This window comes from Pseudomonas sp. MIACH, from assembly GCF_001269925.1.
Lineage (GTDB): Bacteria > Pseudomonadota > Gammaproteobacteria > Pseudomonadales > Pseudomonadaceae > Aquipseudomonas.
This window is the reverse complement of the sequence record NZ_LHVO01000028.1, coordinates 56,551-281,596: the sequence shown is the minus strand read 5'-3', so window position 1 is coordinate 281,596 and position 225,046 is coordinate 56,551. Positions and strand designations below refer to the sequence as shown.

The 225,046-nt window shown below is 60.5% G+C and carries 213 protein-coding genes, 5 tRNA genes, 1 other RNA gene and 1 riboswitch (1 of these 220 cut by a window edge); of the genes, 128 read left to right on the top strand and 91 right to left on the bottom strand.

The annotated features are described in order from the left end of the window. The 5 genes from phrB to AD670_RS11440 form a co-directional block, all read right to left on the bottom strand. Positions 1 to 799 carry the 5' portion of a deoxyribodipyrimidine photo-lyase gene (gene phrB / locus AD670_RS11460; protein WP_053131815.1) on the bottom strand. The gene continues 644 nt to the left of window position 1, outside the view, so only the first 799 of its 1,443 coding nucleotides appear in the window; it begins with the start codon at positions 797 to 799; the stop codon falls past the left edge of the window. Beyond that, a complete protein-coding gene (locus AD670_RS11455) occupies positions 800 to 1,729 on the bottom strand; it encodes a MerR family transcriptional regulator (protein ID WP_053131809.1) in 930 nt (309 codons plus the stop codon). A gap of 15 nt (positions 1,730 to 1,744) precedes the next feature. Then, the gene (locus tag AD670_RS11450; RefSeq protein WP_053131806.1) at positions 1,745 to 2,710 is read right to left on the bottom strand and encodes a DUF523 and DUF1722 domain-containing protein; all 966 of its coding nucleotides are present in this window, start codon (positions 2,708 to 2,710) and stop codon (positions 1,745 to 1,747) included. Positions 2,711 to 2,822: 112 nt separating this feature from the next. Beyond that, positions 2,823 to 3,038, bottom strand: a complete 216-nt coding sequence (locus tag AD670_RS11445) for a TIGR02450 family Trp-rich protein (RefSeq protein ID WP_053131803.1) — start codon at positions 3,036 to 3,038, stop codon at positions 2,823 to 2,825. Further along, entirely contained in the window at positions 3,035 to 4,021 is a 987-nt protein-coding gene (locus AD670_RS11440) for an NAD(P)/FAD-dependent oxidoreductase (RefSeq protein ID WP_053131801.1), read from the bottom strand. Before AD670_RS11440 ends, AD670_RS11445 begins: the two co-directional genes overlap by 4 nt. Before the next feature lie 212 nt (positions 4,022 to 4,233). On the opposite strand from AD670_RS11440, the gene AD670_RS11435 reads away from it, so the two are divergent. Both AD670_RS11435 and hemH read left to right on the top strand, forming a co-directional pair. Next, the gene (locus AD670_RS11435; protein WP_053131798.1) at positions 4,234 to 5,133 is read left to right on the top strand and encodes a TIGR01777 family oxidoreductase; all 900 of its coding nucleotides are present in this window, start codon (positions 4,234 to 4,236) and stop codon (positions 5,131 to 5,133) included. Between the two features lie 15 nt (positions 5,134 to 5,148). After that, on the top strand, positions 5,149 to 6,174 hold the full coding sequence (hemH, locus tag AD670_RS11430) for a ferrochelatase (protein ID WP_053131795.1): 1,026 nt from the start codon (positions 5,149 to 5,151) through the stop codon (positions 6,172 to 6,174). Between the two features lie 104 nt (positions 6,175 to 6,278). On the opposite strand, the gene AD670_RS11425 is transcribed toward hemH, so the two are convergent. Beyond that, the gene (locus AD670_RS11425) at positions 6,279 to 8,375 is read right to left on the bottom strand and encodes a TonB-dependent siderophore receptor (protein ID WP_053131792.1); all 2,097 of its coding nucleotides are present in this window, start codon (positions 8,373 to 8,375) and stop codon (positions 6,279 to 6,281) included. Between the two features lie 112 nt (positions 8,376 to 8,487). Next, positions 8,488 to 9,642 (bottom strand): Do family serine endopeptidase AlgW, encoded by a 1,155-nt coding sequence (gene algW, locus AD670_RS11420; RefSeq protein WP_053131789.1) that lies wholly within the window; start codon positions 9,640 to 9,642, stop codon positions 8,488 to 8,490. Positions 9,643 to 9,744: 102 nt separating this feature from the next. On the opposite strand from algW, the gene AD670_RS11415 reads away from it, so the two are divergent. The 3 genes from AD670_RS11415 (at position 9,745) to cysN (ending at position 13,465) form a co-directional block, all read left to right on the top strand. After that, on the top strand, positions 9,745 to 10,503 hold the full coding sequence (locus AD670_RS11415; RefSeq protein WP_053131787.1) for a Nif3-like dinuclear metal center hexameric protein: 759 nt from the start codon (positions 9,745 to 9,747) through the stop codon (positions 10,501 to 10,503). A 136-nt stretch (positions 10,504 to 10,639) separates the two neighbouring features. Further along, positions 10,640 to 11,557, top strand: a complete 918-nt coding sequence (gene cysD, locus AD670_RS11410) for a sulfate adenylyltransferase subunit CysD (protein ID WP_017137614.1) — start codon at positions 10,640 to 10,642, stop codon at positions 11,555 to 11,557. 9 nt (positions 11,558 to 11,566) lie between these two features. Beyond that, on the top strand, positions 11,567 to 13,465 hold the full coding sequence (gene cysN, locus AD670_RS11405) for a sulfate adenylyltransferase subunit CysN (protein WP_053131784.1): 1,899 nt from the start codon (positions 11,567 to 11,569) through the stop codon (positions 13,463 to 13,465). Between the two features lie 174 nt (positions 13,466 to 13,639). Here the strand turns inward: cysN and AD670_RS11400 are convergent, their stop codons facing one another. From AD670_RS11400 to AD670_RS11390, 3 genes are all read right to left on the bottom strand, one after another. After that, a complete protein-coding gene (locus AD670_RS11400; protein ID WP_053131781.1) occupies positions 13,640 to 14,533 on the bottom strand; it encodes an acyltransferase in 894 nt (297 codons plus the stop codon). Then, complete coding sequence (pta, locus tag AD670_RS11395) at positions 14,534 to 16,633, bottom strand: phosphate acetyltransferase (protein WP_053131777.1); 2,100 nt, start codon at positions 16,631 to 16,633, stop codon at positions 14,534 to 14,536. Positions 16,634 to 16,712: 79 nt separating this feature from the next. Next, a complete protein-coding gene (locus tag AD670_RS11390; protein ID WP_256243893.1) occupies positions 16,713 to 16,949 on the bottom strand; it encodes a DUF3565 domain-containing protein in 237 nt (78 codons plus the stop codon). A gap of 52 nt (positions 16,950 to 17,001) precedes the next feature. Here AD670_RS11390 and AD670_RS11385 point away from each other — a divergent pair, with 52 nt between their 5' ends. Further along, positions 17,002 to 17,487, top strand: coding sequence for a peptidylprolyl isomerase (locus AD670_RS11385; RefSeq protein WP_027606858.1), 486 nt, complete (start codon positions 17,002 to 17,004; stop codon positions 17,485 to 17,487). 186 nt (positions 17,488 to 17,673) lie between these two features. On the opposite strand, the gene rpsT is transcribed toward AD670_RS11385, so the two are convergent. Then, the gene (gene rpsT, locus AD670_RS11380; protein WP_003188401.1) at positions 17,674 to 17,952 is read right to left on the bottom strand and encodes a 30S ribosomal protein S20; all 279 of its coding nucleotides are present in this window, start codon (positions 17,950 to 17,952) and stop codon (positions 17,674 to 17,676) included. A gap of 253 nt (positions 17,953 to 18,205) precedes the next feature. Between rpsT and murJ the strand changes: the two genes are divergently transcribed. The 6 genes from murJ (at position 18,206) to ispH (ending at position 25,729) form a co-directional block, all read left to right on the top strand. Further along, on the top strand, positions 18,206 to 19,744 hold the full coding sequence (gene murJ, locus AD670_RS11375; protein ID WP_053131771.1) for a murein biosynthesis integral membrane protein MurJ: 1,539 nt from the start codon (positions 18,206 to 18,208) through the stop codon (positions 19,742 to 19,744). 119 nt (positions 19,745 to 19,863) lie between these two features. After that, on the top strand, positions 19,864 to 20,802 hold the full coding sequence (ribF, locus tag AD670_RS11370; RefSeq protein ID WP_053131769.1) for a bifunctional riboflavin kinase/FAD synthetase: 939 nt from the start codon (positions 19,864 to 19,866) through the stop codon (positions 20,800 to 20,802). 14 nt (positions 20,803 to 20,816) lie between these two features. Next, positions 20,817 to 23,648 carry an isoleucine--tRNA ligase gene (gene ileS, locus AD670_RS11365; protein WP_053131767.1) on the top strand — a complete coding sequence of 944 codons (2,832 nt, stop codon included), beginning with the start codon at positions 20,817 to 20,819 and terminating at the stop codon, positions 23,646 to 23,648. Continuing rightward, positions 23,641 to 24,150, top strand: coding sequence for a signal peptidase II (gene lspA / locus AD670_RS11360; protein WP_053131764.1), 510 nt, complete (start codon positions 23,641 to 23,643; stop codon positions 24,148 to 24,150). Before ileS ends, lspA begins: the two co-directional genes overlap by 8 nt. Before the next feature lie 7 nt (positions 24,151 to 24,157). After that, complete coding sequence (gene fkpB / locus AD670_RS11355) at positions 24,158 to 24,595, top strand: FKBP-type peptidyl-prolyl cis-trans isomerase (protein WP_172681466.1); 438 nt, start codon at positions 24,158 to 24,160, stop codon at positions 24,593 to 24,595. A 186-nt stretch (positions 24,596 to 24,781) separates the two neighbouring features. Beyond that, positions 24,782 to 25,729 (top strand): 4-hydroxy-3-methylbut-2-enyl diphosphate reductase, encoded by a 948-nt coding sequence (gene ispH, locus AD670_RS11350; RefSeq protein ID WP_053131759.1) that lies wholly within the window; start codon positions 24,782 to 24,784, stop codon positions 25,727 to 25,729. On the opposite strand, the gene AD670_RS11345 is transcribed toward ispH, so the two are convergent. Next, positions 25,683 to 26,264, bottom strand: a complete 582-nt coding sequence (locus tag AD670_RS11345) for a GspH/FimT family protein (protein ID WP_053131756.1) — start codon at positions 26,262 to 26,264, stop codon at positions 25,683 to 25,685. The genes ispH and AD670_RS11345 overlap by 47 nt on opposite strands. A 200-nt stretch (positions 26,265 to 26,464) precedes the next feature. Here AD670_RS11345 and pilV point away from each other — a divergent pair, with 200 nt between their 5' ends. The 5 genes from pilV (at position 26,465) to thiO (ending at position 29,774) form a co-directional block, all read left to right on the top strand. After that, positions 26,465 to 26,950 carry a type IV pilus modification protein PilV gene (pilV, locus tag AD670_RS11340; RefSeq protein ID WP_053131752.1) on the top strand — a complete coding sequence of 162 codons (486 nt, stop codon included), beginning with the start codon at positions 26,465 to 26,467 and terminating at the stop codon, positions 26,948 to 26,950. Continuing rightward, positions 26,947 to 27,654 carry a prepilin-type N-terminal cleavage/methylation domain-containing protein gene (locus tag AD670_RS11335; protein ID WP_053131749.1) on the top strand — a complete coding sequence of 236 codons (708 nt, stop codon included), beginning with the start codon at positions 26,947 to 26,949 and terminating at the stop codon, positions 27,652 to 27,654. The genes pilV and AD670_RS11335 overlap by 4 nt, the downstream gene beginning before the upstream one ends. A gap of 7 nt (positions 27,655 to 27,661) precedes the next feature. Further along, positions 27,662 to 28,192, top strand: coding sequence for a PilX N-terminal domain-containing pilus assembly protein (locus tag AD670_RS11330; protein ID WP_053131746.1), 531 nt, complete (start codon positions 27,662 to 27,664; stop codon positions 28,190 to 28,192). Between the two features lie 11 nt (positions 28,193 to 28,203). After that, positions 28,204 to 28,605: a type IV pilin protein gene (locus tag AD670_RS11325; protein WP_053131744.1), complete on the top strand. Its 402-nt coding sequence runs from the start codon at positions 28,204 to 28,206 to the stop codon at positions 28,603 to 28,605. 62 nt (positions 28,606 to 28,667) lie between these two features. Then, on the top strand, positions 28,668 to 29,774 hold the full coding sequence (thiO, locus tag AD670_RS11320) for a glycine oxidase ThiO (protein WP_053131742.1): 1,107 nt from the start codon (positions 28,668 to 28,670) through the stop codon (positions 29,772 to 29,774). Here thiO and AD670_RS11315 read toward each other — a convergent pair. Then, positions 29,761 to 29,994 (bottom strand): PP0621 family protein, encoded by a 234-nt coding sequence (locus AD670_RS11315; RefSeq protein ID WP_053131739.1) that lies wholly within the window; start codon positions 29,992 to 29,994, stop codon positions 29,761 to 29,763. The genes thiO and AD670_RS11315 overlap by 14 nt on opposite strands. Before the next feature lie 125 nt (positions 29,995 to 30,119). Then, a complete protein-coding gene (locus tag AD670_RS11310; RefSeq protein ID WP_053131735.1) occupies positions 30,120 to 31,145 on the bottom strand; it encodes an outer membrane protein assembly factor BamD in 1,026 nt (341 codons plus the stop codon). 149 nt (positions 31,146 to 31,294) lie between these two features. Here AD670_RS11310 and rluD point away from each other — a divergent pair, with 149 nt between their 5' ends. The 7 genes from rluD (at position 31,295) to AD670_RS11275 (ending at position 36,393) form a co-directional block, all read left to right on the top strand. Then, the gene (gene rluD / locus AD670_RS11305) at positions 31,295 to 32,257 is read left to right on the top strand and encodes a 23S rRNA pseudouridine(1911/1915/1917) synthase RluD (protein ID WP_027606843.1); all 963 of its coding nucleotides are present in this window, start codon (positions 31,295 to 31,297) and stop codon (positions 32,255 to 32,257) included. Next, complete coding sequence (gene pgeF / locus AD670_RS11300) at positions 32,254 to 32,979, top strand: peptidoglycan editing factor PgeF (protein WP_053131734.1); 726 nt, start codon at positions 32,254 to 32,256, stop codon at positions 32,977 to 32,979. Before rluD ends, pgeF begins: the two co-directional genes overlap by 4 nt. 131 nt (positions 32,980 to 33,110) lie before the next feature. Further along, positions 33,111 to 35,675, top strand: a complete 2,565-nt coding sequence (gene clpB / locus AD670_RS11295) for an ATP-dependent chaperone ClpB (RefSeq protein ID WP_053131731.1) — start codon at positions 33,111 to 33,113, stop codon at positions 35,673 to 35,675. A gap of 304 nt (positions 35,676 to 35,979) precedes the next feature. After that, a tRNA-Asn gene (locus tag AD670_RS11290) sits at positions 35,980 to 36,055 on the top strand. A 9-nt stretch (positions 36,056 to 36,064) separates the two neighbouring features. Next, positions 36,065 to 36,141, top strand: a tRNA-Pro gene (locus AD670_RS11285). A gap of 5 nt (positions 36,142 to 36,146) precedes the next feature. Continuing rightward, positions 36,147 to 36,222, top strand: a tRNA-Lys gene (locus AD670_RS11280). A gap of 94 nt (positions 36,223 to 36,316) precedes the next feature. Further along, a tRNA-Pro gene (locus tag AD670_RS11275) sits at positions 36,317 to 36,393 on the top strand. 133 nt (positions 36,394 to 36,526) lie between these two features. Here the strand turns inward: AD670_RS11275 and AD670_RS11270 are convergent. Genes AD670_RS11270 through AD670_RS11260 form a run of 3 tightly spaced genes read right to left on the bottom strand, consistent with a single transcriptional unit; the run spans position 36,527 to position 38,741 of the window. Then, on the bottom strand, positions 36,527 to 37,825 hold the full coding sequence (locus AD670_RS11270) for an NAD(P)/FAD-dependent oxidoreductase (RefSeq protein ID WP_053131728.1): 1,299 nt from the start codon (positions 37,823 to 37,825) through the stop codon (positions 36,527 to 36,529). 60 nt (positions 37,826 to 37,885) lie between these two features. Further along, positions 37,886 to 38,059 carry a DUF3094 family protein gene (locus AD670_RS11265; protein ID WP_016976295.1) on the bottom strand — a complete coding sequence of 58 codons (174 nt, stop codon included), beginning with the start codon at positions 38,057 to 38,059 and terminating at the stop codon, positions 37,886 to 37,888. A gap of 52 nt (positions 38,060 to 38,111) precedes the next feature. Then, a complete protein-coding gene (locus AD670_RS11260; RefSeq protein ID WP_027604891.1) occupies positions 38,112 to 38,741 on the bottom strand; it encodes a DUF1780 domain-containing protein in 630 nt (209 codons plus the stop codon). A 105-nt stretch (positions 38,742 to 38,846) separates the two neighbouring features. On the opposite strand from AD670_RS11260, the gene AD670_RS11255 reads away from it, so the two are divergent. The 3 genes from AD670_RS11255 (at position 38,847) to AD670_RS11245 (ending at position 40,291) form a co-directional block, all read left to right on the top strand. After that, the gene (locus tag AD670_RS11255; RefSeq protein ID WP_053131725.1) at positions 38,847 to 39,314 is read left to right on the top strand and encodes a hypothetical protein; all 468 of its coding nucleotides are present in this window, start codon (positions 38,847 to 38,849) and stop codon (positions 39,312 to 39,314) included. Continuing rightward, positions 39,311 to 40,000: an energy-coupling factor ABC transporter permease gene (locus tag AD670_RS11250; RefSeq protein ID WP_053131722.1), complete on the top strand. Its 690-nt coding sequence runs from the start codon at positions 39,311 to 39,313 to the stop codon at positions 39,998 to 40,000. Before AD670_RS11255 ends, AD670_RS11250 begins: the two co-directional genes overlap by 4 nt. Positions 40,001 to 40,075: 75 nt before the next feature. Then, positions 40,076 to 40,291, top strand: a complete 216-nt coding sequence (locus tag AD670_RS11245) for a hypothetical protein (protein ID WP_003171680.1) — start codon at positions 40,076 to 40,078, stop codon at positions 40,289 to 40,291. On the opposite strand, the gene yacG is transcribed toward AD670_RS11245, so the two are convergent. From yacG to AD670_RS11225, 4 genes are read right to left on the bottom strand one after another with little or no spacing between them, the layout of a single operon-like run. After that, complete coding sequence (yacG, locus tag AD670_RS11240; RefSeq protein WP_053131719.1) at positions 40,288 to 40,488, bottom strand: DNA gyrase inhibitor YacG; 201 nt, start codon at positions 40,486 to 40,488, stop codon at positions 40,288 to 40,290. The genes AD670_RS11245 and yacG overlap by 4 nt on opposite strands. Beyond that, positions 40,485 to 41,108, bottom strand: coding sequence for a dephospho-CoA kinase (gene coaE, locus AD670_RS11235; protein ID WP_053131716.1), 624 nt, complete (start codon positions 41,106 to 41,108; stop codon positions 40,485 to 40,487). The genes yacG and coaE overlap by 4 nt, the downstream gene beginning before the upstream one ends. Beyond that, the gene (locus tag AD670_RS11230) at positions 41,105 to 41,971 is read right to left on the bottom strand and encodes an A24 family peptidase (protein WP_053131713.1); all 867 of its coding nucleotides are present in this window, start codon (positions 41,969 to 41,971) and stop codon (positions 41,105 to 41,107) included. The genes coaE and AD670_RS11230 overlap by 4 nt, the downstream gene beginning before the upstream one ends. Continuing rightward, positions 41,968 to 43,176: a type II secretion system F family protein gene (locus AD670_RS11225; RefSeq protein ID WP_053131710.1), complete on the bottom strand. Its 1,209-nt coding sequence runs from the start codon at positions 43,174 to 43,176 to the stop codon at positions 41,968 to 41,970. Before AD670_RS11225 ends, AD670_RS11230 begins: the two co-directional genes overlap by 4 nt. A gap of 202 nt (positions 43,177 to 43,378) precedes the next feature. Here AD670_RS11225 and AD670_RS11220 point away from each other — a divergent pair, with 202 nt between their 5' ends. From AD670_RS11220 to AD670_RS11205, 4 genes are all read left to right on the top strand, one after another. Continuing rightward, the gene (locus AD670_RS11220) at positions 43,379 to 43,789 is read left to right on the top strand and encodes a pilin (protein WP_053131938.1); all 411 of its coding nucleotides are present in this window, start codon (positions 43,379 to 43,381) and stop codon (positions 43,787 to 43,789) included. 35 nt (positions 43,790 to 43,824) lie between these two features. After that, entirely contained in the window at positions 43,825 to 45,225 is a 1,401-nt protein-coding gene (locus tag AD670_RS11215; RefSeq protein ID WP_053131707.1) for an O-antigen ligase, read from the top strand. A gap of 48 nt (positions 45,226 to 45,273) precedes the next feature. Then, positions 45,274 to 45,346, top strand: a tRNA-Thr gene (locus AD670_RS11210). Positions 45,347 to 45,524: 178 nt separating this feature from the next. Further along, on the top strand, positions 45,525 to 45,830 hold the full coding sequence (locus AD670_RS11205; protein ID WP_033903347.1) for a DUF6388 family protein: 306 nt from the start codon (positions 45,525 to 45,527) through the stop codon (positions 45,828 to 45,830). A gap of 118 nt (positions 45,831 to 45,948) precedes the next feature. Here the strand turns inward: AD670_RS11205 and nadC are convergent, their stop codons facing one another. After that, positions 45,949 to 46,797 (bottom strand): carboxylating nicotinate-nucleotide diphosphorylase, encoded by an 849-nt coding sequence (nadC, locus tag AD670_RS11200; protein WP_053131704.1) that lies wholly within the window; start codon positions 46,795 to 46,797, stop codon positions 45,949 to 45,951. Positions 46,798 to 47,042: 245 nt separating this feature from the next. On the opposite strand from nadC, the gene AD670_RS11195 reads away from it, so the two are divergent. The 5 genes from AD670_RS11195 to AD670_RS11175 all read left to right on the top strand — a co-directional run bounded on the left by AD670_RS11195 (position 47,043) and on the right by AD670_RS11175 (position 53,421). Beyond that, on the top strand, positions 47,043 to 49,193 hold the full coding sequence (locus AD670_RS11195) for a DUF1631 domain-containing protein (protein WP_053131701.1): 2,151 nt from the start codon (positions 47,043 to 47,045) through the stop codon (positions 49,191 to 49,193). Between the two features lie 61 nt (positions 49,194 to 49,254). Continuing rightward, the gene (gene ampD / locus AD670_RS11190) at positions 49,255 to 49,818 is read left to right on the top strand and encodes a 1,6-anhydro-N-acetylmuramyl-L-alanine amidase AmpD (protein ID WP_053131699.1); all 564 of its coding nucleotides are present in this window, start codon (positions 49,255 to 49,257) and stop codon (positions 49,816 to 49,818) included. Continuing rightward, a complete protein-coding gene (gene ampE / locus AD670_RS11185) occupies positions 49,815 to 50,651 on the top strand; it encodes a regulatory signaling modulator protein AmpE (protein ID WP_053131696.1) in 837 nt (278 codons plus the stop codon). Before ampD ends, ampE begins: the two co-directional genes overlap by 4 nt. A gap of 181 nt (positions 50,652 to 50,832) precedes the next feature. Beyond that, positions 50,833 to 52,863 (top strand): methyl-accepting chemotaxis protein, encoded by a 2,031-nt coding sequence (locus tag AD670_RS11180; RefSeq protein ID WP_053131693.1) that lies wholly within the window; start codon positions 50,833 to 50,835, stop codon positions 52,861 to 52,863. Positions 52,864 to 52,989: 126 nt separating this feature from the next. After that, positions 52,990 to 53,421 carry a hypothetical protein gene (locus AD670_RS11175; RefSeq protein WP_053131690.1) on the top strand — a complete coding sequence of 144 codons (432 nt, stop codon included), beginning with the start codon at positions 52,990 to 52,992 and terminating at the stop codon, positions 53,419 to 53,421. Here AD670_RS11175 and AD670_RS11170 read toward each other — a convergent pair. Both AD670_RS11170 and cra read right to left on the bottom strand, forming a co-directional pair. After that, on the bottom strand, positions 53,368 to 54,144 hold the full coding sequence (locus tag AD670_RS11170; protein WP_053131687.1) for a TatD family hydrolase: 777 nt from the start codon (positions 54,142 to 54,144) through the stop codon (positions 53,368 to 53,370). The genes AD670_RS11175 and AD670_RS11170 overlap by 54 nt on opposite strands. A 2-nt stretch (positions 54,145 to 54,146) precedes the next feature. Continuing rightward, on the bottom strand, positions 54,147 to 55,142 hold the full coding sequence (gene cra, locus AD670_RS11165; protein WP_053131685.1) for a catabolite repressor/activator: 996 nt from the start codon (positions 55,140 to 55,142) through the stop codon (positions 54,147 to 54,149). A gap of 294 nt (positions 55,143 to 55,436) precedes the next feature. Here cra and ptsP point away from each other — a divergent pair, with 294 nt between their 5' ends. From ptsP to AD670_RS11145, 4 genes are read left to right on the top strand one after another with little or no spacing between them, the layout of a single operon-like run. After that, positions 55,437 to 58,295, top strand: a complete 2,859-nt coding sequence (ptsP, locus tag AD670_RS11160; protein ID WP_053131680.1) for a phosphoenolpyruvate--protein phosphotransferase — start codon at positions 55,437 to 55,439, stop codon at positions 58,293 to 58,295. Continuing rightward, a complete protein-coding gene (gene pfkB / locus AD670_RS11155) occupies positions 58,296 to 59,216 on the top strand; it encodes a 1-phosphofructokinase (RefSeq protein WP_053131677.1) in 921 nt (306 codons plus the stop codon). An 11-nt stretch (positions 59,217 to 59,227) separates the two neighbouring features. Continuing rightward, the gene (locus AD670_RS11150) at positions 59,228 to 60,943 is read left to right on the top strand and encodes a PTS fructose-like transporter subunit IIB (protein WP_053131675.1); all 1,716 of its coding nucleotides are present in this window, start codon (positions 59,228 to 59,230) and stop codon (positions 60,941 to 60,943) included. 44 nt (positions 60,944 to 60,987) lie between these two features. Continuing rightward, complete coding sequence (locus tag AD670_RS11145; RefSeq protein ID WP_053131672.1) at positions 60,988 to 62,529, top strand: alkaline phosphatase; 1,542 nt, start codon at positions 60,988 to 60,990, stop codon at positions 62,527 to 62,529. 56 nt (positions 62,530 to 62,585) lie between these two features. On the opposite strand, the gene AD670_RS11140 is transcribed toward AD670_RS11145, so the two are convergent. From AD670_RS11140 to AD670_RS11115, 6 genes are all read right to left on the bottom strand, one after another. Continuing rightward, entirely contained in the window at positions 62,586 to 65,111 is a 2,526-nt protein-coding gene (locus AD670_RS11140; protein WP_053131669.1) for a sulfite reductase flavoprotein subunit alpha, read from the bottom strand. A gap of 149 nt (positions 65,112 to 65,260) precedes the next feature. After that, on the bottom strand, positions 65,261 to 66,424 hold the full coding sequence (locus tag AD670_RS11135; RefSeq protein WP_014716890.1) for a type III PLP-dependent enzyme: 1,164 nt from the start codon (positions 66,422 to 66,424) through the stop codon (positions 65,261 to 65,263). A gap of 399 nt (positions 66,425 to 66,823) precedes the next feature. After that, positions 66,824 to 67,981, bottom strand: coding sequence for a betaine/proline/choline family ABC transporter ATP-binding protein (locus AD670_RS11130; RefSeq protein ID WP_053131666.1), 1,158 nt, complete (start codon positions 67,979 to 67,981; stop codon positions 66,824 to 66,826). Then, positions 67,978 to 68,631: an ABC transporter permease gene (locus AD670_RS11125; RefSeq protein WP_027604864.1), complete on the bottom strand. Its 654-nt coding sequence runs from the start codon at positions 68,629 to 68,631 to the stop codon at positions 67,978 to 67,980. Before AD670_RS11125 ends, AD670_RS11130 begins: the two co-directional genes overlap by 4 nt. 12 nt (positions 68,632 to 68,643) lie before the next feature. Next, entirely contained in the window at positions 68,644 to 69,537 is an 894-nt protein-coding gene (locus AD670_RS11120) for a glycine betaine ABC transporter substrate-binding protein (RefSeq protein WP_053131663.1), read from the bottom strand. A 20-nt stretch (positions 69,538 to 69,557) separates the two neighbouring features. Next, entirely contained in the window at positions 69,558 to 70,310 is a 753-nt protein-coding gene (locus AD670_RS11115; protein ID WP_244653856.1) for an ABC transporter permease, read from the bottom strand. A gap of 295 nt (positions 70,311 to 70,605) precedes the next feature. Here AD670_RS11115 and AD670_RS11110 point away from each other — a divergent pair, with 295 nt between their 5' ends. From AD670_RS11110 to AD670_RS11100, 3 genes are all read left to right on the top strand, one after another. Further along, positions 70,606 to 72,189, top strand: a complete 1,584-nt coding sequence (locus AD670_RS11110) for a peptide chain release factor 3 (RefSeq protein WP_053131660.1) — start codon at positions 70,606 to 70,608, stop codon at positions 72,187 to 72,189. A 134-nt stretch (positions 72,190 to 72,323) separates the two neighbouring features. Next, complete coding sequence (locus tag AD670_RS11105; protein ID WP_053131658.1) at positions 72,324 to 72,569, top strand: hypothetical protein; 246 nt, start codon at positions 72,324 to 72,326, stop codon at positions 72,567 to 72,569. A 98-nt stretch (positions 72,570 to 72,667) separates the two neighbouring features. After that, on the top strand, positions 72,668 to 72,937 hold the full coding sequence (locus AD670_RS11100) for a hypothetical protein (protein ID WP_053131656.1): 270 nt from the start codon (positions 72,668 to 72,670) through the stop codon (positions 72,935 to 72,937). Between the two features lie 104 nt (positions 72,938 to 73,041). On the opposite strand, the gene AD670_RS11095 is transcribed toward AD670_RS11100, so the two are convergent. From AD670_RS11095 to AD670_RS11050, 10 genes are all read right to left on the bottom strand, one after another. Then, positions 73,042 to 74,013: a peptide ABC transporter ATP-binding protein gene (locus AD670_RS11095; protein WP_017138288.1), complete on the bottom strand. Its 972-nt coding sequence runs from the start codon at positions 74,011 to 74,013 to the stop codon at positions 73,042 to 73,044. Beyond that, positions 74,013 to 74,981, bottom strand: a complete 969-nt coding sequence (locus tag AD670_RS11090; protein ID WP_053131654.1) for an ABC transporter ATP-binding protein — start codon at positions 74,979 to 74,981, stop codon at positions 74,013 to 74,015. The genes AD670_RS11095 and AD670_RS11090 overlap by 1 nt, the downstream gene beginning before the upstream one ends. Before the next feature lie 10 nt (positions 74,982 to 74,991). Further along, positions 74,992 to 75,903: an ABC transporter permease subunit gene (locus tag AD670_RS11085; RefSeq protein ID WP_027604858.1), complete on the bottom strand. Its 912-nt coding sequence runs from the start codon at positions 75,901 to 75,903 to the stop codon at positions 74,992 to 74,994. A 10-nt stretch (positions 75,904 to 75,913) separates the two neighbouring features. Next, positions 75,914 to 76,924: an ABC transporter permease subunit gene (locus tag AD670_RS11080; protein WP_003171721.1), complete on the bottom strand. Its 1,011-nt coding sequence runs from the start codon at positions 76,922 to 76,924 to the stop codon at positions 75,914 to 75,916. Positions 76,925 to 77,000: 76 nt separating this feature from the next. Further along, positions 77,001 to 78,596: an ABC transporter substrate-binding protein gene (locus AD670_RS11075; RefSeq protein ID WP_053131652.1), complete on the bottom strand. Its 1,596-nt coding sequence runs from the start codon at positions 78,594 to 78,596 to the stop codon at positions 77,001 to 77,003. Positions 78,597 to 78,676: 80 nt separating this feature from the next. Continuing rightward, complete coding sequence (locus AD670_RS11070) at positions 78,677 to 80,092, bottom strand: OprD family outer membrane porin (protein WP_053131649.1); 1,416 nt, start codon at positions 80,090 to 80,092, stop codon at positions 78,677 to 78,679. A gap of 170 nt (positions 80,093 to 80,262) precedes the next feature. Next, a complete protein-coding gene (locus AD670_RS11065; protein WP_371263180.1) occupies positions 80,263 to 81,816 on the bottom strand; it encodes an ABC transporter substrate-binding protein in 1,554 nt (517 codons plus the stop codon). A gap of 355 nt (positions 81,817 to 82,171) precedes the next feature. After that, entirely contained in the window at positions 82,172 to 83,800 is a 1,629-nt protein-coding gene (locus AD670_RS11060; RefSeq protein WP_053131645.1) for an ABC transporter substrate-binding protein, read from the bottom strand. Between the two features lie 258 nt (positions 83,801 to 84,058). Continuing rightward, positions 84,059 to 85,660: an ABC transporter substrate-binding protein gene (locus AD670_RS11055; RefSeq protein WP_053131643.1), complete on the bottom strand. Its 1,602-nt coding sequence runs from the start codon at positions 85,658 to 85,660 to the stop codon at positions 84,059 to 84,061. 88 nt (positions 85,661 to 85,748) lie between these two features. Next, the gene (locus tag AD670_RS11050) at positions 85,749 to 86,462 is read right to left on the bottom strand and encodes an SIMPL domain-containing protein (RefSeq protein WP_053131641.1); all 714 of its coding nucleotides are present in this window, start codon (positions 86,460 to 86,462) and stop codon (positions 85,749 to 85,751) included. 204 nt (positions 86,463 to 86,666) lie between these two features. Between AD670_RS11050 and AD670_RS11045 the strand changes: the two genes are divergently transcribed. The 3 genes from AD670_RS11045 to AD670_RS11035 all read left to right on the top strand — a co-directional run bounded on the left by AD670_RS11045 (position 86,667) and on the right by AD670_RS11035 (position 90,307). Continuing rightward, complete coding sequence (locus AD670_RS11045; protein ID WP_053131639.1) at positions 86,667 to 87,929, top strand: ATP-binding protein; 1,263 nt, start codon at positions 86,667 to 86,669, stop codon at positions 87,927 to 87,929. Beyond that, positions 87,922 to 88,482: a response regulator transcription factor gene (locus tag AD670_RS11040; protein WP_003171731.1), complete on the top strand. Its 561-nt coding sequence runs from the start codon at positions 87,922 to 87,924 to the stop codon at positions 88,480 to 88,482. The genes AD670_RS11045 and AD670_RS11040 overlap by 8 nt, the downstream gene beginning before the upstream one ends. Positions 88,483 to 88,582: 100 nt before the next feature. Beyond that, complete coding sequence (locus tag AD670_RS11035) at positions 88,583 to 90,307, top strand: ABC transporter ATP-binding protein/permease (protein ID WP_053131636.1); 1,725 nt, start codon at positions 88,583 to 88,585, stop codon at positions 90,305 to 90,307. 103 nt (positions 90,308 to 90,410) lie between these two features. Here the strand turns inward: AD670_RS11035 and AD670_RS11030 are convergent, their stop codons facing one another. Next, positions 90,411 to 90,848: a YhcB family protein gene (locus AD670_RS11030; RefSeq protein ID WP_003171734.1), complete on the bottom strand. Its 438-nt coding sequence runs from the start codon at positions 90,846 to 90,848 to the stop codon at positions 90,411 to 90,413. A gap of 147 nt (positions 90,849 to 90,995) precedes the next feature. Between AD670_RS11030 and AD670_RS11025 the strand changes: the two genes are divergently transcribed. The 3 genes from AD670_RS11025 to zapE all read left to right on the top strand — a co-directional run bounded on the left by AD670_RS11025 (position 90,996) and on the right by zapE (position 94,179). Then, a complete protein-coding gene (locus tag AD670_RS11025; RefSeq protein ID WP_053131633.1) occupies positions 90,996 to 91,625 on the top strand; it encodes an alpha/beta hydrolase in 630 nt (209 codons plus the stop codon). Positions 91,626 to 91,649: 24 nt separating this feature from the next. Continuing rightward, the gene (locus tag AD670_RS11020) at positions 91,650 to 93,005 is read left to right on the top strand and encodes a tryptophan--tRNA ligase (protein ID WP_053131630.1); all 1,356 of its coding nucleotides are present in this window, start codon (positions 91,650 to 91,652) and stop codon (positions 93,003 to 93,005) included. Between the two features lie 79 nt (positions 93,006 to 93,084). After that, the gene (gene zapE / locus AD670_RS11015) at positions 93,085 to 94,179 is read left to right on the top strand and encodes a cell division protein ZapE (RefSeq protein WP_053131627.1); all 1,095 of its coding nucleotides are present in this window, start codon (positions 93,085 to 93,087) and stop codon (positions 94,177 to 94,179) included. A 111-nt stretch (positions 94,180 to 94,290) separates the two neighbouring features. Here zapE and AD670_RS11010 read toward each other — a convergent pair whose 3' ends face one another. Further along, positions 94,291 to 95,211 (bottom strand): GlxA family transcriptional regulator, encoded by a 921-nt coding sequence (locus AD670_RS11010; RefSeq protein ID WP_172681465.1) that lies wholly within the window; start codon positions 95,209 to 95,211, stop codon positions 94,291 to 94,293. A gap of 220 nt (positions 95,212 to 95,431) precedes the next feature. Here AD670_RS11010 and AD670_RS11005 point away from each other — a divergent pair, with 220 nt between their 5' ends. Then, positions 95,432 to 96,568: an acyl-CoA dehydrogenase family protein gene (locus AD670_RS11005; RefSeq protein ID WP_053131622.1), complete on the top strand. Its 1,137-nt coding sequence runs from the start codon at positions 95,432 to 95,434 to the stop codon at positions 96,566 to 96,568. Between the two features lie 63 nt (positions 96,569 to 96,631). Here AD670_RS11005 and AD670_RS11000 read toward each other — a convergent pair whose 3' ends face one another. After that, a complete protein-coding gene (locus tag AD670_RS11000) occupies positions 96,632 to 97,672 on the bottom strand; it encodes an NADP(H)-dependent aldo-keto reductase (RefSeq protein ID WP_053131618.1) in 1,041 nt (346 codons plus the stop codon). Between the two features lie 248 nt (positions 97,673 to 97,920). Here AD670_RS11000 and rplM point away from each other — a divergent pair, with 248 nt between their 5' ends. The 7 genes from rplM (at position 97,921) to AD670_RS10965 (ending at position 102,810) form a co-directional block, all read left to right on the top strand. Continuing rightward, positions 97,921 to 98,349, top strand: coding sequence for a 50S ribosomal protein L13 (gene rplM, locus AD670_RS10995; protein ID WP_003171742.1), 429 nt, complete (start codon positions 97,921 to 97,923; stop codon positions 98,347 to 98,349). Positions 98,350 to 98,363: 14 nt separating this feature from the next. After that, positions 98,364 to 98,756 (top strand): 30S ribosomal protein S9, encoded by a 393-nt coding sequence (gene rpsI, locus AD670_RS10990; protein ID WP_003171743.1) that lies wholly within the window; start codon positions 98,364 to 98,366, stop codon positions 98,754 to 98,756. Between the two features lie 266 nt (positions 98,757 to 99,022). Next, positions 99,023 to 99,616: a ubiquinol-cytochrome c reductase iron-sulfur subunit gene (gene petA, locus AD670_RS10985; protein WP_034095877.1), complete on the top strand. Its 594-nt coding sequence runs from the start codon at positions 99,023 to 99,025 to the stop codon at positions 99,614 to 99,616. Next, complete coding sequence (locus AD670_RS10980; protein WP_003171746.1) at positions 99,616 to 100,827, top strand: cytochrome bc complex cytochrome b subunit; 1,212 nt, start codon at positions 99,616 to 99,618, stop codon at positions 100,825 to 100,827. Before petA ends, AD670_RS10980 begins: the two co-directional genes overlap by 1 nt. Further along, positions 100,827 to 101,606 (top strand): cytochrome c1, encoded by a 780-nt coding sequence (locus AD670_RS10975; RefSeq protein ID WP_053131614.1) that lies wholly within the window; start codon positions 100,827 to 100,829, stop codon positions 101,604 to 101,606. Before AD670_RS10980 ends, AD670_RS10975 begins: the two co-directional genes overlap by 1 nt. A gap of 149 nt (positions 101,607 to 101,755) precedes the next feature. Further along, positions 101,756 to 102,373 (top strand): glutathione S-transferase N-terminal domain-containing protein, encoded by a 618-nt coding sequence (locus tag AD670_RS10970; protein ID WP_017530114.1) that lies wholly within the window; start codon positions 101,756 to 101,758, stop codon positions 102,371 to 102,373. 17 nt (positions 102,374 to 102,390) lie between these two features. Next, positions 102,391 to 102,810: a ClpXP protease specificity-enhancing factor gene (locus AD670_RS10965; RefSeq protein WP_053131612.1), complete on the top strand. Its 420-nt coding sequence runs from the start codon at positions 102,391 to 102,393 to the stop codon at positions 102,808 to 102,810. 62 nt (positions 102,811 to 102,872) lie between these two features. On the opposite strand, the gene AD670_RS10960 is transcribed toward AD670_RS10965, so the two are convergent. Next, on the bottom strand, positions 102,873 to 104,462 hold the full coding sequence (locus AD670_RS10960; protein ID WP_053131609.1) for a glucan 1,4-alpha-maltotetraohydrolase domain-containing protein: 1,590 nt from the start codon (positions 104,460 to 104,462) through the stop codon (positions 102,873 to 102,875). Positions 104,463 to 104,739: 277 nt separating this feature from the next. Here AD670_RS10960 and AD670_RS10955 point away from each other — a divergent pair, with 277 nt between their 5' ends. Then, positions 104,740 to 105,489: a FadR/GntR family transcriptional regulator gene (locus AD670_RS10955; protein ID WP_053131606.1), complete on the top strand. Its 750-nt coding sequence runs from the start codon at positions 104,740 to 104,742 to the stop codon at positions 105,487 to 105,489. Positions 105,490 to 105,605: 116 nt separating this feature from the next. Here AD670_RS10955 and AD670_RS10950 read toward each other — a convergent pair whose 3' ends face one another. Next, a complete protein-coding gene (locus AD670_RS10950) occupies positions 105,606 to 106,763 on the bottom strand; it encodes a hypothetical protein (protein ID WP_053131603.1) in 1,158 nt (385 codons plus the stop codon). 234 nt (positions 106,764 to 106,997) lie between these two features. Between AD670_RS10950 and kdgD the strand changes: the two genes are divergently transcribed. The 5 genes from kdgD to AD670_RS10925 all read left to right on the top strand — a co-directional run bounded on the left by kdgD (position 106,998) and on the right by AD670_RS10925 (position 113,492). Continuing rightward, a complete protein-coding gene (kdgD, locus tag AD670_RS10945) occupies positions 106,998 to 107,909 on the top strand; it encodes a 5-dehydro-4-deoxyglucarate dehydratase (protein WP_053131601.1) in 912 nt (303 codons plus the stop codon). Between the two features lie 54 nt (positions 107,910 to 107,963). Beyond that, the gene (locus tag AD670_RS10940; protein WP_053131598.1) at positions 107,964 to 109,409 is read left to right on the top strand and encodes an aldehyde dehydrogenase family protein; all 1,446 of its coding nucleotides are present in this window, start codon (positions 107,964 to 107,966) and stop codon (positions 109,407 to 109,409) included. A 98-nt stretch (positions 109,410 to 109,507) separates the two neighbouring features. Beyond that, positions 109,508 to 110,872 carry an MFS transporter gene (locus AD670_RS10935; protein ID WP_053131594.1) on the top strand — a complete coding sequence of 455 codons (1,365 nt, stop codon included), beginning with the start codon at positions 109,508 to 109,510 and terminating at the stop codon, positions 110,870 to 110,872. Positions 110,873 to 110,883: 11 nt separating this feature from the next. Then, entirely contained in the window at positions 110,884 to 112,437 is a 1,554-nt protein-coding gene (gene garD, locus AD670_RS10930) for a galactarate dehydratase (protein WP_053131591.1), read from the top strand. Positions 112,438 to 112,550: 113 nt separating this feature from the next. Then, the gene (locus AD670_RS10925) at positions 112,551 to 113,492 is read left to right on the top strand and encodes an AEC family transporter (protein ID WP_027604833.1); all 942 of its coding nucleotides are present in this window, start codon (positions 112,551 to 112,553) and stop codon (positions 113,490 to 113,492) included. On the opposite strand, the gene AD670_RS10920 is transcribed toward AD670_RS10925, so the two are convergent. The 6 genes from AD670_RS10920 to gatC form a co-directional block, all read right to left on the bottom strand. Further along, complete coding sequence (locus tag AD670_RS10920; protein ID WP_027604832.1) at positions 113,489 to 113,869, bottom strand: carboxymuconolactone decarboxylase family protein; 381 nt, start codon at positions 113,867 to 113,869, stop codon at positions 113,489 to 113,491. The genes AD670_RS10925 and AD670_RS10920 overlap by 4 nt on opposite strands. After that, on the bottom strand, positions 113,866 to 114,912 hold the full coding sequence (locus AD670_RS10915) for a calcium/sodium antiporter (RefSeq protein WP_053131936.1): 1,047 nt from the start codon (positions 114,910 to 114,912) through the stop codon (positions 113,866 to 113,868). The genes AD670_RS10920 and AD670_RS10915 overlap by 4 nt, the downstream gene beginning before the upstream one ends. Before the next feature lie 58 nt (positions 114,913 to 114,970). After that, entirely contained in the window at positions 114,971 to 115,342 is a 372-nt protein-coding gene (locus tag AD670_RS10910; protein WP_053131588.1) for a septal ring lytic transglycosylase RlpA family protein, read from the bottom strand. A 174-nt stretch (positions 115,343 to 115,516) separates the two neighbouring features. Next, a complete protein-coding gene (gatB, locus tag AD670_RS10905; protein ID WP_053131586.1) occupies positions 115,517 to 116,962 on the bottom strand; it encodes an Asp-tRNA(Asn)/Glu-tRNA(Gln) amidotransferase subunit GatB in 1,446 nt (481 codons plus the stop codon). 10 nt (positions 116,963 to 116,972) lie between these two features. After that, complete coding sequence (gatA, locus tag AD670_RS10900; protein ID WP_053131583.1) at positions 116,973 to 118,424, bottom strand: Asp-tRNA(Asn)/Glu-tRNA(Gln) amidotransferase subunit GatA; 1,452 nt, start codon at positions 118,422 to 118,424, stop codon at positions 116,973 to 116,975. A 16-nt stretch (positions 118,425 to 118,440) separates the two neighbouring features. Continuing rightward, complete coding sequence (gatC, locus tag AD670_RS10895) at positions 118,441 to 118,728, bottom strand: Asp-tRNA(Asn)/Glu-tRNA(Gln) amidotransferase subunit GatC (protein ID WP_003171764.1); 288 nt, start codon at positions 118,726 to 118,728, stop codon at positions 118,441 to 118,443. 210 nt (positions 118,729 to 118,938) lie between these two features. Between gatC and mreB the strand changes: the two genes are divergently transcribed. From mreB to tldD, 8 genes are all read left to right on the top strand, one after another. Continuing rightward, positions 118,939 to 119,976 (top strand): rod shape-determining protein MreB, encoded by a 1,038-nt coding sequence (mreB, locus tag AD670_RS10890; protein ID WP_002555108.1) that lies wholly within the window; start codon positions 118,939 to 118,941, stop codon positions 119,974 to 119,976. 138 nt (positions 119,977 to 120,114) lie between these two features. Further along, positions 120,115 to 121,236, top strand: coding sequence for a rod shape-determining protein MreC (gene mreC, locus AD670_RS10885; protein ID WP_082340951.1), 1,122 nt, complete (start codon positions 120,115 to 120,117; stop codon positions 121,234 to 121,236). After that, on the top strand, positions 121,236 to 121,724 hold the full coding sequence (gene mreD / locus AD670_RS10880) for a rod shape-determining protein MreD (RefSeq protein WP_027604826.1): 489 nt from the start codon (positions 121,236 to 121,238) through the stop codon (positions 121,722 to 121,724). The genes mreC and mreD overlap by 1 nt, the downstream gene beginning before the upstream one ends. A gap of 51 nt (positions 121,725 to 121,775) precedes the next feature. Beyond that, the gene (locus tag AD670_RS10875) at positions 121,776 to 122,372 is read left to right on the top strand and encodes a nucleoside triphosphate pyrophosphatase (protein ID WP_053131577.1); all 597 of its coding nucleotides are present in this window, start codon (positions 121,776 to 121,778) and stop codon (positions 122,370 to 122,372) included. Positions 122,373 to 122,442: 70 nt separating this feature from the next. Further along, a complete protein-coding gene (gene rng, locus AD670_RS10870; protein WP_010213134.1) occupies positions 122,443 to 123,900 on the top strand; it encodes a ribonuclease G in 1,458 nt (485 codons plus the stop codon). Between the two features lie 76 nt (positions 123,901 to 123,976). After that, complete coding sequence (locus AD670_RS10865) at positions 123,977 to 127,792, top strand: YhdP family protein (RefSeq protein WP_053131574.1); 3,816 nt, start codon at positions 123,977 to 123,979, stop codon at positions 127,790 to 127,792. Positions 127,793 to 127,840: 48 nt separating this feature from the next. Then, positions 127,841 to 128,689 (top strand): carbon-nitrogen hydrolase family protein, encoded by an 849-nt coding sequence (locus AD670_RS10860; protein ID WP_053131572.1) that lies wholly within the window; start codon positions 127,841 to 127,843, stop codon positions 128,687 to 128,689. 16 nt (positions 128,690 to 128,705) lie between these two features. Continuing rightward, positions 128,706 to 130,148 carry a metalloprotease TldD gene (tldD, locus tag AD670_RS10855; RefSeq protein ID WP_053131569.1) on the top strand — a complete coding sequence of 481 codons (1,443 nt, stop codon included), beginning with the start codon at positions 128,706 to 128,708 and terminating at the stop codon, positions 130,146 to 130,148. 45 nt (positions 130,149 to 130,193) lie between these two features. On the opposite strand, the gene yjgA is transcribed toward tldD, so the two are convergent. After that, positions 130,194 to 130,715, bottom strand: coding sequence for a ribosome biogenesis factor YjgA (yjgA, locus tag AD670_RS10850; protein WP_017138246.1), 522 nt, complete (start codon positions 130,713 to 130,715; stop codon positions 130,194 to 130,196). Between the two features lie 108 nt (positions 130,716 to 130,823). On the opposite strand from yjgA, the gene pmbA reads away from it, so the two are divergent. From pmbA to AD670_RS10820, 6 genes are all read left to right on the top strand, one after another. Then, positions 130,824 to 132,170 (top strand): metalloprotease PmbA, encoded by a 1,347-nt coding sequence (pmbA, locus tag AD670_RS10845; protein ID WP_053131566.1) that lies wholly within the window; start codon positions 130,824 to 130,826, stop codon positions 132,168 to 132,170. A 148-nt stretch (positions 132,171 to 132,318) separates the two neighbouring features. Continuing rightward, positions 132,319 to 132,714: a hypothetical protein gene (locus tag AD670_RS10840; RefSeq protein ID WP_053131564.1), complete on the top strand. Its 396-nt coding sequence runs from the start codon at positions 132,319 to 132,321 to the stop codon at positions 132,712 to 132,714. Next, on the top strand, positions 132,707 to 134,083 hold the full coding sequence (locus tag AD670_RS10835) for an aspartate ammonia-lyase (protein ID WP_053131562.1): 1,377 nt from the start codon (positions 132,707 to 132,709) through the stop codon (positions 134,081 to 134,083). The genes AD670_RS10840 and AD670_RS10835 overlap by 8 nt, the downstream gene beginning before the upstream one ends. A gap of 27 nt (positions 134,084 to 134,110) precedes the next feature. Beyond that, positions 134,111 to 134,539 (top strand): hypothetical protein, encoded by a 429-nt coding sequence (locus tag AD670_RS10830; RefSeq protein WP_053131559.1) that lies wholly within the window; start codon positions 134,111 to 134,113, stop codon positions 134,537 to 134,539. A gap of 1 nt (position 134,540) precedes the next feature. Next, complete coding sequence (locus AD670_RS10825) at positions 134,541 to 135,152, top strand: superoxide dismutase (RefSeq protein ID WP_027604817.1); 612 nt, start codon at positions 134,541 to 134,543, stop codon at positions 135,150 to 135,152. A gap of 33 nt (positions 135,153 to 135,185) precedes the next feature. Further along, positions 135,186 to 136,079, top strand: a complete 894-nt coding sequence (locus AD670_RS10820; protein ID WP_053131556.1) for a ZIP family metal transporter — start codon at positions 135,186 to 135,188, stop codon at positions 136,077 to 136,079. Between the two features lie 121 nt (positions 136,080 to 136,200). Here AD670_RS10820 and AD670_RS10815 read toward each other — a convergent pair whose 3' ends face one another. The 10 genes from AD670_RS10815 to AD670_RS10770 all read right to left on the bottom strand — a co-directional run bounded on the left by AD670_RS10815 (position 136,201) and on the right by AD670_RS10770 (position 143,222). Then, positions 136,201 to 136,473 carry an HPr family phosphocarrier protein gene (locus AD670_RS10815; RefSeq protein ID WP_053131554.1) on the bottom strand — a complete coding sequence of 91 codons (273 nt, stop codon included), beginning with the start codon at positions 136,471 to 136,473 and terminating at the stop codon, positions 136,201 to 136,203. A 16-nt stretch (positions 136,474 to 136,489) separates the two neighbouring features. Next, a complete protein-coding gene (gene rapZ / locus AD670_RS10810) occupies positions 136,490 to 137,347 on the bottom strand; it encodes an RNase adapter RapZ (protein WP_053131551.1) in 858 nt (285 codons plus the stop codon). A gap of 2 nt (positions 137,348 to 137,349) precedes the next feature. Then, positions 137,350 to 137,814 (bottom strand): PTS IIA-like nitrogen regulatory protein PtsN, encoded by a 465-nt coding sequence (gene ptsN, locus AD670_RS10805; protein WP_053131548.1) that lies wholly within the window; start codon positions 137,812 to 137,814, stop codon positions 137,350 to 137,352. Between the two features lie 10 nt (positions 137,815 to 137,824). After that, a complete protein-coding gene (gene hpf, locus AD670_RS10800) occupies positions 137,825 to 138,130 on the bottom strand; it encodes a ribosome hibernation-promoting factor, HPF/YfiA family (RefSeq protein WP_053131546.1) in 306 nt (101 codons plus the stop codon). A gap of 75 nt (positions 138,131 to 138,205) precedes the next feature. Further along, a complete protein-coding gene (locus tag AD670_RS10795; RefSeq protein ID WP_053131542.1) occupies positions 138,206 to 139,699 on the bottom strand; it encodes an RNA polymerase factor sigma-54 in 1,494 nt (497 codons plus the stop codon). 197 nt (positions 139,700 to 139,896) lie between these two features. Beyond that, the gene (lptB, locus tag AD670_RS10790; protein ID WP_016974288.1) at positions 139,897 to 140,622 is read right to left on the bottom strand and encodes an LPS export ABC transporter ATP-binding protein; all 726 of its coding nucleotides are present in this window, start codon (positions 140,620 to 140,622) and stop codon (positions 139,897 to 139,899) included. Then, positions 140,622 to 141,155 (bottom strand): lipopolysaccharide transport periplasmic protein LptA, encoded by a 534-nt coding sequence (lptA, locus tag AD670_RS10785; RefSeq protein ID WP_027604809.1) that lies wholly within the window; start codon positions 141,153 to 141,155, stop codon positions 140,622 to 140,624. Before lptA ends, lptB begins: the two co-directional genes overlap by 1 nt. Beyond that, on the bottom strand, positions 141,142 to 141,714 hold the full coding sequence (gene lptC, locus AD670_RS10780; protein WP_053131539.1) for an LPS export ABC transporter periplasmic protein LptC: 573 nt from the start codon (positions 141,712 to 141,714) through the stop codon (positions 141,142 to 141,144). The genes lptA and lptC overlap by 14 nt, the downstream gene beginning before the upstream one ends. A gap of 8 nt (positions 141,715 to 141,722) precedes the next feature. Next, positions 141,723 to 142,247, bottom strand: coding sequence for an HAD family hydrolase (locus AD670_RS10775; RefSeq protein ID WP_053131537.1), 525 nt, complete (start codon positions 142,245 to 142,247; stop codon positions 141,723 to 141,725). Then, positions 142,248 to 143,222: a KpsF/GutQ family sugar-phosphate isomerase gene (locus AD670_RS10770; RefSeq protein ID WP_053131534.1), complete on the bottom strand. Its 975-nt coding sequence runs from the start codon at positions 143,220 to 143,222 to the stop codon at positions 142,248 to 142,250. A gap of 311 nt (positions 143,223 to 143,533) precedes the next feature. Between AD670_RS10770 and AD670_RS10765 the strand changes: the two genes are divergently transcribed. The 10 genes from AD670_RS10765 (at position 143,534) to hisC (ending at position 151,563) form a co-directional block, all read left to right on the top strand. Continuing rightward, on the top strand, positions 143,534 to 144,343 hold the full coding sequence (locus tag AD670_RS10765; RefSeq protein ID WP_003171811.1) for an ATP-binding cassette domain-containing protein: 810 nt from the start codon (positions 143,534 to 143,536) through the stop codon (positions 144,341 to 144,343). Continuing rightward, positions 144,343 to 145,140, top strand: coding sequence for a lipid asymmetry maintenance ABC transporter permease subunit MlaE (mlaE, locus tag AD670_RS10760; protein WP_010213107.1), 798 nt, complete (start codon positions 144,343 to 144,345; stop codon positions 145,138 to 145,140). The genes AD670_RS10765 and mlaE overlap by 1 nt, the downstream gene beginning before the upstream one ends. Beyond that, positions 145,140 to 145,607 (top strand): outer membrane lipid asymmetry maintenance protein MlaD, encoded by a 468-nt coding sequence (gene mlaD / locus AD670_RS10755; RefSeq protein WP_003171814.1) that lies wholly within the window; start codon positions 145,140 to 145,142, stop codon positions 145,605 to 145,607. The genes mlaE and mlaD overlap by 1 nt, the downstream gene beginning before the upstream one ends. A gap of 11 nt (positions 145,608 to 145,618) precedes the next feature. Then, positions 145,619 to 146,266, top strand: coding sequence for a phospholipid-binding protein MlaC (locus AD670_RS10750; protein ID WP_053131531.1), 648 nt, complete (start codon positions 145,619 to 145,621; stop codon positions 146,264 to 146,266). Further along, positions 146,263 to 146,568: a lipid asymmetry maintenance protein MlaB gene (locus AD670_RS10745; RefSeq protein WP_053131528.1), complete on the top strand. Its 306-nt coding sequence runs from the start codon at positions 146,263 to 146,265 to the stop codon at positions 146,566 to 146,568. Before AD670_RS10750 ends, AD670_RS10745 begins: the two co-directional genes overlap by 4 nt. Before the next feature lie 114 nt (positions 146,569 to 146,682). Continuing rightward, on the top strand, positions 146,683 to 146,922 hold the full coding sequence (locus tag AD670_RS10740) for a BolA family protein (RefSeq protein WP_027604803.1): 240 nt from the start codon (positions 146,683 to 146,685) through the stop codon (positions 146,920 to 146,922). A 23-nt stretch (positions 146,923 to 146,945) separates the two neighbouring features. Next, positions 146,946 to 148,211, top strand: coding sequence for a UDP-N-acetylglucosamine 1-carboxyvinyltransferase (gene murA, locus AD670_RS10735; protein WP_024073479.1), 1,266 nt, complete (start codon positions 146,946 to 146,948; stop codon positions 148,209 to 148,211). A 212-nt stretch (positions 148,212 to 148,423) separates the two neighbouring features. Continuing rightward, a complete protein-coding gene (hisG, locus tag AD670_RS10730) occupies positions 148,424 to 149,059 on the top strand; it encodes an ATP phosphoribosyltransferase (protein WP_003188599.1) in 636 nt (211 codons plus the stop codon). A 128-nt stretch (positions 149,060 to 149,187) separates the two neighbouring features. After that, the gene (hisD, locus tag AD670_RS10725) at positions 149,188 to 150,507 is read left to right on the top strand and encodes a histidinol dehydrogenase (RefSeq protein ID WP_053131525.1); all 1,320 of its coding nucleotides are present in this window, start codon (positions 149,188 to 149,190) and stop codon (positions 150,505 to 150,507) included. A 3-nt stretch (positions 150,508 to 150,510) separates the two neighbouring features. Beyond that, positions 150,511 to 151,563 (top strand): histidinol-phosphate transaminase, encoded by a 1,053-nt coding sequence (hisC, locus tag AD670_RS10720; RefSeq protein WP_053131523.1) that lies wholly within the window; start codon positions 150,511 to 150,513, stop codon positions 151,561 to 151,563. A gap of 130 nt (positions 151,564 to 151,693) precedes the next feature. Here the strand turns inward: hisC and AD670_RS10715 are convergent, their stop codons facing one another. Both AD670_RS10715 and upp read right to left on the bottom strand, forming a co-directional pair. Beyond that, the gene (locus tag AD670_RS10715; RefSeq protein WP_053131520.1) at positions 151,694 to 152,968 is read right to left on the bottom strand and encodes a uracil-xanthine permease family protein; all 1,275 of its coding nucleotides are present in this window, start codon (positions 152,966 to 152,968) and stop codon (positions 151,694 to 151,696) included. A gap of 2 nt (positions 152,969 to 152,970) precedes the next feature. Then, complete coding sequence (gene upp, locus AD670_RS10710) at positions 152,971 to 153,609, bottom strand: uracil phosphoribosyltransferase (protein WP_027604798.1); 639 nt, start codon at positions 153,607 to 153,609, stop codon at positions 152,971 to 152,973. Positions 153,610 to 153,773: 164 nt separating this feature from the next. Between upp and AD670_RS10705 the strand changes: the two genes are divergently transcribed. The 3 genes from AD670_RS10705 to AD670_RS10695 all read left to right on the top strand — a co-directional run bounded on the left by AD670_RS10705 (position 153,774) and on the right by AD670_RS10695 (position 155,279). Then, on the top strand, positions 153,774 to 154,331 hold the full coding sequence (locus tag AD670_RS10705) for a hypoxanthine-guanine phosphoribosyltransferase (protein ID WP_027604797.1): 558 nt from the start codon (positions 153,774 to 153,776) through the stop codon (positions 154,329 to 154,331). 60 nt (positions 154,332 to 154,391) lie between these two features. Then, positions 154,392 to 154,877 (top strand): hypothetical protein, encoded by a 486-nt coding sequence (locus AD670_RS10700; protein ID WP_053131517.1) that lies wholly within the window; start codon positions 154,392 to 154,394, stop codon positions 154,875 to 154,877. 114 nt (positions 154,878 to 154,991) lie between these two features. Continuing rightward, the gene (locus AD670_RS10695; RefSeq protein WP_003188614.1) at positions 154,992 to 155,279 is read left to right on the top strand and encodes a PA4642 family protein; all 288 of its coding nucleotides are present in this window, start codon (positions 154,992 to 154,994) and stop codon (positions 155,277 to 155,279) included. A gap of 128 nt (positions 155,280 to 155,407) precedes the next feature. On the opposite strand, the gene mqo is transcribed toward AD670_RS10695, so the two are convergent. Further along, positions 155,408 to 156,934: a malate dehydrogenase (quinone) gene (gene mqo, locus AD670_RS10690; protein ID WP_053131515.1), complete on the bottom strand. Its 1,527-nt coding sequence runs from the start codon at positions 156,932 to 156,934 to the stop codon at positions 155,408 to 155,410. A 727-nt stretch (positions 156,935 to 157,661) separates the two neighbouring features. Continuing rightward, complete coding sequence (locus tag AD670_RS10685) at positions 157,662 to 157,895, bottom strand: hypothetical protein (protein WP_053131512.1); 234 nt, start codon at positions 157,893 to 157,895, stop codon at positions 157,662 to 157,664. 194 nt (positions 157,896 to 158,089) lie between these two features. Here AD670_RS10685 and AD670_RS10680 point away from each other — a divergent pair, with 194 nt between their 5' ends. Next, a complete protein-coding gene (locus AD670_RS10680; protein ID WP_053131509.1) occupies positions 158,090 to 158,677 on the top strand; it encodes a YajG family lipoprotein in 588 nt (195 codons plus the stop codon). Positions 158,678 to 158,735: 58 nt separating this feature from the next. Here AD670_RS10680 and AD670_RS10675 read toward each other — a convergent pair whose 3' ends face one another. Then, positions 158,736 to 158,945: a hypothetical protein gene (locus tag AD670_RS10675; RefSeq protein ID WP_053131506.1), complete on the bottom strand. Its 210-nt coding sequence runs from the start codon at positions 158,943 to 158,945 to the stop codon at positions 158,736 to 158,738. A 184-nt stretch (positions 158,946 to 159,129) separates the two neighbouring features. Here AD670_RS10675 and AD670_RS10670 point away from each other — a divergent pair, with 184 nt between their 5' ends. Then, the gene (locus tag AD670_RS10670; protein ID WP_053131501.1) at positions 159,130 to 159,387 is read left to right on the top strand and encodes a hypothetical protein; all 258 of its coding nucleotides are present in this window, start codon (positions 159,130 to 159,132) and stop codon (positions 159,385 to 159,387) included. 60 nt (positions 159,388 to 159,447) lie between these two features. Here AD670_RS10670 and AD670_RS10665 read toward each other — a convergent pair whose 3' ends face one another. Continuing rightward, a complete protein-coding gene (locus AD670_RS10665) occupies positions 159,448 to 160,611 on the bottom strand; it encodes a 1-acyl-sn-glycerol-3-phosphate acyltransferase (protein ID WP_172681463.1) in 1,164 nt (387 codons plus the stop codon). 133 nt (positions 160,612 to 160,744) lie between these two features. Between AD670_RS10665 and AD670_RS10660 the strand changes: the two genes are divergently transcribed. From AD670_RS10660 to AD670_RS10645, 4 genes are all read left to right on the top strand, one after another. Further along, positions 160,745 to 160,927 carry a CPXCG motif-containing cysteine-rich protein gene (locus AD670_RS10660; RefSeq protein WP_053131495.1) on the top strand — a complete coding sequence of 61 codons (183 nt, stop codon included), beginning with the start codon at positions 160,745 to 160,747 and terminating at the stop codon, positions 160,925 to 160,927. A gap of 11 nt (positions 160,928 to 160,938) precedes the next feature. Further along, positions 160,939 to 161,199 carry a putative signal transducing protein gene (locus AD670_RS10655; RefSeq protein ID WP_053131492.1) on the top strand — a complete coding sequence of 87 codons (261 nt, stop codon included), beginning with the start codon at positions 160,939 to 160,941 and terminating at the stop codon, positions 161,197 to 161,199. A gap of 36 nt (positions 161,200 to 161,235) precedes the next feature. Beyond that, complete coding sequence (locus tag AD670_RS10650; protein ID WP_053131489.1) at positions 161,236 to 161,856, top strand: SOS response-associated peptidase; 621 nt, start codon at positions 161,236 to 161,238, stop codon at positions 161,854 to 161,856. A gap of 153 nt (positions 161,857 to 162,009) precedes the next feature. Next, entirely contained in the window at positions 162,010 to 162,828 is an 819-nt protein-coding gene (locus AD670_RS10645; protein ID WP_053131485.1) for a M48 family metallopeptidase, read from the top strand. 81 nt (positions 162,829 to 162,909) lie between these two features. Here AD670_RS10645 and AD670_RS10640 read toward each other — a convergent pair whose 3' ends face one another. From AD670_RS10640 to AD670_RS10630, 3 genes are all read right to left on the bottom strand, one after another. Next, positions 162,910 to 163,494, bottom strand: a complete 585-nt coding sequence (locus AD670_RS10640) for a TMEM165/GDT1 family protein (RefSeq protein WP_005784895.1) — start codon at positions 163,492 to 163,494, stop codon at positions 162,910 to 162,912. A gap of 89 nt (positions 163,495 to 163,583) precedes the next feature. Next, positions 163,584 to 163,703, bottom strand: a riboswitch (yybP-ykoY riboswitch). A 51-nt stretch (positions 163,704 to 163,754) separates the two neighbouring features. Continuing rightward, positions 163,755 to 164,753 (bottom strand): class I SAM-dependent methyltransferase, encoded by a 999-nt coding sequence (locus AD670_RS10635; protein ID WP_053131482.1) that lies wholly within the window; start codon positions 164,751 to 164,753, stop codon positions 163,755 to 163,757. Positions 164,754 to 164,783: 30 nt separating this feature from the next. Next, a complete protein-coding gene (locus AD670_RS10630) occupies positions 164,784 to 165,749 on the bottom strand; it encodes a 2-hydroxyacid dehydrogenase (protein ID WP_053131479.1) in 966 nt (321 codons plus the stop codon). 84 nt (positions 165,750 to 165,833) lie between these two features. Between AD670_RS10630 and AD670_RS10625 the strand changes: the two genes are divergently transcribed. The 7 genes from AD670_RS10625 (at position 165,834) to AD670_RS10595 (ending at position 176,668) form a co-directional block, all read left to right on the top strand. Next, positions 165,834 to 166,466 carry a LysE family translocator gene (locus AD670_RS10625; protein ID WP_053131476.1) on the top strand — a complete coding sequence of 211 codons (633 nt, stop codon included), beginning with the start codon at positions 165,834 to 165,836 and terminating at the stop codon, positions 166,464 to 166,466. A 199-nt stretch (positions 166,467 to 166,665) separates the two neighbouring features. Further along, positions 166,666 to 168,348: a fatty acid--CoA ligase gene (locus AD670_RS10620; protein WP_053131473.1), complete on the top strand. Its 1,683-nt coding sequence runs from the start codon at positions 166,666 to 166,668 to the stop codon at positions 168,346 to 168,348. 331 nt (positions 168,349 to 168,679) lie between these two features. Next, positions 168,680 to 170,554 carry a DUF1302 domain-containing protein gene (locus AD670_RS10615; protein ID WP_053131469.1) on the top strand — a complete coding sequence of 625 codons (1,875 nt, stop codon included), beginning with the start codon at positions 168,680 to 168,682 and terminating at the stop codon, positions 170,552 to 170,554. Between the two features lie 29 nt (positions 170,555 to 170,583). Next, complete coding sequence (locus AD670_RS10610; protein ID WP_053131466.1) at positions 170,584 to 171,948, top strand: DUF1329 domain-containing protein; 1,365 nt, start codon at positions 170,584 to 170,586, stop codon at positions 171,946 to 171,948. A 242-nt stretch (positions 171,949 to 172,190) separates the two neighbouring features. Continuing rightward, positions 172,191 to 174,920, top strand: coding sequence for a LuxR C-terminal-related transcriptional regulator (locus AD670_RS10605; RefSeq protein ID WP_053131463.1), 2,730 nt, complete (start codon positions 172,191 to 172,193; stop codon positions 174,918 to 174,920). 113 nt (positions 174,921 to 175,033) lie between these two features. Further along, entirely contained in the window at positions 175,034 to 175,678 is a 645-nt protein-coding gene (locus tag AD670_RS10600) for an MBL fold metallo-hydrolase (protein WP_053131460.1), read from the top strand. A gap of 216 nt (positions 175,679 to 175,894) precedes the next feature. Further along, the gene (locus tag AD670_RS10595) at positions 175,895 to 176,668 is read left to right on the top strand and encodes an OmpA family protein (protein ID WP_053131457.1); all 774 of its coding nucleotides are present in this window, start codon (positions 175,895 to 175,897) and stop codon (positions 176,666 to 176,668) included. A gap of 68 nt (positions 176,669 to 176,736) precedes the next feature. Here AD670_RS10595 and AD670_RS10590 read toward each other — a convergent pair whose 3' ends face one another. The 4 genes from AD670_RS10590 to AD670_RS10575 form a co-directional block, all read right to left on the bottom strand. Then, complete coding sequence (locus AD670_RS10590) at positions 176,737 to 177,318, bottom strand: BON domain-containing protein (RefSeq protein WP_027604770.1); 582 nt, start codon at positions 177,316 to 177,318, stop codon at positions 176,737 to 176,739. After that, positions 177,315 to 177,908 carry a phosphoheptose isomerase gene (locus AD670_RS10585; RefSeq protein WP_007904374.1) on the bottom strand — a complete coding sequence of 198 codons (594 nt, stop codon included), beginning with the start codon at positions 177,906 to 177,908 and terminating at the stop codon, positions 177,315 to 177,317. Before AD670_RS10585 ends, AD670_RS10590 begins: the two co-directional genes overlap by 4 nt. Positions 177,909 to 178,000: 92 nt before the next feature. Continuing rightward, positions 178,001 to 178,372: a YraN family protein gene (locus tag AD670_RS10580; RefSeq protein WP_053131454.1), complete on the bottom strand. Its 372-nt coding sequence runs from the start codon at positions 178,370 to 178,372 to the stop codon at positions 178,001 to 178,003. Further along, positions 178,372 to 180,183 (bottom strand): penicillin-binding protein activator, encoded by a 1,812-nt coding sequence (locus tag AD670_RS10575; RefSeq protein ID WP_053131452.1) that lies wholly within the window; start codon positions 180,181 to 180,183, stop codon positions 178,372 to 178,374. Before AD670_RS10575 ends, AD670_RS10580 begins: the two co-directional genes overlap by 1 nt. Before the next feature lie 176 nt (positions 180,184 to 180,359). Here AD670_RS10575 and rsmI point away from each other — a divergent pair, with 176 nt between their 5' ends. From rsmI to lpxC, 18 genes are all read left to right on the top strand, one after another. After that, positions 180,360 to 181,265, top strand: coding sequence for a 16S rRNA (cytidine(1402)-2'-O)-methyltransferase (gene rsmI / locus AD670_RS10570; protein ID WP_156338198.1), 906 nt, complete (start codon positions 180,360 to 180,362; stop codon positions 181,263 to 181,265). Positions 181,266 to 181,361: 96 nt separating this feature from the next. Beyond that, positions 181,362 to 181,715: RNase P RNA component class A (gene rnpB / locus AD670_RS11680), an RNA gene on the top strand. A 354-nt stretch (positions 181,716 to 182,069) separates the two neighbouring features. Next, complete coding sequence (mraZ, locus tag AD670_RS10565) at positions 182,070 to 182,525, top strand: division/cell wall cluster transcriptional repressor MraZ (RefSeq protein ID WP_003171868.1); 456 nt, start codon at positions 182,070 to 182,072, stop codon at positions 182,523 to 182,525. Then, complete coding sequence (gene rsmH, locus AD670_RS10560; protein WP_010213048.1) at positions 182,522 to 183,469, top strand: 16S rRNA (cytosine(1402)-N(4))-methyltransferase RsmH; 948 nt, start codon at positions 182,522 to 182,524, stop codon at positions 183,467 to 183,469. Before mraZ ends, rsmH begins: the two co-directional genes overlap by 4 nt. Beyond that, positions 183,466 to 183,759 carry a cell division protein FtsL gene (gene ftsL, locus AD670_RS10555; RefSeq protein WP_003216203.1) on the top strand — a complete coding sequence of 98 codons (294 nt, stop codon included), beginning with the start codon at positions 183,466 to 183,468 and terminating at the stop codon, positions 183,757 to 183,759. Before rsmH ends, ftsL begins: the two co-directional genes overlap by 4 nt. Continuing rightward, a complete protein-coding gene (locus AD670_RS10550) occupies positions 183,759 to 185,501 on the top strand; it encodes a penicillin-binding protein 2 (protein ID WP_164673122.1) in 1,743 nt (580 codons plus the stop codon). Before ftsL ends, AD670_RS10550 begins: the two co-directional genes overlap by 1 nt. Further along, a complete protein-coding gene (locus AD670_RS10545) occupies positions 185,501 to 186,964 on the top strand; it encodes a UDP-N-acetylmuramoyl-L-alanyl-D-glutamate--2,6-diaminopimelate ligase (RefSeq protein ID WP_053131447.1) in 1,464 nt (487 codons plus the stop codon). The genes AD670_RS10550 and AD670_RS10545 overlap by 1 nt, the downstream gene beginning before the upstream one ends. Continuing rightward, the gene (murF, locus tag AD670_RS10540; RefSeq protein ID WP_053131445.1) at positions 186,957 to 188,327 is read left to right on the top strand and encodes a UDP-N-acetylmuramoyl-tripeptide--D-alanyl-D-alanine ligase; all 1,371 of its coding nucleotides are present in this window, start codon (positions 186,957 to 186,959) and stop codon (positions 188,325 to 188,327) included. Before AD670_RS10545 ends, murF begins: the two co-directional genes overlap by 8 nt. Continuing rightward, positions 188,327 to 189,409, top strand: a complete 1,083-nt coding sequence (gene mraY / locus AD670_RS10535) for a phospho-N-acetylmuramoyl-pentapeptide-transferase (protein ID WP_003171875.1) — start codon at positions 188,327 to 188,329, stop codon at positions 189,407 to 189,409. The genes murF and mraY overlap by 1 nt, the downstream gene beginning before the upstream one ends. Positions 189,410 to 189,415: 6 nt before the next feature. Beyond that, positions 189,416 to 190,762 (top strand): UDP-N-acetylmuramoyl-L-alanine--D-glutamate ligase, encoded by a 1,347-nt coding sequence (gene murD / locus AD670_RS10530; protein WP_053131442.1) that lies wholly within the window; start codon positions 189,416 to 189,418, stop codon positions 190,760 to 190,762. Then, positions 190,759 to 191,982: a putative lipid II flippase FtsW gene (gene ftsW, locus AD670_RS10525; RefSeq protein WP_053131437.1), complete on the top strand. Its 1,224-nt coding sequence runs from the start codon at positions 190,759 to 190,761 to the stop codon at positions 191,980 to 191,982. The genes murD and ftsW overlap by 4 nt, the downstream gene beginning before the upstream one ends. After that, the gene (murG, locus tag AD670_RS10520; RefSeq protein WP_053131434.1) at positions 191,972 to 193,042 is read left to right on the top strand and encodes an undecaprenyldiphospho-muramoylpentapeptide beta-N-acetylglucosaminyltransferase; all 1,071 of its coding nucleotides are present in this window, start codon (positions 191,972 to 191,974) and stop codon (positions 193,040 to 193,042) included. The genes ftsW and murG overlap by 11 nt, the downstream gene beginning before the upstream one ends. Continuing rightward, positions 193,035 to 194,480, top strand: a complete 1,446-nt coding sequence (gene murC, locus AD670_RS10515; protein ID WP_053131431.1) for a UDP-N-acetylmuramate--L-alanine ligase — start codon at positions 193,035 to 193,037, stop codon at positions 194,478 to 194,480. The genes murG and murC overlap by 8 nt, the downstream gene beginning before the upstream one ends. After that, positions 194,477 to 195,433 carry a D-alanine--D-alanine ligase gene (locus AD670_RS10510; RefSeq protein WP_053131428.1) on the top strand — a complete coding sequence of 319 codons (957 nt, stop codon included), beginning with the start codon at positions 194,477 to 194,479 and terminating at the stop codon, positions 195,431 to 195,433. Before murC ends, AD670_RS10510 begins: the two co-directional genes overlap by 4 nt. 4 nt (positions 195,434 to 195,437) lie before the next feature. Then, complete coding sequence (locus AD670_RS10505) at positions 195,438 to 196,307, top strand: cell division protein FtsQ/DivIB (RefSeq protein WP_016974963.1); 870 nt, start codon at positions 195,438 to 195,440, stop codon at positions 196,305 to 196,307. Positions 196,308 to 196,322: 15 nt separating this feature from the next. Further along, the gene (ftsA, locus tag AD670_RS10500; protein ID WP_027604757.1) at positions 196,323 to 197,585 is read left to right on the top strand and encodes a cell division protein FtsA; all 1,263 of its coding nucleotides are present in this window, start codon (positions 196,323 to 196,325) and stop codon (positions 197,583 to 197,585) included. A 66-nt stretch (positions 197,586 to 197,651) separates the two neighbouring features. Next, positions 197,652 to 198,848, top strand: coding sequence for a cell division protein FtsZ (gene ftsZ / locus AD670_RS10495; RefSeq protein ID WP_053131424.1), 1,197 nt, complete (start codon positions 197,652 to 197,654; stop codon positions 198,846 to 198,848). 112 nt (positions 198,849 to 198,960) lie between these two features. Next, the gene (gene lpxC, locus AD670_RS10490) at positions 198,961 to 199,872 is read left to right on the top strand and encodes a UDP-3-O-acyl-N-acetylglucosamine deacetylase (RefSeq protein WP_003171886.1); all 912 of its coding nucleotides are present in this window, start codon (positions 198,961 to 198,963) and stop codon (positions 199,870 to 199,872) included. Between the two features lie 113 nt (positions 199,873 to 199,985). On the opposite strand, the gene AD670_RS10485 is transcribed toward lpxC, so the two are convergent. From AD670_RS10485 to AD670_RS10460, 6 genes are all read right to left on the bottom strand, one after another. Beyond that, positions 199,986 to 201,482, bottom strand: a complete 1,497-nt coding sequence (locus AD670_RS10485) for a sensor domain-containing diguanylate cyclase (RefSeq protein ID WP_053131422.1) — start codon at positions 201,480 to 201,482, stop codon at positions 199,986 to 199,988. A gap of 85 nt (positions 201,483 to 201,567) precedes the next feature. Next, on the bottom strand, positions 201,568 to 202,896 hold the full coding sequence (locus tag AD670_RS10480) for an OprD family porin (RefSeq protein WP_053131420.1): 1,329 nt from the start codon (positions 202,894 to 202,896) through the stop codon (positions 201,568 to 201,570). A gap of 285 nt (positions 202,897 to 203,181) precedes the next feature. Then, positions 203,182 to 204,546 (bottom strand): heavy metal sensor histidine kinase, encoded by a 1,365-nt coding sequence (locus AD670_RS10475; RefSeq protein WP_053131418.1) that lies wholly within the window; start codon positions 204,544 to 204,546, stop codon positions 203,182 to 203,184. Continuing rightward, a complete protein-coding gene (locus tag AD670_RS10470; RefSeq protein WP_053131416.1) occupies positions 204,536 to 205,228 on the bottom strand; it encodes a heavy metal response regulator transcription factor in 693 nt (230 codons plus the stop codon). The genes AD670_RS10475 and AD670_RS10470 overlap by 11 nt, the downstream gene beginning before the upstream one ends. 31 nt (positions 205,229 to 205,259) lie before the next feature. Next, positions 205,260 to 208,355, bottom strand: a complete 3,096-nt coding sequence (locus AD670_RS10465; protein WP_053131414.1) for a multidrug efflux RND transporter permease subunit — start codon at positions 208,353 to 208,355, stop codon at positions 205,260 to 205,262. Further along, complete coding sequence (locus AD670_RS10460) at positions 208,352 to 209,518, bottom strand: efflux RND transporter periplasmic adaptor subunit (RefSeq protein ID WP_053131412.1); 1,167 nt, start codon at positions 209,516 to 209,518, stop codon at positions 208,352 to 208,354. The genes AD670_RS10465 and AD670_RS10460 overlap by 4 nt, the downstream gene beginning before the upstream one ends. 213 nt (positions 209,519 to 209,731) lie before the next feature. On the opposite strand from AD670_RS10460, the gene AD670_RS10455 reads away from it, so the two are divergent. Together AD670_RS10455 and AD670_RS10450 are read left to right on the top strand one after the other, a co-directional pair. Continuing rightward, positions 209,732 to 209,965, top strand: a complete 234-nt coding sequence (locus tag AD670_RS10455) for a hypothetical protein (protein WP_053131410.1) — start codon at positions 209,732 to 209,734, stop codon at positions 209,963 to 209,965. Positions 209,966 to 210,130: 165 nt separating this feature from the next. Continuing rightward, positions 210,131 to 210,913, top strand: a complete 783-nt coding sequence (locus AD670_RS10450) for a transporter substrate-binding domain-containing protein (protein WP_053131408.1) — start codon at positions 210,131 to 210,133, stop codon at positions 210,911 to 210,913. A gap of 43 nt (positions 210,914 to 210,956) precedes the next feature. Here the strand turns inward: AD670_RS10450 and AD670_RS10445 are convergent, their stop codons facing one another. From AD670_RS10445 to AD670_RS10430, 4 genes are all read right to left on the bottom strand, one after another. Beyond that, positions 210,957 to 211,700 carry a YkgJ family cysteine cluster protein gene (locus AD670_RS10445; RefSeq protein WP_053131406.1) on the bottom strand — a complete coding sequence of 248 codons (744 nt, stop codon included), beginning with the start codon at positions 211,698 to 211,700 and terminating at the stop codon, positions 210,957 to 210,959. A gap of 108 nt (positions 211,701 to 211,808) precedes the next feature. Beyond that, positions 211,809 to 212,291 carry an N-acetyltransferase gene (locus AD670_RS10440; RefSeq protein WP_053131403.1) on the bottom strand — a complete coding sequence of 161 codons (483 nt, stop codon included), beginning with the start codon at positions 212,289 to 212,291 and terminating at the stop codon, positions 211,809 to 211,811. A gap of 3 nt (positions 212,292 to 212,294) precedes the next feature. Continuing rightward, a complete protein-coding gene (locus AD670_RS10435; protein ID WP_053131401.1) occupies positions 212,295 to 213,197 on the bottom strand; it encodes a chemotaxis protein CheV in 903 nt (300 codons plus the stop codon). A 99-nt stretch (positions 213,198 to 213,296) separates the two neighbouring features. Continuing rightward, positions 213,297 to 214,271, bottom strand: a complete 975-nt coding sequence (locus AD670_RS10430) for a D-glycerate dehydrogenase (protein WP_053131398.1) — start codon at positions 214,269 to 214,271, stop codon at positions 213,297 to 213,299. A 253-nt stretch (positions 214,272 to 214,524) separates the two neighbouring features. On the opposite strand from AD670_RS10430, the gene AD670_RS10425 reads away from it, so the two are divergent. Beyond that, positions 214,525 to 214,923, top strand: a complete 399-nt coding sequence (locus AD670_RS10425) for a hypothetical protein (RefSeq protein ID WP_053131395.1) — start codon at positions 214,525 to 214,527, stop codon at positions 214,921 to 214,923. Between the two features lie 94 nt (positions 214,924 to 215,017). Here the strand turns inward: AD670_RS10425 and AD670_RS10420 are convergent, their stop codons facing one another. After that, entirely contained in the window at positions 215,018 to 215,986 is a 969-nt protein-coding gene (locus AD670_RS10420; RefSeq protein WP_027604744.1) for a LysR family transcriptional regulator, read from the bottom strand. 183 nt (positions 215,987 to 216,169) lie between these two features. Here AD670_RS10420 and AD670_RS10415 point away from each other — a divergent pair, with 183 nt between their 5' ends. From AD670_RS10415 to AD670_RS10400, 4 genes are read left to right on the top strand one after another with little or no spacing between them, the layout of a single operon-like run. After that, positions 216,170 to 217,705, top strand: a complete 1,536-nt coding sequence (locus AD670_RS10415; RefSeq protein WP_053131393.1) for an efflux transporter outer membrane subunit — start codon at positions 216,170 to 216,172, stop codon at positions 217,703 to 217,705. Between the two features lie 26 nt (positions 217,706 to 217,731). Next, the gene (locus AD670_RS10410; protein ID WP_053131392.1) at positions 217,732 to 219,909 is read left to right on the top strand and encodes an FUSC family protein; all 2,178 of its coding nucleotides are present in this window, start codon (positions 217,732 to 217,734) and stop codon (positions 219,907 to 219,909) included. Then, the gene (locus tag AD670_RS10405) at positions 219,899 to 220,099 is read left to right on the top strand and encodes a DUF1656 domain-containing protein (protein WP_053131390.1); all 201 of its coding nucleotides are present in this window, start codon (positions 219,899 to 219,901) and stop codon (positions 220,097 to 220,099) included. Before AD670_RS10410 ends, AD670_RS10405 begins: the two co-directional genes overlap by 11 nt. A 10-nt stretch (positions 220,100 to 220,109) precedes the next feature. Next, positions 220,110 to 220,970, top strand: a complete 861-nt coding sequence (locus tag AD670_RS10400; protein WP_053131388.1) for an HlyD family secretion protein — start codon at positions 220,110 to 220,112, stop codon at positions 220,968 to 220,970. A gap of 40 nt (positions 220,971 to 221,010) precedes the next feature. Here the strand turns inward: AD670_RS10400 and AD670_RS10395 are convergent, their stop codons facing one another. From AD670_RS10395 to AD670_RS10375, 5 genes are all read right to left on the bottom strand, one after another. Continuing rightward, a complete protein-coding gene (locus AD670_RS10395; RefSeq protein WP_053131384.1) occupies positions 221,011 to 221,412 on the bottom strand; it encodes a hypothetical protein in 402 nt (133 codons plus the stop codon). Between the two features lie 13 nt (positions 221,413 to 221,425). Further along, on the bottom strand, positions 221,426 to 222,055 hold the full coding sequence (locus AD670_RS10390) for a retron system putative HNH endonuclease (protein ID WP_053131382.1): 630 nt from the start codon (positions 222,053 to 222,055) through the stop codon (positions 221,426 to 221,428). Next, the gene (locus tag AD670_RS10385) at positions 222,048 to 223,406 is read right to left on the bottom strand and encodes an AAA family ATPase (RefSeq protein WP_053131380.1); all 1,359 of its coding nucleotides are present in this window, start codon (positions 223,404 to 223,406) and stop codon (positions 222,048 to 222,050) included. Before AD670_RS10385 ends, AD670_RS10390 begins: the two co-directional genes overlap by 8 nt. A gap of 91 nt (positions 223,407 to 223,497) precedes the next feature. Then, positions 223,498 to 224,310, bottom strand: coding sequence for an SDR family oxidoreductase (locus AD670_RS10380; RefSeq protein WP_053131377.1), 813 nt, complete (start codon positions 224,308 to 224,310; stop codon positions 223,498 to 223,500). 14 nt (positions 224,311 to 224,324) lie between these two features. Beyond that, on the bottom strand, positions 224,325 to 224,789 hold the full coding sequence (locus tag AD670_RS10375) for a hypothetical protein (RefSeq protein WP_053131374.1): 465 nt from the start codon (positions 224,787 to 224,789) through the stop codon (positions 224,325 to 224,327). Positions 224,790 to 225,046: the final 257 nt, after the last annotated feature.

Here is a 225,046-nt window from a genome sequence, read left to right as displayed (position 1 = left end):
TTTCGAACTCGCCCTGGTTGGTTTGCAGGGCGGCGTGCAGGCATTGGCGCGGTGAAACCACGCCGGCGGCCAGGTACGCCGAGAGCTGGCTGGTGCCGGGTTTGGCCGGAAAGTCGCGCTCGTCTTTGTAGTAGCTGATCTGCTGGTCGGCGAAGGTGTCGAGGCGGCGGCGGGCCTCTTCTTCGCCGGCGGGCCACAGCGCACGTAACGTGTCGCTGGGTGGTTCGAAGCCTTCGACCTGCTGGGGAATCGCATCGCTCTTGAGCGTGAGCGGGGCTTGGGCCTGGGGCGCTGCAACCAAACGTGGCAGGGCGCTGTGCAGGCGGGCGTAGCAAACCTTGCGGAACTGGCTGAACACTTGGAAGTAGGTGCCGGTCTTGGTCAGCACGCTGCCCGGTTGAAAGAGCAGTTGATCCAGGTAGCTGTGGAAGCTTACGTCGCCGGCTTCCAGCGCCTTTGCGACAGCGGCATCGCGACGGCTTTCATGGATGCCGTATTCCTCGTTGGCGTGCACCGACTCCACCGCCAGTTCCCGGCACAGTTGGCTCAATACGGCGGGGGCCTGGTCCCAGGTGGCAGCGTGGCGGATCAGCAAGGGAATGTTCAGTGCGCCCAGGGCCTGGCTCAAGTGCTGCAGGTTGCGCAGCCAGAAATCCACTTTGCACGGCGCATCGTCATGGGCCAGCCATTGCTCTGGAGTGATCAGGTACACGGCGGCCACCGGGCCTCGCTGGCAGGCGGCGGCCAGGGCGGTGTTGTCGTGAAGGCGCAAGTCGGTGCGCAGCCAGATCAAGTGCATTTAAATAAGTCCACGCTGGATCAGGAGCTGGTGGGCCGACAACGAGTCTTCGGCCACGAACAATTCAGGGATGTCATCGGTTAATACGGCGAGCTCGGCCTGGTGGATGCATACCGTTGGTCCGACGATCAGTTTGGCGCAGCTGACTCCGGCCAGAAGCTTGGTGAGTGCCGGCAATTGCAGGGCCTTGCTCGAGTACAGGAGCACGGCGCGCGGTTGCAGGTGTTCCGCCGCGAGGGCCAACTCGCCGGTGGGCAACGGCCAGTCGAAGACTTCCACCGGGCAATCGGCGCTGCTGGCCAGCCAGGCGCTGAGCCACAGGTGCGGCTCCAGGGGCAGGTCTGAGTGGTTGACCAGCAGCAGCGGCGCGCCGTGCAACTGGCGATTGTTGTGGTAGATGCGTGCACCAAACTTGCTGCGCAGCCAGGACAGGAAAAACACCCGCTCCATCTGCGCGCCAAACTGGCCTTGCCAGCGTTGCTCCAGTTCCTGCAGCAGCGGCAGCAGCAGTTGCTCGCACAGGGTGCGCGGCGGGTAGAGCGCCATGGCTTGGTTAAACACATCGTCCACCCGACGCTCGGCCAATTCGCTGACGGCCTGCACCAAATTCTGACGCAAGGCATGCCACTCGTTCTCCACCGCATCGGGGAGGACCTGGGCTGAGTCGATCAAGCCTTTGACCTGGCTGACCGGCACGCCGCGATTGAGCCAGGTGAGGATGGTCTGGATGCGTTGTACATGGTCGGTGTTGAACAGCCGATGGCCCTTGGGTGTGCGCTGGGGCACGATCAGGCCATAACGGCGTTCCCAGGCGCGCAGGGTCACGGCGTTGACGCCGGTCTGGCGCGCCACTTCGCGAATCGGCAGCCAGCCGTCTTCGAGGGCTTGGGCGATATCTGCGCCGGGTTCGTCTGGCAAGACAGCTGTCATGAGGCTTTTCATGGTCTAGATCGCATTACGCAGGCTGAGATTTTCCGGATGCGGCTGCAAGTAGGCCTGCTGCGCGATGTAGCGGTCCGGGTGTTGGCGAAAGTGATGCTTGAGCAGGGTCAAGGGCACCACCAGCGGCACAATGCCCTGGTGGTACTGGCCGATGACCGTTTGCATTTCCTGTTTGTCATCAGCGCTGATGGCTTGCTTGAGGTAGCCGCTGATGTGTTGCAGCACGTTGGTGTGGGTGCCGCGGGTGGCGCACTTTTTCAGGCCGGTCATCAGGTCGCTGAAATAGCAGGCGCCCAACTCGTCGAGGTTGACGTGCTTGGCCATGCTGCCGAGTTGGTGGCCCAGGTTTTTGTAATGCGCGGGGCTGTGGGCCATCAACAGGTATTTGTAGCGCGAATGGAAGGCCAGCAGGCGATGACGGGTCAGGCCCTCCGCCAGCAGTTGTTGCCAGCTGGCGTAAACGAAGACGCGGGTCAGGAAGTTTTCCCGTAGCACCGGATCATTCAGGCGGCCGTCTTCTTCCACCGGCAGGTTGGGGTGGCGCGCACAGAACGCCTGGGCGTAAATGCCGCGTCCGCCGCCCTCCACCGGTGCGCCGTTGTCCCGATAGACCTTGACGCGTTCCAGGCCGCAGGACGGCGACTTCTGCATGAAGATGTAGCCACACAGGTCAGTGTGTTCGGCGGCCATTTTGCGCCCGTATGCGTCCAGCGGCGCGGTGACATTCAGCTCACGGTGTACGGTGCCGACGGCCTGGGGCTGTTCGGCATCGCCCACCAGGCGAATGGTTTCACGGGGGATGCCCAGGCCGATCGCCACTTCCGGGCACAGCGGTACGAAGTCGAAATACTCGGCGAGTATTTCGCTGCATAGCTGGGATTGCTTGTGGCCACCATTGAAACGCACGTTCTCGCCCAGCAGGCAGGCGCTGATGCCAATCTTCGGCTTGATGGACGGTGTGGTGGGCATGGCCAAACCTCTGCGAGAATCCTGTACAAAATCTAAAGTCTGTACAACTAAGTCTCATCATAGGTTTGATGCTGTACAAGTCAAATATTTTGTACAGGTATTTGCGTAGAGACTATTTCCAGCCGATGTGCCAATCCTCGGCATTTTGCAGGGTTTGCCAGGCCAGGCGCTGAGCGCGCTTGGTCATCACGGCTTGCAGCTCGATTTCCAGCACCGTGCCTTCTTCATCACGAAACAGTTCGGTGACCAGGAAGTGTTTTTCCTTGTTGCGCGGCAGGGCTGCTGTCCATTTCGACAGCAGCAATTTGGCGGGGTTGATGCGGTTCATTGCAGGTGCTCGATCAGCCGTCGCGCGGCTTCCTGGCCACTGAGCCACGCGCCTTCCACTCGGCCCGAGAGGCACCAGTCGCCACACACGTACAGGCCCAGGTCGGCGTCGGCCAGCACCCCGAATTCATGGGCGCTGGACGGTCGGGCGTAAAGCCAGCGGTGCGCCAGGCTGAAGGACGGTGCGGGCATGGCGCTGTGCAGCAATTCGGCGAAGGCACCGTGCAGGTGTTCGATCACCGCTTCCTTGGACAGGTCCAGGTGGGCCTTGCTCCAGGTGCTGGTGGCGTGCAGTACCCAGGTGTCGAGGGTGTTGTCGCGTCCCGGTTTGCTGCGGTTGCGCGCCAGCCAATCCAGCGGGCTGTCTTGCACGAAACAGCCTTCCATCGGCGTATCCAGGGGCTTGTCGAAGGCCAGGGCGATGGCCCAGGTCGGGTCCATCTTCACCCCGGCGGCGGCACTCGCCAGCTTGGGAGCGGCGGCCAGCAGCGCAGTGGCTTGGGGGGCGGGTGTGGCAATGATCACGTGGCTGAACGGGCCGTGATTTTCGCCATCGGCATCCAGCAGGTTCCAGTGTTGCTTGCCTTGGAAGACTTCGGTGATACGGCAAACGAACTCCACCGGCAGGTCGTCGAGCAGAGCGCGGGTGATTGCGCTCATGCGTGGCGTGCCGACCCAGCGGATCTGTTCATCGGGGGAGGGCGTGAGCTGGCCGGACTTGAAGTTGTACAACTGCGGCTTCCATTGCTCTGCCCAGCCGTTGCTTTGCCAGCGCTGCACTTCGTTGACGAAGCGTCGGTCGCGGGCCGTGAAGTATTGGGCGCCCATGTCCAGCGCGCCGGCATCGCTGCGCTTGCTGGACATGCGGCCACCACTGCCACGGCTTTTATCGAAGAGTTGTACAACGTGCCCCGCGTCTTGTAACGCTCGGGCGGCGGAGAGACCGGCAATGCCGGTACCGATGATCGCGATGGGGACAGTCATGGGAGGCCTCGTTTTACCGTTGGGTACAGACTACGCCGACACCAATAGCTGTACAATATTGTTTTTTGGTATAAGTTTTGGCGTACCTGATCGCTTGGCGTGACCTATGGTTAACCATGAGGCTTAAACAAAAGTCACGCCCGATTACAAATTGATCCCTGCTTATAAAATAGACCAGTGATCGGCGGCGAACGTTACATGAGGAGCGTCCCATGCATATTTTGCTGACCGGCGGTACCGGCCTGATCGGTCGCCAACTCTGCCAACACTGGATTGCCCAAGGCCATCGCCTGACGGTGTGGAGTCGCTATCCTGAAGATGTCGCTCGGTTGTGCGGTGCGACGGTGCTGGGTGTTGGGCGTCTGGAGGACGTGACCGGCGCGGTGGACGCGGTGGTCAACCTGGCCGGCGCGCCGATTGCTGACCGTCCCTGGACCCACAAACGCAAGGCGCTGCTATGGAGCAGCCGCATCGGCTTGACCGAGACCCTGCTGGCCTGGCTCGACGGCCTGGCGCAAAAGCCGGCGGTGTTGGTTTCCGGTTCGGCGGTGGGCTGGTATGGCGACGGCGGCGAGCGCGAACTGACCGAGGCCAGCGGGCCGGTGCAGGACGATTTCCCCAGCCAGCTGTGCATCGCCTGGGAAGAAACCGCCCAGCGCGCCGAAGCCATGGGCATCCGCGTGGTACTGGTGCGTACCGGCCTGGTGCTGGCAGCCGAGGGCGGCTTTTTGTCGCGCCTGCTGCTGCCGTTCAAACTCGCGCTGGGCGGGCCTATCGGCACGGGGCGGCAGTGGATGCCGTGGGTACATATCAAGGATCAAATCGCCCTGATTGATTTTCTTCTGCACAAGGATGACGCCAGCGGTCCTTATAATGCCTGCGCGCCGCACCCGGTGCGTAACCGTGAGTTCGCCAAGGCATTGGGCCAGGTGCTGCACCGCCCGGCCTTCATGCCGATGCCGGCCTTTGCGTTAAAGGTGGGCTTGGGCGAGTTGTCGGGGCTGTTGCTGGGCGGGCAGAAGGCGATTCCCGAACGCTTGATGGCCGCCGGTTTCATTTTTCAGTTCACTGAGTTGCATGCGGCTTTGGATGAACTGTCCAGTCGCCTCTAAGAGATAGGAAGTTGCATGACGGATCACGCGTTGTTACTGGTTAACCTGGGCTCACCGGCGTCCACTTCGGTGGCCGATGTGCGCAGCTACCTCAATCAGTTCCTGATGGACCCTTATGTGATCGACCTGCCGTGGCCGGTTAGGCGCTTGCTGGTGTCGCTGATCCTGATCAAGCGCCCCGAGCAGTCGGCCCATGCCTATGCCTCGATCTGGTGGGACGAGGGCTCGCCGCTGGTGGTACTCAGCCGTCGCCTGCAACAGCAGATGACCGCGCAGTGGACCCAGGGCCCGGTGGAGTTGGCGATGCGTTATGGCGAGCCTTCCTTGGAGACCACCCTGACGCGATTGGCTGCCCAAGGCATTCAAAAAGTCACCCTGGCGCCTTTGTACCCGCAATTTGCCGACAGCACCGTGACCACGGTGATTGAAGAAGCCAGGCGTGTGGTGCGCGATAAAAAGCTCAGCGTGCAGTTCTCGATCCTGCAACCCTTCTACGACCAACCCGAATACCTGGATGCGCTGGCGGCAAGTGCACGGCCGTATGTCGAGCAGCATTACGACCACTTGTTGTTGAGTTTTCACGGGCTGCCCGAGCGTCATCTGAAAAAGCTCGACCCTACCGGCCAGCATTGCTTCAAGGATGCCGACTGCTGCAAGAACGCCTCCCCCGAGGTGCTCGCCACCTGCTATCGCGCGCAATGCTTCAGCGTTGCCCGGGATTTCGCTGCGCGTCTGGGCTTGTCCGACGACAAATGGTCAGTGGCGTTCCAGTCGCGCCTGGGCCGTGCGAAGTGGATCGAACCTTATACCGAGGCACGCCTGGAAGCGCTGGCCCAGCAAGGGGTGAAAAAGCTGCTGGTGATGTGCCCGGCCTTTGTTGCCGATTGCATCGAGACCCTGGAAGAGATCGGTGATCGCGGGCTGGAGCAATTTCGCGAGGCGGGCGGTGAGGAGTTGGTGCTGGTGCCGTGCCTCAATGATGACCCGCAATGGGCGGCGGCGCTCAATACGCTCTGCGAAAGAGCACCGCTGTCACTGTAGGCGCGAGCTTGCTCGCGAGGGTCGTTAACGATAAAGCAGGGCGTCTGGATTAACGCGGCGCTCTCGGGTTTTTCGCGAGCAAGCTCGCTCCTACAGGGGGTGTGTTAGAGGTTGAGGGTCAGGCTGACGGTGAGGTTGCGCGGCTCGCCGGGGTTGACCCAATAATTGCTGTAGGACCGCTCGTAGTACTTTTCATCGAACAGGTTGTTGAGGTTCAGGCCCACAGTAACGTTCGGCGTGGCTTTGTAATGGGCCAGAAGGTCGACGGTGTGGTAGGCGGGCAACTCGAAACGAGTGCCCGCTTCACCGGAGCGATCACCCACATAAGTGAATGCCGCGCCCAGGTCTGAACCGCGCAAGGCACCCTCCTGGAATTCATACACCCCCAGCAGACTGCCGCTGCGCTTGGCCACGCCGAGTATTCGGCTGCCCGTAGGTATGGCTTTATCACCTTTGGTCACTTCGGCATCGATGTAGGCAAAGGCGCCGATCACCCGTACGGCATCGGTCAGTTGTCCCGTCAGTTGCAGGTCAAATCCCTGGCTGCGTGCCTTGCCCATGGCGCGGTTGGTATTGGTGGCCGGGTCCAGGGCCAGCACGTTTTCCTTTTCGATATGGAAGGCGGCGAGGGTGGCGCTGAGGCGGTCGTCGAACAGCTCGCTCTTGATCCCCACTTCATAGCCCACGCCTTCTTCGGGCTTGAAGGTTTTGCCGGTGGCGTCCAGGCCGCTGTTGGGTTTGAACGAGGTGGAGGCGTTGGCGAATACGCCGACCTCTGGCGTCAGTTGATAGAGCAGGCCGGCGCGCTGGGTAAGTGCGTCGTGGGTTTGCCGACTCTTGGCGTGGTTGCGGGTGAAGTCGTCGGTGCTTTGTTCGAAGTGCTCGAAGCGCGCGCCGATCATGCCGCGCAGGCGGTCGGTGAAGATGATCTGGTCTTGCAGGTTCAGCGCCTGGCTTTTGGTCTGTTCAAAGAAGTCGGTGCCGGAGCGTGCGCCATTGGGTTTGGGCTGGCCGTAGACCGGGTTGTAGAGGTCGATGGCGTAGGGACTGCCGGCAATGGTGGTGACGCGCTCTTTTTTGCGGTAGTCCTCGTATTCGGTGCCGACCAGCAGTTCGTGCTGCCAACTGCCAACCTCGAACAGGCCGCGCAGTTCCAGCTGGGTGATGCTGTCGTGCCAGCCCGTGGAGCGTTCGCGGTAACGGCGGTTAAGGGTATGGCCGTCGGTGTTCAGTGCGCGGTTTTCCGAGGCGTCGCCCCATAGGCTGCCCTGTTTGTAATGGCTGGCCAGGCGCAGTTTCCAGGCGTCGTTGAGGTGATGTTCAAGGGTGGCCTGGATGCGGTTGTTGTGGTTGTCGATAGTGCCGTCGTTGGGTTCGCCGAGGAAGGTGGAGCGCGATACGCTGGGGGCGTCGACGATGCCACGGTCGAAGGTGGAGCTGTGGCGGACGAATTCGCTCTCCACCAGCAGGGACGTGTCCGGGTCCAACTGCCAGCTGAATGAGGGCGCGACAAATACACGCTTGCTCTCGACGTGATCGCGGAAGCTGTTGTTGTCTTCCACCGCCAGGTTGACCCGTGACAGCAGGTTGCCCTCGCTGTCCGCCGGCGTGTTGACATCCAGGGCGGTGCGATAACGGTCCCAACTGCCGGCGCTGGTTTGCAGGGTGGTGAAGGCTTCAGGCTGAGGCTTTTTGGTGACGATATTCACGGTGCCGCCGGGATCACCACGGCCATACAGGCTGGCGGCCGGGCCTTTGAGCACTTCGATACGTTCGATATTGGCCGCGTCCGGCGTGCTCGGGTAGCCCCGGTTGGCGCTGAAACCGTCCTGATAGAACTCCGATGTGGTGAAGCCGCGCACGCTGTATTCGTAGAGCGTGAGGCCGCCAAAATTGTTCTGTTTGGACACGCCGCCGGCAAACTCCAGGGCGCGTTCCACGTTGGTGCTGCCCAGGTCAGTGAGTACCGAGGCGGGAATCACGCTGATGGACTGTGGGATATCGCGAAGGGCGGTGTCAGTTTTGGTCGCGCTGGCAGAGCGGGTGGCGCGGTAGCCGTTGACCGGGCCGGTGGCGGATTCATAGGCGTCGGTAGTGACGCTGATGGTGTCCAGCTCAACGGTGTTTTCTTCGGCAAACGCGGGATCCAGCAGCAGACCCAAGGCCAGGCCAGCCAGGGGGGCAAACTTTCGAGACGGCATGATAGAGCGTTCCAATGGCAATATTGAAACAATATAACATGTCTAATGAGAATGCTTTTGCTTTGAAATATATGCTTACAGGTACCCGCGAACGGGTACCTGTGGAGCCGGTTTATTCCTCTTCTTTGACCGGCGCAGGCGGTGGGCGCAGGCCGATTTCCGCCAGCAGCTTGATCTCTTTACCGTTGCGCATGACCTGGATCGCCACCTTGTCGGTCGGCTTGATCCGCGCGACCTGGTTCATCGACTTACGGCCATCTCCGGCCGGTTCGCCGTTGATACTGAGGATCACGTCCCCAAGTTGCAGGCCGGCTTTCTGCGCCGGGCCATCGCGGAAGATCCCGGCGACCACGATGCCGGGACGCCCGGTCAGGCCAAACGACTCGGCCAATTCCTTGGTCAACGGCTGTACTTCAATCCCCAGCCAGCCGCGAATTACCTGGCCGTGCTCGATGATCGACTTCATCACTTCCATCGCCAGCTTCACCGGGATCGCAAAACCGATGCCTTGGGAACCGCCGGATTTGGAGAAGATCGCCGTGTTGATGCCGGTCAGGTTGCCATTGGCATCCACCAGCGCACCGCCGGAGTTGCCTGGGTTGATTGCCGCGTCGGTCTGGATGAAATCTTCGTAGCTGTTAAGCCCCAACTGGTTACGTCCGGTGGCGCTGATGATGCCCATGGTCACCGTCTGGCCCACCCCGAACGGGTTGCCGATGGCCAGTGCCACATCACCCACCCGCAGTCCATCGGAGCGGCCGAGGGTGATGGACGGCAGGTTTTTCAAATCGATCTTCAGTACCGCGAGGTCGGTTTCCGGATCGCTGCCCACCACGCGGGCGAGGGTTTCGCGGCCGTCACGCAGGGCCACCACAATCTGGTCGGCGCCGGTGGTCACGTGGTTATTGGTAAGGATGTAGCCTTCGGGGCTCATGATCACCCCGGAACCCAGGCTGGACTCCATGCGGCGCTGCTTGGGCCCGTTGTCACCGAAATAGCGGCGAAACTGCGGGTCTTCAAACAGCGGATGCGCCGGCTTGTTGATGACCTTGGTGGTGTACAGGTTGACCACGGCGGGGGCCGCAATGACTACCGCATCTGCATAAGTCACCGGGCCTTGCACTACCGCACTGGTTTGCGGTGCCTGTTGCAGGTTCACATCAAGGCTGGGTAAGCCCACCCACTGGGGATAACGCTGAATAATCAGCATCGCGATCAGCACGCCAGCCAACAATGGCCATCCAAAAAAACGCAGTGCCTTGAGCATCAAGTAAGTCCTGACAGGTTGCAGGGGGCGGGAGAGCGCCCATAATGTCGCGCATTATACGAGGCTGCGAGCGCCTCGGAACGGGATATTTAGGAGTCTTTTATGGCCGTCCCCCTTACCACCCTCGTCGAGGAAGCGGACCGCTACCTTGGCAGCGCAAAAATTGCCGATTACTGCCCCAATGGCCTGCAGGTCGAGGGGCGGCCGCAAGTGATGCGCATCGTCAGCGGCGTCACGGCGAGCCAGGCTTTGCTGGACGCGGCCGTCGAAGCCCAGGCCGATTTGATCCTGGTGCACCACGGTTATTTCTGGAAAGGCGAAAACCCCTGCATCACCGGCATGAAGCAACGCCGCCTGAAAACCCTGCTCAAACATGACATCAGCCTGCTGGCCTACCACCTGCCGCTGGACCTGCACCCCGAGGTCGGCAACAACGTGCAGCTTGCCCGCCAGTTGGACATCACGGTCGAAGGCCCGCTGGACCCGAGCAACCCCAAGATTGTCGGCCTGGTCGGCTCGCTCGCCGAACCACTGTCGCCCCGCGACTTCGCACGGCGCGTGCAGGACGTGATGGGCCGCGAGCCGCTGTTGATCGAGGGCAGCCAGATGATCCGTCGCGTCGGCTGGTGCACCGGCGGTGGCCAGGGCTACATCGACCACGGGATTGCCGCTGGCGTGGACCTGTTCCTGAGCGGCGAAGCTTCCGAGCAGACTTTCCATAGCGCCAGGGAAAACGACATCAGCTTCATTGCCGCCGGCCATCACGCCACCGAGCGTTACGGCGTGCAGGCACTGGGCGATTACCTGGCGCGGCGCTTTGCCCTGGAGCACCTGTTCATCGATTGCCCCAACCCGATTTGACTGCCAAACCTTGGGGCATATTGATATACCGTTTCGATCTAGCTGGCGCCCTGAATAGAAGAAGGTGCTGTGCTAGCATGCCCCGCTCGAACACGGCCCGCTGGCCGTCCATAAGATCGTTTTTCCGTGAGTAACCATGGTCGACAAACTGACGCATCTGAAACAGCTGGAGGCGGAAAGCATCCACATCATCCGCGAGGTCGCCGCCGAGTTCGATAACCCGGTGATGCTCTACTCGATCGGTAAAGACTCCGCCGTGATGCTGCACCTGGCGCGCAAGGCCTTTTTCCCAGGCAAATTGCCGTTCCCGGTGATGCACGTCGACACCCGCTGGAAATTCCAGGAGATGTACAAGTTCCGCGACAAGATGGTCGAAGAGCTGGGCCTGGACCTGATCACCCACGTCAACCCGGACGGCGTGGCGCAGGGCATCAACCCGTTCACCCACGGCAGCGCCAAGCACACCGACATCATGAAGACCGAAGGCCTCAAACAGGCCTTGGACAAGCATGGTTTCGACGCTGCGTTCGGCGGTGCCCGTCGCGATGAAGAGAAATCCCGTGCCAAAGAGCGCGTGTACTCGTTCCGCGACAGCAAGCACCGCTGGGACCCTAAGAACCAGCGCCCGGAGCTGTGGAACGTCTACAACGGCAACGTCAACAAGGGTGAGTCGATCCGTGTGTTCCCGCTGTCCAACTGGACCGAGCTGGACATCTGGCAGTACATCTACCTGGAAGGCATCCCGATCGTGCCGCTGTACTTCGCCGCCGAACGTGATGTCATCGAGAAGAACGGCACGTTGATCATGATCGACGACGACCGCATCCTCGAACACCTGTCCGACGAAGACAAAGCCAGAATCGTCAAAAAGAAAGTACGTTTCCGTACCCTTGGCTGCTACCCGTTGACGGGCGCGGTGGAGTCCGAAGCCGAGACGCTGACGGACATCATTCAGGAAATGCTCCTGACGCGAACTTCCGAGCGCCAGGGCCGTGTCATCGACCACGATGGTGCAGGCTCGATGGAAGATAAAAAACGTCAAGGCTATTTCTAAGGGGCTGTCATGTCGCATCAATCTGATTTGATCAGCGAGGACATCCTCGCCTACCTGGGCCAGCACGAGCGCAAGGAAATGTTGCGCTTCCTGACCTGTGGCAACGTCGACGACGGCAAGAGCACCCTGATCGGGCGCCTGCTGCACGACTCCAAGATGATCTACGAAGATCACCTGGAAGCCATCACCCGTGACTCGAAAAAGTCCGGCACCACCGGTGACGACATCGACCTGGCGTTGCTGGTCGACGGCCTGCAGGCCGAGCGTGAGCAGGGCATCACCATCGATGTCGCCTACCGCTACTTTTCCACCGCCAAGCGCAAATTCATCATCGCCGACACCCCCGGCCATGAGCAGTACACCCGCAACATGGCCACCGGTGCATCCACCTGTGACCTGGCGATCATCCTGATCGACGCCCGTTACGGCGTGCAGACCCAGACCCGTCGCCACAGCTATATCGCCTCGTTGCTGGGCATCAAGCACATCGTGATCGCCGTCAACAAGATGGACATCAATGGCTTTGACCAAAGCGTGTTCGAGTCGATCAAGGCCGATTACCTGAAGTTCGCCGAAGGCATCGCGTTCAAGCCAAGCACCATGGCCTTCGTGCCGATGTCGGCACTCAAGGGCGACAACGTGGTGAACAAGAGCGAGCGTTCGCCTTGGTACACCGGCCAGTCGCTGATGGAGATCCTCGAGACCGTCGAGATCGCCAACGACCGTAACTACACCGACCTGCGTTTCCCGGTGCAGTACGTCAACCGACCGAACCTGAACTTCCGTGGGTTTGCCGGCACCCTGGCCAGTGGCATCGTGCACAAAGGCGACGAAGTCGTGGTGCTGCCGTCGGGCAAGAGCAGCCGCGTCAAATCCATCGTCACCTTCGAAGGTGAGTTGGAGCACGCCGGCCCAGGCCAGGCCGTGACCCTGACCATGGAAGACGAGATCGACATCTCCCGTGGCGACCTGCTGGTGCATGCCGACAACGTGCCGCAAGTGACCGACGCCTTCGACGCCATGCTGGTGTGGATGGCCGAAGAGCCGATGCTGCCGGGCAAGAAATACGACATCAAGCGCGCCACCAGCTACGTGCCGGGTTCCATCACCAGCATTGTGCACCGTGTGGATGTGAACACCCTGGCCGAAGGCCCGGCGAGTTCGCTGCAGTTGAACGAGATCGGCCGGGTCAAGGTCAGCCTCGATGCCGCCATCGCGTTGGATGGCTATGACAGCAACCGCACCACCGGTGCGTTTATCGTCATCGACCGCTTGACCAACGGCACTGTGGCGGCGGGCATGATCATTGCGCCACCGGTCACTCACGGCAGTGCGGGGCAGCACGGCAAGTTGGCCCATGTCGCCACCGAAGAACGCGCCCTGCGTTTCGGTCAGCAACCGGCGACTGTGTTGTTCAGCGGCCTGTCGGGCGCAGGCAAGAGCACCTTGGCCTACGCGGTCGAGCGCAAACTGTTCGACATGGGCCGCGCGGTGTTTGTGCTGGATGGCCAGAACCTGCGTCACGACCTGAACAAAGGATTGCCGCAGGACCGTACCGGGCGTACCGAGAACTGGCGTCGTGCTGCCCACGTGGCGCGTCAGTTCAACGAAGCCGGCCTGCTGACCCTGGCCGCGTTCGTCGCCCCGGATGCCGAAGGCCGTGAACAGGCCAAGGCACTGATTGGTGCTGATCGCTTGCTGACGGTCTACGTGCAAGCCTCGCCGCTGGTGTGCGCCGAGCGTGATCCGCAAGGCTTGTACGCGGCGGGCGGGGATAACATCCCTGGCGAATCCTTCCCGTACGACGTGCCGTTGAATGCCGATCTGGTGATCGACACCCAGGCCCTGTCGCTGGAAGACAGCGTCAAGCAAGTGCTGGAATTGCTGCGCCAGCGCGGCGCGATCTAAGCCTCAAGCGCACAAAAAAGCCCGCCACCGATCACTTGGTGGCGGGCTTTTTCATGCGAACCGTGATCTCTGTAGGAGCGAGCTTGCTCGCGAAAAACCTGAGTGCGCCGCGTTGAATCAGGATGCCAACGTCATCGTTAACGACCTTCGCGAGCAAGCTCGCTCCTACAGGTGTCAAGCAGGAAAGTCGCGGTGAAGTTTTTCGAGCAACACATCCTTCTCTTCCCACAACCGGTTGATCCAACCCTGGAACGCCAGCCGATACTCCCCATCCTGCTCATAATTCTTGCCGATGAACTCGGCCGGAATCTGCACTTCCTCAAACTGCACGACCACCTCCTTCACATTCCCACACAGCAAATCCCAATAACCGGGGCGCCCACCAGGATAGTGAATGGTCACGTTTACCAGTGATTTCAGCTGTTCCCCCATGGCATCCAGCACAAACGCGATACCACCCGCCTTGGGCTTGAGCAGGTAACGAAACGGCGACTTCTGCTGTGCGTGCTTGCCCGGCGTAAAGCGCGTGCCTTCGGCAAAGTTGAAAATCCCCACCGGGTTGTCGCGAAACTTCGCACAGGTCTTGCGGGTGGTTTCCAGGTCTTTGCCTTTCTTCTCCGGGTGTTTTTCCAGGTAGGCCTTGGTGTAGCGCTTCATGAAGGGAAAGCCCAGCGCCCACCACGCCAGGCCAATCACCGGCACCCAGATCAACTCCTGCTTGAGGAAGAACTTCAGCGGGCGAATCCGACGATTGAGCACGTATTGCAGGACCATGATGTCGACCCAGCTCTGGTGGTTGCTGGTCACCAGGTATGAGTGCTGGTAGTCCAGGCCTTCAAGGCCTTTAAGGTGCCAGCGGGTGCTGCGCACCAGGTTCATCCAACCCTTGTTGTTGGTAACCCAGGCTTCATGGGTGTGGTTCATCAGCCATTCGCTGAAGCGTTTGGCGAAGGGCAGCGCCTTGAACAGCGCCACGATGAACAGGAATGAGCACAGCAGGATCGTGTTCAGCGCCAGCAACAAGGACGCGATCACCCCGCGTACGGCGGCAGGTAGAAAATCCAGCATTTAGATATCCATAGGTCGGTTGGCGGCTTGGATCGCAGTCAGTGCGATGGTGTACACGATGTCGTCGACCTGGGCACCGCGTGGCAGGTCGTTGACCGGTTTGCGCAGGCCCTGGAGCATCGGCCCGAGGCTGACGCAATCGGCACTGCGTTGCACGGCCTTGTGGGTGGTATTGCCGGTGTTCAGGTCCGGGAACACGAACACAGTGGCTTTGCCGGCGACCAGGCTGTCGGGGGCCAGTTGGCGGGCCACGGTTTCGTTGGCGGCGGCGTCGTATTGCAACGGGCCGTCGATCAGCAGCGAGCTTTGCTGTTCATGGGCGAGCAGGGTGGCTTCGCGGACTTTCTCTACTTCCTCACCGCTGGCCGAGTCGCCGCTGGAGTAGCTGATCATCGCCACACGCGGGGTGATGCCGAAGGCGGCGGCCGAGTCGGCGCTTTGCAAGGCGATTTCCGCCAGCTCGGCGGCACTGGGGTGCGGGTTCATCACGCAGTCGCCGTAGACCAGCACCTGCTCGGGAAACAGCATGAAGAACACCGACGACACCAGGGTGCAGCCCGGTGCGGTCTTGATCAACTGCAGGGCCGGGCGAATAGTGTTGGCGGTGGAATGGATAACGCCGGAGACCAGGCCGTCCACTTCATCCAGCGCGAGCATCATGGTGGCGATCACCACGGTGTCTTCCAGTTGCTGCTCGGCCATCGGTGCGTTGAGGCTCTTGCTTTTGCGCAGGGCAACCATGGGCTCGACGTAGCGCTGGCGAATCAGGTCCGGGTCGAGAATCTCCAGGCCTTCGGGCAATTCGATGCCCTGGGCGCGGGCGACGGCTTCCACGTCAGCCGGCTTGGCCAGCAGCACACAGCGAGCGATGCCCCTTGCCTGGCAGATGGCGGCGGCTTGCACGGTCAGCGGCTCGCTGCCCTCGGGCAACACGATGCGTTTGTTGGCGGCCTGGGCGCGTTGGATCAACTGGTATCGGAACACCGCCGGCGACAGGCGCATCTCCCGTGGCGTGCCGCAGCGCTGGTGCAGCCAGCGCGCATCGAGGTGGCTGGCGACGAAATCGGTGATGATCTCCGCGCGCTCGCGGTCATCGATGGGGATTTCCTTGTTGAGGTTGTTGAGCAGGTTGGCGGTCTCGTAGGAGCCGGTACTCACCGACAGCACCGGCAGCCCGGCCTGGAACGCACCGCGGCAGAGCTCCATGATGCGCGGGTCGGGCAGGGTGTCGCTGGTCAGCAGCAGGCCGGCGAGGGGCACGCCGTTGATCGCGGCCAGGCTGACGGCGAGGATGATGTCGTCGCGGTCGCCGGGGGTCACCACCAGCACGCCGGGCTTGAGCAGCTCCACGGTGTTACGCATGGTGCGGGCGCAGATGATGATCTTGGTCATGCGCCGGGTTTCGTAGTCGCCGGCATTGAGGATCTGTGCGCCCATCAGGTCGGCCACGTCGCGGGTGCGTGGCGCGTTGAGTTCCGGCTGGTAAGGAATGCAGCCGAGCAGGCGGAAATCGCCGCTGCGCAGCAAGGGCGAATGCTCCTTGAGGCGTGCCGAGAAGGCTTCCATGCTTTCGTCGGTACGGACCTTGTTCAGGATCACACCGAGCACTTTCGGGTCTTTCGGGCCGCCGAACAGCTGGGCCTGCAATTCCACGCGGCCGGAGAGTTCGGTAAGTACTTCGTTTTCCGGAGCCGAGACCAGGATCACTTCCGCATCCAGGCTCTTGGCCAAGTGCAGGTTGACCCGCGCCGCATAGCTGGCGCTGCGGGTCGGCACCATGCCTTCGACGATCAGCACGTCCTTGCCCACGGCGGCCTGCTGATAAAGGGTGATGATTTCTTCGAGCAGTTCGTCGAGTTGGCCGTCGCCGAGCATCCGCTCTACGTGAGCCAGGCCCAGGGGCTGTGGTGGTTTCAGTCCGTGGGTGCGCGCTATCAGTTCAGTGGAGCGCTCAGGGCCAGTATCGCCAGGGTGCGGCTGGGCAATCGGCTTGAAGAAGCCGACTTTCAGTCCGGCTCGCTCGAGGGTACGCACCAGCCCAAGGCTGATGGAGGTCAGGCCCACACCAAAATCGGTGGGCGCGATAAAAAAAGTCTGCATGCGAATTCTCTGGAGGTGCATGGCTTCGGTGGCGCTCTATGGCTGAGTGCCTGCCGGGAATCAGGTGCCAAGGTTATCGTTATTCGGGCGCTCGCGCACACCAGCCGCAGGCAAAGGGCTGGCCTATTTTTTCCAGGCGCTGCGCAGGGTCGAGTACCCACGCGCGGGACTGCCATGGCGGCTGGTGGCGCAGGTGCTGGGTGTGGCCGCAAGACAGCTCGGCAACCCAGTGATCCTCCTCGTCCTGGTGGAAACCGATGATCAAGGATGCCGTTGATCGGTCCCGTCCGTCCGGGTTCTGTTCGCTTTCGGGCAAATCCTTGTTTAGACTTGTCCGTTCTTCATTCTTATGCAAAAGGTCTCGCCCCATGACGATCGCCGCTAACAAGGCTGTCTCCATCGACTATACCCTGACCAACGACGCTGGTGAGGTCATCGACAGCTCAGCCGGCGGCGCGCCGCTGGTCTACCTGCAAGGCGCAGGTAACATCATCCCAGGCCTGGAAAAGGCCCTGGAAGGCAAGAGTGTCGGTGATGAACTGACCGTTGCCGTAGAACCTGAAGATGCCTACGGCGAATATTCCGCCGAACTGGTCAGCACCCTGAGCCGCAGCATGTTCGAAGGTGTTGATGAGTTGGAAGTGGGCATGCAGTTCCACGCTTCCGCGCCGGACGGCCAAATGCAGATCGTCACTATCCGTGACCTGGATGGCGACGACGTTACCGTCGACGGCAACCACCCTCTGGCTGGCCAGCGCCTGAACTTCCAAGTGAAGATCGTTGCCATCCGTGACGCTTCCCAGGAAGAAGTGGCCCACGGCCACGTCCACGGTGAAGGCGGTCATCACCATTGATTGATGTTTTGATCAAGTGGTAGCCAAAACGCCCCGACTGGTTCGGGGCGTTTTTTTGTCTGAGAATCACCACATCCACCTGTAGGAGGGCGTATTTTCAGGCACAAACAAAAATGCCCCGGACCTTTCGGTACGGGGCATTTCTTAACTGTTTCGCAACCGGGGCTGCGTCGCAGTTGTTACCACTTAGGCTGCAGCAGGAACGCTCAGAGCCTTGATGTGGCCATTCAGGCGGCTCTTATGACGAGCGGCCTTGTTCTTGTGGATGATGCCTTTATCGGCCATACGGTCGATAACTGGCACAGCCAGAACGTAAGCTGCTTGAGCTTTTTCAGCGTCTTTGGTGTCGATGGCTTTAACTACATTCTTGATGTAGGTACGAACCATGGAACGCAGGCTGGCGTTGTGGCTGCGACGCTTCTCAGCCTGTTTTGCACGTTTTTTGGCGGAAGGTGTGTTGGCCACCGTCGAGCTCCTCGAAAGACTTTTTAGGAAATAGCAAACAAAATAGGCCGCGAATCATGCCGATGACTTGATGTGTTGTCAAGGCCGGCTGATGCGAACTGCTGAGTGGTCGATCTGAAGAGGCGGGTGATTTATTTCCGGCGCTTGACCTGTAAACTCGCGAGCTTTGGCGCTGTGCTGTTGCAGGCGCGCAGTATCGCATAAGTAGGCGCTTAGTTCGCCTGCTCTTTATCTATAGGCGCAAACTCTTTCAATGAATCTGCTCAAATCGTTGGCCGCCGTCAGCTCTATCACGATGATCTCCCGGGTTTTGGGGTTTGTGCGTGACACCCTGCTGGCGCGTATTTTTGGCGCCAGCATGGCCACGGATGCGTTCTTTATTGCGTTTAAACTGCCCAACCTGCTGCGGCGGATCTTTGCCGAGGGCGCATTTTCCCAGGCGTTCGTGCCGATTCTGGCCGAGTACAAGACCCAGCAAGGGGAGGAGGCGACCCGTACCTTCATTGCCTACGTCTCGGGCCTGCTGACCCTGGTGCTGATGCTGGTGACCCTCGTCGGCATGCTCGCCGCGCCTTGGGTGATCTGGGCCACGGCGCCGGGTTTTGCCAATACGCCGGAAAAATTCGCGCTGACCACTGATCTGTTGCGGGTGACCTTTCCTTATATATTGCTGATCTCGCTGTCATCCCTGGCCGGTGCGATCCTCAACACCTGGAACCGTTTCTCGGTGCCGGCGTTCGTGCCGACGCTGCTTAACGTCAGCATGATTATCTTTGCACTGTTCCTGACACCTTACTTCGATCCGCCGGTCATGGCCCTTGGCTGGGCCGTGCTGGCCGGTGGCCTGGCGCAATTGCTCTACCAGCTGCCGCACCTGAAAAAGATCGGCATGCTCGTATTGCCGCGCCTGAACCTCAAGGACACCGGCGTGTGGCGCGTAATGCGCAATATGTTGCCGGCGATCCTTGGCGTGTCGGTGAGCCAGATTTCCCTGATCATCAACACCGCGTTCGCCTCGCTGCTGGTATCCGGCTCGGTGTCGTGGATGTATTACGCCGACCGCCTCATGGAATTGCCGTCCGGCGTGCTGGGCGTGGCGCTGGGCACCATTTTGCTGCCGACGCTGGCACGCACCTACGCCAGCAAGGATCGCCAGGAATACTCGCGCATCCTCGATTGGGGGCTGCGCCTGTGCTTCGTCCTGGTCCTGCCGTGCGCACTGGCCTTGGGGATCCTGGCCGAGCCGCTGACAGTGTCGCTGTTCCAATACGGGCAATTCGACGCACATGATGCGTTGATGACCCAGCATGCGCTGGTTGCGTATTCCGTCGGCCTGCTCGGCATCATCGTAATCAAGGTGCTGGCGCCTGGCTTCTATGCCCAGCAGAACATCCGTACCCCGGTAAAGATCGCGATCTTTACGCTGATCGTCACGCAACTGCTCAACCTGCTGTTTATCGGCCCACTGGCCCACGCCGGCCTGGCCCTGGCCATCAGTGCCGGTGCGTGCATCAACGCCGGCCTGTTGTTTTATCAACTGCGCAAGCAACAGATGTTTCAGCCCCAGCCGGGCTGGGGCATGTTTGCCCTCAAGTTGCTGGTGGCCGTTGCGATGATGTCGGCGGTATTGCTCGGCCTGATGCACTTCATGCCGGCCTGGGATGAAGGCCATATGCTCGAGCGTTTCATGCGCCTGGGTGTGCTGGTCGTGGCCGGTGTGGTGGTGTACTTCGGGATGTTGCTGCTGCAGGGGTTCCGCCTGCGGGATTTCAATCGCAAGTCATTGAGCTAGAGAGTTTGCCGCGATAAAACGGTTGTTTTATCGATTCGATCCATTTGCCCTGCGCTGTTGCCTGTCGTCCGGGGCCGGGTGTGGTTATAATCGACCACTTTATGAGCAAGAAGCGCGTTATGCAGCTGGTTCGAGGTCTCCACAACCTGCGCCCTGAACATCGGGGCTGCGTCGCCACTATTGGCAACTTTGACGGTGTTCACCGTGGCCACCAGGCTATCCTGGCCCGGCTGCGCGAGCGTGCGGTCGAGTTGGGCGTACCCAGCTGCGTGGTGATTTTTGAGCCGCAGCCGCGGGAGTATTTCACCCCGGAAACGGCGCCGGCGCGTCTGGCCCGTCTGCGGGACAAGCTGCAACTGCTGGCCGAAGAGGGTGTGGACCGCGTCCTCTGCCTGGCTTTCAACCAGCGTTTGCAAAGCCTCAGCGCTGCCGAGTTCGTCGACCGCATATTGGTAGACGGCCTGGGCGTACAGCATTTGGAGGTCGGCGACGACTTCCGTTTCGGGTGCGACCGCGTAGGCGATTTCGATTTCCTGCAACAGGCTGGTATCACCCAAGGCTTTACCGTCGAAGCCGCACAAACCGTCGAACTGGACGGCCTGCGCGTGAGCAGCACCCAGGTGCGTAACGCCCTGGCCGCTGCCGACTTCGCCCTGGCCGAGCGTTTGCTCGGTCGCCCGTTCCGCATTGCCGGACGGGTACTGCACGGTCAGAAGCTGGCGCGCCAACTGGGCACGCCAACCGCCAACGTGCAACTCAAGCGCCGCCGTGTGCCGCTCACCGGGGTTTACCTGGTCAGCGTCGACATCGACGGCCAGCCGTGGCCGGGAGTCGCCAACATAGGCGTCAGGCCCACGGTTGCAGGTGATGGCAAGGCCCACCTGGAAGTTCACCTTTTGGATTTTGCCGGTGATCTGTATGACCGGCGTTTGACGGTGGTTTTCCACCAGAAGCTGCGTGAAGAGCAGCGTTTCGCCTCGCTTGAGGCGTTGAAAACGGCGATCAATGCGGATGTCGCCGCCGCCCGTGCACTAGCCGCACCTAGCGCCCATCGCTAACCGAAGAGCCTTAAATGACCGACTATAAAGCCACGCTAAACCTTCCGGACACCGCCTTCCCAATGAAGGCCGGCCTGCCACAGCGCGAACCGCAGATCCTGCAGCGCTGGGACAGTATTGGCCTGTACGGAAAGTTGCGCGAAATTGGCAAGGATCGTCCGAAATTCGTCCTGCACGACGGCCCTCCTTATGCCAACGGCACGATTCATATCGGTCATGCGCTGAACAAGATTCTCAAGGACATGATCCTGCGCTCGAAAACCCTGGCAGGCTTCGACGCGCCTTATGTACCGGGTTGGGATTGCCACGGCCTGCCGATCGAACACAAGGTCGAAGTGACCTACGGCAAGAACCTGGGCGCGGATAAAACCCGCGAGCTGTGCCGTGCCTACGCTGCCGAGCAGATCGAAGGGCAGAAGTCCGAGTTCATCCGCCTGGGTGTGCTGGGCGAGTGGGACAACCCCTATAAAACCATGAACTTCAAGAACGAGGCCGGTGAAATCCGTGCCTTGGCCGAAATCGTCAAGGGCGGTTTCGTGTTCAAGGGCCTCAAGCCCGTGAACTGGTGCTTCGATTGCGGCTCGGCCCTGGCTGAAGCGGAAGTCGAGTACGAAGACAAGAAGTCCTCGACCATCGACGTGGCCTTCCCGATCGCCGACGACGCCAAGCTGGCCCAGGCGTTCGGCCTGGCAAGCCTGAGCAAGCCGGCTGCTATCGTGATCTGGACCACCACCCCGTGGACCATTCCCGCCAACCAGGCGCTGAACGTGCACCCGGAATTCACCTACGCCTTGGTAGACGTCGGTGATCGCCTGCTGGTGCTGGCCGAGGAAATGGTCGAAGCGTGCCTGGCGCGCTACGAACTGCAAGGTTCGGTGATCGCCACCACCACCGGTTCCGCGCTGGAGCTGATCAACTTCCGTCACCCTTTCTATGACCGTTTGTCGCCGGTGTACCTGGCTGACTACGTCGAGTTGGGTTCGGGTACAGGTGTGGTTCACTGCTCGCCCGCCTATGGCGTGGACGACTTCGTGATCTGCAAGAAGTACGGCATGGTCAACGATGAGATCATCAACCCGGTGCAAAGCAACGGTGTTTATGTGCCGTCGCTGGAGTTCTTCGGCGGCCAGTTCATCTTCAAGGCCGACCAGCCGATCATCGACAAGCTGCGTGAAGTCGGTGCGTTGATGCAAACCGACACCATCAAGCACAGCTACATGCACTGCTGGCGCCACAAGACCCCGTTGATCTACCGCGCCACCGCGCAATGGTTTATCGGCATGGACAAAGAACCGACCAGCGGCGACACCCTGCGTGTGCGCTCGCTCAAGGCCATCGAAGACACCAAGTTCGTCCCGGCCTGGGGCCAGGCGCGCCTGCATTCGATGATTGCCAACCGTCCGGACTGGTGCATCTCCCGCCAGCGCAACTGGGGCGTGCCGATCCCGTTCTTCCTCAACAAGGAAAGCGGAGAGTTGCACCCACGTACCGTCGAACTGATGGAAGTGGTGGCCCAGCGTGTTGAACAGGAGGGCATCGAAGCCTGGTTCAAGCTGGACGCCGCCGAGTTGCTGGGTGACGAAGCACCGCTGTACGACAAGATCAGCGACACCCTCGACGTGTGGTTCGATTCGGGCACCACTCATTGGCACGTGCTGCGCGGTTCGCACCCTATGGGTCACGAGAGCGGCCCGCGTGCCGACCTGTACTTGGAAGGCTCCGACCAACACCGTGGCTGGTTCCATTCCTCGTTGCTGACCGGTTGCGCCATCGACGACCACGCCCCGTACCGCGAGCTGCTGACCCACGGCTTCACCGTCGATGAGACGGGCCGCAAGATGTCCAAGTCGCTGAAGAACGTGATCGAGCCGAAGAAGATCAACGACACCTTGGGCGCCGACATCATGCGTCTGTGGGTGGCATCGACCGATTACTCGGGCGAAATCGCCGTGTCGGACCAGATCCTGGCCCGCAGCGCCGATGCTTACCGCCGTATCCGTAATACCGCGCGCTTCCTGCTGTCGAACCTGACCGGGTTCAACCCGGCCACCGACATCCTGCCCGCCGAGGACATGCTTGCCCTGGACCGTTGGGCCGTGGACCGTACCCTGTTGCTGCAGCGCGAGTTGCAGGAACACTATGGCGAATATCGTTTCTGGAACGTCTACTCGAAGATCCACAACTTCTGCGTGCAGGAGCTGGGTGGTTTCTATCTCGACATCATCAAGGACCGCCAGTACACCACCGGCGCCAACAGCAAGGCCCGCCGTTCGGCGCAGACTGCGCTGTACCACATCTCCGAAGCGCTGGTGCGCTGGATCGCCCCGATCCTGGCCTTCACCGCCGACGAACTGTGGGAATACCTGCCGGGCGAGCGTAACGAGTCCGTCATGCTCAACACCTGGTATGAAGGTTTGACCGAACTGCCGGCCGACTTCGAGCTGGGTCGCGAGTACTGGGAAGGCGTAATGGCCGTCAAGGTGGCGGTGAACAAGGAGCTGGAGGTTCAGCGTGCGGCCAAGGCCGTCGGTGGCAACCTGCAGGCCGAAGTCACCCTGTTTGCCGAGGAAGGCCTGACCGCCGACCTGACCAAGCTGAGCAACGAACTGCGCTTCGTATTGATCACTTCCACTGCGAGCCTGGCACCGTTTGCCCAGGCACCGGCGGACGCCGTGGCCACCGAAGTACCGGGCCTCAAGCTCAAAGTGGTCAAGTCGGCCTTCCCTAAGTGCGCCCGTTGCTGGCACTGCCGTGAAGATGTGGGCGTGAACCCTGAGCATCCGGAAATCTGCGGTCGTTGCGTCGATAACATTTCTGGTGCAGGCGAGGTTCGCCACTATGCCTAACGCCAGTCGTTTCGGACGTCTGGGCTGGCTCGTGTTGAGTTTGCTGGTCCTGGTCATCGACCAGGTCAGCAAGGCTCACTTCGAAGGCTCCCTGGAAATGTTCCAGCAAATCGTGGTGATCCCGGATTACTTCAGCTGGACCCTGGCCTACAACACCGGCGCGGCTTTCAGCTTCCTGGCTGACGGTGGTGGCTGGCAGCGCTGGCTGTTCGCTCTGATCGCCGTAGTGGTCAGTGCGGTGCTCGTGGTCTGGCTCAAGCGCCTGGGCCGCGATGACACCTGGCTGGCCATCGCCTTGGCCTTGGTGCTGGGCGGCGCGTTGGGCAACCTGTACGACCGCATTGCCCTGGGCCATGTGATCGACTTCATCCTGGTGCATTGGCAGAACCGCCATTACTTCCCGGCGTTCAATTTTGCCGACAGCGCCATCACCGTCGGCGCAATCATGCTGGCGTTGGACATGTTCAAAAGTAAGAAAACCGGAGAGACCGTCAATGACTGATCAGGTATTGGCTGAGCAACGCATCGGCCAGAACACGGAAGTCACCTTGCATTTCGCACTGCGCCTGGAGAATGGCGACACGGTCGACAGTACATTCGACAAAGCCCCGGCGACTTTCAAAGTCGGCGACGGCAACCTGCTGCCGGGTTTTGAAGCAGCCCTGTTCGGTTTCAAGGCCGGCGATAAGCGCACCCTGCAGATCCTGCCGGAGAACGCGTTTGGCCAGCCCAACCCGCAAAACGTGCAGATTATCCCGCGTTCGCAGTTCCAGGATATGGAACTGTCGGAAGGCCTGCTGGTGATTTTCAACGATGCGGCGAATACCGAGCTGCCCGGTGTGGTCAAGACCTTCGATGACGCGCAAGTGACCATCGACTTCAACCATCCGTTGGCCGGTAAAACCTTGACGTTCGATGTTGAAATCTTCGACGTTAAAGCGATCTGATTGACGAAAACCGGCGCCTGCGGGCGCTGGCCTGTGTAGGAGCCGGCTTGCCGACGATAGCATCACCGCGACGTAGCTTATACGACGCTGCGCCTGCATCGCCGGCAAGCCAGTTCCTACAGGATTCGGTACCCGTCAGGGGCCGGGTTGATCCAATTTCTTGCGCTGCAAGACACGAGGCATAGCATGCAAATCAAACTCGCCAACCCCCGTGGCTTCTGTGCTGGCGTGGACCGGGCGATCGAAATCGTCAATCGCGCCCTGGAAGTCTTTGGGCCACCGATTTACGTGCGCCATGAAGTCGTCCACAACAAATTCGTGGTCGAAGACCTGCGCGCCCGTGGTGCGATCTTCGTCGAAGAGCTGGATCAGGTGCCGGACGACGTGATCGTCATCTTCAGCGCCCACGGTGTTTCCCAGGCCGTGCGCACCGAAGCGGCTGGCCGTGGGCTGAAAGTGTTCGATGCTACTTGTCCACTGGTCACCAAGGTGCATATCGAAGTGGCACGCTATAGCCGTGACGGTCGTGAATGCATCCTGATCGGCCATGCTGGCCACCCGGAAGTCGAAGGCACCATGGGCCAGTACGACGCCAGTAACGGCGGCGCCATCTATCTGGTGGAAGACGAGAAAGACGTCGCCAACCTGCAGGTGCTCAACCCCGACCGATTGGCTTTCGTGACCCAGACCACCTTGTCCATGGACGATACCAGTCGTGTCATCGATGCGCTGCGCAGTCGTTTCCCGGCTATCGGCGGCCCGCGTAAGGACGACATCTGCTACGCGACCCAGAACCGCCAGGATGCAGTCAAGCAACTGGCGGATGAGTGCGACGTGGTGCTGGTGGTCGGCAGTCCTAACAGCTCCAACTCTAACCGCTTGCGCGAGTTGGCTGAACGCATGGCGACACCGGCGTACCTGATCGATGGGGCCGAAGATATGCAGCGCAGCTGGTTCGATGGTGTCGAGCGTATTGGCATCACGGCGGGCGCTTCGGCCCCGGAAGTCCTGGTGCGCGGTGTTATCCAGCAGTTGCATGCCTGGGGGGCTACGGGCGCCGATGAGTTGGCGGGGCGTGAAGAGAACATCACTTTCTCCATGCCCAAGGAGCTGCGGGTTCGCTCGCTGCTCTGAATGCCAGGGTGCCGGAGTAATTCCGGCACAACGCCTGTTCGGCTCTATCGCTGCGCAGGCTGATGCGCCCACTGGGTGCCAGCACCACCTGGTGCTGGCTCTGCGCCGAATCCTTGGCACATATGTGCACCGTGCCAGCACGAAAACCTCCCCCAGCAAATACCGGCTCGCCCAGCCCGCTGAAGCGTACCTGGCTTTTGACCGGTCCATTCCCGACTATCGGTACGCGACCGCTGCCCTGACGCTCCAGTAACACCGGGTTGTCATCGTCCAGATGACCACGCCCGCTTACATCCAATACGACCCGCCAACCCAGGCTCCAGTCATCGTCAAATGCGTGGATGACCACCGCTCGGTTACGCGTGATGGCTTCAGTGCGGGCGAAGCGGAGCCCATGCGCCAGCGACTGCGCCGCGCTTTGTCGCTGCTGTGATTCCAGCAGCCCCGTGAAATTGGGCGCTGCCAGATGTGCCAGGATGCCGCTTACTAACAGTCCGAGCAGCAGTTCGATCAGGGTGAAACCTCGTTGCTCCATAGGCCGTCCCTCCGTGGACGTGTGTATAGCGGGTTGAGACATAGGTATAGCGTCCAGTTCGGAGCGTCGAATGGTGGCCTTTATGTCCAAAGTATTTCCCTTTGTTCCGTGGGCGGCGCGGGTGAAAAACCGACGCTAGTCTTGGGTCGCACAGCAGGGTTTCCTGCTTTTTTCGGCCTTCGACACGGATGACGACGGTAATGCCTGCCTGCCTGACAACCTGTTTCTCCCCCACTTTTCCTCGGTCCCAAATCGGCACGACGTTGATCGAAGTGCTCGTGGCGGTGCTGATTCTCGCCGTTGGCCTGTTAGGCGCAGTGGTGCTCCAGCTCAACGCCCTCAAGTACACCGACAGTTCAAGGATGACCAGCCAGGCCAGTTTCATCGCCTACGATATGCTCGACCGAATCCGTGCCAATTCCGGTGCCGACTACTCATTGCGCCGGGGCGTACGGGCGCCGCCGAGTGCCGCGAACACCAGCATGCGTGATCTGGACCTGCATGACTTCGAGGCCAATATTCGCGGTTTTGCCGGGGAGAGTGCCAAAGGCTCCGTGGCGGTCAGTGCAGATGAGGTGACTGTCAGTATCAGTTGGGATGACAGCCGGGGGGCAAACACGCCTGGCGCGCGTGAAACCCTTACCCTGACCAGTCGCATCGACAATGAACCCGGGGTGATGCAATGAGGTGTCAGGCTAGGGGTTTCAGCCTGGTGGAATTGCTCCTGGCCCTGGCCGTCGGGTTGGTATTGGTGCTGGGGGTGAGTCAGGTGCTGATCAGTTCCCGAGCGACCCACGCCAGCCAGCAGGCTGCCATGTTGTTGCAGGATGATGCTCGGTTTGTACTGGGCAAGATGATCCGGGACATTCGCCAGGCGGGCATGTTTGGTTGTTTGGCCACGGCTTTTATTGACAACGCCCCGCCAGCCTTCGAGCGACCCGTCAGTTGGAGTGCCGGGGGCAGTTCAAAGTCGCTGACGCTGGTCACCGCCGATGTCGACGCAGGAGGTGGCAGGCCCGACTGGACGGTACTGTCCGACTGCACTGCTACTGCCCAAGCCTATGCAGGAAGCTCACCTGAGCCGGCGCCTGGGCAGATTCGCTTTGCGATTCGACAACGGACCTACACCTTCGAGGCGGGCCAGTTGAAGGTCAGTACGCCCGCGGCGCCGGCCAAGGCGGTGTTGGTGGACAACGTACGGGCCTTCGATATCAGTTTCGGCGTGGCTGCCAGGCCGACATCCGCACAGGCTGTGCGCTACGACGCCATGCCTGGCGATGAATCTTTGATCCGCAGTGTACGTATCCGCATGACGCTGCAAGACCCGACGGGGCGGGTAAAAGATCAAACCTACAGCGTCGTGGCAGCGCTGCGAAACCGTGTGGGGTAGGAGGGCCATGGTGCTTGCTGAAGGTATGTCTTCGCGGCAGAGGGGGATGGTCCTGCTGATAAGTCTGGTGTTTTTGCTGTTGTTGTCATTGATCGGCCTATCTTCGATGCAGGGGGCGGTAGCCCAGCAAAAGATCAGCGCCAGCCTGTGGCATCGCAACCAGTCGCTGCAAACTGCAGAAAGTGGTTTGAGGCTGGGAGAGCAAGGTGTGAGGCAAAAGGGCGCTGCCTTGCCGCAGTGCCAGTCGATCGTTGCCTGTGGCCCGCCGGATGACGCGTATTCGGTGGTTGGCGCCGGTGCCAGTCCTGTGTCATCGGTTAACTGGGTTTCTATCAAGGGTGGCTTCTACGGTATTCAATCCCTGGGCCATGGCATGGGGTTGCCCCATTTACCGCCGCAAACCCTGGCAGCGTTGTATCGGGTGACTGCGGTCGGAATCAGTGGCCAATCGCGCACGGTATTGGAGACCGTGTATGTGCGGGTGGAAGAGGAAAGTGGTTCGCGGTTTCGACGCGTGTCATGGCGACAACTTCAATAAGGAGCAATGGAATGGGCATGGACAGCCAGGGCTTTACCCTGATCGAGTTATTGATCGCCGTGGCGATCATCGCGTTTTTAGCCGGGATCGCTTACCCCGGGTATACCGGCCATGTGAAAAAGGTCTATCGCGCGGAAATTGTCGCGCTGCTGACTGAGCAGGCTCAGCACCTGGAGCGGTTTTATGTCAGGAACGGCAGTTTTATTGACGCAAGCGGCGTCAGTACGGGCAATGATCGCTATAGAATCACCGCAGCATTGAACCCTCAGGATTTCTACCTGGTCGCTACGCCGGGCGTCGATTCGGTGATGGCTGGCGACCCTTGCGGTGACTTCAGCTTGGGCAGCAGCGGTGCGCGAGGCAATCCGGGTGCTGCGCCTGAAATGTCGCGCCAGAAATGCTGGGGGCAATGATGAGGGTGCTGGATGATTGGGCGCCGGGTGCGCTTGTCCCTATTTATTGGCTGGATCAAATAATGGCTAAGCAGCAAGTGGTGATTGTCGGTGGCGGAGTCATCGGCTTGTTGACGGCGTTCAACCTGGCGACCGAGGGGCAGGCAGTGGTCCTGCTGGAGCGCGCCGGTGTCGGGCAGGAATCGTCATGGGCGGGCGGAGGTATTGTTTCGCCACTGTATCCGTGGCGCTACAGCCCGGCGGTCACAGCGCTGGCCCATTGGTCTCAGGATTTTTATCCGCAACTGGCTGAGCGGCTGTTTGCCGCTACCGGTGTCGACCCGGAGGTTCACACCACGGGCTTGTACTGGTTGGACCTGGATGACGAAGCCGAGGCACTGGACTGGGCGGCTCGTGAAGGCCGGCCCCTGAGCAAGGTGGATGTGTCTGCTGCCCATGACGCGGTTCCTGTCTTGGGCGATGGGTATTCCCAGGCAATCTATATGGCCAATGTGGCCAACGTGCGCAACCCGCGCCTGGTCAAATCCTTGAAGGCCGCGCTATTGGCCCTGCCTGCCGTGACCGTTCACGAACAGTGCGAAGTGACCGGTTTTGTTCTGGACGGCGACAATGTAGTGGGAGTGGATACGGTAGAGGGGCCGATTCTGGGGGATCAGGTGGTGCTCGCAGCGGGTGCGTGGAGCGGCGAGTTGCTCGCCACGTTGGGAATGGCGCTGCCGGTGGAGCCGGTCAAGGGGCAGATGATTTTGTACAAGTGCGCCTCGGACTTCCTGTCGAGCATGGTCCTGGCCAAAGGGCGTTATGCGATCCCTCGGCGGGATGGACACATCCTCATCGGTAGCACCCTGGAACATGAGGGCTTCGACAAGACTCCCACCGAAACTGCGCTGGAAAGCCTCAAGGCTTCGGCTGTGGAACTGATCCCCGCATTGGCGGACGCTGAAGTGGTTGGGCATTGGGCGGGTCTGCGGCCCGGTTCGCCGGAAGGCATCCCTTACATCGGCCGGGTACCCGGCTTCGACGGGCTGTGGCTAAACTGCGGGCATTACCGCAACGGGCTGGTCCTGGCCCCGGCATCGTGCCAGTTATTTGCTGATTTGCTACTGGAGCGTGCGCCGATTATCGACCCGGCACCCTACGCGCCCGAAGGTCGGATCAGCGCTGGATAGACTTCGGTCCTTGCTCCAGATGCGCCTGGGTGCAATACCACTCCTGGCGCGAGCTGAGGGCGCGATCCTGCGGCAGGTGCACGCCGCAGTGGGCGCAGCGCACCATCAATGATGCGCCTGGTTCGCTGGTGCGTTGCTGCTTGGCGGTCGGGCTTTTGAATTTGCGCCAGAACCACACTGCGGCAGCAATAACGGCAATCCAGAACAGAAGACGAAGCATGATGGGTGGTTTCTCGACAAGGAATGAGCCAGTTTAGCCAAGGACGTGGCAGGCGCCCAGCGCAATAACGCTTACCCATAAAAAAGGAGCCCCGAGGGGCTCCTTTTTTGCGTTGCGTCGACAGATCAGTCGAACACACCGAAGGTCATGTAGCTGAACCACGAGCGGTCCTGGTTGTTGCCCAGGGCCTGCGGCTCTTCCTCTTCGATTACGTCGCCGTTCTCGTCGTGCGGCTTGAGGTCCGAAGGAATGGCTTCCTTGGCATCCTGGAACTGCTTGATCACGTCCTGATTGGCGCGGGTTTCGCCTGGCGGCAACGGTGGGCGCGACTCGATCAGGCCAAGGGTGTACTTGCTCAGCCACGAACGGTTGTCCGCTTCGGCAACCTGAGGCACGAACTGTCCGTCTTTCAGGCTTGGGTGATCAGGGTAGTTGAGCTTCAGGGTTTCCAGGCTGGTAGCGGCCAGCTCGTCCAGGTGCAGGCGCTGGTAAGCCTCGGTCATCACCGCCAGGCCGTCACCCACGGAAGGGGTTTCCTGGAAGTTTTCTACGACATAACGACCACGGTTGGCGGCAGCGACATACGCCTGACGGGTCAAGTAGTAGTGGGCCACGTGGATTTCGTAGGAAGCCAGCAGGTTGCGCAGGTAGATCATGCGCTGCTTGGCGTCCGGCGCGTAGCGGCTGTTTGGGTAGCGGCTGGTCAGCTGGGCGAACTCGTTGTAGGAGTCGCGGGCGGCACCCGGGTCGCGCTTGGTCATGTCCAGCGGCAGGAAGCGCGCCAGCAGGCCAACGTCCTGGTCGAACGAGGTCAGGCCCTTCAAGTAGTAGGCGTAGTCCACGTTCGGATGTTGCGGGTGCAGGCGGATGAAACGCTCGGCGGCGGACTTGGCAGCTTCCGGCTCGGCGTTCTTGTAGTTGGCGTAGATCAGCTCAAGCTGGGCCTGATCGGCGTAGCGCCCGAACGGATAGCGCGACTCCAGTGCCTTCAGCTTCGCTGTGGCGCTGGTGTAGCTATTATTGTCCAAGTCTTTCTGAGCCAATTGGTACAGCTCGACTTCGCTCAGGTTTTCGTCGACGACTTCCTTTGTTGACGAGCAAGCAGCAGTCATGGCGAGGATGGCGATCAGCAGCAGGTGTTTCACTTGCATGGCGGCTTGCGTCCCTATGACGGCCGCTGTCTTGGGCGGGGCCGTCCTGTTATGATGAGCGCCCCGTTGAAAGCCTCGGGGCAAAAGACGCCGTATTTAACCACAAGCGCGCAGCCGAAACCAAAGGCTGTGCCACGCCTAGTCTGAGCATGTCCGATAAAATTGAACTTCGCGCAGAGGTGCCGTCCGAATTGGGCGGCCAACGCCTCGATCAAGTCGCCGCACAATTATTCGCTGAGCACTCGCGCTCGCGCCTTTCCGCCTGGATCAAAGACGGCCGCCTGACTGTGGATGGAGCGGTTATCCGCCCGCGAGACATAGTTCATGGCGGTGCGATTCTTGAGCTGACTGCCGAGCAGGAAGCCCAGGGAGAATGGGTCGCCCAGGACATCGAGCTGGACATCGTCTATGAAGACGACGACATCCTGGTCATCAACAAACCCGCAGGCCTGGTGGTTCACCCGGCGGCCGGGCACGCTGATGGCACCTTGCTCAATGCCCTGTTGCACCACATCCCCGACATCGTCAACGTGCCGCGTTGCGGCATCGTGCACCGTTTGGACAAGGACACCACCGGCTTGATGGTGGTGGCCAAGACCATTCAGGCGCAGACGCAACTGGTTACGCAATTGCAGAGCCGTAGCGTCAGCCGTATCTACGAGTGCATCGTGATTGGTGTGGTCGTCGCCGGTGGCAAGATCAATGCCCCGATCGGTCGCCACGGCCAGCAGCGCCAGCGTATGGCGGTGATGGAAGGCGGCAAGCAGGCGGTGAGTCACTACCGCGTGCTGGAGCGTTTCCGGTCCCACACCCATGTGCGGGTCAAGCTGGAAACCGGTCGTACCCACCAGATTCGCGTGCATATGGCCCACATCAACTTCCCGTTGGTGGGCGATCCAGCCTACGGTGGCCGCTTCCGCATTCCGCCTGCGGCGAGCCAGACCATGGTCGAATCGCTCAAGACGTTCCCGCGCCAGGCGTTGCATGCACGTTTCCTGGAACTGGACCATCCGACGAGCGGTAAGCGTATGAGCTGGGAATCGCCACTTCCAGACGATTTTGTCTGGTTGCTGTCGCTGCTCAAGCAGGATCGTGAGGCGTTTGTCGGATGAATGACTGGCTGATCCCCGACTGGCCCGCGCCGGCTCGGGTAAAGGCCTGTGTCACCACCCGTGCGGGCGGCGTCAGTCTGGCGCCGTTCGACAGCCTCAACCTGGGCGATCATGTCGAGGACAGCCTGGAGGCTGTCCTTGAAAATCGCCGTCGTCTTCGCGACGCATTTGATATTCAGCCGGCCTGGCTGCGCCAAGTCCACGGGGTGACCGTGGTTGAGGCCGACCCTGGCCGCACGGCTGAAGCCGACGGCAGTTGGACCAGTACCCCTGGCATCGCCTGTACTTCTATGACTGCCGATTGCCTGCCCGCGTTGTTCTGCAACCGTGCTGCGACGCGCGTCGCTGCCGCCCATGCCGGTTGGCGTGGCCTGGCGGCTGGTGTGTTGGAAGCCGCTGTTGAAAGTCTGGATACCGAACCTGCCGATGTACTGGTCTGGTTGGGCCCGGCAATCGGTCCGCAATCCTTTGAAGTCGGTCCGGAGGTGCGTGAAGCCTTCATGCAGCGTCTGCCGACAACTGCCGAAGCCTTTGTACCAAGCCGCAATCCCGGCAAGTTCATGGCCGACATCTATCCGTTGGCGCGCCTGCGCCTTGCCGCACGGGGTGTCACGGCTGTTTACGGTGGTGGTTTCTGCACCGTGACCGATCCGCGCTTCTTTTCTTACCGGCGCAGCCCGCGCACCGGTCGATTTGCCTCCCTGATCTGGCTCGAACGCTAGACTCTCCTGACTTACGTCAACTGTCCGTAGCTTGAATCTTCCAGAATCCACCCCATCTATAAGGGTATCTGGCAGGCTTCTTCATTCAGGAATGTTTTATAGCTCCGGCCTGCTCAAAAGGAAGGTGACTAATGCGTATTGATCGTTTAACCAGCAAATTGCAGTTGGCCTTATCGGACTCCCAATCCTTGGCGGTGGGCCTCGACCACCCGGCCATCGAGCCTGCGCACTTGATGCAGGCGCTCCTGGAGCAGCAAGGTGGTTCTATCAAGCCCTTGCTGATGCAGGTGGGCTTTGATGTCAGCAGCCTGCGCAAGGAGTTGAGCAAAGAGCTCGACCAACTGCCGAAAATCCAAAATCCTACCGGCGACGTGAATATGTCGCAGGATCTGGCGCGTCTGCTTAACCAGGCCGACCGCCTGGCCCAGCAGAAGGGTGACCAGTTCATCTCCAGCGAGCTGGTGCTGCTCGCCGCCATGGACGAGAACAGCAAGCTAGGCAAGTTGTTGCTCGGCCAAGGCGTAAGCAAGAAAGCCCTGGAAAACGCAATTAACAACCTGCGTGGCGGTGACGCGGTTAATGACCCTAACCACGAGGAGTCGCGCCAGGCCCTGGACAAGTACACCGTCGACCTGACCAAGCGCGCCGAAGAAGGCAAGCTTGACCCGGTGATCGGCCGTGACGATGAGATTCGTCGCACCATCCAGGTTCTGCAGCGTCGCACCAAGAACAACCCGGTGCTGATCGGTGAGCCTGGGGTGGGTAAAACCGCGATTGCCGAGGGCCTGGCCCAGCGCATCATTAATGGTGAAGTGCCGGACGGCCTGAAGGGCAAGCGCCTGTTGTCTTTGGACATGGGGTCGTTGATCGCCGGCGCCAAGTTCCGCGGTGAGTTCGAAGAGCGCCTGAAATCCCTGCTTAATGAACTGTCGAAGCAGGAAGGGCAGATCATTCTGTTTATCGACGAATTGCACACCATGGTCGGCGCCGGTAAAGGCGAGGGCTCCATGGACGCTGGCAACATGCTCAAGCCCGCCTTGGCACGGGGCGAGCTGCATTGTGTCGGGGCTACCACGCTTAACGAATATCGTCAGTACATTGAAAAAGATGCGGCCCTTGAGCGTCGCTTCCAGAAAGTCCTCGTGGAAGAACCGAGCGAAGAAGACACCATCGCGATTCTGCGGGGCCTGAAAGAGCGTTATGAGGTCCACCATAAGGTGGCGATCACTGACGGCGCGATCATTGCGGCGGCCAAATTGAGCCATCGCTACATTACCGACCGTCAATTGCCGGACAAGGCCATCGACTTGATCGACGAGGCGGCCAGCCGCATTCGCATGGAGATCGACTCTAAGCCGGAAGTGCTCGACCGCCTGGATCGGCGCCTGATTCAACTGAAAGTCGAATCCCAGGCCCTCAAGAAAGAAGAGGACGACGCAGCCAAGAAGCGCCTGGAAAAACTTCAGGAGGAAATCGTCCGTCTGGAGCGCGAGTATTCGGATCTCGAAGAAATCTGGACCTCGGAAAAAGCCGAAGTGCAGGGCTCTGCGCAGATCCAGCAAAAGATCGAGCAGTCGCGCCAGGAGCTGGAAGCCGCACGTCGTAAAGGCGACCTGAACCGCATGGCCGAGTTGCAGTACGGGGTGATCCCGGATCTGGAGCGCAGCCTGCAGATGGTCGACCAGCACGGCAAGAGTGAAAACCAATTGCTGCGCAGCAAGGTGACCGAGGAAGAAATTGCCGAAGTGGTCTCCAAGTGGACCGGTATCCCCGTGTCGAAGATGCTCGAAGGTGAGCGCGACAAGTTGCTGAAGATGGAGCACCTGTTGCACCAGCGCGTGATCGGCCAGGAAGAGGCGGTCGTGGCGGTGTCCAACGCGGTACGGCGTTCCCGGGCCGGTTTGTCCGATCCGAACCGTCCGAGCGGTTCGTTCATGTTCCTCGGCCCGACCGGCGTGGGTAAGACCGAGCTGTGCAAGGCATTGGCCGAGTTCCTCTTTGATACTGAAGAGGCCATGGTGCGGATCGATATGTCCGAGTTCATGGAGAAACACTCGGTGGCTCGCCTGATCGGTGCTCCACCAGGCTATGTGGGCTACGAGGAGGGCGGTTACCTGACCGAAGCCGTGCGGCGTAAGCCTTACTCGGTGATCCTGCTGGATGAGGTCGAGAAGGCCCACCCGGACGTGTTCAACATCTTGCTGCAAGTGCTGGAAGATGGCCGGCTGACGGACAGCCACGGGCGTACGGTGGACTTTCGCAACACTGTGATCGTGATGACCTCCAACCTCGGCTCGGCGCAGATCCAGGAACTGGTAGGTGATCGTGAAGCCCAGCGCGCGGCTGTAATGGATGCGTTGACTACGCACTTCCGCCCGGAATTCATCAACCGGGTCGACGAAGTGGTGATCTTCGAGCCGCTGGCACGGGATCAGATCGCGGGTATTACCGAGATCCAGTTGGGCCGTCTGCGCGGTCGTCTGGCGGAACGCGAGTTGTCGCTGGAACTGAGCCGCGAGGCGTTGGACAAGCTGATCGCGGTGGGTTACGACCCGGTATATGGCGCACGGCCTTTGAAACGTGCGATCCAGCGTTGGATCGAGAACCCGCTGGCGCAGTTGATCCTGTCGGGCAGCTTTATGCCGGGCACCAGCGTCGAGGCGACTGTGGAGAACGACGAAATCGTCTTCCACTGAGCCCGGATTGCACTGTAATAAGAGAAGGCCCTGCATCGCAGGGCCTTTTTTTTCGATAGGGCGTTGAACTGTAAGGCAAAGGCTTGTAAAGTGCGCCCCGCAGCAACGTCAGCCCACGGGTTTCTTCTCCCCAAGAAGAAATCAGAAAGAAGCGCAAATCATTGTCTTAAAAGCAATTTAAAGGGTTGACAGGGGTTTTTAAGATTGTAGAATAGCGCGCCTCAGAGACGCTAACGTAGCGATACGGACAGGGTCGAAGAGAAGGTTACATCGCAGTAAAAGTTGTACATTTGAAATATGTAGTTCCGTGATAGCTCAGTCGGTAGAGCAAATGACTGTTAATCATTGGGTCCCAGGTTCGAGTCCTGGTCACGGAGCCAATTTCAAACCGGGGTATAGCGCAGTCCGGTAGCGCGCCTGCTTTGGGAGCAGGATGTCGGGAGTTCGAATCCCCCTACCCCGACCATATTTGGGTCGTTAGCTCAGTTGGTAGAGCAGTTGGCTTTTAACCAATTGGTCGTAGGTTCGAATCCCACACGACCCACCATTTTTGAGACCAGTTAACGCTGGAATCGAATCTTAAGATCAGAGGCCAAAAGCGCTGATCGAAGAAGGCGACTGAAAGGTCGCCTTTTTTTTACCGGGGTATAGCGCAGTCCGGTAGCGCGCCTGCTTTGGGAGCAGGATGTCAGGAGTTCGAATCCCCTTACCCCGACCATATTAAAAATCCTCGTATCGAAAGATACGGGGATTTTTTTTTGTCTTAAATTATCTCAAATCCAACACAATACTAATGTGGGAGGGAGCAATCCCCCTCCCACATTGACCGAGTCCCACTAGGGACTCTGTTGTCAGTGAAGTTTCAGGCGCGGCTCAGTCCCGCGTCCGATCTTGCTGCCCAGCATCAGCATCGCTGTGCGGAAGAAGCCATAGAGCGCCATCTGGTGCATGCGGTACAGCGACACATAGAACATCCGCGCCAACCAGCCTTCCAGCATCACACTGCCGGTCAGGTTGCCCATCAGGTTGCCCACCGCCGAGAACCGCGACAGCGAGATCAGCGACCCATAGTCGGTGTACTTGTATGACGGTAGTTCCTTGCCCTCGATTCGCAGCTTCAGCGATTTGGCCAGCAACGAAGCCTGTTGGTGGGCCGCCTGGGCCCGTGGCGGCACATTACGGTCGCTGTCCGGTTGTGGGCAGGCGGCGCAGTCACCAAAGGCGAAGATATTTTCGTCGCGGGTGGTTTGCAGCGTCGGCAGCACTTGCAGCTGATTGATGCGATTGGTTTCCAGGCCATCGATGTCCTTGAGGAAACCCGGTGCGCGAATGCCGGCAGCCCATACCTTGAGGCTGGCCGGAATCACCTGGCCACTGCTGGTGATCAGCGCGTCGGCCGTCACTTCACTGACGGCCGAGTTGGTCAGCACCGTCACCCCGAGCTTCTCCAGGGTTTTGTGCACAGGCCCGCCTATCCGCTCCGGCAGGGCCGGCAGTACACGTGGGCCGGCTTCGATCAGGGTGATATGCATGTTTTCCGGTTTGATGCGATCCAGGCCGTACGCCGCCAGCTCGTGGGCCGCGTTATGCAGCTCGGCGGCCAGTTCGACGCCCGTTGCACCCGCACCGACGATGGCCACGCTGATCTTTTCCACCACATCGGTCTGCCCGGCATGGGCGCGCAGGTAGTGGTTGAGAAGCTGTTGATGAAAACGTTCGGCCTGCTTGCGGGTATCAAGGAACAGGCAGTGCTGCGCCGCGCCCTCAGTGCCGAAATCGTTAGTGGTGCTGCCCACCGCAATCACCAGGCTGTCATAGCCCAGCACGCGCGCAGGCACCAGCTCGCGGCCTTCTTCGTCGAGGGTGGCGGCCAGTTGGATTTTCTTCTGCTCACGGTCGAGCCCGCTCATGCGCCCCAGCTGGAACTCGAAGTGGTTCCATTTGGCCTGGGCGACGTAATTGAGTTCGTCTTCCGAAGAGTTCAGTGAGCCGGCAGCCACTTCGTGCAGCAAAGGCTTCCAGATATGGGTGAGGTTGGCGTCCACCAGCGTGATGCTGGCGGTGCCGCGCTTGCCCAGAGTCTTACCCAGGCGGGTAGCCAACTCCAGGCCGCCGGCGCCGCCGCCGACGATAATAATACGATGGGTCATGGGGATATCTCGCAAGGCTAAAGGAAATCGGAGCAGTTACCCCCGCGAGCGCCAGGCAGCTCATAGCGTCAGGTAACTCAAAAGGCGGCTCAGCAGACCGAGCCCGATCACTACCACCAGCACCACACCAAGGAGCAGCCACGGCCGGAAAGGCTTGCGCTCGACTCGGTTCTGGGAGAGTTGCAGGTACTCTTCGACATGCTGTTGGTCGTCGGGGTTCAGGCGGCTGGTCATATAAGGCCTCGTCAGGTAGACGTTGCAAAAGGGCGCCACGTTACAGTGGGGATCAGAGGCTGATGCCCACGTCGAACACTATGCTGCGACCCAGGTTGTTGCGCAAGAAATCCGGTGCGTCCGGGTGGGCGAACAGCACCCGTGCAAACGTTGGTCCCACCAGCGAGAGCGAGCGCCAGCCCTGGCGCAAGTATTCGGTGGGCGGTGGAAAATGGCTGTTGAGGTCGAGCACTTCACGCTTGAGGCTGGTGAAGGCGACTATATCCAGCTCGCCCAGGTCCATGCCGCGTTCCTTGTAGTTGTGCGCTTTTTTGCGCAGCGTGGGCGCCAGGCGCAGCAGGAATTCATGGGCGGGGATCCGTCGAGGCTTGGCTTCGCGGCGCACCAGTTGGCTCAAGGAAAAGGCACTGCGCCGGCGTAGCAATTCATCGCGCCATTCGTCATTCAGGCGGCGCCCTTCATCCAGCACGAAAAACACCTCGAAACTGGCATCGCGAAACAGCACATCGGGTGGTTCTTGCCCGGCGGGGTGAAACTCTTCGGCGCGGTAGGGCACATTCAAGCCTTGCAACAGGCGCTGGCAGACCCAACGCTCACGCTCCCATTTGCGGGCATTGGACAGGAACGCATTGGCTTGTTCGGCCGCTACGGTGAGCAGGCGCAAATAATCTGAGTCATCCATGCTCGCAGCTTAGCGTCCAAATGATGACCGCAGGAAGTCCTGCTGCAAAAGCCAGGGTGTAGACTGGCCTTTCAAGCCTAATTTCCCCCGTATGAGGAGCGTGCAGTGAAGTTTCTGGTGGTGCTGTTGCTAAGTCTTTTACCGGTATGGGCACAGGCTGTTGAGGTGGGCGAGCGCCTCGCTCCCTGGACTTTGCTTGATCAATTCGACCAAGCCTATACCCTCGATAACCAGGCGCAGATTCTGTTGGTGGCGCGCAGCATGGATGCGGCCAAGCTGGTAGACGCGGCGCTGCAAGGCCAACCTAAAGGCTACCTCGAAGCGCGGCGTGCGGTGTTTGTCGCTGACATCCAGCGCATGCCTCGACTGATCGCCAAATTGTTCGCGGTACCGGCCATGCAATCCTACAACTACCGGGTCATGCTGGATCGCGACGCGCGTATCGCCCCACGTTATCCCGCGCCGGCGGATACCGTGTTGTGGTTGCAACTGGATCAAGGCCGATTGGTTGCGCGGCACGAATACAACGCTGCCACCGAACTGCGCCAGGCACTGGAGCAGGTGAAACCGTGATCAGTGCAGCGGTGCTGACGCCAGAAACCCTCGGCATCGGCTGGCTGCTTTTTACCCCCGTGGTGCTGTGGGCAATCCTGCGCTCGCCATGGGTGGAGTTGTTTGCCGACCGGCGGCGCCAGCATTTGCTATTTGGTACGGTATTCGCGTTGTTCATGTTGTGGCTGGTACGGCGGGATTTCGACACCGGGGTGTCCTACCACTTTATCGGTATGACCGCCGTAACCCTGCTGCTGGATTGGCCCCTGGCTATCGTCGGTGGGTTTGCCGCCCAGCTCGGCTTAATGCTGCTCGGGCGCCAGGACCTGGCAGCCCTGGGTGTCAACGGCCTGCTGCTGATCGTACTGCCGGTGCTGGTCACCGAAGGCTGTGCGCTTGTGGTCGAGCGAGCGCAGCCGCGCAATCCCTTTGTGTATATCTTCTGCTCCGGTTTTTTTGCCGCCGCTCTATCGGCTTTGCTTTGCCTGTTGCTGGGCCTGGGGTTGCTGTGGTTCGACGGTCGTTTTGCCATGCCGGAATGGCTGGAGGATTTTATCGGCTACCTGTGGCTGATCATCTTCCCCGAAGCCTTTATCAACGGCATGGTGATCAGTGCCCTGGTGGTGTTCTGCCCGGAATGGCTGGAGACCTTCAACCGCACCCGCTACCTCTCGGCACCCTGGAAGGATGACGAATCGCAGCGTTGATCCAGATCAAATCCCGCGCAGGCGAGCAGGCCCATGCTCTGCGAAATTTTCCCAGGCAAGGCAGGAGCACGAATCATGAGTGTGTACGAGTGGGCACGGCAGGAGTTGCGCAGAAGCCAGGATGCGGCACAGGAAATCGGTTTCGACCCAGGCTTGACCCTGCGCGCCATGCTCAGCGCGGTGGTGCAGCAGAGCAAGGGCGTGCGCAGTTTCGAGGACCTGGCCGACGAGTTGCAATACCTTGCAGAGAACCTCGACGACCAGCAGGAATATGCCTTTATGCGGCCTTAGTGGCGCGGCGGTAGGTCTTCGGAAAACAGCTCGTCTTCGGCATCCGGAGCCACCGGAATCTTGTGTTCCTCAGCAGCCCAGGCGCCCAGGTCGATGAGTTTGCAGCGGTCCGAGCAGAACGGCCGGTTGGGGTTGGCTGTATTCCATTCCACGGGTGCACCGCAGGTTGGGCAGTCGACGGTCAAGGGTTGGCTCATGATCGGCCTCCACGCAAAGTAAGGTAAAAGTGGTGCAGTCGCTCGACCTCGCTGTGCAGCCAAGCGAGGTCCTGGTCATTGACCAGTACGTCATCGGCATGGTTCAGGCGCTCTTCACGGCTGGACTGGGCCTTGAGGATCGCCTGCACTTGCTGTTCGCTGATGCCGTCGCGCTGCAGGGTACGCTGAATCTGCAGCGATTGCGGCACGTCGATCACCAGGATGCGCTGGGTCATGCTGTACTGGCCGGACTCGATCAGCAGCGGTGACACCAGGATCGCGTAAGGCGAGCGGGCGCGCGCCAGGTGACTGCGAATTTCCTCGCCAATCAACGGGTGCAGCAGGGCTTCCAGCCAGCGGCGCTCTTCGGGCACCTCAAAGATCAGCTTGCGCAGCGCAGCGCGGTCCAACTGGCCGTCAGGCTGCAATACTCCAGCACCAAAATGCTCGGCGATGCGGGCCAGCGCCGGTCGGCCGGGTTCGACCACCCAGCGCGCGGCGTGATCTGCGTCCACCAGGTCAATGCCCAGGTCGATAAAGTGCTGGGCTGCCGCACTTTTACCGCTGCCGATGCCGCCAGTGAGGCCAAGAATCCAGGGTGTTGCAACACAAGTGGTCATCTGAAACCGACAGACTGCAAATAGAAGTCGGTTATTTGACCACCCCAGAGCAATGCAATCCAGCCGGCAATTGCCAGATACGGACCAAATGGCATCGGCGTGGACGCCTGGGTCTTGCGCAGGCGCATCAGGATCAACCCGACAACCACTCCCACCAGCGACGACATCAACAGTGTCATCGGCAGTATCTGCCAGCCACCCCAGGCGCCGAGCAAGGCCAGTAACTTGAAATCACCGTGGCCCATGCCGTCTTTGCCGGTGGCCAGCTTGAATAGCCAGAACACGCTCCAAAGGCTCATGTAGCCGATCACGCTGCCCCATAGCGCGTCAGGTAATGTCGCCAGTAATCCAAAGCTGTTGACGATCAGCCCCAGCCAGAGCAATGGCAGCACCAGTACATCCGGCAGCAACTGGTGATCTGCGTCGATCAGGCTCGTTGCCAGCAACCCCCAGCTCAACACCAGCACCGCTGCGGCTTGCCAGCCAAAGCCGAAATGCCAGGCGACCCATGCCGAGATCAGCCCGCAGGCGAGTTCGGTGAGGGGGTAGCGGGGGCTGATGGTTCCCTGGCAATGGGCACAGCGGCCCCGGAGCATCAGGTAGCTGAGCAGTGGGATATTTTCCCAGGGCCGGATTGGATGATCACAGTGTGGACAGCATGAGTTGGGGTGCATCAGATTGTAGGTCGGCCCCTCAGGTTCGGCAGGCAAAGCGAGCACTTCATGGGCCTGGGCACGCCACTCCCGTTCGAGCATTTTTGGCAGGCGCCACACCAGCACGTTGAGGAAACTCCCGACGATCAGCCCCAGTACCAACGCCATTGCGACAAAAGCCCAAGGATGCTCGGCCAGCAGCAGGCTCAAAATGCGCTCCCTAAGTGGAAGACCGGCAGGTACATGGCGATGACCAGCGCACCGACAATCCCACCCAGAACCACCATGATCAACGGCTCCATCAGGCTGGTGAGATTGTCGACCTGGTTGTCCACGTCAGCCTCATAGTGGTTGGCGACCTTTTCCAGCATGTGTTCCAGGGTGCCCGACTCTTCGCCGATCGCCGTCATCTGAATGGCCATGCCGGGAAACAGGCCGCTGTTGGCCATGGATTGATTCAGCTGCATGCCAGTGGATACCTCGTGACGCATATGTTCGATTGCCTGCTTGAACGGGCCATTTCCTACGGCGCCGGCTACTGAATCCAATGCCTGTACCAGTGGGACACCGGCTGCGAAGGTGGTCGAGAGCGTGCGCGCGTAACGGGCCACGGCGGATTTTGTCAGCAGTTTGCCTGCCAGGGGCGCTTTCAACAAACCGGCGTCCAGCCAATAGCGAAAGCCCGGTGAGGTCCGATAGGCCTGGCGCAGCCCCGTGGCGCCTGCTGCGATGCCCAACACCAGCATCCACCACGCGTGCTGCATGAACGCCGACAAGGCGATCACGTGCAAGGTAAATGCCGGCAGTTTGCCGTTCACTCCGGCGAACAGGCTCTGGAACTGCGGCACCACGTGGATCAGCAATATGCCGGTGACCAGGCTGGCCACCACTAGCACTGCGATGGGGTAGGTCATGGCCTTTTTGATCCTGGCCTTGAGCTGCTCACTCTTTTCCCGGTGGATCGCCACCCTTTCCAGCAGTGTCTCAAGCGCCCCGGCCTGTTCGCCGGCGGCCACCAGGTTGCAGTACAACTCATCGAAATAACGCGGTTGCTTGCGTAGTGCTTCAGCCAGGCTGGTGCCGGCCGCGATTGCCTGTTTAAGTCCTTGGACTTGTTCACGCACGGCTCGATTGTCGAGGCCTTCGCTGATGATGTCGAAGGCTTGCAGAAGCGCAACCCCTGCCTTGAGCAGCGTCGCCAGTTGACGTGTGAACAGGGTGATGTCCGCCGCTTTGACTGACGGGGCAAGGCGTGGCAGCACCGGCGATTGCTTGCGCACACGGCCGGGGCTGATCCCTTGCTGACGCAGTTGTGCCTTGACCAGGGCAGGGTGGCGCCCCTTGGTTTGCCCGGACACCCTGCGCCCTTTGCGGTTGATGCCTTCCCAGAGGTAAATCGTCGAAGCGTTGTTCATGTCGCGGTTCCGCATACAGGTCATCGAAGATTAATAGCTTAGTCAGGTGACGGATTCGGACATGCCGATGGCGCAGGATAAAAATGTCAGAATGTGCGTCTTGTGCGCGATTGACCGCTTGCGGGTGAGTACACTGGCGCCGTTGCAAAAACGGGGTGCAGGACGCGCCTTGTCATGAGTTCTATTCTGGAGAGTGAATGTGATACGTCAGAAAGGCTTTACCTTGATCGAGTTGTTGATCGTCGTGGCAATCATCGGCATTTTGGCCACCATCGGCTTGCCCATGTACACCACGCACCAGGCCAAGGCCAAGTTCACTGCCGGCCTGGCTGAAATTGCCGCGTTGAAGGCTGGTTACGAAGACACCCTCAACCAGGGCACTGTACCTACCCTGGCCTTGATTGGCGGCACCAGCCCCACCGCCAACTGCAAGATCGATGTGGCAGGCGACGTGGCCACGGGCGCGGGCTCCATCAGCTGCGAAATACTCGATGCGCCGGCACCGGTGCTGGGCAAGACCATCAGCCTGACGCGCAGCGCCACCGGCTGGAAGTGCACGACTACCGCTGAAGCGAAATATGTCGGCAAGGGCTGCGGCGCCGATGGTGCGTAACGGCTAAATCATCCACAGGGACGTAGAGGTGGCCGATGGCGTTATCCGTGCAGCAACGAGGCAATGTTTTCCTGGTAGCAGTGGTGTGCCTGTTGACTGTCGGGATTTGCACGCCGTTCGGTGGGCATGATCTACAGCGTGGAATGCAAATTGCCATCGGGTTTTGCGCGGTGCTGTATGGGCTATCGGTTACCTCCACTGAACCTTGGGTGGACAGGCCCACGGCCTGGGGAGTGGCGCTGGTCGTCGGGCTGGGCCTGCTGTCTTCGGTGCTGGCCCATCAGCCGCTCTGGGCGCTCACCGAAGTGGCGCTGTTTGTCAGTTGCGGGGCAATCGCCTTGGCCTTTGCCCTGCTTCGCCGGCACGGCGGCGAGTCTTTGGACCGTGTGCTGATCCTGATTGTGGTGCTGCTGTGCCTGATCAAGTCGGTCCAGTATCTGTATGCCGGTGCGCTTGTATTCACCAGTGGAGCGCGCGCGCTGGACCCTGACGGGCTGCTGTCCGGCTTTTCCAACAAACGTTTCTACGGCCAGTTTCAGACATTTACCCTGCCATTGCTGGCGCTGCCCTTGCTGATCCCCAATCTCTCCCGCGCCTTGCGAGGTGCGGTGTTTGCGTTGTTGTGTGTCTGGTGGCTGATCGCGATCAGCGGCGGTACGCGCGGCACCTGGCTCGGTATGGGCATGGCGGGCGTGGTGTTGGCGGTACTTGGGCCTGGGGGACGTCGCTGGCTGGGCTGGCAGTTGGCCGCAGTGTTGGTTGGACTGTTGCTGTATTGGCTGATATTCACGGGGCTGGCGGATTATCTGGGGGCTGAGCTCTCCAGTGGTGCCAGTGATCGTCTCACCACCTCGCTGTCGGGACGTGGCCCGATCTGGTGGCAGGCATGGAATATGCTGGTCGAGCGGCCGTGGCTCGGTTTTGGGCCGATGCATTTTGCGGATATCGCCAACAAGATTGCCGCTCATCCCCATCAGGCGATCCTGCAATGGGCCAGCGAATGGGGTGTGCCATCGGCCCTGTGCGTGGCGGTTTTGGCATGGCGAGGCGGCTGGGCCACGTTGGCTGTGCTACGTGAGCGGGCGCTGTCCGCCGAGCGTGTTGACCTGCTGCGCTTATGCCTGTTTGCGGCATTGGTGGGGGCGCTGGTGCAGTCCATGGTCGATGGTGTAATCGTGATGCCCAACTCCCAGGTCTGGTTGGCGCTGGTGGTGGGCTGGCTGATGGCGCTGCATGCGTCGCGCACGCCAGCACGTGTTGCGCTGCCATTGGCCTGGAACCTATGGAAAGCCTTGAGTGTGTTGGCCGTTGGTCTATTGGTATTTGTCGCGATGCGCGATGTGCCTCACCTCCAGCAAGCCCAGCAGCAGTACCTGGACGGCAATGGCAGTTACCTGCAACCACGCTTCTGGGCTCAGGGGGTGATTGCCCGCTGAAGGGCGCAAGTTGCCGGACGCCCGATGCGGTGCTAGCTTTAGCCCACCGCCCGTGTAGCTCAGTCGGTAGAGCAGCGCACTCGTAACGCGAAGGTCGCAGGTTCGATTCCTGTCTCGGGCAAAAAGGCATTGCTGTTTTAAAGGCAGTGTTTTAGCGGCAATGTTTCAAAGGCAATGTTTTCAGATGATCCCAGAATGGTTCTGAAGGCCAGACGAGTTGGCATTTGTGCCCGCTCTTTTGTATCTGCGCAACCTTGATGACCCAGATGCATCCCCATTCCTCGATCTAAGAGAACAACATGACCACGACTGAAATGACCCAGGAAGTTCGGCATCAAGCAGCCCTCGAAAAATACCTCGAGGAGTCGCCGCAGCTTAAAGAGGAGATCAAGGACCTGAGCGCCGATGATCAGCGTGACCAGATCCAGTGGGCATTCGAGGACGAGGCCGAGAGCCAGGGCTACCAGCCTTGGGAACTGACCCTCAAGTACACCTCGACACCGGAAGAGTTCGAAGCGGCGCGGCTGGCCCTCCACAAAGAGGCGGCCGAAGTGCTGGGTGTCGAATGGGAAGAGTATTGCGAGATGAATGACCTGGTCGTTTAAAAGCAGCTTGTAGGAGCGAGCTTGCTCGCGAAAATCGCCAACGATGACGCGGGCTGCCTGGTTCTCTGCGGCGTTCTCAGGTTTTTCGCGAGCAGGCTCGCTCCTACAGTTAAGGTGCTCAGATACTCAGGCGCATCGACAAATCCACCGCTTTCACATCCTTGGTCATTGCACCGATGGAGATGTAGTCCACCCCTGTCTCGGCGATAGGCAACAGGGTGCTTTCATTGATCCCGCCGCTGGCTTCCAGCTTGGCCTTGCCGCCGTTCAGGCGCACGGCTTCACGCATATCTTCCAGGCTCAACTCATCGAGCATAATGATGTCGGCGCCCGCCGCCAGCGCTTCGCGCAGTTCGTCCAAACTCTCCACTTCGATTTCCACCGGCTTGCCGGGTGCGATCTTGTGGGCGGCGCTGATGGCTTGGGCAATCCCGCCACAGGCCGCGATGTGGTTTTCCTTGATCAGGAACGCGTCATACAAACCGATGCGGTGGTTGTGGCAGCCGCCGCAGGTCACCGCGTATTTCTGCGCCAGGCGCAGGCCGGGCAGGGTTTTTCGAGTGTCCAGCAGCTTGACTTGGGTGCTGGCGACAAAATCTGCCAGAAACCGGGCGCGGGTGGCGACCCCGGACAGCATCTGCAGGAAGTTCAGGGCAGAGCGCTCACCACTGAGCAGCGAGCGCGCCGGGCCTTCCAGATGGAACAGTGCTTGGTTGGGACTGACACGCTCACCGTCGGCCACCTGCCAGTGCACGGCGACCCGTGGGTCCAGTTGGCGGAATACGGCATCCACCCACGCAGTGCCGGCGATGACGGCGGCATCGCGGGTAATGATGGTGGCCGTGGCCAGCCGTTCGGCCGGGATCAACTGTGCGGTGATGTCGCCGCTGCCGATATCTTCCAGCAGTGCGCGGCGCACGTTGGCTTCGATTTCGGCGGTGAGGTCGGCAAGACGGAGATTCGGCATAACAGGCTCCACAAACAAAGTGTCCCGATTATAGGGGCAGCGTGCGCTCGAACCCAGGCTAACCACTCATTTACAGCGCAATGTCAGAGTTTGCTGGCGCAACAGCATTCATTTGCAAGATAATCTTGCGCCTTGCAATTGGCGTCATAGCTTTGACGTCTTGGTGATAAGCGGTTATCCGCAGCGTCCACTGGGCCTGTACCCGATTTTTCCCCAACTCAATACCGCCGTTTCAGGAGGCCAGGATGCAAAATGACGGAAAGGTGGTGCCAATCAACAGGGCACAAGCCACGCCATCGCCCCTCGCGCGCCTGCCGGTGGTGTTGCAGCAGGTTCGCGACAAGGCCGCGCAACAGTTGCAGCAGGGTTTGCAGGAACTGTTCGATAACGCCGACGACACCTTGTTCGAAATGGCCGATAAGGCCCGCAGCAACGTGGACCACCATATCTTCTTTGAAGCCATGCGCGACCTGCGCCTCAAGCGCAAGAATTTCGAGCGGGTGTTCATGGAGCGGCTGTTCGAAGCCTTCGGAAACCTGGGGCACGCGGGGCGCGCTGAGCTTCAGTTGGTGCCAGTGGTGTCCTATGAGGCGGCCTCAGGCACGTCCAGGGATGACTTGGAAAAAGCCGTGGCACTTGAGGCCATGCTTGGCCGGGTGCGCCACCGCGACGGCCTGGCGCTGTCGCAACTGACTGCACGCTTGAGTGTCTTGCTGGGCAATCGCCTGGATGACCGTGAGAACCCCTTGGGGCCGGCGCTGCTGTGCGAGTTTTTCCTGCGGGCAGGGCGCAGCCTGGGCGTGGAGATCCGCGTCAAACTGATCATGCTCAAGCTGTTTGAAAAGTACGTACTCAGTGACGCCGACCAAATCTACGGTGAAGCCAATCAGTTGCTGGTGGCGACAGGCGTCTTGCCGGAACTCAAGGCCGCGCCGTCCCGTCGTCCTGGTAGTCGTGCCGCTCGTGGGCGTACTCGCGAAGAGGTATTGCCCAGCGCCGACCCGCAGGTCGACGAAAATGGCCAGCAAGCCTTCAGCGCCTTGCAGGCGTTGTTGACCGTCGTGCGCGGCAGCGTGTCGCCTACCCTTGAAGCCAGCGCCGAACCCCTGCCCATTGCCACCCGCGATCTGTTGCGCCTGTTGTCCCATTTGCAGCAGTACGTACCGGAGCCGGACGCCGAGGATGATTTCGACCTGCGTAACCAGCTTGAGCAGTTGCTCACCCGTGTCAGCGTCAAGAGTGGCAAGTCGCGGGTCGTGGAGGAGGCGGACGAAGATGTGATCAACCTGATCGCCCTGTTGTTCGAATTTATCCTCAATGACCGCACGGTGCCGGACGCCTTCAAGGCCTTGATCGGCCGCCTGCAGATTCCGATGCTGAAAGTGGCGGTGCAGGACAAGAGTTTTTTCAGTCGTGCCGGCCACCCGGCGCGGCGCCTGTTGAACGAGATCGCTACGACCGCCATGGGCTGGAGCCCCGTCGATGACGTCCAGCGCGACAGCCTGTACCTGCGCATCGAGCAGGTAGTCCAGCGGTTACTCAATGAGTTTGTCGAAGATCCGGCGATTTTTTCCCAGCTGTTGACCGAATTCACGACGTTCACCGCCGATGAGCGTCGTCGTAGCGAATTGCTTGAACAACACACCCGTGATACCGAAGAAAGGCGCGTGCGTACCGAAGCGGCGCGTGCGCGGGTGGCCGAAGTGCTGAATCGACGGCTGCTGGGCAAGGTTTTGCCGCAGGCTGTGGTGCAGTTCCTGCAGCAGGCCTGGAGCCAGGTGCTGTTGCTGGCCAGCCTCAAGCACGGCGAGCAGTCGGTGCAATGGCAAGCCGGGCTGCGCACCATGGATGAGCTGATTTGCAGTGTCGGCCGGCAGGCAGGCAACGACGCCGGCGGGCACTTGTTGGACCAGTTGCCGGGCTTGCTCAAGGCGCTGCGCGACGGCTTGACCAGCGCGGCATTCGACCCGTTCAGCACGCGTGATTTTTTTGTGCGCTTGCAGGCCCTGCATGTCCAGCCGCCCGAGGGTAGCGCTGGGTGGCTCGAAGTGCGCGAGCCCTTTGTGTTCAGCACGCTGCCGGCCGATTCAGCCGAGACGCTGTCGGAGAACGATCCGGACCTGCTCAAGGTGCACCAATTGCGCGTGGGCAGCTGGGTGGTGTTCCAGCAAGACCAGGCGGGCACCCTGCGGTGCAAGCTGGCGGCGGTCATGGCGCCGGCCAACACTTATGTTTTCGTTGGCCGCACGGGGCTCAAGCTGTTGGAGAAAACCGCAGGCCAACTGGCGCTGGCTTTCAAGCGGGGTGCGCTGCACAGCCTGGACGATGGACCACTGTTCGAGCGGGCGCTGGCGGCGGTGGTGGCTAACCTGCGTCAACTTAATAGCGGCAAGTGATCGCAACCACGGGGTCGAACGCGGCATACTGGTCACATTCAGTCACATTCAAGGATCCTGTATGCAGTTGGACCCCGCCAGCGGTTGGTGTCAGGGTATTCGCCATTGCCCTTCACCCAACTTCAACGAGCGCCCGGCAGGCGAAATCTCACTGTTGGTGGTGCATAACATCAGTCTGCCACCTGCGCAGTTTGGCACCGGCAAAGTGCAGGAGTTTTTCCAGAACCGCCTGGATGTCACGGAACATCCCTACTTTGAAGGGATTGCCGACCTACGGGTGTCTGCGCATTTTCTGATTGAGCGCGACGGCACGGTGACGCAGTTTGTGTCCTGCATCGACCGGGCCTGGCATGCCGGGGTCTCGTGCTTCGAAGGGCGTGAGACGTGCAATGACTTTTCTTTGGGGATAGAGCTTGAGGGCACCGATGATCTGCCGTTCACCAACCCCCAATACCTGTCGCTGATCGACCTGACCCGACAACTGCTGGCAGCCTATCCAGGCATTACGCCGCAGCGTATTTGCGGTCACAGCGATATCGCGCCGGGGCGCAAGACCGATCCCGGCCCCGCTTTTGATTGGACGCGCTTTCGCAGCGCCCTGCAGGATGGAGGACACGCACGATGAGTTTTCTGGTGTTGGTGTTGGCGGTGTGGATCGAGAAATTCTCGGCCATGCGCCAGCGGTTGCAGCGTGATGGCGGCTGGCTGCGCGAATTGGCCAAGTTGGAATCGAGCCCGCGCTTGGGCAAGCAGCCATGGCTGATTCTGGTCGTGCTGGTGCTGCTGCCGGTAGCGTTGCTGGCATTGTTGCTGCTGGTGCTCGAACCGGTGGCCTATGGTTTGTTGGCGCTGCCGGTGCACCTGCTGGTGGTGATCTACAGCCTGGGCCGTGGCGATCTATTGGCTGGGTTGGGGCCTTTTCGCGATGCCTGGCGCCGTGGTGACCTGCAAGCTGCCGAACATGTGGCCGAGCGCGACCTCAAGCTGGGCGCCGACAGCGGAGAGCAACTGTTGGAGCGCGTCCAGGGCCATCTGTTGTGGCAGGCCTACCAGAGCTTCTTTGCAGTGATTTTCTGGTACTTCCTGTTAGGGCCGGTCGCCGCGCTGGCCTATCGGTTGTTGGCACTGGCCAGTGAGCATAGCCAGAACCCGCTGGTGGCCGAGCGCGCCGGGCAATTGCGTCACGCGTTCGACTGGCTGCCGGTGCGCTTGCTGGCGGCCAGCTTTGCGCTGGTGGGCAACTTCGTCGCGGTCAGCCGTGTCATGCTCCACGAGTTGCTGAGCTGGGACATCAGCGCCGCGCAATTGGTGGAAAAAGTCGGCCTGGTCGCCGCTGAAATCCCACCGCCCGTAGTGGGTGCAGACGGTATCAACAGCCTGGATCGCTTGTGGGAACTGCTGCTGCGTGCGGCGGTGCTGTGGTATGCCGGGTTTGCGATCTGGACCGTGCTGCCCTGATTCCTGTGGTGAGCGGGCTTGTCCCGCGACGGGCTGCGCAGCAGCCCCCTGCCACCCTCACTCGTTAACTTTACGTTACAAAACTCCCTTTCAAATTGAGCTATACAGACAGAGCGCCAAATAGTGGCTTTCTGCCGCCGCCCTGCGCCTCAATAAAAATAAAAGAAAGGGGAGGTCACCTGTGAAGAGCTTGCTCTATCCCGCCGTCGCGCTGATGAACCGTCTGAGCTTCGGCATGAAGTTCAGCCTGATCAGCGTGCTGTTCCTGCTGCCGATGCTGGCCACCAACTATTACTTGGTGCGCGATTCCTGGCGCGAATTCCAGGGCACCCGTGTCGAGCTGCAAAGCCTCGATCTGCTCGGCAGCAGCCTGATCCTGCGCCGTGACCTGGAAACCCTGAATAACCAGGTGCAGATCAACGCAACCCTCGGCCAGTCCGGCAAGGCTGCTGACCTTGAGGGCAAGATCAACGCCTTGGAACAGAGCGTGCTCACCCGCTTGCAAGACCTTGCCCCGATGGCTACCGGGCCCGAGCAAATCGTCGCCTTTGAAGCTAAGCGCGACGAACTGATCGCGGCTTTCAAGGCCCAGCAACAGGAAAGCTCGCTGCAGAGCAAAAGTGCGTTGATCGGCAAGTTGCTCAACCAGGCACAGATGCTCAGCCAGATCATTGCCAGCCAGTCCGGCTTGAGCCGCGACCCCCAGAGTGATCTGCGCCAACTCAGCGAGCTGATCACCAGCGTCACCCCGCAGGTCACCCAGACCTTGGGCGAGGGCCGGGCGATGGGCGCTTACTCCCTGGGCCAGGGTTTTCTCAATTCATCTTCCAGCACCCGCTTCGACGAACTGCTGCAACAGTTGGAAAAGCTCCAGGCTGAGTACGGCTTGAAATTGCACGACGCCCTGGGCACCAGCACCGCCGCTCACGCGGTACTCGACGGCCTGGCCAAGGCCAGCAACGCCAGTCTCAAGCAAGGCAGCGAGCTGTTCGAAGAGCAGGTCGTAATGGCCGAAACCCTCGACGCGCCCTGGCAGGGTTTCTATGACAGCGTCAGCCAATTGATGGATCACACCTATCAGCTCAATGACGCCACCCTGATATTCCTTGGGCAACAGCTGGAGCAGCGCCTGGCGCAGAACCGCACGCACATGGTGGTGCTGGTCTCGGCGCTGACGGCGGTGTTTTTGCTGATCTTCTATCTCTATGCGGGGTTCTACGCGTCTACGCGCACCACGTTGCGGCGCCTGGGGACGATGATGGACAAGGTGGCTGCCGGCGACATGACCGTTACCTTTGTCGCCCACAGCCGCGACGAGTTGGGCGATTTGGGCCAGGTGTTCAACGGTACCGTGGCGAAAATCCATGACTTGATCGAGCGCGTCGGGCACACCGTCAGCCAGGTCGAGTTGCAGGCCGGCCAAGTGGAAACGGTCTCGGCCCGCAGCAATCAGGCGGTCTCCGGCCAGCGCATGCAGATTGAGCAGGTGGCGACGGCCATGAACCAAATGTCTTCCACCGCCCAGGAAGTGGCGCGCAGTGCCGCAGCGGCGGTCGGCAGTGCCCACAGCGTCAACGATGAGACCGTCAATGGCCGTGGCCTGGTGCAATCCCAGCAGGGCAGCATTGCGCGGCTGGCCTCGGAGATCGACCAGTCGGTAAGGGTGATCAACCAGTTGGCCATCGACAGTCAGTCCATCAGCAGCGTCCTGGAGGTGATCAAAAGTATCGCCGAGCAAACCAACCTGCTGGCACTCAATGCGGCCATCGAGGCCGCACGGGCCGGTGAGCAGGGACGCGGCTTTGCCGTGGTGGCCGACGAGGTGCGCACCCTGGCCCGGCGTACCCAGCATTCCACCGAAGAAATCGAACAGATGATCAGCCGCCTGCACAGCGGCGTGGCCGCGGCCGTGAAGGCCATGGGCAGCAGTCATGAAATGGCCAGCGGCACCGTGGAGCAGTCGGATAAGGTCCAGCAAGCCCTGGAAAATATCCTCGGTGCCGTCGGCATGATCGTCGACCAGAATCAGCAGATCGCTGCTGCCGTGGAGCAGCAGACCGCCGTTGCCCATGATATCGACCGGAACATCGTCGAAATCAATCGCGCCGGCGAGCATGCCGCCCAAGGCGCGCATCAGACTGAAGCGGCGAGCCGGCAGCTATCGATACAGGTGATCGAGTTGAAGCAATTGATCGGGGCCTTTCGTGTGTAAGGCAGTGGCGTAGGATTTGTCTTAGGTTGATGTAGTGCTTGTCTGGATTTCCCGGAGTGCCTTTTTGCGATGCGCGAATGAGTGAGAGTTTATGTCACTCAATCAAGGTCCAGGGGAGGCACGACGATGACCACGGCAGTCGGTATCAAGGGGCACTGCGCCCATTGCGACATCACGTTTGAACTCAAGCCTTGGCAGTTGAATGCCATTGCCATCGAAGAACCCTTTGATTGCCCGTATTGCCAGCGCGTCCTTGAGCTGACTTGCCCCCGGCAGTTGCGGCATTTCAAGGCGCTCGACCACTGGGGGCTGGTGCGCCCGAGCATGATTGTGCTGACCTGTATGGTGCTGATCGTGGCACTGGTGATGGAGTGGGTGGGCCTGATCAGCCTGGTCGGACAACTCAACGTGTCATTGGTGGTGCTGCTGGTGCATTTTTTGGTGTTGCGCTATGCCCGTCACCGGCAGCGAATGACCTTGAACCTGCAAGCGGTTACCCCGGCTCTACCAATTGAACAGCTCGCACGCATTGCGTGTGCTCGCCTCAGCCAGCAATAGCGGGCTGGTGCCCATGCGCTCGGCGAGGGCAGCGCAGATAGCCGGCAGGTGTTGCGGGCTATTGCGCTGGCCTGGGTACATGGCCGGCGCCATGTCGGGGGCATCGGTTTCCAGCACGACCGCGTTCAGCGGCAGCTGTGCCAGCACCTTGTGCATACGCAATGCCTGGGGCCAGGTGGCTGCACCGCCCAGGCCGAGCTTGAAGCCCAGCTTGATGTACTCGTGGGCTTCTTCCCGGCTGCCCGCAAACGCGTGGATGATGCCGCCCCGGGGCAGGCGAATGCGCTTGAGCGTGGCGATCACGGCCGCGTGGCTACGGCGTACGTGCAGCAGCGCCGGCAGTTGGAAGTCCACCGCCAGTTTGAGTTGGGCTTCGAACAGGCTTTGCTGGCGTTCGCGATCCAGCTCTTCAAGAAAGTAATCCAGGCCGATTTCACCCACCGCACAGAGCTGTCGATGGCCGTGCAGGCGGGTCAACCAGTCGCCCAACTCCGTCAGGTCGGCGGGTTTGTGGTCATCGAGATACACCGGGTGCAGGCCAAAGGCTGCGAACAAACCTGCATCGGCCTGCACCAGATCCCACAGCCGCTGCCAATTCTGCTGATACACCCCCAACACCACCATGCGCTGTACACCCAATGTGCGGCTGTGGGCGAGGACTTCCCGGCGATCGCTGTCGAAGTCCGGGAAGTCCAGGTGGGTATGGGTGTCGATCAGCTCCACGCTCAGGCCTCGTGGATACGCTGCTTGAAGGTCCGGCCGATGGCGTGCACGCCCGGTTGGTACTGCTCTTCTTCAATGGCGGCCAGGGCCAGGCGCAGCGCGGTGTCGGCAATCAACTGATGTTGCTGGGCCATGGCGTTGACCGGCAGCGGCAGGAAGTCCAGCAACTGGGTGTCACCAAAGGTGCCCAGGCGCAACGGTCGCGACTTGAGCGGGAAGTCATGCAGTGCGTCGAACACGCCTTGCAGCAACACGTAGGACGTGGTCACCAGTGCGTCAGGCAGGTGTCCCAGTTGCTGTAGCAGTTGCTCCATCAACTGTCGGCCGCAGTCACGGCTGAAGGCTTCGCCGTGCTCGACGATCGCCTCGCCAGTGAAGCCGTGCAGCGCTTCACGGAAACCGGCGGCGCGCTCCTGGCTGATGCTCAGCTCGGGCCGCGCGCCGATCAGCACGATCTGTTTGGGCAAGGGCTGCAACAGGCTGCTGGTCAGTTGCTGGCAGGCCTGGCGGTCGTCGCTGACCACCGAGCAGAACTGTTCCGGCGCCATCACCCGGTCGATGGCGATCACCGGCAAGCCCTTGGCCTGCAGGTCGCGGTAGCTGTCATCGCTGGCGGGCAGGCAACTGGCCACGAACAACGCATCGCAGCGGCGCGCGCGAAACAGTTGCAACAATTGACGCTCGCTGCCGGCGTCGTCGTCGGAACTGGCGATCAGCAATTGATAGCCGCGCGCGCGCGCGCCTTGTTCCAACAGCTTGGCGATTCGTGCGTAACTGGGGTTTTCCAGGTCGGGCAGGATGAAACCCAAGGTGCGCGTGTGCCGACTGCGCAGCCCGGCTGCCTGGGGGTTGGGGGTAAAGCCATGGGCTTCGACCACCGCACGCACCCGCTCGACGGTGGCGTTGCTGATGCGTTGCTGTTCGGCTTTGCCATTGATGACATAGCTGGCGGTGGTCACGGACACACCGGCGAGACGCGCGATATCACTGAGTTTCAAACCGGGATTTCCTTGTTTTTTGGAGCTGGCCCCGACATTTTGTCCAATCGTAACCGATTCCTGCACGCGACTAATGTCTCAGCTCAAGCGCCGAGTGGTCCTTCAAGGATGCACAATTAACGCGTAATCTGCCTTAAATTCTAGATTAAACGTTTCAGCCAGCGTATTTTTACGACGTTCGCGACTGAGTGGCTACTGCCAATTGACCGCTCAGTCAGTTAATTTCTGAACGCCCTACACTGTTTTATTCAAAACAATACCTAGTGCGTCCATCGCACTAACTAGGAGAACGGCATGCTTGAGCTCACTGTAGAGCAGATATCCATGGGCCAGGTGGCTGTGGATAAGTCTGCTGCCTTGCACCTGCTCGCTGACAAACTGGTGGCCGAAGGCCTGGTCGCCGAGGGATATCTGAGCGGCTTGCAAGCCCGTGAAGCCCAAGGCTCGACCTTTCTTGGCCAAGGTATTGCCATCCCCCATGGCACCCCCGAAACCCGCGACCAGGTGTTTTCCACCGGCGTGCGCCTGCTCCAGTTCCCCGAAGGGGTGGACTGGGGCGATGGGCAAATGGTGTACCTGGCCATCGGCATCGCTGCCAAATCCGACGAACACCTGCGCCTGTTGCAACTGCTCACCCGCGCCCTCGGTGAGACCGACCTGGGCCAGGCGCTGCGCCGCGCGGGCTCGGCGGAAGCGCTGCTGAAACTGCTGCAAGGTGCACCGCAGGAACTGGCGCTGGACGCGCAGATGATCAGCCTGGGCGTGTCCGCCGATGACTTCGAAGAGCTTGTGTGGAGAGGTGCACGCCTGCTGCGCCAGGCCGATTGCGTCAGCAATGGGTTTGCTGCCGTGTTGCAGCAGGTCGATGCGCTGCCCCTGGGCGATGGCCTGTGGTGGCTGCACAGCGAGCAGACGGTCAAGCGTCCGGGCCTGGCGTTTGTCACCCCCGACAAGCCCATGCGCTATCTCGGCCAGCCTCTCAATGGTCTGTTCTGCCTGGCCAGCCTGGGTGAAGCCCATCAGGCCTTGCTCGAACGCTTGTGCGCCTTGTTGATCGAAGGCCGTGGCCAGGAATTGGGGCGCGCCACCAGCAGTCGCGCGGTGCTCGAAGTACTCGGCGGCGAGCTGCCACCTGACTGGCCCAGCGCCCGCATCACCCTGGCTAACGCCCACGGCCTGCACGCACGGCCGGCGAAGATCCTCGCGCAATTGGCCAAAAGTTTTGAAGGCGACATCCGTGTGCGCATCGTCGATGGCCCGGTAGGCGCCGTGTCGGTGAAGAGCCTGAGCAAGCTGCTCAGCCTTGGCGCCCGGCGCGGCCAGGTGCTGGAGTTTGTTGCCGAACCGACCATCGCCGGTGATGCATTGCCGGCGCTGTTGGCGGCGGTCGAGGAAGGCTTGGGCGAAGAGGTCGAGCCACTGCCGACTGTCAGCGCGCAGCCCGAACCCCTCGATATTGCTCCGGTGCTCAGCGCACCGCCGAGCGGCAGCCAGATCCAGGCCATTGCCGCAGCCCCCGGCATCGCCATCGGCCCTGCGCATATCCAGATCCAACAGGTCTTCGACTACCCCCTGCGCGGCGAGTCCTCGGCCATCGAACGCCAGCGCCTGCAAGACGCCCTGGCTGATGTGCGCCGCGATATCCAGGGCCTCATCGAGCGCAGCCAAGCCAAAGCCATCCGTGAGATTTTCATCACCCACCAGGAAATGCTCGACGACCCGGAGCTGACCGACGAAGTCGACACCCGTCTCAAGCAAGGCGAAAGCGCCGAAGCCGCCTGGATGAGCGTGATCGAGGCCGCCGCCAAGCAACAGGAGTCGCTGCAGGACGCACTGCTCGCCGAGCGCGCCGCCGACCTGCGTGACATCGGTCGCCGGGTGCTGGCGCAACTGTGCGGTATCGAGACGGCCCAGGAGCCCACCGAACCCTACATTCTGGTGATGGACGAAGTCGGCCCTTCAGACGTCGCGCGCCTGGATCCGACGCGTGTCGCCGGCATCCTTACCGCCCGTGGCGGCGCAACGGCCCACAGTGCCATTGTCGCCCGCGCCCTTGGCATCCCCGCGCTGGTAGGCGCCGGCCCGGCGGTGTTGCTGCTGGCCTCCGGTACGTCGCTGCTGCTGGATGGCCAGCGCGGTCGCCTGCATGTAGACCCCGACGCGGCCACCCTGCAACGGGCCACCGTCGAGCGCGATACCCGTGAGCAACGCCTGCAGGCCGCCTCGGCCCAGCGCCACGAGCCGGCGCTGACCCGCGATGGTCACGCCGTGGAAGTGTTCGCCAATATCGGCGAAAGCGCCGGTGTGGCCAGCGCGGTGGAGCAGGGTGCCGAAGGTATCGGTTTGCTGCGCACCGAACTGATTTTCATGGCCCACCCGCAAGCCCCGGATGAAGCCACCCAGGAAGCCGAATACCGCCGCGTCCTCGACGGCCTCGGTGGCCGCCCGCTGGTGGTGCGCACCCTCGACGTGGGCGGCGACAAACCGCTGCCGTATTGGCCGATTGCCGAGGAAGAAAACCCCTTCCTCGGCGTACGCGGTATTCGCCTGACCCTGCAACGCCCGCAGATCATGGAAGCGCAATTGCGCGCGCTGCTGCGCTCGGCGGACAACCGCCCGCTGCGCATCATGTTCCCCATGGTCGGCAGCGTGGATGAATGGCGCGCCGCCCGGGATATGACCGAGCGCCTGCGCCTGGAAATCCCGGTGGCCGACCTGCAGCTGGGGATCATGATCGAAGTGCCGTCCGCCGCGCTGCTGGCGCCGGTGCTGGCCAAGGAAGTGGACTTCTTCAGCGTCGGTACCAATGACCTGACCCAGTACACCCTGGCCATCGACCGTGGTCACCCGACTTTGTCGGCCCAGGCCGATGGCCTGCACCCGGCGGTGCTGCAACTGATCGACATCACCGTGCGTGCGGCCCATGCCCATGGCAAATGGGTCGGGGTGTGCGGCGAGCTGGCGGCAGACCCGCTGGCGGTGCCGGTGCTGATCGGCCTGGGTGTGGATGAGTTGAGCGTGTCGGCCCGCAGCATTCCCGAAGTGAAGGCGCGGGTGCGTGAGTTCAGTCTGAGCGAGGCCCAGGGCCTGGCGCAAAAAGCACTGGTGGTGGGCTCGCCCGCCGAAGTGCGTGCCCTTGTGGAGGCCGTGTAGATGGCAAGGATTCTGACCCTGACGCTGAACCCGGCGTTGGACCTGACGGTACGCCTGGCGCGCCTGGAGCCGGGTGAAGTCAACCGCAGCGAAACCCTGCTCACCCATGCCGCCGGCAAGGGCGTGAATGTCGCGCAGGTGTTGGCGGACCTGGGCCATGACGTGAGCGTGGGTGGTTTCCTCGGTGAAGCAAACCCCGAGGCGTTCGACGCGTTGATCGCCAGCCGTGGGTTTGGCGACGCGTTCATTCGCGTGCCGGGGGAAACCCGCAGCAATATCAAGATTGCCGAACAGGACGGTCGGGTCACCGACATCAATGCACCGGGGCCGTTGGTGAGTGAGCAGGCACAGGCCGCACTGCGCGATAGGCTGGAGATGATCGCACCTACATTTGATGCGGTCGTGGTCGCCGGCAGCTTGCCGCGCGGCGTCAGCCCCGAGTGGTTTCAGGGCTTGCTGGAGCAGTTGAAAGACCTGGGCGTGAGAGTCGCCCTGGACACCAGCGGCGAGGCCTTGCGCGCCGGTTTGAAGGCCAGCCCATGGCTGATCAAACCCAACACCGAAGAACTGGCCGAGGCCTTGGGGCATTCCACTGACGTCATCAGCCAATTACATCAGCAGGGTGTGGAACACGTGGTCGTCTCCGACGGTGCCGCCGGCGTGACCTGGTACAGCCCGGACGCTGTCCTGCATGCCACGCCGCCGAAGGTAACGGTGGCCAGTACCGTAGGCGCGGGTGACTCGCTGCTGGCCGGGATGCTTCACGGTTTGCTCAGTGGCGATACGCCGGAGCACACCCTGCGCCGCGCCACGGCAATTGCCGCCATGGCGGTGACACAGATCGGTTTCGGCATCAGTGACGCCGCGCAGTTGGCGCGTCTTGAAAGCGGCGTCGCTGTACGCCCGCTGACAGAACAATAAGAGGGTTTGTCATGAAGTTAGCCATTGTTACTGCCTGCCCGAACGGCATGGTCACCAGTGTGCTGTGCGCCCGCTTGTTGGACGCCGCCGCGCAGCGCCAGGGCTGGAGCACCAGTGTCGAGGTGGTGGATGTGCAGCGCCCGGAACGCCAGTTGTCCCAGGCCACGATCGACGACGCCGAATGGGTGTTGCTGGTCAGCAGTACGCCGGTGGATATGCAGCGGTTTGTCGGCAAGCGTGTGTTCCAGAGCACACCGGCCCAGGCGCTGGCGGATGTCGAAGCGGTGTTGCGCCGAGGTGCTGAAGACGCCCAGGAGTACGTCGCCAGCCAGGCCCCGGCTGCCTCGAAGCATGCCCCGCGTATCGTCGCGATTACCGCCTGCCCGACCGGCGTGGCGCATACCTTCATGGCCGCCGAAGCCTTGCAGCAGACGGCCAAGCGCCTGGGCTATGACTTGCAGGTCGAGACCCAAGGCTCGGTCGGTGCCCGTACGCCGTTGAGCCCCGAGGCCATCGCGAATGCCGACGTAGTGCTGCTGGCGGCCGATATTGAAGTGGCCACCGAGCGTTTCGCCGGCAAAAAGATCTACCGTTGCGGCACCGGTATTGCGCTCAAGCAATCCGAGGCGACCCTCAACAAGGCCCTGGCCGAAGGCGCGGTGGAAAGTGCAGCCAGCGGTACCGTGGCCAAGCAAGAAAAAACCGGCGTCTACAAACACCTGCTGACCGGTGTGTCGTTCATGTTGCCGATGGTGGTGGCGGGTGGTTTGCTGATCGCCTTGTCGTTCGTGTTCGGCATTCATGCGTTTGAACAGGAAGGCACCCTGGCCGCTGCGCTGAAAACCGTCGGCGACCGTGCCTTTATGCTGATGGTGCCGCTGCTGGCGGGTTATATCGCTTACTCGATTGCCGACCGTCCGGGCATTGCTCCCGGCATGATCGGTGGTCTGTTGGCGGGTACGTTGGGGGCCGGTTTTATCGGCGGGATATTCGCCGGTTTTCTCGCCGGATATTGCGTCAAGCTGATCACCCGTGCGGTGAAGTTGCCGCAGAGCCTGGAAGCACTCAAGCCGATCCTGATCATCCCGTTGCTGGCAAGCCTGTTCACGGGCTTGGCGATGATCTACCTGGTGGGGCCGCCGGTGGCGCGCATGCTCACAGGCCTGACCGATTTTCTCGCGACCATGGGCACCACCAATGCGGTGCTGCTGGGCATCTTGTTGGGCGGCATGATGTGTGTCGATCTGGGCGGGCCGATCAACAAGGCGGCGTATGCGTTTTCCGTCGGCTTGCTGGCGGCACAGAGCGGCGCACCGATGGCCGCGACCATGGCCGCCGGCATGGTGCCGCCGATCGGCATGGGCATCGCCACGTTCCTGGCGCGACGCAAGTTCGCCCAGACTGAACGCGAGGCCGGCAAGGCCGCGATGATCCTGGGCATGTGCTTTATCTCCGAAGGCGCGATCCCGTTTGCGGCCAAGGACCCGTTGCGTGTGATCCCGGCCAGCATCGCCGGTGGCGCGTTGACCGGTGCTCTGTCGATGTACTTCGGCTGCAAACTGGCCGCCCCCCATGGCGGCCTGTTTGTGTTGATCATTCCGAATGCAATGAACCACGCGCTGCTGTACTTGCTGGCGATTGTCGCCGGTAGCCTGCTGACCGGTTTGGTGTATGCATTCATCAAACGTCCGGAAGCGGTCGAACTGGCTGTCGCACCGGTGTCATAACCGCATGCTTTAGTGGCCCTTTTGATACTCAAGAGGGCACCCGCATGAGCCACTTCGATCTTGGCCGTCGCCGTGTGATGCAAGCCGTCGGCGCCGGCCTGTTGCTGCCGGGCCTGGCCCCGGCGGTGATCGCTTCGGCCAAGGACCGGCCGCAACTCACTGACGATGTGCAGTCCGGCGACGTGCTGGGCGACCGCGCGATGATCTGGAGCCGCAGCGACCGTCCGGCGAAGATGGTGGTGGAGTGGGACACCCGCAGTGTTTTCAGCAACCCGCGCAAATTCGTCTCGCCCCTGGCCGACAGCCGCACCGATTTTACCGCCCGCGTCGAACTCACCGGGCTGCCAGCCGACCAGGCGATTTTCTACCGCGTGCACTTTGAAGATGCCCAGACCGGCGTCGCCAGCGAGCCGTGGTTCGGCCACCTGCGCAGCGTGCCGCAACAGCGTCGCGACATCCGGTTTGTGTGGAGTGGCGACACCGTCGGCCAGGGCTTCGGCATCAACCCGGACATTGGCGGCATGCGTATCTACGAAGCCATGCGCCTGCGGTTGCCGGACTTCTTTATCCACAGCGGCGATACCATCTACGCCGACGGCCCGGTACCCGCGCAATTGCCCACTGAGGGCGGGCGTATCTGGCGCAATATCACCACCGAAGCCAAGAGCAAAGTCGCGGAAACCCTCGACGAATACCGTGGCAACTATCGCTATAACCTGCTGGATGAAAATGTGCGCCGCTTCAATGCCGAGGTGCCGCAGATCTGGCAGTGGGACGATCACGAAGTGGTGAATAACTGGTCACCCAGCAAGCAGCTCGACGAGCGCTACCAGACCAAGGACATCAACACCTTGGTCGGCCGTGCACGCCAGGCCTGGCTCGAATATTCACCCATGCGCCGACAGAGCGCAGACGGCGGCGGGCGGATTTATCGCAAGCTCAGCTATGGCCCGCTGCTGGATGTATTTGTGCTCGACATGCGCAGCTATCGCGGCGGCAACGATGACAACCTGGGCGGCGCAAAACCCTTCCTCGGCCGCGAGCAGTTGGACTGGCTCAAGCGCGAACTCAAGGCCTCCCAGGCCCAGTGGAAGGTGATCGCCGCCGATATGCCCATCGGCCTCGGCGTGCCCGACGGCGAAGTCAGCCCCGGCGTGCCGCGCTGGGAAGCCATCGCCAACAACGACCCAGGCCCGGCGCAAGGCCGCGAGCTGGAAATCGCCGAATTGCTGGGCTTTCTGCGCGCGCAAAAAGTACGCAACCATGTATGGCTGACGGCGGATGTGCATTACTGCGCGGCCCATCACTACCACCCGGATCGGGCGGCGTTCCAGGATTTCGAGCCGTTCTGGGAGTTTGTCGCCGGGCCTCTGAATGCGGGCAGCTTCGGCCCGAACCCCTTGGATAAAACCTTTGGCCCTGAGGTGGTGTTCGAGAAGGCCCCGCCGGCGCAGAACACCTCGCCGTTTGCCGGATTTCAGTTTTTTGGCGAAGTGCAGATTGATGGGCAGACAGCGGAGTTGACCGTTATTTTGCGCGACCTGGATGGGGTCTCGGTGTTCGAACAGAAGCTGCAACCCACCTGACTTGAAATGCGATCCCAATGTGGGAGGAGGCAAGCCCTTTCCCACATTGGATCACATCAATAGACGTCGCGACGGTAGCGGCCCTGTTCGATCAAGCGTTCCACCGCCTCACTTCCCAGGATGTCGACCAGCGCCTGGTCCACGCCTGCCGCCATCCCCTGCAAGCTCCCGCACACATAAATCGCCGCCCCGTCCGCCAGCCATTTACGCAGCACATCAGCAGATTCGCGCAGGCGATCCTGCACGTAGATTTTCTCCTCCTGATCCCGGGAAAATGCCAGGTCCAGCAGTGCCAGGTCGCCACTGGCCAGCCAGCCTTGCAGCTCGTCCTGGCACAGGTAGTCGTGGGCGATAGTGCGTTCGCCGAACAGCAGCCAGTTGCGCTGCTGACCATCGGCAATCCGCGCCTTAAGCAAGCTGCGCAAGCCGGCCAGGCCGGTGCCGTTGCCCAGCAGGATCAACGGTACCGGCGCCTCTGGCAGATGGAAACCGCTGTTACGGCGCAGGCGCAGGCTGATCGAGGAGCCCATCGCGGCATGTTCGGTGAGCCAGCCTGAACCCAGGCCCAGGCTGCCATCCGGGTGGCGTTCCTGGCGCACGATCAGCTCCAGTACGCCGTCGCTGGCAATCGAGGCGATGGAGTACTCGCGCATGCCCAGGGGAGCAAGCGCGTTGACCAGCGCTTGAGCATGCAGGCCTACCAGGTGTGCGCGGTTGTCCGGCAGTTGGCGGGTCGCCAGGGCTTGATTGAGGGTGTGCGGCAAACCGTCGATCAGCACGCCGTCGGTGCCGGCCAGGCCCAGGCCTTTGAGGAAGTGCTCGATGGCCCTGGGACCATTGCGCGGCAGGATTTCCACCAGGTCACCGGCCAGCCAATGCTGTGGCGATGGCGATGTGAGGCCCAGCAGGTAAACGCCCGAACCGGTACTGCCAGGGTTAAGCAGGGCGCGCTGGCTCAGGGTCCAGTTTTCATACTGGGCGGTCGGCCAGGCTGCTGCTGGTGCATGGCCCGTCAATTGGCCAAGTTGTTGTTGCCAGTGCAGCAGGGCGACGGTGTCGCCGCTGTCCACTTCGACCGGTGCGAACAGGGGGTTGCCGCCCTGGTTGGTCAGCCAGAAATGCAGGCGCCGGGCAAAGCCGCAGAAGTGTTGGTACTGGCGATCACCCAGGGCCAGTACTGAGTAGTTCAGGCCCTTGAGCGACAGATCCTGGCCGAGCACGCTGCGCTCGAAACCGCGGGCGCTGTCGGGGGCTTCGCCGTCGCCGAAGGTGCTGACGACGAACAACGCGTTTTCCGACTGCCGCAAGTCGTCCTGGCTGACGCTGCCCAACGGCTGCACCTTCACCGGCAGGCCGGCCGCCTGCAATTGCCCGGCGGTCTGCCAGGCCAATTGTTCGGCAAATCCGCTTTGGCTGGCAAAGCCGATCAGCCAGGCCGGGGCGTCGCTGTGGTTTGTGTGCAGGCCTTTACGTGCATCACGCACCTGGCGCTTTTTGCGGCGACGGTCCAGGTACAGCAGCCAACCGGTGATGAAGAACAACGGCATGAGCAGCGCGCTGACGGTGAGGATAATGCGCCCCGCCAGGCCGAAATAACTGCCGGTGTGCAGCGCGTAGAGGCTGGTCAGTAACTGCGACTTGAAGGTTTTGCTGGCGTACTGGTCATGGAAGTTGACCTCGCCGGTGGCCGGGTCCAGGTTGATCTGGTTCACTGCGCGGTCGTGGGGTGAGTCTTTGAGCAGGTAATAGACGATGGCGGGTTGCCCGGCCACCGCTGGCATGCGGATGTTATAGGCACTCAAGCCTGGGCCGGCATTGCTGTAGATGCTGCTCCAGATTGCGTCGTAGTTGGCCACGGGTGCCGGGCCTTCGGGCGGCGGGCCGCGCTTGCGCATCCGTTCATTTTGCGGCGCGTCGGACAGCAGTTTGGTCAGGCCCTGGCTGTACCAGTCGTAGGACCACGACAGCCCGGTCAGCGCCGCCAGCAGGTAGGCCAGCAGGCACCAGGTGCCGAACACCGAATGCAAATCCCAGTTGAAGCTGCGGCCTTTTTTGCGCCAGTCCAGTGTCAGCCAGGCTCGCCAGCTTGCGACCTGGCGCGGCCAACGCAGGTACAGGCCGGACAGGCAGAAGAACACCAGGATCAGCGTGCAGGCGCCGGTGATCTGCCGGCCGGTTTCGCCCATGGCCAGGAAACGGTGCAGTTGCAGGATAAAACCGAATACATCCTGGCCGACCACGTCGCCCATGTAGTCGCCGGTATAGGGGTCGAAGTAGCGCATCTGGCCACGGCGCTCACCCGGTGGCGGGGTGAAAAACACGCGGGCGGCGTTGCCGCTTTCGCTTTCCACCCACAGCATGGACACGGTCTTGCCTTCGGTGGCTTCCAGCTTGCGCACCAGTTCGGCAGGCGGCAGTACGCCGGCTTCGCGTTTCTCCACGCTCAATACGCTTGGGTTGAGCGCCCGCAGGATTTCATCTTGAAACGACACCGCAGCCCCGGTGATCCCCATCAAGGCCAGCACCAGCCCGGCAGTGATGCCGAAGAACCAGTGCAACTGGAACAGGGTTTTCTTCAACACGTCTGACTGCCTCGTCTATCTGGATATGAATGCCAAGGCGCGCATTATGCCGTGAGTTGTCGAGAAACATTCTTTTTTACACATAAAAAAGCCCACGACGGGTCGTGGGCTTTTTCTCGCAGCGTGCAGCTTAAAGCGTGGCGCTGCGGTTACACATAGAACGACTTCAACGGCGGAAAGCCATTGAACTCAACCGCGCTGTAGCTGGTGGTGTACGCACCGGTCGACAGCCAGTACAAACGATCACCAATCGCCAGGTTCAGCGGCAGGCCGTACTTGTAGTTTTCGTACATGATGTCGGCGCTGTCGCAGGTCGGGCCGGCGATGACCACTTCTTCCATCTCGCCTTTCTTCTCGGTCCAGATCGGGAACTTGATGGCTTCGTCCATGGTTTCGATCAGGCCGGAGAATTTGCCCACATCCGTGTACACCCAACGCTCGACGGCGGTACGGGATTTACGTGCAACCAGGACCACTTCACTGACCAGGATGCCGGCGTTGGCGATCAAGGAGCGGCCTGGCTCGAGGATGATTTCCGGCAGGTCATCGCCGAAGTCTTCCTTGAGGAAGCGGATGATCTCTTCAGCGTAGGTTTCCAGGCTGTTGGTGCGGGTGATGTAGTTGGCTGGGAAGCCACCGCCCATGTTGATCAGCTTGAGGTGGATGCCGTCTTCTTCCTTCAGGCGTTCGAAGATCACTTTGACCTTGGCGATTGCCGCGTCCCACACGCTGATGTCGCGTTGCTGCGAGCCAACGTGGAACGAAATGCCGTACGGCACCAGGCCCAGGTCACGAGCGAGGATCAGCAGGTCCATGGCCATGTCGGTCTGGCAGCCGAATTTGCGCGACAAAGGCCAGTCGGCGGTGGTCGAGCCTTCGGTGAGGATACGTACATACACTTTCGAACCCGGAGCGGCCTTGGCGATGTTGCGCAGGTCGGCTTCGGAGTCGGTGGAGAACAGGCGCACGCCCTTCTCGTAGAAGTAGCGGATGTCCTTGGATTTCTTGATGGTGTTGCCGTAGCTGATACGGTCGGCGCTGACGCCGCGGTCCATGACCTTGTCCAGCTCGTAGATCGAGGCGATGTCGAAGCTCGAACCCTTGTCTTTCAACAGGTCGATGATCTCGACGGCAGGGTTGGCCTTGACCGCGTAATACACCTTGGCGAATTCGAAACCGGCGCGCAGGTCATCGTAGGCCTGGCTGATCATCGCGGTGTCGATCACCACGAACGGGGTTTCTTGCTTGTCGGCGAACGCCTTCATTTTGTCAAAAGTGGCGCGCGCGAAATAATCTTCGACGTTGATCGACATGCTGGGAACTCCTAAGGGCAAACTAAATTGATCAATGGGTGCAAATGAACGTCCTCCGTATCCCCACTTTGGTTCGCCTACTTCCCAAGGCATGTCGCCGAAAGCAAAAAGGCCATGGGAACAACCGCTTCCCTTGGCCTTGCTGTCTCGTCGTCAGTACTTGAGCCGGATGGATCGTTTCCAGCATGGACGTTCGGCGCGAACTTTAGGACGTGAGGGGCCATAGATCAACTAAAAATGTCGCGTTTTTGCACGCGTTCGTCGCGGGACCGCGTGCAGCTACTTATGTAACCGACACGTGTGACGGAATGATGTTCCCCGCTGAGTGGTAATCGAGGCGATTTCCCTGACTCACCGAAGGGGAAATGTGGGAGGGAGCAAGCCCCCTCCCACATAAAATCAGGCCAGGGCGGTCTCGGCAGGCGAGACAATACTGGTCTTGCCCCCACGGGACTTACCGGAACTCAGGTACTCGGCAATCGACTCCTGGGTCACTTCACCCAGGAACACCCGCTCCGCATCCATCACCGGCAACCACGAGCGGTTGAACTCGTACATGCGCGACAACAGGATGCGCAAATGCTCGTCGTACGCCGCCGTGGCGTTGAACTCGCGCAGGTACTGGCCACAGGTGCCGGTCTGACGGTGCAGGTCGCGACGGCGTACATAGCCGAGCGCCTTGTTCTCGGCGCACGTGACCACCACGTAACGACGGTCGGTTTCGTCCATCAGCTCCAGGGCCTCGGCTACCGGGGTTTCCGGGCTCACCGACGGGGCGTTGTCGGCCGCGTCTTCAGCCTTCACCAGCAGCAGGCGCTTGAGGGTGCTGTCCTGGCCCACGAAGTTGCTGACGAACTCATCGGCCGGATGCGCCAGCAGCGTATCCGGGTGGTCGATCTGCAGCAGCTTGCCGGCGCGGAAGATGGCGATCTTGTCACCCAGCTTGATCGCTTCGTCGATGTCGTGGCTGACCATGATCACGGTCTTGTTCAGCGCGCGTTGCATCTCGAAGAACTCGTTCTGGATCATCTCGCGGTTGATCGGGTCGACCGCGCCGAACGGCTCGTCCATCAGCAGCAACGGGGCATCGGCCGCCAGTGCGCGAATCACGCCGATGCGCTGTTGCTGGCCGCCCGACAGCTCACGCGGGTAGCGATGCAGGTACTGCTTGGGCTCCAGCTTGATCATGCTCATCAACTCGCGGGCGCGGTCGTGGCATTTCTGTTTGTCCCAGCCCAGCAACTTGGGCACGACCACAATGTTTTCCTCGATGGTCATGTTCGGGAACAGGCCGATCTGCTGGATCACGTAGCCGATGTTGCGACGCAAGGTCACTTCGTCGAGGTCGGTGGTGTCTTCGCCGTTGATCAGGATCTTGCCCGAGGTCGGCTTGATCAGGCGGTTGATCATTTTCAGCGTGGTGCTCTTGCCGCAGCCCGAAGGGCCGAGGAATACGCAAATCTCGCCTTCGTTGACGGTCAGGCTTACGTCGTTCACGGCCGAAACAGTTTTGCCGTTGCTTTGAAAAGTCTTGGTCAGGTTTTGAAGTTCGATCATTTGAGCAGTCCTTTTGGAGTCAGCGAGCGTTGCAGCCATTGCAGAAGCAGGTCGGCGAAGATGGCCAGGAGACTGACCAGCACGGCGCCAACGATCAGCATCGACATGTCGCTGCGGCTGATGGAAGCCAGAATAAGTACACCCAGGCCACCGGCGCCGATGGTGGCGGCGATGGTCATGACGCCAATGTTCATCACCACGGCGGTACGCACACCGGCGAGGATCACCGGCACGGCGATGGGCAGTTCGACCATGCGCAGGCGCTGGCCGAAGGTCATGCCGATGCCTTTGGCGGCCTCGCGAATGCCCGGTTCAACGCCGGTCAGGGCCAGGTAGGTGTTACGCATGATCGGCAGCAGGGAGTAGAGGAACACGGCGGTGATCGCCGGCATCGGCCCCAGGCCCTGGCCAAACTTGGAGTAGAACGGCAGCAGCAGGCCGAACAGCGCGATGGACGGTACGGTCAGCAGCACCGTGGCGCTGGCTTGCAAAGGGCCGGCGAGTGTCGGGAAGCGGGTCATCAGCACGCCGAGGGGCACGCCGACGACAATCGCCAGGATCACCGCGATACCGACCAGGGTGATGTGCTGCCAGGTCAGGTGCAGGACCTGGGCCCAATCAAGATGGGAAAAGGCGTTCAGGAATTCCATGTCTTCTCCTTCTTAGTTGATCGGATGTTGGCGCAGGAAATCGGCGGCAACAGCGGATGGGCTTTCATGGTCGACATCGACCCGCGCGTTCAACTCACGCATGGTTTTGTCGTCGAACAGCGCGGCCAGTGGGGCAAGGTCTGCGGCCAGCTGCGGGTGTGCGTCGAGGTAAACCTGACGTACCACGGGGGCTGCGGTGTAGTCCGGGAAGTAGTGCTTGTCGTCTTCCAGCAGCTTCAACTTGAACGCGTTCAGGCGACCGTCGGTGGTGTAGACCAGGCCGGCAAACACCTGGCCGTTACGCAGCGCGGTGTAGACCAGGCCGGCGTCCATCTGCCGGGTGTTTTTGCGCGTGAGGTTCATGTCATACAGCTTGACCATGCCGCCCATGCCGTCGGAACGGTTGGCGAACTCGGTGTCCAGGGCCACCAGGCGCGTGCCTTTGGTTTTCTCGGCCAGGGCTTGGGTCAGGTCGCTGATGGTGTTGATCTGCGGGAATTCCTTGGCCACGTTTTCCGGCAGTGCCAGGGCGTAGGTGTTGCTGAATTTCGACGGCGACAGCCAGACCAGGCCTTTTTTCGCGTCGAGTTCTTTGACCCGGGCGTAGGACTGTTCGCTGTCGAGCTTCTCGTCCACATGGTTGTAGGCCACCAGCGACACGCCGGTGTACTCCCAGATCAGGTCCAGTTGCCCGCTTTCCTGGGCACTGCGCGCCAGGTTGCTGCCCAGGCCGCCGGTCACGCGGGTGTCGTAACCCTTGGTGCGCAGGTACTGGGAAGTGATTTCGGCCAGCAGGGTTTGTTCGGTAAACACCCGGGCGCCGATGCGGATCACGGGTTTTTCAGCGGCTTGCGCAAAACCTGCAAACAGCAGGACGCAGCTCAATATCAAGGTCAGTTTTTTCATGTGAATTCCTTTGCCAAGCCTTAAGACGGACGCAACCCGCGTTCCAGCCAGAGGCGGCTGGCCATGGTCACCAGACCGTCGAGCAGCAATGCCAGCAGCGCGGTGCATGCGGCACCGAGCAGCAGTTGCGGCTGATTGTTCAGGGCGATGCCGGGGAAAATCAGGCTGCCCAGGCTGTTGGCACCAATCAGGAACGCCAGTGGCGCGGTACCGACGTTGATCGCGAGGGCCACGCGCACGCCGCCGATGATGATCGGCACGGCGTTGGGCAATTCGACGCGAAACAGCACCTGGCGTGGGGTCATGCCAATGCCGGTGGCGGCTTCTTTCAGCGAGCCTTGAACGTTTTTGAGGCCTTCGTAGGTGTTGCGCACGATGGGCAACAAGGAGGCGAGGAACAGCGCGAAGATGGCCGGGCCGCTGCCGATGCCGAGGACGCCGAGGGCGATGGCCAGTACGGCCAGGGGCGGGACGGTGTTGCCGATGTTGAAGATCTGCATGAAGCGTTCTGCGCGCCCGACCATGTTCGGTCGGCTGAGCAGGATACCGGCGGGGATGCCCACAACGAGGGCGGCCAGCATGGAGACTAGAACCAGGATCAAATGAGCTTGCAGGTAAAACAACAAATCGTCGCGGTACAGTTCGATCGTGTTGATGCCGATCCAGTGGACCAGCAGGGCCAGGAGAGCGACGACAACCACTCCTCCTATCAGCCCTTTGCCATAGCGAATAGCCACAGGCGGACTCCTTTTTTCTTTTGTCGGCGAACACATTCTCCGGCGGCAATGCCATTGCTGGCTGCCTCTGAATGAGTTCGCGAAAAGCAGCTCGCCAATACCGGCAACGCGGTATCAAATCGAGCCATGAGCGCAGCCTCGTCAGGCTAACTTGCTGATTTATCAGCCCCTGTTACGAGTGCGGTAGCAGGGGAGTGGACGTCTCTACCTTTTAAAAGGTTCCATACTTGGCAGCATTTAGCCACCCCCAATGGGGTGAGCGGTGGTCCGTCACTCCCGGTTTGCGCTATACTCGCCGCCCTTTTTTGACTCACCTGCCAGGCGATTTCCCATGACCCACCAGGCCGCCGAAGTCGCGAAACGCCGCACTTTCGCCATTATTTCCCACCCCGATGCCGGTAAAACCACCATCACCGAGAAGCTCCTGCTGATGGGCAAGGCGATCGCAGTGGCCGGCACGGTGAAATCCCGCAAATCCGACCGCCATGCCACCTCCGACTGGATGGAAATGGAAAAACAACGGGGTATTTCCATTACCACGTCGGTCATGCAGTTCCCGTATCGCGACCACATGGTCAACCTGCTCGACACCCCGGGCCACGAAGACTTCTCCGAAGACACCTACCGCACCCTGACTGCGGTGGACTCGGCACTGATGGTCCTCGACGGCGGTAAGGGCGTCGAGCCACGTACCATCGCGCTGATGGACGTCTGCCGCCTGCGCGACACGCCGATCGTCAGCTTCATCAACAAACTCGACCGCGACATCCGCGACCCGATCGAATTGTTGGATGAAATCGAAGCCGTCCTGAAGATCAAGGCCGCGCCGATCACCTGGCCGATCGGTTGCTACCGCGACTTCAAGGGCGTGTACCACCTGGCCGACGACTACATCATTGTCTACACCGCCGGCCACGGTCACGAACGCACCGATGTGAAAATCATCGAGAAGCTCGACTCCGACGAAGCCCGCGCCCACCTGGGTGATGAGTACGACCGCTTTGTCGACCAGTTGGAACTGGTACAGGGCGCCTGCCACGAGTTCAACCAGCAGGAATTCCTCGACGGTCAGTTGACCCCGGTGTTCTTCGGCACCGCCTTGGGCAACTTCGGCGTCGACCATGTGCTCGACGCTGTCGTGAACTGGGCGCCGAAGCCTCTGGCCCGCGTTGCCAACGAGCGTACTGTGGAGCCTGTTGAAGAGAAATTCACCGGCTTCGTGTTCAAGATCCAGGCGAACATGGACCCCAAGCACCGCGACCGTATCGCCTTTATGCGTATCTGCTCCGGCAAATACGAAAAAGGCATGAAGATGCGCCACGTGCGCACCGGCAAGGACGTGCGCATCGGCGACGCCCTGACGTTCTTCTCCTCCGAGCGTGAACAGCTCGAAGAAGCCTACGCCGGCGACATCATCGGCCTGCATAACCACGGCACCATCCAGATCGGCGACACCTTCACCGAAGGCGAAGCGCTGGGCTTCACCGGTATCCCGCATTTCGCCCCGGAACTGTTCCGCCGCGTGCGCCTGCGTGACCCGCTGAAATCCAAGCAACTGCGCCAAGGCCTGCAGCAGCTGGCGGAAGAGGGCGCTACCCAGGTGTTCTTCCCCGAGCGCAGCAACGACATCATCCTCGGCGCCGTCGGCGTGCTGCAGTTCGATGTGGTCGCCAGCCGCTTGAAAGAGGAATACAAGGTCGAGTGCTCCTACGAGCCGATCACCGTGTATTCCGCGCGCTGGATCGATTGCAGCGATAAGAAGAAGCTGGAGGAGTTCTCCAACAAGGCCGTGGAAAACCTCGCGGTCGATGGTGGTGGTCACCTGACCTACCTGGCCCCGACCCGGGTCAACCTGGCGTTGATGGAAGAGCGCTGGCCGGATGTGAAATTCCGCGCGACCCGCGAGCACCACTAAGGTCCGAGCGCCGCAAAACAAAATATGGGAGGGGGCTTGCCCCCTCCCATATTTTTTGTCTCCACCAGGCATGGGATTGGCGATAACCCTGCATCGGGTCTAGCGTTTACCCACCGACTGTAAAGGAGACAATCGTGCGAAATACTCAACGCGCCATCCCCCTTGTGTTGCTGGCCGCCCTAGCGCTGACGGCCCTTCCAGCCCTGGCGGGCGCAGGGGCGCCGCAGTGGAAAGACACCGGCCCGGTTACCAAGAAAAAACAGAATGAGGTCAACTCCGGCAGTTGGCAGCCCCAGGCCCAGCCCGCGCCCAAGGAGGATGCAGAAAACCCCTACAACGAAGGGGAAGACAGCGAAACCTATGATGACGGTGACACCTGATAAGTGGCGCAAACCCTGTATCACAACTAGCTTCAAGGACTGGCGACGGTAAATCGCTGTCGTGCTGGATTCACCTACTGACGGGACGGAAATCGACCATGAGTATTTTTCAGCGAGTAGTGCTGTTGATAAAAGTGCTGGTGCTGATGTCGTTGGGCATGTCGGCGGCATGGGCACATAACCCGGTGCAGAGCCCGACGGGCTTGTCGGCGGTACAGAGCGAGCAGGGCAAGCTTTTGCAACTGGCCAAGTCCGAGGCTGAGCCAGGTGATCAGGACCAGGGCGGCAGCAAGGATGACGATGACTCCACCACTCACGAACCGGACAGCGACGATCCGGACGACGATGATGGTGACAGCCAGACGTAGGTTCCCGCCAAAAGAAAGCCCCTCCCGCCAGGCTGATGCGCAACCTGACGGGAAGGGCTGTAGAACGCTGTATCACTTCTTACACATTTCTACGGGCCAGGGTTTCAGGCCACGAATTGCTCCGCGTAGTGGCAAGCCACCTGACGGTTATCCAACGCCCGCAACTGCGGCTCCTCGCTGCTGCAACGCGCTGTCGCGTACGGGCAGCGCTTGTGGAAAGCACAGCCCGGCGGCGGGTTCAGTGGGTTGGGCAACTCGCCAACGATTTTGATCTTCGGTTTGTTCGGATCCGGATGAATGGTCGGGGTGGCCGACAGCAGCGCCTGGGTGTACGGGTGCAAGGGGCGGGCGTAGATGTCTTCCTTTGGGCCCACTTCCACCGGGCGGCCGAGGTACATCACCATCACGTCGTCGGCAACGTGCTGCACCACTGCCAGGTTGTGGGAGATGAACACGTAGGCGGTGTTGAATTCCTGCTGCAGGTCCATGAACAGGTTGAGCACCTGGGCCTGGATCGATACGTCGAGGGCCGAGGTCGGTTCATCCGCTACCAGCACTTTCGGTTGCAGCATCATTGCCCGAGCCAAGGCGATGCGCTGGCGTTGGCCACCGGAGAACATATGCGGGTAGCGCTGATAATGCTCGGGGCGCAGGCCCACTTGCTTCATCATCGCCTGCACTTTCTCGCGGCGTTCGGCGGCGGACAGGTTGGTGTTGATCAACAGCGGCTCGCCCAGTTGATCACCAACCTTCTGGCGTGGGTTCAACGACGCGTACGGGCTCTGGAACACCATCTGCACGTCTTTGCGCAGTTGCTTGCGCTGGGCCTTGTCGGCGCCGGCGACTTCCTGGCCGGCGATTTTCAGCGAGCCTGAAGAGGGCTCTTCAATCAGCGTCAGCGCACGCGCCAGGGTGGATTTGCCGCAACCCGACTCGCCTACCACCGCGAGGGTCTTGCCGGCTTCCAGTTCAAACGACACACCATTAAGCGCGCGTACCAGCGCATGGCCCTTGAACAGGCCACGGGACACTTCGTAGTGACGGGTCAGGTCGCGGGCGGTAAGAACGACGGCCATTACGCCACCTCCTGGTTCAAGGGGTAGAAGCAGCGCGCGAGGCTGTTGGATTTAGGGTCAAGACCGGGGCGGGTCTGGCGGCAGCTTTCCTGCACATACGGGCAGCGCGGCGACAGCAGGCAGCCCTGTGGGCGGTCATAGCGGCCGGGCACGATACCCGGCAGCGTGGCCAGGCGCGTGGCGCCGAGGCTGTGCTCGGGGATCGCCTTGAGCAGCGCTTCGCTGTACGGGTGTGCCGGGATATCGAACAACTGCGGCACCTGGCCGACTTCGACGGCTTGGCCGGCGTACATCACGCACACGCGCTGGGCGGTTTCTGCCACGACTGCGAGGTCATGGGTGATCAGTACCAGGCCCATGTTCTGCTCTTTTTGCAGGGCCAGCAGCAGTTCCATGATCTGCGCCTGGATGGTCACGTCCAACGCGGTGGTCGGCTCATCCGCGATCAGCAGTTTCGGCTCGCCGGCAATCGCCATGGCGATGGCCACACGCTGGCTCATACCGCCGGACAACTGGTGCGGGTAGGCGTCCATACGGCTGGCAGCGCCCGGGATCTCGACTTTTTCCAGCAGCTCGATGGCCCGTTTACGCGCTTGCTTGCCGGACATCTTCAGGTGCAGGCGCAGGACTTCTTCAATCTGGAACCCCACGGTGTAGCTGGGGTTCAGCGCGGTCATCGGGTCCTGGAACACCATCGCCAGGTCTTTGCCGACGATCTGGCGGCGCTGGCGATTGCTCAGCTTGAGCATGTCCTTGCCGTCGAAGTTCAGGGCGTCGGCGGTGACGATGCCGGGGTGCTCGATCAGGCCCATCAGCGCCATCATGGTCACGGATTTACCCGAGCCCGACTCGCCAACGATCGCCAGGACTTCGCCTTTGTCGACGGAAATATCGAGGCCATCGACCACCGGCACGGCGGTCTTGTCGCCGAAGCGGACGTTGAGATTCTTGATTTCTAACAGTGACATGGGAATCTCCTCAGGCGGCGTTCTTGAGTTTCGGGTCCAGCGCATCGCGCAGGCCGTCACCCATCAAGTTGATTGCCAGCACGCTGAGCAAAATGGTCAAACCAGGCAAGCTCACTACCCACCAGGCGCGTTCGATGTAGTCACGGGCCGAAGCCAGCATGGTGCCCCACTCAGGCGTTGGCGGTTGTACGCCAAGGCCCAGGAAGCCCAGGGCGGCGGCATCGAGGATCGCCGAAGAGAAACTCAGGGTGGCCTGAACGATCAGCGGCGCCATGCAGTTAGGCAGCACGGTGATGAACATCAGGCGGGGCAGGCCGGCGCCGGCGAGGCGCGCGGCAGTCACGTAGTCGCGGTTCAGTTCGCCCATCACCGCAGCGCGGGTCAGACGTACATAGGACGGCAGCGAGACGATAGCGATGGCGATCACGGTGTTGATCAGGCCAGGGCCGAGGATCGCGACAATGGCAACCGCCAGCAGCAGCGAGGGCAGGGCCAGCATGATGTCCATCAGGCGCATGATGGTTGGGCCGAGCAGGCGCGGGAAGAACCCGGCAAACAGGCCCAGCAGGATGCCCGGGATCAGCGACATCACTACCGACGACAAGCCGATCAGCAACGAGAGGCGCGAGCCCTGGATCAGGCGCGAGAGCAGGTCGCGGCCCAGCTCATCGGTGCCGAGCAGGAACTGGATCTGCCCGCCTTCCAGCCACGACGGCGGGGTGAGCAGGAAGTCGCGGTATTGCTCGCTGGGGTTATGCGGTGCCACCCAGGGCGCGAAGATTGCGCAGAACACGATCAGCAACATGAACAGCAGGCCGGCAACCGCGCCTTTGTTCTTGGAGAAGGCTTGCCAGAATTCTTTGTACGGGGACGGGTACAGCAGGCTTTGATCGACTGCTGACACTTGAGTAGGTGTGGTCATGGTCATGATCTCAGCGCTGGTGACGGATGCGTGGGTTGGCGAAGCCGTAGAGGATGTCCACCACGAAGTTCACCAGGATCACCAGACAGGCGATCAGCAGGATGCCGTTTTGCACCACCGGGTAGTCCCGCGCGCCAATGGCTTCGATCAGCCATTTGCCGATGCCGGGCCACGAGAAGATGGTTTCGGTCAGGACCGCACCGGCCAGCAGGGTGCCGACTTGCAGGCCGACCACGGTGAGTACTGGGATCAAGGCGTTACGCAGGCCATGGACGAACACCACGCGCGCCGGCGACAGGCCTTTGGCCTTGGCGGTGCGGATGTAGTCTTCGCGCAATACTTCAAGCATCGACGAGCGGGTCATCCGGGCGATAACGGCCAGCGGAATGGTACCGAGCACGATGGCCGGCAGGATCAGGTGGTGCAGCGCATCCCAGAATGCGTCCGGCTCGTCAGCCAGCAGGGTGTCGATCAGCATGAAGCCGGTGCGCGGCTCGATGTCGTAGAGCAGGTCGATCCGTCCCGACACTGGCGTCCAGCCCAGGCTCACGGAGAAGAACATGATCAGGATCAGGCCCCACCAGAAGATCGGCATCGAATATCCCGCCAGGGAGATGCCCATCACCCCGTGGTCGAACAGGGATCCTCGCTTGAGTGCCGCGATCACCCCGGCCAACAGGCCCAGGATGCCGGCGAACAACAGGGCGGCCATGGACAGTTCCAGGGTCGCCGGGAAGAGGGCGGTGAACTCGGTCCACACGCTGGTACGGGTACGCAGCGATTCGCCAAGGTCGCCTTGGGCGAGCTTGCCGACGTAGTCCAGGTATTGCGCATACAACGGCTTGTTAAGGCCAAGGCGTTCCATTGCCTGTGCGTGCATCTCGGGGTCGACTCGTCGTTCGCCCATCATGACTTCGACGGGGTCGCCGGGGATCATGCGAATCAACGCAAACGTCAGCAACGTGATGCCGAAAAACGTGGGGATCAATAACCCCAGTCGGCGGGCAATAAAACTAAACATCTTGTGGTGTACCTCAATCAGCCGGTTAGGCAGGTTCGGCGCCGTCCTGGTGGGCGGCGCCGAGCGTTTCTCTTATTTACTTCACCTGGGTAGTGGCGAAGTTATTTGTGGTCAGAGGGCTTTGGGTAAAACCCTCGACGTTCTTGCGCATGGCGGTGAACATTTTCGGGTAAGCCATGGGAATCCATGGTTGGTCCTTATCGAAAACGTCCAGTGCTTGTTGATAGAGTGCAGCCCGCTGCTGGGGTTCAGCGTCGGCGCGGGCCTTATCGATCAAGTCCTGAAACTCTTTGTTACACCAGCGCGCGTAGTTTTCGCCGTTTTTCGCTGCATCGCAACTCAGGTTCGGCGTGAGGAAGTTATCCGGGTCGCCGTTATCACCGGCCCAACCGGCAGAAACCATGTCGTGCTCGCCGGCTTTGGCGCGCTTGAGCATCTCGCCCCATTCCATGACCTTGATGTTCACTTTCAGGCCGATTTGCGCCAGGTCCGCCTGCATGCGCTGGGCGCCGAGCATCGGGTTCGGGTTGGTCGGGCCGCCGCCGTTACGGGTGAACAGGGTGAACTCGGTGCCTTCCGGTACGCCGGCTTCCTTGAGCAGGGCACGGGCCTTGTCCAGGTCGCGCTCAGGGTTTTTCAGCTTGTCGTTGAAGCCCAGCAGGGTCGGCGGATACGGGCCGGTGGCATCGACGGCGTTGCCTTTGCCGTACAGGGATTCGTTGTAGCCTTTCTTGTCGAACGCGATGTTGATCGCGTGACGTACCCGCGCGTCGCTCATGTACTTGTGGGTGGTGTTCAGGGCGGTGTAGGCGGTGGTCATCGCTGCCAGTTCCGCGACCTTCAGGTTCGGGTCTTTCTTGATGCTGGGAAGGTCATCGGGCTTGGGATACAGCGCGATCTGGCATTCGTTGGCCTTGAGCTTCTGCAGGCGCACGTTGTTGTCGATTGCAATGGCCAGGATCAACGGATCGGCCGGAGGCTTGCCACGGAAGTACTCCGGGTTGGCCTTGAAGCGCACCTGGGCGTCCTTCTGGTAGCGCGTGAAAATGAACGGGCCGGTGCCGATCGGCTTGCTGTTGAGCTCTTCGGTCTTGCCGGCGGCGAGTAGCTTGTCGGCGTACTCGGCGGAGTGGATGGCGGTAAACGGCATCGCGACATCGGCCAGGAACGGTGCCTCAGGGCGGGTCAGGGTGAAGACCACGGTATGGTCATCGGTCTTCTCTACGCTCTTGAGCAGTTCCTTGAAGCCCATGCTTTCAAAGTACGGGTAGCCCACGTTGGACTTGTTGTGCCATGGGTGTTTTGGGTCCAGCTGGCGCTGGAAGCTCCAGAGCACGTCGTCGGCATTCATGTTGCGCGTGGGTTTGAAGTAGTCGGTGGTATGGAACTTGACGTCGTCGCGCAGGTGAAAGGTGTAGGTCAGGCCGTCGTCACTGATTTCCCAGGAGGTGGCGAGCGCTGGCACGATTTCAGTGGTGCCGGGCTTGAAGTCCACCAAACGGTTGAACATGGTTTCAGCCGCGGCATCGGCGGTGACGGCGGTGGTGTACAGGACCGGGTCGAAACCCTCCGGGCTGGCTTCTGTGCAGACCACCAGGGGTTTGGCCGATACGCCGATAGCCACGCTTAACAGCGCAGCGGCAACAGCAGCTTGTAGCGGGAGCATTTTCATTCAGAGCCCTCTGCAATCGATGGGACCAGACAAGCGTAGACAGCGGGCTCGTCCTGAGCCCGCCGTCTACCTGGCGCTAATTAAAGAATGTTGAACGGGATGGTGGTGACCAGACGGAACTCTTTGATGTTGCCGTCAGCCTGTTGTGCGCTGGCGCGGTGAGTCACGTAGGTGCCACGAATGGTGGTGGCCTTGAGTGGGCCGCTCTGAATCGCGTAGGAGGTGCCAACGCCGTATTCCTGGTGTTTCTCGCCGTCCATCAAGCGCAGGTCGCTACGCGAAGCGCCGGCTTCACCGTAGGCGGTACCGTTGTAGTGAGTACCGTCGATGCCCCAGCCGCGGGCCGAGTAGACGTTGAACTTCAGGCCTGGAACGCCGTATTCGGCCATGTTGATGGCGTAGGCGACCTGGAAGGACTTCTCGTTCGGGCTGTTGAAGTCAGAAGTCAGGGAGTTGGCCAGGTAGATGCCGTTGGTTTCGTGCAGGTAGTCGAAGTACTCGTCACCGTTAACTTCCTGGTACGAGAAGGTCAGGCTATGGGCCTGGTGGGTCAGCCCCAGGGACAACGAGTATGTGTCGTTGTCGATGTTGCCCATCTTCTTGCTGCCGGTGTCGGTGGTTTTGTAGTAGTTCAGGCCGGTGGTCAGTGCCAGGGTCTGTGCATCACCCAATTCGTGGGTGGCACCGAAGTAGTACTGGTTCCAGAAGTCTTCGACGTTAGCGGCGAATACGCTGGTTTTCAGGCTCTTGAACGGCTGGTAGTTGAAGCCCAGGGTTTTGACCTTGTCGGTTTCCTGGCCATTGCCGTACTCGGAACGGAATTTCGACAGGCTTTGTTCGGTACGCGGCGAAACGCGATCGAAGATGCCGCCCTGGAACGACAGGTTGCTGAACTCTTCGCTGTTGAAGCTCACACCTTCGAAGCTCGAAGGCAGGGCACGGTTGCCGATGGTGTCGACAATTCCGCTGCTGAAGTTCTGGCGACCGGCGGTCAAGGTTGTGTTGGACACGCGGAATTTGACGTTAGCCAAGCCCAGCTTGCTCCACTGGCCTACAGCGTCACCGAAGGAGTGAGCCAGGGTACGGTTGGAGCCGCCGGCGATGTCTTTTTGGTCCCGGTCGAGCGCAATGTAGTTGTAAGCGGCGACTTCGGTACTCACGCCAACCGTGCCTTGGGTGAAGCCCGAGGTGTAGTTGAGGATGGTGCCTTGGGCCCAGTTGTAGCGGCGGGAAACCCTGGTGGTTACATCATTGGCTTTATCGGCTTCATTTTTGTAATAACCGAACTTCTGGCCACGAAATTTCATTTCGTTGGAGTACCAGTTACGGGTCGTGCCGCCCAGGCTTTGACCATCAATAAAGCCCTTGGCCTCGCTTTGGGCGCTGGCGCCGGCCAGTGTGGTTGGAACGAAGTCCTGGCTGGCGGTTTCAGCGTAGGCGGTGGCCGTGATGGTGCTGATGGCCAGGGCCAGAAGCGCTTTGTTGCTCAGTTTCATGGGTGAAGCTCCTTTGGTTCTCTTTTTAATGCCGGTCTTTTTTGGTGATCCGACTATTGGGTGTGTAACTCATTCAAGCGGTTGCAAACGTTTGCTGTAGGAAAAATCCCAACAAAAGGCTGCGTGTTTGCGAGAGAGCCAACTTCGCTCTCTGCAATCCGGTTATTTTCTTATGGGGTAATACTGACGCCCGAGAATACGTTGCGGCCGAAGGGGCTTACTTTGAAGTCTTCGACTTTGGCGCTTAACGGCTGGTTGACCGTCGAGTGGGCGACTGGCGTGATCGGCACCTGCTGCTTGAGCAGTTGCTGCGCCTGTTTGTACAGAACAGTCCGTTGTTCTCGGTCGGTCACGACCTTGGCTTGCTTGATCAGCTTGTCGTACGCCGGGTCACACCACATGGAGTAGTTGTTCCCGCCGATGGCGTCGCAGCTGTAGAGGGTACCCAGCCAGTTGTCCGGGTCACCGTTGTCGCCGGTCCAGCCGATCAGGCTGACATCGTGCTCACCGTTCTTGGTGCGCTTGATGTACTCGCCCCACTCGTAGCTGACGATCTTGACCTTCAGGCCGATCTTGGCCCAGTCGCTTTGCAGCATCTCGGCCATCAGCTTGGCGTTGGGGTTGTACGGCCGTTGCACCGGCATCGCCCACAGGGTGATCTCGGTGCCTTCCTTCACGCCGGCAGCCTTGAGCAGTTCCTTGGCTTTTTCCGGGTTGTAGGCGGCGTCCTTGATGGTGTCGTCGTAGGACCACTGGGTCGGCGGCATGGCATTGACTGCCAACTGCCCCGCGCCCTGGTACACGGCGTTGAGGATGCTCTGCTTGTTCACCGCCATGTCCAGCGCCTGGCGCACTTCGAGCTGGTCGAATGGCTTGTGGCGCACGTTGTAGGCGATGTAGCCGAGGTTGAAGCCGGGCTTGGTCAGCAGTTGCAGCTTCGGGTCGGCCTTGAGCGCGTCGACGTCGGCCGGGCGCGGATGCAGGGTGACCTGGCATTCGCCGGCCTTGAGCTTTTGCACGCGCACCGAAGCGTCGGTGTTGATGGCAAAAATCAGCTGGTCCAGCTTGACCTTGCTCGGGTCCCAGTACTGTTTATTGCCCACATAGCGGATCTGCGAGTCTTTCTGGTAGCGCTGGAAGACAAAGGGGCCAGTGCCGATCGGCTTCTGGTTGATGTCGCTGGGCTTGCCTTCCTTGAGCAACTGCTCGGCGTATTCGGCCGATAGGATGGCGGCAAAGCTCATGGCGATGTTCTGCACGAACGCAGCGTCGACCGAGTTCAGCGTCATCACCACGGTATGCGGGTCGGTTTTCTCGACCTTAGCGATGTTCTTGTTCAGGCTCATCCCGTTGAAGTACGGAAACTCGGTGGGGTAGGCCTTGCGAAACGGGTGGTCGGGGTCAAGCATGCGGTTGAAGGTGAACAGCACGTCGTCGGCGTTGAAGTCCCGCGTCGGTTTGAATTCCTTGTTGCTGTGGAATTTCACCCCTTCACGCAGGTGGAAGGTGTAGGTCAGGCCGTCTTCGGAAATATCCCACTTGGTCGCCAACCCAGGCACGACGTTGGTCTCGCCTTTTTCAAACTCGACCAGTCGGTTGTACAGCGGCTCGGCCACATCGTTATCGGTGGCGGTGGTGTACTGCGCGGTGTCAAAGCCCGCGGGGCTGCCTTCGGAGCAGAACACCAGGCTCTTCTTGTCGGCGGCGTGGCCCATGGTGGCCATGGCCAACAGGCTGGTGCCAAAGACTGCGGATAGAACGGTGGTATGGCGCATAACGATCCCGATCCTTGTTTGTAGTTGTCATCAGCGAGCAATCACCCAGGCGCAAGGCCTGGGCGACATCACTGATCCCACACACAGCAAGTGCCCTTCCCAAGTTGGAGCCTCCGCTGTCCTACGACGTTATGGGTCGCGGACTTCGCAGTAAATGCGCCAAATCGGACTGACCTTGTAGGCAAAAGAGCCGCTTGTCGCAGTTCGCAGCTGTAGGACGCGGCGATTGCTAGCGTGGTCTATTTCCTACGGTCCAGGCGGATGCAATAACGGCGACGTTAGGAAACGTCGCCGTCATTGAGTCTTACTTGCCGCTTACGCTCACGCCGTAGAAGGAGTTCAGGCCAAACGGGCTGATCTTGAAGTCCTGTACGGTGTTGCGCATGGGTTGATACACCGTCGAGTGCGCGATAGGTGTCATCGGGACTGCATCTTTGAGGATATGTTGCGCCTGCTTATACAGCTCGGTGCGTTTGGCGACGTCCGACGTTGCCTTGGCTTCTTTCACGACGCCGTCGAATTTCTTGTCGCACCACTTGGAGAAGTTGTTGCCGGCCAGGGAGTCGCAGCCGAACAGCACGTTCAGCCAGTTGTCCGGGTCCCCATTGTCGCCGCTCCAGCCAATGATCATGGCCTGGTTCTCGCCGCCTTTGGAGCGCTTGATGTACTCGCCCCATTCATAGCTGGTGATCTTGACCTTCAGACCGATCTTGGACCAGTCGTTTTGCAGCATTTCGGCCATCAGCTTGGCGTTCGGGTTGTACGGACGCTGAACCGGCATGGCCCACAGGACGATCTCGGTACCTTCCTTGACGCCCGCTTCCTTGAGCAGTGCCTTGGCTTTCTCGGGATCGTACTTGGCGTCCTTGATGGTGGTGTCGTAGGACCATTGGGTTGGCGGCATGGCGTTGACGGCCAGTTGCCCCGCGCCCTGGTAGACGGAGTCGATGATCTGCTGCTTGTTCACCGACATGTCCAGCGCCTGGCGTACGCGCAGGTCAGCCAGCGGGTTTGGCTGGTCGCTGCCCTTGATCTTGTCCATGACGTTGTAGGCGACATAGCCGAGGTTGAAACCGGCTTGGTGCGGCAGTTTCAGGTCCTTGTCTTCACCCAGCGCCTTCAGGTCGGCCGGGCGTGGGAACAGGGTGATCTGGCATTCGTTTTTCTTGAGCTTCTGGATACGCACCGACGGGTCGGTGGTGATGGCGAAGATCAGGTTATCGATCTTCACGTCTTCAGGTTTCCAGTAATCCTTGTTGCCGGTGTAGCGAATGTTCGAGTCTTTCTGGTAGCTCTTGAACACGAACGGGCCAGTACCGACCGGCTTCTGGTTGATGTCCTGGGGCGTGCCGTTTTTCAACAGCTGCGCGGCGTATTCGGCCGACTGGATCGACGCGAAGCTCATCGCCAGGTTCTGGATGAAAGCGGCGTCCACGGTGCCAAGGGTGAACTTGACGGTGTGGGCATCGACCTTCTCGATGTTCTTGATGTTGGTGTCCATCCCCATGTCCGTGAAGTACGGGAACTCAGTGGGGTAGGCCTTACGGAATGGATCGTCTTTGTTGATCATCCGGTTGAAGGTGAACAGTACGTCGTCAGCCGAGAATTCACGAGTGGGCTTGAAGTACGGGGTGGTGTGGAACTTGACGCCTTCGCGCAGGTGGAAGGTGTAGGTCAGGCCATCCGGGGACACGTCCCAGCTGGTGGCCAGGCCAGGAACAACGGCGGTGCCGCCTCGTTCGAACTGGCTCAGACGGTTGAACATGGTTTCGGCCGAGGCATCGAAGTCTGTTCCGGTGGTGTACTGGCCTGGGTCGAAACCGGCCGGGCTCCCTTCGGAGCAAAACACCAGGTTAGTCGCCGCTTGGGCGAAAGGGGCCGCGGCCATAAGGCCAGCGCTCACTAATAACGGAAGGACTGCGTGTTTAAGCATGTTGGCCTCATGATTTGTTGTCATTTTTGGTGGTGAGGGCGACCTCGTGAGTCGGCCTGCGGATACTTATGCAGGCGCCATACCCATTGCAAGATGCTGAACCGTTGCAAGACTGAAAGAGTGGTACGAACGTACAGGAATGTCGCAATTATGAAAGTTTTGACATATTTGAGCATATTTATAGGTTTTTTTCGGTGCATGGAGTGCACCATGAAGGGTCAACCGAGGCGTCTGGCGCACTCGGTTGGGGCGTTGCTGTTACTTATCTAGACTCACGCCGTAGAACGGTGTCAGTCCGAAGGGGCTGATCTTGAAGTCCTTCACTTCCTTGCGCAGCGGTTGGAAAACCGTCGAGTTCGCAATAGGCGTTATAGGTACTTGTTCCTTAAGTATTTTTTGTGCCTGTTGATACCACTTGATGCGCTGTTCACGGTCATTGCTGACCTTGGCCTGTTGCACCAGCTTGTCATAGGCAGGGTTACACCATTTGGCGTAGTTGCTGCCCTTCACCGCAGCACAACTGTAGAGCACGCCGAGCCAGTTATCCGGGTCGCCGTTGTCGCCGGTCCAGCCATAAATCATCGCATCGTGCTCGCCATTTTTGGCCCGCTTGATGTACTCGCCCCACTCATAGCTGACGATATTGGCCTTGATGCCAATCTTTTCCCAATCCTGCTGGATCATCTGGGCCGACATACGTGCATTCGGGTTGGAGGCACGTTGCACGGTCATCGCCCACAGGTTGATGGTGGTGCCAGGTGCAACCCCTGCTTCTTTTAGTAGCGCCTTGGCCTTGGTCGGATCGTGCGGGGCATCCTTGATGGAGGGGTCATAAGACCACTGCGCCGGTGGCAGTGCGTTCTGCGCCAATTGCCCGGCGCTTTGGTACACCGCCTTGATGATCGCCGGCTTATCGATGGCCATGTCCAACGCCTGGCGCACCTTGAGCTGGTCCAGCGGTGGATGGGTCACGTTGTAGGCCAGGAAGCCCAGGTTGAAACCGGCTTGTTGCCGCACGCGCAGGTTGGGGTCCTGCTTCATTACTTCAATGTCCGAAGGGCGCGGGTAGCCGCTGACCTGGCATTCGCCGGCCTTGAGTTTTTGCAGGCGCGACGCAGCGTCCGGGGTGATGGCGAACACCAGGTTGTCGAGCTTCACATCCTCGGGTTTCCAATACTGTTTATTGGCCGCGTAGCGAATCTGCGAGTCCTTCTGGTAGCGCTTGAACACAAATGGTCCGGTGCCTACCGGTTTCTGGTTGATGTCCTCGGCCTTGCCCTGCTTGAGCAACTGCGCGGCGTATTCGGCGGACTGGACCGAGGCGAAGCTCATGGCGAGGTTTTGCACGAACGAGGCATCGACGTTGTTCAGGTTGAAACGCACGGTGTGTTCGTCGAGTTTGTCGACGCTCTTGATCGTGGTGTTCAGGCCCATGTCGGTGAAGTATGGCGACTCGGAAGGGTAGGCCTTGCGAAACGGGCTCTGGGCATCGAGCAGGCGATTGAAGGTGAACAGCACGTCATCCGCGTTGAAGTCGCGGGTCGGCGTGAAGAAATCGGTGGTGTGGAACTTGACGCCATCGCGCAGATGGAAGGTGTAGGTCAGGCCGTCTTTGGAGACATCCCAGCTCGTGGCCAGGCCCGGTTCGACTTCGGTGCCGCCACGCTTGAACTGGGTCAAGCGGTTGAACACGGTTTCGGCGGACGCATCGAAATCGGTGCCGCTGGTGTACTGGCTCGGATCAAAACCGGCGGGGCTGGCTTCGGAGCAGTAGACCAGGGTGCTGGCGGCGTGGGCCATCGGCATAAAGGCCAGCAGGCCTGCGGCAAGGAGGAGCGGTTTGAAGGCGATTCTGTCCATGTAGACCCCTGAAGTGGCAGGTATAGGCTGCCCAAACGAAAACGGCGGCCACCGAGGTTACCGCCGTTCAGGTTTGTCAGGTAGGGGGTTACGGCATCTGTACTTCGATCACGCCATCGGCACTCATGGTCACCTGGCTGGTACCGGCTTCCACCTCTGGCGTCGGCGCCGAATCCATCATGGCCGCTTTCATCATCATCCCGCCGCGCGCATAGGGTTGTGGATAACCATTGGTGTTGAAGTTCAAGTTGACGATCTTGTAACCCTTGCCGCCCAGGGCGTCGGTGGCCAGTTGTGCGCGTGCTTTGAACGCGGCAACCGCATCCTTGAGCAGGGCGTCTTCGCTGGCCTTGCGCGTGGTGTCGGCGATGGCGAAGTCCATGTTTTCCATTTTCAGGGTATTGAGCAACTCGCCGGTGAGTTTGGACAGTGCCGGGAAATCCGCGCTTTCCAAGCGCAGTTCGGCGCGTTCACGCCAGCCGGTGATCTTCTGGTTCTTGTTGTCGTAGATCGGGTAGCTGTTACGGCTGCCCTGGCGCAAGGTCACGCCTTTGACTTCACGAGCCTCGCCGAGGGCCTTGTTCAAAGTGGTGGTGATTTCGGCCGCGAGCTTGGCCGGGTCGGAGTTCTGGGACTCGGTGTAGAGGGTGACGATCATCTTGTCGCGGGCCACTTCCTGGCTGGCCTCGGCGCGCAGGGAGATCTGGTTGTAATGCAGCTCATCGGCGGCCATTGCCGGAAGGCTGGCCAGGGCGCTGGCGCTGAGGGTGAGAACGGCGGCACTGCGGATGAAACGAGACATGGAAGCTCCTTAGGGTGTTCGTATCGGTATGACTGTAGACGGTGGTATCGGGTTCTTCGGGTTTACACATTCGCTACACATCGGGTAATCGCCGACGAACGGTCATTCGCCCGGCCTGCGGCAAAGAGCCACACGCGCCATGCCAGCGCGCCTGCTTCGTTTATACTCCTGCCGATCCGCCTGCTGCGCTCATCGGGAGAGCTCATGCTCGCCGCCGTAAAACTGACTTCCGCCACCCGCCAGAACCTCTGGCGCCTGACGTTCATTCGTACCCTGGTACTGGCCGCACAGGCCGGATCGGTGGGGCTCGCCTATTGGTTCGACCTGTTGCCGCTGCCCTGGCTGCAGTTGGGCGTGACCCTGGGTTTCTCCATCGTGCTGTGTGTGTTTACCGCCATCCGCTTGCGCACCACGTGGCCGGTAACCGAGCTGGAATACGCCCTGCAATTGGCCTGCGACCTGTTTATCCACAGTGTGTTGCTGTACTTTTCTGGCGGCTCCACCAACCCGTTCGTTTCTTATTACCTGGTGCCACTGACCATCGCTGCGGTGACCTTGCCGTGGCGCTACTCGGTGGTGCTGTCGGGCATCGCCCTGACCCTGTACACCCTGCTGCTGGCGCGCTTCTATCCGTTGCAAACGTTCCCCATCGCCCGCGAAAACCTGCAGATCTACGGGATGTGGCTGAGCTTTGCCCTGTCTGCCGCCGTGATCACCTTCTTTGCTGCGCGCATGGCCGAAGAGCTGCGCCGCCAGGAAGAACTGCGCGCCATTCGCCGCGAAGAGGGCTTGCGTGACCAGCAACTGCTCGCCGTCGCCACCCAGGCCGCCGGCGCCGCCCACGAATTGGGCACGCCGTTGGCGACCATGAGCGTGCTGCTCAACGAAATGACCCAGGACCACCACGACCCGGCGCTGCAAGAGGATCTCGGCGTGCTGCGCGAACAGGTCAAACAGTGCAAGCAGACCTTGCAGCAACTGGTACGCGCAGCCGAAGCCAATCGCCGCCTGGCGGTCGACATGCAGGACGTGACCCAGTGGCTCGACGAAGCGCTGAACCGCTGGCACCTGATGCGTCCCGAAGCCAGCTACCGCTTCCACCTGCTGGGTCAGGGCACTGTGCCGCGCATGGCGCCACCGCCGGACCTCACCCAAGCCTTGCTCAACCTGCTCAACAATGCCGCTGACGCCTGCCCCGAAGGCCTGGAAGTCCGGCTGGATTGGGATGTGGATGACCTGACGATCAGCATTCGCGACCACGGCGCGGGCGTGCCGCTGGCGATTGCCGAGCAGATCGGCAAACCTTTCTTTACCACCAAGGGCAAAGGCTTCGGCCTCGGCCTGTTTTTGAGCAAGGCCAGCGTGACCCGCGCGGGCGGCTCAGTGAAGCTCTATAGTCATGAGGAAGGTGGCACGCTTACCGAGCTGCGCCTGCCCCGTGTCGCACGAGGAGATATCGATGAGTGACGAGATCCAAGTCGAAGGCGAAGAACTGCCGCACCTGTTGCTGGTAGATGATGACGCCACCTTTACCCGCGTGATGGCGCGCGCGATGAGCCGTCGTGGCTTTCGCGTGAGCACCGCAGGCTCCGCCGAAGAAGGCCTGACCATTGCCCAGGCTGACTTGCCGGACTATGCCGCGCTCGACCTGAAAATGGACGGCGACTCCGGCCTGGTGCTGTTGCCCAAACTGCTGGAACTCGACCCGGAAATGCGCGTGGTGATCCTCACCGGTTACTCCAGCATCGCCACGGCCGTCGAAGCCATCAAGCGCGGTGCCTGCAACTACCTGTGCAAACCGGCGGATGCCGATGACGTGCTGGCGGCGTTGCTGTCCGAGCATGCCGACCTCGACACCCTGGTGCCGGAAAACCCGATGTCGGTGGACCGCCTGCAGTGGGAACACATCCAGCGCGTACTTACCGAACACGAAGGCAACATATCCGCCACTGCCCGCGCCCTGGGCATGCACCGTCGCACCCTGCAACGCAAGCTGCAGAAGCGTCCGGTACGACGCTGAACCTCGGCTGAACGAGCCGCTTCAGGCCGCACGGAGCCCTGAACCGATCAACTATGATCGGTTCAAACGCCTGTCACCTCCTTCCTATCGAGCCTGAACGATGAATCAGAACGCTGAGTACTCTGCGGTCAATGACGCAGTGCGTGGGCAATTCTTTCGCCGAACCTGGGCGATGATCACGCCTTATTGGCGAAGTGAAGAGAAGGGCAAGGCCTGGTTGTTGCTCGCCGTGGTGATTGGCCTGTCGCTGTTCAGCGTGGCCATTTCCGTGTGGCTCAACCACTGGTACAAGGACTTCTACAACGCGCTGGAAAACAAGGACACGGTCGCCTTCTGGCAACAGATCGTTTATTTCTGCGGCATCGCCACGGTGGCGATTCTCGGCGCGGTCTACCGTCTCTACCTCACTCAGATGCTGACCATTCGCTGGCGTGCATGGCTCACCGAAAAGTATTTTGCCCGCTGGCTTGGCAACAAGAACTACTACCAGCTGGAGCAGGGCGGCTACACCGATAACCCGGATCAGCGGATTTCCGAAGACCTCAACAGCTTTACCTCGAATACGTTAAGTCTTGGCCTGGGTCTGCTGCGCAATGTGGTCAGCCTGGTGTCATTCTCGATCATCCTGTGGGGCGTGTCGGGCAGTATTGAAGTGTTCGGTATCACCATCCCCGGCTACATGTTCTGGTGTGCATTGGTCTATGCCGGTGTCGGCAGTTGGCTGACCCATCTGATCGGTCGTCGTTTGATCGGTTTGAGCAATCAGCAACAACGCTTCGAAGCAGACTTGCGTTTCTCCATGGTGCGAGTGCGGGAGAATGCCGAGAGCATCGCCCTGTACAACGGCGAACCCAATGAGAATCAGCGTTTGAGCGCGCGGTTCGGGAAGGTCTGGCATAACTACTGGGACATCATGAAGGTGTCCAAGCGCCTGACGTTCTTCACTGCCGGTTATGAACAGATTGCGACCGTCTTTGCGTTTATCGTGGCTGCCCCGCGCTACTTTTCCGGCAAGATCGAACTGGGCGAGCTGATGCAAATCAACTCGGCGTTTGGCAACGTGCAGGGCAACTTCAGCTGGTTTATCAGTGCGTACGCCGACCTCGCCGGTTGGCGCGCGACCAGCGACCGTCTACTGAGTTTTCAGCAGGCCATGAGTGAAAACGAGCAGCGCCCAGCCGCCATTGACGTCAGCGCGGAGGGCGAGCGTCTGGTGGTGCAAGGGCTGGGCATGAACCTGGCGGATGGTCGTCACCTGCTGACCGACGCCAACATGATCGTTGAGCCGGGTGAGCGCCTCATGCTCAGCGGCCGTTCCGGCAGCGGCAAAAGTACCTTGCTGCGCGCCATGGGACATCTGTGGCCTGCTGGTCACGGCAGCATTCGCCTGCCGGCCAAACGTTACCTGTTCCTGCCGCAGAAGCCCTACCTGCCGATCGGCACACTCAAGGCGGTGTTGAGTTATCCACAGGACGACAGCGTCTATTCGGCAGAACGTTATGCACAGGTCCTGGAAACCTGTCGCCTGCCGCACCTGGTGGGGCGCCTGGATGAAGCCAACCATTGGCAACGCATGCTCTCGCCCGGCGAACAGCAGCGCCTGGCCTTTGCCCGAGCCTTGTTGTTCGCGCCGCAATGGCTCTATATGGACGAAGCGACATCGGCCATGGATGAAGAGGATGAGGCGACGTTGTATCAGGCGTTGATTGATGAGTTGCCGGGTTTGAGCATTGTCAGCGTCGGTCACCGCAGCAGCCTCAAGCGCTTCCATGGACGGCATGTGCGGATCGAGGCAGGGTGGCTTCAAGAACAGCCCGTGGCCTGAAGACCAATGGGGAAGGGTGTAAGCCCCCTCCCACAAGAGCGAGGCCCAACAAAAAGCCCGGTTGATCAATGATCAGCCGGGCTTTTTGTTGCTTGAAAATAACTTACTTCTTCAAGCCGTAATGCTCATCCAGCATGCCCGGGGCGTTCGGCGTTTTTGGCGCGTAGTCCCGTGGTGGTTCCTGGTTTTCCCGGGGTGGGGTCAGGCGTTCCCGTGGAGTTTGCGGTGCATCGGAATGCAGCGCGGCCAGCAGACGCTGACGGGTGATGTCGTCGAGGGCCAGGCGGTTTGCGCCATCGGCGAGGTGATCCTGTACTTCCTGGTAGCTCTGGGTGAGTTTCTTGACCAGGGTCGCGGTGCTGTTGAAGTGGGTAACAACCTCGTTCTGATAACTGTCAAAACGTTCCTGAATGTCATCCAACTGACGCTGCGTGCGGTTAGGCGCGGCATTCGGCAGCAGGCGGGCAACCAGGAATCCAATGGCGACACCGGCAACCAAGGCGAGAGTCGGCAACAACCAAACTAAGAGCGAGTGTTCCACGAGTCCTTCCTCTATAAACGGCTTTGCTTTACGTTAACGGCTCAAACCTGCGCTGTATACCGCGATTAAGCTCGCAATGATGCCATGCACAGACTTTTAGCTAGACGAGTCGACCCTTTGAGAGGTCACGGAGTTCATTCCTTGCTCATGCGTGAAACCCCCGTTTTGATCGATGGCCCGGTAGGTCAATTGGAAGCCCTGTACCTGGATCACCCCGAGCCACGTGGCCTGGCGCTGATCTGTCACCCTAACCCGGTGCAAGGTGGGACCATGCTCAATAAAGTTGTCTCGACCCTGCAACGCACCGCCCGCGATGCGGGTTTGATCACTTTGCGTTTCAACTACCGTGGGGTTGGCGCCAGCGCCGGTACGCACGATATGGCCACGGGTGAAGTGGATGATGCCGAAGCGGCTGTCACCTGGCTGCGGGAAAAACACCCTGGCCTGCCGATCACCTTGCTCGGCTTTTCCTTTGGCGGTTATGTGGCCGCCAGCCTCGGCGGTCGCCTTGAAGCCAAGGGTGAAAAACTGGCGCACCTGTTCATGGTCGCTGCGGCGGTGATGCGCCTGCGCGATAGTGATGTGTTGCCACAAGGCTGCCCGCTCACCCTGATCCAGCCGGAAACCGACGAAGTGGTCGATCCGCAATTGGTCTACGACTGGTCTGCCGCCTTGAAACGCCCCCATGAGCTGCTGAAAGTGGCAGAATGCGGGCACTTTTTTCATGGCAAGCTCACCGATCTCAAGGATCTGGTGCTGCCGCGCCTCTCGAATTGATAGCAGTCTGATAAGCGATTACCCATGACGACTCGTACCCGTATCCTCACCGGCATCACCACCACCGGCACGCCGCACCTGGGCAACTACGCCGGTGCGATCCGCCCGGCGATCCTTGCCAGCCAGGACGCCAATGCCGACTCTTTCTACTTCCTGGCCGACTACCACGCCCTGATCAAATGCGATGACCCGCAGCGCATCCAGCGCTCGCGTATGGAAATCGCCGCGACCTGGCTGGCCGGTGGCCTGGATGTGAACCGGGTGACCTTTTATCGTCAGTCCGACATCCCGGAAATCCCCGAGCTGACCTGGCTGCTGACCTGCGTCGCCGCCAAGGGCCTGCTCAACCGCGCCCATGCCTACAAGGCCTCGGTGGACAAGAACGTGGAGACCGGCGAAGACCCGGATGCGGGCATCACCATGGGCCTGTACAGCTACCCGGTGCTGATGGCGGCGGACATCCTGATGTTCAACGCGCACAAAGTGCCGGTGGGCCGCGACCAGATCCAGCACGTGGAAATGGCCCGCGACATCGGCCAGCGCTTCAACCACCTGTTCGGCAACGGTAAAGAATTCTTCACCATGCCCGAGGCGTTGATCGAAGAAAGCGTTGCCACCTTGCCGGGCCTGGATGGCCGCAAGATGTCCAAGAGCTACGACAACACCATCCCGTTGTTCACCAGCGCCAAGGACATGAAGGACGCCATCTCGCGGATCGTCACCGACTCCCGCGCGCCCGGCGAAGCCAAGGACCCGGACAACTCGCACCTGTTCACCCTCTACCAGGCGTTTGCCAGCAAGGCCCAGGAAGAAGAGTTCCGCGGCGAGCTGCTGCAAGGCCTGGGCTGGGGCGAGGCGAAGAGCCGCCTGTTCCAGCTGCTGGACGGCCAATTGGGCGAAGCGCGCGAGCGCTACCACCAGTTGATGTCGCGCCCGTCGGACATGGAAGACCTGTTGCTGGTCGGCGCCAAGAAAGCCCGTGCCGTCGCCGCGCCATTCCTGGCCGAGTTGCGTGAAGCGGTGGGCCTGCGTTCTTTCGTCAACCAGGCTGCGGCGCCGGTTGCGACCAAGAAGAAGGCCGCCAAAGCCGCACGTTTTGTGAGCTTCCGTGAAGACGATGGCAGCTTCCGCTTCCGCCTGTTGGCCGCCGATGGCGAACAACTGCTGCTGTCGCGCAACTTTGCCGATGGCAAGGCGGCCGGTGCGGTGACCAAGCAACTGCAAAACGGTGAAGCGCTGGATGTGCGCACCGAGGCCCTGAGCTTCAGCGTATGGCTGGACGGTGCCGCAGTCGCCGACAGCGCCGAGTTTGCCGATGGTGCATCGCGTGATGCCGCCATTGCAGCCCTGCGCATTGCGTTGACCCCAATCGAGGATTAACCCGACCAAGGGTTGATTGCCATTATCCGGGGCCGTCGTTACAGTGACGGCCCGTTTTTGTTGCCTTGCTAACGAAATTATGACGCCCCTAGAACGATATCAAGCTGATCTGAAACGCCCTGAATTCTTCCATGACGCGGCCCAGGAAACGGCGGTGCGTCATTTGCAGCGCCTGTACGACGACCTGGTCGCGGCCTCGCAAAGCAAGCCGGGGATGCTCAGCAAGCTGTTTGGCAAGAAAGACCACACGCCGGTCAAGGGCCTGTATTTCTGGGGCGGTGTAGGTCGGGGCAAGACCTATCTGGTCGATACGTTCTTTGAGGCGCTGCCGTTCAAGGAAAAGGTCCGCACCCACTTCCACCGCTTCATGAAGCGCGTGCACGAAGAAATGAAGACCCTGCCGGGTGAAAAAAACCCGCTGACCATCATCGCCAAGCGTTTCTCCGACGAGGCGCGGGTGATCTGCTTCGATGAATTCTTCGTTTCCGACATCACCGACGCCATGATCCTCGGCACCCTGATGGAAGAGCTGTTCAAGAACGGCGTGACCCTGGTCGCCACTTCGAACATCGTGCCCGACGGCCTCTACAAGGATGGCCTGCAACGTGCGCGCTTCCTGCCCGCCATTGCGCTGATCAAGCAGAACACCGAGATCGTCAACGTCGACAGTGGCGTCGACTACCGTCTGCGTCACCTCGAACAGGCGGAGCTGTTCCACTTCCCGCTGAACGAAGCTGCGCACGAAAGCCTGCGCAAGAGCTTCCGCGCCCTCACGCCGGAGTGCACCCAGGCGGTGGAAAACGACAAGCTGATGATCGAGAACCGCGAGATCATCGCCCTGCGTACCTGCGATGACGTGGCCTGGTTCGAATTCCGCCAACTGTGCGACGGCCCGCGTAGCCAGAACGACTACATCGAACTGGGCAAGATCTTCCACGCGGTGATCCTCAGCGGCGTGGAGCAGATGAGCGTCACCACCGACGACATCGCCCGACGGTTTATCAACATGGTCGACGAGTTCTACGACCGTAACGTCAAGTTGATCATCTCGGCCGAAGTCGAACTCAAGGACCTGTATACCGGCGGGCGCTTGAACTTCGAATTCCAGCGAACCCTGAGCCGCCTGCTCGAAATGCAGTCCCACGAGTTCCTGTCGCGCGGGCACAAACCCTAAGACCGATGTAGGTCAAGTGTGGGAGGGGGCTTGCCCCCGATAGCGGTCTATCAGTGCAAGATGTACTCACTGACACACTGCTATCGGGAGCAAGCCCCCTCCCACATTTGCTTACGCAGCCTGTTGGAACTGCTGGCGGTACTGGTTCGGTGACAGCTCCGTGTGCTGCCTGAACAACCGCGCAAAGAAACTCGCATCGTCGTAACCCACCTCATAGCTGATGGTCTTGATGCTCTTGCGGCTGCCCGAGAGCAGGCCCTTGGCCGTCTCGATACGCAAGCGTTGCAGGTAGTGCAGCGGCTTGTCGCCGGTGGCGGTCTGGAAGCGGCGCATGAAGTTGCGAATGCTCATGCCGTGTTCCCGGGCGACGTCTTCGAAGCGGAATTTGTCGGCAAAGTGCTCTTCGAGCCAGTGCTGGATCTGCAGGATAATCACGTCCTGGTGCAGCTTCTGCCCCCCAAACCCGATACGTCCCGGCGAGTAGCTGCGCTGCACTTCGTAGAGGATGTCACGCGCCACTGCCTGGGCGATGTTGGCGCCGCAGAAGCGTTCGATCAGGTAGATATACAGGTCGCACGCCGAGGTGGTGCCGCCGGCGCAATACAGGTTGTCGGCATCGGTGAGGTGCTTGTCCTGATTGAGCTGGACCTTGGGGAAGCGTTCGCTGAAGGCGTTGAAGAAGCGCCAGTAGGTGGTCGCCTCCTTGCCATCGAGCAGGCCGGCTTCGGCCAGCCAGAACACTCCTGTGGCTTCGCCGCAGAGTACCGCGCCGCGTGCATGTTGCGCGCGCAGCCACGGCAGCACTTGCGGGTAGCGCGCGCAGAGGGCGTCGAAGTCATCCCAGAAGGCCGGCAGTACGATGATGTCGGCGTCTTCCAGGCCGCCGTCCACCGGCATGATCACATCACTGAAGCTGCGCACCGATTTTCCGTCGGGGCTCACAAGGCGTGTTTCGAACGCAGGGGTCAGGCCCAGGCCTTGCTGTTTGCCATAACGCAGGCTGGCGAGGTGGAAGAAATCCTTGGCTTGCATCAGGGTTGAAGCGAATACCCGATCAATGGCCAAAATGCTGACGCGCCGCAACGGCGTGGAGATTTGGTTAGACATAATTTCATTTATTCTTATAGGGGAAAGTGGTCACCAGACGGCTGGATCGTCTTATTTTTTGTCGCATGTGTCCAGTGTCCTGTGACGCCATCGGGGCATAGGCTCTGTGGGCTCGTCCTTGTCCGACAATCCACGCAGGTGACCCATGATCCCCAGAACCTTGTTCAGCCCGGAGCACGAACTCTTTCGCCAGAGCGTGCGCACCTTTCTTGAAAAAGACGCTGCACCGTTCCATGGGCAATGGGAGAAGCAGGGCTATATCGATCGCAACCTGTGGAGCAAAGCGGGGGAGGCGGGGATGTTGTGTTCCCATCTGCCGGAGGAATACGGCGGGCTGGGCGCGGACTTTCTCTACAGCGCGGTGGTGATCGAGGAGATCAGCCGGCTGGGGCTGACCGGCATCGGTTTCTCGCTGCATTCGGACATCGTTGCGCCTTACATCCTGCATTACGGCAGTGAGGCGCTGAAGCACAAGTACCTGCCCAAGTTGATCAGCGGCGAGATGGTCACGGCCATCGCCATGACCGAGCCGGGTGCCGGCTCTGACCTGCAAGGGGTCAAGACGACCGCCGTGCTGGACGGCGACGAGTACGTAATCAATGGCTCCAAGACCTTTATCACCAATGGGTATCTGGCTGAGCTGGTGATCGTGGTCGCCAAGACCGACCCCAAGGCCGGCGCCAAGGGCACCAGCCTGTTTTTGGTGGAGGCAGACACGCCGGGCTTCGCCAAGGGCAAGCGCCTGGAGAAGGTTGGCATGAAGGCGCAGGACACTTCGGAGTTGTTTTTCCAGGATGTCCGCGTGTCCAGGGAAAACCTGCTGGGCCAGGCCGGCATGGGGTTTGCCTACTTGATGCAGGAGCTACCTCAGGAGCGGCTGACGGTGGCCATTGGCGCGCTGTCGTCGGCCGAGGCGGCGCTGGAGTGGACTCTGGAATACACCCGTGAGCGCAAGGCATTCGGCAAGGCGATTGCCGACTTCCAGAACACCCGCTTCAAACTGGCGGAGATGGCCACGCAGATTCAGATCGGGCGCGTGTTCGTCGACAAATGCATGGCGCTGCACCTGGAAGGCAAGCTGGATGTGCCCACCGCCGCGATGGCCAAGTACTGGGCCACGGACCTGCAGTGCAAGGTGCTCGACGAGTGCGTGCAGTTGCACGGCGGCTACGGCTTCATGTGGGAATACCCGATTGCCCGGGCGTGGGCGGATGCGCGCGTGCAACGGATTTATGCGGGGACCAACGAGATCATGAAGGAGATTATTGCGCGGGCGCTTTGAGTGCTGTGTTGTTTGTGTAGACCGCTATCGGGGGCTTGCCCCCGATAGGGGTCTACAGATCAATCAAGGCGCAGGATTCGGATGATCCTTCTGAATCGCCTCGATCCCTTCCAGTACTTCCTTCGACAGCTTCAGGTCAGCACTGGCAATGTTGCTGTCCAGCTGTTCCAGGCTCGTCGCGCCAATAATGTTGCTGGTCACGAACGGTTGCTGGGTCACGAACGCCAACGCCATCTGCGCTGGGTCCAGACCGTGCTCGCGGGCCAGTGCCACGTAGCGGCTGCACGCGGCCTCCGACTGCGGGTTGAAGTAGCGGCTGAAGCGGCTGTACTCGGTCAGGCGCGCTTTGGCCGGGCGTGCGCCACCTTCGTACTTGCCACTGAGCATGCCGAACGCCAGGGGCGAGTAAGCCAGCAGGCCGCATTGCTCGCGAATGGCGACTTCTGCCAGGCCCACTTCAAAGCTGCGGTTGAGCAGGTTGTAGGGATTCTGGATCGATACCGCACGGGTCCAGCCACGGGCTTCGGCCAGGGCCAGGAACTTCATGGTGCCCCATGGGGTTTCATTGGACAGGCCGATATGGCGGATCTTGCCGGCCTTCACCTGCTCATCCAGCGCTTCGAGGGTTTCCTCCAGTGGGGTGAGGTCGTCTTCGTCCTTGTGCTTGTAGCTCAGTTGGCCGAAGAAGTTGGTGCTGCGCTCCGGCCAGTGCAACTGGTAGAGGTCGATCCAGTCGGTTTGCAGGCGCTTGAGGCTGGCGTCCAGGGCTTCGACGATGTGCTTGCGGTTGTGGCGCAGGTGGCCGTCGCGGATGTAGTCGATGGTGTTGCCGGGGCCGGCGATCTTGCTGGCGAGGATCCAGTCGGCACGGTCGCCACGGCTTTTGAAGTAATTACCGATATAACGCTCGGTGGTGGCATAGGTGTCGGCCTTGGGCGGCACCGGGTACATTTCCGCCGTGTCGAGGAAGTTGATCCCCGCGGCCTTGGCCCGTTCAATCTGCGCGAAGGCCTCTGCCTCGCTGTTTTGCTCACCCCAGGTCATGGTGCCCAGGGCTATCGCGCTCACGTTCAGATCCGTACGGCCCAGCTGTCGATAATCCATCGGGTACTCCTTCAGGGAAAACAATCATAAAAGCAGGTTGAATTTTTTTTCGCAATCTGCATAATTGCCCACCTCTTTCTGCAGTGGAAGTGATGCGCCGCCTGCCGAAGAATCTTGCCGTTGAACGGACGCGCCGACCCGAGCCCCCGATAGCGTCTGTATCCGGCTGCCTTTGACTTGTCAAAGTACGCACTATTCAGTAAGATCCGCCGTCTAATTTACAGGGCGGCCCCTGAGGCTATTAAAGAATGACAACTTTTACTGCAAAACCGGAAACAGTTCAGCGCGACTGGTTTGTCGTCGACGCCGCTGGTCAGACCCTGGGTCGTCTGGCCACTGAAGTCGCCAGCCGTCTGCGTGGCAAGCACAAGCCTGAGTACACCCCTCACGTTGACACCGGTGACTACATCGTGATCATCAACGCTGAGCAGGTACGTGTTACCGGCAACAAAGCGCAAGACAAAATGTACTACCGTCACTCCGGTTTCCCAGGCGGTATCAAGTCTTCCAACTTTGAAGGCCTGATCTCCAAGAAGCCTGAAGCCCCGATCGAAATCGCGGTCAAAGGCATGCTGCCGAAGGGCCCACTGGGTCGCGATATGTTTCGCAAGCTGAAAGTCTATGCGGGCGCTGTACACCCTCATGCTGCTCAGCAGCCCCAAGAACTGAAGTTTTAACGGAATAGTTCATTATGTCGGCGACTCAAAATTACGGCACTGGCCGTCGCAAAACCGCAACCGCACGCGTTTTCCTGCGTCCGGGCACTGGTAACATCTCGATCAACAACCGCACCCTGGACAACTTCTTCGGTCGCGAAACTGCCCGCATGGTAGTTCGTCAGCCGCTGGAATTGACCGAGACTGTTGAAAAGTTCGACATCTACGTCACCGTTATCGGTGGCGGTGTAAGTGGTCAAGCTGGCGCAATCCGCCACGGTATCACTCGCGCTCTGATGCAGTACGACGAAACCCTGCGTGGCGCTCTGCGCAAAGCTGGCTTCGTTACTCGCGATGCTCGTGAAGTTGAACGTAAGAAAGTCGGTCTGCGTAAAGCGCGTAAGCGTCCGCAGTACTCGAAGCGTTAATTCGCTTTACGTTTCACAAAAACGCCCAGCCTCCTCACGGAGCTGGGCGTTTTTTATTGCCTGCGATTTATACACAATTTTTGGCGTGACAACTTGCCACATCCGTAGACCCCCTATACTACAAGGCCTGGAGGGGGAGGCCCGGGCAATTCCCTTGTCATACGTGGGGCTTTTCATTACCATTCGGCAAAATTTTTATAAGTTCAGATTTAATACTTAGTAGACGCCTGATTTAACAGGCCAAAAAGCTGATGGGAGAGGACTGAATGAGCAATGACGGCGTGAATGCAGGCCGGCGTCGCTTCTTAGTAGCAGCCACATCCGTGGTGGGTGCTGCAGGAGCGGTGGGGGCTGCGGTCCCGTTCGTGGGGTCATGGTTTCCCAGTGCCAAGGCGAAAGCCGCAGGTGCACCGGTGAAAGTGAATGTCAGCAAGATCGAGCCAGGCCAGCAGATGATTGCTGAGTGGCGCGGCCAGCCGGTGTTCATTGTTCGTCGTACTGAGGAAATCCTGGGAAATCTGAAAAAGATCGAAGGCCAGTTGTCTGACCCGAAATCCGAGAAATCCGACCAACCCGCCTACGCCAAAAACGAAGCACGTTCGATCAAGCCAGAGATTCTGCTGCTGGTCGGCCTCTGCACTCACCTGGGATGCTCACCTACCTTCCGCCCGGAAGTCGCTCCAGTCGATCTGGGTAAAGATTGGGTGGGTGGTTATTTCTGCCCCTGCCACGGCTCCCACTACGATCTGGCGGGCCGCGTCTACAAGTCCCAGCCTGCTCCTCTGAACCTGCCTGTACCTCCGCATACCTACGAAACTGACGACCTCATTGTCATTGGCCTCGATAAGGAGAACGCGTGATGAGCAAGTTCATGGATTGGGTCGATGCACGCTTCCCCGCCACTAAAATGTGGGAAGACCATCTCAGCAAGTATTACGCGCCAAAAAACTTCAACTTCTTCTACTTCTTCGGTTCCCTGGCGCTGCTGGTGCTGGTTAACCAGATCGTCACCGGTGTCTGGCTGACGATGAGCTACACCCCGTCGGCGGAAGAGGCGTTTGCGTCTGTCGAATACATCATGCGTGACGTCGAGTACGGCTCGATCCTGCGCCTGCTGCACTCCACCGGTGCTTCGGCGTTCTTTATCGTGGTCTACCTGCACATGTTCCGTGGCCTGCTCTACGGCTCGTACCAGAAGCCCCGCGAACTGGTGTGGGTGTTCGGCATGCTGATCTACCTGGCGCTGATGGCCGAAGCCTTCATGGGCTACCTGCTGCCATGGGGCCAGATGTCGTACTGGGGTGCCCAGGTGATCATCTCGCTGTTCGGTGCGATCCCGGTCATCGGCAACGACCTGACCCAGTGGATCCGTGGTGACTACCTCATCTCCGGCATCACCCTGAACCGCTTCTTCGCCCTGCACGTCGTGGCGCTGCCCATCGTGATCCTGGGCCTGGTGGTGCTGCATATCCTGGCACTGCACGAAGTGGGCTCCAATAACCCGGATGGCGTGGACATCAAGAAGCACAAGGACGAGAACGGCATTCCGCTGGACGGCATCCCGTTTCACCCGTACTACACCGTGAAAGACATTGTCGGCGTGGTCGTGTTCCTCTTCGTGTTCTGCTCGATCGTGTTCTTTTTCCCGGAGATGGGCGGTTATTTCCTCGAGAAGCCTAACTTCGAACAGGCGAACGCCTTCAAGACCCCTGAGCACATTGCCCCGGTCTGGTACTTCACGCCGTTCTACGCGATCTTGCGGGCGATTCCCGACAAGCTCATGGGCGTAATTGCCATGGGCGCGGCCATTGCTGTGCTGTTCGTGCTGCCGTGGCTCGACCGGAGCCCGGTCAAGTCCATGCGCTACAAAGGCTGGCTGAGCAAAATCTGGCTGTGGGTGTTCTGCATTGCATTCGTGATCCTGGGCGTGTTGGGCGTATTGGCGCCGACCCCTGAGCGTACGCTGCTGTCGCAGGTCTGCACCTTCCTGTACTTCGCCTACTTCATTCTGATGCCGTTCTACACCCGGCTCGAGAAGACCAAACCGGTTCCGGAAAGGGTGACTGGCTGATGAAAAAATTATTCGTTGCATTGATGCTTGCGGCCCTGCCGCTACTGTCCTTCGCTGCCGAGCACGGTGGTCCGGAATTGGGAAAAGTCGATATCGACGTGTCGGACAAGGCCGCCCTGCAAGACGGCGCGCGGACGTTCGCCAACTACTGCATGGGCTGCCACAGTGCCAAGTTCCAGCGTTATGAGCGGGTTGCCGATGACCTGGGCATCCCCCATGAGCTGATGCTGGAGAAGCTGGTGTTCACCGGCGCCAAGATTGGCGACCACATGAACATCGGCATGAAACCGGCGGACGCCAAGCTATGGTTCGGCGCCGCACCGCCCGACCTGACCCTGGTGGCGCGCGTGCGTGGTACCGATTGGCTGTACAACTACCTCAAGACTTTCTACGAAGACCCTACGCGCCCTTATCAAGTGAACAACAAGCAGTTCCCGAACGTCGGCATGCCTAACGTTCTGGTCGGGCTGCAAGGCAAACAAGTGATAGGATGCAAGCAGATCCAGGTCGTCGAAGACGGCAAGAAGCAATACGATCCATTGACCGGCACGCCCCTGACCCATGAAGCCTGCGATCAACTGAAGATCGAAACTCCAGGTTCGCAGACAGAAGAGCAGTTCGACGAGACGGTCAAGAATCTCGTGACCTTCCTGGCTTACTCAGCCAACCCGGTAAAACTGCAGCACCAGCGCATCGGTACTTACGTCTTGCTGTACCTGGCTTTCTTCTTCGTATTCGCCTATCTGCTCAAACGTGAATACTGGAAGGATGTGCATTGATCCAACCGTAAGCAATTGCTGTTAATCTTGCGCGCCCAGCGGCATCTCTGAATACGTAGCGCCCTGGTTGTACCAGGCGTTACAGGGATGCTCTCTGGGCGCGCTCGTTTTTGAGCTTTCGATAATTTCAACAAGCGAGGAGGACCGCCATGGGCGTGACCAATCGGTTGGCCTGTTACTCCGACCCCGCCGACCACTATTCCCACCGAGTACGCATCGTACTCGCAGAGAAGGGTGTCAGCGCCGAGATCATCAGTGTGGAGGCAGGTCGTCATCCGCCGAAACTGATCGAAGTGAACCCTTACGGCAGCTTGCCCACCCTGGTCGATCGTGACCTGGCGTTGTGGGAGTCAACCGTGGTGATGGAATACCTGGATGAGCGTTACCCCCATCCGCCGTTGCTGCCGGTGTATCCGGTGGCGCGTGCCAACAGCCGCCTGCTGATCCATCGGATCCAGCGTGACTGGTGCGGGCTGGTGGATGTGATTCTGGATTCGCGCAGCAAAGAGGCCGCTCGTGTCGTGGCGCGCAAGGAATTGCGCGAGAGCCTGACCGGCGTTTCGCCGCTGTTCGCCGACAAGCCTTTTTTCCTCAGTGAGGAACAAAGCTTGGTGGATTGCTGCCTATTACCCATACTCTGGCGCTTGCCGATTATGGGCATTGAACTGCCGCGGCCAGCCAAGCCGCTGCTTGATTACATGGAGCGCCAGTTTGCGCGTGAGGCTTTCCAGGCGAGTCTGTCTGGTGTCGAACGCGATATGCGCTAAGGCTTAAGGAGCCGTTGATGAACTCCAGTCGACCTTATCTGGTCCGCGCGCTCTATGAGTGGATTGTGGATAACGATTGCACCCCGCACATGCTGGTCAATTCCGAGTTTCCAGCGGTTCAGGTACCGCAGGGTTTTGCCAGTGACGGGCAAATCGTCCTGAACGTTTCACCCACTGCGGTGCGCCACTTGCACATGGACAACGAAGCTGTCAGTTTCGAAGGCCGTTTCGGCGGTGTGCCGCACACGCTGTACGTGCCGATTGGCGCTATCCTCGGCATCTATGCCCGGGAGAATGGCCAAGGCATGGTGTTCGATCTGGAGTCGCCTTTCGAGGACGACGAAGTGATTGAAGAGGAAGACGGCGATGATGTGCCGCCACCGGATAGCGAGCCACCGCGTCCAAGCGGTCGGCCAAGTCTGAAAGTGGTGAAGTAAAGCGCGTAAGTCTTCGGGCCTACGTTAAAAAAATGCCTCGGCTTTGCCGGGGCTTTTTTTGCTCAAAAACTCCCCACTGTTTCGCTGGCGGCCCCCGTGGTGAGCAGATTGTTGGGGCCGTCTTGCCAGTAGACCTCGTTGACATTGCTCAGGCTGCGGATCAGGCATTTCCATTCGATGTGTTGCTGTGCTGGCCACACGACAGTGCCGCTCCAGCGATTGGCCGCGCTGGGTTGCAGTGCGATGGCGTGGGCGGGGTCCCATACGCCTAGTTCGATGGTCGATCCCACAGCGTAGACCGCCTGGCCGGGCCCTGGCCTGACGTTGTCGCAATGCAAGGTGGTCGTGGTGTCGGAAGGTGCCGGGGCGGCCTGCCACGAGCGGATGCGCTGCCCGTCCGCAAACAGCGCTGGGCTGAAGCCGTCAGGCACTTTGGAGAGATCGGAGTCCAGGGCGATCAGCAGGCGCTTGCGGCTGCCTTGGATGGCGGCCACCAATCCGGAATAGTGGGGCTGGAAACTGATGGGGGAGTCGGCCCTGATACCGGCGTCCTTGCGCAGGCTGATCAGCTTGCGGATCAGATCGCCCCGGCCCCAGTCGTACATGTCCGGCCAATACACGGTGGGCGTACCGGGGCTCAGCAGAATGTAGGCATAGGCGATATTGCGTGTCGGGTCGGCAAGGGCCCAGTGGTGCTGCCCGCCGTATTGCCCTGGCGAATAACCGGTGTCGTGGTTGTCGACGAAAGTCACCGCGACCTGCCGCCATGCCGGGTCGGGGTTGCCATTCAAACCATGGCGCCACTCGGCCACGCTGCCATTTTGCATGCGCTCCTTGAGGGCGAAATCGAACACGCTGCAGTGGGAACGATCCGACCAGTCCTTCAACGCATCCTGCCAACTGGCCTTGCTGCGCCAATCGTTCGCCGGATACTCGCTGGGGCCTTTCCACAACTCGCCGACGCAGAACGCTTGGTCACCGAAGTTTTTCATCCACACATCAACCCGCTCCGGCGCGTAGCCGCGTGCAAAATCGAAGCGCAAGCCTTTGGCGCTGTAGTTGTCCCGCAGGTTTCTGAATTCCTGCATGAAGCGCTGCGAGACTTCCGAGTTGCTTGTGTTGAGGTCGGCCGAGCCGCTCATGAACGCGTCGCCTTCATCACAGACGACGGGGGTTGTGCAGTCATCGCGCCACAGCTTGAGGCCCCTGGGAAAGCGCATCTGTTTACCCGGCAGCTTGTCGTTCATATGGTTGGGCACTACGTCGTAGATCGCTTGCACGCCGGCACCCGCCAAGGCGGTGACCGCCTGTTTGAGCTGGCTGTCACTGCCGTATTGGCTGTTCTTGTCGAAGTCGTTCCAGAAGTAACCTTCACCGCCGCCGGACGTTCCCGACGCCGTGTCACTCCAACTGGATTGATCGGTCCAGGCGGGCGGCAGCCAGATTTTGGTAAAGCCGTCCTGGCCGATAGTGGGTGCCATTTGTGCCAGCACCTCATACCATTTCTGCGGGGTATTGCGGCTGGAGTTCCAGTGGAAGCCCTGAAGCAGGATGTCTTCGCCGCCGCCATTGCGCACATTCGGCGGCGCAGCGTAAACGGAGCATGCCAGCAGCCACACAATCGTTGCGTAATACCTGCCCGTACGTTTCATCACCCGCCACCTGTTTGCTGTAACAGGCTTTACTCTGCTACGGGGACGGAACGCCGTCTGCTGTCATAATTGCCAGGTGCGCGAGAACATTTGGCACTAATACCCAGGCTTGAAGTAGCCGTGCGTTATGTTCGAATTTGAACCCGTTTGTGCGGGTGCCGTTGCTGGCCGGGGCTGAAAGCTGACGGCGTGTATATGAAAGTGCGGTACAAACGGTGATCGTACAACCGCCATGGGCTATGATGCTGTTTTAGTCCACCGAGATAGATGATTCCACATGGAAAACGCCAGCACCGCCCCTCGTCTTCCCCGCAAGCGCCGCAGCCTTGCCCAGGAATTGGTCACGGTGCTGTCAGAGCAGATCCGCGACGGCCAACTCAAGCGTGGCGACAAGCTGCCCACCGAGTCGGCGATCATGGACGCCCATGGGGTCAGCCGCACCGTGGTCCGCGAGGCCATCTCCCGCTTGCAGGCGGCAGGGCAGGTGGAAACCCGCCACGGTATCGGCACCTTTGTGTTGGATACGCCTAGCCCAAGCGGCTTTCGCATCGACCCGGCCACCGTGGTGACCCTGCGTGATGTGCTGGCGATTCTCGAACTGCGGATCAGCCTGGAAGTGGAGTCCGCTGGGCTCGCCGCACTGCGCCGTAGCGATGAACAACTGGCTGCCATGCGCGCGGCGCTGGACGCCCTGAATGAAAGCGCGGCCCACGCCGGTGATGCGGTGGCCTCGGACTTCGCATTTCACTTGGAAATTGCACTGTCCACCGGTAACCGCTACTTCACCGACATCATGACCCACCTGGGCACCAGCATCATTCCGCGTACCCGCCTGAACTCGGCACGCCTGGCCCATGATGACCACCAGCACTATATGGGCCGCCTGAGTCGCGAACACGAAGAGATTTATGAGGCGATTGCCCGCCAGGATTCGGATGCGGCGCGGGCGGCGATGCGCTTGCACCTGACCAATAGCCGCGAGCGACTGCGCCATGCCCATGAAGAGGCGGAGGCGCAGCGCGGTTAGACATGACGCCTTGCAGGCGCGCGCTTGCTCGCGAAAGACGTCAGCGATGACGCGGGTATCCTGAATACTCGCGCCGCCCTGAGGTTCTCCACCTGCAAGCGGGCGCTTGCGGCGAGTCAGATGTCAGGCGTATTGGGCTTGTAGTCCTTAAGCAACAAATACGTACTCCACCCCCACCAGTCATTGGTCCAGTGCTTGTCGTTCAGGTCATTCACGTCCTTGCGGCGCAGCACCTTGTCTCCCTCCATCTTGAACAGCGGCGAGAAGTTGTTCGCCGGGTTCTGCGCGGCATTCAGGTCCGGGACATACAGGGGCGCTTTGAAATTGGCCGGCGAGGGCGCCACGCCGCTGATAAAGGTTTCGAAGATTTCGTCTGCCGAAGCCTGCACCGCGCGTTTGACCTGCAGCCGATTGTCCGCGTCGATGGCATCGAAGTAGCGCTTATCTCCATAGGCATGCCACTGATCACCCATGGCATTGCGCACCTTGAGGCCGAACTTGCTGTCTTCATCGTGCATGAAACGGCTGATCAGAGAGCCCAATTCGCCGGGTGTCACCACCGCTGCCAGCTGTTTGCGCGGCACTCGCAGGTGCCCGGCAGAAAACAGATCGGTCAAGAAGTGATCAGCAAAGCTGTTCATGGCATAGGCCATTTCCAATGCTTGGTCGGTACCGGTTTGATGGGCCACCACGGCCTGTTGCAACGCTGCCGTATGCCCTGCGAGGTACGCCGCCAGCGCCCATTCACCAAAGTGATCGGCGTTGTCCGCCGCCAGTTTCAGGTAGCGCCCCAGTGGGATCAGTGCCGAAACGGCGCTGCCACCACCGGTGATGCGGTTCCATTCCTCGGACAACGTATCACCCAGGGCGTCATAGGCTTCATGGGGCTGTTTGCCGTCTTTGATCGCCTGATTGACCGCGTTGATCTCCTTCTGCATCACCGCAAGGATCTTGCCCGCTTCTTCCCGCGAGGCAGGCAGCACAGCCAGTGTATTGAACGCGGCGATGAAGCGTTGCACGCGCTCGGCAGGGGAGGTGCCGTCGCTGATGGGGTGGCCGGGAATGCCATAAAAGTCACCGCCCAGGGCGATCACTTGGCCGTAGGTCAGTGCCAGTCCGTTAGGCAGATGCAGTTCGACTTGTCGCGCGGGAATTGCCGGGGCGTCCTTGCTGAAGCGTAACAATGTGTCGTCGCCGATGGCGGTGTGTTCGCCGCCTTCGAAACGTAGGACTGGCGGTTTTTTTTCGGGTGCTGCGAGTTCAAGACCTGACATGTTAGCTCCTTGCTATGTCGTAGGAATATTCCTTAATAGCTGTATGTATATACAGCTATCTGGAGCATAGAGAATAAAATTCCTACGTCAAGGATCCTTGTTTCTACAGCGTCTGAGATGAAGGGCGATGAATTACAGTTGACGAATCTTTTTATGGTTGTACGATGACGTACGACATCACCAAAACCAACAACAATCTTTCGACAGAAAGTCTTTACCCAGGGTGTTCGAATAATGAATCCACAAGAGCTGAAGTCCATCCTCTCCCACGGTCTGCTGTCTTTCCCGGTGACCGATTTCAACGCCCAGGGTGACTTCCACCAGGCGGGCTACATCAAGCGTCTGGAATGGCTGGCCCCTTACGGCGCCACCGCCTTGTTCGCAGCGGGCGGCACCGGTGAGTTTTTCTCCCTCGCCGCCAGCGAATATTCCCAAGTGGTAAAGACCGCCGTTGATACCTGCGCCACCAGCGTGCCGATTCTCGCCGGTGTCGGTGGTTCCACCCGCCAGGCCATCGAATACGCACAGGAAGCCGAGCGCCTAGGCGCCAAAGGCTTGCTGCTGCTGCCGCACTACCTCACCGAAGCCAGCCAGGACGGCGTTGCCGCCCACGTTGAAGCCGTGTGCAAATCGGTCAAAATCGGCGTGGTGGTCTATAACCGCAACGTGTGCCGCCTGACCGCTCCGCTGCTGGAACGCCTGGCCGAGCGCTGCCCTAACCTGATCGGCTACAAGGATGGCTTGGGTGACATCGAGTTGATGGTGTCGATCCGCCGCCGTCTGGGCGATCGTTTCAGCTACCTCGGCGGCCTGCCGACCGCAGAGGTTTACGCCGCTGCCTACAAGGCCCTGGGCGTGCCGGTGTACTCCTCGGCGGTGTTCAACTTCATCCCGAAAACCGCGATGGACTTCTACCACGCCATTGCCAAGGATGATCACGCCACCGTCGCCAAGATCATCGACGACTTCTTCCTGCCGTACCTGGACATCCGTAACCGCAAGGCCGGTTATGCCGTGAGCATCGTCAAGGCGGGTGCAAAAATTGTTGGCTATGACGCAGGCCCTGTGCGCACGCCGCTGACCGATCTGCTGCCGGAAGAATACGAAGCCCTGGCCGCGCTGATCGACAAGCAAGGTCCGCAATAAATTATCCACAAGGCCGCTGAGCAATCAGCGGCCTTTTGCGTCAGGAGAAGATTCGTGTCCCAAGTAAAGCGTTTTGAGAACTACATCAACGGTGAATGGGTTGCCGGCGCCGACTATTGCGTCAACCTCAACCCGTCGGAGTTGTCCGATGTCATTGGCGAATATGCCAAGGCCGACGTCTCCCAAGTCAACGCCGCCATTGACGCCGCCCGTGCCGCGTTCCCGGCCTGGTCCACCTCTGGTATCCAGGCTCGCCACGATGCCCTGGATAAAGTCGGCAGCGAAATCCTCGCCCGTCGCGAAGAACTCGGCACCCTGTTGGCCCGTGAAGAAGGCAAGACCTTGCCTGAAGCCATCGGCGAAGTGACCCGCGCCGGTAACATCTTCAAGTTCTTCGCCGGTGAATGCCTGCGGTTGTCCGGCGACTACGTGCCGTCGGTACGCCCGGGTGTCAACGTTGAAGTCACCCGCGAAGCCCTGGGTGTGGTCGGCCTGATCACCCCGTGGAACTTCCCGATCGCCATTCCAGCCTGGAAAATCGCCCCGGCCCTGGCCTACGGCAACTGCGTGGTGATCAAACCGGCTGAACTGGTACCGGGCTGCGCCTGGGCCCTGGCGGAGATCATCTCCCGCGCCGGTTTCCCTGCCGGTGTGTTCAACCTGGTGATGGGCAGCGGTCGTGTGGTGGGCGACGTGCTGGTCAACAGCCCGAAAGTCGACGGCATCAGCTTCACCGGTTCCGTTGGTGTGGGCCGGCAGATCGCTGTCAGCTGTGTGTCTCGCCAAGCCAAAGTGCAGTTGGAAATGGGCGGCAAGAACCCGCAGATCATTCTTGACGACGCCGACCTCAAGCAGGCCGTCGAGCTGTCGGTACAGAGCGCGTTCTACTCCACCGGCCAGCGTTGCACGGCGTCCAGCCGCCTGATCGTCACCGCCGGCATTCACGACCAGTTCGTCGCGGCCATGGCCGAGCGCATGAAGTCGATCAAGGTCGGCCACGCGCTGAAAAGCGGCACCGACATCGGCCCGGTGGTTTCCCAGGCCCAGCTGGACCAGGACATGAAGTACATCGACATCGGCCAAAGCGAAGGCGCGCGGCTGGTGAGCGGTGGTGGCCTGGTGACCTGCGACACTGAAGGCTACTACCTGGCGCCAACGCTGTTTGCCGACAGCGAAGCCGCCATGCGTATCAGCCGTGAAGAGATCTTCGGCCCAGTCGCCAACGTCGTGCGCGTGGCGGACTACGAGGCGGCGCTGGCCATGGCCAACGACACCGAGTTCGGTTTGTCGGCGGGCATTGCCACCACCTCGTTGAAGTACGCCAACCACTTCAAGCGTCATTCCCAGGCGGGGATGGTGATGGTCAACCTGCCGACGGCAGGTGTGGATTACCACGTTCCATTCGGTGGCCGTAAAGGCTCGTCCTATGGCTCGCGGGAGCAAGGTCGCTATGCGCAAGAGTTCTACACCGTGGTGAAAACCAGCTACATCGGTTCGTAATACGCAACACCCCGTGGGGGCCGGATGCCTGCCGGTCCCCACGACAAAAACAGAAAACCATTACCCGCAAAAAAAATAATTAGTGGGAGTACTTTTACATGCAAGCGACCAAGCCGACCCACGTCCGCTATTTGATCCTGCTCATGCTGTTCCTGGTGACCACGATCAACTACGCCGACCGGGCCACCATCGCAATCGCGGGCTCCAGCCTGCAAAAAGACCTCGGCATCGACGCGGTCACCCTCGGTTATATCTTCTCCGCATTCGGTTGGGCCTACGTGGCCGGGCAAATCCCCGGTGGCTGGCTGCTGGACCGATTCGGCTCGAAAAAAGTCTACGCCCTGAGCATCTTCACCTGGTCGCTGTTCACCGTGCTGCAAGGCTACGTCGGTGAGTTCGGTGTCTCCACCGCAGTGGTTGCGCTGTTCATGCTGCGCTTCATGGTGGGCCTGGCTGAGGCGCCGTCCTTTCCCGGTAACGCGCGCATTGTTGCCGCCTGGTTCCCGACCGCCGAACGCGGTACGGCCTCGGCGATCTTCAACTCGGCGCAGTACTTCGCGACCGTGTTGTTCGCGCCGCTGATGGGCTGGATCGTCTACCGCTTTGGCTGGCAGCACGTGTTTATCGTGATGGGCGTGATCGGCATCGTGTTCTCGCTGATTTGGCTGAAAGTTATCCACAGCCCGCGCCAGCACCCGATGATCAACGAAGCCGAGCTCAATCACATCGCCGCCAATGGCGCGATGGTTGATATGGATCAGGACAAGGGCAAGGGTAAGAAAACCGACGGTCCGAAGTGGGATTACATCCGTCAGTTGCTGACCAACCGCATGATGCTTGGCGTGTACCTGGGCCAGTACTGCATCAACGGGATCACTTACTTCTTCCTGACCTGGTTCCCGGTTTACCTGGTGCAGGACCGCGGCATGACCATCCTCAAGGCCGGTTTCATCGCCTCGTTGCCGGCGATCTGCGGGTTTATCGGTGGCGTGCTGGGCGGGGTGATTTCCGACTACCTGCTGCGCAAAGGCCATTCGCTGACGTTCGCCCGCAAGGCGCCGATCATTGCAGGCCTGCTGGTTTCCAGCAGCATCATTGCGTGTAACTACGTCGACGTTGAATGGATGGTGGTGGGCTTCATGGCCTTGGCCTTCTTCGGCAAAGGCGTTGGCGCACTGGGCTGGGCGGTGGTGTCCGACACCTCGCCGAAACAAATCGCCGGTCTCAGTGGCGGCTTGTTCAACACCTTCGGTAACCTCGCGTCGATCACCACGCCGATTGTCATCGGCTACATCATCAGCACCACCGGCTCGTTCAAGTGGGCCCTGGTGTTCGTCGGCGCCAACGCGCTGGTGGCGGTGTTCAGCTATCTGGTCATCGTCGGCCCGATCAAGCGTGTAGTACTCAAAGAGCCGCCAAGCAAGGGGCCTGAGTTGACCAACCTAACCGAAGTGCATTCCTGAGGGGCCCCGTGATGCAGTTGATTGAACATGCCGACTCGCCGCGCTCCATTCGCCTGCACGAGCGCGACAACGTAGTGATCGTGGTCAACGACCAGGGCGTACCGGCCGGGACCGAGTTCCCGGACGGCCTGGTGACCGTGGATTTCATCCCCCAGAGCCACAAAGTGACCCTGGAAGACATCCCCGAAGGCGGTCAGATTATTCGCTACGGCCAGACCATCGGTTACGCCCTGGCGCCGATTCCGCGCGGCAGTTGGGTCCAGGAAGATCAACTGCGCATGCCCACCGCGCCACCGCTGGACAGCTTGCCGCTGTCCACCGAGGTGCCTGAAACCCAGGCACCGTTGGAGGGGTTTACCTTCGAGGGCTATCGCAACGCCGACGGCACCGTGGGCACGCGCAATATCCTCGGCATCACCACCACGGTGCAGTGCGTGACGGGCGTGTTGGACCATGCGGTCAAGCGCATCAAGGACGAATTACTGCCCAAGTACCCCCACGTCGATGACGTGGTGGCGCTGACCCACAGCTACGGCTGTGGAGTGGCGATCACCGCGACGGATGCCTACATCCCGATCCGAACCGTACGCAACCTGGCGCGCAACCCGAACCTGGGCGGCGAAGCCCTGGTGATCAGCCTGGGCTGCGAGAAATTGCAGGCCGGGCAGGTGATGCACGACAACGACAGCTCCGTCGACCTCAGCGAGCCGTGGCTGTATCGGTTGCAGGATTCCAGCCATGGCTTTACCGAGATGATCGAGCAGATCATGGACTTGGCCGAAGTGCGCCTGAAGAAGCTCGACCAGCGCCGCCGGGAAACCGTGCCGGCATCCGAACTGATCCTGGGCATGCAATGCGGCGGCAGTGATGCGTTTTCCGGTATCACCGCCAACCCGGCGCTGGGCTATGCCTCGGATTTGTTGCTGCGGGCGGGAGCGACGGTGATGTTTTCCGAAGTCACCGAAGTGCGTGATGCCATCTACCTGCTGACTTCTCGCGCACAGACCAAGGAAATTGCCCAGGAACTGGTGCGGGAAATGGACTGGTACGACCGTTACCTGGCCAAGGGCGAGGCGGATCGCAGTGCCAATACCACGCCAGGCAACAAGAAGGGCGGGTTGTCGAACATTGTCGAGAAGTCCCTGGGCTCCATCGTCAAGTCCGGCAGCAGCGCGATCAACGGTGTGCTGGGTCCTGGCGAGCGCTTCAAAAGCAAGGGACTGATTTTTTGCGCGACACCGGCCAGTGACTTTGTCTGCGGCACGCTGCAACTGGCGGCGGGGATGAACCTGCATGTATTCACGACCGGGCGTGGCACGCCTTATGGGCTGGCGATGGCGCCGGTGGTGAAGGTCTCGACGCGTACGGAGTTGGCGCAGCGTTGGCCGGACCTCATCGATATCGACGCTGGGCGCATTGCCACCGGGCGCGCGACCATCGAGGAGTTGGGCTGGGAGTTGTTCCACTTCTATCTGGACGTGGCCAGCGGTAAGAAGCAGACCTGGGCGGAGCATCACAAGCTGCATAACGACATTACGTTGTTCAACCCGGCGCCGATTACCTGAGACCGAGTCGCCTGCATCGGGGGCTTGCCCCCCGATAGCGGTCGATCAGGCGCCGTTGGGCTGTATGGCTTATCATTAGCCACCTAACGACGCTCACCAAGGTTCTTCCCGGCATGCTGGCTATCTTCCTCACCACCCTCACCATCACCGCGCCGGTGTTTGCCATGCTGTTCCTGGGGGTGCTGCTCAAGCGCATCAACTGGATCAACGACAACTTTATCCACACGGCTTCGTCCCTGGTGTTCAACGTCACCATGCCGGCGTTGCTGTTTCTCGGCATCCTGCACGCTGACCTGCACTCGGCGCTCAAGCCGGGTTTGCTGATCTATTTTGCCGTCGCCACCTTGCTGAGCTTCGCCCTGGCCTGGGGCTGGGCGATTTTTCGCTGCAAGCGTGAAGACCGCGGCATCTACACCCAGGGCGCGTTTCGCGGCAATAACGGGGTGATCGGCCTGGCCCTGGCCGCCAGCATGTACGGCGACTACGGTATCTCCCTCGGCGCGATCCTCGCGGCGCTGGTGATCCTGTTCTACAACACGCTGTCGACCATTGTGCTGGCGGTTTACAGCCCGGTGATCAAGTCCGACCCCTGGAGTATCTGCAAAAGTGTGGTGGCCAACCCACTGATCATCAGCGTGATCGTGGCGGCGCCGTTCGCGTATTTTCAGATTGGCCTGCCGGGCTGGCTGGAAAAATCCATGCAGTACCTGGCGGACACCACCTTGCCGTTGGCATTGATCTGCATTGGCGGCACCTTGTCCCTGGCGGCGTTGCGCAAGAGCGGCAATATGGCGCTGAGCGCGAGCTTGATGAAGATGGTCTGGCTGCCGGTGGTCGCGACCTTAGGCGCTTGGCTGCTGGGCTTTCGCGGGCCGGAGTTGGGGATTCTGTTCCTGTACTTCGGCGCACCGACCGCCGCGGCGAGTTTCGTGATGGCCAGGGCGGCGGAGGGCAATCATGAACTGGCGGCGGCGATTATCGTGATCACCACGCTGATGGCGGCAGTGACCACGAATATCGGGATTTTCGTGTTGCAGGCGGGTGGCTGGATCTAGCCTTCTTTCTGATAGGTGTCGATGACTTCCTGCGCAGCGCGGAACGCATCAATCGCCGCCGGTACGCCGGCATACACTGCGCAATGCAGCAGCGCTTCGCGAATCTCCTCCACAGTACAGCCATTGTTCAACGCGCCACGCACGTGGCCCTTGAGCTCCTGCGGGCACTTGAGCGCGGTGAGGGCGGCCAGGGTGATCAGGCTGCGCGTCTTCAGCGGCAAGCCTTCGCGGCTCCACACGCTGCCCCAGGCATGTTCGTTGACGAAGTCCTGCAGCGGCTGGGTGAACTCGGTGGCGTTGCCCAGGGCGCGGTCGACGAATACATCGCCCATCACCTGGCGACGCATTTCAACCCCGGGCTTTTTCTGATCGGTCATTGCGATTCCCTCTTGTGTTGGCGGCGCCAGGCTCGCAGCGTGCTGAACAACAGGAAGGCCACCAGCACTGGCAGGACGTAATACAGCATCAGTTGTTCAAGCTTGTTGGCCAGGGGCATGCCGGTGGTGAACGACATCACGTGCAGCCCATACGCCAGGTACAGGCCCAGCAACACCAAGCCTTCGGCGCGGGTGACGCGGTAGCCGGTATAAAACACCGGCAGGCACAGCACCACCACGCCGAGCATCACCGGCAGGTCGAAGTCCAGGGCGTTGGGCGACACCGACAGCGGCGAGGGCGCGAGCAGCGCGGTCAGCCCCAGTACGCCCAGCAGGTTGAACAGGTTGCTGCCGATCACGTTGCCCACGGCAATTTCCCGCTGACCGCGCAGGGCGGCAATCAGCGAGGTGGCCAGGCACGGCAAGGACGTGCCGACGCCGATCAGTGTGAGGCCGATGATGCGTTCCGACAGGCCCAGGTCCGCTGCCACCTCCACCGCCGCGCCGAGCAGCAAGTGCCCGGCCAGCACCAGGATCAACAACCCTGCGAGCATCAGCAGCACGCTGCTCAGCCAGGGCGCCCGGGCGACGGTATCCAGGGTGCGTGGACGGCGGGAGTGACGCGTCTGGTAGTGCAGCACACCGAGGTAGGCGACCAAGGCCACCAGCAACAGCAGGCCGTCGACCGGTGTGAGTTCTTCATTGGCCGCCAGAGTAAACACCAGCAGCCCGGCGAGGATCATCACCGGGATATCCACGCGCACCAGCTGCGGCGAGACGCGCAGGGGCACGATCAGCGCCGACAGGCCCAGGGTTACGAGGATATTGAAGATACTGCTGCCGATCACACTGCCCACGGCAATGTCGGTGTTGCCGGCCAAGGTGGCCTGCAGGCTGACGGTCATCTGCGGTGCGCTGCTGCCGAACGCGACGATGCTCAGGCCGATGATCAGCGGTCGCACCTTGAGGCTGGCGGCCAGGCGCACGGCGGCGCGCACGAGGATTTCGGCGCCGAGGATCAGCAGCAACAGGCCGCTGACCAGTTCGAGCAGGCTCCAGGGCGAGAGGGCAGTTAATCCGAAAATGGCCAAGGCTCCGTCTTCAGTTGCTCAGGGCTTGCACACGCACGCGGGCGGTGCCGCTGCCCAGCATACCCAGTTGCTCGGCAGCCTTGCGTGATAGATCGATCAGGCGCCCACGGGTATGCGGGCCGCGATCGTTGATACGGACCACGACGGATTTGTCGTTGGCGAGATTGGTGACCTTGACCTGGGTGCCGAAGGGCAGTTGGCGGTGGGCGGCGGTCAGGGCGTTCTGGTTGAAAGGTTCACCGCTGGCGGTTTTGTTGCCATGGTGCTTGGCGCCGTAAAAAGAGGCGGTGCCGGTTTCGTCGTAGCCGTTGGGGTTGATGAGGCCGCTGGCGCAGCCGGCCAGTAGAGAGAACAGGGCTAAAAGGCCAAGTAAACGCTTCATTTCCAAGGTTACCCCTGTATCGAATATGGGCGCGGGCTTATGTGGGAGGGGGCTTGCCCCCGATAGCGTTCTGTCAGACACAGATGTGCAAGCTGATAGACCGCTATCGGGGGCAAGCCCCCTCCCACAGGGTCCGAGGCAATCATGAAATCTGCCTCGGGCTATTCATCGCAATCAGCCTTCGAGCTTGCTTTTCAGCAGTTCGTTCACCTGTTGCGGGTTGGCCTTGCCTTTGGACGCTTTCATCGCCTGGCCGACAAAGAAGCCGAACATCTTGCCGCGCTTGGCTTCGTCTGCCGCACGGTACTGTTCGACCTGCTCGGCGTTGGCCGCCAGCATTTCATCCAGCACGGCGGAGATGGCGCCGCTGTCGGTGACTTGCTTGAGGCCGCGCTTCTCGATGATCTCGTCGGCGCTGCCTTCACCGCTGGCCATGGCTTCGAACACGGTCTTGGCGATTTTGCCGGAGATGGTGTTGTCCTTGATGCGCAGCAGCATGCCGCCCAGTTGCTCGGCGCTCACCGGCGCTTCGTCGATCTCCAGGCCCTGTTTGTTCAACAGGCTGCCCAGCTCGACCATCACCCAGTTGGCCGCCAGCTTGGCGTCACCGGCAATGCTCACGACTTTTTCGAAGTAGTCAGCTTGCTCACGGCTCGAAGCCAGTACGCTGGCATCGTAGACCGACAGGCCGAACTGCGCCTGGAAACGCTCGCGTTTTTGCGGCGGCAATTCCGGCAGGGTGGCGCGGATGTCATTGAGGAACGAATCCTCAAGCACCACCGGCAACAGGTCCGGATCGGGGAAGTAACGGTAGTCGTTGGCTTCCTCTTTGCTGCGCATGGCGCGGGTTTCGTCTTTGTTCGGGTCGTACAGGCGCGTTTGCTGGATCACCTTGCCGCCGTCCTCGATCAATTCGATCTGGCGACGCACTTCGGTGTTGATCGCCTTCTCGATAAAGCGGAACGAGTTGACGTTCTTGATCTCGCAGCGAGTGCCGTACTCGGCCTGGCCTTTTGGCCGCACCGAGACGTTGCAGTCGCAACGCAGCGAGCCCTCGGCCATGTTGCCGTCACAGATGCCCAGATAACGCACCAGTGCGTGGATCGTCTTGACGTAGGCCACGGCTTCCTTGGCGCTGCGCATGTCCGGCTCGGACACGATCTCCAGCAGCGGCGTGCCGGCACGGTTCAGGTCGATACCAGTGGCACCGTTGAACTCTTCGTGCAGGCTCTTGCCGGCGTCTTCTTCCAGGTGCGCACGGGTGACGCCGACACGCTTGATGGTGCCGTCTTCCAGCGGGATGTCCAGGTAGCCCTTGCCGACGATCGGCAATTCCATCTGGCTGATCTGGTAGCCCTTGGGCAGGTCCGGGTAGAAGTAGTTCTTGCGCGCGAACACGTTGTGCTGGCCGATCTCGGCGTCAATCGCCAGGCCGAACATCACCGCCATGCGCACGGCTTCCTGGTTCAGCACCGGCAGTACGCCGGGCATGCCCAGGTCTACCAGGCTGGCCTGGGTGTTGGGCTCGGAGCCGAACGTGGTGGCGCTACCGGAGAAAATCTTCGATTGGGTGGCGAGCTGGGTATGAATCTCCAGCCCGATCACAACTTCCCATTGCATAGTGTTCTCCTCAGAAGCCGGTAGGGGTGCGAGTGTGCCAGTCGGTGTTCAACTGGTACTGGTGCGCCACATTGAGCAGGCGGCCTTCCTGGAAATACGGGGCGAGCAATTGCACGCCCACCGGCAGGCCATCGACGAAGCCGGCAGGCATGGACAAGCCCGGCAGGCCCGCGAGGTTGGCGGTGATGGTGTAGAGGTCTTCCAGGTACTCGGCAATCGGGTCGCCGGTCTTGGCGCCGATCTTCCAGGCCGGGTTCGGCGTGGTTGGGCCGAGGATTACGTCGACTTCTTCAAAGGCAGCCATGAAGTCGTTCTTGATCAGGCGACGGATTTTTTGCGCCTTGAGGTAGTACGCGTCGTAATAGCCGGCGGACAGGGCGTAGGCACCGACCATGATCCGGCGTTGAACTTCGGCACCGAAGCCTTCGCCACGGGAGCGTTTGTACAGGTCGGTCAGGTCCTTCGGGTTCTCGCAGCGGTAGCCGAAGCGCACGCCGTCGAAACGCGACAGGTTGGAAGAGGCTTCCGCCGGCGCGATCACGTAGTAGGCAGGAATCGCATGCTGGTTGTTCGGCAGGCTGATTTCCTTGATCACCGCGCCGAGCTTTTCCAGCTCCTTGACGCTGTTGTGCACCAATTCGGCAATGCGCGGGTCGAGACCGGCGCTGAAGTATTCCTTCGGCACGCCGATGCGCAGGCCCTTGAGCGAAGTATTGAGGCTGGCGCTGTAGTCCGGCACCGGTTCATCGATGCTGGTGGAGTCTTGGGCGTCGAAGCCTGCCATGCCTTGTAACAAAATCGCGCAGTCTTCGGCCGTGCGGGCCAGGGTCCCGCCCTGATCGAGGCTGGAGGCGTAGGCGATCATCCCCCAGCGGGAAACGCGGCCGTAGGTCGGTTTCAGGCCGGTGAGGTTGGTGAAGGCCGCCGGTTGGCGGATCGAGCCGCCGGTGTCGGTGGCCGTGGCGGCTGGCAGGAAGCGCGCGGCAACGGCCGCAGCCGAGCCACCGGACGAACCGCCAGGCACGTGTTCCAGGTTCCACGGGTTTTTCACCGCGCCGTAGTAGCTCGACTCGTTGGCCGACCCCATGGCGAATTCGTCCATGTTGGTCTTGCCCAGGGTCACGGCCCCGGCAGCGGCCAGCTTGGCGACCACGGTGGCGTCGTAGGGCGCCTTGAAGTTGTCGAGCATCTTCGAGCCGCAGCTGGTGCGAATGCCCTGGGTGCAGAACAGGTCCTTGTGGGCGATAGGTGCGCCCAGCAGGGCGCCATTCTCACCGTTGGCGCGACGTACGTCGGCGGCCTTGGCCTGGCTCAGGGCCAGTTCTTCGGTGAGGCTGATGAAGCTGTTGACCTTGGGATCCAGCTCGGCGATGCGCGCAAGCAGGGTCTTGGTCAGCTCTTCGGAAGAAAACTTTTTGTCGGCGAGACCGCGGGCGATCTCGGCCAGAGTCATGTGATGCATTGCAGGCTCTTTCCCTTTAGTCGATGACTTTCGGAACCAGGTACAGGCCGTTTTCGACCGCTGGCGCGATGGACTGGTAGGCCTCGCGATTATTGCGCTCGGTCACGACGTCTGCGCGCAGGCGCTGGCTGGCTTCCAGCGGGTGAGCCAGGGGCTCGATACCGTCGGTATTCACGGCCTGCATTTGGTCAACCAGCCCGAGAATGCTGTTCAGGGCTGCGGTGGTCTGTGGAAGATCGGCTTCATTCAGGCCAAGCGAGGCCAGATGAGCGATTTTTTCCACGTCGGAGCGTTCAAGCGCCATGGGAATCTCCAGTGGAAAACAGAACGGAGGCTGTCCGTGTGTTAGATTGTCGGAACACTACCGCATTTCTACGGTCTTACGGCCGCGATTGTGGGGGTTGGTGCACAGAAAGTCGGCCAATTTAGCACATTGGCGCCTTGCCCAAAATCCCTGTCGTTGTTAGAGTTTGCCGCACTTTTTTACCCACGCGTTGCCTAGGGTCCTTTCCCCATGTTCAAGAAACTGCGTGGCATGTTTTCCAGCGATCTTTCCATTGACCTGGGCACTGCCAACACCCTTATTTACGTGCGCGAGCGCGGTATCGTTCTGAATGAGCCATCGGTTGTGGCCATTCGGACCCATGGTAATCAGAAAAGTGTCGTTGCCGTCGGCACCGAGGCCAAGCGCATGCTCGGCCGAACACCTGGCAATATTGCTGCCATTCGTCCGATGAAAGACGGCGTGATTGCCGACTTCAGTGTCTGCGAGAAGATGCTGCAGTACTTCATCAACAAGGTTCACGAAAACAGTTTCCTGCAGCCCAGCCCTCGTGTGCTGATCTGCGTTCCGTGCAAGTCCACCCAGGTGGAGCGTCGTGCCATCCGTGAATCGGCCCTTGGCGCCGGTGCCCGTGAAGTGTTCCTGATCGAAGAGCCGATGGCTGCCGCGATCGGTGCCGGCCTGCCGGTTGAAGAAGCCCGCGGTTCGATGGTGGTGGATATCGGTGGTGGTACCACTGAAATCGCCCTGATTTCCCTGAACGGTGTGGTGTACGCCGAATCCGTACGCGTAGGCGGCGACCGTTTCGACGAAGCGATCATCACGTATGTACGTCGCAACTACGGCAGCCTGATCGGCGAATCCACCGCCGAGCGCATCAAGCAGGAAATCGGTACCGCTTACCCGGGCGGCGAAGTTCGCGAAGTCGATGTTCGCGGTCGCAACCTGGCCGAAGGCGTTCCACGTGCCTTCACCCTGAACTCCAATGAAGTGCTGGAGGCTCTGCAAGAGTCCCTGGCCACTATCGTTCAGGCTGTGAAGAGCGCCCTGGAGCAATCGCCGCCGGAACTGGCTTCCGACATCGCCGAGCGTGGCCTGGTGCTGACCGGTGGTGGCGCCCTGTTGCGCGACCTCGACAAGCTGCTGGCCCAGGAAACCGGCCTGCCGGTGATCGTCGCCGAGGACCCGCTGACCTGCGTCGCCCGTGGCGGTGGTCGTGCACTGGAAATGATGGATAAACACACCATGGACCTGCTCTCCAGCGAATAAGATCGTTGGTTGCACCATGTTTCGCCCGCAGGCAGCACTTTGCAGTGCTGCCTGTTGGCGTTTATCTTCTTCAATCTGCATCCAGGCCGGTTAGATGCCGTATGAATAAAGAGAACATTTGCCTGGGAGGAGCGGCCTATTAAACCGCTTTTCGCCAAAGGCCCCTCATTGGGCGTGCGCTTATTGGTGCTGGTCGTGCTTTCGGTCGCATTGATGGTGGTCGATGCCCGCTTTGCACTGCTCAAGCCGGTGCGTAGCCAAATGTCGCTGGTGTTGATGCAGACCTACTGGATCACCGACCTGCCGCAACGTCTCTACCAGGGCGTGGCCAGCCAATTTGGCAGCCGCACCGAGCTGGTTGCCGAGAACGAAAAACTCAAGACCGAAAACCTGCTGTTGCAGGGGCGTATGCAAAAGCTGGCGGCCCTCACCGAGCAGAACGTTCGGCTGCGCGAGTTGCTCAATTCTTCTGCACTGGTCAACGAGAAGGTCGAAGTAGCCGAGTTGATCGGCATGGACCCCAACCCCTTTACCCATCGCATCATCATCAACAAGGGTGAGCGCGACGGCGTGGTGCTTGGTCAGCCGGTACTCGATGCCCGTGGCCTGATGGGCCAGGTGGTCGAGCTGATGCCCTATACCTCGCGCGTACTGCTGCTGACGGACACTACCCACAGCATTCCGGTGCAGGTCAACCGTAACGGTTTGCGCGCGATTGCCAGCGGTACCGGCAACCCTGAGCGCCTGGAATTGCGTCACGTCGCGGACACGGCCGACATCAAGGAAGGCGATCTGCTGGTCAGCTCCGGCCTGGGCCAGCGGTTCCCGGCAGGCTATCCGGTGGCAACGGTCAAGGAAGTGATCCACGATTCCGGCCAGCCCTTCGCCATTGTGCGTGCCGTGCCCACTGCCGCCCTGAACCGCAGCCGCTACCTGTTGCTGGTGTTCAGCGACAATCGCACTCCGGAAGAGCGTGCCAACGACGCCGCCCAGGCCCAGGAAGCGGAAGACAAGAAGAACGGCACTGCGCCGATCATTCCTGCGACCGTACCCAAGCCTCAGTCGACTACCCCCGTTGTACCGGCGGCAACTCCGGCAGCTACCGCGCCCGTGGCCACACCGGTCAAACCAGCGGCCCATAGCGCGCAACCGGTGAAGCCGACGGCAGCGAAACCACCGGCCACCACACCTGCTACCACGACGCCTGCCGCGAAGCCTCCAGCCGCAGCCCCGGCAACCACACGGCAGAGGGAGGAATAATGGCCGGTACTCATTCGAGCAATGGCTGGATCGTCTGGCTGACATTCGCCATCGGCTTGCTGCTCAGCGTTTCGCCACTGCCGCAGTTCATGGAGATTCTGCGTCCGCTGTGGCTGGCATTGCTGCTGGCATTCTGGTCGCTGAACCTGCCGCATAAAGTGGGTATGGTCACGGCCATGTTCCTGGGCTTGGCGGAAGATGTGCTGTATGGCACCTTGCTGGGCCAGAACGCGTTGATCCTGACCCTGATCACTTTCCTGGTGCTGTCGTTGCAGCAGCGCCTGCGCATGTTCCCGATGTGGCAGCAATGCCTGGTGATCCTGGTGATCTTTGGTCTGGCGCAGTTGGTACAGCTGTGGCTCAGTGCCTTGACCGGTAACCGCCAGCCAACCCTGGCGCTGGTGTTGCCGGCCCTGGTCAGTGCGCTGCTGTGGCCGTGGATCAGTTTCGGCCTTCGCGGGTTACGTCGTCGCTATAAAATCAATTGAATGGATTGCGAGGCTCTGCCTGGTTATCGAACCCCACAGGGAGAGTCTGCAATGAATTCGCTATATCTGGCCTCGGGCTCCCCGAGGCGGCGTGAACTGCTGACCCAGATCGGTGTGCCGTTCACTGTGGTCAGCGCCGCTATCGATGAAACGCCCCTTACCAATGAATCGGCTGTTGCCTATGTTGAGCGTCTTGCGCGCGGCAAGGCGGCGGCGGGATTTGCTGCGCTTGGGCAAAACCCAGGTGCTTGCGTGCTGGGCGCCGATACAGCGGTGGTTGTGGACGGCCAGATCCTTGGCAAGCCTGTGGACCAGGCCGATGCCCTGGCGATGTTGATGGCCTTGGCGGGGCGTGAGCATGAAGTGCTCACCGCCATCGCGCTCACCGATGGACAGCGCTGCGAAACTCGATGTGTAAGCAGTCGTGTACTTTTTCGTGGGATTTCTGTCGAGGAAGCTACAACCTACTGGCACAGCGGCGAACCCCTGGACAAGGCGGGCGGCTATGCTATTCAAGGGCTTGGGTCGGTGTTCGTGGCCGGGCTCAATGGCAGCTATTCCGCCGTGGTAGGCCTGCCGGTGTGTGAAACCGCGCAACTGCTCGCCCAATTCGGCATACCCTGTTGGCAAAACCTTACCGCGCGCTGAACGCGTTACTCCAGCGCCCAGCCTTAAGCGACCGGTCACTATTGTGAAAACGCCTGAACGAGACCCAGCCATGAGTGAAGAGATTCTGATCAATATCACGCCGATGGAATCGCGCGTGGCGGTGGTAGAGAACGGTGTTCTGCAAGAAGTGCATGTCGAGCGCACCCAGAAACGCGGGATTGTCGGCAATATCTACAAGGGCAAGGTGGTGCGGGTGTTGCCGGGGATGCAAGCGGCATTCGTCGATATCGGCCTGGACCGCGCTGCGTTCATCCACGCCTCGGAGATTTCCCTGCGCGAAGGGCCGGCGGTGGAAAGCATCAGTGCCTTGGTGCATGAGGGACAGAGCCTGGTGGTGCAAGTCACCAAGGACCCCATCGGCTCCAAGGGCGCGCGGCTGACGACTCAGCTGTCGATTCCTTCGCGCTACCTGGTTTACATGCCGCGCACCGCCCATGTCGGCATTTCCCTGAAGATTGAAGACGAAGCCGAGCGCGAGCGCCTGAAAAAAGTGGTCAGCGACTGCGTGGCCGCCGAAGGCATCAAGGAAGCGGGTGGCTTTATCCTGCGCACCGCCGCCGAGGGCGCCGGTGCCGACGAAATCCTCATGGACATTCGCTACCTGCGGCGTCTGTGGGACCAGATCGGCGCGCAGATCAAGACCATCGGCGCGCCAAGTGTCATCTACGAAGACCTGGGCCTGGCCCTGCGTACCTTGCGCGACCTGGTCAGCCCCAAGATCGAGAAAATTCGCATCGACTCGCGGGAAACCTTCCAGCGCACCACGCAATTTGTTGCCGAGCTGATGCCGGAAATTGCCGACCGCCTGGAACACTATCCTGGCGAGCGGCCGATCTTCGACCTGTATGGCGTCGAGGACGAAATCCAGAAGGCCCTGGAGCGCAAGGTGCCGCTCAAGTCCGGCGGCTATCTGGTGGTGGACCCGGCGGAAGCCATGACCACCATCGACGTCAACACCGGTGCGTTCGTTGGCCATCGCAACCTTGAAGAAACCATCTTCAAGACCAATCTCGAAGCGGCCACGGCGATTGCCCGCCAACTGCGCCTGCGTAACCTGGGCGGCATCATCATCATCGACTTCATCGACATGGAAGATGAAGAGCACCAGCGCCAGGTGCTGCGCACTCTCGAAAAGCAGCTGGAGCGCGATCACGCCAAGACCAACATCATCGGCATCACCGAGTTGGGCCTGGTGCAGATGACCCGCAAGCGCACCCGCGAGAGCCTGGAGCAGGTGCTGTGCGAGCCCTGCAGCAGTTGCCAGGGCCGCGGTAAGTTGAAGACCCCGGAAACGGTTTGCTACGAGATTTTCCGGGAAATCCTGCGAGAGGCGCGGGCCTACCAGGCCGAAGGTTATAGAGTGCTTGCCAACCAGAAAGTGGTCGACCGTCTGCTGGATGAAGAGTCCGGTAACGTGGCTGAACTGGAGGGCTTTATCGGGCGTACGATTCGCTTCCAGGTCGAAACCATGTATTCCCAGGAACAATATGACGTGGTGCTGCTCTGATCCCCATTCGCTTTCTTTTTACGAGGCTCGCAGACCTTGATCTGCAGTCCGACTACTGCCTTGAGGGTCGCCTGACATGGAGCGTCTGATACGCTTTTTTGCCGTTTTGACCCGTTGGGGCCTGGGCCTGTGCGCTTTGCTGCTGGTGTTGGCGGCGGTGTATGTGAGCCTGGGTCGCGAGTTGACCCCGCTGGTGGCCGAATACCGCGCGGAAATCGAGGCCAAGGCCCAGGCTGCGGTGGACATGCCTGTGCACATCGGCAGCCTTGAAGGGCGCTGGAGCGGCTTTGCGCCCGTGTTGCTGGCCCATGACGTGATGGTCGGCGAGGGCAGCAGTGCCTTGCGCCTGGACCAGGTCGAAGTGGTGCCGGATATCTGGGCCAGCCTGATGGCGCGCGAAGTGCGTATTGCGCACCTGCAAGTCAGTGGCCTGCAACTGAGCGCCAAGGAAGACAAGGACGGCCATTGGGCGCTGCAAGGCTTGCCGATGCAGGACGACCAGCCGCTGGACCCGGAGCAATTGCTCCAGCGCATGCAGATGGTCAAGCGCCTGTCGCTGCTCGATAGCCAGGTCACCTTGCAACCGTTCGACCAGGCGCCTCTGACCTTGACGTATGTGGGTTTGAGCCTGCATACCGGCATCACCCGTCAACGTCTGGACGCACGCCTGACCCTGCCCGACGGCCAGCCTCTGGCGCTGAGCCTGCGCAGCCGCATTCGTGCCAGCCAATGGAAAGACGCTGAAGTCCAGGCCTACCTGAGCCTGCCGCAGAGCGACTGGGCCAAGTGGATTCCGGCCAGGCTGACCCAGCAGTGGAAACTCACACAGTTCAAGGCCGGCGGTGAATTCTGGCTGAATTGGGGTAAAGGCACTGTGCAAAGTGCGGTGGTGCGCCTCAACTCGCCGCAAGTGAAGGGCAGCTACGCCGAGCGCAAGCCGGTGCATATCGAAAACCTTGCACTCACGGCCTATCTGCAACGCGGTGATACCGGCTTGAAGGTGTTGTTCGATTCCTTGGCGATGAACCTGGGCGAGACCCGATGGGAGTCGCGCCTGCAACTGCAGCAGACCCTGGCGACCGACAAGGACCAGGAAGCTTGGAAACTGCAGGCTGACCGCCTCGACCTGACCCCCATCACACCGTTGCTCAACGCCCTCGCGCCGCTGCCGGAAGGTGTCGCCAAGACCGTCGAGCATCTGAAGGCCACCGGCCTGCTGCGCAATGTTCTGGTGGATTTCCGTCCACAGGATACGACCGATCAAAAAGTCAGTTTTGCCGCCAACCTGGAGCGCGTCGGGTTTGACGCCTACTTCGGCGCACCGGCCGCGCGCAACGTTTTCGGGAGCATCAGCGGCGACCTGGGCCATGGCGAGTTGCGCATGGACAGCAAGGATTTTTCCCTGCACCTCGATCCGATCTTCGCCAAGCCCTGGCAGTACCTCCAGGCCAATGCACGCCTGACGTGGAAGCTGGATAAAGAAGGCTTCACCCTGATCGCCCCCTATATCAAGGTGCTGGGGGAAGAAGGCAAGATCGCCGCCGATTTCCTGATTCGCCTGCATTTCGACCACAGCCAGGAAGACTATATGGACCTGCGGGTCGGTATGGTCGATGGCGATGGACGCTTTACCCCTAAATACCTGCCAGCCGTGCTGAGCCCCGAGCTGGATGAATGGCTGCGCACGGCGATTCTCAAGGGCGCGGTGGATCAGGGGTTCTTCCAGTACCAGGGGTCGCTGAACCACGATGCATTGCCGGCTTCGCGCAATATCAGCCTGTTCTTCAAGGTGCATGACGCTGAATTGGCGTTCCAGCCGGGCTGGCCCCATGTGGCCAAGGTCAATGGCGAGGTGTTTGTCGAAGAGACTGGCGTTCGTATCGTGGCCAGCAAGGGGCAGGTGCTCGACACCAAGGTCAAGGACATCTACGTCAATATTCCCCATGCACCGTCCGGCAAGGAAAGCCATCTGCTGCTTACCGGCGGTTTTGCCGGTGGCCTGGGGGATGGGCTGAAGATCCTGCAGGAAGCGCCGATTGGCACAGCATCCACCTTTGCCGGCTGGAAAGGCGAAGGAGACCTGCAGGGCAAGCTGGATCTGGACATCCCGCTGGCCAAGGGCATCGAGCCCAGGATCGTGGTGGATTTCCAGACGGACAAGGCGCGCCTGCAACTGGCGGAACCGCCCCTGGACCTGACGCAGCTCAAGGGCAGCTTCCGCTTCGACAGCGCCAAGGGCCTGAGTGGCGAGAAGATTACCGCCCAGGCATTTGACCGGCCGATCACTGCGCAGATCTTTGCCGATGGCAAGCCGGGCAATATCAGCACCCGTGTCTCCGCCAGGGGGCAGGTGACGGTCAAGCGTTTGACGGATTGGTTGAACGTCAGTCAGCCGTTGCCGGTGTCCGGTGATATTCCCTACCAGTTGCAGCTCAATCTGGACGGTGCCGACAGCCAACTGATGGTCAGCTCCAACCTCAAAGGCGTTGCGGTGGATTTGCCTGCGCCGTTCGGCATGCCGGCCAGCCAGGGGCGTGACAGCGTATTCCGCATGACTTTGCAGGGTGCTGAGCGTCGCTACTGGTTTGGTTACGGTGAGCTGGCCAACTTCACCTTTGCCGCGCCGCCGGACAAACTCAATGACGGCCGTGGCGAGTTGTTCCTCGGCGACGGTGATGCCGTGCTGCCAGCAGGCAAGGGCTTGCGCATTCGTGGCGTGCTCTCGGAACTGGATATCGATCCCTGGAAAAAACTGGTCAACCAGTATGCTGGCAATGACCCGGGTGGCAGTGCGAAGCAACTGCTGAGCGGTGCCGAATTCAAGATTGGCAAGCTCACCGGTCTGGGTACCCAGTTCGATCAGGTCAACCTGCAGTTGGACCGAAAGCCTGCCGCCTGGGGGTTGCAGTTCGACAGCCAGCAGGCCAAGGGTGCGGTGAACCTGCCGGATGCCAAGGGCGCGCCGATTGCGATCAACCTGCAATACGTAAAGCTGCCGGCGGTGGACCCGACGGTGCAGGCTGATGAAAACGCTCCGGACCCGTTGGCCAGCATCGATCCCAAGGATATTCCGGCACTGGATATTGCCATTGATCAACTGTTTCAGGGGCCGGACCTGGTGGGCGCCTGGTCGCTCAAGATCCGACCCACTGCCAAAGGCCTGGCCTTCAACAATCTGGACCTGGGCCTCAAGGGCATGCAACTCAAGGGGGCCGGCGGATGGGAGGGCGCTCCGGGGAGCAGCAGCAGTTGGTACAAGGGCCGCCTGGACGGCAAGAACATCGCCGACGTACTCAAAGGCTGGGGCTATGCGCCGACTGTCACCAGCGAGGACTTCCATCTGGATGTGGATGGGCGTTGGCCGGGTTCGCCAGCATGGGTTGGGCCAAAGCGTTTTTCCGGCAGTCTGGATGCGTCCTTCCGCAAAGGTCAGTTTGTTGAAGTAGAGGGTGGCGCCCAGGCGCTGCGGGTGTTCGGCCTGCTCAACTTCAACTCCATCGGGCGCCGCTTGCGCCTGGACTTCTCCGACCTGCTGGGCAAAGGCTTGAGCTATGACCGGGTCAAAGGCCTGCTGGCGGCCAGTAATGGTGTGTTCGTCACCCGCGAGCCGATCACCCTGACTGGGCCGTCGAGCAATCTGGAATTGAACGGCACCCTGGACCTGGTGGCTGACCGTGTCGATGCCAAGCTGTTGGTGACATTGCCGGTGACCAACAACCTGCCGATCGCTGCGCTGATCGTCGGGGCGCCGGCGATTGGTGGCGCACTGTTCCTGATCGACAAGCTGATCGGTGATCGTGTTTCGCGGTTCGCCAGCGTGCAGTACAAAGTGGAAGGCCCATGGAAGGATCCAAAAATCACCTTCGACAAACCATTTGAAAAACCAAACTGAGAGCCTGTGGAGTAGCATGGCCGCATGCCTTTTTCGGAGTATCGGCCCATGTCCTTTGCGGTAATTCAAATGGTCAGTCAGAGCGATGTGCTGGCTAATCTGGCCCAGGCCCGGCGCTTGTTGGAACAAGCGGCGGCTGGCGGTGCGAAGCTGGCGGTGCTGCCGGAAAACTTTGCCGCCATGGGCCGCCGCGACGTAGCGGATATTGGCCGCGCCGAGGCGCTGGGCGAAGGTCCGATCCTGCCGTGGTTGAAACAGACCGCCCGCGACCTCACCTTATGGATAGTGGCCGGCACACTGCCGTTGCCGCCCAGGGATCAACCGCACGCCAAATCCAACGCCTGCTCGCTGCTGATCGATGATCGCGGCGAAGTCGTCGCTCGTTACGACAAGCTGCATCTGTTTGATGTGGATGTGGCGGACGCCCGGGGTCGCTATCGGGAGTCCGATGACTATGCTTTCGGGAGTAACGTGGTGGTGGCGGATACGCCGGTCGGCCGTTTGGGTCTGACGGTATGTTACGACCTGCGCTTCCCTGAGCTGTACAGCGAGTTGCGCGCAGCGGGGGCTGAATTGATCACCGCGCCCTCAGCGTTTACCGCAGTGACCGGTGCTGCCCACTGGGATGTGCTGATTCGGGCGCGGGCCATCGAAACCCAGTGTTACTTGCTGGCAGCCGCCCAGGGCGGTGTGCATCCGGGGCCACGGGAAACCTATGGCCATGCAGCGATTGTCGATCCGTGGGGGCGTGTGCTGACACAACAGGATCAAGGCGAAGCGGTGTTGCTGGCCGAGCGCGATAGCAGTGAACAGGCGTCGATACGGGCGCGCATGCCGGTGGTGAACCATCGGCGCTTTTTCTCGCAGGGCGCGCAGCGGTCTGCTTCAGAACGATGAATTTAAGGCCAAACCTATGAGCGAGTTGTTGTCCTCAGTCAGTGAACACCTCCTGGCACCCGGTGGCGTGACCATCGAAAGTTTGCAAACCGTGCTCGGCGATCTGGCCGGGCCAGGCATCGATGCAGCCGACCTGTATTTCCAGGGGCAGATCTCCGAGTCCTGGGCCCTGGAAGATGGCATCGTCAAGGAAGGCAGTTTCAATCTTGACCAAGGTGTAGGCGTACGCGCGCAATCCGGTGAAAAGACCGGTTTTGCCTACAGTAACGCGATCACATTGGAGGCGTTGGGCCTGGCCGCGCGCGCCGCGCGTTCGATCTCCCGTGCCGGCCAAAATGGCACCGTGCAGGCGTTCAGTACCCAGGATGTGGCGCAGTTGTATGCGCCGGACAACCCTCTGGAAGTGATCAGCCGTGCGGAAAAGGTCGAGCTGCTCAAGCGTGTCGATGCGGCCACCCGCGCCCTAGACCCACGTATCCAGCAGGTCACCGTGAGCATGGCCGGCGTGTGGGAACGTATCCTGGTGGCGTCCACTGACGGTGGCCTGGCGGCGGATGTGCGGCCGTTGGTGCGTTTCAACGTCAGTGTGATCGTCGAGCAAAACGGACGTCGTGAACGCGGCGGCCATGGCGGTGGCGGGCGTACCGACTACCGTTACTTCCTCACCGACGACCGTGCGATGGGCTATGCCCGTGAGGCTTTGCGCCAGGCATTGGTGAACCTGGAAGCCATTCCCGCGCCGGCGGGTACCCTGCCAGTAGTGCTGGGCTCGGGCTGGTCCGGCGTATTGCTGCATGAAGCGGTGGGTCATGGCCTGGAAGGCGACTTCAACCGCAAGGGCAGTTCCGCCTACAGCGGGCGCATGGGCGAGATGGTTGCGTCCAAGCTCTGCACCATTGTCGATGACGGCACCCTGGCCGGTCGCCGTGGCTCGCTGAGTGTCGATGACGAAGGCACGCCGACCGAATGCACCACCTTGATTGAAAACGGTGTGCTCAAGGGGTACATGCAAGACAAGCTCAATGCCCGTCTGATGGGCGTGGCGCGCACCGGTAATGGCCGTCGCGAATCTTATGCGCACCTGCCGATGCCACGCATGACCAACACCTACATGCTCGGTGGCGAAAGCGACCCGGCGGAGATTATCGCTTCGGTCAAGCGCGGCATCTACTGCGCCAACCTTGGCGGTGGCCAGGTGGATATCACCAGCGGCAAATTCGTGTTCTCCACCAGCGAGGCGTACCTGATCGAAGACGGCAAGATTACGGCGCCGGTCAAGGGGGCCACGTTGATTGGTAATGGGCCGGAGGCGATGAGCAAGGTGTCGATGGTCGGGAATGACCTGTCGCTGGACAGTGGCGTGGGTACGTGCGGGAAAGATGGGCAGTCGGTGCCGGTGGGTGTCGGCCAGCCAACGCTGAAGATTGATGCGATCACCGTGGGTGGCACGGGGTCGTAAGGGGTGGAGCTTCGGGTGGCGAAGATCGCCACCCGGGGAAGGGCATCAACGCAGGCCGCGTTGAGTCTCGTCCAGCTCACGGATGTACTTGAAGATTTTACGGCTGGTGGCCGGCGCCTTGTTATGCGCCTGCTCGTGCTGGGCCTGACGGATCAGGGAGCGCAGTTGCTGGCGATCCGCGTCCGGGTAGTCCAACACGAATTTCTCCAGCACCGCGTCATCGCCCGAGATCAGGCGGTCACGCCAACGTTCCAGGTTATGGAAGCGTTCGTTGTACTGGCGAGTGGAGGCATCGGTTTGATCAAGCAAAGCGAGAATGGCGTCAGTGTCCTGATCGCGCATCAGCTTGCCGATAAACATGATGTGCCGTTTACGCGCGATATTCGCGGTGTGCTTGGGTGCGTCCGCAAGAGCCCGGCGCATTTCGTCGGTCAGTGGCAGTTTTGCAATCAAGTCTTTCTTGAGCGTTGTAAGGCGCTCGCCAAGGTCAACCAGAGCATGCAGCTCACGTTTGACCTGGGTTTTGCTTTTCTCCCCATCGAGGGAGTCGTCGTAAGAATCAACCATGGTGGCAGTCCGCAAAGAAACGCCGCCATGATAACCAGTCGGGGGCCGCTTGTCCGGCCCGGTCGCTCGATGGCCTTAACCGAAAGCAGAATTTGAGTGGAGAAAACCATGAGTGCAGCCCAAAGCGTCGGTCCGCAAGCGTTACCGGCCCTGCAGGAACAAGTCGAGCAGATCCTTGCCGAGGCCAAGCGCCAGGGGGCCAGTGCCTGTGAAGTGGCGGTGTCGCTGGAGCAGGGGCTGTCGACGTCGGTGCGTCAGCGGGAAGTGGAAACGGTCGAGTTCAACCGCGACCAGGGCTTTGGTATCACCTTATACGTGGGGCAGCGCAAAGGTTCGGCCAGCACGTCGGCCAGCGGCCCGGAAGCGATCCGCGAAACGGTGGCCGCCGCGTTGGCGATTGCCCAACACACCTCCGAGGACGAAAGCTCGGGCTTGGCCGATAAGGCGCTGATGGCCAAGGACTTGAAGGATTTCGATCTGTTCCATGCCTGGGATATCACGCCCGAGCAGGCCATTGAGCTGGCGCTGACCTGTGAAGCGGCAGCGTTCGATGCCGATGCCCGCATCAAGAACGCCGATGGCACCACGTTGAGCACTCACCAGGGCTGTCGCGTATACGGCAACAGCCACGGGTTTATCGGGGGGTATGCGTCCACCCGGCACAGTTTGAGCTGCGTGATGATCGCTGAGGCCAATGGCCAGATGCAGCGTGATTACTGGTATGACGTAAGCCGCCAGGGTGAATTGCTGGCTGATCCGGTCAGCATTGGTCAACGTGCTGCACAACGTGCCGCGAGCCGCCTGGGCGCGCGCCCGGTGCCTACCTGTGAAGTGCCGGTGCTGTTTTCGGCAGAGCTGGCTGGCGGTTTGTTCGGCAGTTTCCTGGGGGCCATTTCTGGCGGCAATCTGTATCGCAAGTCTTCGTTCCTTGAAGGCGCCATTGGCCAGAAGTTGTTTCCCGAGTGGTTGACCATTGATGAGCGTCCGCACTTGATGCGTGCCATGGGCAGTTCGGCGTTCGATGGCGACGGCCTGGCCACGTATGCCAAGCCGTTCGTCGAGAACGGAGAACTGGTGTCCTACGTGCTGGGCACCTACTCAGGCCGCAAACTCGGTCTGCCAAGCACCGCCAACTCCGGTGGGGTGCATAACCTGTTCGTGACCCATGGCGATGAAGACCAGGCGGCGTTGTTGCGTCGCATGGGGCGTGGCCTGTTGGTGACCGAATTGATGGGCCATGGCCTGAATATGGTCACCGGGGATTACTCCCGTGGTGCGGCGGGTTTCTGGGTGGAAAACGGTGAGATTCAGTTCGCCGTCCAGGAAGTGACCATTGCCGGCAATATGCGCGATATGTTCAAGCAGATCGTTGCTGTGGGAAATGACCTGGAGCTGCGCAGTAATATTCGTACAGGCTCGGTGCTGATTGAGAGGATGACCGTCGCGGGCAGCTAATCCCGCTACAGCTTCACAAAAAAGGCGCGCCATCTTATGGATGGCGCGCCTTTTTTGTGGGCGTGTTTCAGGGGGATTACTGTGCCACTCTTGTTTTGATTCTCAATATCATTTAATAATAAATATCATTACCGAGCGAGTGTGGATCATGAGTTCTGTCCTGCATGAGGATCCCTACCTGGAAAGCTGGCGTTGGATGAGTCGTCAGATTCGCTGCGGCCTGGATCCCAATGAGCCTCGCCTGATCGAACATTACCTCAATGAGGGGCGATACCTGGCGTGCTGCACCGCGACCCATCCATGGACCATCGCAGAAACCTCATTCCGCCTGCTGATCGACACCGCCAGTGATATCGCCCTGCCGTGGCATTGGCGCTCGATTTGCCTTGACCAGGCCTGGCGCCCATTACGCGACCTGGAAAAACTCTCCCACTGTGCCTGCCGCCTCAAGCGCTGGCAGAGCTTTGCCTGGCAATTGGCGACCTGCGAATTGCTTCCCTCCATTTCCGTTTCTGACCTGGTGCAAGGATCTTCCGATGAGTAACACCCGTATCGAACGTGACAGCATGGGCGAACTGCAAGTCCCCGCCGAGGCCTTGTACGGAGCGCAAACCCAGCGCGCGGTGAACAACTTTCCGATCAGCCACCAACGCATGCCGGCGCAGTTCATTCGCGCCCTGATCCTGGCCAAGACGGCGGCTGCCAAGGTCAACGTCGACCTCAAGCAGATCAGCGAAGGGCAGGGCAAAGCCATCGTCGATGCCGCCCAAGGCTTGCTCGAAGGCGATTACATGCAGCACTTCCCGGTGGACATTTTTCAGACTGGTTCCGGCACCAGTTCGAACATGAATGCCAACGAGGTGATTGCCACCTTGGCCAGCCGTTTGCTGGGTGAAGGGGTCAACCCCAATGACCACGTTAACTGCGGCCAAAGCAGCAACGACATCATTCCCACCACCATCCACGTCAGTGCTGCGTTGGTGCTGCACGAGCAAACCCTGCCGGCCCTGCTGCACCTGGTGCAGGTGATCGAGCAGAAGGCCGAAGAAGTCCACCCCTTCATCAAGACCGGCCGTACGCACCTGATGGACGCCATGCCCGTACGCATGAGCCAGGTACTCAATGGCTGGGCGCAGCAACTCAAGGCCAATATCGGCCATTTGCAGGACTTGCTTCCGAGTTTGCAGGCTTTGGCCCAGGGCGGGACGGCGGTGGGCACCGGGATTAACGCGCACCCGGAATTCGCCGCGCGTTTCAGTCAACAGCTCAGCAGTCTGACCGGCGTGAAGTTCACCCCCGGCAAGAACCTGTTCGCGCTGATCGGCTCCCAGGACACTGCCGTCGCCGTCTCCGGCCAGTTAAAGGCGACTGCCGTGTCGCTGATGAAAATCGCCAACGACCTGCGCTGGATGAACTCGGGCCCACTTGCCGGCCTGGGTGAGATCGAGCTGGAAGGTCTGCAACCGGGGTCCTCGATCATGCCCGGCAAGGTCAACCCGGTGATTCCGGAAGCCACCGCCATGGTGGCTGCACAAGTCATTGGCAATGACACGGTGATCACCGTGGCCGGTCAATCCGGCAACTTCGAATTAAACGTGATGTTGCCGATCATTGCCCAGAACCTGCTCAGCAGCCTCGAGTTGCTGGCCAATTCCAGCCGTCTGTTGGCAGACAAGGCGATCGCCAGCTTCAAGGTCAACGAAGCCAAGCTCAAGGAAGCACTGTCGCGCAATCCGATCCTGGTCACCGCACTCAACCCGATCATTGGTTACCAAAAGGCCGCTGAAATCGCCAAGAAGGCCTATCAACAAGGTCGTCCGGTGATTGATGTGGCCCTTGAACATACCGACCTGCCCCGCAGCCAACTGGAAGTCCTGTTGGATCCGGAAAAACTCACGGCTGGCGGCGTGTAATCACCGACCCTGCTTTGGAGGCTCACCATGGAGCACTGGAAACGCACGATCGAACGGGCCAATCGCTGTTTTATGCAGGGCGAATTGGTTGACGCTCGCGAGGCCTATCTGCAAGCCCTGGCCCTGGCTCAAGTGTTGTTCGAACGCTGGGCGAATGCCGACGAAGCAGTGGCGGCTTGCGTCATCTCCCATCACAACCTGGCGGACTTGCACCTGCGCCTGAATCAGCCAGAGGAAAGCGCCGAGTACCTCTGCGCCATTCACCAGCGCCTGCTGCAGACCATGCAGGACGCGCGTCTGAGCCCGCAACTGCGCGAAGCGGCCCTGCGCCAGAGCAGCAAGACTTACGTCGAGTTATTGAATTTCATCAGCGATCACGGCGAGTACCCACGCACCCATCGCTTGCTGGGCGGTACTGCGGTGCAGCCGACCCCGTCTCAATACGGAGCACATTGATATGACCTACACCTTGCCTGCCTTGCCCTATGCCTACGATGCCCTTGAGCCGCATATCGATGCGCAAACCATGGAGATTCACTACACCAAGCACCATCAGACCTACATCAATAACCTCAATGCGGCGGTCGAGGGCACCGAATTTGCGGGCTGGCCGGTGGAGAAACTGGTGTCCAGTGTGCAGCAACTGCCGGAAAAACTGCGTGCGGCCGTCATCAACCAAGGCGGTGGCCACGCCAACCATTCACTGTTCTGGGCGGTGATGTCGCCTAAAGGTGGCGGCAAGCCCGACGGTGCGTTGGGAAAAGCCGTTGAAGAGCAACTCGGCGGTTTCGACAGTTTCAAGGAAGCCTTCACCAAGGCCGCCTTGACCCGTTTCGGCAGCGGCTGGGCCTGGTTGAGCGTCACCCCGCAAAAGACGCTGATAGTGGAAAGCAGTGGCAACCAGGACAGCCCTCTGATGAATGGCAACACGCCGATCCTCGGTCTGGACGTCTGGGAGCATGCTTATTACCTGCGCTACCAGAACCGTCGCCCTGAATACATCAATGCGTTCTACAGCGTCATTAACTGGCCGGAAGTTGCCGCACGCTATCAGGCCGCGTTGGCCTGACATTCACCTCGATAACACGATCTAAGGCCGACTATGGGCACTGAAACACTGGCGATCAGCAGCGTGCGAATGTTTCGTTATGCGTTTGGCTCGCTGCTGCTATTGGCAGGTACTGCATTGCTGGTGGCCCACGGGCTGGCCTGGCTGGACCTGGAACCGCGCATCATGCGCGCCTTACAGGGCGGGGCGATTTGCGCGCTTGGCACGGCGTTGGGGGCGGTGCCGGTATTGGTGATTCGGCGGATGCCGGTGGCGTTGAGCGACACCTTGTTGGGCTTCGGTGCCGGCGTGATGCTGGCGGCGACTGCCTTTTCGCTGGTCGTGCCGGGTATTGCCGCTGCCGAAACCCTTGGCCTTTCGCCCTGGGGTGCAGGTGGGTTGATCAGCTTTGGCATCATGCTGGGGGCATTCGGTTTGTATCTGGTGGACCGCAAGGTCTCCGGCGCCAGCCCGGAGATGTTGGTGGGCACGCCGGATAAACCGGTGATTCCACCGCGTATCTGGCTGTTCGTGTTCGCCATCATCGCCCACAACATCCCCGAAGGTATGGCCGTTGGCGTCTCGGCCGGTGGCGGCATGCCGGATGCAGACAGCCTGGCGATGGGTATTGCCTTGCAGGATGTGCCAGAAGGGCTGGTGATTGCGTTGGTGTTGGCGGGGGCAGGGATGTCGCGGGTCAGGGCATTTCTGATCGGCGCCGCGTCAGGCTTGGTGGAGCCGGTGTTTGCCGTGCTTTGTGCCTGGCTGGTGACGTTGGCCGAGGTGCTATTGCCTTTGGGCCTGGCGCTGGCTGCTGGCGCTATGTTGTTGGTAGTCACCCATGAAGTGATCCCTGAGTCGCGGCGCAATGGTCACGAAAAGCTTGCCAGCCTGGGGCTGTGCATAGGGTTCTGCTTGATGATGGTGATGGATACCGCCTTAGGGTGACACCCGCTCTCTGCAGGAGCGAGCTTGCTCGCGAAAAGCGTCAACGATAACGCGTGCAGCCTGGTATCACGTGAGTTGCTTGCTTGTATGCTTCGCGAGCAGGCTCGCTCCTACAAAAGGGTTATTCGCCTTCGCCGAAGAAGTTGTTGATCAGCTCCACCAGTGCGTCCATCGCTTCCTGCTCTTGCTCACCTTCGGTCTTCAGGTGGATCTTGGTCCCTTTGCCGGCTGCCAGCATCATCATGGCCATGATGCTCTTGCCGTCGACCATGCTCTCCGGGGTGCGCCCGGCGCGGATCTGGCAAGGGAACTGCCCGGCAACGCCGACGAACTTGGCCGAGGCGCGGGCATGCAGACCCAGCTTGTTGATGATTTCAATTTCCAGAGCGGGCATCGCGGGGGTGTTCCTTTCAGCTAAGGTCGCGGTGGCGAACCTGGACGTTCTTGAGGGTTTGTTGCAGTACCTGGCCCAGGCGCTCGGTCAGGTAGACGGAACGGTGGTGGCCGCCGGTACAGCCAATGGCAATGGTGACATAGGCCCGGTTGCTTGCTGCGAAGCGCGGCAACCATTTGAGCAGGTAGCTGGAAATGTCCTGGAACATCTCCTGCACATCCGGCTGTGCGGCCAGGTACTCGGCCACTGGTAGGTCAAGACCGGACTGGTCGCGCAACTCTGGCTTCCAGTACGGGTTGGGCAAGCAGCGTACATCGAACACCAAATCTGCATCCACCGGCATGCCACGCTTGAAGCCAAATGACTCGACCAGGAACGCGGTGCCAGGCTCTGGCTGATTCAGCAGGCGTAGCTTGATGGCATCGCGCAACTGGTACAGGTTGAGGCTGGTGGTGTTGATCTTGAGGTCGGCGAGGTCAATGATCGGACCCAGCAGCTTGGTTTCGTCCTCGATGGCTTCGGCCAGAGAACGGTGGGGGCTGCTGAGGGGGTGACGTCGACGGGTCTCGGAGAAACGCTTGAGCAGGGTTTCTTCGTCGGCGTCCAAGTACAGCACATCGCAATGAATGTGCTTGGCGCGCACCTCTTCGAGCAATTCGGGGAACCGCGTGAGGTGGCTGGGCAGGTTGCGGGCATCAATCGAAACGGCGACCAGTGGCTGGGCCAGTTCGGTGTGGATCAGCGCGCGTTCCGCCAATTCCGGCAGCAGACCGGCGGGCAGGTTGTCGATGCAATAGAAGCCGTTATCCTCAAGAACATTGAGGGCGGTGCTTTTACCCGAGCCGGAGCGGCCGCTGACGATGATCAAACGCATGATTACTGCCCGTTCTGTTCATCCAGTACAACCTGGTACAGCGCCTCATTGCTCTTGGCACTGCGCAGTTTGTCGCGTACTTCCTTGCGGTCGAGCATGCTGGCGATCTGCCGGAGCAGTTCCAGGTGCGCGTCGGTGGCAGCTTCCGGGACCAGCAGGACGAACAGCAGGTCCACCGGGGCGCCGTCAATGGCGTCGAAGTCGATGGGCGCATCCAGGTGCAGCAGGGCGCTTACGGGTATTTCGCAGCCTTTGAGGCGGCAGTGAGGAATGGCGATGCCGTTACCAAAACCGGTCGAGCCGAGTTTTTCACGGGCAATCAACGCCTCGTACACGGCTTGCGTATCCAGCTCGGGCACTTCACGGCCGATCAGGTTGGCAATTTGTTCGAGGGCGCGCTTTTTACTGCCGCCCGGCACGTTCACGAGGGAACGGCCGGGGGTCAGGATGGTTTCAAGTCGGATCATGGGGGGAGAGTTAACGACCTGTACCTTGCATCAGGTGCAGATTCTTTTCCTTATGCTTTATGAGTTGGCGGTCCAGCTTGTCGTAGAGCAAGTCAATGGCCGCGTACATATCGCCATGCTCTGCATTGGCGACGAGCTTGGCATTCGGTACGTGCAGGGTGGCCTCGATTTTCTGCTTGAGCTTATCGACCTCCATGATGACCTGCACATTGGTGATCTTGTCAAAATGCCCCGCAAGCTTGTTCAGCTTGCTCTCGGTGTATTCACGTAGAGGCTTGGTGACTTCCAGTTGGTGTCCACTGATGTTGACTTGCATACAGCTTCTCCTTCGTTGCCAGTGCATAAAGCGGCGGGTAGGAATACCCGCCACTGGAACGCTGTGGCCCGCCCGTCACATCAAACGCTTACGCTCGCTGGAAGGCGCGATCCCAAGGGATTCGCGGTACTTGGCGACGGTTCGACGGGCGACCTGAATGCCTTGTGCCTCCAGTAAACCAGCGATCTTGCTGTCACTCAACGGCTTTTTCTGATTTTCCGCCGCAACCAGTTTTTTGATGATCGCGCGGATCGCCGTGGACGAGCATTCGCCGCCTTCCGAGGTGCTTACATGGCTGGAGAAAAAGTATTTCAGCTCATATATGCCCCGTGGGGTATGCATGAATTTTTGCGTGGTCACCCGGGAAATCGTCGATTCGTGCATGCCCACTGCTTCGGCGATGTCGTGCAGAACCAGCGGTTTCATTGCTTCGTCGCCATACTCCAGGAAGCCGCGCTGGTGCTCGACGATCTGGGTGGCAACTTTCATCAGGGTTTCGTTGCGGCTCTGCAGGCTCTTGATGAACCAACGGGCCTCCTGCAACTGGTTGCGCATGAACGTGTTGTCGGCACTGGTGTCGGCGCGGCGTACAAAACCGGCATATTGCGGGTTGACCCGCAGGCGTGGCACCGACTCCTGGTTCAGTTCAACCAGCCAGCGTTCGTTGTCCTTGCGCACAATCACATCGGGGACCACGTATTCGGCTTCGCTCGACTCGATCTGCGAGCCTGGGCGCGGGTTGAGGCTCTGTACCAGCTCGATGACCTGGCGCAGGTCGTCTTCCTTGAGCTTCATGCGGCGCATCAGCTGGCTGTAGTCGCGGCTACCCAGCAGGTCGATGTAATCGTTGACCAGGCGCTGCGCTTCGGCGAGCCAAGGCGTCTTGGCGGGCAGTTGACGCAGTTGCAGCAGCAGGCATTCACTGAGGGTGCGGGCACCAATGCCGGCAGGTTCGAACTGTTGGATGCGGTGCAGGACGGCTTCGATCTCGTCCAGCTCTATGTCCAGTTCCGGGTCGAAGGCCTCGAGAATCTCTTCGAGCGTCTCGTCCAGGTAACCCTGGTTATTGATGCAGTCGATCAGGGTCACGGCGATCAGGCGATCGGTGTCGGACATCGGCGCGAGGTTCAGTTGCCACAACAGATGGCTCTGCAGGCTCTCGCCGGCGGAAGTGCGGGTGGTAAAGTCCCACTCGTCATCGTCATTGCTGGGCAGGCTGCTGGCGCTGGTCTGATAGACGTCTTCCCAGGCGGTGTCCACGGGAAGTTCGTTGGGAATGCGTTCGTTCCAATCGCCTTCCTCAAGATTATCCACCGTGGGGGCGGTTTCCTGGTAGGAGGGTTCCTGTACGTCGGGATTGGGTTTTTGCTCGATGTTGTCAGCCAGTGGGTCTGCATTATCGAAGTCGTCGCCTTCTTCCTGGCGTTCGAGCATCGGATTGGACTCCAGGGCCTCCTGGATTTCCTGTTGCAGGTCCAGGGTCGACAATTGGAGCAGGCGGATGGCCTGTTGCAGCTGCGGTGTCATCGTCAGCTGCTGGCCCATTCTCAGGACTAGCGATGGTTTCATGGCAGGGGCTTAACACCTTATTCGCCGGCGCAATGCGCCATCCACGACAGGGCGCGTGAGCGCCAAACATAAGCAAATTATATGCCTGATATCGAGGGCTTTGCCTAGAGCGCGGTAACAATAAAAATCCAGAGGTTTTCATTGACTCCCGCGCGTCGGGCAAACGACCTGCCGCCACCTTGTTGTTGCGGGCGGTTTTACAGGCGGAACTCGTGACCCAGGTACACTTCCTTGACCAGTTCGTTGGCCAGGATGGTGGCGGAGTCGCCTTCGGCGATCAGTTGACCATCATTGACGATATAGGCAGTTTCGCAGATATCGAGGGTCTCACGGACGTTGTGGTCAGTGATCAGCACACCAATACCCTTGGCCTTGAGGTGATGGATGATCTGCTTGATGTCGCCGACCGAGATGGGGTCGACGCCGGCAAACGGTTCGTCCAGCAGGATGAACTTGGGGGCAGTGGCCAGGGCGCGGGCGATTTCCACGCGACGTCGTTCACCACCGGACAGGCTCATGCCAAGGTTGTCGCGAATGTGGTTGATGTGGAATTCCTGAAGCAGGCTTTCCAATTCTTTGCGGCGGCCGTCACGGTCGAGCTCCTTGCGGGTTTCAAGGATGGCCATGATGTTGTCGGATACCGACAGCTTGCGGAAGATCGACGCTTCCTGCGGAAGATAGCCGATACCTGCACGGGCACGCCCGTGCATTGGCTGGTGGCTCACGTCCAGGTCGTCGATCAGTACGCGACCCTGGTCCGCCTGGACCAGGCCGACGATCATATAGAAACAGGTGGTCTTGCCGGCGCCGTTGGGGCCAAGCAAGCCGACAATCTGGCCGCTGTCGATCGACAGGCTGACGTCGCGCACGACCTGACGGCTTTTATAGGCCTTGGCCAGATGCTGGGCTTTCAGGGTTGCCATTACTCGGCCTTCTTCTTCGGCTGGATAACCATGTCGATACGTGGGCGTGGCGCGGTGACCTTGCTGCCATTGGCGCGACCGGCATTGGCGATCTGCTTCACGGTGTCATAGGTGATCTTTTCACCTTCCGTGGAGTTGCCATCGGGGCTGAGCACCTTGGCCTGGTCGATCAGCACGATGCGATTCTGCTGGGCATGGTACTGGATGGTCTTGCCGTAGCCCTTCATCGGACCTGTGTCGGTAGCCGACTGCTTCTGTTCGAAGTAAGCCAGGTTGCCCACCGAGGTCACTACGTCAATATCGCCCGCCTGGGTGCGCGTCAGTGTCACCGTGTTGCCGGTGATCTTCATCGAGCCCTGGGTGATGATCACGCCGCCGGTGTAGGTGGCGACGCCTTGCTTGTCATCCAGCTGCGCATCGTCAGCGGAGATGTGGATCGGTTGCTGGCTATCGTTCGGCAGAGCCCAGGCGCTCACGCTTCCCAGTGCTGCGCCCAAACCGAGCAAAATAGGGAGAGTTTTAACGAGCCTCATACTGTCCTCTTACGTTCGATAGCAGGTGTATCCTGCTTTCTTTCAAATACGCTTTCATTCCCTTGCCAGTCGATACACCGCCAGCGCCGTCGATTCTAACGTCTTGCTCGGTCTGCGCATATTGCTTCTGTGGGAATACGGTCATGCGACTGCTGGTAATCACCGTGTCACGGTTTTTGGCGTCCGTGCGCGCAACGCGTACGGAGTCAATCAGTTCCACCTCGGTGCCGTCCGGGTTCACCTCGCCACGCTTGCTCGTGACATGCCACGGAAACTCGGTGCCGCGGTACAGGTTCAGGTCCGGATTGGTCAGCAGGGTGACTTCGGTGGCCTTCAAATGCTCGACTTTGTCCGAGGTCATTTCGTACTGCACCTTGCCGTCGGGCAGGAACTGCACGCTATAGGCATTGGTGGCGTAATAGTCGATAGCCCCTTCGTCAACCTGCGCGGCAGGCTGGTCGAGGAAGCGCCCCGGGCTGATATTCCAGTAGCCCACCGCGAGGAACAGCGCGGCGATGACTCCGAATAGCAGGAAGTTGCGAATCTTTTTGCTCAGCATAAAACGCTCTATAGGTAGGCGGCGTGGGCCGCTTCAAGACTGCCTTGGGCTCGCAGGATCAGTTCACAGAACTCGCGGGCAGCACCTTCGCCGCCACGGGCGGTGGTGATGCCATGAGCGTGCTCGCGAACAAATGTCGCCGCATTGGCGACGGCCATGCCCAGGCCGACTCGGCGAATGACCGGCAAGTCGGGCAGATCATCGCCCAAGTAGGCGACCTGCTCATAGCTTAGGTTGAGTTTGCCAAGAAGCTCGTCCAGAACCACCAGTTTATCCTCGCGGCCCTGATACAGGTGAGGAATCCCCAGGTTTTGTGCGCGGCGTTCCACAACGGGCGTTTTTCGGCCGCTGATAATGGCAGTTTGCACACCTGCTGCCATCAGCATTTTGATGCCCTGGCCGTCGAGGGTGTTAAACGTCTTGAATTCACTGCCGTCTTCGAGGAAGTACAGGCGGCCATCCGTCAGCACGCCGTCGACGTCGAAAATCGCCAGTTTGATGTTCTTGCCGCGTTGCAACAGGTCGCTGGTCATTTACATCACTCCCGCACGCAGCAAGTCGTGCATGTTCAGGGCGCCAACCGGGTGGTCGTCGTTATTGACCACCACCAGCGCGCCGATCTTGTGGTCTTCCATGATCTTCAATGCTTCGGCTGCCAGCATTTCAGGGCGTGCAGTCTTGCCATGGGGGGTCATCACGGCGTCGATGGTTGCGGTGTGAATGTCGATAGTGCGGTCCAGGGTGCGGCGCAGATCGCCGTCCGTGAATACCCCGGCCAGGCGTCCATCGGCTTCCAGGATCACGGTCATGCCCAGGCCTTTGCGGGTCATTTCCATCAGCGCGTCCTTCAGCAAGGTGCCGCGCTGGACGTGAGGCAATTCATCACCCGAATGCATGACATTTTCCACTTTCAGCAGCAGGCGGCGGCCCAGGGCGCCGCCTGGGTGGGAAAACGCGAAGTCTTCTGCGGTAAACCCGCGGGCTTCCAGCAACGCCACGGCCAGGGCATCGCCCATCACCAGTGCGGCGGTGGTGGAGGAGGTCGGCGCCAGGTTCAGTGGGCAGGCCTCGTGGTCCACGTGAACATTCAGGTTCACTTCGGCAGCCTTGGCCAGCGTCGATTCGGGGTTGCCGGTGACGCTGATCAGCTGGATACCCAGGCGCTTGATCAGCGGCAGCAGGGTCACGATTTCGTTGGTGGTGCCGGAGTTGGACAGCGCGAGGATGATGTCATCCTTGGTAATCATGCCCATGTCGCCGTGACTGGCTTCGGCCGGGTGCACAAAAAATGCGGTGGTCCCGGTGCTGGCCAGGGTGGCGGCGATCTTGTTGCCGACGTGGCCCGACTTGCCCATGCCGACCACGACAACGCGGCCCTTGCTGGCCAGAATCATCTCGCAGGCGCGTACGAAATCTGCGTCGATGTGGGCCAGTAAGCCTTCTACGGCTTCAACTTCGAGGCGGATGGTGCGTTGTGCGGATTGAATAAGGTCGCTGGATTGGCTCATGTCTGAAATCGTATAGCCTGACGAAAAGTCGGCGATTATAGCGGTAATGATCAATTCCCTCACGCAAGTTCGTCAGGCTTTATTCCGCGAGTGTCTGAGATCGATCCTCAGTAACATAGCCAGCAACGTTTTTTCCCTGTCTGCAAACTGAACTTGCGCCGTTCCGGCCTTGGGCGCCCTGTACCAGCAGTGATATAGTTCGCCGCCAGTTCGGTCCGCCCAGCCCATGTGGCTATCTATATGCGTCACCGTTGCAAACGTTTGTCGCATGCGTGGTGTCTGAGTGAGAGGCTGCATCCCAAGGAGTTTAGATGAGTGCCGATAACGCCTACGCGGTCGAGCTGAAGGGACTGACCTTCAAGCGCGGGACGCGCAGCATCTTCAATAACGTCGATATTCGCATTCCCCGTGGCAAGGTCACGGGCATCATGGGGCCGTCCGGTTGCGGCAAGACCACCCTGTTGCGTCTGATGGGCATGCAATTGCGCCCCAGCGCCGGTGAAGTGTGGGTGAACGGCCAGAACCTGCCGACCTTGTCGCGCAGCGATCTGTTCGATGCGCGCAAGCATATGGGTGTGCTGTTCCAGAGCGGTGCACTGTTCACCGACCTCGATGTATTCGAGAACGTGGCGTTTCCGCTGCGGGTTCATACCCAGCTGTCCGATGAAATGATTCGTGACATTGTGTTGCTGAAACTGCAGGCCGTGGGCCTCCGCGGCGCCATCGACCTGATGCCTGACGAGCTGTCCGGCGGCATGAAGCGTCGCGTGGCCCTGGCGCGCGCCATTGCCCTCGACCCGCAGATCCTCATGTACGACGAGCCCTTCGTCGGCCAGGATCCGATCGCCATGGGCGTGTTGGTACGCCTGATCCGCCTGCTCAACGACGCGTTGGGCATCACCAGTATCGTGGTCTCCCACGACCTTGCAGAAACCGCGAGCATCGCCGACTACCTCTATGTAGTCGGTGATGGCCAGGTACTGGGGCAGGGCACGCCTGAAGAGCTGATGAACGCCGATAACCCGCGTATTCGCCAATTCATGACCGGCGATCCCGATGGCCCTGTGCCTTTTCACTTTCCGGCAGCGGATTACCGCTCAGACCTTCTGGGGAAGCGCTGATGCGCAAGACATCTCTTATCGAGAAGGTTCGCCTTTTCGGTCGCTCCGGCATCGACATCGTCGAAGTGCTGGGCCGCTCGACAATTTTCCTGTTCCACGCACTGCTCGGGCGCGGCGGTATTGGCGGTGGCTTTGGTCTTTTGATCAAGCAGCTGCATTCGGTGGGCGTGATGTCCCTGGTGATCATTGTGGTCTCCGGGGTGTTCATCGGGATGGTGCTCGCCTTGCAGGGCTTCAATATCCTGTCCAGCTACGGTTCGGAGCAGGCGGTGGGGCAGATGGTTGCCCTGACGCTGCTGCGTGAACTGGGGCCGGTCGTGACCGCATTGCTGTTTGCCGGGCGCGCGGGTTCCGCGCTGACTGCCGAAATCGGCAACATGAAGTCCACCGAGCAGTTGTCCAGCCTGGAAATGATCGGCGTGGACCCGCTCAAGTACATTGTTGCCCCGCGCCTGTGGGCCGGCTTTATTTCCCTGCCATTGCTGGCGATGATCTTCAGCGTGGTCGGTATCTGGGGCGGTTCGTGGGTGGCGGTGGACTGGCTGGGCGTCTACGACGGCTCCTACTGGGCCAACATGCAAAACAGCGTGACCTTCAGCGGTGACGTGCTCAACGGCATCATAAAGAGCATCGTCTTCGCCTTTGTAGTGACCTGGATCGCCGTATTCCAAGGCTACGACTGTGAGCCCACTTCAGAAGGGATCAGTCGCGCCACCACCAAGACCGTTGTGTACGCCTCGCTGGCAGTACTGGGCCTTGACTTCATTTTGACCGCCTTGATGTTTGGAGATTTCTGATGCAAAACCGCACTGTGGAAATCGGTGTCGGCCTTTTCTTGCTGGCTGGCATCCTGGCTTTACTGTTGCTGGCCCTGCGAGTCAGTGGCCTTTCGGCCAGCCCCACCGCCGATACTTATAAACTTTACGCCTACTTCGACAATATCGCCGGTTTGACTGTCAGAGCTAAAGTGACCATGGCCGGTGTCACCATCGGCAAGGTCACGGCAATCGATCTGGATCGCGACAGCTTCACCGGGCGAGTGACGATGCAATTGGACAAGAAGGTAGATAATCTGCCGACCGACTCCACTGCATCTATCCTGACTGCGGGTCTGCTGGGCGAGAAGTACATCGGTGTCAGCGTAGGCGGGGAAACAGCCCTGCTCAAGGATGGTTCGACCATCCACGACACGCAGTCGTCGCTGGTGCTTGAGGACCTGATCGGTAAATTCCTGCTCAATACGGTCAATAAAGACGCCAAATGAGGAATCTGTTCATGATCTCTACCTTGCGACGTGGCCTGCTGGTACTGCTTGCGGCGCTGCCATTGATGGCCAACGCGGCAGGTTCTGCGCACGAACTGGTGCAGGACACCACCAACAAGATGTTGGCTGACCTGACTGCCAATAAAGAGCAGTACAAGCAAGACCCGAGCAAATTCTACGAAGCGCTGAACACCATCGTCGGTCCTGTCGTCGATGCTGAAGGCATTTCGCGCAGCATCATGACGGTCAAATATTCGCGCAAGGCCACCCCTGCGCAAATGCAAACGTTCCAGGAAAACTTCAAGCGCGGCCTGTTCCAGTTCTATGGCAATGCGTTGCTTGAGTACAACAACCAGGGCATTACCGTCGCTCCAGCCGGGGATGAATCGGGTGATCGCACCAGCGTCAACATGAGCGTCAAGGGTAACAACGGCGCCGTCTACCCGGTGCAGTACACGCTTGAGAAGGTCAAGGGCGAGTGGAAACTGCGCAACGTGATCATCAATGGCATCAACATCGGCAAGCTGTTCCGTGACCAGTTCGCCGACGCCATGCAGCGCAATGGCAACGACCTGGACAAAACCATCAATGGTTGGGCCGGTGAAGTCGCCAAGGCCAAGGAAGAGACTGATAAAGCTGCCGGGAAGCCTGCGCAATGACCGAGTCGGCTGTTCGTCTCGGCGACGCTGGCGAGTTGTTCCTCAGCGGCGTGCTGGATTACCGCACCGGGCCTGACCTGCGCAAGCAGGGCCAGGCGCTGATCAAGACCAGCACGGCCCCTGAGTTGGTGCTGGATTGCTCGGCGGTAACCAAGTCCAGCAGCGTCGGCTTGTCGTTGCTGCTGTGCTTCATGCGTGATGCCGAGGCGGCCAAAAAAACGGTCAGCATCCGTGCATTGCCTGAAGACATGCGTGAAATCGCCGAAGTTTCCGGTTTGACCGAACTGTTGGCGCATCCTTAATACACATTATCGATGAAGCCCCCCGTCAGAGTCCTGCTATGCGGGGTTCGCAGGCGCGGGGCTTTTTTGTATGATGTGCGACCCGTGCGCACTGGGCGCCGATAGAGGTTGATCATGCAGGCCCTAGAAGTTAAGAGCTTTCTCGAAGGAAAGCTGCCGGATACGAACGTAGAAGTTGAAGGCGAAGGCTGCAACTTCCAGCTGAACGTGATTAGCGATGAACTGGCGGCACTCAGCCCGGTCAAGCGTCAGCAGCAGATCTATGCCCATTTGAACCCGTGGATCACCGATGGCAGCATCCACGCGGTCACTATGAAATTTTTCAGCCGCGCGGCCTGGGCCGAGCGCACCTGAGCCCCCAAGGCGTCGAGATTCTTATGGATAAATTGATTATTACCGGCGGTGCCCGCCTTGATGGCGAGATTCGCATTTCCGGTGCGAAAAACTCTGCCTTGCCGATCCTGGCTGCGACCCTGCTGTGCGATGGCCCGGTAACCGTAGCCAACCTGCCGCACCTGCACGACATCACCACCATGATCGAGCTGTTTGGTCGCATGGGTATTGAGCCGGTAATCGACGAGAAGTTGTCCGTCGAAATCGACCCGCGCACCATCAAGACCCTGATCGCCCCGTACGAACTGGTGAAAACCATGCGTGCGTCGATCCTGGTACTGGGCCCGATGGTCGCCCGTTTCGGCGAAGCCGAAGTCGCATTGCCTGGCGGTTGCGCCATTGGCTCGCGTCCGGTGGACCTGCACATCCGCGGCCTCGAGGCCATGGGCGCGACCATCGACGTCGAAGGCGGCTACATCAAGGCCAAGGCGCCGGAAGGCGGCCTGCGTGGCGCGAACTTCTTCTTTGATACCGTCAGCGTGACCGGTACCGAGAACATCATGATGGCCGCTGCCCTGGCCAACGGCCGCAGTGTGCTGCAAAACGCTGCGCGCGAGCCTGAAGTGGTCGACCTGGCCAACTTCCTGATCGCCATGGGTGCCAACATCACCGGCGCCGGCACCGACACCATCACCATCGACGGTGTGAAGCGCCTGCACCCGGCCACCTATAAAGTGATGCCGGACCGCATCGAGACCGGTACCTACCTGGTTGCTGCTGCCGTCACCGGTGGTCGCGTCAAGGTCAAGGACACCGATCCGACCATCCTGGAAGCGGTCCTGGAAAAACTGCGCGAAGCCGGTGCCGAAATCACCACCGGCGAAGACTGGATCGAGCTGAACATGCACGGCAAGCGGCCAAAAGCCGTTAACGTGCGTACTGCTCCGTACCCGGCGTTCCCAACCGACATGCAAGCGCAGTTCATCTCTTTGAACGCGATTGCCGAAGGCACCGGTGCCGTGATCGAGACCATCTTCGAAAACCGCTTCATGCACGTGTATGAACTGCACCGCATGGGCGCGAAGATCCAGGTCGAAGGCAACACCGCCATCGTTACCGGCACCGAGAAGCTCAAGGGCGCGCCAGTCATGGCCACCGACCTGCGCGCTTCGGCCAGCCTGGTGATCTCGGCGCTGATCGCCGAAGGCGATACCCTGATCGACCGCATCTACCACATCGACCGTGGTTACGAGTGCATCGAGGAAAAACTGCAGATGCTCGGCGCGAAAATCCGCCGCGTACCGGGCTAGTCCCCACTGCATTGTAGGAGCGAGCTTGCTCGCGAAGAACTCCTGGGCACCGCGTTGAGTCTGAATAAACGCGTTATCGTTGACGTTTTTCGCGAGCAAGCTCGCTCCTACAGACACTGGTTTGTTTCAAATCGAGGCTGTCATGGCCTCGATCTGTGTCTGGCGCCGTTTGCGACCGGACAGCAATAGCCTGATGAAGGACTGACGTTCCCATGTTGACCATCGCACTGTCCAAGGGCCGCATCCTTGACGACACTTTGCCGCTTCTGGCTGAAGCGGGCATCGTGCCGACCGAGAATCCGGACAAGAGCCGCAAGCTGATCATCCCCACGACCCAGGACGACGTGCGCCTGCTGATCGTACGGGCTACCGACGTGCCGACCTACGTTGAACATGGCGCGGCCGACCTCGGTGTCGCCGGTAAAGACGTGTTGATGGAATACGGTGGCCAGGGCCTCTACGAGCCGCTGGACCTGCGCATTGCCCTGTGCAAGCTGATGACCGCTGGCCGTGTCGGTGATGTCGAGCCTAAAGGCCGCCTGCGCGTGGCCACCAAGTTCGTCAACGTCGCCAAGCGTTACTACGCCGAACAAGGCCGCCAGGTCGACATCATCAAGCTCTACGGCTCGATGGAGCTGGCGCCGCTGATCGGCCTGGCCGACAAGATCATCGACGTGGTCGACACCGGCAACACCCTGCGTGCCAACGGTCTTGAACCACAGGACTTTATCGCCGACATCAGCTCCCGGCTGATCGTCAACAAAGCGTCGATGAAGATGCAGCACGCCCGTATCCAGGCGTTGATCGACACCCTGCGCAAGGCAGTGGAGTCTCGACACCGCGGTTGACTCATCCGCGTAGCTGAAAAGCTGCGCCCGTCTATCCGCCTCATAGCCAGAATTCTCAGGTGCCCAAGCGGAAACGACTGCTAGTTTAGGGCGCCTGAGTTTTTGCCAATTCTATTGAGGCCCTCGCTATGACCACGTCCACTGCAATTGCCCGACTCAACGCTGCCGACCCGGATTTCGCCCATCATCTGGATCATCTGCTGAGCTGGGAAAGCGTGTCCGACGACTCGGTCAACCAGCGGGTGCTCGACATTATCAAGGCTGTGCGCGAGCGTGGTGACGCCGCGTTGGTGGACTTTACCCGCCAGTTCGACGGCCTTGACGTCAAGTCCATGTCCGATCTGATCCTGCCTCGCGAGCGCTTGGAACTGGCCCTGACGCGCATCACCGCGCCCCAGCGTGAAGCCCTCGAAGTCGCCGCGACCCGCGTGCGCAGCTACCACGAAAAACAGAAGCAGGACTCCTGGAGCTACACCGAAGCCGACGGCACCGTACTGGGCCAGAAGGTCACGCCACTGGACCGTGCCGGCCTGTACGTGCCGGGCGGTAAAGCTTCGTACCCGTCGTCGGTGCTGATGAACGCGATCCCGGCCAAAGTGGCCGGCGTGACCGAAGTGGTCATGGTGGTACCGACCCCGCGCGGTGAAATCAACGAGCTGGTGCTGGCTGCCGCCTGCATTGCCGGTGTCGACCGCGTGTTCACCATCGGCGGTGCCCAGGCGGTTGCAGCCCTGGCCTATGGCACCGAAAGCGTGCCGAAGGTCGACAAGGTGGTCGGCCCTGGCAACATCTACGTTGCTACCGCCAAGCGCCATGTGTTCGGCCAGGTCGGTATCGACATGATCGCCGGCCCTTCGGAAATCCTCGTGGTGTGCGACGGCCAGACCGACCCGGACTGGATCGCCATGGACCTGTTCTCCCAGGCCGAGCACGACGAAGACGCCCAAGCGATCCTGGTCAGCCCGGACGCCGAGTTCCTCGACAAGGTCGCCGCCAGCATCAATAAGCTGCTACCGACCATGGACCGCGCCGAGATCATCGAGAAGTCGATCAATGGTCGTGGCGCGCTGATCCTGGTGCGTGACATGGAGCAGGCCATCGAAGTGGCCAACCGTATCGCGCCGGAGCACCTGGAGCTGTCCGTGGCCGATCCGCAGGCCTGGCTGCCGTCGATTCGCCATGCGGGTGCGATCTTCATGGGCCGCCACACCAGCGAAGCGCTAGGCGACTACTGCGCCGGTCCCAACCACGTCTTGCCAACCTCTGGCACCGCGCGCTTCTCGTCGCCGCTGGGGGTGTATGACTTCCAGAAGCGTTCGTCGATCATCTTCTGCTCGCCACAAGGCGCGTCCGAGTTGGGCAAGACCGCCTCGGTGCTGGCCCGTGGTGAATCCCTGAGCGCCCACGCCCGTAGTGCTGAGTATCGAATCCTGGAAGAGGGGAAATAACACATGAGCAAATTCTGGAGCCCCTTCGTCAAGGACCTCGTGCCTTACGTGCCCGGTGAGCAACCGAAGCTGACCAAGCTGGTCAAGCTCAACACCAATGAAAACCCCTACGGCCCGTCGCCCAAGGCGCTGGCTGCGATGCAGGCCGAGTTGAACGACAACCTGCGCCTGTACCCGGACCCCAACAGCGACCTGCTCAAGCAGGCCGTGGCCAAGTATTACGGGATCGACGCCAGCAAGGTGTTCCTTGGCAACGGTTCCGATGAAGTCCTGGCGCACATCTTCCATGGCCTGTTCCAGCATGACTTGCCGCTGCTGTTCCCGGATATCAGCTACAGCTTCTATCCGGTGTACTGCGGTCTCTACGGCATCAAGTCCGACCCGGTGCCATTGGACGAGCAGTTCCAGATCCGCGTCGCGGACTACGCCAAGCCCAACGGCGGGATCATCTTCCCCAACCCGAACGCGCCCACCGGCTGCGTCCTGGCGCTGGACGCCGTGGAGCAGATCCTCAAGGCCAGCCCGGATTCGGTGGTGGTGGTCGATGAAGCCTATATCGACTTCGGTGGCGAAACCGCCATCAGCCTGGTGGACCGTTACCCGAACCTGCTGGTGACCCAGACCCTGTCCAAGTCGCGCTCACTGGCCGGTTTGCGTGTGGGCCTGGCCGTGGGCCACCCGGACCTCATCGAAGCGCTGGAGCGGGTCAAGAACAGCTTCAACTCCTACCCGCTGGATCGCCTGGCGATTGTCGGCGCGGCAGCGGCCTTCGAGGATCGTGAGTACTTCGAGAAGACGTGCCAGTTGGTCATCGACAGTCGCAACCAACTGGTCGCGCAACTGGAAGGCAAGGGCTTTGAAGTGCTGCCGTCAGCGGCCAACTTCATCTTTGCCCGCCACCCACGGCACGACGCTGCCGGCCTGGCGGCCAAGCTGCGTGAGCAAGGGGTGATTGTGCGGCACTTCAAGCAGGCGCGGATTGCCCAGTTCCTGCGGATCAGCATCGGTACGCCGGAGCAGAACCAGGCGCTGATCGATGGGTTGGGTGAGCTCTAAGCCACACTGAAGATCAAAAAATGTGGGAGGGGGCTTGCCCCCGATAGCGGTGTATCAGTCAGCTAATGAATTGACTGACACACTGCCATCGGGAGCAAGCCCCCTCCCACATTAGGTTCTGCCATATGTGTTAGATCAGCGGCTCATCCGGCTTCTTGTTCTTCCAGCCATCATTGCCCGGCAGCAGCAGGTTCAAGCCAATCGCTACCACCGCACACAGGGCAATGCCCTTCAGGCCGAAGTCATCCGGACCGGTCCCGGTCCCCACCAGCACCCCACCAATCCCGAACACCAGGGTCACCGACACAATCACCAGATTGCGCGCTTCACCCAGGTCGATCTTATGGCGGATCAACGTGTTCATCCCCACCGCGGCAATCGAGCCGAACAGCAGGCACAGGATCCCGCCCATCACCGGCACCGGGATGCTTTGCAGCAGTGCGCCGAACTTGCCGATGAACGCCAGGCTGATGGCAAACACCGCCGCCCAGGTCATGATTTTCGGATTGTAGTTCTTGGTCAGCATCACCGCGCCCGTTACTTCGGCGTAGGTGGTGTTCGGCGGGCCGCCAAACAGGCCGGCGGCCGTGGTGGCGATGCCGTCACCGAGCAAGGTGCGGTGCAGGCCGGGCTTCTTCAGGTAGTCGCGACCGGTCACGCTGCCCACCGCAATCACGCCGCCGATGTGTTCGATCGCCGGGGCCAGGGCCACCGGGACGATGAACAGGATCGCCTGCCAGTTGAACTCCGGCGCAGTGAAGTGGGGCAGGGCGAACCATGGTGCTGCGGCGATCTTCGCCGTGTCGACCACGCCGAAGTAGAACGCCATGGCAAAGCCCACCAGCACGCCGGAGATGATCGGCACGAGGCGGAAGATACCCTTGCCGAACACCGCCACGATCAACGTAGTCAGCAGTGCAGGCATCGAGATCATCATTGCCGTCTGGTAATGAATCAACTCGGCGCCATCGCCGGATTTACCCATCGCCATGTTCGCGGCAATCGGTGCCATGGCCAGGCCGATGGAGATGATCACCGGGCCGATCACCACGGGTGGCAGCAGGCGGTCGATGAAGCCGGTGCCTTTGATCTTCACGGCCAGGCCGAGGAAGGTATAGACAAACCCGGCTGCCATCACCCCGCCCATGGTCGCCGCGAGGCCGAACTGGCCCTTGGCGAGAATGATCGGGGTAATGAAGGCAAAGCTCGATGCCAGGAACACCGGCACCTGCCGCCCTGTCACCACCTGGAACAACAACGTGCCCAGGCCGGCGGTGAACAGTGCGACGTTTGGATCAAGACCTGTGATCAGTGGCATCAACACCAGCGCGCCAAATGCTACGAAGAGCATTTGTGCGCCAGACAGGATCTGGCGCCAAAGCGGGTCGTTGAACTCATCCTGCATGCTCACGCGTCCTTCTGCTTGGTGCCGAAGATCTTGTCGCCGGCATCGCCCAGGCCAGGGATGATGTAGCCGTGTTCGTTCAGGCGCTCATCGATGGAGGCGGTGTAGATCTGCACGTCCGGGTGGGCTTTCTCGACGGCGGCGATGCCTTCGGGAGCGGCCACCAGCACCATGGCGCGGATGTCCCGGCAACCGGCTTTTTTCAGCAGGTCGATGGTGGCGACCATGGAACTGCCGGTGGCGAGCATCGGGTCGATGATCATCGCCAGGCGCTCGTTGATTTCCGGTACGAGTTTTTCCAGGTAGGTGTGGGCCTGCAGGGTTTCTTCGTTGCGGGCTACGCCGACGGCGCTGACCTTGGCGCCCGGAATCAGGCTGAGCACGCCTTCGAGCATGCCGATACCGGCGCGCAGGATCGGCACCACGGTGATCTTCTTACCTGCGATCTTCTCGACCTGGACGGTGCCAGCCCAACCTTCGATGTCGTAGGTTTCCAGAGGCAGATCTTTGGTGGCTTCGTAAGTGAGCAGCGCTCCAACTTCCTGAGCAAGCTCACGGAAATTCTTGGTGCTGATGTCGGCACGGCGCATAAGGCCGAGTTTGTGTCTGATCAGCGGGTGGCGGATCTCGCGAGTGGGCATGGGAAAGGCTCCGGCGGCGGGCAAAAAAACCGGCCTAGATTAATCTATCCGAGGGTGTTGTCCTATAGACATCTAGTACGTTAGTCCATTAAGGCTTGCTCGGAACGCATGAGAAGCGTACCTTCGCCCGCTTTTCTTGCCACAGCACCCCCTTGGAGAGCGCCATGTCCGCTGATCTTGAGCATATCCGTCAAATCATGCGTGAGGCTGATTGCCTGTACACCGAAGCGCAAGTCGAAGCAGCGATCGCCAAGGTCGGCGCCCACATCACCCGCGAAATGGCCGACACCAACCCGGTGGTCTTTTGCGTGATGAACGGTGGGCTGATCTTCGCCGGAAAATTGCTCACGCATCTGCAATTCCCGCTGGAAGCGTCCTACCTGCACGCCACCCGTTATCGCAACGAAACCAGTGGCGGCGACCTGTTCTGGAAAGCCAAACCGGAAGTTTCGTTCATCGACCGCGACGTGCTGATCATCGACGACATCCTCGATGAGGGTCACACCCTGGGTGCGATCATCGACTTCTGCAAACATGCCGGCGCACGCAAGGTGCACACCGCCGTGCTGATCGACAAAGACCACGACCGCAAGGCACGCCCCGAGTTGAAGGCCGATTTCGTTGGCCTGCCGTGCATTGATCGCTACATCTTCGGTTACGGCATGGATTACAAAGGCTACTGGCGCAACGCCAATGGGATTTACGCCGTCAAAGGCATGTGATCCGGGCTCCGGCGCAGGGTGTCATGCTATCGTGCTTGGCCCCAGCGTCTGGAGCTGTCCATGAACCTGTTGATACGCACCTGCGCCACCCTGGCGCTGACCCTCAGTTTGCCCCTGGCCGCTGCTCCTGCGCCGATGCACAACCAATTCCTGCCGGCTGATGACCTGGCCCTGCGCGCCGAAACGCCGGACCAGCAGCAGTTGCTGCAAGTCGCCGAATACACTGTGGTGGTGGGCAACCAGCGTCAATCCAACCAGCAACCGATTCCGGTGACCTCACCGCTGATGATCCGCCTCAAGGGCAAGCCCCTGAACAAAGGCGCGACCATCAACCAGGTGGTGCTCAACTTCGACGCCGAAAGCAAAAGCCTGAAAAAGCCGGTGTTCGACGATAAGACCAAGACCCTGACCCTGTCTTACCCCGTTGCCCAATACCGGGTGATCGTCGACCTGCTGCGCAATGACACGGTGTATGTGCAGTTCCTCAGTTATGCCAATGGGCATATCTGGGCGGATTTGCATACCGGTGCTGTTCGTACCAAATAGCAAAAAATACTGAAGATCCAAATGTGGGAGGCGCGGTTCTTCAGCGCTTTCGAAGCCTGCGCCTCGCAGGTAGACTTCAAATCCCGTGTAAATGTCTGCTGGCTGGAGTCGGTAATGCGTAAAGATAAGAAACAGGTGATTGGTGACGAGATCGGCGACGATCAGATCAAGTTGTTCCTGGACTTTGAGCCGGTTGACGCGACTTCCCCGTCCCTGCACAAACTGATCAAGGCCTACCGTGGCCTGCGGATCGACGATTTCGAGCGCTTCCTGGGCTTTTTCAAGGAGGCCGGCCTGGACCTGGATGGCAAGGATGAACACGGTCAGACCTTCGTCGACCTGATCAAGGACCAGCGCAACGCCGCCGAGTACATCGAGCTGATCGACAACGCCCGCGGCTGATGCTTCCGGGCAAAAAAACGCCCCGTTCTCATCGTGAGAGCGGGGCGTTTTTGCTTTTTACTGTAGGAGCGAGCTTGCTCGCGAAAAACCAGAGAACGCCACGTTAAACCCGATGCGCTGCGTTATCGTTAACGATCTTCGCGAGCAAGCTCGCTCCTACCGGTCTCGGCGGCAGGTTCAACCAGCTCCAGGCTGATGTTGTTCTGCGCGTTGATCGTGCGATACAACTCAGCATCAGTCTCCAGGACTTTTTCCCGCGCCGGGAAGATCTCATGCAGCTTGCTGGCCCACTCACCGGCAGCTTTCTGCGGGAAGCAACGCTCGATCAGTTCCAGCATGATCGAAACGGTCACCGAAGCGCCTGGGGATGCCCCCAGCAGTGCCGCCAGCGAGCCGTCTTTGGCCGCGACCAGCTCGGTGCCAAATTGCAGCACGCCGCCTTTCTTCGGGTCTTTCTTGATGATCTGTACCCGTTGGCCAGCCACTTCCAGGCGCCAGTCTTCGGCTTTCGCTTGCGGGTAGAAACGACGCAGGGATTCCAGGCGCTGCTCCATCGATTGCATCACTTCGCTGACCAGGTACTTGGTCAGGTCCATGTTGTCGCGGGCCACGGCCAGCATCGGGCCGATGTTGCCGGCGCGAACCGACAGCGGCAGGTCGAGGAACGAGCCGTGCTTGAGGAACTTGGTGGTGAAACCGGCGTATGGCCCGAACAGCAGGGATTTCTTGCCGTCGACTACGCGGGTGTCCAGGTGCGGCACCGACATCGGCGGCGAGCCCACGGCGGCCTGGCTGTAGACCTTGGCCTGGTGGTGCTTGACCACTTCCGGGTTGTCGCAACGCAGCCACTGGCCGCTGACCGGGAAACCGCCAAAGCCCTTGCTCTCTTCGATGCCCGAGGCCTGCAGCAGCGGCAGGGCCGCACCACCGGCGCCGAGGAACACGAACTTGGCATCCACTTCGCGGCTGTTACCGCTGTTGACGTCCTTGATGCTTACAGTCCAGCCCGCGCCGTTACGCTTGAGGCCGGTCACGCGCTTGCAGTACTTGACCTGGGCGTCCGGTGAACTGGTCAGGTGAGTGAGCAACTGGTTGGTCAGGGCGCCGAAGTTGACGTCGGTGCCGTTCATCACGCGGGTGGCAGCGATTTTTTCGTCGAGCGGGCGGCCCGGCATCATCAACGGCATCCACTCGGCCATCTCGTTGCGGTCTTCGGTGTAGTGCATGTCCGAAAATGCATGGTGCTGGCTGAGGGATTCAAAGCGCTTCCTGAGGAAGTCCACGCCTTTTTCGCCCTGTACGAAGCTCAGGTGCGGCACCGGGCTGATAAAGGATTTGGACGAGCCAAAGGTGCCTTTCTTGGTCAGGTACGCCCAGAATTGCTTCGACACCTCGAACTGGGTGTTGATGTGCACGGCTTTCTTGATGTCGATGGAGCCATCGGCGGCCTGCGGCGTGTAGTTCAGCTCACACAGCCCGGCGTGGCCGGTGCCGGCGTTGTTCCACGGGTTGGAACTTTCCGCGGCACCCGAATCCATCAGCTCAACGACTTCCAGCTTGAGGCCGGGGTCGAGCTCCTTGAGCAGTACGGCCAGGGTGGCACTCATGATGCCGGCCCCTACCAGTACTACGTCGACTGCTTCGTTATGCGCCATTTAACGCGTCTCCAAAATCTGCAGCACCAAATTGACGGCATGGCTGCCAGGAGTGACGGGGCGGTTCACGTGTTGCCCCAGGTTACCCATGGCCAGGATCGCCATGTCCGTTTCGCAATTCTTTGCAACTTCAGCACACGCTTCCTGCCAGCCTGATCTGCCTATGAACGCATTCATGGGCGCCTGTGGCAATTCGACTTATGGTCAAAGCGTGCGATTAGTGCAATCAATCCGTAGCGGACAGGCTCAAGCTCCGGTGTTTGCGGAGTACTCGGGCCTGTGTGGTTGGGCTGTTCCAGACGCTGATGGTGCTTGTACAAACGCCAAACTATTCATTTGCTCGCCACACTCTTGTGAAGTTGTGAAAACCCGTTTTTTTCACGCTCTTTTGAAGACGTGAACCTCAAAAAAGGGCTACCGCGGCCTGGCACCTGGCCCGCAAACCTCTGCCGACACGCGGCAAAACGGGCAAACAACTCAAGTGGCCGAGCGCAATGGCAGCTCTGGCAGATTCGGTAAAGGCGGGTGTTTGCAAAGGAAACAGCAAGCGCGCCAGCTTCACTCGATCTGTGTGGGCGGCTCTCTGTGGGCGATTCTTGGGGGTTAATGCCGTGGCATTAACGGTGTTGCGAGGCCCGATCAGGAGACGTCCTTATAATCGGGGGGAGATTGTAGCGAAGAACGTCAGACAAATGGGCGTGTTTTATGACTTTTATTAGGTCTTCGGTCAGGCGGCCAACGGCTGGTGGCGGGACGACCGCACAGGGCGTGGGCTTACACGGGCGCGGGCCGGCAATGGATGATGCATCCAGCTCAGGCGAATTTCTTCGATTTCCACCCAGCCTTCGCCGCTGGGAGGCTGGCAGCACTCTTTGAAGGCCTGGCAACGGCCTTGCGCATCGAGCAGGGCAAACTGGCGAAGGGCGGGCTTGCGCATAAACAGCGACCAGAGAAAACGCATGGCGATAGATCTCCTGAGATTGGGGCCAAGCATGCCTGTCGGGGATGACGAGCCGATGTAACGGCTATTACATATCGGTGACAACGAACCGCCGCCGGGGCGACGGGTCATAGGTTGTAACTGACGCTAGTTCCCTGCGGGGGCGCCCCGCTATACTGCCCGCCTGTCGGTACCTGATTTCTGGAGAGAAGCGCATGTTGCAACGCCTGTTGTTCGGTTTGATCACTGTGACCAGTTTGACCCTGGTTGGCTGCGCCAACAGCCCGCAACAACTCAGCCCGCAACCGAAGCTCACCACGCAGTTGGCCCCGGTGGGTCACGGTCAGCCGGTGTCGGTGCGTGTGGTGGACGGTCGTCCGTCGCCGACCCTGGGCTCTCGCGGAGGCCTGTACCCGGAGACCGCGCTCATCTCGGTGACCGGCCAGGACGTGCTGCCCAAGCTGCAAGCCCAGGCTGAAGCCGCCGTGCGCCTGCTGGGCTTCACGCCGAGCCCCAACGCCCCAGGCGCTCCGCAGTTGACCATCACCTTGGCTGAGCTGAAGTACCAGTCGCCCAAGGAAGGCCTGTATGTGACCGAAGCGGCTATCGGCGCAACGTTCAAGTCTGACGTCACCGCTGGCACCCGTCGCTACAGCGGCCGGTACGGTGCGTCGCTGAACCAGCGCTTCGGCATGTCGCCGAACCAGGAAACCAACACCAAGCTGGTCAGCGATGTCCTGAGTGACGCCTTGACCCGCCTGTTCAAGGATCCAAGCATCGGTTCGTTGCTCAGCTCGCAGTAATCGCTCCAATAAAAAAACCGGGCTCAGCGATGAGCCCGGTTTTTTTATGCCTTCAGTTTCACGCGGCAGTGTCGATACAGAAATCCAGCATGCTCACCCCCGTCAACAGATCGGCCTCCGGCGAGTCTGCATGCTGGTGCCCGGCCAGGGCGCAATACACCAGCCAATGGCGGTCCTGCACGTTGAACGCCAGGCCGCCGATCAGCGCCTCTTGCTCGTCGCTCTGGGCAATCAGATACAGCCGATCCTGGTTGTGCGCGTGCAGCATGACAAGCTCCTGAATGTACGAAGGGCAACAGAGTGGCTTGTTAAGGTGACGTTCAGGTGACGGCGTAAATTACTGGATACATTGACCGTCCATGGGGGATGGAGAAGTTTTGGCGCTGGAGGCCACTATCGTTCAGGTTTGTATCTGAACCGATACCCAGACACTGTTTCACCCGAGGTTTGCGATGGCGCTGCCCGCACTGTTGATCAATGTTGTGGCTTTGTTGGTGGCCTGCCCAGGTGCAGCGCTGCTGTTCATTACCCGCCTGCGCGAACAACGCGCCATGGCTGAGCTGGCTGCGCAAAGTGAAGAGCGCGCGATTGACCAGCCCATGCTGTTCCTGGATGTGTGCACCGAGCGGGCGAATCGTGTGGCTTACCGCGTAGGGTTCGCCTGTCTTGGACTGGCGCTGGCTATTTCCTGGCTCAGCACCCGAATCTAAAAAAACGCAGAGCCAATGTGGAAGGGAGGCTTGCCCCTCCCACATTTTCTTGATCGGTGCTTACAGCGGGATTCCAGCCTTGACCCGATACTGATTGCGCACTGGCGTCGCGTATTGCACCACCAGGAACGGCCGGTGCTCGGCCGGGCAGTCGTTCAAGCGCCGCTCCCACTCTGCCTTCGCCTTGGCCAGTTCATCGGCCGGGAACACGTCGGCCGCCTTCGGCACCTGCAACTGCGGGTCGGCATCGCTCCACTGGGCGTACGCCAGGTAGTGCACCGGGAACAGCCGATAGCCGCCGAGAATCTGCCGATCCATTTCCACGGCCAGTACTTTGGTGTCTTCGAAGCGCTCGGTAATCGGCGCTGCGAAGTTGATATGTACGCGGCCTTTGTAGCCAGTGATGCCCAGGGCAATGCTGACGTCATCCTCGCCCGGTGCCTTGACGTAGGTGCCGGTGGTGGCGCGAATATACAGCTCACGTGCTTTGGCGGCATCGCACGGGTCGTACTCGTAGCTGATGGACACCGGCGTCAGGTTCAGTGACTGGATCACCTCGGCAAACGGCTCGTCCTTGCGGCTGACATGGAACATCTTGAGGATCGCCGACTCGGTGCGGTCATCCCCGTCCTTGGCGCGGCCTTCGGCCTGGGCGATCCAGATCGACTGGCAGTCGTTGCGGATCGAATGGTTGATGTAGGCCGACAGCAGGTTGAACGCCGCCATCTTCTCCTTTCGCCCGGTGATCGAGCGGTGCACGATGAAGCTCTTGTTCAGGCGCATCAGGTCGCTGACAAACGGCTTTTGCAGCAGGTTGTCACCGATGGCGATGCGCGGTGTCGGCAGGCCGGCGTGGTACACGGCGTAGTTGACGAAGGCCGGGTCCATCACGATGTCGCGATGGTTGGCCAAAAACACATAGGCGGTGCCCGACTTGAGCTGTTCCACGCCGGTGTAGGTCACGCCGTCGGTCGCCCGGTCAATGGTATGGTCGACGTAATACTCGACTTTGTCCTGCAGCGTGGCCACGGTGGTGACGCCGGCGAACTCACGGCGCAGTTTGCGCGCGATCATCGGCTTGAGCAGCCAACCCAGGGCGCCGGCAAAGCGCGGGAAGCGGAAGTGGGTCAGGATGTCCAGAAAGGCCTTGTCACTGAACAGCCTGGCCAGCACTGCCGGGACTTCGCTGTCGTTGTAAGGTCGGATGGTATCGAATTCGCCCATCATGCTCTCTTGTTAGAAACGGCTAGGGTAAGTAGAGGAAATACCAGGGTGCGGTCCGGGTAATTGGCCCGGCCGGAAAATAGCCCTGTAAATAGACCGGCGATTATACGCACAAGTCACCTGGGAGACTGCGATGCTGGAAACTGCGCTGTACGATTGTCCTTATTGTGGTGAAGCGGTAGAGACCTCGGTGGATTTATCCGGTGGTGACCAGACCTACATAGAGGACTGTCAGGTGTGTTGCCGACCGATCATTTTCAACCTGCAGGTCCATGGTGAAGAGTGGATGCTCGAAACCCGCAGTGAAAACGAATAACAGGTACACCCATGCAGCGAATCTACGAACCGGAAAACCTGATGGAAGGCGAGTTGCTGCAGCAAATGCTCGCCAGCGAGGGCATTGATGCGCATCTGGTGGGGCGTCATTTGCTCGGCGGCACGGGGGAGTTACCGATCTTCGGCCTGCTGGGGCTGGAAGTGGACAACGACCGGGCGGCTGAAGCCCGCGAGCTGATTACCGCCTATATCGGTGCGCAACCCCTGCCCGGCGATGAACCCGACAGCTTCCCCGACGTATTGGTCTGTTAGGCTGTCGGTCGGTTTACCCAAGAGTCGTGTTACCCCATGTGTGGACGTTATGCCCTGTTTCGCTGGAACCCCACCTTTGCTGCCTTGCCTGGCTTCCCGGCCGACCAGCAGGCCCAGTGGAACATTTCCCCGAATGATTCGGTGCTGATCCAGCGCCAGAGCGACGGCCAGCGCACCCTGGCCCGCGCTCGCTGGGGCCTGACGCCGCCCTGGCTGACGGATCTTTCACGCACTCCGGCCCATGCCCGTGCCGAAACCCTGGCCGAGCAACCGATGTTTCGCGAAGCGTTTCGCCAACGCCGTTGCCTGCTGCCGGCCAACGGTTTCTACGAATGGCGCGGCACCCAGCGCAAACGCCCGTACTGGCTGACGCCGGGGGAGGGCTCGACCCTGTTTTTTGCAGCGATCTGGGAGGCGTACCCGGTGCAGGAGCAGGTGTGGCTGAGTACGGCCGTGGTGACCCAGGCCGCCCAGAGTCAGCGCCGGCCGTTGATTCTGGACGCAGCGGGGCAGGCCGCCTGGCTCGATCCCGAGACGCCCTTGCATGTGTTGCAAGGCTTGCTGGCCAGTGAGCCGGTCGCGTTGCGCGAGCGGGTGCTGGCCAACATGGTCAATGATCCCAAGCTCAATGGGCCGGAATGCCTGACCCCGGCTTGAGCCTTGAATGGATTGGTCAAGCACCGTTGCCGAGTCTTGTGGGATGTGTCTGAAAATCAGCGGTTACACGTCTGGTGTATCTGGCGTTGATACACATGAGCGCCTACGATACGCGCCATGTTTTCAGGGCGTCTTTTCAGGGAGAGTGTATTGATGAAGAAATCATTGGTCGTAAGTGTATTGGCAGCAGGCGTGTTGCTGGCCGGGTGTCAGTCGGTCAACACCACCAGCGGCGGCGCCGTCGGGGTTGAGCGCAAGCAATATATGTTCAGCATGCTGTCGAGCCAGGAAGTCGACCAGATGTACGCCCAGTCCTACCAGCAGACCCTGGGCGAGGCCAGCAGCAAAGGCCAGCTGGACAAGACCAGTGCCAACGCCAAGCGTGTGCAGGCGATCGCCAACCGCTTGATCGCCCAGGCGCCCACCTTCCGCCCGGATGCGGCGCAGTGGAAGTGGGAAGTGAACCTGATCAAGAGCGATGAGATGAACGCCAACTGCGGGCCTGGCGGCAAGATCTTCGTGTACAGCGCGCTGATCGACAACCTCAAGCTCACCGATGATGAACTGGCTGCGGTGATGGGCCATGAAATCGCCCACGCCTTGCGTGAGCACGGCCGCGAAGCCATGTCCAAGGCTTACGGCATCGAGATGGCCAAGCAGGGTGCCGGTGCGTTGTTCGGTCTGGGCCAGGACAGCCTGGCACTGGCCGATACCGTGGCCAACTACGGCATGACCTTGCCCAACAGCCGCAGCAATGAAAACGAAGCGGACCTGATCGGCCTGGAACTGGCGGCTCGCGCCGGTTACAACCCGAACGCGGCCATAACCCTGTGGAACAAGATGGCCAAGGCTTCCGAAGGCGCACCACCGGAGTTCATGAGCACTCACCCGGCCTCTGACAGCCGGATCGCCTCATTGCAGGCGGCGATTCCGAAGGTGATGCCGCTCTACCAGAAGGCTAAGAAGTCCTAAGACTTCAACGACAAGTAGCAAGCTTCAAGCTGCAAGAAAAAGCACTGCTTCTTCCTGCAACTTGAGGCTTGAAGCTTGCAGCTAGATCCAGCCACTGCTCTGCATGGCCTTGTACACCGCCACGATCGCCAGGACAAAAAACGCCGTCGCCGCCAGTCGACGAATCAACGTCAGCGGCAGTTTCTCCGCCGCGAAATTCCCCGCCAGAACCACCGGCACGTTGGCAATCAACATGCCCAGGGTGGTGCCGATAATCACCAGCCACAGCTCCGGGTATTGCGCCGCGAGCATCACCGTGGCGATCTGGGTCTTGTCACCGATTTCTGCCAGGAAGAATGCAATCAGCGTGGTCAGGAACGGCCCGAACTTGCGCGTGGTGCTGGCTTCGTCATCGTCGAGTTTGTCTGGCACCAGAGTCCACAGCGCGGTGGCACAGAAGCTGGCCGCGAGAATCCAGTGCAACACCGCATCCGAGAAGAAACTTCCGAACCAGGCCCCCACGGCACCGGCCGCCGCATGGTTGGCCAGGGTCGCGGCAACGATGCCGGCGATGATCGGCCAAGGCTTGCGAAAGCGTGCGGCAAGGATGAGTGCGAGCAGTTGCGTCTTGTCGCCGATTTCGGCCAAGGCAACGATTGCGGTTGGAACGAGTAATGAATCCAGCATCAGGTAGGTTTCCAGGGGCGGGTCGACACGGCTATGACACGTACAGCCTTCCCGCCCCGGGTAAGGTGTGCGTGTCATAGGTCTTGTCAAACCCCGGTCCGTCTGTGCGGACTCCTGGGTCGCATACGCCATGGCCTGTTGACCAAGTATGTTGACGTATGCCGGACGAGCGTGGCGCTCGTGGGAGACTACTCCCCTAGGACGGAGCGGATTCTGCCTAGGCAAAATCCATTCGGCAAGCCTTCTTTTTCAAATTGCGATCAGCCGCGTTTGGCACGGTAAATGCGAAAACCGTTGCCTTCGGCCTTGACCGCACATACGCCCAGATGCTCTTCGATCAGCGGCTGGTACTTCAGGAAGCTATTGGCGACCAGGCGAAGTTCGCCACCTTTTGCCAGGTGTTTCGCCGCTTTTCGCAGCAGGTTCTCGGTGGCGAAATAATCGGTGTGCACCCCGACATGGAACGGCGGGTTGCTCAAAATCGCGTTCAAACCCATCGGCGCGGCGTCAATGCCATCACCGGTCAGCACCTCGGCTTCCAGCCCGTTGGCGGCCAGGGTCAGGCGACTGCTGGCAGCGGCGAAGGCGTCCACATCGAGCATCGTTACGGTGTTGTGCGGGTAGCGACGTTTTACCGCCGCCCCCAACACACCGGCGCCGCAACCGAAGTCCAGTAAATGACCGCTGGGCAGTTTATCCAGGTGCTCCAGCAGCAGCGCGGTGCCGCGATCCAGACGGCCATGGCTGAATACGCCCGGTAGGCTCACGACCTTCAATGGCCCTTCGGCCAGCGGCACATCGAACACCTGCGCCAGGCTTTCCAGCTCGACCGCTTGCGGGGCGTCGGCCACGGTGATTTGCCACAGCTGGCAATGCCGTGCGTTGTCGAGCTTGCGCGGTTTGCCAAAGGGCGCCATCTGCTTGGCGGCGCTCTCGATACCGCCTTTTTTCTCCCCCACCAGGAACAGCTCGGCGCCTGGCAGGCGCGCGGCCACGGCGTTGAGCAGGTAGTCGGTGAGGTCCTTGGACTTGGGCAGGAAGATCACCGCCGCATCAAACGAACGCTCGGGCACGTTCACGCCGAATTGGCTGCGCTCCGGGAAGCGCGCGTCGAGCGCGGTCTGGTCGCCGGCATGCCAGCACCAGCCGTGGGCGTTGGGCAGGCGACCCAGTAGGTCGTCGGCGGGCAAACCCACCAGCAGCAGGTTGCCTTGAAAAAGTTCGGCCTGACGAAGCAGTACTTCACTGCGCGGATCCATGGTCTGCTCCTTGAAAAGGGGCGCAGTTTATCAACTGACGACGCGCAGCGGGGCGCCGCTGAAAAAGCCCCGGGCGTTTTCCGTCAGTTGGCCGACGATACGCTGCCGCGCTTCACGGCTGCCCCAGGCATTGTGGGGCGTGACGATCAGTCGAGGAATATCGCCGGCCAGCAGCGGGTTGCCATTGACCGGTGGCTCCACGCTCAGCACATCGGTCGCCGCGCCGCCCAGGTGGCCGCCGCGCAACGCGTCGGCCAGGGCCTGTTCGTTGATCAAACCACCGCGCGCGGTGTTGACGATAAACGCGCCGGGCTTGAGCAGCGCCAGTTCACGGGCGCCGATAAAGTCGCGGGTGTGTTCATTGAGCGGGCAGTGCAAGGTGAGTGCGTCCACCTGCGTCAGCAGTTCATCAAGCGGCACGCGGTCGGCACGGGCAGGGCGCCCAGGAATCGCGCCGAGTAGCACGCGCATCCCGAAGGCTTCGGCCAGGCGTGCCACGGCACTGCCCAATTCGCCATGGCCCAGCAGGCCGAGGGTTTTGCCTTCCAGCTCTACAATCGGGTGGTCCAGCAGGCAGAACTGCTTGGCCTCTTGCCATTTGCCGGCGCTCACATCGCGTTGATAGTCCTTCAAGCGCGTCGCCAGGTTGAGCAACAGCATGATCGTGTGCTGCGCCACCGACGGTGTGCCGTAGCCCTGGCAGTTGCTCACGGTGATGCCATGGGCGCGGGCGGCTTCCAGGTCAATGTTGTTGGTGCCGGTGGCCGAAACCAGGATCAACTTGAGTTCCGGGCAGGCCGCCAGGGTTTCGCCGTTGAGTGGGATTTTGTTACTGATCGCCACCTGCGCGCCTTGCAGGCGCTCGACCACATTCTGCGGCGTGGTGCCTGTCAACAACTGCAAGTCGCTGAAGCTGCCGTGCAACTCGCTGAGGTCCAGGTCGCCCAGATCCAGGGACGGGTGATCAAGGAAGACGGCGCGGCGATTGTTCGTCATCAACTGTACCTTTTGCGATAGGGTTCGAAGGCGTAATCTGCCGAGCCTATCAGATGAAATAATCCGTTACTTAATGGAGTGAGTATGTACGCCGCCGAGTTTTTGACCGTAGCCCTGATTCACCTGTTGGCGGTGGCCAGCCCTGGCCCGGATTTCGCGGTGGTGGTGCGTGAGAGCGTGACCCACGGCCGCCGCGCCGGGACCTGGACCGCGTTGGGCGTGGGCTCGGCGATTTTCCTGCATGTGGGTTACTCCCTGCTCGGCATTGGTCTGATCGTGTCCCAGTCCATCGTGTTGTTCAACGCACTGAAATGGGCGGCGGCGGCTTACCTGCTGTACATCGGCTTCAAGGCCCTGCGCGCGCAACCGGCCAAGCCTCTCGCCGAGGGCGAGTTGCACCGCGAAGCGGGCGAGCGCACCCCACGCGGTGCGTTTACCGCAGGCTTCGTCACCAACGGCTTGAACCCCAAGGCGACATTGTTCTTCCTGTCGCTGTTCACCGTGGTGATCAACCCGCACACGCCGCTGGCGATCCAGGCCGGTTACGGCGTGTACCTGGCGGTGGCAACGGCGTTGTGGTTCTGCCTGGTGGCGATGTTGTTCAGCCAACAGCGCGTGCGCGCGGGCTTTGCGCGTATGGGCCATTGGTTTGATCGGACCATGGGGGCGGTGTTGATTGCGATTGGGGTGAAGTTGGCGTTTACCAGCGCGAAATAAACGCTGTTCTCAAGTAAACACAATCCAGTGTGGGAGGGGGCTTGCTCCCACATTTGACCTCCATTGTCCCTGAATAATGGCTCAAAGCTAGCATTCCCCAGCCTCTGCAAATCATTCCTTTGGCTGATTTAGCTGAAACATATCCTCTCTACAGTGCAGGTCTTCAAGCCAAGACCATGCAGTCATAAAAGGGATTCGTATGTTGCAGACCCGTGTTATTCCGCCCGCCGAAGGTGCGTACCAATACCCGTTGTTGATCAAGCGCCTGTTGATGTCCGGAACCCGCTACGAGAAGACCCGGGAAATCGTCTACCGCGACAAACTGCGCTACACCTACCCAACCCTGATCGAGCGAGTCGCGCGCCTGGCTAATGTGCTCACCGACGCCGGGGTCAAGGCCGGTGACACCGTGGCGGTGATGGATTGGGACAGTCATCGTTACCTGGAATGCATGTTCGCCATCCCGATGATCGGCGCGGTCATCCACACCATCAACGTGCGCCTGTCGCCGGAACAGATTCTCTACACCATGAACCACGCCGAGGACCGCTTCGTGCTGGTCAACAGCGAGTTCGTGGGGCTCTACCAGGCCATTGCCGGGCAGCTCACCACCGTCGACAAGACGCTGCTGCTCACCGACGGCGAAGCCAAGACCGCCGAGTTGCCCAATCTGGTCGGTGAGTATGAAACCCTGCTGGCCGCTGCCAGCCCGAAGTACGACTTCCAGGACTTCGACGAACACTCCGTCGCGACCACCTTCTACACCACCGGCACCACCGGTAACCCGAAAGGCGTGTACTTCACCCATCGCCAACTGGTGCTGCACACCATCGGCGTGTCGACCATCATGGGCAGCATCGACAGCGTGCGCCTGCTGGGCACCAACGACGTGTACATGCCGATTACGCCGATGTTCCATGTGCATGCCTGGGGCCTGCCGTATGTCGCAACCATGCTTGGCCTGAAGCAGGTCTACCCGGGCCGCTACGACCCGGAATACCTGGTGGAGCTGTGGCGCAAGGAGAAGGTCACCTTCTCTCATTGCGTGCCGACCATCCTGCAAATGGTGCTCAACGCCAAGGCCGCCCAAGGCGTGGATTTTGGTGGTTGGAAAATCGTCATCGGTGGCAGCGCCCTCAACCGCACGCTGTATGAGGCGGCGAAAGCGCGTGGGATTCAGCTGACCGCCGCGTACGGCATGTCCGAGACTGGCCCGCTGGTGTCCTGCGCCCACCTCAACGAAGAGCTGATGGCCGGTACCGAGGACGAGCGCATCACCTACCGCATCAAGGCCGGCGTGCCTGGCCCGTTGGTGGAAGCGGCGATCATGGACACAGAGGGTAATTTCCTGCCCGCCGACGGCGAGTCCCAGGGCGAGTTGGTCCTGCGCGCGCCGTGGCTGACCGAGGGCTATTACAACGAGCCGCAGAAGGGCGCCGAGCTGTGGGCGGGCGGTTGGATGCACACGGGCGACGTGGCCACCCTCGATGCATTTGGCGTGATCGATATTCGCGACCGCATCAAGGACGTGATCAAGACCGGCGGCGAGTGGATCTCGTCCCTGGCCCTCGAAGACCTGGTCAGCCGTCACCCGGCGGTACGCGAAGTAGCGGTGGTGGGCATCGCCGATCCGCAGTGGGGCGAGCGCCCGTTTGCGCTGTTGGTGGTGCGTGACGGCCATGAGATTGGGGCCCGCGAGCTCAAGGAGCACCTCAAGCCTTTTGTCGAATTGGGCCATTTGAGCAAGTGGGCGATTCCGAGCCAGATCGCCGTTGTTACGGAAATTCCCAAGACCAGTGTCGGCAAGCTGGACAAAAAACGTATCCGTATCGACATCATCGAATGGCAGGCCAACAACAGCACCTTCCTGTCCACCCTCTGACGCTCCTCGCCGTGCCCGTTCGGGCACGGCAATGCTCTATCTTGCGCCTTCACTTGTGATTTGCCGATTTTCAGCCATCCTTGCCGCGTCGGCCTTCGCCGACATGGCGAAAGGGCTGTGGCAGACGGGTTGGTGATACAAATCACACTTTAGAGGGATCAAGCGGTACCCCCTGCTGGCTATAGTCCCACCCAGAGTTTTTCAAGGATGCGTCGCTTCGGGCCATGGAGGTTCAGTTGCCAGGCGGCATTGGAATCGTTGTATTCCGGCCGTTACAAGCATCACAGAACAAACTCACTGCCATAACAATAATGCACATGGAGTAGCGTCGATGACCTCAGTAAACCAGTTCTGGCGCCGGGCAAGATTGCCCCTGGCTGTCAGTCTCGCCTCTACGCTCGCCGGGCCCGCATTCGGCGTCAGTTTCAATATCGGTGAAATCGAAGGGAGTTTTGACTCGTCGCTATCTGTGGGGGCGAGCTGGTCGACAGCCAAGCCCAACCGTGACCTGATTGGTGTCAATAACGGCGGCAAGGGATTGTCCCAAACCTCCGATGACGGCCATTTGAACTTCAAGCGTGGGGAAACATTCTCGAAGATCTTCAAGGGTATTCACGATCTGGAACTGAAGTACGGTGACACCGGCGTGTTTGTGCGTGGCAAGTACTGGTATGACTTTGAACTCAAGGATGAAAACCGTGAGTTCAAGGACATCAGCGATAACAACCGCAAAGAGGGCGCGAAGTCTTCTGGTGGGCAGATTCTTGATGCGTTTATCTACCACAACTATTCCATTGCCGATCAGCCCGGCAACGTTCGGTTCGGTAAGCAAGTAGTGAGCTGGGGTGAAAGCACCTTCATCGGCGGCGGCATTAATTCCGTCAACCCGATCGACGTGTCCGCATTCCGTCGTCCGGGTGCGGAAATCAAGGAAGGCTTGATTCCGGTCAACATGTTCTACGTATCGCAAACGTTGACCGATAACCTGTCGGCAGAAGCGTTTTATCAGTTGGAATGGGACCAGACTGTTACGGATAACTGCGGGACGTTCTTCTCTCAGCCTGATGTTATTTCCGATGGCTGTACGGACAACCTCCGACTGCTCAGCAAACGTTCGTTCCTTGCGACTCAGCCCGGCGCGTTGCCGCTGCTGAACAACTTTGGGGTCAACGTTAACGAAGAGGGCGTGCTGGTCAAGCGTGGGCCTGATCGTGATGCGCGCGACAGTGGTCAATTCGGCGTGGCGTTTCACTATAACTACGAACCGCTGGACACCGAGTTCGGCGCCTATTTCATGAACTATCACAGCCGGGCTCCGATTTTCAGTGCACGGGGGGCGTCGGCTGCGACTTATGCAGCGGCCAACTCTCTGACACCTACCCCAGCGGTGGGCCTGCGTCCACTTATTGTCGCGGGTAACTCCAGCTACTTTGTCGAGTACCCAGAAGATATCCGCCTTTATGGCTTAAGCTTCTCCACGACGTTACCTACCGGCACGGCATGGAGCGGAGAACTCAGCTACCGACCAAACGCTCCGGTGCAACTCAATACCACTGACATCCTCTACGCGGGCGTCACGCCGCTGATTGGCCTGGGCGCTGCTTCTCCGCTCAAAGGTGCTGCCGACACGGACCTGAACGGCTATCGCCGTAAGGAAATCACTCAGTTCCAGACAACCTTCACGCACTTTTTCGATCAGGTCATGGGGGCCAGCCGTCTTACGCTGGTCGGCGAAGTGGGCGTGACGCATGTGGGGGGCTTGGAAAGCCGCGACAAAGCGCGTTACGGGCGTGACCCTGTGTATGGCCCTGGACAAGGTGCTCTCTGTGCAACGCTTAACTCTGGCACGATCACCGGTGCCGGTCCTGGTGCCGATGCCAGCAACCGTACTGCTAACTGCAACAATGATGGCTTCACCACCTCCACCTCCTGGGGCTACCGTGGCCGCGCAATTTGGGAATACCCGGACGTCTTTGCCGGTGTGAATCTCAAGCCCAACGTGGCGTGGTCCCATGATGTGAGTGGTTATTCGCCAGGTCCAGGTGGCAACTTTGAAGAGGGTCGTAAAGCGGTGAGCCTGGGGTTGGATGCTGAGTATCAGAACACCTACACAGCGAGCCTCGCCTATACCAACTTCTTTGGGGGCGACTTCAATACCTCAAGTGACCGCGACTTCGTCGCCCTGAGCTTCGGCGCCAACTTCTAAGCACACTGTATTTTCAGGAAGACCAGAACATGAAAATAACCAAAAGTCTGTTGCACGTCGGTGTGCTTGGGCTGTCGATCCTGGCGAGTAACGTCATGGCGGCGGTGTCGGCGGATGAAGCCGCCAAGCTGGGCACGACCCTGACGCCGATGGGCGCGGAAATGGCCGGTAACGCAGCGGGCACCATCCCTAAATGGTCGCCTATGCCTACCAACGCCGGCGCCGTCGATGCCCGTGGGTTCCTGGCCAACCCGTACGCCAGCGAACAACCGCAATTCACCATCACCGCGCAAAACGTCGAGCAGTACAAAGACAAGCTGGCACCGGGGCAGTACGCGATGTTCAAGCGTTACCCGGAAACCTTCAAGATGCCGGTCTACCCGACCCATCGCGGCGCTACCGTACCGGCCGATGTGTTCGCCGCCATCAAGAAGAACGCCACCACCACCAACCTGGTGTCTGGCGGCAACGGCCTGGAAAACTTTGAAACCGCCGTTCCGTTCCCGATCCCGAAAAGCGGTGTGGAAGTTATCTGGAACCACATCACCCGTTATCGCGGTGGCAGCGTGACCCGCCTGGTGACCCAGGCCACGCCGCAAACCAACGGTTCCTACAGCCTGGTGTACTTCCGCGACCAGTTCGTGTTCCGCGACAAGATGAAGGACTTCGACCCGAAGAACCCGGGCAACGTGCTGTTCTACTTCAAGCAGCAAGTGACCGCGCCGGCACGTCTGGCCGGTGGTGTGCTGCTGGTGCACGAAACCCTGGACCAGGTGAAGGAGCCGCGTTCGGCGTGGGTCTACAACGCCGGCCAGCGCCGTGTGCGCCGGGCGCCGCAAGTGTCCTATGACGGGCCGGGTACCGCTGCCGACGGTCTGCGTACCTCCGACAACCTCGACATGTACAACGGTGCGCCGGATCGCTACGACTGGAAACTGGAAGGCAAGAAGGAAATCTACATCGCCTCCAACAGCTACAAGATCGACGATCCGAAGCTCAAGTACGCCGACATCATCAAGGCCGGTCACATCAACCAGGACCTGGCACGCTACGAGCTGCGTCGTGTCTGGCACGTGGTCGCGACCTTGAAGGAAGGCCAACGCCACATCTATGCCAAGCGTGACTTCTATATCGACGAAGACACCTGGCAAGCCGCAGTGATCGATCACTACGACGGTCGCGGCCAACTGTGGCGCGTCGCCGAGGCCCATGCCGAGAACTACTACGACAAGCAAGTGCCGTGGTACGCCCTGGAAACCCTCTACGACCTGCAGTCCGGCCGTTACCTGGCACTGGGCATGAAGAACGAAGAGAAACAGGCCTATGACTTCGGCTTCACCGCCACCACCAGCGACTTCACCCCAGCGGCCCTGCGCCAGGACGGTGTTCGCTAAGCTGCACGAGTAACTCAATGTGGGAGGGGGCTTGCTCCCGATAGCGGTGTGACAGTCAGCGCATGCATTGACTGATCCGCCTCTATCGGGAGCAAGCCCCCTCCCACTTTTTGTTTGTGGCGATATTTCTTGTCTCAGTTCTTTTTCAGGCGAATGTTGCAAAGATCTACAAACCCACCGCTTTTACCGCTAGTCTGCGGACATCTGCAATGCCGACAACAGCCTTTCACAAGAGCCCGGCGATGACTGATCTGTCCCGAATCCAAGGGCCTGCCAGTAGGGTAATCCCGTCCCTGGAAGGTCGTTTCTACAGGCCTCCGCTGCCTGATGGCTATGTGCCGCGCCCCCGCCTGTGTGAACGGCTGAGCGCCGGCCTGGAAGGGCGGTTGCTGCTGGTCAGCGCCCCGGCGGGGTTTGGCAAGAGTTCGTTGGCGGTGGAGTTCTGCCAGGGCCTGCCGCCCCACTGGCAAAGCCTGTGGCTGGGCCTGAGCCCACGGGACAACGACCCGGGGCGTTTTCTTGAGCGCCTTCTCGAAGGGTTGCAGCACTATTTTCCGGCACTCGGCGCCCAATCACTGGGCTTGCTGAAAATGCGCCAGCGCCACCAACCCTTTGCGTTTGAAGAATGGCTCGATGGCCTGCTCGATGAGCTGACCGTCCACTTGTCCACCCGTGCGCCATTATTGCTGGTGCTGGATGACTACCATCTGGCCCAGGGCCCCGTGCTCGACCGTTGCCTGCAATTTTTCCTCAACCACTTGCCCGATGGCCTGGTGGTGCTGGTCACCAGCCGCCAACGTCCGGACTGGCATCTGGCGCGCCTACGACTGTCACGGCATTTGCTGGAGTTGCACGAGCAAGACCTGCGCCTGACCCATGCCGAATCCCAGGCGTTACTGGATCGCCACAGCAGCGCCTTGAGTGGTGAAGCCCTCGACAACCTGATCCGTCGCAGCGAGGGCTGGGTGGCCGGTTTGCGCTTTTGGCTGCTGGCGGCTTCCGAAGCTGGCAATGACGGCGCCTTGCCGCAAGGCCTGCACGGTGGGGAAGGGCTGATTCGCGACTACCTGCTGGAAGAAGTGATCGACTGCCTGCCGCCCGAAGTGCAGGCGTTCCTGTTCGACACCGCGCCCCAGGACCGTTTTTGCAGCGAGCTGTGCGATGCCGTTCGCGAAGCCCATGACAGCGCCGAAATCCTGCGTTACCTGCAAGCCCACCAAGTGTTCCTGGTGCCCTTGGACGACCAGGGGCACTGGTACCGTTATCATCATTTGTTTTCCGACCTGCTGCGCAGCCGCCGCGCCAGCAGCAATGTATTGCCGGCCGCCAGCCTGCACCTGCGCGCATGCCGGTGGTTCAACGCCCAGGGCTTGATCGACGAGGCGGTGGAGCAGGCGTTGCGCGCCGGGCACCTCGACGTGGCGGCCAATTTGGTACAGAACCTGTCCGAAGAACAACTGCTGGCCGAGCAGAATGTCGGCATGTTGCTGCGCTGGAAAATGGACTTGCCCGACAGTCTGCTGATCAGCACGCCGCGCCTGATTGTGCTGTACAGCTGGGCATTGGGGCTGGCCTGCCAGTTGGATGCGGCTCAGGAGTTATCGGCTTACCTCAGTCGCTTCCTGCCGGCGCCGTCTGCCACCGCGCAAAAGTCGATGCTGGCCCAATGGCTGGCGCTGAGCGGGATTATCGCCCGTGGCCGAGGTGATCGTGAATTGACTCAACGCTATTGCAGCGAGGCGCTGGAAAGCCTGCCGCAACGGCGTTACGGCCAGCGCCTGGTGTGTCTGTCGACCCTGTCCAACCTGGCCATCGCCGATGGCGATTTGTGGCGCGCCCGTGGCCTGAACCGTGAATCCCTGGAACTGGCGCAGCGCGTCGGCAACCCGTTGTTCGAAGCCCTGGCCCATTACGACCGTGCACGGGTGCTGCAGGCGCGTGGCGAAATCCTGCGCGCCCTTGATGAAGTGCGCCAGGGCCTGCAACGCCTGCACGGCCTGGCACCGCAGCGGCTGTATGCGGTGCGTGCGCGGCTGTCGCTCTACGAAGGCTATTTGCTGTTGATGCGCAACCAGCCCGAAGCCGGCATCGCCCACCTGCGCGCGGGACTGGCAGAGGCGCGCGCCTGCCGCGACATCAGCGTGCTGATCGGCCATTGCGTGATCGCCAGCTTCGAAGGGCGACGCCATGACTTTCCCAAAGCCTTCGCCGAACTCGCCGAAGCTGAACGCTTGATGCATATCTGGGACGTGCCACCGATCTACTACCTGGCGATGATCACCCTGATCAAATGCGAACTGTGGCTGGCCCAAGGCCGTACTGACCTGGCGGATGCCTGGCTGACGCGGCTGGGACAGACCTACAACGGCGAAAAAGCCGCCGCGGCACCGGAATTCCACCCGCACTTGCCGCAACATATCGGGCTGCAACAAGCCGCCCTTGACGCCACCCGCCATCAACCCCAGGCGGCGCTGGAGCGGCTCGAAGAACTGGCGCAACAAGCTCACGACAGTGGGCGCCAGATGATTGCCCTGATGGCGTTGACTCAGCAGGCGCAGTTGCTGCTGGAGTGCGGTCAGGAAGCCAAGGCGCGGCCGGTACTGGCCCAGGCGTTTGAGGCGGGCGCCGGGGGCGCTTTACAGCCGTTCCAGCGCTTGTTGGACGGGTATCCGGACTGGATGCGCGAGCAATTGGGCAAAGACCCGCAAGGTCCGCTGCACCAGAGCCTGCTCGCGCTTCTTCCTGCGGTGGTGGCGCCCGACGTTATGACCAGCCACGAAACCCTCAGCACGCGCGAGCTGGCGGTCCTGCAACTGATCGCCCAAGGCTGCTCCAACCAGGAAATCAGCAACCAGCTGTTTATCTCCCTGCACACCGTTAAGACCCATGCCAGTCACATCAATAGCAAACTGGGGGTGGAGCGACGCACCCAGGCGGTGGCGCGAGCCAAGGCGATGGGCTTGCTGGCGTGACTGCTGGGCGGTCTACGGTGCAGTCGGGCACGGAGTCAAAACGCTGCTCTTCAGGTCTGGCGCCGCGTCAACCATACTGTGCGGAATATGCCGTAAAGCCCGCAGGAGCACCGATGAATATTGAAAAAGCCGCGCTGATCCGCGAAACCTTTCCGGTCGGCCCGTTGCAGTGCAACTGCACGATCATTGGCGATCCCATTACCAAAAAAGCCATCGTGGTCGACCCGGGTGGCAACCATGACCTGATCCTGGCACGTCTCGATGCGCTGGGGCTGAAAGTGGTGAGCATTATCCACACCCATGCCCATCTCGATCACTTCCTGGCCTCAGGTCAATTGAAGGAAAAGACCGGTGCCACCCTGCACCTGCATAAGGAAGACCAGTTTCTCTGGGACAACCTGGAGATGCAGTGCCAGATGTTCGGCGTGCCCTACACTCCGGTGCCGTCGCCGGATCGCTGGCTGGCCGATGATGAGGAGTTGGCCTGTGGGTGTGGTGTTGCGTTGCATACACCGGGGCACACGCCGGGCTCGATGAGCTTCTGGTTTGCCGATGCCAAGCTGCTGATCGCCGGGGACACGCTGTTTCGGCGCGGCATAGGGCGTACGGATTTGTGGGGTGGGGACCAGGCGACGATTGTGCGTTCGATCAAGCAACGTCTCTACACGCTGGACGAAGGTGCGACGGTCGTTACCGGTCATGGCCCGGACACGCGCTTGGGGGATGAGATGCGTGAGAACCCGTTTGTGCGGGCGTGAAAGGAACAGTTCACACGGCAATCCGCTGTAGCAAAAACTCAGGCCGCGTTCAGCGTGTCTCTGCTACGGTTTCCGTAGCGGCGCAAGTCTCGAATGTTTTGTTACAGCTCGGGGCGCACCCGCGGAATTTTTACCGTTTGTCGCGTTCCAAACTCGGCACGGGTCCATTGCCAATGTCCTTTGCACCACACAATGCAAAAAGTAGGAGCTCTCTTCATGTTCACTCCGCGTCGTCTGCTTGTTGTCGCTACCGCTGTAGCCTTGTTATCCGGCTGCGCTTCACCTAATCCTTATGACGGCAGCAGCCAGGGACAGGCGAATAATGAATCCAGCGGTATGAGCAAGACCGCCAAGTACGGCGGCCTGGGGGCTCTGGCCGGTGCGCTGGCGGGTGCTGCCATCGACCATAACAACCGTGGCAAGGGCGCTCTGATCGGTGCAGTGGTTGCGGGTGCCGGCGCTGCGGGTTACGGCTACTATGCCGACCAGCAGGAAAAGAAACTGCGCGAAAGCATGGCCAATACCGGGGTTGAAGTTCAGCGCCAGGGCGACCAGATCAAACTGATCATGCCAGGCAACATCACCTTCGCCACCAACTCGGATGCGATCTCCAGCAGCTTCTACCAGCCGCTGAACAACCTGGCCAACTCCCTCAAGCAGTTCAACCAGAACACTATCCAGATCGTCGGCTACACCGACAGTACCGGCAGCCGCCAGTTGAACATGGACCTGTCCCAGCGCCGTGCCCAGAGCGTGGCCAACTACCTGACGTCCCAAGGTGTCAACGGTGCCAACCTCAGCGCACGCGGTGCCGGCCCGGATAACCCGATTGCCAGCAACGCCGACGTGAACGGTCGTGCGCAGAACCGTCGCGTTGAAGTTAACCTCGGCCCGATCCCCGGCCAGCAGTACGGCCAGCCAGGCGCACAGCAACAAGCGCCGCAGCAGAACAATCAGTTCCAGGGCAACCCGTACCAGCAATACCAATAAACGCTGGTCACTAAAAAGGGCGCCATGCAGTCAATGCATGGCGCCCTTTTTTATGGTTGCCGGTTACATCAGTCGATGTATTCGAACACCTTCACGATTTTCTGCACGCCGGACACACCTTGCACCAGGTTGGCTGCGCGCGTGGCTTCAGCCTGGGTCAGCAGGCCCATCAAGTAGACGATGCCGTTATCGGTGACGACTTTGATCCGCGAGCCGGGGATGGCGTTGTCGGTCAGCATCTGCGCCTTGATCTTGGTGGTCAGCAGGGCATCGTTGCTGATGGCCAGCAGGGTGATCGGGTCCATCACTTGCAGTTCGTTATGGACCTTCTTGACCCGCTGTACGGCCGAGGCAGCTTGTTCGGCTTGGGCCTTGAGGTCGGCGCGCGGCGTTTGGCCGGCGAGCAGTACCACGCCGTTGAAGCTGGTCACGACAATACGTGACGCGCCGTTGCCCAGGTCCGTGGCGGCTTTGGCGATATTGACTTCAACCTTGGTTTCGATCAACGAGTCGTCAATCTTGCTGCCGAAGGTACGGGTGCCCTTGTCATCCTGAATAGGGGTGTCACGTGTCGCAGTGATTGCCGTGCTGCAGCCGCTGATGCCGAGGCACAACGTAATGGCCAAAAGGCCGAGGCGGTTAACGGTCATTCTTCACTCCCAAACAGTTGGCTGTCGATCAGATCGCACAGGCAGTGGATCGCCAGCAGGTGGACTTCCTGAATACGTGCGGTGACATTGGCTGGGACGCGAATCTCAACATCTTCGGGCAGCAGCAGCGAGGCCATGCCGCCGCCGTCGCGTCCGGTCAATGCTACGACAATCATTTCACGATCATGTGCGGCCTGGATCGCTTGAATAATATTCGCCGAGTTACCGCTGGTGGAAATCGCCAGCAGCACATCGCCCGGTTGACCCAGGGCGCGGATCTGCTTTGAAAAGATTTCGTTGTAGCTATAGTCGTTGGCGATCGAGGTGATGGTCGACGAATCTGTAGTCAACGCGATGGCCGGCAGGCTTGGGCGCTCACGCTCGAAGCGGTTGAGCAGCTCGGACGAAAAATGCTGGGCATCGCCGGCCGAACCGCCGTTGCCGCACGAAAGCATTTTGCCCTCGTTGAGCAAGGCATTGACCATGACCTGACTGGCTTGCTCGATGTGCGGTGCAAGTACGTCCATCGCCTGTTGCTTGGTGTCGATGCTGGCCTGGAAAAGCTGGCGAATTCGGGATTGCATGTCCATCTGTGTGACCTTAAGTAGCGCGGCTGTTCGGCACAGAAATGTGCAGCCCGCAAAGCAAAGAGCAAAAGTGTGTGGTGAAGATGTCCGGTGAATCAGCTGTCGAAGGCATTTTGCAGCCAGTTCAGATCAACCTGACCAGACGGTGTGCTTTCCATGGCAACCACATCGAAACGGCAGGGGGCGTCGGCCCAGCGATGCTCTTTTTGCAGGAAAAACTGCGCGGCGAGTATCAGCTTCTGACGCTTGCGCTCGTCGATACTGGCGAGCGCGCCACCCCATTGTGCGTGTTTTCTGTAGCGGACTTCGACGAATACTACTGTATCGCCGTCAAGCATGACCAGATCAAGCTCGCCGCGTTTACACAACCAGTTCTGTGCCAGAAGGCGCAGACCTTGTTGTTGCAGGTATATCAGTGCTTGAAGTTCGGCATCCTTGCCGCTTTGTGCAGTGGACCGCTCGGGCATCAGCGCGGGGTGTCCGGTAGGCGTTGGATCTCGCCACCGACGAACTTCGCCCACGGCATCTGGCGGTCGACGCGCTGGGTGGCACTGATACCCAGGTTGCCCGAGAGGCCGTCAACCCGTGTATCCGGGAGTGCCTTCAACTGGCCCAGGCGTGGCGCCAGGCGGTAGGCGTCAACGCCCATCGCGTACAGGCGGCCAAGGCTGCCATTGGCTTGCGGCCATTGTGCGGCAACCTGGTTACGCAGCGGGTCGGTGGTGTTGAGCAACCAAGGGGTTTCGCAGAACATCACGTTGGTCATGTCCAGGTACTGGTTTTTGTCGCCGCTGGCGCTGAACACGTGGGACGTGGCGTACACGGGCACATCACCGGCGTACTGGAAGTTAAGGGTCGGTTTGATCTGCTGGGCCAGTTGCGGTGTGACGGCCAGGAAGATGAACTCGATATCCTGGCGACGCGACGGTTGCGCCGCTACGTCAGTGCCGACCGTGCTTTGCAGGCTCTTGGCGCGACCTTCGCTTTTACGCAGTTGGAACAGGTCGGCGATTTGCTGGGCGAGGGCGACGGGCTGGTCGACGTACTCGACACCGACAACCGTGCCACCGTTGGCTTCCCAATCCTGGCGGAAGGCCTTGTAGACACGCTCGCCCCATTCGCCACGGGGCACCATGGCAGCGGCGCGGTGCAGCCCATCGGCGCGGGCGCGGCGTGACACTTCGCGGGCTTCGTCTTCAGCAGCGAGGCCGAACTGGAACAGTTGCGGTGGGCTCTGGTCGGTCTCGCTGTAGTTCAGCGCGAGGGTGGTGATCGGCAATTGAGGACGAGCGCTAAGTTGTTTGACCAGCGGCTTCTCCAGCGGGCCGACCACCAGTTGCACGCCGGCCGCCTGGGCTTTGGCGTAGAAGTCGTCGATGGAGGTCAGGCGCGAGCTGTCATAGAACTCAATGACCGGTGGCTTCTGCCCGGCTTGTTCCGCCTGGTAGTGCGCGGCCATGAAGCCTTCACGCAGCGCCTTGCCGACGGAGGCCAGCGGGCCTTCCTGCGGCAGCAGCAGGGCAATCTTGTTCAAGGGCTGGCTGGCCAGCTCCTTGAGCTTGGTCAGCGGGGTTGGCAGTTGCACGGCGGCCGGGTGGCCTGGGTTCTGTGCACGCCAGGTGTCGATAGCCGCCTGTTGTTGCTCAAGCGTACCGGCGCCCTTGACTGCTTGCGCCAGGGTAATCCAGCCGTCCAGGGTCGGGTTGCCGCTGGCTTGCAGTTGCTCGGCAGGCAGTGCGGCAATCAAGGTCCAGATGGCTTCGTGATTGCTGTTAGCAGCATCGCCGCTGAGCAATGGCGCCAGGGCGACGCGCTCACGAGCAGCGGCCAGCGTCTGGCCATCGGCTTCATAAGCGCGGGCATGCACGGTGCCGGTGCGGATCTGTTGTTCAGCCGGCAGCTCCTTCAGGCTCTGCAGGCTTGGATGGTTCAAGGCAGTCAACGCAGCCTTGGGTTGGTTGCGCGCCATGGCCAGTTCGGCGGCCAAGGTGCTGGCGAATACTTGCGCGGCGGGCTTGAGAACGTCCAAGGGCACCTGCGCAAGGATTTGCGCCGAGCGGCCTGGATTGTTCTGCTTGTAGGCCATGTCAGCCGCACTCAGGCGCAGCAATGCGGCCTTTTCTGGCGTCTTGGCGGTGGTGGCCTGTTCGAGCAATTGCTCGATACTGGCGTCCGGGGTCCGTGGAAGGTCGCCAAGGCTGGACGAGGGCGAGCTGGCACAAGCGGCCAGCAAGGCAGCGAGGCAGAGGGCGGAGAGCAGCCGCAGGCAAGCGATCATGTAAGTGTTCCTGATACCGATCAAATTAGCGTGGAATTGTACCCAAGCACTGGCCTAGGCGCGATGTTACTGGCGTGAAACCTTTGATTTAGGTCGTGCAAATGTTGCGATCAGCCAGAGACGGCTGAAAAGGCATCGGCCTTGATGGCATATTTTCGAAGCGCCTACGCGCTACAATGTGGCTTTTGCCAACCATCGAGGTGTGCGTTTTGACTGCTCCAGGTCCTTTGAATTCCACTGCAGGCTCGCTTTTTGTCGTGGCGACGCCCATTGGCAACCTGGACGACATCAGTGCCCGGGCGCTGAAAGTGTTGCGCGAGGTTAAATTGATCGCGGCGGAAGACACGCGGCACTCCCAACGTTTGATGCAGCATTTTGGTATCAGCACGCCATTGGCGGCTTGTCACGAACATAACGAGCGCGAAGAAGGCAGTCGCTTCATCGTCCGCTTGCTGGCTGGCGATGATGTGGCGCTGATCTCCGATGCAGGCACGCCGCTGATCTCCGATCCAGGCTATCACCTGGTCCGCCAGGCGCGGGCCGCTGGTATCAATGTAGTGCCTGTTCCGGGAGCCTGCGCGTTGATCGCTGCATTGTCGGCGGCGGGCCTGCCGTCGGATCGCTTTATTTTCGAGGGCTTCCTGCCCGCCAAGGCGGTCGGTCGTCGTGCGCGTCTTCAAGCACTAAAGGAGGAGCCGCGCACCCTGATCTTCTACGAAGCCCCCCATCGCATCCTTGAATGCCTGCAGGATATGGAGCTGGTCTTTGGTGGTGAGCGCTTGGCCCTGCTGGCCCGTGAGTTGACCAAAACCTTCGAAACCCTCAAGGGCCTGCCGCTGGAAGACCTGCGCGCTTTCGTTGAGGGTGACAGCAATCAGCAGCGCGGCGAGTGCGTGGTGTTGGTGGCTGGCTGGACTGCGCCGGAAAATGAAGACGCCGTAGGCAGCGAGGCCATGCGTATCCTGGACCTGCTGCTCAAGGAGATGCCCCTCAAGCGCGCTGCGGCGTTGGCGGCGGAGATTACCGGCGTACGCAAGAATGTGCTGTATCAAGTTGCGCTGGATAAACAGAAGGCCGAATAGTTCCGGGGTTAAACCGGTATTTCGTCCGAACGTGATGGCACTGCCGCACTTTTAATACTTGTCCTGAGGCCGCCGTGCCGTTAACCTGCGCGGCGGAGAGTCGATTGGACAGTCGCTGCCCTCTATGAAAATTAGGGGGGGGAGGAAAGTCCGGGCTCCATAGGGCGAAGTGCCAGGTAATGCCTGGGAGGCGTGAGCCTACGGAAAGTGCCACAGAAAATAACCGCCTAAGCGCTTCGGTGCCGGTAAGGGTGAAAAGGTGCGGTAAGAGCGCACCGCACGACTGGCAACAGTTCGTGGCTAGGTAAACCCCACTTGGAGCAAGACCAAATAGGGTCCCAAGGCGTGGCCCGCGCTGGGACCGGGTAGGTTGCTAAAGATGTCCAGTGATGGCCATCGTAGACGAATGACTGTTCAAGACAGAACCCGGCTTACAGATCGACTCTCCACCTTTTTCCTTCTGTCCGAATCTCGGGCAGGAAACCGGTAGTAACGCAAGAATCCCTCCCTGCCGAATCATTGGCAGATGCATCTTCGTAATACCAAAAAAATCTTACTCTTAATAAATTACTTTAACTTTGAGCTGTAGCTCTTTGAGCTATTTGTGCTTATCGAGCCAAAAATACCGCCTAACTCTGGTTTCTCCTCCTTTTACGCTCCTAAATCTCCGATCTGTAAGGCTTTTCCTTGAATCCGCGCCTTGACGGTGTGGTGGGCGCATTCCTATAGTGTGCGCAAGTGGCGGAAAGTGGCACAAAGTGGGTTTTTTGAACGTAAAACGCTAAAATTTGGAGAAACGCATCTGTGTTTCGCGGAGCTAACGCTATCAGTCTCGATGCAAAAGGCCGTCTCGCCATGCCGAGCCGGTATCGTGACGAGCTGATTTCGCGAAGTTCCGGGCAGTTGATCATCACCATTGATGCCGTTGACCCCTGTTTATGTGTTTACCCGCTCGATGAGTGGGAGTTGATTGAAACCAAGTTGCGCGCCCTGCCTTCATTGCGTGAAGAAAACCGCCGCCTGCAGCGTTTGCTGATTGGTAATGCCGTCGACCTCGAACTCGATGGCAGCGGTCGTTTCCTTGTGCCTCCGCGTTTGCGCGAGTACGCCAAGCTGGATAAGCGCGCAATGCTGGTCGGCCAACTGAACAAGTTCCAATTGTGGGACGAAGATGCCTGGGATGCTGTTTCTGCAGCTGACCTGGCTGCTATTCAACAACCGGGCGCTATGCCTGATGAACTGCGTGATTTGATCCTGTGACTATTGATAGCGGCTTTAACCACATCACCGTACTGCTTGACGAAGCCGTTGAGGCTCTCGCCGTACGCGCGGATGGCTGCTATTTGGATGGCACCTTCGGCAGGGGCGGGCATAGCCGGTTGATACTCAGCCAGCTCGGGCCCGACGGCAAACTCCTCGGGTTCGACAAAGACCCCCAAGCGATTGCCACCGGGCAAGCGCTAGCGGCCGAAGACGGCCGCTTTGTCGTTGTACAGCGCAGCTTTGCCGAGTTGGGTGCCGAAGTCGCCGAGCGCGGCATGGCGGGCAAGGTGGCCGGGGTCTTGCTCGACCTGGGCGTGTCTTCGCCACAGTTGGATGATCCGGAGCGCGGCTTCAGCTTCATGAACGACGGCCCCCTCGACATGCGCATGGACCCCACCCGTGGCGTCAGTGCTGCGCAGTTCATTGCCACCGCGCCGGTGGAAGAAATCGCTCGCGTATTCAAGGAATACGGTGAAGAACGCTTCGCCGGCCGCATGGCCCGTGCCGTGGTCGAGCGCCGTGAAATCCAGCCCTTCGAACGCACCGCCGACCTGGCCGAAGTGCTGAAAGTCGCCAACCCTGCATGGGAAAAAGGCAAGAACCCGGCCACCCGTGCGTTCCAGGGCCTGCGTATTCACGTCAACAACGAATTGGGCGACCTGGAGGCTGGTCTTGAGGCTGCCCTCGAGGCGCTGGAAGTGGGTGGCCGCCTGGTGGTGATCAGCTTCCACTCCCTGGAAGACCGTATCGTCAAGCTGTTCATGCGTCGCCTCGTCAAAGGTGAGTCAGACAACCTGCCGCGCAATCTGCCGGTACGTTTCGAAGCCTTTGTGCCGAAAATCAAAATCCATGGCAAAGCGCAGTTCGCTTCCGAAGCCGAACTCAAGGCCAACCCACGTTCCCGTAGCGCCGTCATGCGCGTCGCGGAGAAGCTGCGGTGAGCAAGCTTTTCGCCAAGCCCCTCCCGGGCGGCAGCTTCTTTATGTTGCTGCTGTTTGTCGGCGTGCTGGTGTCCGCGATTGCGGTGTCCTACAGCGCCCACTACAACCGCCAACTCCTCAATACCCTCTATGGGGAGTTGAGTGTGCGTGACAAAGCGCAGGCGGAGTGGGGCCGGTTGATCCTCGAGCAAAGCACCTGGACGGCCCATAGCCGCATCGAAGTGCTGGCCACTGAACAGCTGAAAATGCACATCCCGGGCGCGGCCGAAGTTCGCATGGTGGCGCCATGATGAAACTCGAAGGCGCCCTCTACCCATGGCGCTTCCGCCTGATGCTCGGCTTGCTGGCATTGATGGTCGGGGCGATTGCCTGGCGGATCATCGACCTGCAAGTGGTCGACCGTGACTTCCTGATCGGCCAGGGCGATGCCCGCAGCCTGCGTCATATCCCTATTCCTGCGCACCGCGGCCTGATCACCGACCGTAACGGCGAGCCGCTGGCCGTGAGTACGCCGGTGACCACCCTGTGGGCCAACGCCAAGGAGTTGCAGGTTGCCAAGGACAAGTGGCCACAACTGGCTGCCGCCCTGGGCCAGGACCCAAAGGCCTTGGCTGAGCGCCTTGAGGCCCAGGCAAATAAAGAATTTATCTACCTCGTTCGCGGCCTTACCCCCGAGCAAGGCCAGCAAGTGCTCGACCTTAAAGTCCCCGGTGTCTATGGCATCGAGGAGTTTCGACGTTTCTACCCGGCAGGTGAAACCACTGCCCATATGGTCGGCTTTACCGACATTGATGATCACGGTCGTGAAGGCGTGGAACTCGCCTACGATGAATGGCTCGCTGGGGTTCCCGGCAAGCGACAAGTCATCAAGGATCGGCGCGGCAGACTGATCAAGGATGTCCAGGTCACCAAAAACGCCAAGGCCGGCAAGCCCTTGGCGTTGTCGATTGATCTACGCCTGCAATACCTGGCCAACCGCGAGCTGCGTAATGCGATCATCGAGAACGGCGCCAAGGCCGGCAGCCTGGTGATCATGGACGTGAAGACCGGCGAGATCCTCGCCATGGTCAACCAGCCGACCTACAACCCTAACAACCGTCGCAACCTGCAACCGGCGATGATGCGTAACCGCGCGATGATCGACGTGTTCGAGCCGGGTTCGACCATGAAAGCCATCTCCATGAGTGCCGCCTTGGAAACCGGACGCTGGAAGCCCAGCGACAAGGTCGAGGTGTATCCGGGTACTTTGCAACTGGGCAAATACACCATTCGTGACGTGTCTCGTACTGAAGGTCCGGTATTGGATTTGACAGGTATCCTGATCAACTCCAGTAACGTGGGCATGAGTAAGGTCGCCTTCGATATCGGTGGCGAAACCATCTACCACCTGGCGCAGAAGATCGGCCTGGGGCAACCCACCGGTCTGGATTTCCCTGGTGAGCGCGTCGGTAATCTGCCCAACTACCGCGATTGGAAAAAAGCCGAGACCGCCACGCTTTCCTACGGCTACGGCCTGTCGGTGACCGCGATCCAGCTGGCCCATGCCTTCTCCGTGCTGGCCAACAATGGTCGCATGGTGCCGCTGAGCCTGATCCATGTGGATGAAGCGCCGAAAGCCACACAGGTGATCCCGGAAAACGTCGCCAAGACCATGCAAGGCATGCTGCAACAAGTGATCGAAGCACCGCGCGGGGTATTCCGTGCCCAGGTGCCGGCGTATCACGTGGCGGGCAAGTCCGGTACCGCGCGTAAAACGTCGGTCGGGACCAAAGGCTATGCCGAAAACTCCTACCGCTCGCTGTTCGCCGGCTTCGGTCCGATGAGCGACCCGCGCTACGCCATCGTTGTAGTGATCGATGAACCGAGCAAGGCCGGCTACTTCGGTGGTCTGGTCTCGGCGCCGGTATTCAGCAAAGTCATGTCCGGCACCTTGCGCCTGATGAACATCACGCCGGATAACCTGCCGCCGACCCAACAAGCGAACGCCGGACCACCGGCCGCAGCAGTAAAAGCCAATGGAGGGCGCGGCTGATGTCTCTTAGCCTGAACAAGATTTTTGCCCACGCCGGCCGCGATCTGCTGATTCGCGAGTTGACCCTGGACAGCCGTAACGTGCGTGCTGGCGACCTGTTCCTGGCGGTGCCGGGCGGCAAGTACGACGGCCGTGCGCACATCGCCGACGCTTTGCAGCGCGGCGCGGCGGCCGTGGCTTATGAAGTGGAAGGCGCCACCGTGCTGCCGATCACCGACGTCCCGCTGATTCCGGTCAAGGGGTTGGCCAAGCAGCTCTCCGATATAGCCGGGCGCTTTTATGGCGACCCGAGCCGCCACCTCAATCTGGTGGGCGTGACGGGCACCAACGGCAAGACCAGCGTGACCCAGTTGGTCGCTCAGGCCCTTGACCTGCTGGGCCAGCACTGCGGCATCGTCGGCACCTTGGGCACTGGCTTTTATGGCGCGCTGCAAAGCGGCCTGCATACCACGCCTAACCCTATCGCCGTGCAAGCGACCCTGGCCGACCTGAAAAAGGCCGGTGCCAAGGCGGTTGCCATGGAAGTCTCGTCCCACGGCCTGGACCAGGGGCGTGTCACCGCCCTGGCCTTTGATGTAGCGGTGATGACCAACCTGTCCCGCGATCACCTGGATTATCACGGCACCATGGAGGCGTACGCCGCCGCCAAGGCCAAGCTGTTTGCCTGGAATGACCTCAAGTGCCGGGTGGTCAACCTGGATGACGCCTTTGGCCGCCAACTGGCCGGCCAAGACGGCGAAGCGCGCCTGATCACCTACAGCCTGGAAGACTCCAGGGCGTACCTGTATTGCCGCGAAGCCCAATTCAATGACGAAGGCGTGCGTGCCACGCTGGTGACGCCTCAGGGCGAGCACCACTTGCGCAGCACCCTGCTCGGGCGTTTCAACCTGAGCAATGTGCTCGCCGCCATCGGCGCGTTGCTCGGCCTGGATTACGCCCTCGACGAAATCCTCAAGGTACTGCCGAAGCTGGAAGGCCCGGCCGGCCGCATGCAGCGCCTGGGTGGGGGGACTCAACCGCTGGTGGTGGTCGATTACGCCCATACCCCGGACGCGCTGGAAAAAGTCCTCGAAGCCCTGCGTCCTCATGCCAAGGGCAAGTTGCTCTGCCTGTTTGGTTGTGGCGGTGATCGCGATCGCGGCAAGCGTCCGTTGATGGCCGAGATCGTCGAGCGTCTGGCCGATGGTGTAGTGGTCACCGATGACAACCCGCGCAGCGAAGATCCGAGCCGGATTTTCGATGATATCCGCACCGGCTTCAAAGACGCCTCCAAGGCCACCTTCGTTGCTGGTCGCGGCGCGGCAATCGCCCAGTTGATCGCCAGTGCCAGTGCTGACGACGTGGTCGTGCTGGCCGGTAAGGGGCACGAGGATTACCAGGAGATCAATGGCGAGCGTCATGCCTTCTCCGATCTGGTCGAGGCCGATCACGCCTTGACCGCCTGGGAGGTCGCCCATGCTTAAGGCGATGACGTTCAGCGAACTGACCCAGGCCTTGTCGGCCCGCCTGCTGTCGAGCGATTGCAGCTTCAACGGCGTCAGCATCGACAGCCGGGCGATCAAGCCGGGGCAACTGTTTGTCGCCCTGGCCGGCCCGCGTTTCGACGGTCACGACTACCTGAATGAAGTCGCCGCCAAAGGCGCCGTAGGTGCCTTGGTACAGCGCGAAGTGGCCGAGTCAACCTTGCCGCAACTGCTGGTCGCCGATACCCGCCTGGCCCTCGGCCAACTGGGTGCGCTGAACCGCACCGCTTTCGATAAACCCGTTGCCGCCATCACTGGCTCCAGCGGCAAGACCACGGTCAAGGAACTGCTCGCCGGTGTCCTGCGTACGCGCGGTCCCGTGTTGGCGACCCGTGGCAACCTGAACAATGATTTCGGCGCTCCGCTGACCCTGCTCGAACTGGCCCCGGAACACACGGCGGCGGTGATCGAGCTGGGGGCTTCGCGCATCGGCGAAATCGCCTACACCGTGGCGCTGACCAAGCCCCACGTTGCGATTATCAACAATGCCGGTACTGCCCACGTTGGCGAGTTCGGCGGCCCGGAAAAAATCGTCGAAGCCAAGGGCGAAATCCTTGAAGGCCTCGATGCATCGGGCACCGCAGTATTGAACCTGGACGACAAGGCCTTCGAGACCTGGCGTGTACGCGCCGCCGGTCGCAAGGTCCTGACGTTTGCCGTGCTTAACGCAGCGGCTGATTTCCATGCATCCAACATCACCGTCGATGCCCGTGGCTGCCCGTCCTTCACTTTGCACACCCCGCAAGGTCACGAACACGTGCAACTGAATTTGTTGGGCAACCATAACGTCGCCAATGCCCTGGCCGCCGCCGCTGCCGCCCATGCCCTGGGCGTGTCGCTGTTCGGTATCGCCACCGGCCTGGGCGCGGTGCAACCGGTCAAGGGCCGCACCGTGGCGCAGTTGGCAACCAACGGCATGCGTGTGATTGATGACACCTACAACGCCAACCCATCGTCCATTAATGCCGCTGTAGACCTGCTCAAGGGTTTTGACGGTCGCAAGGTGCTGGTACTGGGTGATATCGGCGAATTGGGCGACTGGGCTGAACAAGGCCACCGTGAAGTCGGCGCGTATGCCGCAGGCAAAGTCGACGCCCTCTACGCCGTTGGCACGAACATGGCCCATGCGGTAAGCGCCTTCGGCCAAGGTGCGCGGCATTTCGCCACCCAGGCCGAGCTGATCCAGGCGCTGACTGCGGCCGAACAAGACAAACACACAACCATTTTGATCAAGGGATCGCGCAGCGCGGTGATGGAAAACGTCGTCGCGGCCTTGTGTGGCTCAAGTACGGAGAAACATTAATGCTGCTGCTGCTGGCTGAGTATCTGCAACAGTTCCACAAAGGCTTCGCGGTCTTTCAGTACCTGACCCTGCGCGGGATCCTGGGTGTGCTGACCGCGCTGTCTTTGTCGCTGTTTTTGGGGCCGTGGATGATCCGCACCCTGCAGAACCTGCAAATTGGTCAATCGGTTCGCAATGACGGCCCGCAGTCGCACCTGTCCAAGTCCGGCACTCCGACCATGGGCGGCGCGCTGATCCTGTCGTCCATCGGCATCAGCACCTTGCTGTGGGCCGACCTGCATAACCGCTACGTGTGGGTGGTGCTGCTGGTGACCCTGCTGTTCGGCGCCATCGGCTGGGTCGATGACTACCGCAAAGTGATCGAGAAGAACTCCAAGGGGCTGCCAAGCCGCTGGAAGTATTTCTGGCAGTCGGTGTTCGGCCTGGCCGCCGCGATCTTCCTTTACACCACCGCGCCAAGCGCGGTGGAAACGACCTTGATCATTCCGATGCTCAAGGACGCCAGTATTCCTCTGGGCATCGGCTTCGTGGTGCTGACCTACTTCGTGATCGTGGGCTCCAGCAACGCGGTGAACCTGACCGACGGCCTCGACGGCCTCGCGATCATGCCGACGGTGATGGTCGGCGGCGCGCTGGGTATCTTCTGCTACCTGTCGGGTAACGTGAAGTTCGCTGAATACCTGCTGATCCCCTACGTGCCGGGCGCGGGTGAACTGATCGTGTTCTGCGGCGCCTTGATCGGTGCCGGCCTGGGGTTCCTGTGGTTCAACACCTACCCCGCACAAGTCTTCATGGGTGACGTCGGCGCACTGGCGCTGGGCGCAGCCCTGGGCACCATCGCGGTGATCGTTCGCCAGGAAATCGTGTTGTTCATCATGGGCGGTGTGTTCGTGATGGAAACCCTGTCGGTGGTCATCCAGGTGGCGTCCTTCAAGTTGACCGGACGCCGCGTATTCCGCATGGCGCCGATTCACCACCACTTTGAACTCAAGGGCTGGCCTGAGCCGCGTGTGATTGTCCGTTTCTGGATCATCACCGTGATTCTGGTCCTGGTCGGCCTTGCCACCCTGAAACTGAGGTAGAAACGAGTGTCCCTGATCGCTTCAGACCACTTCCGCATCGTTGTCGGCCTCGGCAAGAGCGGCATGTCCCTGGTTCGCTTCCTGGCGAACCGGGGCACGTCGTTTGCCGTCGCCGATACGCGGGAAAATCCACCGGAGCTGGTCACGCTGCGCCGTGACTACCCGCACGTGGAAGTGCGTTGTGGCGAGCTGGATGTCGAGTTTCTGTGCCGCGCCGATGAGCTCTACGTGAGCCCCGGCCTGGCCTTGGCCACGCCGGCCCTGCAAGCCGCAGCGGCCCGTGGTGTGAAACTGTCCGGTGACATCGACCTGTTCGCGCGTAATGCGAAGGCGCCGATCTTGGCGATCAGCGGTTCCAACGCCAAAAGCACCGTGACCACCCTGGTCGGCGAGATGGCGATGGCGGCCGGCAAGCGCGTGGCCGTGGGCGGTAATCTCGGCACGCCAGCGCTGGACCTGCTCAGCGACGACATCGAGCTGTACGTGATGGAGCTGTCGAGCTTCCAACTGGAAACCACCCACGACCTGGGCGCTGAAGTGGCTACCGTATTGAACGTCAGCGAAGACCACATGGACCGCTACAGCGGCCTGCCGGCGTACCACCTGGCCAAGCACCGGATCTTCCGCGGCGCCAAGCAATTTGTGGTCAATCGCCAGGATGCGCTGAGCCGTCCGCTGATGGGCGAGGGCATGCCGTGCTGGACCTTCGGCCTGAGCAAACCCGACTTCAAGGCCTTCGGCATTCGTGAAGAGAATGGCGAGAAATACCTGGCCTTCGAATTCCAGAACCTGATGCCGGTGCGCGAGCTGAAAATCCGTGGCGCCCATAACCAGTCCAACGCCTTGGCCGCCTTGGCCTTGGGGCACGCCGTGGGCTTGCCGTTCGATGCCATGCTGTCGAGCCTGCGCACCTTCGGCGGCCTTGAGCATCGCTGCCAGTGGGTTCGCGACCTGGACGGTGTCAGCTATTACAACGACTCCAAGGCCACCAACGTGGGGGCTGCATTGGCCGCCATCGAAGGCCTGGGTGCCGATGTCGAAGGCAAACTGGTGCTGATCGCCGGTGGCGACGGCAAAGGTGCCGATTTCAAAGACCTCAAGGCACCGGTGGCTGCGCATTGCCGCGCCGTGGTGTTGATGGGCCGCGACTCCGATTTGATCGCCGCCGCGCTTGGCGACGCCGTGCCACAGGTGCGTGCCACCTCCCTGGACGACGCCATTGCCCAGTGCAAAGCCCTGGCTCAACCAGGCGACGCGGTACTGCTGTCGCCGGCGTGCGCCAGTTTCGACATGTTCAAGAACTACGAAGAGCGCGGCCAGTTGTTCGCCCGCGCCGTGGAGGGCTTGGCATGAGCATTGATTTCAGAAACATCATCAAGCCGTACCCGTCGCCGATCATCACCGGGCGCGGCATCGACCTGGATTTCCCGATGCTCGCCGGTTGCCTCGCGCTGCTGGGCCTGGGCCTGGTGATGATCACCTCAGCCTCTTCCGAAGTGGCCGCCGTGCAGTCGGGCAACACCCTGTACATGATGATCCGTCACCTGGTGTACCTGATCATCGGCTTGGGCACGTGCATCGTGACCATGATGATCCCGATTGCCACCTGGCAACGCCTGGGTTGGCTGATGCTGATCGGCGCGTTCGGCTTGCTGATCATGGTGATCCTGCCCGGCATTGGCCGCGAGGTGAACGGCTCGATGCGCTGGATCGGCTTCGGTGCGTTCAACGTGCAACCGTCGGAAATCGCCAAGGTGTTCGTGGTGATCTACCTGGCCGGTTACCTGGTGCGTCGCCAGAAAGAAGTGCGCGAAAGCTGGATGGGCTTCTTCAAGCCATTCATCGTGCTGCTGCCCATGGCCGGCCTTTTGCTGATGGAGCCTGACTTCGGTGCCACCGTCGTAATGATGGGCGCGGCGGCGGCGATGCTGTTCCTCGGCGGCGTGGGCTTGTTCCGCTTCAGCTTGATGGTGGTGCTCGCGGTGGCTGCCGTGACCATTCTGGTACAGGCGCAACCCTACCGGATGGCGCGTCTGATCACCTTTACCGACCCTTGGTCCGACCAGTTCGGCTCCGGCTATCAATTGACCCAGGCACTGATCGCCTTCGGTCGTGGCGAATGGTTGGGCGTAGGCCTGGGCAACAGCGTGCAGAAGCAGTTCTACCTGCCGGAAGCGCACACCGACTTCGTGTTCTCTGTACTCGCCGAAGAACTCGGCGTGGTCGGCTCGCTGTGCACCGTCGCGCTGTTCGTGTTCGTGTGTGTACGCGGCATGTACATCGGCTTGTGGGCCGAGAGGGCCAAACAGTATTTCGCCGCTTACGTGGCGTACGGCTTGTCGTTCCTGTGGATCGGCCAGTTCCTGATCAACATCGGGGTGAACGTCGGCCTGCTGCCGACCAAGGGCCTGACCTTGCCGTTCCTCAGTTATGGCGGTAGTTCGTTGGTGATCTGCTGCGCCTGTCTTGGCTTGTTGCTGCGCATCGAGTGGGAGAGTCGAACCCACCTGGGCAGCGAAGAGATGGAGTTCAGCGAAAGCGACTTCGCCGAGGAGCCGACCCATGGGCGCTAACGTGCTGATCATGGCGGGCGGCACCGGGGGCCACGTGTTCCCGGCCCTGGCGTGCGCGCGGGAATTCCAGAACCGTGGCTACACCGTGCACTGGCTGGGTACACCGCGCGGCATCGAAAACGAGTTGGTACCGAATGCCGGTCTGCCGTTGCATCTGATCAACGTCACGGGCCTGCGTGGCAAGGGCAAATTGTCCCTGCTCAAGGCACCGTTCGTGTTGCTCAAGGCAGTGTGGCAGGCGCGCAAGGTCATTCGTGAATTGCAGCCGGTATGTGTGCTCGGCTTCGGTGGTTATGTGACCGGCCCAGGTGGCGTCGCCGCCAGGCTTGCTGGCGTGCCGGTGATCGTGCACGAGCAGAACGCCGTGGCCGGTACCGCCAACCGTTTGCTGGTGCCGTTGGCTGCGCGGGTGTGCGAAGCGTTTCCCAACACCTTCAGCGTCTCGGATAAGCGCCGTACCACCGGCAACCCGGTGCGCACTGAGCTGTTTATGGACATCGCCCGTGAAGCACTCGCAGGGCGCAAGGCGCACCTGCTGATCCTGGGCGGAAGCCTGGGCGCCGAGCCATTGAACAAGTTGCTGCCGGAAGCCGTGGCGCAACTCCCTGTGGAATTGCGCCCGGAGATCTTCCACCAGGCCGGCAAGAACCACGATGAAGTCACCGCCACGCGTTATCGCGAAGCCGGTGTGGAGGCCAATGTGCAGCCCTTCATCAAAGACATGGCCCATGCCTATGGCTGGGCCGACCTGGTGGTCTGTCGCGCTGGTGCGCTGACCGTCAGTGAACTGGCCGCCGCCGGTCTGCCGTCCTTGCTGGTGCCTTTGCCCCACGCCATCGACGATCACCAGACCCGCAACGCCGAATATTTGGCCGGGGAGGGCGCTGCCTTCCTGCTGCCGCAAAGAACGACTGGCGCCGCCGATTTGGCCGCACGCCTGACCGAGGTTTTGATGCAACCGGAACGACTCAACAACATGGCGAGCACCGCAAGCCGCCTGGCCAAACCTGACGCAACCCGCACCGTGGTCGATATCTGCCTGGAGGTGGCTCATGGTTGAGAATCAGAAAGCCATGCCACAGCCGGAAATGCGCCGCATCCGTCGCATCCACTTCGTCGGTATCGGCGGCGTTGGCATGTGCGGTATCGCCGAAGTGCTGCTGAACCTGGGTTACCAGGTGTCTGGCTCGGACTTGAAAGAGTCGCCGGTCACCGAGCGCCTGAAGTCCTTTGGCGCGCAGATCTTTATCGGCCACCGCGCCGAGAACGCCGCCGAGGCCGACGTGCTGGTGGTGTCCAGCGCCGTGAACACCTCCAACCCGGAAGTGGCCACTGCCCTTGAGCGCCGCATTCCCGTGGTACCTCGCGCCGAGATGCTCGCCGAGTTGATGCGCTATCGCCACGGCATCGCCGTCGCCGGTACCCATGGCAAGACCACCACCACCAGCCTGATCGCCTCGGTGTTCGCCGCTGGTGGCCTGGACCCGACTTTCGTGATCGGTGGCCGTTTGAATGCAGCCGGCACCAATGCCCAGCTCGGCACCAGCCGTTACCTGATCGCCGAAGCCGATGAAAGCGATGCCAGCTTCCTGCACCTGCAACCGCTGGTCGCCGTAGTCACCAACATCGACGAAGACCACATGGCTACCTACGACGGTGACTTCAACAAGTTGAAGAAAACCTTCGTCGAGTTCCTGCACAACCTGCCGTTCTACGGTTTGGCCGTGGTGTGCCTGGACGACCCGGTGGTGCGTGAGATCCTGCCGCTGGTCAAGCGTCCGACCGTGACCTACGGTTTCAGCGAAGACGCCGACGTGCGCGCGATCAATGTGCGCCAGGAAGGCATGCAGACCTTCTTCACCGTGCTGCGTCCCGACCGTGAACCTCTGGATGTCTCGGTGAACATGCCGGGCAACCACAACGTATTGAACTCCCTGGCGACCATCTGCATCGCCTCCGATGAAGGCGTCAGCGATGAAGCCATTGTCGAGGGTCTGTCGCGCTTTGCCGGTGTCGGCCGGCGCTTCCAGGTCTACGGCCAGCTGCCGGTGGAAGGTGGTGACGTGATGCTGGTGGATGACTATGGTCACCACCCGACCGAAGTCGCTGCCGTGATCAAGGCCGTGCGCGGTGGTTGGCCTGAGCGCCGCCTGGTGATGGTCTACCAGCCGCACCGCTACAGCCGTACCCGCGACCTGTACGACGACTTCGTCAATGTATTGGCCGATGCCAACGTATTGCTGCTGATGGAGGTCTACCCGGCGGGCGAAGAGCCTATCCCGGGCGCCGACAGCCGCAAACTGTGCAACAGCATCCGCCAGCGTGGCCAGTTGGACCCGATCTACATCGAGCGTGGTGTGGACCTGGCACCTATCGTCAAGCCGCTGTTGCGGGCTGGTGACATTTTGCTGTGCCAGGGCGCCGGTGATATCGGTGGCCTTGCCCCTAAATTATTGGCGAGCCCACTGTTTGCCGCCGAGAAGGGGACGTCGAAATGACCACTGACTACGGCTCCCTGTTTTCGACAATCGCGCCAGCCGACTTCGGCCGCGTAGCAGTGCTGTTCGGCGGCAAGAGCGCCGAGCGCGAAGTGTCGCTCAAGTCCGGCAATGCCGTGCTCGAAGCGCTGCAAAGCGCCGGTGTGAATGCGTTCGGGATCGACGTGGGCGATGACTTTCTCGCCCGCCTGCAGGCCGAGAAAATCGACCGTGCCTTTATCATCCTGCACGGCCGTGGCGGCGAAGATGGCAGCATGCAAGGCCTGCTGGAATGCGCTGGCATTCCTTATACCGGCAGCGGCATCCTCGCTTCGGCACTGGCCATGGACAAGTTGCGCACCAAGCAGGTGTGGCACAGCCTGGGCATTCCAACACCGCGTCACAGTGTCCTGTGCAGCGAAGACGATTGTATTTCTGCAGCCAAGGAACTGGGCCTGCCTTTGATCGTCAAACCAGCCCATGAAGGCTCCAGTATCGGCATGGCTAAAGTGAACTCGGCCGCCGAATTGATCGACGCATGGAAAGCGGCAAGTACCTACGATTCGCAAGTGTTGGTGGAACAGTGGATCCAAGGTCCCGAGTACACCATCGCCACCCTGCGTGGCCAGGTATTGCCGCCTATCGCATTGGGCACGCCCCACACCTTTTACGACTACGACGCCAAGTACCTGGCCTCCGATACCCAGTATCGGGTCCCATGCGGCCTTGACGCAGCCAAGGAACAGGAATTGATGGACCTCACGGCAAAAGCCTGTGAGGCGCTGGGTATTGCCGGTTGGGCGCGGGCAGACGTGATGCAGGATGACCAAGGGAATTTCTGGTTCCTTGAAGTCAACACTGCACCGGGCATGACCGACCACAGCCTGGTACCTATGGCCGCTCGCGCAGCCGGCCTGGATTTCCAGCAGTTGGTGCTGGCAATTCTGGCCGCCAGCATTGAGCCAAGAGGCTAAGGACATGAAAGGCGCATCGCTTCGTCATCAGCCCCCACAAGCACCGAGCCGCAAGCCGGTGCCACGGGGTGCCAGTCGAATGGTGGCTAAAGAGCCGATGTCGGCGCGCCTGCCGAAAGCCAACTTTGGTTTCCTCAAGGCGCTGTTCTGGCCGGTGTTGCTGGTGGTGTTGGGCTTCGGCACTTACGAAGGCGCGCAGCGTCTATTGCCGTATGCCGACCGGCCGATCACCAAGATCAGCGTGCAGGGCGACTTGAGCTACATCAGCCAGCAAGCGGTGCAGCAGCGTATCGGCCCGTACCTGGCCGCGAGCTTCTTCACCATTGACCTGGCCGGTATGCGCGCAGAGCTGGAACAGATGCCGTGGATCGCCCACGCCGAAGTCCGCCGCGTCTGGCCGGACCAGGTGACGATCCGCCTGGAAGAACAACTGCCCGTGGCCCGTTGGGGCGATGAGGCGCTGTTGAACAACCAGGGCCAGGCGTTCACCCCGCGTGAACTGGCCAACTACGAGCACCTGCCGCAGTTGTTCGGGCCGCAGCGGGCGCAGCAGCAAGTGATGCAGCAGTACCAGGCCCTGAGCCAGATGCTGCGGCCTATGGGCTTCTCCATTGCACGCCTGGAATTGCGTGAACGGGGTAGCTGGTTTTTGACGACCGGGGCAGGCAGTTCCGGCCCGGGCATCCAGTTGTTGCTGGGACGCGACCGCTTGGTGGAAAAGATGCGCCGCTTCATCGCCATCTATGACAAGACCTTGAAAGAACAGATTACGAACATTGCGAGCGTCGACCTGCGTTACGCCAACGGCCTTGCCGTCGGCTGGCGTGAACCGGCTGCGCCCACGGCAGCGCAACCCGCTGTCGCGAAGAATTAAGAAGAGGCAGGACCCATGGCAAACGTGCAAAGCGGCAAAATGATCGTCGGTCTCGATATCGGCACCTCCAAGGTGGTGGCGCTGGTGGGTGAGGTCGGGGAAGACGGCACGATCGAAATCGTCGGTATTGGCACGCATCCGTCCCGGGGCCTGAAGAAGGGCGTGGTGGTCAACATCGAGTCCACCGTGCAATCGATCCAGCGCGCCATTGAAGAGGCGCAACTGATGGCCGGTTGCCGGATTCACTCGGCGTTCGTTGGCGTGGCGGGCAACCATATCCGCAGCCTGAACTCCCACGGCATCGTGGCGATCCGCGACCGTGAAGTCAGCGCGGCCGACCTTGAGCGCGTCCTCGACGCTGCCCAGGCCGTGGCGATCCCGGCTGACCAGCGCGTACTGCACACCCTGCCGCAGGACTATGTGATCGATAACCAGGAAGGCGTTCGCGAGCCCCTGGGCATGTCGGGCGTGCGCCTGGAAGCCAAGGTCCACGTGGTGACCTGCGCCGTCAACGCTGCACAGAACATTGAAAAATGCGTGCGCCGCTGCGGTCTGGAAATCGACGACATCATTCTCGAGCAGCTTGCCTCCGCGTATTCGGTACTGACCGACGACGAAAAAGAACTGGGCGTGTGCCTGGTGGACATCGGCGGCGGCACCACCGATATCGCGATCTTCACCGAGGGTGCGATCCGTCACACCGCCGTGATCCCGATTGCCGGCGACCAGGTCACCAACGACATCGCCATGGCGCTGCGTACACCGACCCAGTACGCCGAAGAAATCAAGATCCGCTACGCCTGCGCCCTGGCCAAGCTGGCCGGTGCCGGTGAAACCATCAAGGTGCCAAGCGTGGGCGACCGTCCACCGCGTGAGCTGTCGCGCCAGGCCCTGGCCGAAGTGGTCGAGCCGCGCTACGACGAACTGTTCACCCTGATCCAGGCTGAACTGCGTCGCAGCGGCTACGAAGATTTGATCCCGGCCGGCATCGTGCTGACCGGTGGCACCTCGAAGATGGAAGGCGCGGTCGAACTGGCCGAGGAAATCTTCCACATGCCGGTACGCCTGGGGGTTCCCCATGGCGTCAAAGGCCTGGGCGACGTGGTACGCAACCCGATTTATTCCACCGGTGTGGGCTTGCTGTTGTACGGGCTGCAAAAGCAGACCGACGGCATTTCCCTGTCGGGCCCGAGCAACCGTGACAGCTACCGCAGCGACGACGAGGCCAAGGCGCCGTTGTTCGAGCGGTTGCAGGCTTGGGTTAAAGGCAATTTCTAAAGATTTACCGCAACACCGTTTCAAGTAGTAGGCGAAAAAACTAGAGAAAACGAAAGGAGAGGGAACATGTTCGAACTCGTAGACAACATCCCCGCCAGCCCGGTCATTAAAGTGATCGGTGTCGGCGGTGGCGGCGGCAACGCTGTCAACCATATGGTCAAGAGCAACATTGAAGGCGTTGAATTCATCTGCGCCAACACTGATGCCCAGGCGCTGAAAAGCATCGGCGCGCGGACCATCCTGCAATTGGGCACAGCCGTGACCAAGGGCCTCGGCGCTGGCGCCAATCCGGAAGTCGGCCGTCAAGCCGCCCTGGAAGACCGCGAGCGTATTGCTGAAGTGCTGCAGGGCACCAACATGGTGTTCATCACCACTGGCATGGGCGGCGGTACCGGTACCGGTGCTGCGCCAATCATTGCCGAAGTGGCCAAGGAAATGGGGATCCTGACGGTCGCAGTCGTGACCCGTCCGTTCCCGTTCGAAGGTCGCAAGCGTATGCAGATCGCCGACGAAGGCATCCGTCTGCTGTCTGAAAGCGTCGACTCGTTGATCACCATCCCCAACGAGAAGCTGCTGACCATCCTGGGCAAGGACGCGAGCCTGCTGTCCGCATTCGCCAAGGCTGACGATGTACTGGCCGGTGCCGTTCGCGGTATCTCCGACATCATCAAGCGCCCAGGCATGATCAACGTCGACTTTGCCGACGTACGTACTGTCATGAGCGAAATGGGCATGGCGATGATGGGCACTGGCTGCGCCAGCGGTCCGAACCGTGCACGCGAAGCCACCGAAGCGGCCATCCGCAACCCGTTGCTGGAAGACGTAAACCTGCAAGGCGCACGCGGCATCCTGGTGAACATCACCGCCGGTCCTGACCTGTCCCTGGGTGAGTACTCCGACGTGGGTAGCATCATCGAAGCCTTCGCTTCCGAGCACGCCATGGTCAAAGTCGGTACCGTTATCGATCCGGACATGCGCGACGAACTGCACGTGACCGTGGTTGCTACCGGCCTGGGCGCAAAAATCGAGAAGCCTGTGAAGGTCATCGACAATACCGTTCATACCAGCCACGCCAGCCAAGCGGCTGCCGCTCCAGCGCCTTCGCGCCAGGAACTGCCGTCGGTGAACTACCGTGACCTGGACCGTCCGACCGTGATGCGCAACCAGGCTCAGGCCGGTGCTGCGGCGTCCCGTAGCCCGAATCCGCAAGATGATCTGGACTACCTGGACATCCCGGCATTCCTGCGTCGTCAGGCCGATTAATGGAATGTATCAGGGCTATGAAGGTGATTGGTGTTCAGCAAAGGTCTGGTCTGCTATTATCGCCAGCCTTTGTTGATACCAGTTCGCAATTTGCGCTGAAGCGGTCCAAGCCATGATTAAACAACGCACCCTGAAGAATATTATTCGTGCCACAGGTGTAGGTCTGCACTCCGGGGAGAAGGTATACCTGACCCTCAAGCCTGCACCTGTCGACACCGGCATCGTGTTTGTGCGTGCCGACCTGGACCCTGTGGTGCAGATTCCTGCTCGCGCGGAAAATGTTGGCGAAACCACGATGTCGACCACGTTGGTCAACGGTGACGTCAAAGTGGACACGGTGGAGCACTTGCTCTCGGCCATGGCCGGTTTGGGCATCGATAACGCCTACGTCGAGCTCTCCGCGTCCGAAGTCCCGATCATGGATGGCAGCGCTGGACCCTTCGTATTCTTGATTCAATCTGCCGGCCTGGAAGAACAGGACGCAGCCAAGAAGTTCATACGCATTCTGCGGGAAGTGACAGTAGAAGACGGCGACAAGCGCGCCACCTTCGTCCCGTTCGAAGGCTTTAAAGTGAGCTTTGAGATCGATTTCGATCACCCGGTATTCCGTGACCGCACCCAAAGTGCAAGCGTGGATTTTTCCAGCACTTCGTTTGTAAAAGAAGTCAGCCGCGCCCGTACCTTTGGTTTCATGAGTGACATCGAGTACCTGCGCAAGCACAACCTCGCACTCGGCGGCAGCGTTGAAAACGCCATTGTGGTCGACGCGGATGGTGTACTGAACGAAGACGGCCTTCGCTATGAAGACGAATTCGTGAAGCACAAGATCCTCGATGCAATCGGTGACCTCTACCTGCTGGGCAATAGCCTGATAGGCGAGTTCAAAGGCTTCAAGTCGGGCCACGCCCTTAACAACCAGCTGCTGCGCAAGTTGATTGAGCAGACAGACGCTTGGGAAGTCGTGACCTTCGAAGATGCCAGCACCGCACCGATCTCTTACATGCGTCCCGTTGCGGCGGTGTAAGTAACAACTCTCTTTCTTTAGTTTTTAAAGGCTGCCTTCGGGTGGCCTTTTTTTATGCCTCCGGGCCAGACACTGCGAATGACGAGCGAGCTCGCCACATGAGTCCGCTGGCCTCATGGCAACGTCGTGGCATCCACAATCCGATTGCGCCCGGTGTGCTTGGCCTCATACAACGCCTGGTCCGCACTGAGCAGCAATGCCTCCAGGGGCATGCGACTGCGTTTGTCCCACGTGCTCATGCCGATGCTCACGGTGATCGGCCGCTCATCCCCGGCCACCCGTGGCAAGTGTTCTACGCTGCTGCGGATATGCTCGGCAATGACCCAGGCGCCCTTGGTGTCCGTATGGGGCAGCACCACCGCGAACTCTTCGCCGCCATAACGCGCCGCGAGGTCAGCCGGGCGACGGATATTGGCGCCGATTACCTGCGCCACGGTGCGCAGTGCGGCGTCGCCACCGTGATGGCCGTGGCGGTCGTTGAAGGCCTTGAAGTGATCCACGTCGATCATCAGCACGGTCAGTGGTTCGACCGAGCGTTGCGCGCGGTCCCATTCAAGGCGCAGGCGTTCGTCGAGGATGCGGCGGTTGGGCAAGCCGGTCAGAGCGTCGGTGGCTGCCAGTTCTGACAGCACGCGCTCCGCGCGATAACGGCGCCGCAGTTCGCGGCGCAGCATCCAGGTCAGCCATAACAAACCGATACACAGGATGCCAGTGGCGCCACTGGTCAGCAGAGCGGCGCGTTTCCAAGGAGCGAATACATCTTGGCTGGACAGTGCCACCACCACAATCAGCGGTAGCTCACCCACATTGGTGAAGGTGTACAGGCGCTCCTTGCCGCTGATGGCGGAGATGGCCTGGAAGGTGCCACTGCCTTCACGCAGTATTCTCTTGAAGTTCGGTCGCTCGCTCAGGTCCTTGTCGATCATGTCGCTTTCGAGCAGCGGCTGTTGGGCTAATAAAAAGCCTTTGTTATTAAGCAGGTTGACGCTGCTGCCGTTGCCGATGGTCACGGTGTTGAACAACTGGTCGAAATACGCCAGGCGCATGGTCGCGACCGCAACGCCAGCAAACTCACCATTGGGCCCCGACACTCGTCGACTGAATGCCATGCGCCAGAGCTGGTCGCAGTTGCAATGAATCTTGAACGGTCGGCTGATAAACAAGCCGGCCTGGGCGTCCTTGGCATGCATCTGAAAGTAATCGCGGTTGGCAAAATTGCGCGGGGTCGGTTGAAGGGTCGAAGAGTCGGCGATCACCGCGCCATTGGCATCCAACAACAGCACTTCACCTTTGAAAGGCGCGGCGGTGGAGAGGTCAAACTGCACCAGGTGCTGGATATTCGCGGAAACCTGGGACAGGTCATCGCGTTGCCTGGCAGCAATCAACCCCTTGAGGGCCAGGTCGTAGAGTTCGACGTTGCGCAGCACGTCGGCATTGATCAACTGCGCAATATTGGTGGTTGAGCGCGTCGCGGCCTGCAGGGTGCTGGCGTGTTCGCGGATCAGCAACGCCGCGACGATGACCACGATGAGGGCGACAGTGAGGCCACTGCCCAGAATCAGTAATAGCTCTGGGCGTGCCGGTAAGCTTCGAACGCGGGGTGGACTCATCGGGCAAACTTCAGCGGGGCAGTACTGGCAGTTTAGTTCTACCCGATGAAAATTAAATACTCGGTCAAAAAGAAAGATCCGCGTGTCAGAACACGTTGATCGGGTAGTCGACGATCACCCGGTATTCATCCACATCCCGATCCACCGCCGAGTAGCCATTGCTGCCGCGATTGGTCGCCCATTGCAGGCGCACCGCCAAGTCCTTGGCCTTGCCACCTTGCACCACATACTTCAAATCGATATCCCGTTCCCAGTGCTTGGCGTCCTTGCCGTCAGCGCTGTACCAGGCACTGTAGCCACGGCTTTGCGGGTCGACTTTGGTCAGATCGGTCTTACCGCTGATGTAGGACACCGCCGAGGTCAGGCCGGGCATGCCGAGGCCCGCGAAGTCGTAGGCGTACTTGAGCTTCCACGAGCGCTCGTTGGGGCCGTTGAAGTCCGAGTATTGCTGGGAGTTATCCAGGTACACGCTGTCGCCCTGGCTGATGTAGTCGAACGGCGTGTTGCCGTTGACCCGCTGGTACGCGGCGGTGACGCTGTGGTGACCCACGGCTACGGTGAAATGCAGGCTGTAGGTGTTGTTGTCGATATCACCGAGCAGCGACTGGCCGGTGTCCTGGGTGTGGTAGTAGTGCAGGCCGGGATTGAGGCTGACCAAGTCGTTCAGCGCGTACGTGTAGTCCAGGTCGTAGTAGTACTGGTGCCACACGTCCTTGAGTTCGGAGGCGTACAGGTTGCTGGTGACACCAGGGATGCCGCTGAACGACACGCCGGCCCAATTCATGTGCTGGCTGTCAGCGTTGCTCGGCAATGCGCCGTAGCTGGTGCCGATGCGTCGGTGGCCGCTCTGGTTGTAGAGCTTGGTGAAGCTGGCCTGGCCGCCTTCGAGCATCCAGCCGTCGAAGCTGTGGTTAGTCAGGCTCACACCCCGGAAGGTCTGCGGCAGCATGCGCGTCATGCCGCCAGCGATCACCGGGTTGTTGAGGAACAGGTCACCGGCCTTCAACTCGGTGTCGAAGGCGCGCATCTTCAAGGTGCCCCCTGCGGTGGAAAACGAACCGGGCGCTTTGCCGCTGCCGTCAGCACTGCCGTAGGGAAGGATGCTGGAACCGTCGGTGCCGCCACCGCCGTCGAGCTTGAGCCCGAGCATGGCGTGGACGTCCAGGCCGAAGCCGACGGTGCCCTGGGTGTAGCCGGATTCGAAGGTGCCAATAAAACCTTGGCCCCATTCCTTGCTGTCATCGGTGTGGAGGTCGCGACGGTCGCGGTTCATGTAGTAGTTGCGGGTGTTGATGTTGAGGTGCGCGCCTTCGACGAATCCGTCGGCGGGGGTGGTGTCTGCCGCGTGGGCAAGGGGAACGATCGTTGCTGCAATCGCGAGGAATAACGGGGTGAACGTCAGCGAGTTCTTCACCGGTAGAGCTCCTTTGGTCAATCGAAAACGGCCAATGTCATGGGGTGTGCCTGGCCTTTTTTACGGCAAAAAAAAGCCGCTGAAGTCAGCGGCTTTAAGACAGATTCCCAGTGTAGAGCCCTGGAAATAAGTCGAGGGAAATTCGGGTAAGCGGGCAGCTGCCTTTGCCGTCGCGCTCATCGATGCGTCAAAGTAACGCAGGCGAGCGGTGCGATACAGAGTGTAACAAGATAATGACTGTTGCCCAAATCGCAACAGTGATGGCGGCGCCCATGTGGGAGGTGTCTAGACCGGCAGGATCATGCCAAAGGTATTGCCACTGCCGTCGCTGCGCACGAACACATCGCCGCCATGCATCAGCGCAATTGCCTTGACGATCGCCAGGCCCAAACCGTGGTTCGCCCCGCTGTTGCTGCGCGACGCGTCCACCCGATAGAAGCGTTCGAACAAGCGTGGCAGGTGTTCGCTGGCAATCACATCGCCAGGGTTGGTCACGCCGATGGCTACCTGATGCTCCAGCACATCAATTTTCACGTCGATCACCTGCCCGGGCGCGGTGTGCTGCACGGCATTGCTCAACAGATTGATCAGGGCGCGGCGCAGGTGGGCTTTTTCAATCTGCACCTGGGCGTCACCATGAACCTGCACCCGGACCTGGGCGTCTTCGAGGATAAAGTCCAGGTAGTCGAGGGTGGTGGCGACCTCGTCGGCCAGGGAGCTTTCGATCAGCTTGGTGGCCTTGCTGCCCTGGTCGGCGCTGGCGAGGAACAGCATGTCGTTGATGATCGAACGCAGGCGCTCCAGCTCTTCGAGATTGGATTGCAGCACCTCGAAGTAATGCTCGGCTGAACGCCCGCGTGTCAGGGCAACCTGGGTCTGGCCGATCAGGTTGGTCAACGGCGAGCGCAGTTCGTGGGCGACGTCGGCGTTGAACGACTCCAGGCGCGAGTAGGCCTGCTCTACGCGGTCGAGGGTGGCGTTGAACGAGTTGACGAACTGACTCAGCTCCGGTGGCAGTGGTGACAGTTGCAGGCGCCCGGAGAGCTTCGGCGGGGCCAGTTTCTGTGCCTCCTCCGACAGCTTGCTCAGCGGCTTGAGGCCGATGCGCGACACCCAGAAACCCAGCAGCGCGGCCAGCACTACGCCGACCAGCGCCAGGCTGACCAGCGCCACCAGCAAATGGTGCTGGGTGGCGCGAAAGTTTTCGGTGTCGATGGCGATCATGAAGCGCAGCGGCGGGCGTTGCTCCTTGGCCGGGAACTGGCTCACCAGCACTTTGAACGGGTAGGCGTGGCCGGGCAGGTGCAGGTCTCGCTTGCCCGTGGGCCCCTCGGCAAAGGCACGCAGCTGCGCGTCCGGGTTGCCATATTCGTAGTCCGGGTCGCTGCTCACCACCCAGAAACGGATGCGTTTGTCTTCCTCCGCCAACAGTTTGAGCTTGGCCTTGATTTTCACCCAATGGTCCGGCGTACCGAAGCGGTTCACCGACGATTCGAGCACGCTGTAGCGCGCGTCCAACTCTGCCCCCGGCAACAAGCCCAGGCCGCGATCGACCTGCTGGTACAGCGCGCCGCCGATCAACAGGAAGATCAGCAAGGCTACCAGGGTGAACATGCCGCTCAGGCGCAGGGCGATGGAGTTAGCCGCCACTTTGGTTCTCCAGCATGCGGTTCTCCAGCACATAGCCCATGCCACGAATGGTGTGCAGCAGCTTGTGTTCGAACGGCCCGTCCAGCTTGGCGCGCAGGCGCTTGATCGCCACCTCGACGACGTTGGCGTCGCTGTCGAAATTGATGTCCCAGACCATTTCTGCAATCGAGGTCTTGGAGAGAATCTCGCCCTGGCGCCGCGCCAATACGCTGAGCAACGAGAACTCCTTGGCGGTGAGGTCCAGGCGCAGGCCGTTGCGGCTGGCTTTGCGGCTGATCAGGTCGATCCACAGGTCGGCGACCGTGACCTGCACCGGTTCATGGCCGCCGCTGCGGCGGGTCAGGGCTTGCAGGCGCGCCACCAGTTCCAGGAACGAAAACGGTTTGCCCAGGTAGTCGTCGGCGCCTTCGCGCAGGCCGCGAATGCGGTCTTCCACGCGCTCGCGGGCGGTGAGCATGATCACCGGCGTCTGCTTGCGCGCCCGCAACGCCCGCAGCACGCCAAAGCCATCGAGGCCGGGCAGCATCACGTCGAGCACGATCACCGCGTAATCGTTCTCCAGCGCCAGGTGCAGGCCCTCGACGCCCTCGCGTGCTACGTCGACGGTGTAGCCTTGCTCCGTCAGGCCACGGTGCAGGTAGTCGGCGGTTTTCTCTTCATCTTCAACAATCAGTACGCGCATGAGCGTTTTGCTCCAGGGCGGTGCCTTGGCCTCAGTGTGGGGTCGCCAGCTCAACCGCTGGTTTGGGCCGGTGGAAAAACTTTTCAAGGTACAAGTATATGACCGGCGTGGTGAACAGCGTCAGCGCCTGGCTCACCAGCAAGCCACCGACCACCGCGATCCCCAGCGGCTGGCGCATTTCCGCGCCAGGGCCGGCACCGAGCATCAGCGGCACCGCGCCGAGCAGGGCGGCGAGGGTGGTCATGATGATCGGTCGGAACCGTGTCACGCAGGCTTCGTAGATCGCATCCTCCGGTGACATACCCCTGACGCGCTGGGCTTCCAGGGCAAAGTCGATCATCAGGATGCCGTTCTTCTTCACGATCCCGATCAACAGCACCAGGCCGATCAGCGCCATGATCGAGAAGTCCTGGCCCATCAACGACAGCATGATCAGCGCGCCCAAGCCCGCCGAGGGCAAAGTGGAAATAATCGTCAGCGGGTGCACGAAGCTCTCATACAGCACACCCAGAATGATGTAGACCGCCACCAGCGCCGCGAGGATCAGCCACGGTTGGCTGGCCAGCGAACTCTGGAACGCCTGGGCCGCGCCCTGGAAGTTGCCGATGATGGTGGTGGGCATGCCGATTTCATTCTTGGCCTGGTTGAGCATGATCACCGCATCGCCCAGCGCGACGCCGGGTGCCAGGTTGAACGACAGGTTGGCGGCGGGGAACATGCCGTCATGGCTGATGGACAAGGGCCCCACGGTCGGCGCGTCGACCTTGGCCACTGCCGACAACGGCACCATCTCATTGGTCAGTGGCGAGCGCAGGTAGAAGTAGTTCAGGCTTTCGGCCTTGCCGCGCTGTTGGGTGTCCAGTTCCAGCACCACCTGGTACTGGTTGATCTCGGTCTGGAACTCATTGATCTGACGCTGGCCGAAGGCGTCGTACAGCGCCTGGTCGACATCGGTGGCGGTCAGGCCAAAGCGCGCGGCGGCCTGCCGGTCGATGCTGATATGGGTAATGCTGCCGCCCAGTTGCAGGTCGTTGGACAGGTCGCGAAACGCCGGGTTGGCGCGCAGTTTTTCGGTGAGGCGCTGGGTCCAGGTATTGAGCGTCGGGCCGTCGTTGCTCTTGAGCACGTACTGGTACTGGGCACGGCTGGGGCCGGAGCTGAGGTTGATGTCCTGGCCGGCGCGCAGGTACAGGACGATGCCCGGCACTTTCGCGAGCTTGGGCCGGATGCGGTCGATGAACTGGCTGGCGGATACGTCGCGATCACCGCGGTCTTTCAAGGCGATCCAGAAGCGGCCATTGGCGATGGTCTGGTTGCTGCCGGTCACCCCCACCGAATGGGAAAACGCCTGCACCGCCGGATCATCCTTGACGATCTCGGCCAGGGCCTTGTGCTTGGCGACCATGTCCGGGTACGACACGTCCGCCGCCGCTTCGCTGGTGCCGAGCACAAAACCGGTGTCCTGTACCGGAAAGAAGCCCTTGGGGATAAACACGTAGCCGACCACCGCCAGGGCCAGGGTCACCACGAAAATGGCGGCCATGGTGCGTTGATGGGCCAGCGCGCGACGCAGGTTGCGCGCATAGCCGGCGAGCAGGCGCTCGCTGAAGCCGGGCTTGTCGTGGGCGGGATGGGTCGGGGCGCGCATGAACAGCGCTGCCAATGTCGGCGCCAGGGTCAACGAGACCACCACCGAAATCAGGATGGTCGAGGTGGCCGTCAGCGCGAATTCCTTGAACAACCGTCCGACCACACCGCCCATGAACAGCAGCGGGATAAACGCCGCCACCAGCGAGAAGCTGATGGACACCACGGTAAAGCCAATCTCGCCGGCGCCCTTGATCGCCGCTTCGCGCTTGTCGAGCCCCGCTTCCAGATGGCGGTGAATGTTCTCCACCACCACGATGGCATCGTCGACCACAAAGCCCACGGCGATCACAATCGCCACCAGGGTCAGGTTGTTCAGGCTGAAGCCCATCAGGTACATCAGCGCAAAACTGGCGACCAGCGACACGCCGAGCACGCTGGACACAATCAGCGTCGCCGACAATTGGCGCAGGAACAGCGCCATCACCGCCACCACCAGCAGGATGGCGATCAGCAGGGTCACTTCCACTTCATGCAGGGACGCGCGGATGGTCTTGGTGCGGTCGGTCAATACGCTGACCTGCACCGAGGCCGGCAGCATGCCTTGCAGGCGTGGCAACTCGGCCTGGATGCGGTCCACCGTCTCGACAATGTTGGCGCCGGGCTGGCGCGAAATCACCAGGTTGACCCCCGGTGTGTCGCCGGACCAGGCCTGCACGTAGGCGTTTTCCGAACCGTTGATGACTTTGGCGATATCGCGCAGTTGCACCGGTGCGCCGTTCTTGTAGGACACGATCAACTGCGCGTAGTCCTCCGGGTGAAACAGTTGGTCGTTGGTCGACAGCGTCGACACGCTGTTCTCGCCGTAGATCGCGCCCTTGGCCAGGTTGAGGCTCGATTGCTGGATGGCCAGGCGCACATCGGCCAGCGTCAGGCCGATGGCCGCGAGTTTGTCGGGGGAGGCCTGCACACGGATTGCCGGGCGCTGCTGGCCGGTGATGTTGATCTGGCCGACGCCGTCGATCTGGCTGATCTGCCGCGCCAGCAGGGTTTCCACATAGTCGCTTAGCTCGGTGCTGGGCATGCTGTCGGAGCTGACACTGAGGATGAGTACCGGGCTGTCCGCCGGATTGACCTTTTTCCAGGTCGGCAGGCTTGGCATATCGCTGGGCAGCTTGCCGGATGCGGTGTTGATCGCCGCCTGCACTTCCTGCGCGGCGGTGTCGATGCTCTTGTCGAGGGTGAATTGCAGGGTCAACAGGCTTGAGCCCAAGGCACTGCTGGAGGTCATCTGGGTCATGCCGGGGATGGCGCTGAACTGCACCTCCAGCGGCGTCGCCACCGAGGAGGCCATGGTGTCCGGGCTGGCGCCGGGCAGCTGTGCCGTGACTTGGATCGTCGGAAATTCCGCCTCCGGCAGTGGGGCGATGGCCAGGCGCGGGAAGGCAATGATCCCGAGCAGCACCAGGGCGAAGGTCAGCAGCAGGGTGGCGACCGGGTGGTCGACGCACCATGCCGAGGGTGAGCGGCTGCCGTTCATGGCTGCACCTTGGCGTCGACGGTCTGGATCACTTGCGGCGGCTCCTTGAGCACCTCCACCTGGGCACCGGCCTTGAGGCGCGACTGGCCGTCACTGACCAGCACATCGCCGGCCTGTACGCCCTTGATGATGTTGACGTCGCTGTCCTGGTACGTCACCTGCACCGGCACCACCTCCACTTTGTCGCCACTGACCCGGTACACGAAGTGCGAATCCAGGCCGCGTTGCACCACGGTCGGTGGCACCACCAAGGCATTTTTGTCGAGGGCGGTCTGGATCTTGATGGTCACCAGTTGCCCCGGCCACAGGCGTTGCGAGGCGTTGTCGAACTCGGCCTTGGCGCGCAGGGTGCCGGTGGTGGAACTGATCTGGTTGTCGATCAGGCTCAGGTGGCCTTCGCCGAGCAAATCACCGGTCTGGCCATCGGTGTCGGCGCCCAGGTAGGCGTCGACGCTGGCCTGGGTGGGCGCGGCGATCAGGCCTTGCAGGGTCGGCAGCATCTGTTGCGGCAGAGAGAACTCAACGGCAATCGGGTCGATCTGGGTCACGGAGAACAGGCCCTGGGTATCGCTGGTGCGCAGGAAGTTGCCTTCATCCACATTGCGAATACCGACGCGGCCGCTGACGGGGGAGCGAATCCGGGTGTAGGAAAGCTGTACCTGGGCCGCGTCGATTGCAGCTTGGTTACCTTGGGCGGTGGCCTTGAGCTGGTTGACCAGGGCTTGTTGCTGGTCGTAGGTCTGCTTGGACACGCCGTCGTCGATGCTCAATTCCTTGTAGCGCTTGAGGTTGACCAGCGCCACCTGCAACTGCGCCTGGCTCTCGCCCAGTTGCGCCTTGGCCTGGTCGAGGCTGGCGCGGATCGAGCGGTCATCAATAGTGGCCAGCAGGTCGCCGGCCTTGACCCGTTGGCCTTCCTTCACCAGCAATTGGGTGAGAATGCCGTCGACTTGCGGACGAATGATCACACTGTGCAGGGACAACACGGTGCCGATGCCGCTGACAAAGCGTGGAATGTCCTGCTGCGCGACGCTCACCACTCGCACCGGGACCGCGGTCGGCGCCGCCAGTTTGGCCTTGGCTGGCCGGGTCAGTGCCCAGGCCGCAATCGCTATTACCACGAGGACACCCACGATCAGGGCGGTTTTTCGTTGAATCTGCATGGGTGAGGCGCCGAGGCAAAGGATGGGGAGAGTGAGTGGTCTTTATAGCCCTCCTACCCGGTCAGCACGGTGACGGCTAACTGACAGCGCTGTCAGTAAACTCTGACCATTCGTACAGGTGGTGGTTAAAGATCTGAAGCTCGCAGGTATACTGCGTGCCAGTGTGGCCCGCAATCCGGCCTCGCATCATTTTTTGCACGTTCCGGAGCTTTCATGACTTCCCCGACACAACCCCCTGTTGAAGCGACCGACATCGTCGATCCGGCCAGCGCTGAAGGCGTTGAAAAAGCCGAGATCCCGGCGTTCAAGTTTCCGTTCAAGCCGGGTGAGCTGGCAGGGGCCAAGAATGCGGCCCAGCCGTGGTACAAAAACGGCGCCAAGAACGGCCATACCAAGTCGCCAGGCATGGCCCCGCCGGGTACTCGGCGTTCGATGGGTAAACGCTGAGGTTTATAAGCCTAAGGCCGTATCGATTATGGCCTACAGTTTCTGCTGAAATGTCTGATTGTAGGCCTACGTCCGTTTCTTGAAAGCTTGCACAGCCTTTGCTCTGCCCCAGTGAATTCAGGGGGAGCACGGTGATGCTGGTCTTTCCGGAAAAGGATGTCCCCCGTGGCCCTGATACACATTTGTGTAGTGTTTACCCTGTTGCTTTCGGCTAATGCCCTTGCAGCCAATGACCCACCACGTCGCGAAATCCGTTTCGCCGTTGCCGCACAATTCCCCCCCTTCCAGAGCCGCGACCCGCAAGGGCAGTTGGTAGGCTTGAATATCGAGCTGGGCAACGCCCTGTGCGTGCAGTTGAATGCACGCTGCACCTGGGTCGACCAGGTGCTTGCCGAAGATTTCACCTCCCTTGAAGCCAGAAAATTCGACGCGATCATGGGGATGGCGCCTACGCCGCAACGGCAACGTTGGGTCAGCTTCACCGATAACCTCTACCCCTTCACCACGCGCCTGGTGGCCCGCCGCACATCAGACTTGCTGCCCCGGGTAGCGTCGCTCAAGGGCAAGCGTGTGGGCGTGTTGCTGGGGAGCAATCGCGAGGCTTTTGCGCTGTCGGCATGGGCCCCCAGGGGCGTCATCGTCAAGAGTTTCTGGCTCAATAATGAACTGGTCAGCAGCCTTGTAGCCGGTGAAATTGACGCGACACTGCAGGGCACCGTAGAAATTCGCGAAGCCTTGCTCGACACCGAAGACGGTCACGATTTCGACTTCGTCGGCCCTGCCATTTCATCCGCGCTTTTGGGGGATGGCGTGGCCATCGCAGTGCGCAAGCCCGACACCGCATTGCGCAGCGAACTCAACTGCGCCATTGAACAGCTGAAGCAGAACGGCGAGTACCAACGGATTATCCAACCCTACCGCCTGGACGCCGCGCCTGCCGAGTCGTGATGGCGGATTAATCGCCACCGCCGCGTGATGACACCTGCAGGGTTTACGCCGCCCGCAGCGAGATAAACGCGTAGTTGGCCGGCACCTCGGTGGCAATCTGCGCCCCGGCATCCAGCATCTGCTCGGCGATGTCCATCCCCGAGACATGAAACACCCACTCACTGGCCACGGACGGCTGGTCCACCGCCAGCTCAATCGCCTGGGCAAACGCGCTCATGTCCGGCAGGTACGCGGTAAATCCATCCCCCTTGAGCGCCGTGGTGCGAATGCCCAGCAAGGCGCACACCGCCTCTTTGGTCTGCACGTCGTCTCGGTCGGCCTGGCGTGAGCGCTGGATCAGCTCCGCCAGCTCCTGGTCCACCAATTCACCACCGACGATCAATGCCGGGCCCTGTTCCCAGGATTGCGGCGGGCAATCCTTGGCGGCGGGGTTGAGCGGGATATGCGGGTTGATCTCCATCGGGTAGATGCGGCACACCAACGGGCGGCGCTCATAAATGCGGCACAGGTTGTCTGCGTCAAGATTCCGGCAGCGCCCGGCGTTGTAGGCGGCAAAGGTGATTGCCACAAATGCCTCGGTGTTGCCGCTGGGTACCACCACCGAACGGCGCTCGGCATGTTCGCGCTGCTGCTGGGGCAGGCCCAGGCCATTGCTCAGGAAACCTTCCACCAGAACGATGACATTACCGCCGTCCGCCGCCCACATACGGGCTTCCGCGAGGGTAAGGGGCACGTGATGATCGCTGCAGCATTTGCCGCAGCCGACGCAGGAAAAATGGGTGTTCATGGCGGATCTGTCACCGGGCTAGGTCAGAGGGCACGCAATTACGGTGACGGGTTTTTACCTCTATCCACCGTGGTGCTGCTCTGGAAGCAAGTTATGCGCCAGCGCCTGTCAGTCCTCGGCGACCACATCCCGCAACACAAAGACCATGCCTGCGCTTTCGTACAGTTGCCGAGCGCGCAGGTTGCTTTCCAGCACCTTGAGGTCGACATAGGGTTCGCCACGTTGCTTGAACACCTGGAAGCAGTGCAACAACAACGCCCGGCCCAAGCCTTGACCTTGAGCGCAAGGATGCACGGACAGGTTCTTGATAAACGCGCTGGTCCAGCACTGCGCCACCCCGAGAATGCCATCGCCGTTGCTGGCCACCAGGCATAGCGTAGGATCGAATTCGGCATCGGTGACGAATTGCTGCTGCCAGGTTGGCAGATGAGGGACGCGGCCACCCCCTTGCTCTTGGGTCATGCGCAATACCGCATGGATCGCCGGGGCCAAGTGGTCGCTGTAATGATCCAACTGCGTATGGGCCGGCCATTGCGGCGCAGGCAGGCTGCCGGTGAGGTCGCGGCGCAGCAGTTGGAAATACTCAGCCACCGGTTACAGGCCTTGTTGCGCCACGGTCTGAGCGGCTACCACCAGGCATTTGGTCAGTTCGGGTGAGGAGAACTTGGTCAGCACCGCGTTGGCACCGGCCAGGCGTGCCTTTTCGCTGTTCATCGCGCTGTCCAGAGAGGTGTGCAGCAACACGTAAAGATCCTGGAAATCCGGGGTTTCGCGCAGGGTGCGGGTCAGGGCGTAACCGTCCATTTCGGACATCTCGATGTCCGACACCACCACATTGATCTGCGCGGCCGTGCCTTGCAGCTCCAGCAGCACATCGATGGCTTCCTTGGCGCTGCGCGCGGTGTGGCAGGTCAGGCCGAGGTTGCGCAGGGTGTGCACCGATTGCTGCAGGGCGACTTGGCTGTCATCCACCACCAGGATCCGCGCATTGCCGAGCACTTCAGCCTCTTCCATGGTCAGGTCGGTAGGCGCCGCTTCAATCGGTGCCGGGGCGATGCCGTGGATGACTTTTTCGATGTCCAGCACCTGCACCAGGCCGCCTTCCACTTGGGTTACCCCGGTGATAAACGCGCGGTTGCCGCCGGAGCCGTAGGGTGGCGGGCGGATATCGGTGGTCAGGCAGTGCACGATCTTGCTCACCGCCTGCACATGCAGGCCCTGCTTGGAACGGCTCACGTCGGTGACGATCAGGCAACCGCCGTCCGGGTCCTCCAGGGGCATTTCCCCCAGGGCACGGCTCAGGTCGATCACCGCCAACGAGTTGCCTCGCAGGGTGGCGATGCCTTTGACGTGCGGATGGGACTCCGGCAGCTTGGTCAGCGGTGGGCAAGGGATGATTTCACTGACTTTCAGCAGGTTGATGGCCATGAGTTTGCCGCTGCGCAAGGTAAAGAGCAGAAGTGAGAGTGAGTCTGCGCGGGCTTTGGTGGTGGACATAAAAACCTTCTGAGGATCAGGGATGACGAACTTCTATTGAAGGTTATCGACTCGGGAGAGCCAGGCTTTAACCCGATTTTGTGTCGGGCTTGGCCCGTCTCAGCCCTTCCACACCTGCGGATTCACCAGGTCCTGTGGACGCTGGCCGAGCAGGGCGCTGCGCAGGTTGTCTAACGCGCGGTTGGCCATGGCTTCGCGGGTTTCATGGGTCGCCGAGCCGATGTGCGGCAGGGTCACCGCATTGCTCAACTGAAACAGTGGCGATTCGGCCAACGGCTCCTGCTCATACACATCCAGCCCGGCGCCGCGAATGGTCTGGTTTTGCAGGGCCTGGATCAGCGCCGGCTCGTCCACCACCGGGCCACGGGAGATATTGATCAGAATCGCGCTGGACTTCATCAGCCCCAATTCGCGGGTGCTGATCAGGTGGCGGGTCTTGTCGCTCAACGGCACCACCAGGCAGACGAAATCCGCCTCGGCCAGCAACTGGTCGAGGCTGCGGAACTGCGCGCCCAGCTCCTGTTCCAGCTCGGTCTTGCGGCTGTTGCCGCTGTACAGGATCGGCATATTGAAGCCCAGGCGCCCGCGACGGGCCACGGCTGCGCCGATATTGCCCATGCCGACGATGCCGAGGGTCTTGCCATGCACGTCACAGCCAAACAGTGGCGCACCGACGCTGGCTTTCCACTGGCCGGCCTTGGTCCAGGCGTCCAGCTCGGCCACCCGGCGCGCGCTGCTCATCAGCAGGGCGAACGCCAGGTCGGCGGTGCTTTCGGTGAGCACGTCGGGGGTGTTGGTGAGCATGATCCCGCGCTCGTTGAAGTACGGCACGTCGTAGTTGTCGTAGCCCACCGACACGCTGGACACCACCTCCAGCTTGCTCGCGCCTTCGAGTTGCGCGCGGCCCAGCTTGCGACCCACACCGATCAGGCCGTGGGCATGGGGCAGGGCTTCATTGAACTGTGCGTTGATATCACCCAGCTTGGGATTGGGCGCGATCACCTCGAAATCCTGTTGCAGGCGTTCGATCATTTGCGGGGTGACACGGCTGAAGGCGAGGACGGTCTTTTTCATTGCAGGCGGGCTCATCGACTACGGGAGAATGCCAAGCACGCTAACATTTATCCCCTCCACGCAACACCACAAGCTTGCACCTGCAGACAGCGGCGTCAGTGTCTGGACGGCGTGCTGTATATAACGAATGGACTCGCTGGGTATTATCAATTGCGCTGAGAAACTGTGAAATCTAACAGTGTTAAGCGCAGTATTTTTATTGCAGGCTATTTGCGAAAGAGGGGGAAGTGGAACTCTTCAGGAGTGAGCAATCATGAGGTATTTATTAGTGTTTGGTTTGATCGCCTGGCTTTCAAACTCAGCGGTACTGGCCGATAAAGGTTTCACTGATCAAGATTGTATAGATCAATGGTTGAAGAGCAGCGCTTCCAGAACATGTATCACAAGGCCTGGCAATATAGTTGCCATGGATCCTTTTGATAAGCGTACTTATGATCCGCGACCGATGAGTCAGTCGTACGATTACGAAAAGGGAGAACCCGTTAAATTTTGCAGTGTTAGAGCGGAGTGCTTTACAAAAGACACTAAAGAGATAGAGACGGGTCGTGTTGCGGGAGAAACTCAAGTGATAAATACGCGTAAAACGGGTGATTATGTGTTCCGGTTGGACTCTTTGGATCTCGTTATCAACAAGGATGGAGCGCTACAGTAAAGTTACTGACGTTGAATAAAGCGTGTAGGGCGGAACATCGTCCAATGCCGACACATGCCTGGCGCTTCCAGAGAAGCGCCCTGGCATGTGTTACTCAATTAGCCAGCCGCGCACCACTCAGGCTGCCGCTCAACTCATACGCCACCAGCTCCGCCTGGTGCGCCGCCAGGATCTCCGGCAACGAGCCGCGCAGGTATTCCACCCAGGTCTTGATCTTCGCATCCAGGTATTGGCGCGACGGGTAGATGGCGTACAGGTTCAGCTCCTGGGAACGATAGGTGGGCATGACCCGCACCAATGTGCCGTTGCGCAGGCCTTCGATGGCCGCATAGACCGGCAACAGGCCGACGCCCATGCCGCTGGTGATCGCGGTTTTCATCGCGTCGGCCGAGTTGACCAGGAACGGCGACGTATTGATCGCCACGCTTTCCTGGCCTTCGGGACCGTTGAAGGTCCACTTGTCCAACTGGATCACCGGGCTGACCAGGCGCAGGCAGGCGTGGTTGAGCAAGTCCTGGGGCCTTTGCGCGCAGCCCTTGGCCTTGACGTAGTCCGGCGAGGCGCAGGCGATGCTGTAGGTGATGCCCAGGCGTTGGGAGACAAAACCCGAGTCCGGCAGTTCGCTGGCGAGCACGATGGACACGTCGTAGCCCTCGTCCAACAGGTCCGGTACGCGGTTGGCCAGGGTCAGGTCGAAGGTCACGTCCGGGTGGGTGCGGCGGTAGCGGGCAATCGCGTCGATGACGAAATGCTGGCCGATGCCGGTCATGGTGTGCACTTTCAGCTGCCCGGCGGGGCGGGCGTGGGCGTCGCTGGCCTCGGCTTCGGCTTCTTCGACGTAGGCCAGGATCTGCTCGCAGCGCAGCAGGTAGCGTTTACCTGCCTCGGTGAGGGCAATGCGGCGGGTGGTGCGATTGAGCAAGCGGGTTTGCAGATGGGCCTCAAGGTTGGAGACCGCGCGCGAGACGTTGGCGGTGGTGGTGTCCAGTTGCGCGGCGGCGGCGGTGAAGCTGCCCGCTTCGGCCACGCAACTGAAGGCGCGCATGTTTTGCAAAGTGTCCATGGAGAGTTCTCAGGGGAGATGCCAAATTGTGACAGAAAGTTACGCCGTCCAGTGATCCCTACCAACGGATTATCGCTTGAACGGTAACAAAGATTCACAGGAATGCCAGCTTATCGTCCTCCATGGCGCCGCCTAGAATTGCGCCACCTCCCCCCGCAACACCACCTCAGGAATTCGTTCGCCGTGCCGCGTCGCATCAGCAGAGAGCTGAAGACTCTCATTAACCGAGCGCTGAAGGCTCTCAGCGTTTGCGCTTTATCGTTAGCAATCAGCGGCTGCATCGGAACCGGAGGAATCGCCCCCCAAGGCCAGGCCCTCAACGCTACTACCCTGGTCACCGACGAAGCGATCCGCAGCGCCGCCCAGGACGCCCATTGGCCCACCGCGCAGTGGTGGCAGGCCTACGGCGACCCCCAGCTCAATCGCTGGGTCGAACTCGCCACTCAAAGCAGCCCGAGCATGGCGATGGCCGCCGCGCGGGTGCGAGAAGCGCGGGCCATGGCCGGGGTTGCCGAGTCTGCCGAGTCGCTGCAGATCAACGCTGATACCACCCTCAAACGCCACAATTGGCCCAAGGATCAGTTCTACGGCCCTGGTGAATTGAGCGGTGCCAACACCTGGGACAACAATGCGTCCCTGGGCCTGAGCTACGCCCTTGACCTGTGGGGCCGCGAAAGCAACGCCACCGAACGTGCCGTCGACCTGGCCCACATGAGCGCCGCCGAAGCACGCCAGGCCCAACTCGAACTGCAGAACAACGTGGTGCGCGCCTATATCCAGCTGTCGTTGCATTACGCCAACCGCGATATCGTCGCAGCGACCCTGGCCCAGCAACAGCAGATCCTCGACCTGGCCAACAAACGCCTGGACGCCGGGATCGGCACCCATTTCGACGTGAGCCAGGCCGAAACGCCGCTGCCGGAAACCCATCGTCAATTGGATGCCCTGGACGAAGAAATCGCCCTGAGCCGTAACCAGCTGGCGGCGCTTGCCGGTAAAGGTCCGGGGGAGGGGGCCACCTTGCAGCGTCCGACGCTGTCCCTTGCCGCCCCCCTGAAACTGCCCTCAAGCCTACCCGCGCAATTGCTCGGCCAGCGCCCGGATGTGGTTGCCAGCCGTTGGCAGGTCGCGGCGCAAGCCCGTGGCATCGATGTCGCCCACGCCGGTTTCTACCCCAACGTCGACCTGGTCGGCAGCCTCGGCTACATGGCCACCGGCGGCGGCATGCTGGCGTTTCTCGCCGGCAAGAAATTCAACTATAGCGTCGGCCCGGCCATCACCTTGCCGATCTTCGACGGCGGCCGCCTGCGTGCAGAGCTGGGTGAAGCCAGCGCCGGCTATGACATCGCCGTGGCGCGCTACAACCAGACCCTGGTTAATGCGCTCAAGGGCATCAGCGACCAGTTGATCCGCCGCGAGTCCATGGACAAGCAAGCCGCATTTGCCGCGCAGTCGGTGGCCTCGGCGCAGAAGACCTACGACATCGCGATGATCGCCTACCAGCGTGGCCTCACCGATTACCTCAATGTGCTCAACGCCCAGACCTTGCTGTTTCGCCAACAACAGATCGAGCAACAGGTACAGGCCGCGCGGCTTGGTGCCCATGCCGAACTGGTGACCGCCCTGGGTGGCGGTCTCGACGCCGGCAACGACCAGCCGCAAGACGCCAAGACCCTCCCGAGCAAGACCCCGGCGGCGCTTGCCGTGTTTTATCACTGAATAGTTTGGTCACTGAGTAGGATTTAATGACTCCGATGCCTGCACCGCTGCGCTGGCTGCATTCCCTTGAGTGGCGCCGTGGTTTTTTCGACTGGGCACGCAGCGACGGCGTGACCTGGGTGTACATCTTCAAGGTGCTGATCGCCGCGTTCCTCACGCTGTGGCTGGCCATGCGCCTGGAGCTGCCGCAACCACGCACCGCGATGATCACCGTGTTTATCGTGATGCAACCGCAGAGCGGCCAGGTGTTCGCCAAGAGCTTCTATCGTTTCCTCGGCACCCTGGCGGGGTCGGCGGTGATGGTGTTGTTGATCGCTTTGTTTGCGCAGAACACCGAGTTGTTCCTGGGGGCGTTGGCGATCTGGGTCGGCATTTGCACCGCTGGCGCGACACGCAACCGCAACTTCCGCGCCTACGGGTTCGTGCTCGCGGGGTATACGGCCGCGATGGTCGGCCTGCCGGCCCTGGCCCATCCGGACGGCGCCTTTATGGCAGCGGTGTGGCGGGTGCTGGAAATTTCCCTGGGGATCCTGTGTTCCACGCTGGTCAGCGCGGCGATCCTGCCGCAGACCTCCAGCGCCGCCATGCGCAATGCGCTCTATCAGCGCTTTGGCGTGTTCGCGCTGTTTGTCACCGACGGCCTGCGCGGGCGCAGCCAACGTGAAGGGTTCGAGGCCAGCAACGTGCGCTTTATCGCCGAGGCCGTGGGCCTGGAAGGGCTGCGCAGCCTCACGGTGTTCGAAGACCCGCATATGCGCCGGCGCAACGGTCGGCTCAGTCGCCTCAACAGCGAGTTCATGAGCATCACCACGCGCTTCAATGCTTTGCACCAGTTGCTCGAACGCCTGCGCACGGATTCCGCGGATCATGTGGTGGCGGCGATCAAACCCGGCCTGCAGGACCTGGCCGAAGTGCTCGACGGTTTCTCCGGTCGCGCCCTCACCAGCCCCGATGCCGCGCGGTTGGTCAACCAACTCAGTGCCTACAAGGACAGCCTGCCCGCCAAGGTGCGCAGCCTGCGGGCGAGCTTCCAGGAGGGCAATCCGAGTGAGGCCGAGCAGCTGGATTTTCACACCGCTTATGAGCTGCTCTACCGCTTCGTCGATGACCTGCACAACTACGCGCAAACCCATGCCTCCCTGGCCGATCACAGCCATGCACGGGAGCAATGGGACGAAACCTTCAGCCCCAAGACCAACTGGCTGGCCTGCGCCGCCTCGGGGATTCGCGCGTCGTTCATCCTGATCGTGCTGGGCAGTTATTGGGTGGCCACGGCCTGGCCCAGCGGCGCCACCATGACCCTGATCGCCGCCGCGACCGTCGGCCTGTCCGCCGCCACACCCAACCCCAAGCGCATGGCCTTCCAGATGGCCTGCGGCACCTTGATCGGCGCGTTGGTGGGTTTCGTCGACATGTTCTTCGTGTTCCCGTGGATCGACGGCTTCCCGCTGCTGTGCGTGATGCTTGCGCCGGTGATCATCCTCGGTGCGTTCCTCGCCTCACGTCCGCAATACGCCGGTGTGGGCGTGGGCCTGCTGATTTTCTTCAGCACCGGCTCGGTGCCGGACAACCTCACGGTCTACAACCCCTACACCTTTATCAACGACTACATCGCCATGATCATTGGCATGCTGGTGTGCGCGGCGGCGGGAGCGATCATCCTGCCGCCCAACAGCCGCTGGCTGTGGCGCCGCCTGGAGCAGGACCTGCGCGAGCAGGTGGTGTATGCCATCAGCGGCAAGCTCAAGGGGTTGGCGTCGAGCTTCGAAAGCCGCACCCGTGACCTGCTGCACCAGGCCTACGGCCTCGCTGTCGGCCAGCCGCAAGTGCAACGCGACCTGCTGCGCTGGATGTTCGTGGTGCTGGAAGTCGGCCACGCGATCATCGAGTTGCGCAAGGAACAGGCGATCCTGCCGGTGCACCCCGCCTACGCCGAGTCCCAGCCCTGGCGCCAGGCAATCCGGGTGATGGGCCGCTCGTTGGTGCGACTGTTCCTGCAACCCAGCGCCAGCAACCTGGAGCGCGGCCTGATCGCCGTCGACCACGCGATCAGCCGCGTGCAGGCCACCGACGAACCCTTCGCCCCGCACTTCGACACCTCGGCCCTGCGCCGCGTGAAAAGCTACCTGCACTTTATCCGCACCTCGCTGCTGGACCCGCAATCGCCACTGGCGGCCCTCAAAGGAGCCCCGCATGCCTCGTGAAATCGCCTTCCACGGCCTCTATATGCCGACCATGACCCTGATGTTCCTGATCGCGGCCGTGCTGGCCTGGGCCCTGGACCGCTTCCTGGCCGGGTTCGACCTGTACCGTTTTTTCTGGCACCCGGCGTTGCTGCGCCTGAGCCTGTTCGTTTGCCTGTTCGGTGCCCTGGCGCTGACCGTCTACCGTTGAGAATGCCCCGATGAAAAAGTTTTTCAGCCTGCTCGCGACTTTGCTGGGACTGGCTTTGGCGATCTGGATTGGCCGCACGTTGTGGGTGCACTACATGCAAACCCCGTGGACCCGCGACGGCCGCGTGCGCGCCGACATCATCAACGTGGCAGCCGACGTCACCGGCGAAGTGGTCGACGTGCCGGTGCGCGACAACCAGTTGGTGAAGAAGGGCGACCTGCTGATGCAGATCGACCCCGAGCACTACCGCATCGCCGTCAAGCAGGCGCAGTCCCTGGTCGCCTCGCGCAAAGCCACCTGGGAAATGCGCAAGGTCAACGCCCACCGCCGCGCCGACCTCGACGCCCTGGTGATCTCCAAGGAAAACCGCGACGACGCCAGCAACATCGCCGATTCGGCCCTGGCGGATTACCAGCACGCGCTGGCACAACTCGAAGCGGCCGAACTCAACTTGAAACGCACCCAGGTTGTGGCGGCGGTGGACGGCTACGTCACCAACCTCAACGTGCATCGCGGCGACTACGCACGCATAGGCGAAGCCAAGATGGCCGTGGTCGATATGAACTCGTTCTGGGTCTATGGCTTCTTCGAAGAAACCAAGCTGCCCCATGTGAAAGTCGGTGACAAAGCCGACATGCAGCTGATGAGCGGCGAGACGTTGAAGGGGCACGTAGAAAGCATCTCGCGCGGCATCTACGACCGCGACAACCCGGAGAGTCGCGAGCTGATCGCCGATGTGAACCCGACCTTCAACTGGGTGCGCCTGGCCCAGCGCGTGCCGGTACGGATTCATATTGATGAAGTGCCGGAGGGGGTGTTATTGGCGGCGGGGATTACCTGCACGGTGATCGTTAACCAAACGCCGAACTGAAATGTGGGAGGGAGCAAGCCCCCTCCCACATTTGACCGAGTCAGGCCTTGATAAATGTTTCATGCAGATGACGCCACAGCAGTGCGCCACTGGCCTGTTTCTCAAACACCACGGTGGCACGGCGGTCCGTCCGGGTGCCGCTGGCATCGATCTGATGCTCGCGATAAGTCACCGTGGCCCCGCGTGCATGTCGGTCAATCCCGGTCATTTCACTCAAGGTGATCTTCAACCCTGGGCGCATGCCGCCCAGGCGAGTGAACAGCGCGTTGACCCCGGCTGCATTGACGCGTGTGCCGGTGGCGGGGGCGATCATGCTGAACTCCGGCGAGAAGCGCGCAAGCAGGCTTTGCAGGGTGCCTTCTGGCGCAACACCGGCAAACCATTGCTCGATCTCGACGTGGGTTTGGATGACTTCTTCGAAAAAGTCGCTGTAGTCGATCATGGTGTACTCGTTATCAGGTGCTTAACTGGCGAATTACATTCACCAGAACGGGGGCGAACGGTTTCAGGCGGTTGTTGGCGTCGGGTTGTTGCAGCTCTTCCCTTAGCAGCATCAACAAGTCGAAATCGGCGACTTCAAGGTCATCGCCATCCATACCGCTGTCATAGAGCAGTGCATCCAGGATGGACTTTCTGGCGCCGAATAGGGCGCGATTGTTTTCACGACTGTTTCCAAGGTTCAGTACTTGAATGGACGTGGCTGCTCTGGGAGTCAAGCCTTCCACACGACCGGACAGATAAAATTTCAGCTCGGTTTCGCACTCATTCATCAAGGATGTAAGCGGCAAAACCTGATGGGCGTGTGCTTTGCCGCACTGCTTGTTGCGGTTGCAACTGGCAACGATGTTAGAGAAGTCCAACGAACGGTGTGGTGCTGTTTGCCTGGCCTCAACATGTTCGTTGTGGGCGCTGCCTGATGTGATTCCGTGGCAGCAATACGCACATAGGCCATGTTGTTCTTCGATACAGGCTTCGCGGATACTGGTTCTTTCTTCGGGGCTTAAATCTGTATAGCCGCCGTTCGGGTGCGTACGCTTCCATTGTGTCAGGGCTGCCGGCTCATCTCCTTTGGTGATCTTACGCACTGCGTAACTCCAGCTTGCGAATCAGGAGAGAGGCTTTGGTCAGTTCGAGGTGGCCAGGTTCAAGTTCTGCGGACAGTTCTTTAAAAAGGGTCTTCGCCTCTTTCAATTTTTTGTCTTGCAACAGGTCCAGCAAGCGATCGAGACGAGCCTGAACCTCCCTGTTGCGTATATCGGTGTCCATGACACTGAGCAGCACCTGATTGGCATCGAGACCGTAGAGACCGTTGCGTTCTTCCAATTCGCCGTCGTCAAGGACATAGCACAGGACGTCCTTGGTATCGCTGATCACCAGTGGGGAATGGGTGGTGAGGATGAATTGGCAGTTGGGGAAGGTTTCGGTGAGTTGGTGGATCAGGCGGCGTTGCCATTGAGGATGCAGATGGAGGTCAACTTCGTCGATTAGGACAATGCCATTCCCGTGCAGAGGGTTTTCAAGTGACGGATTCATAATCGCTAGACGACGGGCAATATCGCCGACAAGTGCCAACAGGGATTTTTCGCCTTGAGAGAGCTGAGAAACGACGAGTGTTTTACCTGCTTTATCGATAGCCATATGCAATCGAGGTTTACGTTGAACTCTTAGGTTATTGAATCCAGGCATAAATGCTTCGATCGCGAGGCGAACGGCCGTTAGTTGGATGTCGCGAGAAGCGATGTGCATATCCCGTAATTCAGAAATTATTTTAGCTTCCGAATCAGGGAGGGAGGTCTCAAAGTGCTTTAAGGTTTCAAACGAGATACCCCGCTCGTTTTCGCTATCTTCTCGTTCACGAAACCATTGAAAAAAACGGCCAAAATCTACTCCACCGTTTAGTGCATTCTCGTAACCATCAAACTGGTCAAAAAGTTGATCAGACTTCCCTATCTTCAGTGGAACGTCGTTTACGGATCTTTCTACGGGATAAAAGGCGATGAGTGGCAATGCAGCGCTTTCGTCGACCAGACCCAGGTGAAAACGGAAAAAGTCGGCGAGTAACGTAACGTTTGCAAGCGCGCTTTCAAGCTTGGATTTACGCGATCGTAGCGTACGTGCAAGAGTCCACGAATAAACGGTTGATAGGTGCACCGCTGGATGAGAGATGGCACTGATATCAATGGTGATTGATGCTGAAGTGGCTCCGTTACTTATATCGTCTTCTGCAATTGGGCTTCCGCTGCCTCTCTCTGAGCGAATTCTCGCCACTAACCAACTAAAAGATGTGGCTATCGACTTCAAAATCGTCGTCTTCCCCGCGCCATTATTCCCCACAAACACCGTCACCTTCGACGCATGGTTTTCGGTAGGCGCAAAGGCGACTTCCAAGTCGGTAAAACGACCGACGTTATTCAGTCGAATTTTTCTGATTTCCATCGTATTACCCTTGTGGGGCCAGTCAGTGTCTAGAGGCAGGCGGCGATTATGGCACTCATCCAAGGTTTTGGCAGGTGGGCTTCACGGTTGCTTACAACACCCCGTTCAAGCCAAAACGCTTTTTCAATACCGTCTCAAGCAGCCCCTTGGGCAACAACGCTGCCATCAACGGCAACGCCCGGCTGCCATTACCCGAACGCAACAGGCGCGGCGGCTGTGGTTGTTGCACCGCCTTGAGCACATCCATTGCAAACACGCTGGCGGGTGTCGGCTTGTCCTGAGAGGCCTGGCTACGGGCGCGGATACCATCGCGCAATGGCCACCACGGGGATTTTTCGTTGATCAACAGTTCGGCCTGGGCGCCGGCGTTTTTTGCGAAGCTTGTATCGATGGCGCCGGGCTGCACTTCCATTACGCGGATACCAAAGGGTGACAGCTCCATGCGCAATGCATCACTCAGCGCATGCACCGCCGCCTTGGAGGCGCAGTAGGCACCGGCAAACGGCGTGACCAAGACGCCGGAAACGCTGCCGATATTCACCACCAGGCCTTTGCTGCGGCGCAGGGCCGGGAACAGTGCCTGGGTCACGCCGACGATGGAAAATACATTGGTCTCGAACTGGCGCTGCATCGCTTCGGTGCCGCCATCGAGCAGCGGGCCCATGGCGCCGTAGCCGGCGTTGTTGACCAGTACATCCAGCTCGCCCAGTTGTTCGGCCAGGCGCTGTAAAGCGGTACTGTCGTTGACGTCGAGTTCGACTGCATTGAAACCCGCGGCGGCGAGGGCGGTGACGTCTTCCGGGCGGCGGGCGCTGGCCCACACGTTGAAACCGGCGGACTTGAAGGCATCGGCCAGGGCACGGCCAATACCGCTGGAGCAACCGGTGATCAGTACATTGGGCATGCATCAGTCCTTTGTCAGTCCGAGAAACTGCCTTGCAGGTGCTCGGCGCGAAATTCCAGGGTTTGCGGGCGGTAGCCGGGGCGCAGGGGCGGGGTGGGCAGGCAATCGTCCCAAGTGGCGCCGGCCTGTAACTCGCCGGGGCCGCGATAGCGGGGGGCAGCATAGACGTTATCGGCGAGGTTGACCGTGTCGCCTGGCGCATAGGCGGCGACGCGCCAGCGCAGTTCGGTCAGCGGTACGTCGTTGCCGTTATTCAGGGTCAGTTTCAATGGGCGGTCGGCAGGGCAGTCCTGCGGGGCGTAGCTGATGCGCAGTTCCAGGCGCGCCAGTTGCGAGGCTTCGCGGCTGTCCAGCCAGACCACCCAGACGGCCACGCAACCCAGGCCTGCCAAGGCAGCAAGGGAAACCGGAAGGGCCTTGGCCGGGTAGCGCAGCAGGAGGATCAGCCAGGTGATGATCAGGAGAACGCCGAAGAACATGGAGACCACCTCGAATAGGGAACGAGCATCCTAACTTAAGCGTAGGTGGGATTGGCTACCTTGAGTGCTGTGGTGGGCGTGCGGGCCTCATCGGGAGCAAGCCCCCTCCCGCCTTTGACCTGCGAATACATTCAAATGTGGGAGGGGGCTTGCCCCCGATGAGGCCCTCACAGCCAGCGCAAATCCCAAACAAAAAGCCCCCACCCAACCCACTGCGGATAGGGGACGCAATGGGCTGGGCGAGGGCTTCTTTTTAC

Excerpts from the sequence above, each read along its gene's own strand:
- AD670_RS10970 (WP_017530114.1), top strand. The coding sequence starts at position 101,756 with ATGGGCGTGACCAATCGGTTGGCCTGTTACTCCGACCCCGCCGACCAC.
- AD670_RS11055 (WP_053131643.1), bottom strand. The coding sequence starts at position 85,660 with ATGGACAGAATCGCCTTCAAACCGCTCCTCCTTGCCGCAGGCCTGCTG.
- pta (WP_053131777.1), bottom strand. The coding sequence starts at position 16,633 with ATGCAGACTTTTTTTATCGCGCCCACCGATTTTGGTGTGGGCCTGACC.
- AD670_RS10580 (WP_053131454.1), bottom strand. The coding sequence starts at position 178,372 with ATGCCCGAGCGGTCCACTGCACAAAGCGGCAAGGATGCCGAACTTCAA.
- ispH (WP_053131759.1), top strand. The coding sequence starts at position 24,782 with ATGCAAATCAAACTCGCCAACCCCCGTGGCTTCTGTGCTGGCGTGGAC.
- hisG (WP_003188599.1), top strand. The coding sequence starts at position 148,424 with ATGTTGACCATCGCACTGTCCAAGGGCCGCATCCTTGACGACACTTTG.
- zapE (WP_053131627.1), top strand. The coding sequence starts at position 93,085 with ATGACGCCCCTAGAACGATATCAAGCTGATCTGAAACGCCCTGAATTC.
- AD670_RS11425 (WP_053131792.1), bottom strand. The coding sequence starts at position 8,375 with ATGCCGTCTCGAAAGTTTGCCCCCCTGGCTGGCCTGGCCTTGGGTCTG.
- AD670_RS11115 (WP_244653856.1), bottom strand. The coding sequence starts at position 70,310 with ATGTGTTCGCCGACAAAAGAAAAAAGGAGTCCGCCTGTGGCTATTCGC.
- upp (WP_027604798.1), bottom strand. The coding sequence starts at position 153,609 with ATGCCCACTCGCGAGATCCGCCACCCGCTGATCAGACACAAACTCGGC.
- AD670_RS11330 (WP_053131746.1), top strand. The coding sequence starts at position 27,662 with ATGGTGCTTGCTGAAGGTATGTCTTCGCGGCAGAGGGGGATGGTCCTG.
- AD670_RS11120 (WP_053131663.1), bottom strand. The coding sequence starts at position 69,537 with ATGAAAAAACTGACCTTGATATTGAGCTGCGTCCTGCTGTTTGCAGGT.
- AD670_RS10505 (WP_016974963.1), top strand. The coding sequence starts at position 195,438 with ATGAAAGGCGCATCGCTTCGTCATCAGCCCCCACAAGCACCGAGCCGC.
- AD670_RS11085 (WP_027604858.1), bottom strand. The coding sequence starts at position 75,903 with ATGACCACACCTACTCAAGTGTCAGCAGTCGATCAAAGCCTGCTGTAC.
- AD670_RS10825 (WP_027604817.1), top strand. The coding sequence starts at position 134,541 with ATGACCTACACCTTGCCTGCCTTGCCCTATGCCTACGATGCCCTTGAG.
- AD670_RS11020 (WP_053131630.1), top strand. The coding sequence starts at position 91,650 with ATGACGACTCGTACCCGTATCCTCACCGGCATCACCACCACCGGCACG.
- AD670_RS10645 (WP_053131485.1), top strand. The coding sequence starts at position 162,010 with ATGAAGAAATCATTGGTCGTAAGTGTATTGGCAGCAGGCGTGTTGCTG.
- AD670_RS10865 (WP_053131574.1), top strand. The coding sequence starts at position 123,977 with ATGGAGCGTCTGATACGCTTTTTTGCCGTTTTGACCCGTTGGGGCCTG.
- ptsP (WP_053131680.1), top strand. The coding sequence starts at position 55,437 with ATGCTTGAGCTCACTGTAGAGCAGATATCCATGGGCCAGGTGGCTGTG.
- lspA (WP_053131764.1), top strand. The coding sequence starts at position 23,641 with ATGCCTAACGCCAGTCGTTTCGGACGTCTGGGCTGGCTCGTGTTGAGT.
- AD670_RS10965 (WP_053131612.1), top strand. The coding sequence starts at position 102,391 with ATGAACTCCAGTCGACCTTATCTGGTCCGCGCGCTCTATGAGTGGATT.
- AD670_RS10700 (WP_053131517.1), top strand. The coding sequence starts at position 154,392 with ATGAACCTGTTGATACGCACCTGCGCCACCCTGGCGCTGACCCTCAGT.
- AD670_RS11075 (WP_053131652.1), bottom strand. The coding sequence starts at position 78,596 with ATGAAAATGCTCCCGCTACAAGCTGCTGTTGCCGCTGCGCTGTTAAGC.
- AD670_RS11095 (WP_017138288.1), bottom strand. The coding sequence starts at position 74,013 with ATGGCCGTCGTTCTTACCGCCCGCGACCTGACCCGTCACTACGAAGTG.
- thiO (WP_053131742.1), top strand. The coding sequence starts at position 28,668 with ATGGCTAAGCAGCAAGTGGTGATTGTCGGTGGCGGAGTCATCGGCTTG.
- AD670_RS11145 (WP_053131672.1), top strand. The coding sequence starts at position 60,988 with ATGAGCCACTTCGATCTTGGCCGTCGCCGTGTGATGCAAGCCGTCGGC.
- AD670_RS10740 (WP_027604803.1), top strand. The coding sequence starts at position 146,683 with ATGCAGGCCCTAGAAGTTAAGAGCTTTCTCGAAGGAAAGCTGCCGGAT.
- AD670_RS10715 (WP_053131520.1), bottom strand. The coding sequence starts at position 152,968 with ATGCAGGATGAGTTCAACGACCCGCTTTGGCGCCAGATCCTGTCTGGC.
- AD670_RS10820 (WP_053131556.1), top strand. The coding sequence starts at position 135,186 with ATGGGCACTGAAACACTGGCGATCAGCAGCGTGCGAATGTTTCGTTAT.
- AD670_RS10875 (WP_053131577.1), top strand. The coding sequence starts at position 121,776 with ATGAATTCGCTATATCTGGCCTCGGGCTCCCCGAGGCGGCGTGAACTG.
- AD670_RS10815 (WP_053131554.1), bottom strand. The coding sequence starts at position 136,473 with ATGCCCGCTCTGGAAATTGAAATCATCAACAAGCTGGGTCTGCATGCC.
- AD670_RS10610 (WP_053131466.1), top strand. The coding sequence starts at position 170,584 with ATGAAAATAACCAAAAGTCTGTTGCACGTCGGTGTGCTTGGGCTGTCG.
- nadC (WP_053131704.1), bottom strand. The coding sequence starts at position 46,797 with ATGCCGAATCTCCGTCTTGCCGACCTCACCGCCGAAATCGAAGCCAAC.
- mraY (WP_003171875.1), top strand. The coding sequence starts at position 188,327 with ATGCTGCTGCTGCTGGCTGAGTATCTGCAACAGTTCCACAAAGGCTTC.
- rapZ (WP_053131551.1), bottom strand. The coding sequence starts at position 137,347 with ATGCGTTTGATCATCGTCAGCGGCCGCTCCGGCTCGGGTAAAAGCACC.
- AD670_RS11150 (WP_053131675.1), top strand. The coding sequence starts at position 59,228 with ATGAAGTTAGCCATTGTTACTGCCTGCCCGAACGGCATGGTCACCAGT.
- AD670_RS10650 (WP_053131489.1), top strand. The coding sequence starts at position 161,236 with ATGTGTGGACGTTATGCCCTGTTTCGCTGGAACCCCACCTTTGCTGCC.
- AD670_RS10575 (WP_053131452.1), bottom strand. The coding sequence starts at position 180,183 with ATGATCGCTTGCCTGCGGCTGCTCTCCGCCCTCTGCCTCGCTGCCTTG.
- AD670_RS10585 (WP_007904374.1), bottom strand. The coding sequence starts at position 177,908 with ATGGACATGCAATCCCGAATTCGCCAGCTTTTCCAGGCCAGCATCGAC.
- AD670_RS11045 (WP_053131639.1), top strand. The coding sequence starts at position 86,667 with ATGCTCGCCGCCGTAAAACTGACTTCCGCCACCCGCCAGAACCTCTGG.
- lptA (WP_027604809.1), bottom strand. The coding sequence starts at position 141,155 with ATGAGGCTCGTTAAAACTCTCCCTATTTTGCTCGGTTTGGGCGCAGCA.
- AD670_RS10420 (WP_027604744.1), bottom strand. The coding sequence starts at position 215,986 with ATGGACACTTTGCAAAACATGCGCGCCTTCAGTTGCGTGGCCGAAGCG.
- AD670_RS10625 (WP_053131476.1), top strand. The coding sequence starts at position 165,834 with ATGTACGCCGCCGAGTTTTTGACCGTAGCCCTGATTCACCTGTTGGCG.
- AD670_RS10375 (WP_053131374.1), bottom strand. The coding sequence starts at position 224,789 with ATGTTCTTCGGCGTTCTCCTGATCATCACCTGGCTGATCCTCCTGCTG.
- AD670_RS10935 (WP_053131594.1), top strand. The coding sequence starts at position 109,508 with ATGCAAGCGACCAAGCCGACCCACGTCCGCTATTTGATCCTGCTCATG.
- AD670_RS10405 (WP_053131390.1), top strand. The coding sequence starts at position 219,899 with ATGCCTCGTGAAATCGCCTTCCACGGCCTCTATATGCCGACCATGACC.
- AD670_RS11265 (WP_016976295.1), bottom strand. The coding sequence starts at position 38,059 with ATGACCAGCCGCCTGAACCCCGACGACCAACAGCATGTCGAAGAGTAC.
- tldD (WP_053131569.1), top strand. The coding sequence starts at position 128,706 with ATGAGCGAGTTGTTGTCCTCAGTCAGTGAACACCTCCTGGCACCCGGT.
- hemH (WP_053131795.1), top strand. The coding sequence starts at position 5,149 with ATGACGGATCACGCGTTGTTACTGGTTAACCTGGGCTCACCGGCGTCC.
- AD670_RS10640 (WP_005784895.1), bottom strand. The coding sequence starts at position 163,494 with ATGCTGGATTCATTACTCGTTCCAACCGCAATCGTTGCCTTGGCCGAA.
- yacG (WP_053131719.1), bottom strand. The coding sequence starts at position 40,488 with ATGAGCCAACCCTTGACCGTCGACTGCCCAACCTGCGGTGCACCCGTG.
- AD670_RS11335 (WP_053131749.1), top strand. The coding sequence starts at position 26,947 with ATGAGGTGTCAGGCTAGGGGTTTCAGCCTGGTGGAATTGCTCCTGGCC.
- AD670_RS10660 (WP_053131495.1), top strand. The coding sequence starts at position 160,745 with ATGCTGGAAACTGCGCTGTACGATTGTCCTTATTGTGGTGAAGCGGTA.
- ftsZ (WP_053131424.1), top strand. The coding sequence starts at position 197,652 with ATGTTCGAACTCGTAGACAACATCCCCGCCAGCCCGGTCATTAAAGTG.
- AD670_RS10465 (WP_053131414.1), bottom strand. The coding sequence starts at position 208,355 with ATGAACGGCAGCCGCTCACCCTCGGCATGGTGCGTCGACCACCCGGTC.
- AD670_RS10460 (WP_053131412.1), bottom strand. The coding sequence starts at position 209,518 with ATGCAGATTCAACGAAAAACCGCCCTGATCGTGGGTGTCCTCGTGGTA.
- AD670_RS10470 (WP_053131416.1), bottom strand. The coding sequence starts at position 205,228 with ATGCGCGTACTGATTGTTGAAGATGAAGAGAAAACCGCCGACTACCTG.
- AD670_RS11415 (WP_053131787.1), top strand. The coding sequence starts at position 9,745 with ATGGCCGTCCCCCTTACCACCCTCGTCGAGGAAGCGGACCGCTACCTT.
- murG (WP_053131434.1), top strand. The coding sequence starts at position 191,972 with ATGGGCGCTAACGTGCTGATCATGGCGGGCGGCACCGGGGGCCACGTG.
- AD670_RS10830 (WP_053131559.1), top strand. The coding sequence starts at position 134,111 with ATGGAGCACTGGAAACGCACGATCGAACGGGCCAATCGCTGTTTTATG.
- AD670_RS10395 (WP_053131384.1), bottom strand. The coding sequence starts at position 221,412 with ATGATCGACTACAGCGACTTTTTCGAAGAAGTCATCCAAACCCACGTC.
- ribF (WP_053131769.1), top strand. The coding sequence starts at position 19,864 with ATGCAGCTGGTTCGAGGTCTCCACAACCTGCGCCCTGAACATCGGGGC.
- AD670_RS10910 (WP_053131588.1), bottom strand. The coding sequence starts at position 115,342 with ATGAAGCGTTTACTTGGCCTTTTAGCCCTGTTCTCTCTACTGGCCGGC.
- AD670_RS11090 (WP_053131654.1), bottom strand. The coding sequence starts at position 74,981 with ATGTCACTGTTAGAAATCAAGAATCTCAACGTCCGCTTCGGCGACAAG.
- mlaE (WP_010213107.1), top strand. The coding sequence starts at position 144,343 with ATGCGCAAGACATCTCTTATCGAGAAGGTTCGCCTTTTCGGTCGCTCC.
- AD670_RS11440 (WP_053131801.1), bottom strand. The coding sequence starts at position 4,021 with ATGACTGTCCCCATCGCGATCATCGGTACCGGCATTGCCGGTCTCTCC.
- AD670_RS11215 (WP_053131707.1), top strand. The coding sequence starts at position 43,825 with ATGGCGTTATCCGTGCAGCAACGAGGCAATGTTTTCCTGGTAGCAGTG.
- AD670_RS10835 (WP_053131562.1), top strand. The coding sequence starts at position 132,707 with ATGAGTAACACCCGTATCGAACGTGACAGCATGGGCGAACTGCAAGTC.
- AD670_RS10955 (WP_053131606.1), top strand. The coding sequence starts at position 104,740 with ATGGAAAACGCCAGCACCGCCCCTCGTCTTCCCCGCAAGCGCCGCAGC.
- AD670_RS11205 (WP_033903347.1), top strand. The coding sequence starts at position 45,525 with ATGACCACGACTGAAATGACCCAGGAAGTTCGGCATCAAGCAGCCCTC.
- mqo (WP_053131515.1), bottom strand. The coding sequence starts at position 156,934 with ATGGCGCATAACGAAGCAGTCGACGTAGTACTGGTAGGGGCCGGCATC.
- AD670_RS11385 (WP_027606858.1), top strand. The coding sequence starts at position 17,002 with ATGACGATCGCCGCTAACAAGGCTGTCTCCATCGACTATACCCTGACC.
- murA (WP_024073479.1), top strand. The coding sequence starts at position 146,946 with ATGGATAAATTGATTATTACCGGCGGTGCCCGCCTTGATGGCGAGATT.
- AD670_RS10380 (WP_053131377.1), bottom strand. The coding sequence starts at position 224,310 with ATGCCCAATGTACTGATCACCGGTTGCTCCAGCGGTATTGGCCGTGCC.
- kdgD (WP_053131601.1), top strand. The coding sequence starts at position 106,998 with ATGAATCCACAAGAGCTGAAGTCCATCCTCTCCCACGGTCTGCTGTCT.
- AD670_RS11445 (WP_053131803.1), bottom strand. The coding sequence starts at position 3,038 with ATGAACCGCATCAACCCCGCCAAATTGCTGCTGTCGAAATGGACAGCA.
- ampE (WP_053131696.1), top strand. The coding sequence starts at position 49,815 with ATGAGTTTTCTGGTGTTGGTGTTGGCGGTGTGGATCGAGAAATTCTCG.
- AD670_RS10385 (WP_053131380.1), bottom strand. The coding sequence starts at position 223,406 with ATGGAAATCAGAAAAATTCGACTGAATAACGTCGGTCGTTTTACCGAC.
- AD670_RS10680 (WP_053131509.1), top strand. The coding sequence starts at position 158,090 with ATGTTGCAACGCCTGTTGTTCGGTTTGATCACTGTGACCAGTTTGACC.
- AD670_RS10435 (WP_053131401.1), bottom strand. The coding sequence starts at position 213,197 with ATGTCCACCACCAAAGCCCGCGCAGACTCACTCTCACTTCTGCTCTTT.
- cysD (WP_017137614.1), top strand. The coding sequence starts at position 10,640 with ATGGTCGACAAACTGACGCATCTGAAACAGCTGGAGGCGGAAAGCATC.
- AD670_RS10840 (WP_053131564.1), top strand. The coding sequence starts at position 132,319 with ATGAGTTCTGTCCTGCATGAGGATCCCTACCTGGAAAGCTGGCGTTGG.
- AD670_RS10635 (WP_053131482.1), bottom strand. The coding sequence starts at position 164,753 with ATGGATCCGCGCAGTGAAGTACTGCTTCGTCAGGCCGAACTTTTTCAA.
- AD670_RS11100 (WP_053131656.1), top strand. The coding sequence starts at position 72,668 with ATGAGTATTTTTCAGCGAGTAGTGCTGTTGATAAAAGTGCTGGTGCTG.
- murJ (WP_053131771.1), top strand. The coding sequence starts at position 18,206 with ATGAATCTGCTCAAATCGTTGGCCGCCGTCAGCTCTATCACGATGATC.
- AD670_RS11175 (WP_053131690.1), top strand. The coding sequence starts at position 52,990 with ATGACCACGGCAGTCGGTATCAAGGGGCACTGCGCCCATTGCGACATC.
- AD670_RS10600 (WP_053131460.1), top strand. The coding sequence starts at position 175,034 with ATGAATATTGAAAAAGCCGCGCTGATCCGCGAAACCTTTCCGGTCGGC.
- AD670_RS11345 (WP_053131756.1), bottom strand. The coding sequence starts at position 26,264 with ATGGAGCAACGAGGTTTCACCCTGATCGAACTGCTGCTCGGACTGTTA.
- AD670_RS11005 (WP_053131622.1), top strand. The coding sequence starts at position 95,432 with ATGATCCCCAGAACCTTGTTCAGCCCGGAGCACGAACTCTTTCGCCAG.
- rng (WP_010213134.1), top strand. The coding sequence starts at position 122,443 with ATGAGTGAAGAGATTCTGATCAATATCACGCCGATGGAATCGCGCGTG.
- AD670_RS10665 (WP_172681463.1), bottom strand. The coding sequence starts at position 160,611 with ATGGGCGAATTCGATACCATCCGACCTTACAACGACAGCGAAGTCCCG.
- AD670_RS11125 (WP_027604864.1), bottom strand. The coding sequence starts at position 68,631 with ATGGAATTCCTGAACGCCTTTTCCCATCTTGATTGGGCCCAGGTCCTG.
- AD670_RS10920 (WP_027604832.1), bottom strand. The coding sequence starts at position 113,869 with ATGACCGATCAGAAAAAGCCCGGGGTTGAAATGCGTCGCCAGGTGATG.
- garD (WP_053131591.1), top strand. The coding sequence starts at position 110,884 with ATGCAGTTGATTGAACATGCCGACTCGCCGCGCTCCATTCGCCTGCAC.
- AD670_RS11035 (WP_053131636.1), top strand. The coding sequence starts at position 88,583 with ATGAATCAGAACGCTGAGTACTCTGCGGTCAATGACGCAGTGCGTGGG.
- AD670_RS11195 (WP_053131701.1), top strand. The coding sequence starts at position 47,043 with ATGCAAAATGACGGAAAGGTGGTGCCAATCAACAGGGCACAAGCCACG.
- ampD (WP_053131699.1), top strand. The coding sequence starts at position 49,255 with ATGCAGTTGGACCCCGCCAGCGGTTGGTGTCAGGGTATTCGCCATTGC.
- AD670_RS10745 (WP_053131528.1), top strand. The coding sequence starts at position 146,263 with ATGACCGAGTCGGCTGTTCGTCTCGGCGACGCTGGCGAGTTGTTCCTC.
- AD670_RS10925 (WP_027604833.1), top strand. The coding sequence starts at position 112,551 with ATGCTGGCTATCTTCCTCACCACCCTCACCATCACCGCGCCGGTGTTT.
- AD670_RS10795 (WP_053131542.1), bottom strand. The coding sequence starts at position 139,699 with ATGAAACCATCGCTAGTCCTGAGAATGGGCCAGCAGCTGACGATGACA.
- AD670_RS10590 (WP_027604770.1), bottom strand. The coding sequence starts at position 177,318 with ATGACCGTTAACCGCCTCGGCCTTTTGGCCATTACGTTGTGCCTCGGC.
- hisC (WP_053131523.1), top strand. The coding sequence starts at position 150,511 with ATGAGCAAATTCTGGAGCCCCTTCGTCAAGGACCTCGTGCCTTACGTG.
- lpxC (WP_003171886.1), top strand. The coding sequence starts at position 198,961 with ATGATTAAACAACGCACCCTGAAGAATATTATTCGTGCCACAGGTGTA.
- AD670_RS10445 (WP_053131406.1), bottom strand. The coding sequence starts at position 211,700 with ATGAACACCCATTTTTCCTGCGTCGGCTGCGGCAAATGCTGCAGCGAT.
- AD670_RS11000 (WP_053131618.1), bottom strand. The coding sequence starts at position 97,672 with ATGGATTATCGACAGCTGGGCCGTACGGATCTGAACGTGAGCGCGATA.
- AD670_RS10975 (WP_053131614.1), top strand. The coding sequence starts at position 100,827 with ATGAAAAAATTATTCGTTGCATTGATGCTTGCGGCCCTGCCGCTACTG.
- pmbA (WP_053131566.1), top strand. The coding sequence starts at position 130,824 with ATGAGTGCAGCCCAAAGCGTCGGTCCGCAAGCGTTACCGGCCCTGCAG.
- AD670_RS10960 (WP_053131609.1), bottom strand. The coding sequence starts at position 104,462 with ATGAAACGTACGGGCAGGTATTACGCAACGATTGTGTGGCTGCTGGCA.
- AD670_RS10400 (WP_053131388.1), top strand. The coding sequence starts at position 220,110 with ATGAAAAAGTTTTTCAGCCTGCTCGCGACTTTGCTGGGACTGGCTTTG.
- AD670_RS10750 (WP_053131531.1), top strand. The coding sequence starts at position 145,619 with ATGATCTCTACCTTGCGACGTGGCCTGCTGGTACTGCTTGCGGCGCTG.
- lptC (WP_053131539.1), bottom strand. The coding sequence starts at position 141,714 with ATGCTGAGCAAAAAGATTCGCAACTTCCTGCTATTCGGAGTCATCGCC.
- AD670_RS10950 (WP_053131603.1), bottom strand. The coding sequence starts at position 106,763 with ATGTCAGGTCTTGAACTCGCAGCACCCGAAAAAAAACCGCCAGTCCTA.
- ftsW (WP_053131437.1), top strand. The coding sequence starts at position 190,759 with ATGAGCATTGATTTCAGAAACATCATCAAGCCGTACCCGTCGCCGATC.
- AD670_RS11025 (WP_053131633.1), top strand. The coding sequence starts at position 90,996 with ATGCGTGAAACCCCCGTTTTGATCGATGGCCCGGTAGGTCAATTGGAA.
- pfkB (WP_053131677.1), top strand. The coding sequence starts at position 58,296 with ATGGCAAGGATTCTGACCCTGACGCTGAACCCGGCGTTGGACCTGACG.
- AD670_RS10545 (WP_053131447.1), top strand. The coding sequence starts at position 185,501 with ATGTCTCTTAGCCTGAACAAGATTTTTGCCCACGCCGGCCGCGATCTG.
- AD670_RS11050 (WP_053131641.1), bottom strand. The coding sequence starts at position 86,462 with ATGTCTCGTTTCATCCGCAGTGCCGCCGTTCTCACCCTCAGCGCCAGC.
- murC (WP_053131431.1), top strand. The coding sequence starts at position 193,035 with ATGGTTGAGAATCAGAAAGCCATGCCACAGCCGGAAATGCGCCGCATC.
- clpB (WP_053131731.1), top strand. The coding sequence starts at position 33,111 with ATGCGTATTGATCGTTTAACCAGCAAATTGCAGTTGGCCTTATCGGAC.
- AD670_RS10860 (WP_053131572.1), top strand. The coding sequence starts at position 127,841 with ATGTCCTTTGCGGTAATTCAAATGGTCAGTCAGAGCGATGTGCTGGCT.
- AD670_RS11315 (WP_053131739.1), bottom strand. The coding sequence starts at position 29,994 with ATGCTTCGTCTTCTGTTCTGGATTGCCGTTATTGCTGCCGCAGTGTGG.
- AD670_RS11260 (WP_027604891.1), bottom strand. The coding sequence starts at position 38,741 with ATGGATGACTCAGATTATTTGCGCCTGCTCACCGTAGCGGCCGAACAA.
- ptsN (WP_053131548.1), bottom strand. The coding sequence starts at position 137,814 with ATGATCCGACTTGAAACCATCCTGACCCCCGGCCGTTCCCTCGTGAAC.
- AD670_RS10685 (WP_053131512.1), bottom strand. The coding sequence starts at position 157,895 with ATGCGTTTTCTCTGGTCGCTGTTTATGCGCAAGCCCGCCCTTCGCCAG.
- AD670_RS10615 (WP_053131469.1), top strand. The coding sequence starts at position 168,680 with ATGACCTCAGTAAACCAGTTCTGGCGCCGGGCAAGATTGCCCCTGGCT.
- AD670_RS11070 (WP_053131649.1), bottom strand. The coding sequence starts at position 80,092 with ATGAAACTGAGCAACAAAGCGCTTCTGGCCCTGGCCATCAGCACCATC.
- ftsA (WP_027604757.1), top strand. The coding sequence starts at position 196,323 with ATGGCAAACGTGCAAAGCGGCAAAATGATCGTCGGTCTCGATATCGGC.
- AD670_RS11060 (WP_053131645.1), bottom strand. The coding sequence starts at position 83,800 with ATGCTTAAACACGCAGTCCTTCCGTTATTAGTGAGCGCTGGCCTTATG.
- pgeF (WP_053131734.1), top strand. The coding sequence starts at position 32,254 with ATGAATGACTGGCTGATCCCCGACTGGCCCGCGCCGGCTCGGGTAAAG.
- ileS (WP_053131767.1), top strand. The coding sequence starts at position 20,817 with ATGACCGACTATAAAGCCACGCTAAACCTTCCGGACACCGCCTTCCCA.
- AD670_RS10695 (WP_003188614.1), top strand. The coding sequence starts at position 154,992 with ATGCGTAAAGATAAGAAACAGGTGATTGGTGACGAGATCGGCGACGAT.
- algW (WP_053131789.1), bottom strand. The coding sequence starts at position 9,642 with ATGCTCAAGGCACTGCGTTTTTTTGGATGGCCATTGTTGGCTGGCGTG.
- AD670_RS10425 (WP_053131395.1), top strand. The coding sequence starts at position 214,525 with ATGAGGTATTTATTAGTGTTTGGTTTGATCGCCTGGCTTTCAAACTCA.
- AD670_RS11310 (WP_053131735.1), bottom strand. The coding sequence starts at position 31,145 with ATGCAAGTGAAACACCTGCTGCTGATCGCCATCCTCGCCATGACTGCT.
- rplM (WP_003171742.1), top strand. The coding sequence starts at position 97,921 with ATGACAACTTTTACTGCAAAACCGGAAACAGTTCAGCGCGACTGGTTT.
- gatB (WP_053131586.1), bottom strand. The coding sequence starts at position 116,962 with ATGCAATGGGAAGTTGTGATCGGGCTGGAGATTCATACCCAGCTCGCC.
- cysN (WP_053131784.1), top strand. The coding sequence starts at position 11,567 with ATGTCGCATCAATCTGATTTGATCAGCGAGGACATCCTCGCCTACCTG.
- rluD (WP_027606843.1), top strand. The coding sequence starts at position 31,295 with ATGTCCGATAAAATTGAACTTCGCGCAGAGGTGCCGTCCGAATTGGGC.
- petA (WP_034095877.1), top strand. The coding sequence starts at position 99,023 with ATGAGCAATGACGGCGTGAATGCAGGCCGGCGTCGCTTCTTAGTAGCA.
- AD670_RS10410 (WP_053131392.1), top strand. The coding sequence starts at position 217,732 with ATGACTCCGATGCCTGCACCGCTGCGCTGGCTGCATTCCCTTGAGTGG.
- AD670_RS11270 (WP_053131728.1), bottom strand. The coding sequence starts at position 37,825 with ATGACCCATCGTATTATTATCGTCGGCGGCGGCGCCGGCGGCCTGGAG.
- AD670_RS11450 (WP_053131806.1), bottom strand. The coding sequence starts at position 2,710 with ATGCCCACCACACCGTCCATCAAGCCGAAGATTGGCATCAGCGCCTGC.
- AD670_RS11435 (WP_053131798.1), top strand. The coding sequence starts at position 4,234 with ATGCATATTTTGCTGACCGGCGGTACCGGCCTGATCGGTCGCCAACTC.
- AD670_RS11080 (WP_003171721.1), bottom strand. The coding sequence starts at position 76,924 with ATGTTTAGTTTTATTGCCCGCCGACTGGGGTTATTGATCCCCACGTTT.
- lptB (WP_016974288.1), bottom strand. The coding sequence starts at position 140,622 with ATGGCAACCCTGAAAGCCCAGCATCTGGCCAAGGCCTATAAAAGCCGT.
- AD670_RS10655 (WP_053131492.1), top strand. The coding sequence starts at position 160,939 with ATGCAGCGAATCTACGAACCGGAAAACCTGATGGAAGGCGAGTTGCTG.
- AD670_RS10775 (WP_053131537.1), bottom strand. The coding sequence starts at position 142,247 with ATGACCAGCGACCTGTTGCAACGCGGCAAGAACATCAAACTGGCGATT.
- AD670_RS10670 (WP_053131501.1), top strand. The coding sequence starts at position 159,130 with ATGGCGCTGCCCGCACTGTTGATCAATGTTGTGGCTTTGTTGGTGGCC.
- rpsI (WP_003171743.1), top strand. The coding sequence starts at position 98,364 with ATGTCGGCGACTCAAAATTACGGCACTGGCCGTCGCAAAACCGCAACC.
- hisD (WP_053131525.1), top strand. The coding sequence starts at position 149,188 with ATGACCACGTCCACTGCAATTGCCCGACTCAACGCTGCCGACCCGGAT.
- pilV (WP_053131752.1), top strand. The coding sequence starts at position 26,465 with ATGCCTGCCTGCCTGACAACCTGTTTCTCCCCCACTTTTCCTCGGTCC.
- murF (WP_053131445.1), top strand. The coding sequence starts at position 186,957 with ATGCTTAAGGCGATGACGTTCAGCGAACTGACCCAGGCCTTGTCGGCC.
- AD670_RS11010 (WP_172681465.1), bottom strand. The coding sequence starts at position 95,211 with ATGCAAGCCAAGGATTTCTTCCACCTCGCCAGCCTGCGTTATGGCAAA.
- AD670_RS10510 (WP_053131428.1), top strand. The coding sequence starts at position 194,477 with ATGACCACTGACTACGGCTCCCTGTTTTCGACAATCGCGCCAGCCGAC.
- AD670_RS10485 (WP_053131422.1), bottom strand. The coding sequence starts at position 201,482 with ATGAGTCCACCCCGCGTTCGAAGCTTACCGGCACGCCCAGAGCTATTA.
- AD670_RS10620 (WP_053131473.1), top strand. The coding sequence starts at position 166,666 with ATGTTGCAGACCCGTGTTATTCCGCCCGCCGAAGGTGCGTACCAATAC.
- mreD (WP_027604826.1), top strand. The coding sequence starts at position 121,236 with ATGGCCGGTACTCATTCGAGCAATGGCTGGATCGTCTGGCTGACATTC.
- AD670_RS11110 (WP_053131660.1), top strand. The coding sequence starts at position 70,606 with ATGACCCACCAGGCCGCCGAAGTCGCGAAACGCCGCACTTTCGCCATT.
- AD670_RS11065 (WP_371263180.1), bottom strand. The coding sequence starts at position 81,816 with ATGGCCACCATGGGCCACGCCGCCGACAAGAAGAGCCTGGTGTTCTGC.
- AD670_RS10455 (WP_053131410.1), top strand. The coding sequence starts at position 209,732 with ATGACTTCCCCGACACAACCCCCTGTTGAAGCGACCGACATCGTCGAT.
- AD670_RS10705 (WP_027604797.1), top strand. The coding sequence starts at position 153,774 with ATGTCCGCTGATCTTGAGCATATCCGTCAAATCATGCGTGAGGCTGAT.
- AD670_RS10550 (WP_164673122.1), top strand. The coding sequence starts at position 183,759 with ATGAAACTCGAAGGCGCCCTCTACCCATGGCGCTTCCGCCTGATGCTC.
- AD670_RS11325 (WP_053131744.1), top strand. The coding sequence starts at position 28,204 with ATGGGCATGGACAGCCAGGGCTTTACCCTGATCGAGTTATTGATCGCC.
- rsmI (WP_156338198.1), top strand. The coding sequence starts at position 180,360 with ATGTGGCTTTTGCCAACCATCGAGGTGTGCGTTTTGACTGCTCCAGGT.
- AD670_RS11455 (WP_053131809.1), bottom strand. The coding sequence starts at position 1,729 with ATGACAGCTGTCTTGCCAGACGAACCCGGCGCAGATATCGCCCAAGCC.
- AD670_RS10605 (WP_053131463.1), top strand. The coding sequence starts at position 172,191 with ATGACTGATCTGTCCCGAATCCAAGGGCCTGCCAGTAGGGTAATCCCG.
- AD670_RS11135 (WP_014716890.1), bottom strand. The coding sequence starts at position 66,424 with ATGTCGATCAACGTCGAAGATTATTTCGCGCGCGCCACTTTTGACAAA.
- hpf (WP_053131546.1), bottom strand. The coding sequence starts at position 138,130 with ATGCAAGTCAACATCAGTGGACACCAACTGGAAGTCACCAAGCCTCTA.
- coaE (WP_053131716.1), bottom strand. The coding sequence starts at position 41,108 with ATGACCACTTGTGTTGCAACACCCTGGATTCTTGGCCTCACTGGCGGC.
- gatC (WP_003171764.1), bottom strand. The coding sequence starts at position 118,728 with ATGGCGCTTGAACGCTCCGACGTGGAAAAAATCGCTCATCTGGCCTCG.
- AD670_RS10770 (WP_053131534.1), bottom strand. The coding sequence starts at position 143,222 with ATGAGCCAATCCAGCGACCTTATTCAATCCGCACAACGCACCATCCGC.
- AD670_RS11245 (WP_003171680.1), top strand. The coding sequence starts at position 40,076 with ATGAGTGTGTACGAGTGGGCACGGCAGGAGTTGCGCAGAAGCCAGGAT.
- gatA (WP_053131583.1), bottom strand. The coding sequence starts at position 118,424 with ATGCATCACATGACTCTGGCCGAGATCGCCCGCGGTCTCGCCGACAAA.
- AD670_RS10595 (WP_053131457.1), top strand. The coding sequence starts at position 175,895 with ATGTTCACTCCGCGTCGTCTGCTTGTTGTCGCTACCGCTGTAGCCTTG.
- AD670_RS11130 (WP_053131666.1), bottom strand. The coding sequence starts at position 67,981 with ATGATCGAACTTCAAAACCTGACCAAGACTTTTCAAAGCAACGGCAAA.
- mlaD (WP_003171814.1), top strand. The coding sequence starts at position 145,140 with ATGCAAAACCGCACTGTGGAAATCGGTGTCGGCCTTTTCTTGCTGGCT.
- mreB (WP_002555108.1), top strand. The coding sequence starts at position 118,939 with ATGTTCAAGAAACTGCGTGGCATGTTTTCCAGCGATCTTTCCATTGAC.
- AD670_RS10765 (WP_003171811.1), top strand. The coding sequence starts at position 143,534 with ATGAGTGCCGATAACGCCTACGCGGTCGAGCTGAAGGGACTGACCTTC.
- AD670_RS10430 (WP_053131398.1), bottom strand. The coding sequence starts at position 214,271 with ATGAAAAAGACCGTCCTCGCCTTCAGCCGTGTCACCCCGCAAATGATC.
- AD670_RS11400 (WP_053131781.1), bottom strand. The coding sequence starts at position 14,533 with ATGCTGGATTTTCTACCTGCCGCCGTACGCGGGGTGATCGCGTCCTTG.
- AD670_RS10630 (WP_053131479.1), bottom strand. The coding sequence starts at position 165,749 with ATGACGAACAATCGCCGCGCCGTCTTCCTTGATCACCCGTCCCTGGAT.
- AD670_RS10980 (WP_003171746.1), top strand. The coding sequence starts at position 99,616 with ATGAGCAAGTTCATGGATTGGGTCGATGCACGCTTCCCCGCCACTAAA.
- yjgA (WP_017138246.1), bottom strand. The coding sequence starts at position 130,715 with ATGGTTGATTCTTACGACGACTCCCTCGATGGGGAGAAAAGCAAAACC.
- AD670_RS11225 (WP_053131710.1), bottom strand. The coding sequence starts at position 43,176 with ATGAACAACGCTTCGACGATTTACCTCTGGGAAGGCATCAACCGCAAA.
- AD670_RS11040 (WP_003171731.1), top strand. The coding sequence starts at position 87,922 with ATGAGTGACGAGATCCAAGTCGAAGGCGAAGAACTGCCGCACCTGTTG.
- AD670_RS10675 (WP_053131506.1), bottom strand. The coding sequence starts at position 158,945 with ATGCTGCACGCGCACAACCAGGATCGGCTGTATCTGATTGCCCAGAGC.